The sequence below is a fragment of the Carnobacterium jeotgali MS3 genome (assembly GCF_000745125.1).
Lineage (GTDB): Bacteria > Bacillota > Bacilli > Lactobacillales > Carnobacteriaceae > Carnobacterium_B > Carnobacterium_B jeotgali.
This window is the reverse complement of the sequence record NZ_JQNF01000003.1, coordinates 115343-346028: the sequence shown is the minus strand read 5'-3', so window position 1 is coordinate 346028 and position 230686 is coordinate 115343. Positions and strand designations below refer to the sequence as shown.

Below are 230686 nucleotides of genomic sequence, written 5' to 3'. Positions count from 1 at the left end.
GTTTAAGCGGAACTAAGATTATTCACTTGAGTGATTTTCATTTGCCACGTCAAGGTGTGTCACTAAAGAAATTGATTGAAAAAGTAGCAAAAGAAAAACCAGATATGATTGCATTAACCGGTGATTTAATTGATGTACGAGCTGATTTCCCGCAAGAACAATTGGAGTATTTGTGTCGCGCCCTTGTTGAGATTGCTCCAACGTTTGCAGTAACCGGAAATCATGATTTAGGTTCAGGTCATTTGCAAAAGTGGGAAACAACCCTAACCTCCGCTGGTGTCAGGGTATTGATTGATGAAGCAGAGTGGTTGCCAGTCGGTGATGATGGAATAGTAGTGATGGGACTGTCTGAAAAAGAAGATTTTGATGCAACGCCAAAACCTATTTTGAGAGGTGTAATGATTGAAGAACCATTACGGACAAAACCGCGTATTTTATTGGCACATCGACCAGAATTGTTTGAAGAGTATTTAATGGATTTAACACGTGTTCCTGCTCTTACGCTTAGTGGGCATGCTCATGGTGGTCAAATTAGATTGCCTTTATTAGGCGGCTTATTTGCACCCGGACAAGGCAAGTTCCCGGCGTATACCAGTGGGATTTATTATGATCCTGAAATGCCTGCTTACCGAATGATGGTCAGCCGAGGAATTGGAAATTCTACGTTCCCATTGCGCGTTAATAATCGTCCAGAAATGGTCGTAATCGTTTTACATTAAGAAATTAAACTAGATAACGAAAAAGCGGCTAAATACAAAAAAATTGTGTTTAGTTGTTTTTTTGTTTTGTAAGTGTTTTCTTTTGAAGTTTCAGTCACTCTTGTTTACACTAAAGGTAACAAAGTTTAGGAGGCGGATAACGATGGTAGTAAGCTTATTAGACAGAATGGCACTAAACAACGGGTATACAATTCCAGGAATTGGTTTAGGAACATATGGAATGAAAGGTCAAGAAGCTGAAGATGCGGTTTTCTCAGCTATTATGAAAGGTTATCGTTTGATAGATACAGCTTCAATGTACGATAATGAAGAAGATGTTGGACGTGGAATCAATCGTGCGGTCAGTTCAGGTGTTTCTCGAGATGAAATTTTTGTGGTAACCAAAATCTGGAAAACAGCTGCTGGATTTGACAATGCAATTCAATCTTTTGAAGCTAGTTTAAAACGTTTAAATCAACCTTATGTAGACTTATTATTGATTCATTGGCCGGATAAAGATGCTGCTGTAAACTTAGATACATGGAGAGCTTTAGAAGATATCTATGAATCTGGCAGAGCAAAATCAATCGGTGTATCTAACTTTAGCAGAGGCGACTTGGCTGAATTATTAAAAGAAGTAAAAGTACGTCCAGCAGTCAATCAGTTTGAAATTTATCCAGGAAATCCAAATCAAGACTTAAACGACTATTGCGATTCTGAAAATATTGTATCAATGGCTTATAGCCCATTGAAAAGAGGGAATGTTAGTAAAGAGCGGCACTTAACAACAATTGGCGAAAAATATGGCAAGACTCCATCACAAGTAGCTTTGCGTTGGGATATTGAACGAGATGTCATTCCCATTCCAAAATCGGGCAACAAAGATCGGCTTCAGGAAAATGCCGAAGTGTTTGACTTTGCGTTATCTGATGAAGACATGAATACCATTAACAACTTAGATAAGCAAAATAGAGATCGAAATCCTAATAGTTTGATTCGTTCTGAAGTTATGAGATCTCGTAATCATAGAGAAAAGAAACAAGGACGTTAATAAAAAATAATCATTAAACTAATCATAAAAATGAATAAACTCGGCATTAAAGCGAGAAAATTATAATAGACCAATGAATAGTGTACTTTTTAAGCAACATTTATTCATTGGTTTTTTTTGTGGAAAAGAAAAAGGACAAATGTTTAAAAGTGGTATTTACCTCACCAAATAAATGTATTCATAATTTGCCTATTGTAGTGCAGATATTGAAATGAAAATTTGATTAGAAAGTGATATACTAATTTCACCTCATAAAAAGGAGTGAAGCCGTGAAAATAAAAAACAATTGTTTGCTATTTTTCAGTCTCTTTTCTAACTCCCAAATTACCCCTCCAAGCTCATCTACTAACCCTTAGGAACAAAAAAGTAGACCTATACCCCATATTTATACTTTTACGAATTAAATTTTATTTATCTATTTTTTTAAAACGATCACGTATACCTACGATTTGTCTGGCAAACTTATCTTTACGGATGGTTTTTTAACTTCTTTTATTCAATAAAGCTAGCTTTACACTTCTTCCCCATCTATTCACAATACCTCATGCCAAGTTGTGGTAGATTATGTCCCCGCATGCAAATTTTGCTTGTAAGTCCTCCTCGCAAGAATCGTCTATGCTAGTAGGCGGTTCTTTGTTTAACAGAAAGAACATTGCTTTATTCGTGTTGACTGAGTAAAAAATAAGGACGTGGGAGTGATAGTTGCCATGAGATTATTAATCGATTCAAGTTCGTTGAGACGCTTAGAATTGATGGAATTATTGAATAGCAGTGACGAATGGTGGACAATTGAAGAAATTGCATTACGGTTAAAGTGTTCTGTCCGTAGTATCAAAGCGGATATTTATTATTATAATACTTTTACAAGTCATTCTATTAAATTAATTACATCTAATCATCGTGGAGTGAAGTTGATTTTACCAGTTGATTTTCAAATGGAAAGCTTTTATCAACAAATTTTAGCTGAAAATATAAATAGTCAAATAATAGAATGCTTGTACCAGGAAAAGATGGATTCGATAGAAGAATATGCTGAACATTTATTTATCAGTACATCTTCTATTATACGCAGCATTAAACACATCGATTTATTTCTTAGGAATTATAAGTTGACCGTGCAAAAGAGTCCGATGAGAATAATCGGAACAGAGAAACAAATACGGTATTTTTATGGTGTTTTTTTCTGGGGAAAATATGGATCTAAAATCGACGAAACAGTGTTTCTGAAACTCAATGTGGTAAATCGTATCATAAGAATGCTTGAAGAAAAAACAACTATCGTCTTATCTCCTATTATGGAAGATAAATTAACGATTTGTCTGCATATTTGTTTTGAACGCATCAGCAAAGGTTACATATTACTACAGTACACAGCACCTGTCGCAGTAAATAATATTCTTTTAGAAATCATTGAAGATCTTATAAAGGTTGTACCATTAAACATACCAAAGCCGGAAATTGAATTTTTGGGCTTTTATTTTACAAATCGTTATCTAGATACAGCACCTCAACTGAACCAATTATCACAAGAATTACTGACACTATTTCAACGTATTGGTCAAGCTTTAACAGCTTTTTCTGAAAAAAATTCTTTTATACTGCCAAATAAAGAAGTTGTGCAATGCAGTATTTTTCAGTACATGGTCTATAAAAAAGAATTTCAAGGACCAGACTCTGTAATGGTCAATCGAGTAGAAAATTCATTAGTAAATATCGATAAAATTTATCAGCCGTTCATGAAATTGGTTATTTCAGAAGTAGAAGGATTGACTGACAGTGGGTGGATGATTGAAATGAGAGAGGAAATAAATGAACTTTTGTATCTCTTAATCATCCAATGGGAAGGGTTGACGGCTCAGCTTTTGCAAATGCAAAAGAAAACAAGTGTATTGGTCATCTCTCAGTTTGGCAAGGCTCATGAACTTTTTTTGGCAGACATTTTAAAGAGCTATTTTCCAAATGAGTTAACATGCTTTAGTCTAGCAGAGAAAAATTTTCAGAATTTAGAAATAGAAATGGTAGTAACGGATACTAAATTAGAAGCTGTTCAAAAAAATATACCAAAAGAAGTTCCAGTAATTGGCATTGAGTATATGCCAAATGAAAGAAATTGGCATACTATTCGAAGTGTCTTGATTGATAGAAAAAAAAGCCAATAATAAAACAGCAACTGTGCAAATGATTAGACTTCTTTTAAATGAGGATAGAGATATGGTATGATAAAAGAAAAATAGTTATGCGAATAATTGTAAGCGGTTTAATTAGGAGGTGGTAAGATTGTTAAATTTAGGAATTATTGGAACAAACTGGATTACGAATCAATTTGTGGATGCTGCAATTGCTACGCAAGAGTATCAATTAGGTGGTGTTTATTCTAGGTCCATTGAAAAAGCAAAAGCATTCGGTGCACCTTACCAAGCAACGGTTTTTGAAACAAGTTTAGAAGCTTTTGCGTCGAATTCAGCTATTGATGTTGTATACATTGCTTCTCCCAATAGTATGCATTACGAACAAGCGGTAACGTTAATGAAAGCTGGCAAACACGTAATTGTTGAAAAGCCCATTTTCTCTAATCCACGCGAATGGACTGCAGCCATTAAAGTAGCTGTAGAAAATAAAGTCTTTATATTTGAAGCAGCTCGTCATGTGCATGAAGAAAATTTCAAAACTGTAAGAGAAGAAGTGAAATCGATTGGCAGTCTGCAAGGTGCAACTTTTGCTTATATGAAATATTCTTCTCGTTATGATGCTGTTTTAAATGGTGAGGAACCCAATATTTTCTCTTTGAATTATTCTGGAGGAGCTTTAGCAGATTTAGGTGTCTACCCATTATATGCCGCGATTGCATGGTTTGGTATGCCAGAAAAAAGCCATTATTTCTGTACAAAGATTGTTACTGGCGTGGATGGAAAAGGGACAATTATCTTGCGGTATAAGGAATTTGATGTCACGATATTAGTCGGGAAAATTGTTAATTCCTATTTGCCAGCTGAAATTTATGGCTTGAATAAGACATTGTCAATGGACAGTATTGAATCAATTACAACGATTGAGGTGATTGATCGTAAGACAAAGTTGAAAGAAAGCATTGCAGAAAAAACTGCTGCAAACCCAATGATGGATGAAGCAAAAGCTTTTGCAGCTGTAATCAATTTTCCAGAAGATACCGCTAAACAAAAAGACTACAACGAATGGTTGAAACTAAGCGAACAAGTGAATCAAGTGATGACCGATTTGCGTAAAGATGCTGGCATCATTTTTGCAGCAGATAAAGAATAAAATAAAAACAGGATAAACGGCTCGAATAGATATTCGGGCTTTTTATCCTGTTTTTATTTAAATATACTCATTAGGTAACAGAAAAGTTAGCTCAAATCGAATAATTTTGATATGATAGACGTTGACAGCAACACAAAAGAAACGAGGATTAAATGATGATAGAAAACAGTTTACCTGCATTTAAAAACTATTGGGAAACATTAGCTTACAAAGAGGCATCTGCTATTCAAGAGAAAGTTTATGAACCTTTAAAAACAGGGAAAGACGTGGTGGGTATTTCGCCAACAGGAACGGGTAAAACAGTTGCTTATACACTTCCAACGCTAGAACAAGTTGAGGCAAAAGCCGGCTTACAAGTTGTGATTTTAACGCCTTCACAAGAATTATCGATTCAAGTCGGAGAAGTAGTCCAAGAGTGGGCTAGCCAACTTGGCTTAAGCTCTCAAACCATCATTGGTGGTGCAAATTTGAAACGTCAACTCGATAAATTGAAAGATAAACCAGAAATCATCGTTGGTACTCCAGGCCGAATTTTTGAAATTTCTGAAACGAAGAAATTAAAATTACATGCAGTAAAAACGGTTATTTTAGATGAAGCCGATCAATTATTGCAACAAGAACAGTTATCAACCGTAAGAAAACTAGTCAATAAAATGCCTGGACAACGTCAAATGGGCTTCTTCTCGGCTACCAGCAATGAATTGATGGAAGATTTACCAAAATGGTTTAATGTAGAGCCGCAATGGATTGATGCTACAAAGGATGATCAGTCTAAAGGTGAAGTGCTTCATGCTTACATCGAAACCCCTACGCGTAAAAGGGTAGAGACGCTTAGACGCTTGACGCATATGAAAGACTTTAGAGGATTGGTTTTTGTGAACAACGTTGCTAATTTGACATTAGCTTTTGAAAAACTAACGTATGAAGGCATATCAGTAGCCGTTTTACATGGTGAAAAATACAAAACGGAGCGCAAACAAGCCTTGCAACAATTCCGCGATGGCAAAATAAAGTTATTGTTAACAACGGATGTAGGCTCTAGAGGGTTAGATATTAAAGACTTGCCGTTCGTGATTCAATATGATGTTCCACAAACGAAAGAAAGTTACATTCACCGTTCAGGCAGAACGGCTCGTATGGGTAAGACAGGGACCGTTTTGACATTAGTTAATGAACGCGAGTTAAGAGAATTCAAAAAACTAATCTCAACGTTGGAAATCAAATTAAGCCAAGTATATTTGTATGGTGGAGAAATCGTAAAAGACTTGCCAATTGCAGAAGAACAACCAGAGAGAAAAGAAGCCGTAAAAGCACCTATTAAAGAGAAAAAAATAATCAAACCAGTAGTTGTGAAACCTGAAAAAGAAATTATTGAACCGATTAAGAAAAAGAAAAAACACCGCAAAAAAGTAGACAAAAATAAAGGAGCTCGCAGAAAAACCAAAAATAAAGAAACAGATTAAATTAAAAACGCCTAAAATACATTTTTGTATTTTTAGGCGTTTATTTAATTTAGCATGTATTTCATAAAAATAAACATGTTTAGAAACTATCACTTGGTATTTTCCAACCAGCATCTAGAAATTCTTGTGGGGTAACGGGGTAAAAAATAACGGATCCGTTAGCTGATTTTAAAACAAATAATCCATCTTTATCGACAAGTTCTAGCGTCAATAAATAGGTTTCAGCAGTGTTTTCGAGATTTGAATCATGTGTATAAAGTTCTAATGTTAGGGTAGTTCCTTCGATAGTGTAATCAAGGATGTCGCTACTGCCTAACGTTGTTCCCCATTCACCAGGAATAAAGGTATCGTTGGTTATTGCCACTGTATATTTGCCAATAGCAGATTGAAAAGGTTCGTTTTCTTTTGAGTCGAAAGTAGCCCAGTAGCCTTTAAAGTCATCGAATGTAATGATGCCATCATCTTTTTTTGTGTCACTTGATTCAATGTATTGAGCTATCACAGCGCTTGAATGGGAAGAAGTCGTTTCTTTTTGGTTAGAAAGAGCACTCTTTGTATTCAGTGAGGTTTCAGTTGTGCTGCAACCAGTAAGAACGAACAGAGTTATAAAAAAAACAAGAATTACGATAGGATAGGATAAAATAGAATAATGGCTTACCTTTAACTTGCTCATTAAAATTCCTCATTTCGTTGTGATTAAATCCTTTGACATTAGTGTAACAAGATTTAGAAAAGAAACAAAGAGATATGCTAGTGAACAAGCTTAATGGAGTGTTGGCAAACACTTATAGAAATAAGCTTAAAAATTTGACACACGCTTTCATTTTGGTGAAAATGGTATTGAGAAGAAAGAAAAAGTTGTTTTTGTCTAATACTTGATTAAAAAAGTGAGGATGAGAGTGTATGCTGAAAAATGGATTGTTTATGATGACGATTGGATTTATTGTCGTTATATTAGGTCTTACAGGTCTAGATGAACACCGCATACTCGTTTTAGGAATTGGCATCGTGCTGATTATTATAGGTTTTGTTTTGTACAACAAAGCTGAAAAGAGAGCAGATTAATGGTTCTAAAGTAAAAGTTAATGGTACTAGTGGAATAGGGGAGAGATTTTTCCTAAATAAAAAAAAGCAATTAATCAAATTAAATCCTAAAACCAGAGGAACTAAACATCGTTTCGCTGGTTGTTATTTAGTACGGGAATCAGTCAAAGGCAATGTTTATCGACTAAAATAGTTCTACACGAACTTAAGCATACGAATTAATGAGCAACACCGTTCAGCTCCTGTAGTCTTTCTTTCATCATACGAACGAAAGTTCTGTTAGTAAAGACGACCACTTGAAAAAATTGTTGACAGTAAAGTGTGTGAACCATATAATACAGATAAAGAAGTGTATTAAGTGATTCATACGTATTTTTTTACCTAGTGTGTATTAACTGGTTAATACAGTCGGAAGAAAATAAAGAAAACAGGAGGCTGCTATGAACGTAAACTTCAATAAACGAGATCCGCTTTATGAACAAGTTGTGCGTCATTTTAAAGAGGAAATCGCAGCAGGAACATTAGTACCTGGTCAAGAAGTTCCATCTAGACGAGAATTGGCTAATCAGTTAAAAATCAACCCCAATACTGCTCAGCGAGCTTATAAAGAAATGGAGGAACAAGGCTTGATTTATACCGAAAGCAATTCACCTAGTAAACTTACAAAAGACCAAAGTATTTTGGGAGCTGTGCAAGATGAGTTGCTAGAAGAAGCTGTTTCTTCATTTGTAACGGCTATACGGCCCATTCGAGTGCCATTTGATAAAATCATTGGATTGATTAAGGAGAAATATGCTGTTGAAGAAAAGGAGGAGAAAAATGATTGAAGTAAAAGGATTAACGAAAAAATTTGGACGAAAAAAAGTTTTGAAGGGGATTTCATTTACGGCTAACAAAGGTGAAATCACCTGTATCATCGGCATAAATGGTGTAGGAAAAACGACGATATTGAATGCAATCATGAACTTGACTCCCGTAAATAGCGGCGAAGTTCTGATTGATGGAGAAAAAATTAGTAAAACTAGTTATGAAAAAATCACGTTTATCCCAGATACGATGACGATGTTGCCAGGATTCAGAATCGAACAAGCCATGCAATTTATGCAAGATTTTTATCAAACTTGGAATCAAAAGCGCGCAGATGAATTACTTGGTTTTTTTAAACTAGAAAAGACAGACAAAATCTCTGCTCTTTCTAAAGGGAATACGGCAAAGGTGAATCTGCTGTTGGGATTAGCTTTAGACGTTGATTATTTATTAATGGATGAGCCTTTTTCTGGAATAGATATTTTTAGTCGTGAACAAATTACAGCAGTTTTCACCAGTCACTTGATTGAAAATCGCGGCGTGATTATTACGACACATGAAATCAATGATATTGAGCATTTGATTGATAAAGTGGTCTTGATTGATGAGGGAATAGTGTTGAGAGAGTTTAATGCAGAGCAGGTCCGTGAAGAGGAAGGGAAATCGGTTGTTGATGTTATGAGAGAGGTGTTCCAACCATGAAAAATTATTTAAAACTGGTCAATTTTGAATTTAATCGCTGTGCAAAATTATATTTTGTCTTGATTGGATTGACAGCTGTGTCGCAACTGATAGCTGTTTTTGTAGAATCTAGAAGGTACTTAAGTCAAGTAAACGTAGCTCTCTATCAAGATAAAATTCCTAAAGCACAGTTTTTAAGCGAAACTGGCGAAATGAGTATGTTTTGGATCGTAAATAATGCTTGGTTTTCTTTACCTATCATTATTTGTATAACGGCGATGTTATTTTATAGTTTCTTTATTTGGTACATTGAATGGATGGGGAAAAATAGCTTTATCTACCGTTTATTGATGTTGCCAACGGCTCGTATGAACATTTTTTGGTCCAAATTAACAACAATCGCCTTAATGATTTTTGGATTGATTGCAGCGCAACTTGCTTTATTGCTGATTGAAGGTCAATTGTTAGAATGGCTAGTTACAAACGAGTTTAGAGTAGATTTATCCATCCAACAATTAAGTGAATCATCCTATTACCTTGCTATCCTAATACCAAAATCTTTTATTGCTTTTATCATGCATTATGGTGCTGGATTTGGGATGCTTTTAATTGTCTTCACGGTGATCTTATTGGAAAGAAGTTTCCGTTTTAAAGGGATGCTACTAGGTTTAGTTTTTGGCACAGTCGCATTTCTCCTGTTCTTCCTCCCAACTATTGCTAGTGAAGTAGTGGGTTTTAAAGGGCTTTACCCAGAAGAATTACTCATTGCAGAACTTGTTTTAGGGTTAATGGTTATTGGATTAAGCAGTTGGACAAGCCATTATTTATTAAATAAAAAAGTAACGGTCTAAAAAGGAGGCAAAGAAAATGAAACGTTATAAGAAAATAATTGCACTGGTAGTTGTAGTCGTTTTTTCAATTGGAATTTATTATATTCAGCCCCTTTTTGGGCCAAATAAAAAACCTGAATTTTCTGTTGTAGCAAAAAGTGGCGATAAAAGCTTAACCGAAAACATGTCAATAACAGGGTATTATTATGAAAACAGTCAATTAGGGATAGGAACAGAGATGAAAATAACTCCGGGTAAAACAATTTATCAATCGGAGAAATCTTATTTAGATCAATTAAAAAGTTTTGGAAATATTAATGAAAAAATAAGCCAATTACAAGAGGATTATAGAGGCTTTATGCGTGGGAAAAATTCTGATTTGGCTAATTTTTATGAAGATGAGATGATATTAGCCTATGCAGAGATTACAACTGATGACTTTTCAACGATTTCAAAAGATTCGAAAATCACTATTGATGTGTTAAATAAACAGACGAATGAAGAAAGTTCTTTTTCAGTTAATCTTCCAAAAGCAGACGAATACGGCTATATGTATGTAGAAGATGTGCAAGTGGCAAATAATCAATTAATCGTGATTACCAATGGTTACCGCGTAAACAGTAGTAACAGTCAAGATGAACAGCACTTATATTCAATCAGTATACCAAAGGAAAAAATTGAAAAAGACGAAAAAATTCAGTTAGATTTGATTGATTCTAAAGGCAAACAGATTCAATATGTAGAATTAATGAATGCATCAACGAGCATTACGCCAGCTAACTTCTTGGTTTACCGTGTAGAACTAAATGATGATTCAACAAATATGGATATGTATGAAGAAAATCAAGTGATGACTCTGCCTGTGTATGAATTGATTGGCGTGAATGTAGAAACTGGTGAACAATTTTTAATCAGTGGTTCAGAAGAATTAAACCGCCATGGAATAGCAGCTATATTGTCAACTGAAAGTGACAATTTGTATTTTTATAAAAAAGATGGCGCTAATTTATCGTTGTATGAGTACGATTTAAATCAAAAAGAACTGACAGAAGTTAAAGTAGGCGAATTGTCAGCTGCTCAACAGGCAATGTTTAATGAAGGTGTAATCGTGCAAGTTCGCGAAGACATCATGTACTTTGTTACGGCTTATAAAATAGGAGACAACGAACTACAGATGCTGGCTTTTGACAGCAATTCTGGCGAACTTGTTTTTGAAGGAATAATTGAGGAAAAGACGGATTATCCAGCTAAAAGAGAAGAAGTTCATATAGAAAACATTTTATTTGAACAGTAGTAAGTAAAGAAGCAAGACACCCAGTCCAAGTTTAATTGGAAAAAAGTGTCTTGCTTCTTTTTTATGGTTAGAGATATTGTAGCTAGATGATCCTAGAGAGATTTGAACTCCCGACCTAACGTTTAGGAAACGTTTGCTCTATCCACCTGAGCTATAGGACCTCTTCAACACAGGTTCTATTTTCTCATAGTTTAAAATGAATGTCTAGATGTAAGAAGCAAGAGCAGATAGATTTCTAAAAATAAGGAGGCTAATCTACGAATTCTTCATCGGATACAAGATTCACAGCGGGTAGACTAAAAATACTACGGTCTAAAATGAAAATGTCTGTTAATTGTTGAGCGGCTTCAGTAGGAGAAGAAGCATAATCATTTTCGTCCCATTCCGCTAAGTAGCCATATATACCATTCGCAATATAGGCAGCTAGTGGGTCTGGTGATTTTAATGCGTGCTGGGCAGTTGAGAAAAAATTCTTAATCAGGAAATCTTTTACTACAGCAGAAAATTGCATTTGGAAATTCAAGAAACCAACCGTGTGAATGGCTAAATGAAAAAAATTACGGTGGTCATAAATAAAATTGAATAGGGCATCGGATAAAAGAACTGTTTTTAGGTTAGAATAGCAGACATCTTGATAGTTATTTTCTAGCATAGTCGCTAACTGTTCTAAAAAGTCATCTTGTATTTCTTGTAAAATATCTTCCTTATAAGCATAATGTTTATAAAAAGTCCCTCTGTTCACTCCGGCTTTGTTTACGATTTCTGTAATGGTAATGGTTTTAAAATCACGTTCATTTAATAAGCCCATTAATGTGTCAGATATAGCTTTTTTACTTCGCAAAATGCGTATATCAATAACTTCTTTTTGCACCATAAAGTTTCCTCCTCGTATTTAGGGTAATGCAAATGAGTAGCTATGTATAACGGGAATATCATGATATAAAAAGCAAGAAAATAACTAGATATATCTATCAGTATACCCGAAAAGAAGATTTAAAAGATAAAATGTGATGAAATAAGTAGTGAACAATTGGTGACAAATGGCTGATATGTCACCAATTGTTCAAACATTAAAAAAAAAAGGGGCTCTATTCATTTGAAAATCATTTTAAATGAGTCAAAAACGTGTGGCGGAAAAAAGAATGAAAAAAAGTGCTTAAAAATAAAAAAACATATGCTATAATTGAAACGAATAAACGGATTGGTAAATAGGTTAAGGAGTGGGCAGAAAAAGATGGGTATAAGGAATCTAGTAAAAAAATGGATCAGAGTGCAGAATAAGGAATCAGCTATATCGGATGTTACAGTTTTGGAAAAAAGTGAAAACGTTTTTTTTGAGACTGAACAAGAAGTAAGTCGACCAACAGAGTATGATGCATTTTATGACATGATTGACCAAGAAACCGAATTAACAGGAACCGTTTTATTGTCTCAATATGATGAAGAATTTGGTAACGATATCTTAAAATTAGTAGTAAACGGCATGCCTGTTTTCATTGTGCGGGAAGACTTAGCATTTAAAAAGCAGCAACTGCCTTTGGCACATTACGTAGGTGAAACGATTTATTTTCAATTGATTGAAGTAAATGAAGAAAAAGGTTTCCTAATAGGTTCGACTAAAAAAATTAAAGAAAAAGAATTTGATAGACTACATATGCAGTTAAAAGAGGGCAAGACGTTTCAAGCAAAGGTAACAAAAATTTTGCGTTACGGCGCTTATCTGGTTATTGGGGATATATCGGTCCAGATGCTCAATAAAGATTTTGCTGAAGACCATACAACAATAGGCGATATTTTAACTATTGGGGATAGCATAGAAGTAAGGTTTAATCGCATTACTGAAAATAAAAATTTGCGAGTTGAGCCGCTTGTGAAATATAAAAATGAGGTATCTGTTTCTTTAGCAGATATAGAACCAAATCAAGTGGTTTTAGGAACGGTTAGGAATATCAAAAAATGGGGAATCTTTGTAAGGATTGCACCCAATTTAGATGCTCTATGCTCTATTCCTACTCATCTAGAAGTAAGAGAAGGCGACAAGGTCTCTTTTAAAATCACACAAGTCTTAACAGAAGAAAAACGTATTCGAGGAAAGATTGTTCGTTTGGTAAATAATAACTAAAACAGTAGAAAATGATAGAAAAAAAAGAACGACTAGGAAAATGCTAGTCGTTCTTTTACTTTATTCACTATCGGACTAAGCCCAATCGCCATTACGGAAGACTGGAACGGTGCTGCCGTCTGCACGGATACCGTCTACATCCATTTTATCTGAACCAATCATGAAGTCGACATGAACAGTTGAGCGGTTTAGACCAGCTGCTTGTAATTCTTCTTCAGACATTTCTGTTCCGCCAATTAAGCTAAAGGCATAAGCTGAACCTAAGGCCAAATGGTTTGAAGCATTTTCATCAAATAAGGTATTGTAGAAAACGATACCTGATTGAGAAATAGGAGAAGGATCTGGAACTAAAGCAACTTCACCTAAACGTGCAGAACCTTCATCGGTTGCAACTAAGTTTTTCAAGACGGATTCGCCTTGTTCAGCAGTTACGTTGACAACTTTTCCATCTTTAAATGTAAATTCCATATTTAAAATCGTGTTTCCTGCATAGCTTAATGGTTTAGTACTGCGAACCACACCATCAACGCGATTTGCGTCAGGAGCAGTGAAGACTTCTTCAGTGGGCATATTTGCCATGAATCGTTCGCCACGAACGTTGTCGCTGCCTGCGCCTTCCCAACGGTGTCCTTCAGGTAAACCAACTGTTAAATCAGTACCAGGAGCTGTGTAGTGCAAAGCTACAAATTGTTCTTTATTTAATTCGTCTGCTTTTTCATTTAAAGTTATGTCCTTTTTAGCCCATGACTCAACTGGGTCAGCATCGTAAAGGTTAACGGCTTTAAAGATAGCATCCCATAAAGCGTCAACTTGTTCTTCTTCAGTTGTTAAATCTGGGAATACTTTAGCAGCCCATTTAGCACCAGCAGCTGCAGCAACAGTCCAGCTCACTTTATTTGCTTGTGTAGCTTTACGTTGTTCGCTTAATGCAATGCCAGCTGCTGATTGATAAGCAGCTATTTTATCACTATCTACACCAGATAATGCATCTGGATCTGAAGAACGAACGCTGATACGGCTAGCACCTTTAGCTACTTGATCTAAGGATTCGTCAATTTTGTATTGTGGAATATCGGTTAAGCGTTCTTGAGGCGTTCCGATAAATTGTTCACGGTTCACAACATCATCTGCCCATTTCACGATGACTTCTGTAGCGCCTAAAGCATAGGCTTCTTTAGTGATCAAACGAGCCAATGGTGCTTGATCCACATCGATTTGTAAGACAACTGTGTGTCCTTTTGTCACATTGATACCCGATTTAACGAGCAAATGTGCATATTTTTGTAGATTTTCTTCAAAGTTTGGCAATACCATATTCTTTTCCTCCTAGAAATACGAAATGAGGTGGAACAAAAGAAACTAAAAGCAATTGAGGATTCTTCTAGTTCGTTCAGTTTCAGACTCTTACTAAATAATAATAGCACACGAAAGTTAGAGAAACAATTTTACAAAAAGAGTTTTTTTAAAATGAGAAAGATTGAATCAGATTAAAGTAATCCCTGTTCGTAGTTTAGGCTCAATTTTCAGACTGAGGAATGACTAGACCAATTTAGGCTGCTGATTAATTAGTCAACAGATGTTCATATTTGCGAGACAAAAAAGTTCTCTTTTAATCACATTAGTGATAGAATAAGTTAAGGATGATTGAAGAAAAGATCTGATTAACTTAGGTACAAGGTAGGGTTTAAGAAAGAAAATTAAAAATAATGTCGTTTGGTACTGGACTTAATTTCAAGATGAGGTTAGTCAGTTAGTTATAAAAAACGAAGGCAAAAACGGTTGGTTCTGTTGGAAAATGATTAAAGGATAAAAAGATAAGTTATCCTAATCGATGGTAAATGATACCGAAGAGGTGAGTTGAAATGGCTAGAAAAAAAACAATTCTAAAATCACAAATTCTTGAAACAGCGTACCAAGTTGTGAAAACAGAAGGATTTGAAGGTTTTACAGCACGCAACATTGCTAAAAAGATGGATTGCTCAACCCAACCCATTTATTTAGAATTCAAAAACATGGATGACTTAAAACAAGAACTCGTCGAAAAGATAAAAACATATATCAATGAAACCATCTACCAAAAAGATCGAGCAGAAGATCCTTTACTCAATATGTGTTTAAATTATATTTATTTTGCAAAAAATGAACCTATCTTTTTTAAAGCCTTATACTTTGAATCCCAATTAGATACGGATCAAATGCATATCATCTCGTTTGATAAGATGATGGGAATTTTCAAAGAAATTGAAGGAACGAAAGAGTTGTCGAAAGCTGAAAAAACAAAATTATTTAAACATATTTGGATTACGGTTCATGGCACAGCCGTTTTGATTGCCCAAGATTTCTTGAAGTTCCACGAAAAAGATGTAACGGATTACATCAAACAAGCATTGGTACAGTCATTACCAAATTATACAGACTAAAAAAGCTTCCCCGCTATTATGTTGCGGGAAAGCTTTTTTTTGACTGGCACTAAATTTCTTGTAGACTGGACGAATTTGCTTGTGGGAGCCGTTTTAAGACAAAGAGGCCGCTTTTTCTACTAATAATTTGGCGAAAGCTTCTAGGTTTTCAATATCTTCGTCATTGGCATCTAAATCGACTTTAACACTTTCTGCACCTTTTACAGCACCAATTGAAGCCAACTTATCGGCGAAATCATCTACGGACTGACAAAATTTTTCATAAAAATGATCTCCTGAACCAAATGCCCCAAAAACTTTTCCTGTTAAATCAATTTCACTCAGTTCTTCATAAAAATCAACAAATTCATCTGGTAAATTAGCATCATTTCCATAAGTATACGTACCGATGATGCAGATATCGACATCTAAAAAATCTTCCGGTTCAGCCTGCATGCTTTCAACCATTTCAACATCTACACCTAAATCTTCTAGAGCCTTCTCTACAATAGTTGCGCATTCTTCTGTGTTACCGGTTAAACTTGCAAAGACAATCAAAGCTTTTGCCATTTTTCATCTCATCCTTTTCTATGCTTATGTAATTCCTTTGCAAAGTATACCAAAGGAAAGGTTAATTCTGCAATGGAAGTCATGTTTTATCCAAGTAAACTACTTGTTTAAGAGTGTACTAATTCCTCATAAAGAGCAAAAGTATGACGGTAAAACCGTTCAAGAGAAAACTCGTTGGAAGCTAATTGATAAAGACGTTCCCCTTTAGACGCTAATGTCTGATTTTCCCAGGCAGCATAAGCTTCATTAAGTGCATCTGTTAACGACTCAGTAGATCCAGCTGGAACACACCAGCCATAACTTTTATCTGGCACTAATAGAGCAATATCGCCGACATCTGTAGCAATAAAAGGCGTTTTTTGATTAGCAGATTCCAGCAATACCATCGGAAATCCCTCGTTATAAGAGGCTAAAACGGTGATATCCGAATTTGCAATGGTTTCATCTACTTGTGGTTTGTTTAAAAAACCTAAGAAATTTACCTGCTCTTGCATAGTTAGTTGTTGGATTTTTTTTTCAAGAGAAGCTTTTAGCTCTCCATCGCCAACTAAATTTAAGGTGAATTTAGTAAAACGAGCAGCATGTAGACTGTCCAATAAAAGAGCATGCCCTTTTATTGGATGCAAACGAGCAATGCAAGTTAAGGTAAATACCGTGTTTTTTATAGACGGTTTAGGTGTATGCGGTTCAAATTGGAGGCCGTTATAGATAATGGTCATTTTTTTCTGGCTGATGCCTAATTTAAGCAACGGTTGTATCAAACTATCCGTGACGACAATTAAGTGGTCCGCTTTTTTTAAACTAGCCAGATTGAATTTGGTGAACAAGGTGCCTTTTATGCCTCGGTTCATAAAATCAAGTGTTGGATCACTATGAACCGTGATAAGCCAACGTGCAGCAACTTTTTTACGAATCGTTGAGAAGATAAAATTTGCACGTGCACCATGTGTATGAACGATATCAAAAGAATGGTTATTAATAAACTGCGTCAACCGTTTTAAAATAGAGAGATCGTAACGCGACCGCTGTTTAAGAACATGTACCGTGATGCCTAATTTTTGAGCTTCATCCGCAATAATACCGTCTTCTAAGACGAGCAACTCGGCTATTGTTGGGTCAAATTGTGAGAGTAAGGAGAGGATATGATTTTTTCCACCGCCATCTTCTAAACCTGCATTGATGTGTAACACTTTCATAACGAACTAACCTCATTTATCGTTGATTTTTATCAATGAAAATCTGTGAAAAAAGCTGAACGAAAAAAACTGTTCAGCTTCTTTAGATTATTTTTTGTGGACTTGCTTTTTTTCGTTTTTTACTTCTTTTAAGAATTGAGGCAATGCCATCATTCGTTTTAAGCGGAAAGGCTGCTTGATCAAACGATACAACCATTCGCTATTTAACTGGATAAAGATTTTTGGTGCACGCTTTGACTTTCCAGAAAGAACATCAAAACTGCCGCCTACACCCATTAACAATCCTTTTGAAGCAGTTTTAAGGTACTGGTGAATCCATTGTTCTTGTCTTGGATAACCGATAGCAACAAAGACCATGTCGGGTTGTGTCGCTTGAACGGATTCAATCACTGAAACATCCGAAAAATCAAAGTAACCATTTCTTGATCCAACAAGATTGATCGAAGAATAACGTTCTTTAACTTTTTTAACCGTACTTTGCAAAACGTCTTCTTTTGCACCTAATAAATAAACACGGCTGCCTTTTTTATTTGCTTCTTCAAGTAAAGCTAACATTAAATCATAGCCTGCAACCCGTTCAACAATCGGCGTTCCTAATATTTTCGATCCTTTTATGATGCCAATCCCGTCAGCAATAACGTAGTCAGCTTCTTTGATAAGCGACATATAAGAGGAATCTTTTTTTGCATACATGACAATTTCTGGATTGGCTGTAACCACAAAAGATTTTTGGTTGTGATCAATCCGCTCCATTAATTCTTCAAGGAATGTTTCTTTTGTCTTATTGTCAAAAGCCACTCCTAATACCGATACTTTTTCATGCTCCATAAACCAACCACCCTTAAACCCTTTTACTAATCTAACTATTTATTTATCATACCATTGAACTGGAGGAGAGATAAAGCAAAGCTTTCTCTTTTTTTCTCCAAATAGAAAATTTTGCTTAAATCGCGTTTATTTTGAGTGCATCAAGAATACTTTAGGTACTTTTGAATGAAACCGCACTAATTCTCCGGTGGTAGGGTGTATCAACGCTAAAGTAGTTGCGTGCAAACCTAATCGTTTTAATGGATTAGAAGTCGCCCCATATTTTTTATCCCCAGCAACAGGATGACCAAGCGTTTCCATGTGAACCCGAATTTGGTTTTTACGTCCGGTTTCTAAACGAGCTTCTAGTAAAGTGAAGTCTTCGTTATTGCGTATTTTTTTGTAATGAGTAATAGCCAATTTCCCACCATTATCATAAGTAGCTGAATGGACTTTCATTGCTTTGCTTTCTGTTAACCAAGTCTTAATGGTGCCTTCATCTTCACGGACTACACCTTCAACTAGAGCCGTATAGATTCGTTCTTTGACTATCTCTTTCCAATTTTCTTGCATGTCTTGTTTGATTTTTTCGGTTTTTGCAAAAACCATTACACCAGAAGTATCACGGTCTAAACGGTGAACGACGTAAATACGGTTGTTTTGATTTTCTTGTTTGACATAATTGATCAACTGGCGATGGGCAGTCAATTCTTGAGCAAATTTAGCTGCAATCGATAATAAACCCGCTTCTTTATCGATAACAATAATGGCATCATCTTCATAAAGAATCGTCATTCCAACCAAAGCAGTTTCTTTGATTGCTGCTTTATTGGATTGAATTGCGACAACTTGACCAGGAAGTAACGGAAGATTGTGTTTTTTGGTCATTTTTTCATCGACAGTTACTTGACCTCTTGTTAAAGTCGATTTCACCGAATTACGGCTAGTATGTGTCATTACGCTTAATAAAAAAGGCAATAATTCCATTGGTTCCGTCACAGTATACAGTTGATTGTTAGTATTTTTTTTAGGGGTATAATTCGTTTTTTTATTCATTAAAAAACCACTCGCTCTCATTAATTGTTCTCTAGTAGAGTATAACGGAAAAAGGGACAAAAATAACCCTAAAGTAAGAATAATTTAAATAGAAAGCCTTTTAAATGGTGAAGAAGACAAAATAGAACAGATTATTTCAATAAATTATGAGAAAAAGGGCATACATCTTAATCAATGAGAAGAATGGTTCACAAATTTAGGAATAAAGCTTATAATAGAAAAGAAGAGTAAAAAATGCGTAAGACTAAATAGAAAAGAGGAACAAAATTGATCACACTAAAATCACAACGTGAAATTGATGCAATGGATGAATCAGGAACACTATTGGCAAATGCACATATTGCCTTGAGAGAGATTATCAAACCTGGTATAACAAGTTGGGAAATCAATGAATTTATGCAAAGCTATATTGAAGAACATGGTGGAATTGCCGAGCAAATCGGTTTTGAAGGATATGAATATGCAACTTGCGTCAGCGTCAATGATGAAATCTGTCATGGATTCCCTTTGAAAAATGAAGTTTTAAAGAACGGCGACTTGATTAAAGTCGATACAGTTGTTAATTTAAAAGGCGCAATGTCCGATTCTTGTTGGAGCTATATTGTTGGTGAAGGGACCCCTGAAACTGAGAAGTTAATGGAAGTCACTAAAAAAGCTCTTTACCTAGGAATCGAGCAAGCACAAGTGGGGAACCGTATTGGAGATATTGGTCATGCAATCCAAACGTATGTTGAAGGAGAAGGTTTCTCAGTGGTCCGTGAATTTATTGGACATGGTATTGGGCCAACGATGCATGAAGCACCGTCAGTTCCGCATTATGGAGAAGCTGGAAAAGGTTTACGCTTGAAAGAAGGCATGGTTATTACTATTGAACCAATGGTCAATACCGGAACATGGAAATCTAAAATGGATGACAACGGTTGGACTGCTCGTACAAAAGATGGCGGGATTAGTTGTCAATTCGAACACACATTAGCCATTACTAAAGATGGTCCTAGAATTTTAACCTTGCAAAAAGATTAAATAAAAAAGTCCTAAACGAGCTTCTGATGAAGATTGTTTAGGATTTTTTTCATCTGATTTTGTCGAATGGAGCCTCTGTTTCGCCAACCCAAACAGAAAACATATTTGAGTAGGTAAAACAGAGGCTAGTTAGCCTAACTCAAATGGGAAAAGGATCTGAGTAGGACGAACAGGGGGCTAGTTAGCCCAACGTAAACAGAAAACAAATTTGAGTAGGACGAAACAGAGGCTAGTTAGACCAACTCAAACAGAAATCCAGATTTGAGTTGACCGAACCAAACCAAGTCACTACCACACCAATCGCACTAATTAACCATCTATCTATTTACTCTACATTTAAAGGAGAGTCAGCCAACATGCTGTGAAAGTTCAGTTGTTTTCAGTTTTTTTGCATTGTTGGTATACTGTAGTCTGAAATAACAAGAAGGAGCTGTAACTATGAAAGAAAGAATTCTTTATGCTGATATTCTTCGGGTAGCAGCTATTTTTTTAGTGATTACCATCCATATCATCTCACGTGATTTTGACTTATATGCCATCGACTCGTATCAGTGGCAAATGCTGAATGTATACGATAGTTTTGCTCGGATGAGTGTACCACTATTTTTTATGATGAGCGGGCTATTTTTTTTAGATCCGAAAAGAACGTTCTCAATTAAAAAATTCTATAAAAAAAATGTCTTTCGTCTAGTAACGGTTTTTATTTTTTGGTCAGCTCTATATTCTCTAATTTTTATATGGAACGAATACCGGACATTCAATTCAGAAGTATGGAGTATAATGGTTGAAGCATTCAAAGAAGGGCATTTCCATTTGTGGTTTCTTTTTCGAATGATTGAAATCTATGTGATGATTCCTTTTCTCAGAAAAATCGCTGAGGACAAGAAAATTATTTTATATGTGATTGTATTCTGCTTTTATATAGGTTTTATTCTTCCGTCTTATCATGAGTTTCCAGTCAGCTCTACCGTAACTTTCGCGGAAAGAGGCATTAACTTAGATATTACCTTTGGTTACGTGGGCTACTTTTTTGCTGGTTATTATCTGGCTCATTACGATTTGAAAAAATGGCTGAAAACAGGAATTTATCTATTGGGTTTGGCCGGTTTAATGATTACTATTATCATTACAAGTAGTGAGTCGCTTAAACAAGGAAAACATTATGACATTCCCTACGAGTACTTAACACCGAATGTATTTTTCATGAGTATTGCAGCTTTTTTATTGGCAAAAGAAAGATTGAACCCAAAGAATGTTAAAACGCAATTTAAACGTGTCCTTTCAGAACTGTCAACTTATTCCTTTGGAATTTATTTGATCCATGTGTTGATTATTTTCCTTATATGGAAGACAGGAGTAACGACATTATTTACTACTCCAATTTTATCCATACCTCTTTTGACTCTTTTGATTTTTTGTATCAGTTACGTTTGTGTTAAGGCAATGGCTCAACTGCCATTTATAAAACGGTTTATTCTATAAAATACTTATTTCTATAAAAATAAGTATTTTATTTTTTTAATATAAATAGGTATAATGATGGTTAGTTTCGAAAAAGGAGTCTAAGTATGTCAGAAGATAGTCCAATAGGTAAGGTAGATTTAAAGAAAAAAGAAACGAAAAAAGCACTAAAAAAATTCAGTAGTATTGTGGTTCAAAAATATCGAGAAGCTGAAGTTTGGAATTCGGGAGCTATTATCAGTTATTATTTTTTATTGTCTATTTTCCCTGTTATTGTTGTGATTGGCAATGTATTGCCCTATTTCCGTTTAGATGCAGCAGAATTATTGCCGTACATTGAAAATGCTGTACCAAACTATTTTTTTGATCAAGTAGAAGATGTGTTAACAAGTTGGTTTACACGAAGCAGCGGAGGGATATTGTCGATTGCCGTGATTGGAGCTTTATGGTCAGCCAGTAGAGGAATGACCGCAATGCAAGTGAGCATGAATAAAGCTTATGGTGTAGAGCCAAGAAGAAACGTCGTGATTATTAGATTATTTTCGCTAATCTTAACGACACTCTTGATTTTCAGTATCATGTTACTTGTGATCATTTTTGGGTTTGGGCAATTGATATTAGAATACATTACCCCAATAATTGATATACCTTTAACCATTAGTGAAACATTTCAAAGTTTAAGATGGCCAGTTACGATGATTGTGTTGTTTATTATTTTTTGTTTGTTGTATTACTTTGTACCGCATGCAAAAATAGCTTTCAAAAGCGTTCTTCCTGGAGCAGCTTTCTCAACAATCGGTTGGATGTTAGTTTCTCAAGTTTTTGCCGTTTATGTTGAATATTTTGCTATTGGTACTAAAAGTTACGGAACGATTGGAACGTTTATGATCATGTTGATTTGGCTGCAAGTTATTGGAGCATTAATGACTGCAGGTGCTGTTATCAACGCAGCAATTGATGTTTATCAAAATGGTACAATCAATGAAGCGGCTCCTTCTCGTGCCGAGAGGTATATCCGAACTAAAGTAAAGACTACATTTAGACGATAAAGAAAAAATTCCGGAAATTTGAATTTATTAAATGAACTCATCTAGCAATACTAATAGTATAAATAAAAAAACTCATTCTACTTCTGATGAAATAAATCATCAAAAGAGGAATGAGTTTTTTTATTGAGCTTCGTTTTATTCGTAGCCGTTTGGATTGTTTTCTTGCCATTTCCAAGAATCACGGCACATGTCTTCTAACGTATGCTCCGCTTTCCAGTCAAGTTCTTTAGCGGCTTTTGAAGCGTCAGAATAACAAGTAGCAATGTCTCCAGGACGTCTATCTGTAAGAGTATAAGGAACTTTCTTACCTGTAGCCTTTTCAAAATTCGTTACAACATCTAGTACACTGTAGCCTATTCCAGTTCCAAGATTGTAAGCTTCAATGCCTTCTGAAGAAAGAATCTTTTCAACAGCTTTTAAATGACCTTTAGCCAAATCCACTACATGAATGTAGTCACGCACACCAGTGCCGTCTGGAGTATCATAGTCGCCACCAAACACACTTAATTGATCACGTTTGCCTACAGCAACTTGGGTGATATAAGGCATCAAGTTATTTGGAATGCCGTTTGGATCTTCTCCGATGCGTCCGCTTTCGTGAGCGCCGATTGGATTAAAGTAACGCAATAATGCAATGCTCCAAGAAGAATCTGAAACATAGACGTCTTGCAAGATTTGTTCAATCATCATTTTAGTTGTGCCATAAGGGTTGGTTGTGCTTAAAGGTAGATCTTCCGTTAGCGGAGAGATATTGTCCATTCCGTAAACTGTTGCAGAAGAACTGAAAACCAATTTTTTAACATTATAAGTTTCCATTAACTCAGCAAGAACAAAAGTGCTGGTTAAGTTATTGTGGTAGTATTTTAACGGTTCACTAACAGATTCGCCCACAGCCTTGTAGCCGGCAAAATGAATAACTGCTTCTATGTCATGAATTTTGAATACCGCTTCTAAATCTGTTTTATTTAATACATCGACTTCATAAAAAGAGAATTCTTTTCCAGTAATTTCTTTGATTCGATTTAACACTTCAGGTTTGCTGTTTGAAAAGTTATCAACGATAACAACTTCATGCCCAGCATTCAATAATTCTACCGTTGTGTGGCTGCCGATATAACCGGCGCCGCCTGTTACTAATATAGCCATATTTATCCCTCATTTATTTGAATTTTTAATATCAATCGTTATATCTCTCTAACAAGATTAAGTCTACTCATTGATTGGAAATAAGTCAACGATAATCAAGTTGAAAACCGCTTAAATTTGTAAGAATAGAAAATGAAAATTAGTCTTTAGAAAACTGTAATGTTTCAGTCATTTGATTATGCTATAATAGGCAAGTCATTGCATTAGTGAAAATGAAAGGGGTGTAAGGATGAGTAAAGTATCAATTATTATGCCTATCTACAATGTTGCAGAGCAGCTGGAAAAAGCGATTCAGTGCGCATTAAATCAAACGTATCAAAACATAGAAATTATTTTGGTAAATGATGGATCAACTGATGAATCGGGAGAAATATGCGATCGATACAGTTTGAAAAATCCACATATTACCGTTATCCATCAAAAAAATGCCGGTTCAGGTTTTGCCAGAAATGCAGGACTAGATAAAGCTACTGGTGAGTATATTTATTTTGCTGATCCAGATGATTATTTTGAAGCAAATTTAGTTGAAGAAACGGTTGCAAAAGCAATCGAATCGAATGCCGATCTAGTGGTGTTTGGGTATTTCGATGAAGTAGTCGACAAAGAAGGTAAAGTCACGAAAACTGAAAAAATGCCTACATTAAATGGACTTCAAAAAAAGGAAGCTTTCAGAGCTGATTTTAGAAGACACTATGCGTTATCGCCATACGCTTTATGGAATAAATTATATAAACATGAATTCCTAAAGCAGCACACTATTCGGTTTACGAATCAAAAAGTAGGTCAAGATGCTTTGTTTAACCAATTAGTAGGCTTTGATATCGAAACAGTCTATTACCATCAAAAAGCTTATTATCATTATGTCTTCCGTGAAGGATCAGCTGTTAATCGCTACCGTAAAGAGCGTTTTTTTTATGAATACACGATTGCCGATCAGTTTGAAGAGTGGATGCTCTACTGGAAGAAAGAAGAAGAATACCACGATTTAGTGAATCAACACTATTGGGGTGCGCTTTATTTAGAATTAAGCAACTTAGCTTGGGAAGATTGCCCACTTACACTCCCTGAAAAAGAGGAACGAATTGAAGAACTCATGCAAGATCCTAAAATCAAACAAGCCATTGCTGAAATAGAAACAGAAAAAGAAAAAAATTCATTTGTAAAATTATTAATTCTGCTGTTAAGATACGAAAAATACTCAACTGCATTAAAATTGATGCAAACAAGAATCATAATAGGGAAGAAATTTCAAAAAAGCTTTAAAGTGATAAAAAATCTCTTAATTAAATCAAAATAGAAGTGAAGGTGTTACGGAGTATGGGAATGGCTGATGAGTTTAAAAAAGGCATCTTTTACAGTGCAATTGGGAAGTATTCCAATGTTGTGATTCAACTGTTGGTTACGGCTGTACTCTCAAGAATATTAACTCCAGCAGAGTATGGAATTGTCGCTGTGGTAAACGTCTTTTTGATTTTTTTTCAGATGTTGGCTGATTTTGGAATTGGTCCAGCTATTATTCAAAATAAATCATTAGAAAAAGAAGAAATCAATAGCATATTTGGTTTTTCACTTTATTTAGCACTGTTTTTAGGAATTGTGTTTATGTTTTTAGGGCATCCCATTAGTGCTTTCTATAACAATGAAGTATACAAACCGATTAGTATAGTGTTAGCAATTTGCGTATTCTTTTATGGTATTTTAGTTGTGCCGCAATCAATGTTGTTAAGAGACAAAAAATTCAGCACGGTAAATATGGTAACGGTACTGGCCAACATTGTATCAGGTGTTGTATCGATTGTAATGGCTATAAACGGCTTTAGCTATTATTCATTGATTATTAGCAATACAGCCAAAGCAGCGTTATTATTTATAATTTTCTATCTAAAAACCAATTTAAAGGCGTCTTTGAAAATAGACAAAGCGCCATTGAAAAAGATTTTTAGTTTTTCAAAAAATCAATTCTTATTTAATTTCATTAATTATTTTTCAAGAAATTTAGACAGCTTGTTGATTGGACGTTATTTTTCAGCCAGTTCGTTGGCGTTTTATGACAAAGCCTATCAAGTCTCGTTATACCCCAATCAAATTTTGACAAATGTGATTTCTCCCGTGATCCAACCGATCATGTCTGACTATGAAAAAAATTTAGAAAAAATAAAATCCGTGTATTTAAAGATCACAACTATTTTAGCCACGATTGGGTTACCGCTTTCTGTGTTTTTAGTCTTTCATTCTAGCGATATTATTTTATTCTTGTTTGGCGATCAATGGAGCGGAAGTGTAGTAACCTTCCAAATTCTAGCTTTATCGGTTTGGATTCAAATGATTCTAAGCAGCACAGGTGCTATTTTTCAATCTGCTAATCGGACAGATTTATTATTACTTTCAGGTGTTTTATCTGCAGTGGTTACAGTAACCGCTATTTTTATAGGAATTTGGGCTGGTAAAATTGAGTATGTTGCTTTGATGGTTATCATTGCCTTTACAGTGAACTTTATCCAAACGAATTATTTATTGATGTATCGGTTATTCAACTCAAACTTTATTGAGTTTGGAAAAGCGTTAGTCAAACCCGTTATAATGGCCATAATTCAAGGCGTATTCTTTGTGGTGATTCCGCGCTTTTCATTTTCAAGTTTTGTTAATCTTATGATTAATGGGATTGCATTTGTAATTCTATTTATTATAGGGCTGATTCTTACAGGACAAATGAAATTATTAAAAGAAGTCATTAAGAAAAAGTAAAAGTACAGAAGTTTTGAAAGGAAGAATAGAGTGCAGATAATTCCATTAGTTTCAGTTATTGTCCCTGTGTACAACGTGGAAATGTATATAGAAGAATGTTTAGACTCTATTGTAAAACAGACCTACCGAGAACTGCAGATTATTGTCGTTGATGACGGTAGTACAGATATGAGCAATCAAAAAGTAAAACCTTATTTGTCAGACAGTAGAATTCAATTTATTGAACAAGCCAATAAAGGTCTTTCAGGAGCACGAAATACAGGTCTAGAAGTAGCAAGCGGAGAGTACGTATTATTTGTTGATTCAGATGATTACTTAGAAGCAAATGCTATTAAAGAGTTGGTTTATTTAATGGAAAAAGATCAAGTAGACCTTATCCGCTTTAATGGTAGAGCATTTTTAGATGAACTAAATGAACCGATTGAACAAAATAATTATGATTTTAGTCATAGGCTAAAAGAAGGAATACTTTATACACAAAACCTTTTTGAAGTGAACCGACGAACATTTGCATCTCCTGTATATCTCTATATGGTGAAGAGAGAAGTCATTAAAAAAAATGCTCTTTCGTTCTATGAAGGCATTTTACATGAGGACGAGCTGTTTACTACTCAAATCTTTTTAAACAGTCACTCGATGATCTATGCAAATGTCTTTTATTATAATAGAAGATACCGCGAGAACTCGATCATGACCAATCAAAGTCAAGAAAGATTAAACAGAACAGTTGATTCGTATATCGTCATTTATAAAGAATTAGAAAAAATGTATTTAAATAAAAAATATACTAAAGAACAAAAAAAATTAATCAAAAGACAAATGCTGTCAATTTATTCAGGGCTGTTGAACAGTAAGTTAGATAAAGATGAAAAGAAAGATACACTGAAAGATCTTAAAACTATCAACATGTTAGACAAAGCGTATCTTATTATGCAACGACAAGTAGCAAGTCATTTAATTAAAAAATAAAAATAGTCTAATCGTAGGAGGTTAATCTTATGAAAAAAATAAAAGTGCTAACTATTTTTGGTACTAGACCAGAAGCTATAAAAATGGCTCCTGTAGTAAAAGAGCTTAATAGGCAATCTGACCGGTTTGAATCTCTTGTAGCTGTAACAGCGCAACATCGTGAAATGTTAGATCAAGTATTGAAGACATTTGATATTTCTCCGGACTATGACTTAAACATTATGAAGGAAAACCAAACTTTGTCTGAAATCACATCGAATGTATTGATCGGACTAGACAAAGTGATGAAAGAAGCGAACCCAGATATTGTTTTGGTTCACGGAGATACAACCACTACTTTCGCTGCGAGCATATCTGCATACTACAACCAAATCAAAGTAGGACATGTTGAAGCAGGCCTTCGCACATGGGATAAATATGCCCCTTTTCCTGAAGAAGTGAACCGTCAGTTAACAGATGTCATTGCAGACATTTATTTTGCTCCTACAATTGAAAGCAAACAGAACTTATTAAAAGAAAATCACCCTGAAGAAAAGATATTCGTTACTGGAAATACAGCGATTGATGCGTTAAAACAAACGATTAACAAAGACTATCATCACACTGTCTTAGAAAATATTGGCCCGAATAGTAAACTTGTTTTAGTGACAATGCACCGTCGTGAAAATCAAGGAAAGCCAATGGAAAGAGTGTTTAAAGCGATACGTCAAGTGGTCGATCAACATGAAGAGGTTGAGATCATTTATCCGGTTCACTTAAATCCTGTTGTTCAAAAAATGGCTGAACAAGTTTTAGGGAAACATCCTAGAATTCATTTAATAGCTCCACTTGAAGTCTTGGACTTTCATAATTTAGCCGCGAAAAGTTATTTAATAATGACAGATTCAGGTGGTGTTCAAGAAGAAGCACCTTCACTAGGCGTACCAGTTCTTGTACTTAGAGATACAACAGAAAGACCTGAGGGAGTAGCAGCAGGCACACTTAAACTTGTGGGTACTCAAACTGAAACGATTATAAAAGAAATGACAAACCTAATAGTAAATGAAGAGGCGCATAAAAAAATGGCTGTAGCTAATAATCCATATGGTGATGGACTGGCAAGTGAAAGAATTTTAGATTTTATTGCTTATATACTAGGTAATGAAAAAAATATACCAAGTGATTTTATTAACGGAAATATAAACAAATCAGGGAGAAAGTAGGGGTTAGACTTGGAAGAGAGAGCTATATTAACTAAGTGGCTGGATTTTAACAAGAAAAAAAATCATGTTTGGTCCAGCATAATTTTATTTCTGATGAGTCTATCATTTGTTGTAACAGACTGGATGATTGGTATCTTTACTTTAAGCGATTATCTCTTTGTTATAGTAGGAATAAGCCTATTTATTAGTGGGAACTATAAAATAAAAAGAAATCAGCTGCTATGGATTTTGTTAATACTAGGCGTGATAGTAGCTAATATAGTGATGAATGTTTACAATAACGAAACTTTCATTCTAAAAACTGGATTGGCAGCTCTCATTAGGATAACCTATTATGTTGCTTTGGTCACTGGAATATACAATTATGTTAAAGGCGAAAAACTAGAAGCAAAATTTTTGAAAATTCTTAATATAACAGCAGTGGCAGTTTGTTTTATTGGAATTTATATTACCCTTGCGTTGTATACAAATGGGCAGCTGCCTTACAAATTTTTTTGGGAATTTACACGGACAGATCTGTTAAGCTATGCTTTTAATAAAAATCTCGATTTTATAAGAACAAGAAGTATTTTTTCAGAACCGGCTTATCTAGGGTATTTCTTAAACATTGTTCTAGCTATGAATTATTTTAATAAGGTTAAAGTTAAAATTGGAAAAGGTTTTACTATTTTAATTTCTTTAACACTATTTCTGACTTTTTCATATAGTGCTATAGGGATTATGCTTATGATTCAGGGGTTATACTTTATAAATAAAATTAATTTAAGGAAGTTTAAATGGACAAAAACAACAACCGTATCTTTGCTTTTAATCATAGTAATCGTATTTTTCTCATGGGATTTAATCAATGAAACGATTATTAATAGGACAGCTGATATATTAAGTGGAAAAGATGGGTCTGCTTATTTTAGAATTATAAGAAGTTGGGATTATGTTAACGTAGAACATATTTTCCTAGGAAACGGAATAGGGCATACACCTAATATATGGAACGTATATGCTTATATCTTATCTGATTTAGGTTTAATAGCCTTTCTTTTAAGCTTTTTGTTTAGTTTCTGTACTTTATTCGTAAACTTTAAAATGGGGATAGTATTTATAGCATTAAATTTTCAAAAAGGCGGTTATTTAAATCCAGCTTTTTCGATCTTTTTATTACTGATTTTTATTTACATAGGAAGCAGAGATAAAAAAATAAGGCGAATGATGTAAGAGTATAGTAATGTCCTATTTTATTTTAGGAATATTTTGAAAAATTATGGTATGATTTGAAAGATTAGTAGTTTTTACTAACTTTTACGTTCAGTGACTTGACATTAGCATACAATGGGATTTTAATTTGTTCTATGATATTATATACTAGCCATAATTTAAAAACAGAGATTGATCGGAGGAAATTTTTTATGTTTCAAGGAGAAAAATTCACCAAAACGAAAAGGATAGCAATAATAGTAATGGATGTAGTGTTGTACCATTTATCTATTCTCCTTTCTTTTTATGTACGTTATAAGAGCGACATTCCAATGTATAATTATAATGCTTATGAGAATTCATTTTTTTACATTTTAACATTATTTGTTTTATTAAATTTATTATTCGGAGTGTACGTTTTTTATAATAAATCTATTACAGACTTTTTATATATTACTATTATCATACAGTTGATCATGACCATATCGATTATGGCGTTAACTTTTTTTGGTAGATGGTTTACTTTTCCAAGATCTGTATTATTGATCAGTCTGATTTTAAGCACACTTATTTTATTTGCTTGGCGTGTTGTTGCGTACAAATTCTACGAACATTTTAGTGGAAGTAAGCAAGTGATGATCGTAGGAACTGAAAAAGATATAAAAAATGCTATATTCAATATTGGAAATGCAAAAAGCAAAAGACACATTGTCAAGTATGCTGTGGTTTCTAACTATTATACTAACGTGGAAAAACATCTTGAGCAGGTAGATATTGTTTATCTAGCAAGTGAAATAGCTGAAGAGGAAAAAGCAAATATTTGTAATTTGTTGGTTTCTAAAAAGAAAAAACTGTTTTTAACAACTAGTTTTGATAATTTATTGCTGGTTAATCCAAACATTATGAATATTGAAGACGAGAGTATCATTGAAATCTCAAATTTTGAAATCTCCTCAGAAGATGATCTAATAAAACGCTTGATGGATATTCTTTTTTCAGTTGTCCTTATCATAGTTGCTTCTCCGTTTATGCTGATAACTGCTTTATTAGTCAAACTAACTTCTGAAGGACCAGTTTTTTACAAACAAGTAAGAATAACAAAAGACGGCAAAGAATTTAATGTTTTAAAGTTTAGAAGTATGAGTGCGACAGCTGAAAAAGAATCAGGTCCTGTATTGGCGTCTTCTAATGATGCAAGGGTGACTAAAGTTGGTAAATACATCCGTTCTTTAAGAATTGATGAGTTGCCTCAATTATTTAACGTATTAAAAGGAGATATGTCAGTAGTAGGCCCTAGACCCGAGCGCCCATTTTTTGTGGATCAATTTCAAAAAGAAAATCCGTATTATTATTTGAGACATAATGTTAGAGCAGGTATTACTGGTTACGCTCAAGTATATGGCAAATATGCTTCAGACTTTAACAGTAAGTTGAATTTTGATTTATTATATATTAAAAAGTATTCGCTTTTACTTGATGTGAAAATCATGTTGCAAACAATTAAAATACTCTTTGATAAAGTTTCTTCTCAAGGACTAGATGAAGAAGAACAAGAAAAAAATAAAGAAATACCAAATAATATAAAGTATTTGGTGTGATCTATTGATGAAAGGATCAAATAAAATGGAGAATACTCCTTTTTTCAGTGTGGTTATGCCTGCATACAATTGTGAAGACACAGTGGGTAAAACTATTGAAAGTGTGTTGAATCAGACAGTTATTGATTTTGAATTAATTATTGTAAATGATGGATCAACAGATAATACCCAACAAGTGCTTGAACGTTACCATAGTAAAGATTCTCGAGTGAAATTTAAAACCATTGAAAATGGAGGACCAGGGAACGCAAGAAATAAAGGAATTGAAATAACGACTGGACAGTATCTTTTATTTGTTGATTCAGATGACGTGATGAAAGAAGGTACGTTAGAAATATATGCAGATCATGTGAAAGATGAGAATGTGGATTTGACCATTTCTTCATATAATATGAATGTGCTTGATGGCGAAGAACTAGTAGATACTCGCTTTGTTGAAGCGCCAAATCAAATGATGGAAACACATGAAGAATTTTTAAACAATGTCTATCCTTTAATGAATAAGCAATTAATGTATGTAGCTTGGAATAAACTTTTTAAGTTAGATATCATAAAAAAACATGGAATAGAGTTTCCGCCATATAATAGCTGTGAAGACAGATTGTTTAATATTCGCTATTTTAATTATGTGAAAAATTGTAAAGTAGTGAGTGATGTACTTTATGATTACTCATTTGATGGAAAAAACAGTTTAACAAATAAATATTTTGACAATAAATTTGATACGTTTGTTGAATTTTATCGCGAGTTACTAGCTTTGACCAAGAAACATGAAAAAGGATTTAGTGCACTTTTTTTAAAAGGTGTAATGTCTTGTATTATTCCGTTACACAGTGAAAGCTGTCCTTTAACTTACCGTGAAAAACGAGAGTACATCAAAACTATTATGCAACACCCAGATGTTATTAAAGCAAGTAAAGATAGTCTGACAGATACAAAAATTAGACAAGTAATGAAAATGTTGTTTAAAACAAAATCAGTTTCAGTCAATTACACTGCATCTAAAATAATGTACTCAGTCAGTATGGCATCTCCAAAAATAATTGAAAAATTCAAACGAAAATTTTAAAAGAAAGGTCTGATGTGAAAATGAAACAACCTCTAAGAGTCTTACATTTTCAAGGACGCATGGGAAAAGGTGGAGCAGAAACCTTCATGATGAATGCTTACCGTAATATTGATCGAACTAAGATTCAATTTGATTTTTTAATTTACGATGATTTTGAAGATGTTAAACCATACAATAAAGAAATCCATGAGTTGGGTGGAAAAATCTACTCAGTACCTAATCCAAATAAAAATATACTGGCGTATATTCAGACAGTAAAAAAATTGCTGAAAGATAAGCACTTTGATATTGTCCACAATGAGATATTCTTTGGCGGAGGACTTAACTTGTTGTTAGCTAAACAAGCAGGTATTTCAAAAAGAGTAGCCCACAGCCATGCTACAACAGATGGTAAAGGAAATAAGATTGTAATAAATACAATCAGAAAAATATTTCAACGTATGTTGTTAAAAAATGCTACTGATTATTTAGCTTGTTCACATGAAGCGGGTATTGGTCTGTACGGCGAAGATCAGCCTTTTATTTTTGTGCCGAATGGCATCGACTTAGAATCGTATAAGAATATTTCTCAAAGTAAAGAAGAAATTAGAAATGAATTAAGTATCTTACAAAATGCTCTCGTTATTGGGAATATTGGTCGGTTTGAAAACCAAAAAAATCATGATTTTCTTATCGATATTTTTGAGAAGACAGTTAAAAAAAAATCTGATTGTCATTTGATTTTAATCGGTGAGGGAAGCTTAGAAGATAGAATAAAAGATAAAGTGATTAATCTTGACTTGCAATCTAAAGTATCATTTTTAGGTTTACGAGATGATATCCCTCAATTATTAAAAGCAATGGATATCTTTTTAATGCCATCGTTATATGAAGGCCTTCCTATTTCAGCAGTTGAAGCACAAGCAGCAGGTTTGAAAATCGTTCTTTCTACAGAGGTTTCTAAAGAAACTGCTTTATCGGAAAACGTTCATTTCCTTTCTTTAACAGAAGAATCAGATTCATGGGCAACTATTATTTTAAGTGAACCATTTGGGAATAAACCAACAGAAAAATTATTTTTATACGATATGAAAAAAACAGCAAACCAATTAGAAAAGGTTTATTTTACAGAATAAAAATATTAGTTATAACCCTATTGAAGTAAAGGTTTTTAATAGCTGATACTTAGAAATAGAAATAGAAATAGAAATAGAAATAGAAATAGGAAGTGAAATTTTTTTGAAAAAAAATGAATTATTATCAATAATTATCCCTTGTTATAATGAAGAAGAAGTTTTGCCTATATTTTTTCAAACTGTACAAAAGGAATGTATAAAGATAACAAATATCAATTTTGAATTTATATTTGTTAATGATGGTTCTAAAGATAAAACGTTGACGATTCTTAGAAATTTAGCTGAACAACATCCAAATATTGTTCAATATATTTCGTTTTCTCGTAACTTTGGAAAAGAAGCTGCACTTTATGCAGGCCTAAAGAAAGCTCAAGGTGATTATACTGTTGTAATGGATGCTGACCTTCAGGATCCACCTGAACTTTTACCTCAAATGATACATTTGTTGAGAGATACCGAAAATGAAATTGATTGCGTGGGTACACGCAGAGTTACTCGTAAGGGGGAACCTCTTATTCGTTCTTTCTTTGCGAGACATTTTTATAAATTAATAAATCGAATTTCTGATACAGAAATTGTGGATGGTGCAAGAGATTTTAGAATGATGACTAGGCAGATGGTGGATGCTATTCTTTCTGTTACAGAGTACAATCGTTTTTCAAAAGGAATTTTTAGCTGGGTTGGGTTCAAAACACATTATTTAGAGTACACGAATAAAGAACGTGTTGCTGGTGAAACATCTTGGTCTTTTTGGCAGTTATTTAAATATTCAGTTGATGGAATTATTGCTTATTCAGATGTTCCTTTATCCATTGCCAGTTATGTTGGGTTGAGTTCTTTTGTCTTATCTATAGTTTTATCCGTCTTAATTATTATTCGAACTATTGTTTTTAATGATCCGACTTCTGGCTGGCCATCTTTAGTTTGTATTATATTAGCAATTGGAGGAATACAATTGTTTTGTTTAGGAATCCTAGGCAAGTATCTTGGTAAAATGTTTTTAGAGACAAAAAAAAGACCATTATACATTATTAAAGAAGATGATTCTATGAAAAAATAAATAATAAAGATTGAAAAGTTAATATGTATAATTTTTATGAACAGAATTTATTAGTTCTTTAAATTATATATTATATTAAAAAGGAGTTTCTTATGTCAGACAAAAAAAAATATATAATCAGTTTTATGCTAATTTTGTTTTTTAGTGTAATATATATGTTACCTTCTATAATAACAAAAAATATTTATCATTTTACAAATCAAGATACTGCTTTTCACTTATCTAGGATTCGTGGTTTAAGTAATGTATTATCTTCACCTGTAAATTTTAATAACTTCGGGGGAAATGGTACTGCTATGAACATATTTTACCCATGGTTAACACTCTATCCCGCGTATATGCTTTTACAAATCACTGGTAATTTAATAGTAACGTATAATTTATACTATCTTTTCTTTACATTTATTACGATGTCTTTTTCATATTTGTGTATGTATAAAATGCAAAAAAGTCACTTTTCAGCAATAGTTTTCTCACTGATTTATGGTTTTGCTTCATATAGAAGTACCGATATTTATTTTAGAGGATCTCTTGGAGAAGCAATTGCATTAACCTTTTTGCCTTTAATATTTTTGGGTTGCTATTATATATTTTTTTCTGATTACAAAAAATGGTATTGGTTAACAATAGGTATGACACTAACGGTTTATACTCATTTGTTATCAGTACTATTAAATGTTCTGATTATCTTTATAGTATTTTTATTTTCTATTTATTTGAAAAATAATAAAAAAGAAAGAATATTTGCACTAATAAAGGCTACTATATGCACTCTTAGTCTGTCAGCTGCTGCCTTTGTACCAATGTTTCAACAATCAAGTTTTGTCAAGCTTAAAGTACCTAGAGGAGGCACTTTAAGAGGTTTAAATGTAAGTGAATATTTTTCTGCTACATTAAATAATAATTTATCTTATTTTGGAGTAGGGTTACTAATTTTCTTTGTGGCTCTACATACTTACAAAAGGCGTGAAAAATTAACAAAATTTAATCTGTTTATCTTTTTTATGGGATTATTTACTTTATATATTTCTACAAGTCTATTTCCTTGGTTTATTATTCAAAAGACACCTTTAACAGTAATTCAATTTACTTGGCGATTAACTGCTTATGCTACACTTTTTTTATCTTACGCCGGTTCAGTCTCTTTGACATCCTCTACAGAAACAAGAAGTAAAAAAATAAACAAATTTTTGTCTTTATCTGTATTTATAATTATTTTACATGTTGTTTCCGTTCAGCATTTAATATCGCAAGATGGAAAAGATATATATAATAGTAATGAAGCGAATTTAATATCTCAAAATTATGTACACACAGATTATGCTAATAAAGCATCTTTAAACTATTCTGAAATGTTAAGAAACAAAGAATTTATAATAGATAATGTTACTCAAAATGTTGATTTTTCAGTAACTGATTCTACTTTTTCTTTTAGTTACGATAACACTAGTAATAAACCGATTAATGTTGTTACACCTTTATATTTTTATAAAGGTCAAGTTGTACAACAAAATGGTGAAGAAATAAGTTCAAGTTTATCCAAATATGGTACTACCCAATTTAGCTTAGACGCAGGAAAGTCTACTATTAAAATTTTTTACAAATATACTAAATTAGCTAGATTTGCTCAAATCATATCGTTACTCTCTCTTATCCTCTTTATTTTTTATTTATTAAAAAAAGGTAGTTTTCAAAAACAGTGAATACCTTCCTAATAATCTAAGTTTATGAACTATTAATTATTTTGACAGTTGAAGTACAACTTAAATTTTTTTTAATGATTATTTTTATTTCTAGGCACTATCATTATTATTGTGAAAGAACCAACTGAAATATATTAATCACTAATTCTGATTGTTACTTTAAAGAGGATACTCTTAACAACTATTAATTCTGCTAGAGTTTTAACGAGGAAAAAATCGTCTTTCTAAAAAAGATTGAAATAAACGTGATGACAAATCCAATATTACAAATATTCACCTGTAATTAATATAAAAATAGATGCTCTTGTGTATCTGTTTTTATATTATTGAGTTCCTTCCTCGGTTAATAATACTACAATCTGGTTCTCTAGTAAGGTGGAAGTTGAATTTAGTATAAGGAAACCTACTTCTAGAATATTTAACTTATATATGTGAGTTATTCAAATTATATACTAATTCATAATCTTTTTCGTTTTTTTAATGGAAACATACTTTGATCAAGAGTTACATTCATTTCTTATTTGATTATTTATCATTGGAATGTTTATATTTCTAATATAATTAAGGCTAGATAAAACTATAGAACCAGTTATAATTTTTGGGGTATATTTAATTATAGAATTATATTATAATTAAAGTTATTGTAATTATATAAGTTTCTTTATGATTACTTTATTTATAAAAATGTTGAAGGAGAATTAAATAATGAGGAAAAGATATAAAGCAACGGTAGTTTTGGGGTTAATAGGGATTGGTGTCTTTGGTTTTTACGAACCAACAGATACAGTAGAGGCCGCAATAAATTATAGCATATTACAAAGAAGTACATATCCTAAAGTCAATACATATATTAAACAACAAAATTTGTGGATACCTAAAATAACAAAACAATTTACTCAGTTTCCGAAATTTGATTACCGCAATGGTAATGGTCAAGCAGAAGGAATTGTCATTCATGAAACAGCAAATAAAAATTCGACTATTCATGGTGAAATTGCCTACATGAGACAGAACTATGAAAATGCTTTCGTTCATGCATTTGTTGATAAAGATAATATTATTCAAATTCATCCTGCAGATTATGCTGTTTGGGGTGCGGGGAAACAAGCTAATCCACGTTTTTATCAGATTGAATTAGTCGAACACAATACATTCCATCAGTTTGCTCAATCAGTAAATAATGACGCTTTTTTGATTGCTAACATGTTGCATTATTTTGATTTAGCACCTTCAAGAGCTACTAAAGAAGGCTCAGGAACGGTATGGACTCATGATGAAGTTTCGCGCTATTTAGGTGGAACTAACCATACAGATCCAGTAGGCTATTTTGCACAATGGGGATATACAGTAAATGAATTTTATAGTCTCATAGTTGAAAAATATAATGCGATGCCAAATCAAGTCTATCAAGAACAAGATATGGTTGGTGCATATGTGTTACCTGTTGACCCACATAATTATGGAGTTTGGAGTTCAGCAATAAATGGGAAAAAAGTTGCTAATTTATCTAATTATGCAAATCAACATATTTATGTTCAAAAGAGAGTTAGAACGAACACTGGCGATTGGTATCTGATTGGTAAAGAGGGCAAAGATGTCGGTTGGGTCAATGCAAGTAGTTTGCAACTAACTTCAATTTCAAGTACACCAGATCAAGATGCTTATAACTATGGTGTATGGAGTAACTATGTTGGAGGTAAACGTGTAGCAGGTCTTTCAAGTTATTCTGGTAAATCAATTGAAGTAACAAATGAAAAATATGTTAACGGCTCATCTTGGGTACAGTTTTCAGTTAATGGTAATGTAATTGGATGGGTAGCTAAAGATGGAGTAGCTATAGGTTCTAAACCTGAGGAAGTACCCGTAGTTGTCGACTTGACTGGTATGCCAGTAGCAAACGCATATGATTATGGTATTTGGACTGATTATAATGGTGGTTCATTTGTTAAGGGATTAAATATGTATTCTAACCAAACAACTAAGGTTCTAAAAACTGTTAAAGATTCAAAAGGCGTTGAAAAAGTACAGATTTCTGTTGATGGAAAAGTAATTGGCTGGGTTGCTAAAAAAGCAATCGACATGAATGTTAGACCAGTTAACTATAAAGGAATGCCAACCACAGATTCTTATAATTATGGGGTGTGGAATTACTATACTGGAAATAATAAACGAATAAGCAGTCTAAGTTTTTTTGCAAATAAAGTATTAACTGTTACAAATGAAGCAATACTACCCGATGGAACAAAATGGTTGCAATTCTCAGCAGACGGAAAAGTAATCGGCTGGGTTGGTGAAAAAGGAATTAATCAAAGCGTTATCCCTGTAAATTATGCAGCAATGCCGGCAACAGATGCTTATAATTACGGTATATGGAGTAACTATACAGGAAATAATAAACGTTTGGGCAGCTTAAATAATTACGCAAACAAACAATTAACAATAACAAAAGAAGCAACATTGCCAGATGGAACAAAATGGGTAGAATTCTCAGTAGATAAAAAAGTAATCGGCTGGGTCAACATAAAAGCAATTAATACAAATGTTGTTCCAGTAAATTATGCAGCAATGCCAGTAACCGATGCTTATAATTATGGCATATGGAGCAATTACACAGGAAATAATAATCGTTTAGGCAGCTTAAATGCTTATGCAAATAAACAGTTAACAATAACAAAAGAAGCAACATTGCCAGATGGAACGAAATGGTTGCAATTCTCAGCAGATGGAAAAGTAATTGGTTGGGTAGGCGAAAAAGGAATTGATCAAAATGTTGTTCCAGTAAACTATGCAGCAATGCCAGTAGCAGATGCTTATAATTATGGCATATGGATCAATTATACAGGAAATAATAAACGTTTAGGCAGCTTAGATGCTTACGTAAATAAACAATTAACAATAACAAAAGAAGCAGCATTGCCAGATGGAACGAAATGGGTAGAATTCTCAGCAGATGGAAAAATAATCGGCTGGGTCAACATAAAAGCAATTAATACAAATGTTGTTCCAGTAAATTATGCAGCAATGCCGGCAGCAGATGCTTATAATTACGGTATATGGAGTAACTATGCAGGAAGTAGTAAACGTTTAGGCAGCTTAAATAATTACACAAATAAACAATTAACAATAACAAAAGAAGCAACATTGCCAGATGGAACGAAATGGGTAGAATTCTCAGCAGATGGAAAAATAATCGGTTGGATAGGACAAAATGCCATTAATGTAAATAAAGTTAACCTAACTAGTGCTTCCATACAAGAAAAGAAAGAACCTATAGAAGTAGCTACTTTAGAAAACATTAATGGAACCTTTATTGTTACTTCTGAAAATTACGATATCTGGAGTTCTTACCAACGCGAAAGTAATAATATTGGTAATTTATCTGAATATAGTGGTGATATGATTACTGTGACTCAAAAGGCTACTTTTAATGATGGTGCTGAGTGGTTTGAAGTTTCATTAGAAGGAAACACTATTGGATGGATATCCGAAACGGGAATTGAAATTAACGAACTCCGTGAAGAGCCTCGCTCTGACTCTGAATCAATGAGTGAATTAGAGGGTAGTTCTGTAACTACTGCTGTTGTCGCAAAAGACTCAGCTCATGTTGTAATCAAAGATGGTTATACTATAGACAGTAAGGTTGTTGGAGAATTAGCAGATTACAGTAATTTAGAATTAGTTGTTACTCAGAAAGTTACAACAGAAAATCAGAATGACTGGTTTGAAATTGCATTTAATAATGAAGTTATTGGTTGGATAAAAAGCGATTCAGTAGAGTTAAAGTAAAATTCATATACTTAACAATAATTGTTGTTTTATAAATCAAACTTTATAAACGAAGAGGCTGGGACACATGTCTTAGCCTCTTTGTTATATTAGAATGATTATTATAGAACTTGCTTCAAGAATAGAATAGAAAAGAAAATGTTCTTTGTGTATTGATTGCAGTCTCCAGTTATGTACAGGCATGATAAACAAAGATTTTACTCTACTGAGCTTTTTTCTGATAGCCAAAGACCTTTAATGCACTTATTTACCCCACATACTCTAGTTCTTATATCTTTATCCCTATTATATTATATATAAAGTATACGTTAAAAGATTTGGATCTAATTGCTTTTGTCAAATACGCTACTTTTATTACGGTAGATAAATTAACTTAAGGATGGTGATTAGAAATATTGATAGCTATAAATCAATAATAAGGAGGTAATATATGATTAATAAAAGAATATTACAATTACTATTTTCGGGAATAAGAGTAATAATTTATGGTATAATATTTTTGATGCACTATGTATCTATATATGTAGTATTGATTTAACCAATTGATAAACATGAAATAATTAAATGTTTATTAATGCAGCTATAGTTTTTGGGAGAGAGAATGAGGATAGTAGACCTATATTGTCCAGGTTAATTTTACTTATATATGATGTTGAAAAGACGTTATATATATTTGATGAAAGTATTCTAAACCAATCATTTGAAGATTAGAATTAATTCAGCAAATGGTAGTAAAGAAATTTGGTGGAAATATTTTCTGAAAGATGAACGTATTAATATTATCAGTAAAAAATGGAATTATAGCTTCAGAAAATAATGAAGATGTTGTAAAGACAAAAGTTAGATTTGTAACTTTTAATAATAGTGAGACTATTTATATGTTGTTATTTACAAAATTATTATGAAAAAAACTAGAATAAAGTATAATTTTTATGCTTATAATGTGTACCGTATTCGAAAACAAGGAAGAATAAATATTAGATAGTATAAAAATTTAATATTCTGATGAAATAATAAAAAAATGATATATTTAGGAGTAAAACAAAATGAATTTAGATAAAATATGTTACCTAATTCTTGCGTATAATGATCCTGAAAATTTACATCGTTTAGTTAATCGTTTAAACGATCGTGCGGATTTTTATATTCATATTGATAAAAAAAATGATATTACACCGTTTGCTACACTGTTTGATAGCTATCCAAATGTTACTCTTATACAAAATCGTGTAAAAATTTATTGGGGCGGATTTTCAATTGTACAGGCTGAATTAAATTTAATTGAAACTGCTTTAAATAAACACGATTCTTATATGCGATATGTTTTATTATCTGGATCAGATTATCCTATTAAAAACTCAAATGATATTTACCGCTTTTTTGAGAAAAATACAAATACGGAATTTATTAGAGGAATTAATTTAGATAAAATAAAGAATAAAGAATTATTTGGTTTGCATATAGACTTATGGCAAAAACATGATTATCCGTGGATTAAAAAAACAAATACTACATTTTTTAAAATATTTAGAGCTGTTATCAATAAAGTATTACGTAAATTCCATCTTCCTAAAGCTATTCGACATCACAAATTTGATTTATACCATGGTTCTCAGTGGTGGGCGTTAACAGATAGTTGTTTAAGGGAACTAATTAATATTTATCATTCTAAAGAACGGGACTATTTAATTTTTAAAATTGGTTTCGCTTCTGACGAAAAGTTTTTCCATACACTTTTTTTCAATTCATCATTTGCTAATAAAAATCAAGTTAATGGCCCTGATCAAGCAATTGATATAAAAGATAGAGCTGAAACTACCTTTCAAACTTCTTTACTAGCGAATATTCATATAATAGATAAGTCAATGACAAAATGGTTCAGTTATGAAGACTTTGATGAAATCATGAAAAGTGATAAATTATTTGTTCGGAAAGTCAGCACGGATAAATCAAAAAAATTATTAGAAGCTATTGATCAGCATATTTTAGAAAATGAGGTAAATATGAATGAATAAGTTAAATAAAATAATTTTTAATAGAGATTTTTTTAGAATAGTAAATTTGGTTGTTTTTATTTTTTACTTTGTTCCAAGTGATTTCAATATAGAAAATATACCCATGAAAATAACATTTGCATGGGGAATACTTATTTTAATGAAAGATTTCTTTACTGAAAGAACAATGTTTAAAATGCCTTATTGGTATATTTTGTTAACATTAGGGGTTTCTTATTTGGTTTCAGTTATATTGAACTACCCTTATAACTTTATAGATTCAATTTATAATTGGATCTATCTTGTAACTACCTTGTTTTTATTTTATCCTATTGACTACAAACAGAAAGATGAAATTATCAAACGGAACTATTCATTTTTTATAGATGTTTTTGTTAGTATTGTATGTGTTCTGTCATTTATTTCAGTTTTTCTTTTTATATTTGATATAGCCTATACAGTTCCAACTGGAACTATAGGTATAATAGCAAGACAAGGTTTCACTGAGAGTCGTCTATTTGGGTTGTACACTAGTCCAAACGTAGGAGCATTATTTGGCTTTCTTTCAATTGTTCTGTCAGTAGTTAATAATATCCTGAAAAGAGGAAAATGGAAAAGTTTTTCATGGTTATATATTGTTAACTTAGTTGTCCAGTATCTATTTTATATTTTAGCATCTTCACGCGGAACACAATTAACAGCAAATATGTTTTTTATCATCTTATTGGTATTATTATCTTTACAAGTGATTTTAACAAAAAAAGAAGTTGGAAAAAGACTTAAAAATATTTGTGTGTATTTTATATTAAGTTTTCTTGCTTTAAATGTGGTGACGGTGGTTATTGAATCTGGGTTGAGTTACGTCCCAGGAACGATAACCAGTATTGTAGATATAGAAGAAGCATTTACGAAGGATAATTCTTCGGGTGAAACGGCAAAAAAAGATAGTAAAAAGAATGGATTTAAAGTTGAAAAGGTAGATATTCAGCATTCTGAAGAAGGAGCAGAAGTGTCATCAGGTAGATTATCAATTTGGACAGCAGGATTAACAGCTATGAAACAAAGTCCTTTATTTGGTTTAGCAGATGCTGATTTATATCGAAATGGAAATACTACAAAACAAATTGATGAGAATCTCTTATCAGAGTTAGATAAAATGGAATTAAAGAGAGCCCATGGTAACATGCATAATACGTACGTAGCTGTTTTAGTAAAATCAGGAATTGTAGGATTCATTATTTTAGGCACGTTTATGGTTCTTATATTGAAAGATAATGTTATCTATGTAGTTAAGATAAAAGAAGAAATGAACGAACCATTGAATCAAGTGTTTTTAATATTATTGAGTTTGATTTTGGCACTATTATTTGAAGACTTAGTAGAAAACCATTTAATCTTTAATAATCGAGATGTTACTAGTTTGATTTTTTGGTATACACTTGGCTTTATGCCATTTTTACGATTACATCAGCAAAAAGAAATTGCGAAGGTGAAATAAATATGATTGCTTTTATAGCATGGACTCCACTGCATATAATAAATATTATCAATACAAAGACCAACTATTTTTCTGAAGAAGAAAGTGATTTGTACATTTATGGAGAATTTTCTAATGCTAGACAGCTGTGTGAATCGATAAAAGAACAAAAAACATTTACGAATGTATTTTTTATTGAACCAGAAAAAATTGGAAATAAATATACAAAAATAATGAATCTTATAATCAATAAAAATCAATTTATTGATTATAAAGGACAATATGAACAATTATTTATACAAGGTGAAAATTACTTTTCAAAGATCATTTATGGACAATCAAAGAAAAAAAATTCTAATTTAATAGTGAATTATATCGAAGATGGTTTAGGAGCCTACGTAGGTTCGAAAATATTAGATATCACAAATAAAAAAAATAAAGTAATTAATTTTTTTAATCCTTATTCAATTTTTAAAAGTAAGCTATCAAATTGTTTTGTTTATGAACCTGGTTTAGTCGAAGTTAAGGAAAATGCACATTATCATTCTTTAAAAAAATTAACAGATGATAATCAAGCCACATCAATTATAAAAAAGGTATTTCAGTTACAGACTAATAAAGATATTTTTCCAGGGAAAGTATTGTATTTAGATCAACCTTTAGAGTCTGATCAATTTAAAATTAATGAGAAAATGATTTTTAATGAGATATGCAAATTAGTTCCCAAGAAGGATCTTTGGATTAAGTTACATCCAAGATCTAGCAAAAATAAGTATAAAGATTTTCAAATTATTGAAACGTCATTGCCGTGGGAACTTTACTTTTTAAATTTTGATTTTAGTAAAACTACAATTATTTCATCAGTTTCAACAGCTGCGTTTAGTCCTAAATTAATGATGGGAACACACGCTCCTGTAGTGTTATTGCCAAAAGTAATTCAAAATCAGCAACCAAGTGTTTTTGAGGATGTTAGAACAGTAACTATGCTTAATAATATTATCTTTTTCTCTGGAAAATTTAGTCAATTAGACATAGGTGAGAGCTACTTACCAGAGTCAATAGATGAGCTGAAAGAGTTAATCAGAAATGATTAATTCTTTAGGAACCAAAAAGTTAGGAGTAAATAATTTTGAAATATATAGACAAATTAAAGACTAGTTCATTATTGAAATCTAGTTTTTGGTATACAATTGGGAATTTTTTTGTGAAGGGTATTTCATTTCTAACAATTCCTATTTTTACTAACATTATGACAGTTGAAGAGTATGGTTTGGTAAATAATTTTACGGCTATTGCATCAATAGTTACATTATTTATTGGACTAAGTTTGAATGGAGCTATAAATAATGCGAATTTTGAATTTAAAGATGATATAAAAGGGTTTATGTCATCCGTTTTATTTCTTTCAACAATCAGCCTAGTAATTTTTTTACTATTAGGAAATAGCTTTTATTATTTTAACGATAGTTATTTTGACCTTTCACAAATGATATTCAATATAATGGTTTTGTATAGTTATGGAAATTTTTTGATTTCCTACTTATCTGCCTATTTTACAATTAATGTTTCTTACTTTAAGTTTTTAGCACTTTCAATAAGTAGTACACTCTTAAATATAGTAGTATCACTTATTTTTATGTTTACTCTCTATAAAAATAATCAATATCTAGGGAGAATTGTCGGTGGAACAGTAGCATTAGCGTTTATAAGTGCAATTATTTATATTGCAATTATGATTAGAGGGAAAAAATTATTTAAAAAGGAATATTGGGCATTTGCTTTAAAAATCTGTATACCATTAATCCCCCACGCATTAGCAAACGTGCTCCTGAGTCAGTTTGATCGTGTTATGATCAATACGTATTCAGGACCATTCGATGCTGGTATCTATTCTTATATTTATAACTTAGGAGTAGTCTTAAATGTGGTGTGGTTATCAACAAATAATGCATGGGTACCATGGTTTTATGGCAAAATGGCTATCGGTGAGGAAAAAGTTATTAAAAAAACTGCAAATTACTATACTATTTTATTTGGAGCATTAACATTAATCAGTATGTTAGTCTTGATTGATATTGCAAAAATAATGGCTCCTAGCGAATATATAGAAGGAATTCCTTTGATTATTCCTATCCTATTAGCTTATTATTTCCAATTCTTATATAGTTTTCCAGTTAATGCAGAATTTTATGAAAAGAAAACAAGTTACATTGCAATTGGGACAGTTATGAGTGCTTTGGTGAATGTTGTCCTTAATATTATATTTATACCTAAATATGGTTATATTGCAGCAGCATACACTACTGTTTTCACTTATTTCTTATTGTTTATTTTCCACTATAACCTAGCAAAAAGGTTTATTGGAAAACAACTCTTTGATACAAAAGTGATTACATTAGTTTCAACGATCGTAGTAGCAATGTCATTTGTTTTATTTTTTTTAGCTGATTATTTACTTATTCGTTACGCAATTGTTGCTATATTAAGTATTGTTTTATACTTTAGTTTAAGAAAAATCAACTTTAAAAAGTAACATAAAGAACTGAAAAAAACATATGGACATTATTGTAGTCCGATTTGGTTCATGATAGGAAAGAAAACTTCGATTATTGATGTGATTCTTTCCAGAAATAATCTTAGTGATAGGAGATTTTCTTGAAAATTGTCATAAAGAATTGAAGATTCTTTCAATATACAAACGTATGAAAGTTACAAGAAATAGTAAAGCAAAATTAAAAAGTGAAGTATTACATCATATGGAGTTATACAAATGAGAGATTAAATGGTTTTATATATTGGTTCTAAAAAAGACTTTAAATATATGGAATATTTTTAGTTGAAACTGTCATAAAGAAGAGATAGATGTAAAATATAATTATAACCATATACCTAAAACAAGGATATTTTCTGCAGAATAGCTTCTATTTGTGAACAATTAGTTAACAGAAAAAAGATATTCCTTTAAAAAAGAGAAAACTAAAATTTGTTTTTAGTTTTCTCTCTTTTTTTTTGGTATAGTTGAATGTAGAAAAGAAAAGGGGAGTAAAAAAAGAATGAAAAAATTTGAATTTGTAACCTTGTTTAGTGCATTAGCTTTATTCACAACTTTATCCATTGATCCATCTAATACATATGCTTTAGAAAATAATGAGGATTCAAATAACAATGTGACTGTTTATAGTAGTGAAAAATTATTTGACATAAATCCTGTTTATAAGGATGCCCAAACTTTGACTGGAATTACGGCTCCAAATCAAAAAATAGTAGTGAAGAGTGAAACTGAAGATGAAATCAGTGCCATTACTAATGATATGGGTGAATTCTCTTTAAATATTCCGTTACAAGAAGAAGGAGCAAAATTAATAGTAACCCTTCTAGATGATGCAAATGAAATAGTAAGCAAAAAAGATATCGTTGTAACTTCAGATATTCCAACAGAAGTAGAATACCAAGAAAAAGGTCTTTTAAATCGTTTTACAATAGGTGAAGTGACAACAACTAATATCACAGGAAAAACAGATCCAAATACAGAAGTTAGTGTAGTCCTAGAAAGCGGAGACGTGATTCAAGGATTAGCCACTACAGATGGGAAATTTAATATCTCTATTCCAACCCAACAAATTGGATCTAAATTAATCATTAATGCTATAGAAAATCAATCTTTAGAAGTATTTGTAGAAGCGGATATTTCAAAAGATTTAACTGAAGAAACAGAAGAAATACCCGCTATCATAGAAGAAGTTATTTTAGAACAACCTCAAATAGAACCGTTATACATAGATAGCACAGTTATCAAAGGTAAAACAATACCTAATGTTGATTTAACTGTCCAATTAGAAAATGGCAGTGAAATTATTGAGAAAGTAAATAACAGTGGAATGTTTGAGTTTAAAATTTCTGATTTATCAAAAAACAAGGCCATTTCAGTGAAAATAAAAAATGAAGCGGGTCATGAAAGCGAACTTTTTACTGTAGCAATAAAGGCAAGAGAAAATCCCGTAGTTGAGGAAAGCAAAAAAGAACAATTACCCGAACTTATTGTTCCAAAAAAAGAAGAAGTAACTAAAGAAACGGTTAGTCAAGCACCAGGTCAAGCAATTATGTCATTTAAAGCAACAGTCCAAAATGGTACTACCTATTACTATATAAAAGGTAACGATACATTGAGTTCTGTAGCAAGAAAATACAATGTCTCAGTTCAACAACTGATAGAATGGAATGCTATAGCAAATCCTAATGTAATTAAACAAGGTACGATCATAAGTATTAATGGGAAAAACATTTTAGGTTCATATAATAAAGAAAATAAACAGTTTTCTACTTCAGCAGAATTCGTAGCCTATATTGCTGGATATGCTAAAAAAGCTGCTTATAATGGAAACGGAAAAGATTTATACGCATCCGTAATGATTGCTCAAAGCGTTCTGGAAAGTGGATATGGGAAAAGTCATTTAGCTCTTTCTGGAAATAACCTGTTTGGAGTTAAAGGCAGTTACAATGGATACTCCGTTATTATGGAAACGTGGGAAGAAATAAATGGAAAAAAAGTTGTAATCGATGATTATTTCAGATTATACCCTACTTTCCTTGAGTCATTGTTAGACAATGCAAATAAATTGAGAAACGGTGTATTCTGGGATTCTAATCGTTACAATGGTGCGTGGGTTGAAAAGACAAAAAACCATACAGACGCAACAAGTTGGTTAACGGGTCGTTATGCAACAGATTCATCCTATAATAAAAAGTTGAATTCAATTATAGAAAACTTTAATTTAACACAATACGATAAAACAAAACCTTATTCACCATTGGTTACAAAAAATGTAGCTTACAAAGGCAAATTATTAAATAAAGATGAATCTATTTATTCAGAGCCTTTAGGAAAACCAGGTTTTAAAACAATTGGCAATACTAAATCTTATTATGGAAAAGAAATTCAAGTATTTAAAGAAACTAGTGATGGTTTATATGCTCTTATTACCTATAATGGAAAAGAAATAGGCTGGATAAGCACAAAAAGTATCAGAGTGACCTCTACTAAAGCGACACCTAATGAAGAAGCATATAATTATGGAGTTTGGAGTAGTCCTACTAACGGAAAAAGAGTAACGGGCTTATCTGCTTATTTCGGTAAGTCAATAGAAGTGATTGGTGAAAAAAATGTTAATGGCACAATATGGGTCCAATTTACTTATAACGATAAGGTAGTAGGGTGGGTTTCAAAAGCCGGAATAGCTATCGGTCTTAATCCTAATCAAGTTCCCAAAGCTACTAATTTATATGGTATGCCGGTCTCTAATGCCTATGATTATGGAATTTGGAGTCGATACAATGGTGGTTCGAAGGTTACGGGATTAGCTACTTACTCTAATAAAGAAACTCAAATTACAAAATCTGTAGTTGATTTAGATGGAATTGAAAAAGTACAGCTATCTATTAATGGAAAAGTAATAGGATGGGTAGCGAAACAAGCGATTGAATTTGGGGTTAAACCCGTTAATTATACAGCTATGACTGTACTAGATGCCTATAATTATGGAGTATGGAGCGATTACAAAGGAAATAATAAAAGAGTAGTTGGCTTGAACGATTATTCTGATAGTCAACTAAAAGTTGTTAGAGAGGCTACAGTGTCAGGAATTAAATGGATTCAGTTTTCAGCTAATAACAAAGTAATCGGCTGGGTATCTGCAGCTGGGATTGATTCAAACGTGGTACCTGTAAGTTACACAGGAATGTCAGTGCCGGATGCCTATAATTATGGAGTATGGAGCCATTATAAAGGCGACAATAAACGAGTAGCAGGACTAAGTAGTTATACTGATCAACAATTAAAAGTAATAAAAGAAACAAAAGCAACAAACGGTACAAAATGGATTCAATTTTCAGCAAATGACATAGTAATTGGTTGGGTATCTGCATCAGGAATTGATACAAATGTAATACCCGTAAGTTATACAGGAATGCCAATGGCAGATGCGTACAATTATGGGGTATGGAGCCATTATAAAGGTGATAACAAGCGAGTAGCAGGTTTAAATGATTATGCAGGACAACAGCTAAAAATAGTTAATGAAGCGAAAACAACAGATGGGAAAAAATGGGTTAAATTTTCAGCAAATGACATAGTAATTGGCTGGGTGTCTACAGCCGGAATTGATAAAAATATAATACCCGTAAGTTATACAGGAATGCCAACGGCAGATGCGCACAATTACGGGGTATGGAGCCATTATAAAGGTGATAATAAGCGAGTAGCAGGTTTAAATGATTATGCAGGACAACTATTAAATATAATAAACGAAGCAAAATTAAAGAATGGCACAAAATGGGTCCAATTCTCAGTCAATAAAAAAGTGATTGGTTGGGTGTCGGCAGCCGGAATACACTGATTTATTGGAAGTTTAGTGATGAAACGTTTACTCCTTAAATTTACACATAAAAAAATTATTTGTGAGATAATACAAAGCGAAATATATTTGTTATAGTTCTAATGGTTTTATAAATTGCTTTTAGAACTAAAAAAATTAGAATCAAATCGATCAAGTGGACACTATGTGCTTTTCATAGTGTCTTTTTGTTATAAAATATTCTTTGTTTTTTTTTAATAGTTAGGAGGCAAATTGTTTTTGTTTCAGTAATCTGTTACTATAAAGTTGTTAGAATGAGATTATTAAAATGTTTTACTAAAGTAGAATAAAAAATCTTATAATATCAAAATAGTAGTAATAAAGATGTGTGCATTTAATCTGCTTAATATAGCGTCTAGATTAAGCAGGCACACCAAGACTTTATTTTTTTTATTCTTTAGGATATAATGAATAGATATATTGTTTTTTTGATTATTTTTTGTATTCAAAAAATGTTTTAGTGAGTAACTTTTCTTATTTTCCATAGTCTATTACATTATTTCTAAATAATAAGGTAGATTTTTATAACTAAAGTAATTTGAGATGATTTTTAATGTTGTTAATTATAGTAGAGGTGAGAATTTTGAAAAATTTATATATTATTGGTGCGGGCGGTTATGCTAAATCAGTGATAGATTCATTAAATTTGTATCAATATCATATAAAAGGGTTTATTGATGAATTTAAAACAGGAACCCATATAGGTTATCCTATAGTTTCTGATACAATTGAAGCAATTGATGATTATAAAGACAATGTTTTTTTTATTGCTATTGGTGATAATTATCATAGAATGAAATGGTATATAGAATTAAAAAAAAGAGAGTGTGTGCTAATTAATATCGTAGATAAAACTGCTATTGTTTCTAATCAAGCTCAAATAGGAGAAGGCTGTTTTATAGGTAAGATGGCTATTGTAAATAGCATGGTAACTACAGGGAATAATTGTATTATTAATACTAAATCACTAATAGAACACGGGTCAAGAATTGGGGACCACGTAAATATTTCTACTAATACTGTTCTTAACGGGGATGTTCAAGTAAAGGATATGGCTTTTATTGGAAGTAGTTCTGTAGTAAATGGGCAAATAAGTATTGGGTTTAATTCGCTGATAGGTTCTGGTTCAGTAGTAGTAAAATCCGTTGAAGATAACGTAGTAGTAGTCGGAGTACCGGCAAAATTATTAAAAAGGAGAGATATTAGTGGACTATAAAATTTTTATAATTGCTGAAATTGGATGTAATCATAATGGAGATTTTCAATTAGCAAAAACATTAATAGAAAAGGCTAAGGAAGCTGGGGTTGATGCTGTAAAGTTCCAAACGTTTAATGCAAGTAAATTGATTTCAAAATTTGCTCCTAAAGCAGAATACCAAAAAATTACGACAGGATCGGAAACCTCTCAATTGGAAATGACCAAAAAATTAGAGTTGCCGATTGAAGAATACATTAAGCTTAAAAAATATGCTGAATCGTTAGGATTAATTGTTTTTTCAACTGCATTTGATATGGACTCAGTCTTATCTTTAGAAAAACAAAATCAAGTTATTTGGAAAATTCCATCAGGAGAATTAACTAATTTACCTTATCTTCAATACATTGCTGACATCAAAATTGATGGAAAAAAAATAATTTTATCTACAGGAATGGCAACTATCGCTGAAATTCATGAGACTGTTAAAATTTTAAAACCAGAAGAAAATGATATTACTATATTGCACTGCAATACGGAATACCCAACTCAAGATACAGATGTAAATGTTAGTGCTATGATAGAGTTAGCAAAAGAATTTCCAGCTTATAAGATTGGGTACTCGGATCATTCAGTGGGTTCTACAGCCGCAGTAATGTCTGTAGCATTTGGTGGAAAATTAGTTGAGAAACACTTTACACTAGATAAAACTCTACCTGGACCAGATCACAAAGCATCTGCTACTCCAGATGAATTAAAAGAATTAGTTGATAATATACGTCGCTCAGAAGTAATGTATGGGACTGAAAGAAAAGTTGTCACAGATTCTGAAAGAAAGAATATTATTGTTGCTAGAAAATCAATATTGGCTGCAGAAGATATAAAAAAGGGAGAAATTTTTACAGAAGAAAACCTAACATGTAAACGTCCAGGTAATGGTATTAGTCCAATGAACTGGTTTAATATCTTAGGGAAAGTTGCTAATAAAAATTTTGAAAAAGATCAGTTAATTGAAGCAGAAGGATTTGACTGGGAGGAACAATAGTGAAAAACATCGCGATAATACCTGCTAGATCTGGTTCTAAAGGGTTAAAAGATAAGAATATTATAAACTTAATGGGAAAACCTATGATTGCTTATACAATTCAGGCTGCTATTGACTCTGGATGTTTTGATTCTGTTTATGTAAGCACAGATTCTTTGGAGTATGCTGAGCTTTCACAGAAGTATGGAGCTAAAACTATAATAAGGGATTATGCTCTTTCAGATGATAACGCAACAACATATATGGTAATAGAACATGCTTTAAATTTTTTGAATTCAAACGATATTCAGGTTAATACATTTGCTTTGTTACAGCCAACTTCTCCATTAAGGAATTCACAACATATACAGGAAGCTTATAAGTTATTTGTTGAGAGTCAGACGTCTATAGATTTCGTTGTCTCAGTGACCGAAAGTTCAAAAAGTCGTAATTTAATTCATACTATTGAAGATGGTACATTAGCTCACTTCGATTCAAACTATAAAAATTATAAAAGACAAGAATATCAAGAATATTATCCAAATGGCGCAATATTTTTTGGCAAGACATTGTCTTATATTGAAAAAGGAGATTTTTTCGGACCTAAATCTATACCTTATGTAATGGCTGCAAAAGAGTCTATTGACGTAGATACAGTCTTAGATTTTAAACATGTAATTGGTATCCTTGATGAAGATAATATAAAAAGAGAAGAACCTAAAAAAATACTATATCAGATTAGTGAAAAAGCTAAAAATAATGATAGAGATTCTGATGTTTTATTTTTTGGACATTCTGTGCTTAATGATTATCGTGATATTACTTTTAGGGAACTCTCTGTTTCAAATTGGGGTATAAATGGATCCACAAGTAAGGATATGTATTTTGAAGTAATTAAAAAAGAGCTTATTTCTTTTACACACACAAAAATATTTGTGATGCTAGGTGTGAATGACATAAAAAAAGGGATGACTATAGACGATTCAAAGTATTATTTGAATAAAATCGTTTCATATTTTATAAATTCTAGTCAGAAATCAAATATTGTTTTAGCTAAAGTAATGCATAATAATGGAAATATTTATGTTAGTAACGATAAAATTGACGAATTTAATAAGATGATAGATTTATTAGCTGAAAAATATAATATAAAAACTTTTTCATGGAAAGCTTTTGAAAATCATTTTGGAAAAGTACATTATGAATATTCTAATGATGGAACCCATCTTACAGACCTAGGGTATAAGTTAATGGAAAAAGAATTTTTTGAATTATTTCAAAAAGAGGAGTAGAAAGTATGTACAAAGTAGCTTATGCAACAGGCTCAAGAGCTGAGTATGGAATTGTTAAACGATACTTGCATTCTTTGAATAATGAAGAGGATATTCAAGTAGAGATACTAGTAACAGGTGCGCATCTTGATAAAAAATATGGATACACAGTTGATGAAATCAAAGCAGATGGATTTAATATTGCTAAAGAAGTACCCCTGTCAATTAATGTTGAAAGCAATTCGAACATAACTAAAAGTATGGCAAAGTGTTTATATGAATTTGGATCTTTTTTTGAAAATAATAAATACGATTTATTAATAATTCTAGGAGATAGATATGAAATGCTTTCGGTCGCAATTGCTGCTGCCATGAATAATCAACCCATTTTGCATATTCATGGTGGAGAAAAGACCTTAGGCAATTATGATGAGTTCATTAGGCATTCAATAACAAAAATGAGTTTATATCATTTTACAGCAACTGAAGAATATCGCAATCGAGTTATTCAACTAGGTGAATGTCCTGATCGAGTATTTTATGTTGGAGCTCTAGGAGCTGAGAATGCTTTAATTAATGTTGAAGAAAATTATAAGTTGGATTTTCCGAAACCGTATTTATTAGTACTGTATCATCCTGAAACATTGACAAGTGCTGAACCTGCAGAGCAAATAGAAGAGGTTATATCAGCGGTAGATTACTTTAAAAATGATTATCATATAGTATTTATTGGTAGTAATGCTGACACAAAATCAGATCAGATCACAGATAGAGTATATGAATATTGTAAGAGTAATAATTGTACTTATCTTGTTAATGTTGAAAATAAAGAATATCAAAATATAGTCGCTAAGGCTAGTGTTTATATAGGAAACTCATCTTCTGGAATAATAGAATCTCCAACAATAGGGACAAATTCTGTTAATATTGGTGACAGGCAGAAAGGTAGGGTAAAAGCAACTTCTACAATTGATGTTAAGTGTGATCGCATTGAAATCATAAAAGGTATACAAAAAGCTCTAAACCTTAATATTAAGATTGAAAATCCTTATTATAAAGAAGACACGTTAAATAATTATGTATGTTTGACAAAAAAATTATTAAGGGAAAAAATTTCTGAACAAAAAGATTTTTATGATCTTAATTAATTTTAGAAACCTTAATAAACTGGTGAATTTATGCTTATCATAGTAGAAAAATTTAAAGAATGGTCATTATAAAAAAAGTTAATTTTAATAAAAATATAAAATAGAAATACGTTTGTAAAGTGAGAATAGGAATATTCTCGCTTTTTATTTACTAGAATATAAGGGAGTTAAAATGGTTCTTAGTAGTTACTCAACATCAAACTACTTCTAATAATTTTAGTATGATTGCATTATTTAAATTTTTTTCGTTTCTAGTGTTATATAATTATGGTAGAATAGATTCAGTTTGAGTACATAAAAAAAAGCTTTTGAATTAGGCTTTTAAATTAATTCAAGTAAACTAAATTAGTAAGAAAAGGGTGAAAGAATGTCACAATCAAGATCTGAAATGCGAGAAAATCCAAGAAAGAAAAAGAAGAAAAAAGGAAAAGGTTTAAAAATTTTTCTGATTATTATATTAATACTATTTATTGCACTAGGTTTATTTGTTTGGAAAATCTACAGCGACGTAGCTGGAACAACTGAAAAAATTCATAAAGATGTTGAAACAGAAGAAGTTCGTGAAAGTTCGGTTGATATTAGTAAGAAAGATCCATTCTCCATTTTATTATTAGGTGTGGATACAGGAGATTTAGGTAGAAAGGAACAAGGTCGTTCAGATACAATGATTGTCATGACAGTAAATCCAACTACAAACAAAGCAACAATGGTTAGTATTCCTCGTGATACTCGTACTGAAATCATAGGTCACGGAACAACTGATAAAATTAATCATGCTTATGCATTTGGTGGAACAGCTATGTCAGTAAATACGGTACAAAGTATGTTGGATATTCCAATTGATTATTATGTTGAAGTGAACATGAAAGGATTACAAGATATTGTTGATGCTGTTGGTGGAGTTCAAGTTACCAGCCCTTTAACGTTTACTTATGAAGGATATAACTTTACAGAAGGTGAATCTACTTCACTAGACGGTAAAACTGCACTTGCTTATTCTAGAATGCGCTATGATGATCCAAATGGAGATTATGGTCGTCAAGAACGACAACGACAAGTGATCCAAGCAACATTAGAAAAAGTAGCTTCACTATCAACGATTTCAAATTATCAAGACATCTTAGGATCATTAGAAAATAACATGCAAACAAACCTTGAATTTAATGATATGGTAAAAATCTTTAATAATTATCGTTCAGCAGCAGGAAACATTGAGCAAGTTCAATTAGAAGCTGAAGGAACAACGATTGATGGAATTTATTATGGTATTGTATCAGATCAAGAAATGAGTAGAGTATCTGGGTTACTGAAAGAACAATTGGAATTAAATTAATTAGAAAGACATTGTGAATTTTTCATAGTGTCTTTTTTCTTTTAACCTAAGTCATTTAATACACTGAAGTATCAGTATAGCGGACTGATTGTTTTTGTATCATTAATCTGCTATTATTAATTTGTTAGTTTGATTTTACGTTTTTGTTTAATATAAAAAAATAAAGGAGCAAATCCATTTTGAAAATTACTGTAGTCGGAACCGGTTATGTTGGATTATCCAACGCCGTTCTTTTAGCTCAACACAATGAAGTCACTGCATTAGAAATTATCGAAGAAAAGGTAGAATTAATTAATAATAAAAAGTCTCCTATTGTAGATAAAGAGATTGAAGAATACTTAGCAATAAAAGAGTTAGATTTAACAGCTACAACAGATAAAACGACTGCGTATCAAGATGCTCAGTACGTTATTATTGCAACACCGACAAGCTATGATGACAAAAGAAACTATTTTGATACATCGACAGTAGAAGGCGTTATTGAAGATGTGTTGAAATACAATCCAAAAGCTACAATGATTATTAAGTCAACTGTACCAGTTGGTTATACGAAAGAAACAAATGAAAAGTATGGTGTGGATAATATTATCTTTGCTCCAGAATTCTTACGTGAAGGAAAAGCACTTTACGATAATTTATATCCATCGCGCATCATTGTTGGAGAAAAATCAGCAACAGCTGAGATTTTTGCAGGTTTATTAGTAGAAGCCGCCATTAAAGAAGATATTGCTGTTTTGTTTATGAATTCAACTGAAGCAGAAGCAGTTAAATTATTTTCAAATACTTACTTAGCATTGCGTGTGTCTTATTTTAACGAATTAGATACCTATGCAGAAGTCAGAGGGTTGGATACAAAATCAATCGTTGAAGGTGTAGGATTGGATCCAAGAATTGGAAATCATTATAACAATCCTTCATTTGGTTATGGTGGCTATTGCTTGCCAAAGGACACCAAACAGCTGCTTGCTAACTATGAAGATGTCCCGAATAATATTATTGGCGCGATTGTGGACGCAAACCGTACGCGCAAAGATCATGTTGCAAATATGATCATGAAACGTGATCCAAAAGTAGTTGGAATTTATCGGTTGACGATGAAAACGGATTCGGATAATTTTAGAGCATCATCTATCCAGGGAATAATGAAACGCATCAAAGCAAAAGGAATTGAAGTAGTGGTTTATGAACCAGTATTAAAAGAGGATACTTTTTATAATTCAAAAGTGCTTCGTGATTTTGAAGAATTTAAACAAATCTCTGATGTGATCGTTTCAAATCGTTTAGGAGAAGAATTAAAAGACGTTCAAGAAAAAGTGTATACAAGAGATTTGTTCCATACAGATTAATAACGAATTAAAATCACTCTATTGGAGGTAAAGGATATGTCAAAAGTAAGAAAAGCAGTCATTCCAGCTGCTGGATTAGGAACACGTTTCTTGCCAGCAACGAAAGCGACAGCTAAAGAAATGTTGCCAATCGTTGATAAACCAACAATTCAATTTATAATTGAAGAAGCAATTGAATCAGGTATTGAAGAAATTTTAATTGTAACTGGAAGAAGCAAACGTTCAATTGAAGATCATTTTGATTCTAATTTTGAGTTAGAACAAAATCTTCAAATGAAAGAAAAATATGAGTTGTTAAAATTAGTGGAAAGTACTACTAAAATCAAATTACATTTTGTACGTCAGTCATATCCTAAAGGTTTGGGAGATGCTGTTTTACACGGTAAGAGTTTTGTAGGCAATGAACCTTTTATCGTATTGCTTGGTGATGACTTGATGGTTGATGATGTCCCTTTAACCAAACAATTGATGAATCACTACGATGAAACGGGATCTTCAGTCTTAGCTACCATGCGTGTTCCTCATAAAGATACATCTAAGTATGGAATTGTTGACATTGATGGAGAAGTCTCTAAGGACCTTTACAAAGTTAATCACTTTGTTGAAAAACCAAAACCTGAAGAAGCTCCAAGTGATCTTGCAATTATAGGTCGCTATCTGCTAACTCCTGAAATTTTTGATATTCTTGAAAAACAGGAACCGGGAGCGGGCAATGAAATTCAATTAACTGATGCGATTGAAACCTTAAATAAAAAGCAACAGGTATTAGCTCTTGAATTTAAAGGGAAACGTTATGATGTTGGAGATAAGTTTGGTTATATGATGACAAACATTGAGTATGGTCTTGAACACAAAGAAATTAAAGATAACTTAAAAGAGTATATTATCCAATTGAGTAGAGAATTAGACGGTAGAGAATAGACATAATAAATGAAGAGCTTTAATAAGCTCTTCATTTTTTTGTTTTTTTATAAAGTGTAGTAGATATGCTTAAATAGGAGTGTTAAAATAAAAACTTCTTTTTTTAAAAAAATTTTTTTGGAATTATAGTTCACGGACAAAATTGGTATGGTATACTGTTTAATGTCGTGTTTATGGCATTATAGTATTGTAAGTTTCGGCAGTTAATTTATGTAGGTCTCTTGAGATTAAAAAAAGAGGCCACTTGCCAACATTCTCATAAATACCGTACCATCTTAGTTGGATAGACTAATCAACGGGAGGTACTTATAGGAGATGTTAACAGTGACCGAAATTAATTATATCAGAGAACAAGTAAACCTAAAAGATGAAACTTACGCAACTGTAGGACGAAAGTTGGGCATTGACGCTAGAACAATCAAAAAGTATGCAGATATGGAAGATTTCAATCTACATAAACCACATAAACAAACCCGCACAGCTCGAGTAATGGATTCAGTGAAGCCAGTGATTGATAAATGGCTAATAGAAGACTTCAAAAAGAAGAAAAAGTACCGCAGAACAGCTAAACGAATCCACCAGCTCCTCCTGGAGCAACATGAATTTACAGGATCAGATCGAACCATTCGTGATTATGTATCTAAAAGGAAAAAGGAATTACTGAATACAGTACAGTCTTCTGCCATTCCTTTAACTGCCAAACCTGGTATGGCACAAATCGATTTTGGCGAAGCTCCTTTTTATTATCAAAATACCTACACAACTCTTTCCTATTTAGTTCTTTCTTTTCCTTATAGTAACGCCTTTTGGTTTCAGGTTTTGGAAGCTCAGAACAAAGAAGCTTTTTTAGAAGGAATGAAGCGTATTTTCCACCATATGGGTGGTGTTCCAAAAGCTATTCGCTTTGATAACCTTTCGCCAGCTGTAAAGAAAATCAGACCTCATGGTAAACGAGATTTAACGGAGGAATTCGAACGTTTCACTGCGCACTATGGATTTCAGCTAGAGTTCTGTAATCCTGCAAGAGGGAACGAAAAAGGACATGTCGAAGCTATGGTAAAGTATGTACGGAACAATTTTCTACTTCCAGAAGTGCATACTCATAATTTAAAAAGTTTGAACCAAGACTGTTGGCTATTAGCTGAAAATGACCGGGGACGAATCCACTATCAAAAACAACTACCCATTTCCGAATTGTATTCGGCAGATAAAGAAGCCTTTCTCTTATTGCCAGAAAAAGAGTTTGACTGCATTCGTTACGAAGAAGTAAAAGCAGATAAATATGGCTATGTTCATTTTGATACAAATTTATACTCTAGTTCACCACGGTTCGCTCTGGAGAAAGTTCTGTTGAAAATTTCTTATGAATACATTACTGTTTTTAGCTTAGACTATAAAGAAATTGTTCAACATCATCGCTTATATGGATACAAAGAGAAATCTATGGATTGGCAACCTTATCTCTCACTCGTTTCGAAACGGCCTACGGCTCTTAAGTACACAAGCTTTTATGATCAACTCCCAGATGCATGGCAGTCTTATTTTTCTCAATGTACGGTGGAAGAAAAGAAAGACAGCCTACAATTGCTTTCTACTATCTTAAAGGATAATCATATGGAAATCGCCGTTCAAGCTCTTCTGCAAGCTTCTGAAAATAGTCATCCAAGTGCAGAATCCATTAAACAAATTTTTTATCAATTGGTAAACGGATGTGGCGTTCGTGTGATTGCCCACTTACCTCAACACACTCCGTCCATGCCTACTATAACTAGAGGACTTGGTCAATACGATAAACTCTTTAAGCCAATGGAGGATGAAGACCATGCATGATGATATTCTAAACTATGCGAAGCGATTGAAATTGAGTTGGATTCCGCAGCACTATCAGGAAATAGAGGCACAATCACAACAAGAATTTCTTTTAAAGTTAGTTGAAGCAGAAGTCACTCAACGAGAAGAAAAGAAACTAAATCAATTATTAAAACAATCTACCTTACCTACGGTGAGCGGAGAATCGTTCCTATGGGACGATATCCAACTTCCATCTGGAATTACGAAGGATTTTCTTCTCCAAGGAGATTTTTTAAAACATAAAACGAACTTAATCTTTTATGGAGGTGTTGGAACAGGAAAAACCTTCTTATCTACTTTGATTGGATTAACTATTATCCGAACACAAGCAAAGAAGGTAAAATTCTATACAGTAGCTTCTTTAGTTAATGCACTTTTAGAAGCAAATACTAATGGTAATTTAGGGAAATTAATGAAACAACTTAGTAAATTGGATTTACTTATTTTGGATGAATTGGGTTACATCCCTTTGCATAAGCAAGGTGGAGAATTACTTTTCCAGGTTATTTCAATGTGTTATGAAACAAGAAGCATTATTATCACCACAAATCTTCAATTTGGACAATGGAATCATGTTTTTGGCGACCAGATTCTAACTGAAGCAGTTGTCGATCGATTAATTCATCATTCTCATTTACTCATTTTTAACGGCGAAAGCCACAGATACAAGCAATCCATATTAAATAGCAAGTAAAAAGAGAAAGAATGTCGGCATACATTTTTAACTGCCGTTTCTTACATTTCCTACTTGCCAAAAACAAATGTTTTCGGCAGTTATCATTGAACTTAAACCACTAATCTTATTACAAATATCTTGATTCATTTTGACTAAGTTATTATTTGATTCGCTAATACTATTGATAAGTTGTTTTTGATTATGAATAGTTTGATCATGTCTTATTTGTAATTTTAAATCATTTATTGATTCTTTCCAGTTATCATTAGCACCTATCAATAATTGATTGTACATGTAAATAACATAATCCAGCTTTTGATCATCCATATTTGAAGGAAGTGCATTTGTAGGTATTTTAATACTTAACTGTTGGTGTTGAGTTTTAGTGTTATTTTTTTCATCAAAGTTCCATGTTTTAATTTTTTTTTCTAATTCATCATATTTATAATTAATTTCATCTTTAATTTGTTCGTATTTAAATACTTCCATGATATTCGCTTTTGTGATTCCCTTCTTTTCAGCTGATAAAATATCTTTTTTACGTGCATTAACAAGTGTATATTTATTATATACTCTAATTGTAAATGTCATAACGTTTTTAACCACTGCAATAAGTATTCGATATAGAAGTGAAAATAAACCCAATAGCGGTAACCAGATTAAAAATAACGCAGGAAAAATAAAAGAAAAAATTAAGGCAAGTATTATTCCACCAATTATCATAGCAACAAGCTCCGCTGATACACTATTTACTATCGATGAACTATTTAGTCCCAATAGTAGAAATATGAATAAAAAAAATAAGGTTTTAATATAAATAGGAATATTTTTTAATGTTAATGGTTTATTTCTGAAGGAATTTTTGTCTGATAATTTTTCTTTAGCCTTTGTTTCGTAAAACAATAAATTTTCTGAATAAAACGAATCATAATTTCTATTTAGTCTTGTTAAATTATAGGCACGTTCTTGTCTATTTGTTTCTAATTTTTGCGAGATAGAAGTGTTATGCCTTTCTATATATGTACCTGTTTTTATATAATTATAAAAAAAAGTTAGTAACTCTTCTCTATCCATTTTTATGACATTAATTTGTTCTGTACCTTCTGTAGTACTTTCCATTATAAGTATCCTCCTAATTCTATTAACCTTAAGATATTGTTAGCTAATTTTCAGTTCTTTTCATAGATTTTTTTTATTTAGTATATCTCCTTAATTCGAAATTGTTTTAACGAATTCTATCCCTATAAAGTATGTTTTTTGTTCTAAGTATCCTATCTATATTCATGGTACTAATTATTTTATTAACAGAGAGCTCAGAAGTCATTACTCAATTATTGAAACTAAATTAAAAAGTAATACATGAAATTATGTAATTTTTGAGTATTAAATTATGACTTCTAATCTTCAAAAAAGTTTTCTTGATTTTCTATAACTTCTCCATTAAATCCAGTAAATTTATAAATTCGCTTAGTTACTTTTCTACCAGACCCAGATGTATCCGCTGCAGGAATTCCTCCACCAAATTTCACACCTAGAGAACCAGATCCTTCTCCTTCGTAATATTCTTCAATCTCTACTATTTCAGCAGTAGAAATTCTTTGCGATATAGCTAATTCTTGTGCTAATTTTGCTTCATTACTCCTTATTTGATGTAGATAATTTTGTTTCTTAGCTTCTTTCTTTAAATCTTCAATTGAACCTTTTTCCGCTACTGTTGTTGCTTTATCTATTAGTGCTTCAGAGCCTTTATAAAGTAAAGCTCCAAGAGGATTAATTCCAAACTGTATTGCTTTAAAAGTTTTTTCTCTATCTATCATTTTATACACACCTTTATATTTATTTAAAACATCTCCTTATAATAACATACTATATCATTGTAAGAAAACGTTTTTAGATAATAAATACTTCTCTATTTAATTCGTGCCCATAACCGTATTACTACTAAACTAAGTAGGGTTCTTTCCAATGTTAGTTGATAATGGTTTATTATAGGCAACTAGTGGGAGCATAATAAAGAAAAAGAGGAAGAAGTGGGTTTCCATGGAAGATTTGGTAGAGTTACTTGATCCACATTTAGTGTATGAATCTCATGTGCTAATAGACAACAGATTAGACATCCATGTTTCTTCTTCCCGTCTTAAAGCAACTTGCCCTTAGTTAACTGTCAACTAAGATTGTGCACTTTCATTAATCAAATATGGTTTCTCTATTTTTCAATGGATGTATTTCTCCATCCATATGGATAACTTCACAGCGATGGAGAAGACGATTAAGAATTGCTGTTGCGATACTATGAGCTCCAAGCATCTTACTCCAATTATACGGACCTTTATTGGAGGTTAGGATAATGGCACTTTTTTCGTACAAATCACTGACAAGTTGAAAAAATAAATTCGCCTCATTTTTTTTCATGGCCATAAACACCATGTCATCGATAATCACTACCTCTGAAAATCTGATACGCATTAATCGCAGTTCAGATTTTCTTACATAACTTTCAGTTTTTAATAACGAAACTAATTCAGCCATAGATACAAGAGAAATTTATTTTCCTTTATGGATTGCTGCTAACTATAGGCCAATAGCAGTATTGTTTTTACCACCAAAAAAATTTTGACCTTCAAATAAATAAAGAAAGAATAAGTAAGTATATAAAAAAACATACTATTCATAGTTAAATTAACATTGAGAGTGTAAAATATTTTGTGTAAATGAAAAAATCCATACAAAAAAGGAAGTCCCTTCTGTAGAATAAAGTTAACGACAACCAATTCACAGAAAAGAGGACTTCCCTATGAATGATTTTACTACAGAAATTGTGCAAACTCTAGTCACTAAAGGCGATTTAAATGAATTATTCCGTTCGCACTTAGAAAAAGCGATAAACACACTCCTACGGACTGAATTAACGGCTTTTTTAGATTACGAAAAATATGATCGCACTGGTTTTAATTCAGGTAATTCGAGAAACGGTTCTTACTTTCGATCAATCAAAACCGAATATGGTGAATTAACATTGGAAATACCTAGAGATCGTAATGGTGAGTTTAAACAACAAACTTTACCAACCTACAAAAGAACAAACGATACATTGGAAACCACTATTATCCATTTATTCGAAAAAGGTGTTACGATGTCTGAAATTGCTGATTTAATCGAAAAAATGTATGGGCATCACTATACTCCACAAACCATGTCCAACATGACTAAAGTTCTGACTGAAGAAGTAAACGCCTTTAAATCCAGAGCCTTAAATGATAAGTATGTCGCTATTTTTATGGACGCTACTTATATTCCATTAAAACGCCAAACCGTATCCAAAGAAGCGATTTATATTGCCATTGGTATACGAGAAGACGGCATTAAAGAAGTACTGAGTTATGCGATTGCTCCGACTGAATCAACATACGTTTGGAATGAGCTGCTACAGGATATTAACTCCAGAGGAGTTTAAGAAGTCTTGCTTTTTATTACGGATGGCTTAAAAGGCATGAAAGATACCATCCAACAAATTTATCCTAAAGCAAAATATCAGCATTGTTGTATCCATGTATCTCGTAATATTGCTCATAAAGTACGTGTCAAAGACCGAAAAGAAATCTGTGATGACTTTAAGGCTGTTTATCAAGCTAACTCAAAGGAAGAAGCGAATACATTCTTATCCTGTATGATTGAGAAATGGAAGAAAAACTATCCTAAAGTGACGCAGTCACTCATAGAAAACCAAGATTTATTGACTTTTTATGAGTTTCCACCCAGTATTCGTAGAACCATTTACTCAACCAATCTAATCGAGTCTTTCAATAAGCAAATTAAAAAGTACAGCCGCAGAAAAGAGCAGTTTCAAAATGAAGAATCACTAGAACGCTTTCTAATCAGCATTTTTGATACATACAATCAAAAATTTCTAAACAGAAGCCATAAAGGTTTCCAACAAGTAACCGATACATTAGTTTCAATGTTTACTGAGTAACTAATTATTTTGCAGAAGGACGATTTATTTACACAAAATTATTGACGCTCCCGAACTAAATCCAAAGAATTTCGTAAGTTATGATTATAAAATTCAATAGATGAAATAATAACACAATGAGTTCTTCCAACTAGTGTTGGTAGGCTCTATTTTTGAATTAATTACAAGAAAAACTTGTACTTATACGAAAGCTTTTCCATTCTATATCATACTAATTGAAAACACATTTGTGGGGAGTAATAACATGAAAGTAGTGATTATTGATATCTGCCACTGAGACTTACCGTTAGGAGATGCGGATATTTTCTTAGCAGTATGATAGTATAAATGCAGTTGTCTATCTAATTATGAGCAGCTTTTGCTGATTTTTAAGGTTCTTATGAGTATAATGAACTTATTAGTACATTCTCATTTGAATAAATAGTCTGTAGCTACTCATAATAGACAAAGAAGGAGCAATATAGTGAAATTAAACATTGAACAGCGCAAAATTATCGAACTTGAACCAAGCGGCCATTCCCTCATCAAAGGTGTTGCCGGTTCAGGGAAAACGACTGTTGCTATTCACCGTCTGTCGTTTCTTCAGGAGTACTATTGCCCTGAAGAAGAGGATAGCATTCTACTGGTGACTTTTAACAAAACCTTGCTGAACTTCATCAAGTACCAATATGATCATTTGGAATCGACGGAAAGTGAAGAATTGCTAGGGTTATTCAGTACTAGCGGAAAAGTACATATGCAAAATATTGACAAATTGATGTTTGCCTTTTTTAAGAATTACCAAAAGAGGCACAAAGTACATTACCAGATAGCTGCGTTTTCTGATCAAATAAATGCATTGCAGCGCGCTATTCTGAAATTGAAAGAGACATATCCCGATATTAAGTTGCTCTCACCTAAGTACAGTAGTTTTCTGTTAGATGAGATTGACTGGATTCAGTCATGTGATATCCCAGACTTGGAAACGTATCAAGAAATAGATCGGATCGGTAGAGCTAGTGGGTCGCAAGCAAACAGTCCGCAGAAGTTAAATAAGAAATCCCAGACACGAGCTGCCATTTATGATTTGATGGAATTGTACAGCCAGATATTGTTGGATAAAAAAATGGTAGACTTCAAGACAATGAACAACCTGTCTCTTCAAGAAGCGGCTGAGCACGACCAACCACGGTATACTCATGTCATTATTGATGAAAGTCAAGATTTGTCAAAAGTGCAATTGAAATTCATTAAACAGTTACATGCCGAAAAGAGTTATGCGTCTATCATGTTTGTGGCGGATAATACCCAGAGTATTTATTCTCATTCTTGGCTTGGTAAGGGACGTCCTTATACTACGCTAGGGTATGACATGAGTGGGAAGTCCCGGACACTGTCCAAAAACTACCGGACGACAACCGAAATTTCTAAAGCCGCCTATGGACTGATTGAGAATGACGAGCAAATTAAAGGAAATGTAGATTTTGTTAAGCCTTCCCTAATTGACCGGCATGGACACGCGCCCATCTACCGATTTTTCGCTAATTCCCAACAACATGCTGAATACTATGTGAATGAAATCAAGGAGCTGACCAATGACTATGCCTTAAGGGAAATCTGTATTGTCGCTAAAGAAAAGAGGTTGATTGAAAGTGCTGCTGTGGCCTTGGATAAAGCAGGTATTCCTTGCGAACTGTTAGCGCAAAATGAACCGCATTTCGAACAAGATACTGTAAAACTGACCACTATGCATTCGATAAAAGGACTGGAATTCAAAGTAGTTTTCCTTATTCATTTGGATGAAGATGTCATTCCAAACACCCGTCACCGGTTGGATGATGATGACTCTCTCGATTCAGAAGAACGGAAACTCTTATATGTTGGAATGACTCGAGCTAATGAACTATTGTATATGACTTCTGTGAAACGACCTTCCAAGTTTATCAAAGAAATCGATAACCAGGCACTCAGAATGATAAAAGATGCTTCATTTCACCCGTTCCAATCGATAGCGATTCAGGATTACAAATTGACTGATAAGGTTGTAGATGTCAATGCCAAAGAAGAAGTCGTCCGGCAGTGGATGATGAAAGAATTGAATGAGACATTTGGTTATCCGCTTGAACTTCTACAATTGGAATATCCTGTCCAACTGTTTTCCAAGAGAGGTTATGTAGATATTGCGGTCACAATCGAGCATAAAGGGGAGAAGATTCCTTACATCTTTGCGGAAGTTAAATCATTTGCGAGTCCAATTGATGTGGCTATGGAACAACTGAAATCGTACATAATGGCTAATCCACATGTACGATACGGCATAGTGACCAACGGCATCGAAGTCAAAATTGTTGACCGCAATGGAGAAAGAGTTAGTGATGTTCCGCCTTGTCAGCCGCAATTCCTGCCAGCTACCAAAAAGCAGCATACGTATATGGATTTGCGTCATCAAGTTTCGTACAACTATCTCAAAGATAAAGAAGATGAAACAATAGTTGAAGTTGTCGACCCTACTACGAATCTAACACTGGAAGGTGCGGTGGATCTCCGAATTCCCATTATTGGAGATGTGGCGGCAGGCATTCCGACAACGGCCATCGAGCAGTATGAAGATTCTGTTTTGCTGATGGAAAAATGGGTCATCCAACCTCAGCACACATTTGCCCTGAAAGTGACCGGAGATAGTATGATTGGCGCGGGCATCGACAAAGGTGACCTAGTTATTGTCCATAAGCAGGAATCCGTCAGCAATGGCGATATTGTCATCGCGCTGATTGACCAAGAAGCGACCATGAAGAAGTTCATGTTGATGGGCAGCTCCATACTGCTTATCTCAGAAAACCCGAATTATGAACCCATCCAGATGAATGCTGAGGATGTCATGATTAACGGAAAAGTGATTGGCGTGTTGAAGAAATAGTTGAAGTGTATTCTGCGAAGATAAAATTACTAGAAGATTAGTTGGTTGATGGCTTCCATTTTAAAAAAATGAAAAGCTTGAATTTATGAGATTGAATGAGATGTCATAGAATTAGGAGGGATTTTTATTAAAAGGTGTTTTGGGGTCATCATAGTGGCGTTAGCTTTAGCTGGTTGTTCAGCAGAAAATAATGAAGGAATCTCTATTAAGCAAGACAGCAATATGTCTATCTCTTCTGAATTAGCAGAAGAGACCATGGAAAGCAAATCGATTAATGAGAAAAAAGCCACGTTTAATCTTGAAAGTGGAGAAGAAACGACAGAATTTTTTAGTGATTATTTTGGTACACAAATGGAAGTATCAATTTATGATTTTGAGGAAGAGCAAGAAACAAATTACATGTATTCCGAGATTTTCACACTATCAGCTGATAGTGCGAGTGATGCAGTCGAGCAGATTACCTTCTTTGGAGTAGATAAAGAAGAGGTTCGAGATATATTAAAAATAGCTGATTTTCCAGAGAACCCCGTCATCGAAGAAGTTTTGTCTTTCGAAGGTGAATTGAAAGATCCAACTTCTGGAGATTTTTACTCTACGGAATATTATAACGACCTAGGATTAGGTGCAAATATAACCATAAAAGGAACCATATGGGGCGATGAAGAAGAAAAGCCATATAGTTTGACGTTATTCTATGACAAGAAAGCTTATGATAAGTACGCGGGATAATTAAATCTATACTTAGCAGATACAATACTGATGAATGTGAAAAAGGGCTTGAAACTATGCTAAAAGTTCCAAGGTCTTTTTAGCATAGTTGTTTTTATAAACAAATATTATTTCTTTTAGTTGGTACAGTTTGGCCATTCGAATGTTTTACTTACTATGTTATACTGAGTAAAAAGAGACGTTGACAAGGAGTAATGGTATGAAAGTAGTTATTATAGGCGCTTCTTTTGCGGGGGTAGCGGCAGCTTTAGAAGTGCGTAAAAATAATAGTGATGCAGAAATCATCTTATTGGAAAAACAACTTACTTTAGGGTACATTCCAAATGGTCTGCATTTATATTGGGAAAATAAAATTTCTGACTTAGATTCAGCCTACTTTATCACGAAAAAGCAGTTAGAAAAGCAAAATATTCACTGTTACTTAGAAGCATCAGTTGAAAAAGTTCACACTGATCGCAAAGTAGTAGAGTATATTTATCAGGAACAAGAAGAAATAATTACTTATGATAAATTGATTATTGCAACAGGTTCGAGCCAGTTGTCGCAAAAAATCAGTGGCAGTGCTAGCGAAAATGTCTTGAAGTATAAACGTCACCATGAAGCCCAAACGGCTTTAGCTAAAATTAATGATAGTCAAAGTGTGGCTATTATTGGAGGCGGTCAAGTCGGAATTGAAGCAGCTGATTTGTTAAGCAAGCAGCAAAAGCGCGTCACACTGATTGAAAACATGGATTATGTATTATTCAAGTATTTTGACAAAGAAATGATCCAACCTTTGCAACAAAAAATGCTTGAACAGGGAATTGATTTGCGCTTGAACCAAACGGTTTCTGCGATTGAAGCAGAAGGGGAGCAACCTGTAACCGTTCGTTTTGGAAATGATTCAGTCACAAGTGATACTGTTATCTTAGGGGTAAATGTGAGACCAGATTTACATTTTTTGGATGAACATATTAAGCTCCACATGGACCAAACAATTGCCGTTGATCGCTATATGCGTACTTCTGTAAAAGATGTTTTTGCTGTGGGGGATTGTATCCAACTAGCTTATGGAGATGGCGACGAGACGGTTTATATCCCACTGGTGAACAATGCTGTACGAACAGGGATTGTGGCGGCTGCTAATCTTAGTGAACCAAAAATGGCTTTTAAAGGTTCTTTACGCACGATTGGAACGTTTTTGTTTGGATACTACATTGCCAGCACGGGTATAACGGAAGCTGAAAGTATGTTTACCGATCAAACGGTCAAAGCTTACCGCCAAGAGGTGTGTTTAACTAGCTTACCTGATTCTGATACCGTAACCATTAAATGGGTCTACGATGCAATAAGCCATGTCTTAGTAGGCGCACAAATGATTTCTAAGTCCAACATCTTAGAAAAAATCAATACATTGGCGTTGGCTATTCAAACGAAACAAACATTAGAAGAGTTGCAACAAAAAGACTATTTCTTTCATCCCTCGTTCACTCAAATGATTGCAACAACCAATTTAGTTTCTTGGTTGGAAGAGAGGGCTGACGAAAATGAAAATTGAACACTTCCTTGAGAAAAATGACATCAGAGAAGTTACGATTTTTAAACAACTTGTGTTAAACGGCGGCAAAATTTCTTATACAGATATGTTGGACTATTTAACTGTCGCTAAAGCCTCACTTGATAAAGATTTGGAATCCATCTCTTTTCGGATTCAGTCGCTTGCTGGTCAAGTGCACATCAACTATGACGGACAGTCCATTTCCTTAACCATGAGCGATGAATTTTCGTTGCAACAGATTTATCAACTGTATTTGAATCAGTCGGTCAAAGTTAACATAATCCGCTTTTTATTTAAACACCAAGAATTTTCAATTGTTCAATTGACGCAAGAATTAATGATTAGCGATTCTTCTTTATTTCGGAAAATCAAAGAATTGAACAGCTATTTAAAAGAGTTTGGCATCAAAATCCGTAATGGACAGATGCATGGGGAAGAATTGCAGATTCGGTACTTTTATTTTCAATTTTACAGCTATATCGAAGACAATCTAGGCAGTAGTGTTTCTCATTCTGACAAGCAAATTATGCAAATGGTCCAAGCGGTTGAAAGCTACCTGAAAGTCACTATTGAACCAGAAAATAGGCAACGCCTAGATACATGGATGCTGATTAGTAAAAATCGCATCAATTGCAAAGATAAGAAATATACTTATTTGCGTAAGCAAATGCAGCCTTACTTAGCAGATACGTTATACCAAAAAATCCGTATTATCGTCTTGCGTTATTTCAGTCGGTATTCCATTGAAGTGGATGAAGAAGAAGCGATGGTACACTTTGTTTTTTTGCTGGCTTTTCCTATTTTGAACGAACACGATTTTCACGACTATACATTGGAACGGGACCGCCGTGCACCGATTGCGACGATTGATACGTATATTGTGGAAACGATTATCATTCACTATAAGTTCCGCAGACTACCTTATATGCTGGAACGTGAAATGTTTTATCACCTTTCTCATATCCATACAAAACTTTATTTTTTTCAAGGCGACATTGAAATTTATGATTATGAAGAAATGCTAGTCAAGGAGCAACAGTTTACCGGCAGAAACCTTGTTTCATTCTCCAATACATTGTTGGACGTCAGCACAAGTAAATTTGGCATTAATAATGTAGAAAGCAACAGTTTACTGAAAGTAGGGTTGCTGAAATACATCAGTCTACTGGCGAACATTACCTTTAAAATGACGACTATTTTGCAAGTTGGCATTGATTTGAAAATGGAAGCTATTTATACTGAGACGCTGAATCAACTATTGATCCTGAATATGCGCCATATTAATGGCATACACGTCGAAGCTTATCAGTCAGGTAAAGTGTATGACCTCATTCTCACTAATGAACAACCAGCTCAAAAAGAACACTATGGTAAAACCAAAGTGTATGTGTTGTCTGAAATCTTATCATCCTTCGATATGAAAAATATTCAAAGGATTGTGCAAGAGTTAAACAGTTAAATGCTATGAAGCAAGAATTTTTGTATAGATAAGGTAGTTAAGAATTGTTTACCTACCATATAGGTGTTTTATAAAGAAGTATACGGTGCTTAAGATAGGAGTGCCTACCATATACCTAACTGCCACAATAAACTTATGGCAGTAAAAGTTGTTTTGCGTACGGTAACGTCATCTTTTACGAAGCAATATGGTACGTAACGATTTCAATCAACCAAAAACCATCTAAAAGGTTACTCTTTTAGATGGTTTTTGGTTAGACGTAATGTATTTATTTTCTTATTTATCATTCGATACCGAAAAATTCAGGAGCTACATTTCAATGTTGTTTAATGGATCATTTAATTATAAAATGGTCCATTTTTCTACAGATAAAAAGACTAACTCTAATCAAAAAAATGTCTCGCATAGACTAGTAAATACACTCGGATTTTGTTTACATTCAATGAATGGAACCTTATAATAAAGTTGTATTCAATTTCTTTTGTTATTTATTTTTATTCATTAAAATCAGTTCTAAATGATTAACAAAAATTAAAATTTCATACTGAATTGTGAAGAATTCTGGCAGTTATTATTTAACTCATTAGTTTATCTAGTATAGCTATAAAACAACTGCTAAAAAGTTGTAGGAATATTAAATGAATTTTTCAACTTTTAAAATTATACCAACGGCTTAAAGGACTTGTTCTTACAGTCGTTGGTTTTTTTTATTTAAGAAATATGCAAACAATAAAGTTTGTGTGACTATTATGCATAATGAAATAAGAAAGTAACAGAATTTGTGCTTCGCTTATTATTAAAGATAATACAAATTATATCATTAAGGAGAAACATTATGGGAATGCCAATAAAACAAAATACACATACAGGATTTAAATCACAAAACTCTTCAGGAAATTTGCAAAATGAAATTAAAACAGAAGAAAATCTACAACAAGAATTCAAAGAATTACTGAAAGATATTAGTACAGAAGTAATGGATTCTACAGTCAATCAATCCATAAGAGAGGCTTCTGTCACTATAAAAAAACAGGTTCCTGAAATTGAGAGAGTAGTGTCAAAATTACGAACAGAATCTGATGGGATTCAAAAAGTTAAAAATGAACTGCAAAATTTGAAACTTGAGTTAAAACGTGTGCTGAATGGATTTGAAGTGAATAATGACCAATCAAAGATAGATGAACAAACAAAGATAGTGGAAAATAGATTAGATAATGCAATTTCATACTTAGAAACAGAAAATAAAAATTCAATCAAACAATTATCATCATTAGTTGTAAAAAATAATGAAAGAATCGATAAGTTAGAGCACATCATCTTGCTGAAAATGATACAACAAGAAGAAACAGTCCAACTTAAAATAGAGAGTACTGTAAAGAAATGGTCTATTTTTACATTGATTGGTGTGTTTATTATAATAGCTATTTTCTGAGAATCTGGCTATTAAAATTGTACAGTATAGGAAATTATTAAATATATATAAAGCATTAATAAGAGATACAATCATATAGAATGATTTTTATATGAATAGGAGGACTCTCATGACACAAACTGAAAAAAAGATGACCGAACAATATGTTCATCTACTAGAGTTACTTTCTCAAAAGAACAAAGAATCAATTGAGCATGCTACAAGAAAAAGAATCAGTTTCTACCGAAACTCTTCTGAAAAATATTTTAGAGAATTCACTCAATTGTGTTCTATCTCTGACAAGATAGAACATAATATACCATCTTTGACTAAAATAGTCTTTGGTGAAAGTAAAAGCAATTACACTTCTCGTCTTTATGATAAAGTATCTTCTATCATTCCTCTGTACCAAAATTTAGAGAAGGACTTAGAAAAACCGTTTAAATTATTTGTGATGGGTCCTGGGAATTACGGAAAGTCTACGTTGATTAATAGTTTGTTAGGAACAAAAGAAAAACATGCTATTGAAAATATACGGCCAATGACTTGGAAAATAGATATCTTTGAAAGGAATTTAAACGTTGACCAAGTGAGCATTGTCTATAAAAATGGTGCTGTAAAACAGTACTCAAAAGCTGATGCACAAATTTTAATAAGTCAGGAAGAGAATAAAACAAAAGAATCTAAGCAAGTGGTTAAGAAAAAAATGAACGAGTACATACTTAATAATAAGTTAGGGCCTAAAGAAAAAAAGGAACTTAAATTAAAGCTGGAACGCGATGAAGTCTACTATTCTGATATCGTTGAAGTTCGTTGGGGAATCCCGAATGCACCATTTTTAAATCAGTTTAGTATTGTTGACACTCCAGGACTAAATCAAGAAAATTTTTCAGGAGAAGTAAGAAATAATGTCCAGGAATACTACCATAAATCTGATGGTGTTATTTGGCTCTTAGATGCAACCGCTATATCTGCAAAAAATTCGGACAGACTACTAAAGGATCTCGATGAATCTCTCCAAGAAATGGGAGGGAAGAGGGCAACAGAAAATATGATTGCCGTACTGAACAGAATTGACTTAGTTGACAAAATAGAAGGACAAAGGGAACAAGTCCTACTAGATGCTGAGCGTATATATGGAGATCGTTTCAACAAAATAATGCCTTATTCAGCTTTAAGGGCTTATGAAGGAGTTGTAAAGAACGACATAAAGCTTATGGTTGAGAGTGGACGTAACAATCTTTTGGATGAAATAAAATATACCTTTTTTCAAGACGCTAAGACGATTCAGTGTGAAAAAAAGAATGAAGCTTGCAGTATCTATAATCGTGATATGAAAACTACTATAGAAATGTATCAGGTGCATCTAAAAAAAGATACCGAGAAACTTTCTGAGGCTTTAATTCTTGCAAATGATTCATTAGTTGAAGAAACTAAGCGACTAACAAAGGAATATAAAAGTTACATGAACAGTTATATTGAGTCATTTGCTAAGGACCTTGTATATAATTTAGAGCATTTAACTACTTTAACGAATGAAACTCACAAAAAACAATATGTAAGAGAAGTTATTTTTAAACACCCCACTCTTTTAAATGAATTGGGAGCTTTTATGGAAAAAGCACATTTAGATATTTCAAGACGTACGCAAGAAATTATCCGAGAAAACCATTTTACACAATATAAGTATCTGGATAAGTCCTATGGCGTCACAATTAATCTACCATCTTTGTCTAGTACTAAAGTCAAGACAAATCTCAATGTGACTATGCCTAGTATTGGTAAATTCACGGCTTATTCGGCTGGTGTTGGATTGATATTTGGACCAGTTGGAGGATTGATTGGCGCAGGAGCTGGTGCTTACTTTAGTAATAAAGCTCGGAAAAATACAATGAATTCATTTTTAAATGAATCAGATAGAATTAAGCACAGCCTATGGGTTGAATACAAAATGTTCTTGCAAAGATTGCAAAAGACAGCTGAAAATGAAGTTACGGAACATTTGAAAAAATCGTTTTGTGAACTTTATACCATTGATAGTGAGGACTTAGCTAGAGTAATGGATTCCTCCAAACGTATACAAGAATGTGGAACTGAGGCTTTACAAAAATTCGAGCAAAAAAATCTTATATTTGACGATCCTATTACGTCTCTGATTCTTTCTTAATTAACGGGTAGGATAAAACACATGAGGAGGAAGTAAAATGAATGAGAAATTGACAGAAAACATTTTGACATTACTGCAAAAGCGCCCGATTGACTTGAATCAAGAACACTCTTTTATCAGCCCAGAAGTGAAAACGGTATTATTGAAAAATAATAGTGATATGGAATACTATAATGAAACGTGGAAAAATCCACTTAAAGTGGTGCTTATGGGTGAAGTAAAAGCGGGTAAGTCTACATTGTTGAATGCAATAGTGGGAGAAGAATTGTCACCAGTTGGTGTAACTGAAACGACGGCAGTAATTATGGAAATTGCTTATGGATCAGAAAAAGAGGGAATGATTCTAAAAAAAGATGGAACCAGCGAAAAAATGGATATTGAAGAGCTATACCAAGCGTTAGAAAGAAATCGGGATAATTCAAGTTTTTATGCAGAAATAGAAAAAATCCAACTCCTTTATCCACTAAAAACGCTTAAAGAAATTAGGATAGTTGATACCCCTGGAATTGAAACAATTACTGCTGCTAACCAAGAAACAACAAAAGAATTTATTAAGAAAGCTGATGTCGTTCTTTGGGTATTAAGTGTTCACCATTTAGGACAAGTTGGTATTGATGAAGAACTCATGGAAGTAGCAGAATGCGGTAAACCTATCATTATGCTTGTCAATCGAATCGACCAAGCTAATGAAAATACTGAAGATATTATGGATTTTATTGATGATATGTACGGGTTCTATGTCGAGGCCGCTTTTCCTGTATCTGGATTCAAGGCATTTGAAGGTAAAAAATCTGGAAATGATACATTATATAATGAATCTGGTTTAGTAGAAATACTGAATTACTTAGAAAAAAATATTGATATTGCAGCAATAGAAGTGAAAGAAGAATCGGTTTCGGCTTCAGTTTTTCAACTTGTTCAAAAAGAAATAATGACATGTAAAGCAGTGATTGAAGAAATCTCTTTTGTCAAAGAATCCTTAAACCGACGGAAAGAAGATACAGACTATTTTCAAGATAAAATAAATTCAGCCATTAAGCAGGATGCAGAAAGCTGGTTGGCCAATGAGTTCCTCCAAAAAGAGAAAACAGTAGTACTAAAGGCTATTTCTGATAATAGCAAGTCTATTTTAAAAGATAATACTGGCGAAATCAAAAATATGCTGACTGAATATTTTTCTGAGAAGTATGTTACAACATCTATAAAAGATTTTTGGCTCGAGCTGATAGACTTCTCTGAAAAAGAGCGAGCACATGCGCTAAAGGTTATGGGAGAAAAGTTCAAAAAAGAAGCAGAACAACATATGGAAACACTCTCTTTTGAAATGTTTAATCCAATTGGAGATTTCTCTTTGATTCAAACTGATGATGCTCTTTCAGATTTGGTAGAAGGGGCGAAAAAGGGTGTATTTATTGGAGGAGCCTATGGATTAGCTGTTTCAGCGTATGCGTCTGTGCTTGGTCCGTATGCAGCTGCCGTTACCATAGGGACAGCCTTAGGATCTGTTCTTCCGCCAGTTCTAATAGCGGGTGCTGTTACTGGAGCAGCAATTAAATTTGTAAATAAAGATAAAAAAATAAAAGAACTTCAAGAGACCACATATAAATTATTTGAAGAAATAAAAAACAACGTACGAGATATCTTAAATGATATGGTCAATCAGTTGACTGCTGCTAACGAAGAGTACTTTGAAGCATTATACAGCCAACTTGGAGATATTATACTTAAAGGTTCTACGTTGGAAGAACTAATAAATCTGCAAAAAGACATGGATACGTATATTGCAAATCTTGATAGCAACTCAAATATACTTGAAACGAATTTAACTCAAAAACAGGAAAGAACTGCAAAAATTATTCAAGGAAATTTTACCGGTGAAAATAAAGTTAGCCAATTGTCAATTCTTAAATCAGATTCTAATTCTCATAACTTAATTGAAAAAGAAAAAATACTTGAAGAGATAAAATTGCCTGAGGAAAATAAATATGAAGAAGTAAAAACAGTAGACGACACAATCGATGACTTATTACGTTAGGAAGGAGTGGGATAATGATTAATTATGTGATTGTACTCTCTTCCGTCTTGGAGACCGTACGAGAAGATATGCTTAATAAGGGCATTAAAAATGTATCTTCTATCCAATACCTAAATGATTTATTTAATCCAGATGGATCAGGCATGCTATATACTGTAGTTAGAGAAAATATCTGGATTATATCTGGAAAATATACTTTAATATGTAGAGTGGCTGAGGAAAAGAATACTATAAAAGCCGTGCGAATAAAAGAAAGTACCACTCGTGAGTACTTATCTTATCTTTCAAATGCTGAGTCACTTTCGTCAGGTTGTACGATCATTACTTTAAATGATGCAAATTATATTGAAAAAAAGCCGAATGACACTTTTGTTCAGCAGGTTATTAAAGAGTCTGAGAAAAATACCTTTAATAAAAAAGAATTTAAAAAGTTTAAAGAGTACTGGAAAACTCAAGATATTGCTTCCAAACTTGAAAAAGAATTAATCAAAACAAAAAAGATTGAGAGTACCACTTCTTTTTCATCAATCCAGTTTAAGCCAGATATGACAGAAATAACGTTATACGTAAGTCTAGGAGACTTTACATATCGAATTGGAGATAACATAGTCATTAGTTCAAGTGAAGAATGGAACGCTAAATTTCAATCAAATTATTCTCATATGGAAGATATTAAAGGAATCGAAATAGGGAAAATCCAATTGATTGATAGAAATAAGCAAAGAATAACAATTACTCATAACATAAAGCATATGTATAAACTTCTTAAACAACTTTCTGGAATAGAAGAGGGTTATTTGTGGGTCAATGACATTGGCAGTCTTGCAAAGAAGAGGAATGAAGAAAATGCTTTGAAACAACTGTTCAATAATCAAACTGCAAATATGAGTTTAAAAACTTTTATTCCGGAAGTAGTGAATGCTCAATCGTCTTCATTTGAGATGAAGCAGTTGGATAGGGGAAGTTTTTCATCAAACTTTGAATCATTAAATGATAATCAACGTTTGAGTGTCCTCGGAGCACTAAATACAGAGGATATATTTTTGATTCAAGGACCTCCAGGAACGGGAAAGACAACTGTTATTTGCGAAATGATTCAGTATTTAGCTAAGCAAGGAAATAAAATTCTATTATCTGCACAAACTCATTTGGCAGTTGATAATGTATTGCAAAGAATTGGAGAAAATGAAGAAATTGATGCGATTCGAATAGGCAATGATGAAAAAGTAGAGCTTGGAAATGAAAAATACCTATTGAAACAACGTGTTGATAATCTACAAAGTATGATTGTCACAAAAACAGTAGAAAATAAAAAACAGTATCAAGGCATAAAAAAAAGTTATGAGACCCGCATACAAAAATTACCTTATTATGAATTCGTTTACAAAAGAGTCGATACATTCATGTTAGTGAATCGAAAACTTGAAAAAGCAACTAAAGAATTAAAAAAAATTAGTGATGAAACAAAAGATTCTGAAGAAATGAAAGTAATAGTAGCTGATGAGATTGACTGCAAGAAGCAACGCTTAACTAACAACGATAATGAGTTAATTCAAATAAAAAAAATTCTAGCAGAAGGTTATTCCCACGATGAATTGATTAATCAATTTAGATTTCAAACGAAAGTCTTTGTATCTAGAATCGAAAAAGAAGCTATTAAAGAATTTAAAAGTTGTATTTTTCAATTGAAGAATATTAAAACAGAAGAAATAAATGAAATGGAAAGTTTAAAACAAGAGAAAGATAACATTCATAAATCGTTGGAATTTTATAATCAAAAGCTATCTTTTTACAAAGCGGAACAACAAAAAAATAGTGTTTCTTATGAAAGTCAAGTAACTATATATGAAAAAATTTGTACTACTTATCTGAATGAATACCAAGAAAAAAAATCACAGATAGAACATTTTTCCAGTAAAAGTAAACAACAAAACGGAAAGCTTAATGAATTAACAAAAAAAGCAACTAAAGCCAAAAATGTTATTCTTATGGCTTTAGAACTGAATAAAGAGCCCTTGAACGTTATTATAGGTTCAGAATTCAATTTTAAAGAATTTTTAAATTTTTATACTCAAGCTCAAATATTTGAATGGAACTATGGAAAGCTGCCTGAAAATACGTTTGACTTATTGAAAGATATTGTTCTTTTTGATGAAATAACGGATTTAAAAAAGAATCTTGAACAAATAAAGAGGCATTGTGATGAACTTCTTAAACAAAAGATAAATGCCACTGAGATACATACTCAAATAAATCAACTAGTTCAAGAGCACATCAATAATGACCACGTTCGTAGTTATTTGATTAGTGAGTGCAAAGATTTTAATCAGATTTCTACTAAAGATATTAATATATGCAACGCGTATATAGAATCATTAAATAAAGATAAGCAATTTATAGAATTTTATAACCTATCAAGTGATATTCAAGAAGAGTGGTCTTCACGAATGAATGTTTATCAAACTTCTTTTGAAAAAGCTTTTATTGATACAGCTAATTTGATTAGTGCTACTTGTGTTGGTATTAATACTAAGGATAATAATTATTTTTTAGAAAGTGAATTTGACTATTTAATTATCGATGAAGCTGGGAGAGCATCCAGTCTGGAATTATTAATTCCGATGATTCGTGGTAAAAAAATTATTCTTGTGGGAGATCATAAACAAATCAGTCAAGATGTTGAAAAAGAACTAATGAAAAAGTTAATGGAGTCTGAAGAAATAGACAGAGAGGAAATTGTAACATATAAAGCCTCGCTTTTTGGCTTGATGTATGAGAACGCTCAACCTTCAAATAAAATGTTTTTAAATACTCAATTCCGAATGAGTAGTGATATTTCAAAAATTGTATCGGACTTCTATTACAATGGAGAATTGCTTGATGCAGATAACATCAGAGAGCGCTCACATGGATTAGAAAGTGAACTTGAACAATCATTCTACTGGATAGATACTCTTGATGACATGGAAATATACCAAGAAGACAAGGAAGTCAGTTCACCTTACAATATAGGAGAAGTAGAAGGAACGATTAATTTGTTAATGTGGCTAGATGAAAACCTTAATGAAGAGAAAACAGTAGGAGTTATTGCTCCTTATAAAGCACAGACAAAACGTTTGGAAAAAGAAATTAATACTGTGGAATTTAAGCATCTTGAAATTGAAGTCAACACGATTGATGCATTCCAAGGTAGAGAAAAACAGATTATTATTATGAACTTAGTTCGAAACAATCAAAGAAAAGAGCTTGGATTTATTGTTCACGATTCGAGACTTAATGTTGCTTTTTCACGTGCACAAGAATTGATGTTTGTGATAGGAAATACGAATTTCATTTACCAAAACAAAGGTAATTTGTCTAAGTTGTATGATACTATTGTTCATTTGAGAGGAAACGCTGCAGTTAAAAGGATTGAAGAGTTTTCGAGGGTGAGACAAGATGTATAATAGTGATATCGATCTTTTACATGAGAAGTATTCTTCTTTTTTTAATGAATATCATTTGGTGGGATCAAGTGATATCTGGATTCCTTTTTTTAAAAAGGATATTGAGGTAACGTATATATCCGAAGAAAACTTGACTGTTGCAGAAGAATTTGTTGGGAAATGTATTCAACGTGGTATCAATAGAAAAGCAGATATTGCAAAAGTTTTAACACTGAAAGCTAATTTTTTAAATGTAGTTATTGAACCATTACTGGAACAAAATTTTCTTGTAACAGATGATAAGAATGAATCAATTTACTTATCAGATGAAGGTGAAAAATTATTTGCTAGAAAAATTAAGTGTTTAAATAAAAAAGGAAACCTTTCAATATTATTTGATGTTATTAACGAGACTAATAAAGTTGAGTATCTTGCCTACGAAAGAAAAGGGTTTTCTCGTGTGAGAGAGGCAAAAGATGGGATTTTAATTGATGGGAGAAAATTTCCGGTTTATGAACATATGAAAGATTACGAACGGTTATCAAAGTACTTTTTAACAAATATCGAAATGCATAATAAGAATGTAGAAAAAGGGTTAAATATAAGTAAGATAGTTAATGTGAAAGATTTTGAGTATATGCCTCGCAAAGAACTGCTGTTTCGCAAATACGCAATGTTAATTTATGCAGACACAGAGAAAGAATTAGAAGTGCTTGTTATCGATTCAGTAACAAAGATAATTCAGCCAGAATTTAGTGCAGTTTTGAAGAAAAGACTAGTTGAAGGTTACTTCAGTGATTATTTTGACATAGCGACCGCACTTGAAGAGCGTGATAATGTACTAAATGAACTTTCGGAAATAGCAGATAAAATTGAAAAATTAGATGATGAAAAAGTTCAAATAACCACTGTGAATAATGTAATCATACTTAAGTATCTTATGAACACGGAAATTAGAAGGTTGTTCCTGCATTACCTAGAAACGGCTCAAAAAAGTTTATATATCATCAGTCCTTGGTTGAACCGGACTATTGTTAATGATGCATTTAAGAAAAGTATAGAGAAACTACTCAAGTGCGGAGTAGAAATCCGAATCCTTTATGGTATTACTGATGGAAATGAAGTCAATTTTTCTGGAAGAGACAAAAAATCAAAAGAAATTGCAGATGAATTAAGAAATCTAGGTAAAAAGTACAATGGATTACTAAAAATAGAGAATGAACAAACCCATGAAAAATTATTAATCTGCGACGACAAATATGTTATTAATGGAAGCTATAATTTTTTGTCTTATGATGCAGAATATAAAGGAGATCTACGTAAAGAAGGAAGCACTTTTATAGAAAGTGAAGAATGGGCCACTGAAGTAATTAAAGCACGGTTTACTTTTTAATTAAACCTATGAGCTAGCAAGTAAAAAGTGAAAAGATGAAGGAGATATGAAATGAGATTTATTAAAAGTTTAGGTGAAGTAGCTGGTCATGCTACAGGTGCTCTATTAGGTGGGGCAGTAAAGTTTGTTGGCGGTGCAGTCGATAGTGATTTTATTAGAGAAATTGGAGATGGCGTAGAACAAACGACAAAGAACACAGGAAGATTAGTAGGGCAAGCAGCAGAGGGAACTTATAAAACAATTAAAGGAGCGGTAATGCAAGATAAACAAGAAGCAAAAAAGGGATTAAAAGATATTGGTGGTGTAGCAGGAGAGACGGTAACTGGGATTGGGAGAGGTATTGAAAGTGTAGCAGCTACCAGTCATCATATTGTTAGTTCAGCAGCAGCTGGAGATAATCAAGAAATAAAAAAAGGTTTAGCTAAATTATTAAAAGGCGCAGCTATTGGAGCTATTGGTATTGGAATACTAGATGGGCTGGACATAATAGGTGATGATACTATTGAAGTTAGCGGAGAAAGTATCTTTGGTCATGACGATATCAGTGAGGGAACCACAGCAGAAAGTTTCGTAGATCCGCATCATGTAGACAGTTATACAAGAGCAGATGGAGCATTTGTTAATGAATACTGGAGAGATGGAGATGGTAACACCAGTGTTGACTTAACTTCAACAGATGGTGGAGGATTTTCAAGAAACGAGTCATGAGTTATTACTAATGGCATTAATTTGATAGAATAGGTGTAACAGTAGGAGGAGTAAATGAATGAAAATTGGAATAAGAAAACCTAGTATAAAAAAGTCAATAAGTGCAAGAACTACAGGTAGAGTTAAACGTGCGATTAAAAGAAAACTTTTACCTGGCTATGGAAGAAAAGGTATGGGATGGATAAAAAATCCCAAAAAAGCACTTTACAATAAAGTTTATAAAAAAACCACATTTTCTATTTTTGATTTATTCAAATGAAAAATAGAAATTTTCATTTGCTTGATTATGTTCGCTGATTTACTAAAATTAGGGAATTTCTTATAAATAAGGTAGTTAAGAAGTGTTTATCTACCATATAGGTGTTTTATAAAGAAGTATACGGTGCTTAAGATAGGAGTGCCTACCATATACCTAACTGCCACAATAAACTTATGGTAGTAAAATTTGTTTTGCGTACGGTAACGTCATCTTTTACGAAGCAATATGGTACGTAACGACCCTAATTAACCAAAAACCATCTAAAAGGTCACTCTTTTAGATGGTTTTTGGTTAGACGTAATATATTGCTCGTCCTACATCTGCAGATTTATATTCGTTTTGTAGGACAGAGCGGATTCTCCGAACTGGACAAACACCTCCGCACCAATCATATAAGGAAGACACTGTTAACTTTCTCTCTGGAAACAAACGTTTGTATTCTAATGCATGTATTGAAATGGTTGTTGAAACTTTTTCGTTGTATCCGCATATTTTACATTTGCATTTTTTGTTTTTATATTGAATCACTGGCATGAATTGCCTGCAATTTGGACAAATGATTCCTTTTGTACACTCGTCATAAGTATATTCAGGTAACCCATTTAAATAGGTTTTTGTACGTGAAGAGAGGTCGCATAATTTTTTTGCAAGTAGGAGGTGTTTGGTAGAAAGTGTTTCTAACTGCGCATTTAATTTCCTGAAATGCTTTGGAAAAGTTGCTTGTACCAATGTTTTTTATATATTTAACACGTCGTACAACATGAATTCAGGGTGCACAAACGCCACAAAAGATTTGATAGGCATTTTCATTTGAAGTGATTCTAATAAGCTTTGCAACAAGGAAGTATGGCGATTGATTCTTTCTGTAGGGCTGTGGAATGAATTGCCAGAAGGAATAGATACCAGAAATCCTTCTTTATATAAATACTCTCCGCCATAATTCTTCACTTCATAAAGTAAAATCTCTCGTGCGGTGATGATTAATGTGTCAATTTGAAAATCAGTACCACTTATCTCCAAAGGTAAGTCATTCAAAATGAGGCAGTCACAAGTTAACGCCTCGGTTAGTGCATCGAAGTAACACTCACCTTCATAACCTTTTATCTGCTTCAAATATTGATTGTAAATTTCTTCAGATAAATTTGTCCGAACATTCAAAGACTCTAAGACAAGCAACTTAAAACATTTTTCACGCTTTTTATAAATCATTTCCACCACTCCTTTAATGATACTGTACGCAAAAGAAGTATCTTATGATTGCTATAATTAGGTGTTTTTTATCAAATTTGGTTTTACCTACCATATGTAGAGAAAGTAATATGCATATGGACCTTAAATTGGGTTAGAATACCGTATGGGTAGAAATCTTTAATGCTTAAAGTACTTAAAAGTAATTTACATACCATATCGATTTATTTAATTTAGACATACAGTACGCATTAAGATATTGCCTACCATATAGTTGTTAATCCATATTTTATACGGTCTTTAACCGGTTTTAATCCAATCTTTTGGACCTTTTCGGGCGCAGCCTAAAAGCAAAAAATTGAAATCCTCTCAAAAAATTTCAAAAACTAAAAAAAGATGACGTTTTCTTTCGGAGAAAAACGGTTACAATAAGTTTATTAAGAAATCGCTTGCAAAAGCATAGGAGGAAATTAGACATGGCAGAGAAAAAATACATCATGGCAATTGATCAAGGGACAACGAGTTCAAGAGCAATTATTTACGATAAAAAAACAAATACAATTGGGAGCTCACAAAAAGAGTTTACGCAAATTTTCCCACAAAGTGGTTGGGTAGAACACAACCCGAATGAAATCTGGAATTCAGTACAATCGGTTATTGCTGGGGCATTTATTGAATCCGGTGTCAAACCAGAAGAAATCGCTGCAATTGGGATTACGAACCAACGTGAAACAACAATCATTTGGGATAAAGAAACAGGTCGTCCAATTTACAACGCAATTGTTTGGCAATCACGCCAATCAGCACCTATTGCTTCTAAATTAAATGAAGATGGACATTCTAAAATGATTCATGAAAAAACAGGATTGATCATTGATTCATATTTCTCAGCTACTAAAATTCGTTGGATCCTTGACCATGTAGAAGGCGCACAAGAGCGTGCTGAAAAAGGTGAGTTGATGTTTGGAACAGTGGACACATGGTTAGTATGGAAATTAACGGGTGGAGATTCATTCGTTACGGACTATTCAAATGCCAGCCGTACAATGTTGTTCAATATTCATAAATTAGAATGGGATCAAGAAATTTTAGACTTATTGAATATTCCAAGCGTTATGATGCCAGAAGTGAAATCCAACTCAGAAGTTTATGGAAACACAACGAACTACCATTTCTATGGAGCGAACATTCCAATCTCAGGAATGGCTGGAGACCAACAAGCTGCTTTATTTGGTCAAATGGCTTTCGAACCTGGAATGGTGAAAAACACTTACGGTACTGGTTCATTTATCGTCATGAATACCGGAGAAAAACCACAATTATCAGAAAATAATTTGTTAACAACGATTGGGTATGGAATCAATGGTAAAATTTACTATGCTTTAGAAGGAAGTATTTTTGTATCAGGATCGTCAATCCAATGGTTGCGTGACGGATTAAAAATGATTGAAAATTCAGCTGACTCAGAAGCACTTGCTAAAGCATCTAAAAACGACAATGAAGTATTTGTGGTACCAGCCTTTACAGGACTCGGAGCACCTTACTGGGATTCAGATGCACGTGGATCTGTATTTGGATTAAACCGTGGAACAACGAAAGAAGATTTTGTTAAAGCGACTTTACAATCGATTGCTTACCAATCACGTGATGTTATTGATACAATGAACAAAGATGCTGGTATTGATATTCCATTATTGAAAGTAGATGGCGGAGCTGCAAATAACGACTGGTTATTGCAATTCCAAGCAGACATCTTAGGAACGAAAGTGCAACGTGCACACAACTTAGAAACAACGGCATTAGGAGCAGCTTACTTAGCTGGTCTAGCAGTAGGGTTCTGGGAAAGTATGGATGAAATCAAAGATATGTATGAAGAAGGCGGTATTTTTGAACCACAAATGGGAGATGCAGAGCGCGAAAAATTATACAAAAACTGGAAATTAGCTGTTAAAGCTACACAAGTCTTTAAACCAGAAGCTTAAAAGGAGGAAAAGAATTATGGTTTTCTCAATCGAACGAAGAAAACAAGATATCAACGCATTAAAAGAAGAAACATTAGACGTTTTAATTATCGGTGGAGGGATTACAGGTGCTGGTACGGCTTTACAAGCCAGCGCCTCTGGTCTTAAAACAGGGCTTGTTGAAATGCAAGACTTTGCTGAAGGAACCTCTTCACGCTCGACAAAATTAGTTCACGGAGGATTACGTTATTTGAAAAACTTTGATGTTGAAGTTGTAGCGGATACGGTTCAAGAACGCGCGGTTGTGCAAGGAATTGCCCCACACATTCCAAAAGCGGACCCAATGATTTTGCCAATCTATGACGAACCCGGTTCAACATTTTCAATGTTTTCTCTAAAAGTGGCGATGGATCTATACGATCAATTAGCTAGCGTTACAGGTACAAAATACGCGAACTACACATTAACCAAAGAAGAAGTTCTTGAACGTGAACCTCAGCTGAAAAGTGACGGTTTATTGGGTGCTGGAGTATATCTGGACTACCGCAACAACGATGCTCGTTTAGTGATTGAAAACATCAAGCGTGCTGCTGCGGATGGCGGACACATGGTCAGCCACATGAAAGTCGTCGGAATCGTGTACGACGAAGATAATAAAGTTAGTGGAGCAACAGTAGAAGACTTATTGACGGGTGAAACATTTGATATTAAAGCTCGTGTTGTCTTGAACTCAACAGGTCCTTGGTCTGACACGATTCGTCAAATGAATACTAAGTTGGATGCCGTTCCACAAATGCGCCCAACTAAAGGGGTTCATTTGGTAGTGGACCGTAAAAAATTACACGTTCCACAACCGACTTACTTCGATACAGGTAAAAACGATGGCCGCATGGTATTCGTGATTCCTCGTGAAGAAAAAACATACTTTGGTACAACGGATACAGATTATAAAGGCGACTTTGCACATCCAACGGTTGAACAAGAAGATGTTGATTATCTATTAGAAATCGTTAACAACCGTTACCCATCAGCTGATATCACGATTGACGATATCGAATCAAGTTGGGCAGGCTTGCGTCCATTGATTTCAGCAAATGGCGGTTCGGACTACAACGGTGGGAACAGCAAACCAATCAAAGACGAAAGTTTTGACAAAGTGATTTCTACGATCGAGCAATTCCAAAAAGGTGAAGTGGATCGTTACACTGTAGAAGACGTGTTGAAAAACATTGAAACCGGTAATTCTGAATCAGAAGATAACCCTTCAGCCGTTTCTCGTGGAAGCGCATTGGACATTGACGAAGATGGTTTGATTACAGTAGCAGGTGGGAAATTGACCGACTACCGTAAAATGGCGATTGGGGCTATGAAAGCTGTTATTGAAGTGTTGAAAAATGATTTCAATGCATCTTATGAATTAATTGATTCTGCTAAATATCCCGTATCTGGTGGAGAAATCAACCCACAAGAAGTGGATGAAGTAACTGATAAATTAGCTAAATTAGGTGTTGAAAAAGGCTTGACTGAATCAGAAGCAACTTACCTTGCTCACTTGTATGGTTCAAACGCGCCGAAAGTATTTGCTCTAATTGATAAAATTGAGCAAATCGAAGGATTAACATTGGCAGATAGCCTAAGTTTGCGGTATGCTATGGATGAAGAGATGGCGTTAACACCAGCGGACTTTTTAATCCGTCGCACAAATCATATGTTGTTTATGCGCGACACTCTAGATGGTATAATAAAACCAGTGATTGCTGAAATGGCCCGCTACTATGGCTGGACAGATGAAGCAAAAGCTGCTCACACTGTAAAATTAAACACTGCAATTGCAGAGTCTGATTTAAAAAAATTAAAAGGAGATGGAAATAGATGAGTGGAGATATGTTACAAATTTTCAGTGAGTTCTTAGGAACAATGATGTTAGTTTTGCTTGGTGACGGAGTATGTGCGGCCGTTAACTTGAAAAAAAGTAAAGCTGAAGCATCAGGATGGGTTGTCATTGCACTTGGATGGGGAGCAGCCGTAACAATCGCAGTATATGTTGCAGGATCAATGGGACCAGCACATTTAAACCCAGCTGTAACACTTGGTATGGCTATTATTGGTAATTTTGATTGGGCATTAGTATTGCCGTTTATTATTGCACAAGTACTTGGAGGTATCTTGGGAGCTGTTCTAGTATGGTTAACTTACATGCCACACTTTAAAGAAACAAAAGACCAAGGCAATATTTTAGGAACTTTTGCAACAGGTCCAGCTATTCGTAACACTGTTGGTAACGTAATGTCAGAAACAATTGGTACTTTCGTACTAGTATTTGCACTTATGATGTTTGGTAAAAACACATTTACTGATGGATTAAACCCATTAGTAGTTGGGGTATTAATTCTGTCAATTGGTCTTTCTCTTGGAGGATCAACAGGGTATGCAATCAACCCTGCACGTGACTTAGGTCCGCGTATTGCGCATCAATTGTTACCTATCGCAAACAAAGGAAACTCTGACTGGGGTTATTCTTGGATTCCAGTAGTAGCACCAATGATTGGTGGAGCTATCGCTGCATTCCTTTACATTGCAATTACTTGATAATTAATAACTAGATAGTCTCACGTTTATACGGATTGATCGTATAAACGTGAGGCTATTTTTTTGAAATGATAAAGACTGTTCAATAATCGGTACATATGCGTCAAAAGAAATTTCTTCTGGAATGACGGATTTGCTTGTGAAGCCATGGGAACGTTTTAAGCCTGGAAAGATAGTCTTAAAACTTGCAAGCCTCAAACCAAACGTAAGCGCTGAAGCGTTAACGTTTGGTAATTCGCATTGCATCCTTGACACGGCTACAAGCAATCCTATTCCTCCAGAAATATAGGCGAGCTAATGGATGGATTAGTTGCACGTATGAGTGAAGTGGTAAAAAGCCTTTACTTGTTCGAGAAACAAGCTTCCATAATCAAGTGAGAGTCAAAAAGTTGTGCACTTGTTCATGGAATAGGGTTGCACGAATGAGTGAGATAAAAAAGAAGTTCATTTAATCGTGCAATTGAAAAAAATGAGGTAACATACGGTTGAGTGGATTTGAATTTGAACCATCTAGCTTTTTATAAAACTTTGTTCTATAATAAACTATAATTTAAGTGAGCAAGAGAAGGAGCTAACGACATGATTGATTTACATTGTCATATTTTGCCAGGTGTCGATGATGGGGCAAAAAATTTAGAAGATTCGATGGATATGGCACGTAAAGCCGTAGCCGAGGGAATCACTCATATTTTAGCATCGCCTCATTATAAAAATGGGCATTGGGATATTGAAAAACAAACTATTTTACGTTTAGTTAATGAAGTTCAAGAAGAACTGGATGCTAGAGCGATTCCGTTAACTATTTTTCCTGGACAAGAAGTGCGTATTAATGGCGATATTTTTGAGGATATCAAAGAAAATAAAATTCAATTTATTGATGAAGGAAACCAGTATGTTCTAATCGAGTTTCCAACTACGACGATTCCTCAATATGCTGAAACGTTATTTTTTGAGATGCAAAGAGATGGCATTACACCGATCATCGTTCATCCAGAACGGAATCATGTGGTATTGAGAAATCCAGAAATATTGATGCCTTTTGTTGAAAAAGGGGCATTGGCGCAATTAACGGCTGCTAGTTATACTGGTGGGTTTGGTAAAGAAATTCAAAAAGTGAGTAAGCAATTGATTGAATCTAACTTAGTGCATTTTATTGCTTCTGATGCCCATAATACTGGTTCGCGTTCGTTTCATATGAAAGAAGCTTATCAAAAATTGGAAAAGGAATTTGGTCCAGAAAAAGTAGCAGAATACCATCAAGTCACTAAAGACTTGGTCAATGGTGAACCTATTTTTACTAAGACACCTCAAAAAGTGAAAAAAGCTAAATTTTTAGGGTTGTTTTAATTAGAGAATCTATAAACTTGGGATAAACATTTCAGCAATTCAAAAAGCGGTCATTGCATCTGATGCAATGACCGCTTTTTGATGTTTCTAGATAAAGGCAACACTTGTATGAGCAATACATAAAATGGAGTTCTTTTTCTGAAAAACCAATCGTCAAAATAGTCGAAAAGTTGCCTTATTTTAGGAGAGTAAATCATGGTATACTGCATGGACTAATTGGTTGGGAGGAGTTATTATGAGACTAAAAAATAAGTTAAATCAAAATAAATTTAAGTTTGTACTTATTATTCTCTTAATAAGTCTTTTTGTCAGCTTCTTTAACGGGATTCATAAAAACAGAACCTTAGCCAAAATGAATGAAGACTATAAATTATCAGATACGTACCAACAAGAAAGTTTGATAGAGAGAACAAGATTTGTGACGAAAAGAGACGGAGAAGTGACGATTGTCGTTTTAGGCAGCAGTGTGACGTTTGGAAAAGGGGCTACTGAAGCACAACCGGTATGGGGCAACTTGTTGGAAGCTGATTTAAACGGAATCGACGGTATCAAAGTTGAGGTAATCAATCATGGCTACAGCGGTTATAGTACAGCTGATTTGATTTCAAAGCATAAAATTGAAGCAGTTATAAAAGATAATCCCGACATCATTATTTTTGAATTGTGTCTAATTAATAATAATCGTTACCCGCAAAATGATATGGAGCAAACAAAAGCGGATATTCAATGGATCATGGCTCGTTTCAGTGAGGAGTTGCCAGATACCTTAGTCATCTTACAAACAGCTAATCCGACGTTGTACAATGACGTGTTTCTAAAAGAAGGCAAAGTAACTTATAATCAATACAACAATGAAATTGTTGATTTTGTGACAACACAACAATGGCCATTTATAGATACGTATCACATAATGCTGTCTAAGATGAAAGAGCAGCAATTGCCACTGGACTATTTTTTGGCTGATGATGTCCATCCAAATGGAGATGGCTATCACATGTGGTTTGAACTATTAAAAGAACGGTTAGAAGTGCCAGTAAAAACATTGCACTAACAAAATTCATCATGATTTAGAGTATAAAAGTCTTGAGCAGCTATTTTCTCGCGGCTTTTTTTTTCGTAAATGCCGTTTGAAATTCTTTGAATATTAGCGATTTCACATGTTCTGTAGTAAGATGACTTATAAGAAAGCGTGGACACGCTAAAAAATAGGTTTGAGTCATATTAAGGATTTAAAAGCATTTCTTAAAGGATTATTTCATTTTTAAGTAGGAAAGAGAAGCATTAGTTAAATCAACTCAATATAGTTTTTAATTTTGAGTTGGTGCAATATGCGTTAGTTCGACCAACTTAGAAAGGTTTTTCTTTTGGGAAAGAGTAATATAAAAAGTCACAATGAGGATATTTACTCATTGTGACTTTTTATTTCATTTTTCAAATAAATATATTGAAATAAAATTCCAGTTAAGCTATACTCTATTGAAAGGGGATACATATTTGGTAGGAAGACTTTTAATAAGGAGGAAAGTGGTTGGAAAAAGGGAATAAGTTTAAATGGTAACGTATCCTTAATAAAAAATCAATTTAACTCGATAGTAGGAGGAATAAAGATGAAAGTTATTATGGTTTGTTCAGGTGGAATGTCAAGTGCAATAGTAGTTAAAGCAATCAAAGCAGAAGCGGCAAAACAAGATTTTGATTTGGATATGATTGCAGTAGGGTCTGGTGCAGTAGAAGATGCCTTGAAAGAGGAAGATTACAAGTTATTATTGGTTGCGCCACAAGTAAAACACCAATTTGCTACATTTGAAAAATATGCAAATGAAAACGGTGTCCCAATCGAAAAAATTGAACCAATGGGTTATACACCAATAGGAGCACCTAAAACGCTAGAGTTAATCAAGAAATACCGTTAATTTTTCATTTGAGTCACGTACTTGTTTATTATTATGAATCATCAAAGGAGAGTAAATATGACGAATTTTTTAAATTGGCTTGAAACGAAATTCATGCCGCCATTAGCTAAGCTATCGGAACAAAAGCATTTAAAAGCCATCCGCGATGGAGTTATCTCGACATTATCTTTAATTATTATTGGGTGTTTCTTCTTAGTTATTGGAAATCCACCAATCGCGTCTTGGGCGGAAGCCATTGCACCATATGCAGCACAAATTGCTATTCCCTTCCGTATCACAACGGGTTTGATGTCGTTATATGCCGCTTATGGGATGGGTTATAGTTTATCCAAATCGTATAAATTAGATGGGGTTACCGGTGGAGTTCTGTCGTTAGCAACTTTCTTAATGTTAACGGTTCCAGTAAACGTTGATGCATTATTGCCTGAAGGAGAAGCAATTGGTTGGGTTTTACCAATGGGAAATTTAGGCGGTTCAGGTATGTTTTCAGCTATTTTAGCTATGATTTTTGCAGTTGAAGTTTTGCGTTTATTTAAACAAAAGAACTTAATGATCAAAATGCCAGAACAAGTACCGGATTCGGTTGCTAGAAGCTTTGAAGCGTTGATCCCTGGTACATTTGTGATCGTCTTTGTCTGGATCATCCGGGTTATGCTTGGATTTGATATTAATAAAATGTTGATCAGCATCTTTACACCGTTAAACAATCTTTTAGGCAATAATTTATTGGGTGTATTGCTTCCAGTAGTCTTGATCACAATGTTATGGGCAGCTGGTGTGCATGGTGTGAGTGTTATCGGTTCAATTGTTCGCCCGATGTGGCTAGTGATGCTTGAAGCAAATGGACAAGCGATGGTTAGTGGAACACCTGCTAATGAATTGCCGTATATTGCGCCTGAACAGTTTTACCAATGGTTAGTCTGGATTGGTGGATCTGGTGCAACACTATCCTTATGTATTTTATTGTTGTTTACCAAATCAGCTTATCTAAAACAAGTTGGACGTTTCTCAATCATTCCGTCAATCTTTAATATCAATGAACCATTGATATTCGGAACACCGATCGTAATGAATCCAATTTTAGCGATTCCTTTTGTTGTGGCTCCATCTGTGACGACAGTCATCAGTTATTTTGCAGTGAAATTTAGTATCATTAATGGCTTTTCCGTGAACGCTCCGTGGACATTACCAGCTCCAATTGGTGCTTTCTTATCAGCAGGAAATGACTGGAAAGCTGCCGCATTAGTTTTGATTAATATGGTTATAGCTGGGTTGATCTACTACCCATTTGTTAAAGTTTACGATAAAAAAATGGTCGAAGAAGAACACACAGAAATGGCCGAAAAAAATAAACTTCAAACAGATACGGTTGCGGGTTAATCTGCTCTGAAAAATAAGTCTGAACAAATAGAAATGTGGTTGAGGCAGTTGTCTCAGCCCTTTCTTATTTTACTAAAAGGAGGAACTACTCATGAGAATTGCACTTATTATTTTTTTAATCGTCTTTGTATTAGCAGGGGTTAAGTTAGTTGGTTTCTTGCAGAAAAAAAACATTTATATTAATCGATGGATTTTTGGCTTTTCAGCCTTCTTGGTCGTTTTGATTCCAACGATTCTTTTTCAAAATTTGCCAACAGCAGTAAATTACGGCTTGTATTTGCTATCCGGAATGTGCGCCATCATGTTTTTTGAAACAGGGCGTATTATGATTGAAAAGAACCAAGTAAGAGGCGTCATTCGTGCAAGTCAATTTCCAAATAAGAAAACGAAATAAGCTACTGGAATTTTTCGTTTATCATGAGTTAAAGAAGGTGAGCAGAAATGTTAGAGTACCGTAAGATACGAGAAGATGAAATCGATCAAATGGTCGCTATTAGGGATTATTGTTTTCGCAATCGCTACACTGGAAAAAGGTTGGAGGATTTTTGTCAGTGGGCTAAAGTCAGCAACTCTATTGGAGCGTTTAATGGCAACAGTTTAGCGGGTCAAGTGATGGTATTTCCACTAAAGATGGCTATTCATGGGCAAACATTTTCTATGGGCGGCATTTCTTTTGTCGCTACGTATCCTGAATACCGCAATGAAGGCGTGATGAAGCAACTCATGAGGCGTGTATTAGTAGAGATGCGTGAACAAGGTCAATGGGTATCCGTATTAGGTCCTTTTTCGGTTTCCTTCTACCGTCACTTTGGCTGGGATCTTTTTTTTGATAAAGTGCAGTATACGTTTCCGACCCAGTTGTTTTCTATGAAAAAAGGGGACATGGGGAGAATCGAACGCTTTAATTATCAGGAAAACCGAGAACAATTGGCTCACGTAAAAGAAGTGTACCAAGCGTATGCGCTTAAAACGAATGGAATGATGATACGCAGTGAAGAGTGGTGGAAACGTCTTGAAATGAGACAATCGGAGGCTTCGTTTGCCTTAAGTATTGACCACAATGGACAACCTCAGGGATTTATTCGTTACGTGATGAACGATTTAAGGTTTGAAGTGTTGGATCAAATAGCCCTTAATGTGTCAGCTGAAAAAGCTTTATGGGAATTTATTCGCGTGCACCGCTCTAATTTTACAGAAGTCAGCGGTACAGCAGCTGTTCAGCAATCATTTGGTAGTCAATGGGATGAACCCCAATTCAAAAAAGAGATCGTGCAGGACAGAATGATTCGAATCGTTGACGTTGAGCATTTTTTAGCGGCTTATCCTTTTCAAACGTTAACCAAGCGGCTATATCTGAAAGTAATAGATGCGTTTGCTCCATGGAACCAAGGGGTTTATGCCATTGATTCTCAAGGTGTGGTGAAGATAGTAGAACATGAAGTGGCACAAGAAGAGTATTTAGAGATGGATATTGCTAGTCTGTCATCGTATTTAGTGGGGTACCATGATCTTAAGTGGTACCACTACCACGAAAAAGCAATCGTTTCAGAAACTGTGTTAAATGAATGGGATCAAGCCATTCCCAAAGAACAGCCACAATTTTATGGGCATTTTTAAGTTTAAAGAAAAGAGGAAATAAGAATGAGAAGATTAGGCATTTCAGTTTATCCAAATCATAGTTCCGTTTCAGAAATCAGAGACTACATCGATTTGGCAGCAGGGTACAATTTCAAACGAGTGTTCACTTGTTTATTATCGGTCGAAGGAGATAAAGAAACAATCGTCCAAGAATTTACCGATGTGATCACGTATGCAAAAGAAAAAGGAATGGAAGTTATCGCAGATGTTAGTCCAAAAGTATTTGGCGAACTCGGCATCAGTTACAACGATTTGACATTCTTTAAAGAAATCGGCGCAGACGGCATCCGTTTAGACATGGGCTTTACTGGGAATGAAGAATCGATTATGACGTTTAATCCGCAAGACTTGAAAATTGAGTTGAATATCAGCAGTGGGACCAAATACTTAGATAATATCATGAGCTACCAAGCGAATGCAGCTAATTTAATGGGATGCCACAACTTTTATCCCCACCGCTACACTGGGTTGAGTTACGATCATTTCATCGAGACAAGCAAGCAATACAAAGCACATGGCTTGGTAACGGCTGCTTTTGTGAATTCGCCATCTGCTCATATTGGTCCATGGCCGGTTGATGAAGGGTTGTGTACGTTAGAAATGCACCGTGAATGGCCAATTGAGGTACAAGCGAAGCATCTATGGGCTACCGAAGTAATCGATGATGTGATCATTGCTAATGCTTTTGCCAGTGAAGCCGAATTGAAAGCCTTGAGCGAATTGAATCCTTACCAATTAACCTTAACATGCGAATTAGAAGCAGACGTTCCTGAATTGGAAGCAAAAATCGTTACAGAAGAATTTCACTTTAACCGTGGAGACGTATCAGATTACGTGATTCGTTCAACGCAAAGCCGTGTGAAATATAAAGGCCATGAATTCGTGCCATTCCACACACCAGACATGAAAAAAGGCGATATTATTATCGAAACGTCTTTATATGCGCATTATGCTGGTGAATTGCAAGTCGCCTTGCAGCCAATGAAAAACTCTGGCAAATCGAATATTGTGGGACATGTAGTGGAAGAAGAGCAATTCTTATTGGATTATTTGAAACCATGGCAAAAATTTCAATTCAAACTAAAAACAAGCAATTAAGGGAGACGAAGTAAATGGAAGAGTTAGAAATGATTATTTTTGATATTATCGGGCATGGCGGAAACGCGCGTGCGTTAGCGTATGAAGCCCTAGAAAAAGCACGTGCTGGTTTATACGAAGAGTGTGACCAATTGATGGAAGAGTGCAAAAAAGAAATGAACTTGGCTCACAATACTCAAACGAAATTGGTGCAAGATGAAATTCGTGGAGAAGACATCAAAATCAGCTTATTGTTGATCCATGCGCAAGACCAATTGATGACGTCAATGGCGGAACAAACCTTGATTATGCAAATGATTGAAATGCAAAAAGAATTGAACGCTTTAAAAAAATAAATGAGGTGAGAGAATGACCTTTGCAGTTGGAATTATGTCGGGTACATCATTAGATGGCGTCGATGCAGCGCTTGTAGAGATTCATGGAACCAATACGGATACAACCGTTAAGCTAGTCGAATTTACGACTTATCCATTAGGAAAAGACATCATTAAAAAAATTAAAGAGGTCTTGTCGGTTGAAACATCTTCAGTCGACAAAATCTGCAGTTTGAATGTAGAATTAGGGTATGTTTTTAGTGAAGCCGTTAAAGCCGTTTGTGAAAAAGCGGCTTTTCCACTTGAACAAGTTGATTTTGTAGCCTCACATGGTCAAACAATCTACCATTTGCCGGTACCTGGGGCTCATCAAGTAGCTTCAACGTTGCAAATTGGAGAATCAGCGGTTATTGCAGAAGAAACCAAGTCCATGGTCGTTTCTGATTTCAGGACCCGTGATATGGCAGTAAAAGGACAAGGTGCGCCAATCGTACCGTATTCTGAATTTGTCTTATACCGCGATACAAAGCGCACGCGCTTATTGCAAAATATCGGTGGAATCGGAAATGTGACGGTGATACCTGCTGGAGCACAGATGGAAGATGTTCTAGCGTTTGATACAGGACCTGGAAATATGATCATTGATGAATTGTGCCAACACTTTTACCAAGAAGCGTATGATGAAAGTGGGGCATACGCTGCTAAAGGCAAAGTCAATCAAGGCTTGTTAAGTGAAATGATGGCTCATCCATATATTGAAAGACCGTATCCTAAAACAACTGGACGAGAAGATTTTGGTGTGGAGTATACGGCTGCTTTGATTAAAAAGTGGGGGACTAGGGTAACGCCAAATGATTTTATTGCAACGGCTACTCAATTTACTGCGCAGTCCATTGCGGTAAACATCTGTGACTTTGTCGATGACCAATCAGATTTGATTATTGGGGGTGGCGGAAGTTATAACGCTGTTTTGGTTCAAATGATCAAAGAGCAATTGCCTCATGTTAACGTGCTTATTCAAGAAGAAGTCGGTTTTTCTTCTGAAGCAAAAGAAGCCATTGCGATGACCATTTTAGCGCACCAGACCATTCATCATTTGCCAAGCAATGTGCCGAGCGCGACAGGTGCAAGAAAACCCGTTATATTAGGAAAGATAACGTATTATCATTAGATTGATTTCTTTGGAATTTTCCTGTATCTTTTGATTATACGAGGTGAAAGAGCATGGTAGGAAATAATATTCTAGGCCGGATAAAAAGCGTTCTTGATGATCTTCCTAATTCTGAACGGAAAATCGGCGAGTACATATTAACTTATCCAGAAGAAACGATAAAAATGACAACTTCACAGTTAGGAATAGCTGCAGAGTCGAATTCGACGGCGGTTATTCGGTTGTGCAATCGGATTGGTGTTAATGGTTTTACAAAATTAAAAGTAAATTTATCTGCAGAAATTGTTTCGGTGGATGAATCTGGCTATGCAGAAATAGAAGCTGAAGAAACGATTGGCACAATTAAAAACAAATTACTGACGAATGCTTTTAAGTCAATGGAAGAAACCATTTCATTGATGAATGAATTTGACATTGAACGAGTCATTGAATTGATTGAGTCAGCTTCGATGGTTTATGTTTATGGAGTTGGCAATTCGCGCATCATCGCTGAAAATATGGTTCAGAAGTGGAGTAGAGTAGGGAAAATTGTTATTTGTCCCACCGATAATCACCAATTGGTCTCTATGTTAGGCGCAGCTCCGAAAAATGCGCTCTTTTTTGGCATTTCTAACTCAGGAGAAACTAGGGAAATTATTGAGCTCATCAAATTAGCGAAAAAATACGCTCTTAAAACTGTTGGTTTGACACAGTTTGGCCAAAATAGTTTAACTAATAAAGCTGACTATACGATCCAAACAGTAAAAACCATTGAATCTGACAATCAATTCATCTCAAGTTCGTTGCATGCACAATTGATTGCAATTGATGTTTTATTTTACTCATTCTTGTCTAAGAACTATGTAGCCGGGACAGAAAGAATCAAACAATCAAGAGAAGAAATGAATCAGTATAAGAAGAGATAGTGAATAGCAATTAGCAGTATTTTTTAGTCTTAGTTAGTCTTAGTTAGTCTTAGTTAAATTAACTCAAGCTGGTTTTTGATTTTGAGTGGACGCAATAAGCTTTAATTCGACTAGCTTATAAAGGTTTTTCTTTTGGGAAAGAGTAATGTGGAATTTCGTCATTAGGAAGTGTCATCCGTTTATCTAAAGCTTCCATGGCACATAAATAGTTCGATTTGCTACGATTTTTAACGACTAGCATAATTTCTGTCTCCTTTTTATTAGAGTACGCATAAAAATAGTATTACCATTTCTAATAAACTTAAGAAGGGATTGGTTAAAATCTCTAGTGTGAAACCTGGGCGTTCTATTCGTCGAGTTTCTAAAGGTATGTTATGATTCACTTAAAGACAGAACATTTGGAGGAAAGAGAATGACTATGAACCTTTATCGAAAGATCAATGTGAAAAGCCCAGAAGAAATGACTATTACTTTACAAAAAGCTTATGAATCAAATGAAGTTCCGCAAAAAGGCGATTTTATTAAAGATTCAATGTTTGTTGATCCTGATGAAATTGAAGTAATCGAGGTTACAAAAAATGGAGATACGTATAGTGTTCATTTAAGACCGCTAGAAATTAGTTATGCGACAGATGAACACAATAAAAATATGGTCAATGCGTATAAAGAAAACGGCTGGACAAGCGATACTTATTAAAAAAAGAATAGACTGCTAACGGCCATTTAATATGCGGCAGTTAGCAGTCTATTTATTTGGAAAGTAATCTAATTCATTGATGGCTCACAGTTGGTTAAATTCGATTGACTCTGGTCTTGATAGCAGCTTCTTGTACGGATTTAGCAACGGCAGGGCAGACTCGCGGGTCTAAAGCATCTGGAATCACATAATCCGCTTTTAGTTCTTCTGGAGTAATCAAGGAAGCAATCGCATGAGAAGCTGCGACTTTCATAGCTTCGTTGATATCAGATGCTCGGACGCTGAGAGCCCCTTTAAAAATTCCAGGAAACGCTAAGACGTTATTGACTTGATTAGGAAAATCACTGCGCCCAGTTCCTATGACAGCAACGCCAGCTTTAGCCGCCAGTTCAGGCATAATTTCTGGAACGGGATTGGCCATGGCAAAAATAATAGGATCAGTTTTCATGTTTTGAATCATCTCTGGTTTGAGAATATGGGCAGCGGATACGCCAATGAAGACATCGGCATCTTTTAAAGCTAAGGTCAAGTCCCCATGCTGATTCGTCAAGTTGGTTACATTGGTCATATGTTGTTGTTCATTGTTTAGATTAGGTGTGTCATTAGCAATAATACCGTGTTTATCAGCCAAAATCAGGTTCCTAACACCAAAATTTAACAGGTGTTTTGCGACAGCGATTCCGGCTGAACCAGCTCCGTTTACAACGACTTTTATGCTGGTAAAGGATTTGCCAACTAATTTTAAGGCATTGATCAATCCGGCCGCAACGACGATGGCAGTTCCATGTTGGTCATCATGGAAAACAGGGATATCCAGTGAGGCTTTCAAGCGGCGTTCAACTTCAAAACATTCAGGAGCTGCGATATCTTCGAGGTTGATGCCGCCAAAACTCCCACTGATTTGTTCGATCGTTTGCACAATGGTATCGACGTCTTTTGATTGGATGGAAATGGGAAAAGCATCGATATCGGCGAAGGATTTAAACAAAACGCATTTGCCTTCCATCACCGGCATAGCCGCCGCCGGACCAATGGCGCCCAATCCAAGCACGGCAGTTCCGTTAGTAATGACCGCTACTAGATTATTTTTACGTGTCAGTTCATAAGCTTTATCAGGGTTATCTTCAATGGCTAAGCAAGCTTCGGCTACTCCAGGAGTATACGCGAGGGCCAGATCTTCTCGGCTATTGAGAGGGACACGGCTAGTAATTTCAATTTTTCCATTCCATTCGTAGTGTTTTGCTAGAGCTTCTTTTTTATTATCCATGGTTATCCCCCTTACTGTTCAAATGGGAAGCGGTAATCGGTCAATCCAGCATCATCGCGGATCGCAATCAGTTCTTTTTGAACGGGTTCACTAACGGGTAGACCCGTTTTTTTGCGTTCTTGCCAAATCAAGTATTCTTTTTCACCAGCTGTATAGATTCGTTCAGCACCGGGAGCTTTTTCGGCAGCTCGCAGTTCACGCATAATATCGCCGGTCGTTTTCTTGAAGCTTTCTAGCCCCATAAAGGCTTCCGTATCAATGGCAATGAAAAAGTGACCTAAATGGAATTTTATTTTTTCACCGTTTTCTCCAATTCCGGACAGCATACTCAAAAAATTACCTTGTTGTAAAGCAGCCGAAAGAACTTCCACAATCGTAGCGTAGCCATAACCTTTATAGCCGGAAAGATTTTCTCCAATACCACCCAATGGAGCAAGAGCAGCTTCACCAGATTGAAGAGCTTTCAAGATTGTTGGAGAATCGGTCATAGTAGAGCCGTCATGAGCAATAACTGTACCGGCAGGAGTATCTTTGCCTTCACGTTCATAAAGTTCGATTTTGCCTCGTTGAATGATGGAAGTAGCACAGTCTAAGGTGAATGGAAAAGCTTCATCTGTTGGAAAGCTGACAGTCAATGGATTCGTACCCAATTTATTTTGCACACTGAATGTTGGAGCAATTGAAGGTCTGGCGTTCGTTCCGCTCATGCCAATACAGCCAGCTTCAGCCGCCATATCGGTATAATAACCGGCAATCCCAAAATGAGTCGAATTCCTTACTGCGACCATGCCCATGCCATATTGTTTAGCTTTATCAATGGCCATTTGCATCGAACGGTGGGCAATGACTTGTCCCATGCCGTCATGTCCATCGACTACAGCAGTTGTAGGTGTTTCACGTACAATTTCAAATTCAGTGATTGGATTCTGGATTCCTTCTTTGATTCGATCGATATAGATGGGTTTAAAACGATTTACCCCATGACTTTCAATTCCTTTTTTATCTGACTGCAATAAAACATCGGTACAGATTTTTGCATCTGCTTCAGGTATTCCATAGGCCATAAAAGCTTTCTCAACAAACTCGGTCAAAAATTTCCATTCAACAAAACTTGACATAGTGACTTCCTCCTTAATATTTTTTGTGAAAAAACGAACAAAAACAAATAAATGAAAACGTTTTCTTTAACGCCTATAGTCTAGCACAAAAAAGGACGCAACTCAATTATTGGAAGGGTTAAAAAAGATTATTCCTAGCCGGATAACTTCCCAATTTGGAAAAGCTTTACAAATCTCATTAGTCGTTTACACATATTTAACAAGAAGTTGATTTGAAATCCATATGAACTTGTTAAGCTATCTTTGTTGAAAGAAACATGCAACTTCAAAAAAGGGCAATAAAATCCCTATCTAACTGAGGAGGAAACAAACATGAGTCAATTTAAAAAAGGATTAGTATCAACATTATTAGCGGGAGCGTTACTTGCCGGATGTGGAGCAGAAGGAGAAGCAACCGACACAAAAGCAGTCGATTTGAATGGATTAACAATGGAAGAAATCCAAACAAAAGCAACTGAAGAAGGTGAAATTCAGTCTGTTGGGATGCCTGATACGTGGGCAAACTGGGGCGAAACGTGGACTGAAATCGAAGAAGAGTATCAAATCACTCAAGCAGATACGGATATGAGTTCAGCAGAAGAAATTGCTTTGTTTGAAGCTGAAAAAGATGATCCAACGAAAGATATTGGTGACGTAGGCCAATCGTTTGGTCCGATTGCGGAAGAAAAAGGGGTAACGATTCCATATAAAACGTCTTATTGGGATGAAGTTCCTGAGTGGGCAAAAGACGATGATGGCGATTGGGTCGTTGGTTATACCGGAACGATTTCATTCATCACGAATACAGATGCTGTAAAAGAGGCACCAACTTCATTTGCGGATATCTTAGAAGGCGATTATAAAGTAAGTGTAGGGGATGTGAATGCAGCGACTCAAGCTCAAAATGCGGTATTAGCTGCAGCAATTGCAAATGGCGGAGATGAAACCAATCTTGATTCAGGGATTGCTTTCTTTGCAGAATTAGCTAGTCAAGGTCGATTAGATATGGGAGACACGGATTTAGCACGTTTAGAAGCAGGAGAAATCGAAGTCGGGATTTACTGGGACTTTAACGCATTAAATTATGCGGATTCGATTGAAGCAAGCAATCCCAATGCTTCATTTGACGTAACGATTCCACAAGACGGAACGGTTCAAAGTGGCTATGCAACGATTATCAATGCTTATGCGCCAAACCCGCATGCGGCAGCTTTAGCAAGAGAATACATTTTATCGGATGAAGGACAAGTCAACTTAGCAAAAGGCTATGCTCGTCCAATTCGTGAATCAGTAGAACTGCCTGCAGAAGTACAAGAAAAATTGATCAATCCAGATCAATACAGTGCAGCTCAACCAATCGAAGACAAAGCAGCTTGGGATGAAGCGGCAGCTAGTTTAGGCCAAAAATGGCAAGAAGAAGTATTGACAAAAATTCAGTAGTCGACAAGTTTGGAGTGTTAGAAAATGAACAAGGTAATTTTGGTAGTACTAGATGGATTAAATGCGCGGACAGCTCATACGTATATGGGTTTTCTAGAACACTTGATTGAAAACCAGCAATGTGCGGCATATACGGTGAGAGCTGAATTGCCGGCACAATCTCGACCGTTATATGAAGTGATCCAAACGGGTGTGCCAGCACACTTAAATGGGATTGTTTCAAATGGGACTGTTCGTCGCTCGACAGAAAAAAGCGTGTTCCAATTGGCAAAAGAAGCGGGGCTGAAGACTGGAGCCGCAAGTTACCATTGGGTGAGTGAATTGTACAATAAGGCTCCATTTGATCCAATGACTGACCGCATTCAGTTAGACATGGACCGCATCATTCAAAATGGGTTGTTTTATTATGAAGATCATTACCCCGACAGTCATTTGATTGCGGATGGTGCTTTTTTAATTCGGGACAAACAAACGGATTATACATTACTCCATTCAATGAATATTGACGATACCGGTCATAAATTTGGTTCGCAAAGTAAAGAGTACGTGCAAAAAGCAGTCACAATGGATGCTATCTTGTCCAATTATCTGATGGATTGGCTGGGAAAAGGGTATCAAGTCGTTGTGACGGCTGATCATGGTATGAATGAATACTTTACCCATAATGGTGTAACGGATGATGAAAGAAAGGTTCCTTTATACGTCTTTTCTACTAAAGTCACTGCTGGTGATTTCCGAGAAACGCTTGTCCCTCAATTGCAGCTAGCTCCTTTACTGTGCCATTTATTGGGCATCGAGAAAAGTGACGCGATGCAAGAATTGACATTTATTTAAGGAGGAACAAGGTCGTGGCTAGCAAAAGAAAAAATTTAAGTTATTTAGTCTTTTTACTGCCGTTTCTGGTATTGATCGTTTTATTTGAGATCTTCCCATTGGTCAGCATTTTGATCAATAGTGTGAAACCCGTTGAAACGGCCGGTTTTACACTTGAGCATTTTACAAGTATTTTTACTAGCGAGTACTACATGATGTCGATTCGCAACAGCTTGATGATTGCCGTGTTTTCTTCACTGATTGGTTTAGCCGTTGCGGTTATAGGAGCTTATGCCATTCATCATGCGACACCTAAAGTAAAACGATTTTTTATCAACTTAATCAATATGACATCTAATTTTCAAGGCATTCAATTAGCTTTTGCTTTTATTATTCTACTGGGAAATTCCGGCGTACTGGTCTTGATTGGCCAGCAAATGGGTGTGGATTTCTTGGCTGACTTTGATGTGTATTCCAGCACAGGTATTCTATTGACCTTTATTTATTTTCAAATTCCTTTGGCAACTTTGTTAATGTATCCCTCATTTGATGCGATTCATCAGGAATATAAAGAAGCCGCAATGTTGTTAAATGCATCGAATTTCAGCTTTTGGATGCGTGTCGGCATTCCAATTGTTCTGCCAAGTATTTTTGGGACGTTTTCAGTGCTATTTTCAAATGCATTAGCCGCTTATGCCACACCATACGCGTTAATGGGCAATAATTATGCGTTGCTACCGATTCGTATTTCGGCGATGTTTACGGGAGATGTTGTGCAGCAAGTCGAATTAGGCAGTGCATTATCTGTGATCTTATTGCTTTTGATGAGTGTGATGACACTCATCAGCACCAATCTATTGAAAAAAATGAGAAAGGAAGGCTAACATGCAAAAAAAACACGCTTGGTTTAACAATGTCCTCTTATTCGTCCTCTCATTGGTGTTAGTATTGCCACTCATTGCTACATTGGTGAATTCTCTGTTCAGAGACTTTACTAGTATCATCCCAAAAGGGTTCACGTTCTCGTTTTACGCTGAACTGTTTACTGGAGAGAATCAAATTTTGCCCGTATTGTTACGGACAGTAGTCATAGCCGTTATACCGACTATTATTCTGTTAATTTTATTGTTGCTGGCTATGTATGCCATCCAAGTTTATTTTCCAAAACTAGATAAATACTTAGATATTTTATCTAAAATTCCTTATGGCATCCAAGGTGTTATTCTGGCTGTCAGTATTCTATCGCTTTACTCTGGCGGAGGCGGAATTTTATCTAATCGGATTTTGCTTTTAACAAGTGCGTATTGCATCATTATATTGCCTTACATGTACCAAGGCATCAAAAATGCTTTAGTAACGATTGAAGTAATGCCTATTCTAGAAGCAGCTGAGATCTTAGGTGCCAATAAAGTGTATGCGTATTTTCGAATTGTTGTTCCAAGTATCACAAAAGGGCTGCTTGCTACGATGCTCTTATCAACAGGCATTCTTTTTGGTGATTTTGTATTAGTCAATATTTTAGCAGGAAGTTACTACAAAACGATGGGGATTTTCTTGAATGAGATTCGAGGATCTTCTGGGCATGCAGCTAGCGCAGTATCCGTAATCATGTTCGTTGTGATGCTGATCTTGTCTTTTGGTGTGAACAAATTAAATAAAGATACTAAATCCAAACGAAAATCAGCTAAAGCAATCAAAACCAGTCATTCAAAAGTAAAGGAGCACACGAATCATGAGTTATATCGAGTTTAAAAATATTAAGAAGTCCTATGACGGAGAAAACTTAGTTTTAAAAGATTTAACCTTATCGATAGAAGAAGGGCATTTAGTTACCTTGCTAGGTCCATCTGGCTGTGGAAAATCGACTTTGCTCCGTTCGCTAGCCGGGTTTGAAAGCTTGGACAGTGGCACCATTACCATCAATGGAAAAGACATCACTAATTTGCCACCCGGAAAACGTGAGATTGGCATGGTCTTTCAGCAGTACTCGCTTTTTCCAAATATGACGGTATCAGAAAACATTGCTTTTGGCCTGAAAATGAAAAAACTAGATAAGACGATCATTAAAGAAAAAGTAGCCCGGATGATCGATATAGTGGATTTGAAAGGGAAAGAAGCGACTTACCCAAAAGAATTATCTGGTGGACAAAAACAACGCGTAGCTTTAGCACGTGCGATTGTGAATGAACCTAAAGTATTGTTGCTAGATGAACCTTTATCGGCTATCGATGCTCAGTTACGCAAGACGCTGCAAAAACAAATTCGTCGGATCCAAAAAGAACTGAACATTACAACAATTTTTGTTACACACGATCAAGATGAAGCCATGATTCTATCTGATGTGGTTCATGTTATGAACCAAGGAAAAGTGGAACAGTCGGGTAAACCAACGGAAATTTACACACACCCCAAAACGCATTTTGTCGCTTCTTTTATGGGCAACTACAATGTCTTGGCACCGCAACAATTTGAGCAACTTTCTGGAATGAAAAAGGATGCTAACATAGCGATTCGTCCGGAAGTGATTGATTCATCTAAAACACCTTTTGAACAGGATGAAGAACGCTATACATTAGCTGGTAAAGTAGTCGATCAATCGACTAGCGGCAATATTTTAAGCTATTATGTGGATTGTTCAGGCGTAAACCTTCGAGTCGACGAACTGTACCGCTCGTTTAATTTATTTAAAGTTGGCGAAGAGGTTCATTTAAGCTTTGAAAAACGCAACTGCCTTGAAGTATAATGAATAAAACAAGCAACGTGTATTCGTGAAAGCAGCTGCACGAGCTGTTTTTTACGGATACTTTTTTAGTTAAAGAGGAGGAGAGCAAGTAATGGTTATGTATGATCAGCATATGCACACGTATTTTTCACCAGATGCGTCTGAAACCTTTGAGGCGTATTTGAAGCAAACAACTGGCCCAATTGTGACAACCGAGCACTTAGATTTCAATGATTGCTACAATGGCGGACAAGATACGGTATTGAATTATGATGACTACAGCAATAGAATCGATCAGCTGAATACTAAATACGACAACCGGATCCGAAAAGGTATTGAAATTGGGTACACCAAAGATTCCCATCAACAGATTACTGATTACTTGAAGGGGAAAAAGTTTGATGTGCAGTTGCTAAGTGTGCATCAGAATGGTGAATATGATTTTTTACAGCCCGTTGTAAAAGAAAAAGAAGCTCAAGACGTGATGGACGAGTATTTTTCGTTGTTACTGGAAGCACTTGAGAACTTTCCCACAGCCAATGTACTCAGTCATTTTGACTATGGCATCCGCTTATTTGATGTTTCGGTAGAAGACTTGCAAGACTATCAAGAGGTGTTAAAAGCGGTCTTGCAAAAAGTCATTGACAACAAAATGGCTTTTGAATTAAATACACGCAGCATGTACCAATACGGAAATGTCGCTCTTTATGAGCAGATGATCAGCTGGTATCTAGCATTAGGCGGATCCTCTTTTTCGCTAGGCTCGGATGCACACTCGATCGACTATTATGGGTTTTATTTTGGTGAGACCATGACATTGTTGGAAAAGTATAACATTTCTAAGGTGACGGTTTTTGAACAACAAAAACAGAAGGAATTGACATTAGATTCATTGAGGAAATAATTACGTATTAAGGGATAAATGGAAAGTGAACGATAAAGTACATCGATGTAACTAAATACAAAAAAACTGCCAATAAATTTTCATTGGCAGTTTTTTTGAGTCTAGCTTACTGTTTAATGCGCTAAGATTTCAGCTTCTATTTTATCAATAGGGTAATTCGAGTAAAGGTTAAAAAAGTTTTCAGGATCTTTGATAACTAATTCTTTTAAGTTTTGTTTATTCAAACTATCAAAAATGGCGATTGCGCGATTGATAAGCCCAGGTTCAGAAACGTCACCGGTTTTTGTCATACAGACTTCTTTGCGGACCAATGCAATAGCCCACATGATGTGAGATTCTGTGCGCACACTTTCTTCTTCCAGTTGCTTGATGTAAAACAACGCTTGTTCGTATTTTTTATCAAGTAGAAGCAAGTTCGTTACGTGCAGCAGAAAATTGATTTTTAACGTTGTTGCTTCTTCAAAATGGGGGTATTGAGCTAAAGTTTCTAAGGCTCGGTCGGTAAATAGAGCAGCTGTATTACTGTCAAATAAGTACAAAATACTATTGATAATATGCAATTCAGCTAAGTACCAGCTGTCTAAATTTTCCATACGTTTCCAAACGTTTTGAGCATAACCTTTAGCCTTAGTCAAATCTTGTTCAGCTAATAAGACCGCATACCCGCGACAAGCATTTAGAATATCTAAGGTCAATTGATCGTAACGTTCTTGGGCTAATTTTTCTCCCATAACAATAATCTGGTTGACCGATTCACGCGTTAGATTTTTTTCTAATTGCTTAAATAAATGGAGAATCGTTTCTTTTTCGCCTAATTTACGGTCATTTAAAATGAAAATGAACTCTTCATGAGACATATCCATGTGATCCAATATAGCAAGATATTTAGAAAGAGTAGGGGTAATATCATTACTTTCAACTTTGGTGTAAGTTGAACGAGCCATTTTATGATCCGAAATTTCTTGTTGTGTATAGCCTTTATTTTCTCTGATTTTCTTAAGTGTTGAGCCGATGGGAACGTTTATGTCTAACATTTGAAAGCCTCCTAAAATAGTCCTGTTATTATTGTAACCTTTTGTAAAAAAACAAGGTGTACTAGGTATACTTATTGAAGAAAAGGATTCAAGTTGAGATCAGCCAACGAATCCAACGATTAAATTGTTTATAGGAAGTAGGGATGACGTATTTCGAACATAGAAGAATCAACCAAACCAACATCTCTTCAACAAAAACAATATTTTTATATCGTTAAGGGAAAAGACAGGACAATTCGACTGGAGATAGAAAATTCCGACGTATTAATAAATGCCGATGGTGTACTAGATTGTCCAATTGATACGGTATTGCGTAAGAACAACTATGCATTTGATGATTTAAATAGTTGGATAGCGAAAGAAATTCAGTTCATTGTTGTGAAGAATGGTGTTGACCACATCCTTCACACGATTCATTTAAATGTAAATCTTTAAATGATTCATATTAGTTTAGCATGAAAAATCAAAAAAAAGATTAAAAATTCATAAAAAGTAATAGCTGTAATTGAATTATGAACAAAAAATGACAAATCAAAATATCTTTTTAAATCAAAGACAAAAGAAGGTCATTTCGTTTGGAGAAGTAAGTGGTTGTAGTACTTTTTTAAGTGTATAAAAAGAATAATTATACAAGAACAACAAGTGCTATTAAGTGAGAACTGCATCAAAAAGAATGATTGCTGAAAAGTGAACGACTCCATTTTTAGGAATCGTTTTTTTATTGAATACATTATTGTTTTTTATAAACAACTTAATTTAAAAGAAAGATAGCAACAGATCTTTTTTTTAACTATTTGCTCCCGGAATTGTTCTGTTTCTCTTTTTTCAGTGCTACACTAAGAAAAAGAGAGATGAATGAAAAGAGGGAATAACGTGGAAAGTTTAGATCGAACAAAAGACGGCTTATATTATGCAAAGCAAGTACAAGATAAAAAAATCTCAGTCAAAGATTTAATAGAAGAATCGTTTCGAATCATTGAAAAAGAGAATCCAGTACTTAATGCAGTGACACATATACGAAAAGAAAAGGCACTGGCTGAAGCGGAGACACGTGATTTTTCTAATCAAGTATTTGGAGGCGTGCCGATTTTACTAAAAGGGATAGGCCAAACTTTAGCAGGAGAGCCTAATACTTCGGGATCTTATTTGTTAAAAGAGGCAGTTGCTCAAACAACAAGTCATTATGTAAGAGCTTTGGAAAGAGCCGGTTTTGTAGTAATTGGACAGACAAATGTCCCCGAATTTGCCTTTAAAAATATTACTGAACCAGAACTTTATGGACCAGCACGCAATCCTTGGAATCTAACTCATACACCAGGTGGTTCGAGTGGCGGAGCTTCAGCAAGTGTAGCGGCTGGAATGGTGCCAATTGCTGGAGCAAGTGATGGTGGTGGATCGATTCGTATTCCTGCTTCTTTTACGGGATTAGTGGGTTTAAAACCGACTCGCGGGCGTACGCCAATTGGTCCTGGTGTTGGGAGAAGTTGGCAGGGAGCATCTGTAAGCTTTGCGTTAACCAAATCGATGCGGGATACAGCTGCGATGTTAGATACGTTACAAGTTTTGCAACCGGCTGCGGCCTTTCAAACACCTTTATTTGAGCCAGGTTATTTAAAGACACTCCTTTATGCGCAACCAAAGACTTTTCGTGTTGCGTTCTCACTTGAATCGCCAATTGGCACAGCTGTAAGCGAAGAAGCCAAAAGAGCGGTATTGAAAACGGTCAAGTGGCTTGAAGCGAATGGGCATCAAGTGACCGAGAAAAAGCCAGACATTGATGGAATCAAATTAATGAAGTCGTACTATGTGATGAACTCTGGTGAGACGGCAGCTATGATGGTAGGCATTGAAGAAAGTCTGAAACGACCCTTGACGATCGATGATATGGAATTGGGCACTTGGGTACTGTATAATGCTGGGAAATCTACGTCAGCTGCCAATTATTCCAACACGCTAGCGACATGGGACCAAGCAGCTGAAGTGATGGCGGACTTTAATGAAACCTATGATTTGTATTTGACGCCAGCTACTGCAGATGCTGCTCCAGAAGTCGGTGTTCAATGGCAAGACGAGTTCGTTCTTGACCAAATGCGCCATATCGGGGAGTTTTCGATGGCTCAGCAACAGCAAATTATTTGGGATATGTTTGATAAAAGCCTAGCGATAACGCCATTTGGGATGCAAGCTAATTTAACTGGTCAGCCTTCAATTAGTTTGCCTGTTCATTTAACAGACAGTGGATTACCTTTAGGAGTACAATTTACCGCCCCAAAAGGCAGAGAAGATTGGTTATTGCTGATAGGCCAGGCATTAGAAGAGGATGGACAATTTAGTTAATAGCCTAAGGGGTTCAAGGATCGCTCGGTCCCTTTTAGCTTGTCTAAAAAACGGTTTATTAACCTAACGAGTACTAGCTTGGTAGGTTAATTTTGTCTATTTGGTGTCAAACAGCCTAAAAAGATTGATTAACTTTATAATTGCGTTAGACTAACTAAAGAGCTTAAATTGAGTACATAAAAGAATGGAAGACACAAATAAAATGAAAATGAAGTTAATCCGATTGCTGATAGCTATAAGTGTAATGCTCTTTGTTAACGTGGAAAGTCCATCCGTTACGGCCGCGGATTTTTCTAATGAAGCAACAGAAGAGGTTCCAGCGGATAAAATTGTTGTGAGCGATAAGTTGATGATTGAACCTAAAAAAGTGCATGCTGGAGAGCAAGTCTCTTTCAAGTTAGCATTGCCGGAAGAGAATGATTATGAAACAATTATTCTAAGCTATCTTTCTAGTGAAACAAAGACAGAGGTAGACGTTACTTTAACGTATGATAGCGAAAAAAAACTTTACGAAGGCATACTAAAAACAGGTAATGACACAAATGTTGGCATTTGGCAGTTCACCAAAGCAGTGGGAATCGATAAAAATAAAGGTGTAAACGTATTGGAAACGACTCCTTTAACGAGCGAAATTGAAGAACTAAAACAAGGGGATTTTGAAGTAATTCCGCATCCAACGTCTGTACTAGATCTTCCATCAATCAAAGTTGAACCAAAACCGGTTAAGATTGGTGAAACACTTCAATTTAGTATGAAATCTATCAAAAATGTCGCCTTGACTAATGTAACGGTTGTTTACCGCTCTTCGATTGAAAATAATGAGAAAACCGACCAGCGGCTAACACTATCCTTAACATATAATGAAGAAACAAAAGAGTATGAAGAGAAATTTGCTGCGATAGCACCTGATTTAATAGGCGATTGGGTGATTGAGTACATCAGTGCTTCAGATGCTAACGGGAACCCGTATAAATTGTTTAACCAATTTGTAATTGAATGGGACAAAGAAAAGGTGCAAAAACAAATCAATGAACTAAATGCACAACTAATCAAAGAACAATCAGTTGAAGAATTAGAAGTTACAGCCATACAGGAAAAAAATGCTGTATTGAAAGAAACTATTAAAAAGTTAGAAGCAACAATAGCAGCAAAAGAAAAACTGCTCCAAGAAAATCTTTCAATTGGAAACTTTACTATTGAAGAAAATTTGGTGGAAGAGGAAATTGATCCAATTATTGATGAAGAGATTCCTGCGGAAAATGAAGAAAGCCTAGCAGAAACAGAATCAACTAATTCGTTAACAAACCCTAATCCAGCTGTAAATAAAGAAGAGGCAGTAACGGATTTGGCTGATAAGCAAAAAAATGAAGCAGGCTCATCCAGCACGGCAAGTGAGAGCAAGTCAGCAAATGAAGAGTCTAACCAACTAGTCAACAAGACCTCAATTGGTGATGAACCAGTAATTGATGAAAAAACAGATGTAATGAAACTTTCAAAAGGGTCATTGTTAATTGTTCTTGCGGCTTTTATTATCATTAATGGTTTTATATTCAAATTTTAAACGAGTAGCTTTTGCTTTCAAACTCTCAGAATTGGGAGGGTTTGGAAGCTTTTTTGCATTGTTTGGTTTGTTGTCGGGTGTGCGATAAGTGGGTATGCTGTAAGAGTACAAGGCCTTGTAACAACAAAACGAAGGATTTGAAAACAGATGATAAGATTATTGAGCGAAGAAAAAGAACGAGCATTTTTTGATCAGCATGCAGGAATCGTCCATGGAGCATTGAAAAAATTGGGTGTATACCGATCACATCCAGATTACGATGATTTTGTGCAACAAGGATTGTTAAAGTTGGTAGAAGCTTACGAAACATTTCCTGAAGATTTGGAGCAAGAGGCCTTTCTCTATCAATTTACGGGTTACGCCTATAAAAAAGTTCGGTGGCATATGCTTGATTTATTACGAAAACAGCAGCGCAAATGGAACTATGAAATGCCCTGGCCAGATGAGGTGGCAACGGAGCAGCCTGATACGCAGTTGTCATTTGAACAATCTTATCAAGACATGGATTTATTAAAAGAAATGTTGCCTCTTTTAACTAAAAATGAACAAGCTTATTTATTAGATGCGGTTGTTAAGCAGTTATCGGTTACGGAAATTGCTACAAAACAAGGGGTAAGTCGTAAAACGGTTTACCAATGGAAAAAAAGAGTTGCTGAAAAGTTAAATCATTTCCTACTTATTTTGAAAGATTAAAGATTTCATCCAATAAAAGAAGCCAACAAAAAAGATTAAGCTAAATCAACTAGCTTAATCTTTTTTGTTATCCAACCATTTGAAAGGGCAAGAATCATTTTTTAAAGTTTGAATTGAAGTTATCTCTGATTTCTCCGATATAGGGATTCGCTTCTCCAAGGACCTTTTCAAGCGTTTCTTGCACGCGATAATGTGAAATGTAAGATAGAATTTTTTCTAATGGGTGTAGGACCATAGTAAAAGTAAATTTTTTTAGATGTTGTTGAACGATATTTAGTTCAGTCATAACGGAAGGTTCTGGTACATAGTGTCCAAGGCCAACCAATTCATCAATAATAAATTGCTGATAAACGAAAAGAATAGCTGAACGATCGACTTGTTCGTTAAAGCTACGAGCGGATATATTTAGTTGTAATTCATGGTGTCCACGAAAATGCACGTGCATACATTTTGTTTTTTTATCTTCATTAGCATAAAGGATGTGATGAATTCCATACCAACTGGTAGAATCATTGGCAGATCCTTTTTCAGGTACAAATATCTCATCCCCAGAAACAAATGGACAACGATGATAAAACCCTAGACACTTACCAAAATATTGAATAGTGTTGTAATCTAATGGCCGTTGAGCGAAATAACGATTCATGATGGTGCGTGAACTTTCTTCTGTTTTTAATGACGGTGCATCTAATTGAAAAACGATAGTATTAAAAGGTGTATCTGTAACATCACGAATATCTTTGATGTAAAATGTTTTTGAATCCAGTAAAATATGCTTTTGTTCGAAACTAGCTGCAAGCAATGAAGAAAGAGTATCATCTGTAATTGACATCGGGTCAAGCCTTTTTCGAATGAAAGTTGTCTCATAATAATAAGGGGATTCACAAACTTCATTTAAATGTGAAACAGATTGTTTAATGAAATTTTTTTCATTAAATTGATAATAATTATTTTTCCAATTAACATAGTATTCTAGATTCTGGTTACGTTCAAAATTTTCTCTCATTTTTCAGTCTCCATTCCCAATCTTCATTGTAAAAAGTTAATCTATCAACATTGTAAACGTTATCATTTAACGCGGCATCCATTAATTTGTGTTTGTAATTAAATTATAATTGTTTTTTAATTTGTTTCCTTTAATTCCAACGATTTATGAATAAAGATAGTGTGCTAGAGGTAATATATAATCTTTATTAATATTTTTTCAATAAGATAAAATCAAGCAATTTATTGAAAATGAATTCAAAGGAGCACTCATTCCTATTTGGTAAAAAGGTTGTCTTATCAGGAGAGCCTTGTTGCGTCTACTCAAATGAAAAGTAACTTTGAGTTACCTGAACTAAGGCTCGTTGCGTCTACTCAAATGAAAAGTAATGTTGAGTTACCCGAACAGAGGCTCGTTGCGTCTACTCAAATGAAAAGTAACTTTGAGTTACCTGAACAGAGCTTTGTTGCGTCTACTCAAATGAAAAGTAATGTTGAGTTACCTGAACAGAGCCTTGTTGCGTCTACTCAAATGAAAAGTAATGTTGAGTTACCTGAACAGAGCCTTGTTGCGTCTACTCAAATGAAAAGTAACTTTGAGTTACTCGAACTAAGGCTCGTTACGTTACTTGAAAGAATGATTTTAAGCTTGGAAAATGACGGGTAAGATGCTTTTACATTTACCTATATGTGACGTATACTCAATTAAATAAAAGTAATTAGGAGGTACGTTCATGCAAAAAATTGTTCCGCATTTTTGGTACGATCAAGCAGCAGGAGAAGCAGCTGAGTTTTACACATCGTTATTTGAAGATTCTTCTATTGACAGTAAGGTGAAAATTTACGATACTCCTTCAGGAACGGCAGAAACGGTTACGTTTACGCTGGCGGGTCAATCGTTCATGTCTATTTCTGCCGGTCCTATATTTCAGTTTACACCGGCCGTTTCGCTCCAAGTTATTTGTAGCACGATAGCAGAAGTCGATCATCTATGGAAAGAATTGTCAAATGAGGGTTCCGTTCTGATGCCACTTGATGCCTATCCATTTAGTGAGAGATATGGCTGGACAGAAGATAGGTACGGCCTTTCTTGGCAAATTTTGTATGTGCCTGATCAATTGATTTCGCAAAAAATTACCCCAACATTGTTGTTTACAGATAAACAATACGGCAAAGCAAAAGAAGCGATGGAATTTTATACGTCTGTATTTGCGAATGGGGCTATTGACGGTCTCAATTATTATAGCGAGAGTAATGAGAATAGTCAGGTTGGAACGGTTCAATATGGGCTGTTTAATCTCGAAGGTCAGAACTTTGTAGCAATGGACAGCGGTATGGCACACGGATTTACGTTTAACGAAGCCGTTTCTTTTGTGGTGAATTGTGATACGCAAGAAGAAATCGATTACTACTGGGATAAGCTGTCTTTTGTACCTGAAGCGGAACAGTGTGGCTGGTTGAAAGATAAATACGGTCTGTCGTGGCAAATTGTTCCTACACGGATGAAAGAGCTGATGACAACTAAAGATTCTGAAAAGTTACAACGGGTAACGCAAGCGTTTCTTAAAATGAAAAAATTTAATCTTGCTGAATTGGATAAAGCCTATAAAGGGTAAGTTAAATGCTTAATCGGATTTAATAAGGTTCGGCTTTTTATTAAAAAGGAGTTGGTACAATGAGAAAAATTATTATGAATTTAGCGATGAGTTTAGATGGCTTTATTGCCAATGAAGATGGCAGTTATGAGTTGATTAAAGGGTATGAAGACAGTTCTTTAAATACAGATAATGAGTACAACTATGAAACGCTCTTGGAAAAAATTGATATAGTGGTGATGGGGAAAAAATGCTACGAGCAAGATATGCATTTAGAATTTAAAAATCAGACTGTCTATGTAGCTACTCATTCAACCATTAATGATTATGATAACATTAAATTTTGTGGAAATGACATCGTTGAAGTGATTAAAGCAGAACAGCAAAAGCCAGGAAAAGATATCATGCTTTTCGGCGGCGGCCAATTAGTGAATGCATTTTTAAAAGAAAATTGTATTGATGAGTACATTATTGGATTAATTCCGGTGATTTTAGGAGAAGGGAGACCATTGTTTTACGGTGGTCATCCCCCTATTGAATTGAGACTGGAAGAAAATATAGTAGACAACGGAATCGTAATTTTGAAGTATAGTAAGCGATAAGTTCATACGTGTTAAAAAAGCATTCAATTCTTTCTTTGAATGCTTTTTTGCTGCAATGTGGTCTAAGGAGACTCTAGTAACCTCTATTTTTTAAACGTTATAGCGCTTAAAAAAAGATTTAGAAAACGCTTGCATATATTTTTTTAACGTGTTAAGCTATGTGTGTAATCGGTTCCACATTACTTTGAAAATAAGCGAGGAATAACATGACAACAATAAAAGAAGTAGCAAAATTAGCAGGTGTATCAGTTGCTACTGTATCTAGGGCGCTTAACAATAGCGGTTATGTCAGTGAAGCAACGCGCATAAAAGTAGAAGCAGCCGTTAAAGAGTTAAATTTTTATCCTAATGAAGTGGCTCGTTCTTTGTATCAAAAGAAATCAAAGTTGATTGGTTTATTATTGCCCGATATTGCGAACCCGTTTTTCCCTTTGATGGCTAAAGGCGTAGAAGACGGTGTGAATCAACGAGGATATAGTCTGTTGTTAGGTAACGTAGAAGATGATGAAGAAAAAGGAAAAGAATACCTAAAGATTTTCGCACAAAATAACATAGCTGGTGTGATCTCTGCTGTTAAAGGGGATGGAAAAGACTTAAGAAATATGCCTTTTGTTATGCTCGATCGGGTTGAAAGTAATCGAGATTTTGCGGTACATTCCGATGATTACACTGGTGGCATGTTAGCTGCAGAAGCAATTGCAAAAAGAAATCCAAAAGAGATTGTGATCATGGTAGGACCAAAAGAAGTTCCAAGTTCTGCGATTCGCTTAGCTGGGAACGAGAAAGTTTTAAAAGAGTATCAATTGGCATATGGACTATTTCAAACGCCAAGTTTTAAATTTGAATTAGCAGAACAAACGGCGGAACAATTCTTCGAAGCTTTTCCTTTGGCAGATAGTGTCATCGCTTCAAATGATGTTTACGCACTAGCGGTAATGAAAGAAGCGATTAAAAGAGGACGCCGCATTCCAGAAGAATTTCAGATTATCGGTTATGATGATATGCCGTTTAGCAGAATGATGTATCCTGGATTGTCGACTATCGCTCAACCTGCCTATGAAATAGGCTTCAAGGGAGCACTATTATTATGTGACATTCTTGAAAAAGGGTTTGTTGCAAACAGTCGCATTCAATTGCCTGTAACGTTAAAAATTAGAGAATCAGTCAGAGAGAAGGATGAAGATGAGTAAAATAGCAGTGATAGGCAGCATTTCAACAGACTTTGTAGTGACTGCTGATAAAAGACCTGAAGTGGGAGAAACCATTACTGGGAATGATTTTAGTACTACATTTGGCGGGAAAGGAGCCAATCAAGCTGTAGCCAGTGCTCGTTTAGGTGGAGAGGTTTATATGGCGGGAACGGTTGGAACGGATCTATTCGGAAAAGAATTGATTCATAATTTGACCAAAAATAAGATTCATACGGACTATGTGGAACCCGTTACACACGTGCCATCTGGATCTGCTCATATCACTATCGTGGATGGAGATAATGCCATTGTTTATATACCAGGTGCGAACAACGCAATCGACAACAATCGAATGGAAAAATTGAATGAATTAATCGAGTCTAGTGACATTGTGGTTGTGCAAAACGAATTGCCGCAAGCAGTCGTTGAAAAAATTATCGACTTCTGTTTTGCTCAACAGATCAAAGTCATCTATAACCCAGCACCTGCTAGAGAGGTTAACCAAAGTGTTTTAGAAAAAGCAACGTATTTGACACCCAATGAAAGTGAGTTTAACTTACTCTTTCCAGAAATGACTATTTCTGAAGGATTAGCAAAATTCCCCAATCAATTGATTGTGACCATGGGTTCTAAAGGGGTTTACTACCATGATGGAACGAGTGAAAAACACATTTCTTCTTATAAGGTAAATCCAATAGACACAACAGGCGCAGGAGATACCTTTAATGGAGCCTTTGCAGTAGCCCTTACGGCTGGTTTGGATATGGAAGCTAGTATTCGTTTTGGAAACTTAGCTGCTTCATTATCGATTCAAAAATTTGGCGCTCAAGGTGGAATGCCGACGCTAGCAGAAATGAAAGAGAGTGAACATTATGAAAAAACATGGAATATTAAATAGCGACATTGCAAAAGTATTAGTAGATTTAGGGCATACAGATAAAATTGCGATTGGAGATGCAGGGTTGCCTGTACCAGATGGAGTGAAAAAGATCGACTTAGCATTGTTTTTATCTGAACCTTCTTTCTTATCTGTTTTACAAGTTGTCTTAAGTGATATGAAGGTTGAAACAGTTGTTTTAGCAGAAGAAATCAAAGACCAAAATCCCAAACAATTAGCAGCAGTTAAAGCAGAATTGAAAGACAATGAAGCCATCACATATGTAAGTCATGAAGCATTTAAGCAACAGTTAAAAGACGTGAAAGTTGTTATTCGAACAGGTGAAGCAACACCGTATTCCAACATCATATTGCAATCAGGTGTTCTATTTTAGGAGGTGTATCAGATGGAAGTAAAAATGACTGGCATTAGAAAAAGTTTTGGCAGCAACTCTGTCCTTCGAGGAGTTGACTTTGATATTCAAGCTGGAGAAGTTCATGCGTTGATGGGCGAAAATGGCGCTGGAAAATCGACTTTGATGAATATTTTGACCGGGCTGCATAAAGCGGACGCTGGCGAGATTAGTATCAATGGTGAAAACAAACGGTTTGATAATCCAAAAGAAGCGGAAGAACATGGGGTCAGTTTCATTCATCAAGAAATGAATACGTGGCCGGAAATGACGGTACTAGAAAATTTGTTTATCGGAAAAGAATTGAAAACGTCATTAGGTTGGGTCAAAACAAAAGAAATGAGAACGCTTGCTGAAGCGACATTTGATGATTTAGGTGTCAAAATTGATTTGGATCAAGACGTTAAACAACTTTCTGTAGGACAACAGCAAATGATTGAAATTGCCAAATCTTTAATGACTAATGCTCAAGTAATTATTATGGATGAGCCGACAGCTGCTTTGACTGAAAGAGAAATTGATGTATTGTTTAAAATCATTCATACGTTAAAAAGTAAAAAAGTTGCTATTATTTATATCTCTCATCGAATGGAAGAAATTTTTAAAATCAGCGACCGGATCACGGTTATGCGCGATGGCGTATCGATTGATACAGCATTAACAAAAGAAACCACAAATGACGAAGTGGTGCGCAAAATGGTTGGGCGTGATTTGGAAGACTATTATCCAAAGAAACATTCAAAAATAGGAGAAGTCGTATTTGAAACAAAAGGATTGACGCAAGCAAATCGTTTTAAAGATATTTCTTTTACGGTTAAATCTGGTGAAATTGTTGGTTTTTCAGGGTTAATGGGTGCAGGAAGAACAGAAATCATGCGCAGTATATTTGGAATCGATGAACTGGATCAAGGTGATATTTACCTTGAAGGTGAAAAAATAACGATCAAGAGTCCAAGTACAGCTATTTCAAAAGGCATCGGTTTTTTAACTGAAAACCGTAAAGAAGAAGGATTAATCTTAGATTACTCTATTCGTGACAATATCAGTTTGCCATCGATTGACGGGTTTAGTAAAAAAGGTTTGATTGATACAAAAGCCGAAATTGATTTTGCACAATTATTGATGGAACGGTTGCATGTTAAAGCAGAAAACCAATTTGACAGCGTTTCTAGTTTATCAGGTGGAAATCAGCAAAAAGTCGTATTAGCTAAATGGATCGGAATTGGTTCAAAAGTCTTGATTTTAGATGAACCGACACGAGGAGTCGACGTTGGAGCAAAACGTGAAATTTATCAATTGATGAATGAATTAGCCGACAGAGGCGTTGCCATCATTATGGTATCCAGTGATTTACCAGAAATCTTAGGTGTGAGCGACCGTGTGATTGTGATTCATGAAGGTCACGTCGCCGGAGAACTGAGCAAAACAGAAGCAACAGAAGAAAAAATAATGAAACTCGCAACGGGAGGGTACTAAGATGGTAGAAACAAATACAGTAAAAACAGAAAAGAAAAAAGGAAGTCCCAAAGATTATATTGGAAAACTTGGTCCATTTCTAGCGCTTATCGTGCTGATTATCTTGGTAACTATTGTGAACCCTAGTTTTATTGCACCAACAAATCTACTAAATCTGCTGAGACAAGTCTCAACAAATGCGTTAATCGCTTTTGGGATGACCTTTGTCATTATTACAGGCGGAATCGATTTATCAGTCGGATCAACGTTAGCGTTAAGCAGTGCTTTAATGGCTGGAGCAATTGCATCCGGTTTAGATCCGATACTAGCTATGGTATTAAGTTTACTAACGGGAACAATTTTTGGAGCAGTCAATGGATTGTTAATTACTAAAGGTAAAATGGCTCCTTTTATTGCGACTCTTGCAACAATGACTATTTATAGAGGGTTAACACTGGTTTATACGGATGGAAATCCAATTACGGGAATTGGTGACAGCTTTATTTTCAAATTTGTCGGACGTGGCTATTTATTAGGTATTCCGTTCCCAGTAGTGTTGATGATTATCAGTTTTATCTTATTGTATATCCTGTTACACAAAATGACTTTTGGTAGAAAAACATTTGCGATAGGAGGGAATGAAAAAGCTTCATTTATTGCAGGTATTAAAAACGACCGCATCAAAACAGGCATTTACGCTTTATCCGGATTAATGGCTTCTTTAGCAGGTATCATTATTACTTCTCGATTGGATTCTGCACAACCAACTGCTGGTACATCTTATGAAATGGATGCAATTGCTTCTGTAGTATTAGGTGGAACAAGTTTATCAGGTGGACGTGGAAGATTAGTTGGGACATTGATTGGGGCATTAATCATTGGAACATTGAACAACGGTATGAATTTGTTGGGCATTTCAAGTTTCTATCAACAAGTTGTTAAGGGTATTGTTATTATCATCGCAGTGTTATTAGACAGAAAAAACAAAAAATAGGAGGAATAAGAAGATGAAAAAATTAATTGGATTAGCAACAGCAGCAGCTTTATTTATTGCAGGATGTGGGGCGGCAACTTTGGAAGGGGAAAACAAAACAGAGAGTGGCCCAGTTGAAGAAAAAGATACATCTGAATTGGTTGTGGGCGTTTCAATTTCAACATTGAACAATCCGTTTTTCGTTTCACTTGAACAAGGGATTACTGATTTAGCAGATGAACAAGGCACTAAAGTGAAAAGTGTTGATGCTCAAGATGACACAGCTAAACAAACAAATGATATTGACGACTTGATTCAACAAGGGGTAGATATTCTATTAATCAACCCAGTTGATTCAGCAGCTATTACACCTGCTGTTGAGTCTGCAAATGCAGCAGGTATACCGGTAATTACAATTGACCGTTCAAGTGATGGCGGAGAAGTTTTAACTTTAGTGGCTTCTGATAACGTTGAAGGTGGCGAAATGGCTGCTAAATACATTGAAGAAATTTCAGGAACAGACGTAAATACCGTTCAATTAGAAGGTGTCCCAGGAGCATCTGCAACGCGAGAACGTGGCGAAGGATTCACAAATGTTGCTGAAAAATCATTAAACGTCTTAGATAGCCAAACAGCTAACTTTGACCGTGCTGAAGGATTAACCGTTATGGAAAACATGTTACAAGCAAACCCTGATATCCAAGCCGTTTTTGCTCAAAATGATGAAATGGCATTAGGGGCAATTGAAGCGATTCAATCTGCTGGAAAAACAGGCGAAATTCAAGTTGTTGGTTTTGATGGCACAGAAGATGGGATCAAAGCTGTTGAAGATGGCAGATTAAGTGCAACTGTTGCACAACAACCAGAAGAAATGGGTAAACTTGCTATGCAAGCAGCCTTTGATTACTTCTCTGGCGAAACAATTGAAGAATACATTGCTTCACCATTAGAATTGGTTAAAAGTGAAGAGTAATAAAACGCAAAAAAAAAGCTTGGACAAATTTGTCCAAGCTTTTTTTGCTTTATCAAAGAAAGTAACTGGACCAAAAAAAGTAGCTCTTTATCAAATAGGGTTGACTATTTTACAGGACTACAAGTATTCCTATTCCTCCAGAATGTTAAGCAAGAACTAAATTCATCTATCCACACTAAAAAGTATCGTTCAAAAAAATTAATGAGTAAATGGTTTCCCTTCTAAAACTAAGCGGAATTTTTTTGATGATTTTTTAGTGGGATGATGCTTCAATTTGGAGCGCAGTGCGATTTCTTCGCTAAGCGCATACATATTTCGTTTTGTAGGCATGATTTGAATACAAATGTAGTTTCCTACTTCACCTATATTTTTTAATGGGATAGGGAATGTTGTCACCAGAATATCGTATGGCCTTTTTTTCACGTCTTTCAGTGAAAAAATGGGCTCTTCATATATTTCAGTGTAAATGTCTTCTTTGAAATAGTGATGCAACAAATCTTGGATCATTTTAGCATGTTCAAGATCAAAACTGCTTACGATTAGAAGATGAACTTTTTCTTTTCGTTTATACAATTCTGGTATCAGATGTTCCCAATGGATAATCAAAGTATACATTATTTCGTATCGTGCTGATTCGTTATAGGTTAGTTCCATTATTTTTTCATATCGTTTTAAAGTAGTAAGAACTTCTTTTACAAAATCAGGAAAAAGCTCTTCAATCGATTGAATGAAGAATTTTTTTTGGTCAAATAAAATAAAAGAAGGCAAATAGTGACCTGATTTTGACTTGAAAACAAGATGTGTAATGTTATACATTTCTTTAATTAACTGATTTAAATTTGGTATCGGAATCCTTAGGTGATTAGACAGGTTAGTAAGCAAATCACGATGGACAGAAATGTTTTTTTCGATAAATGGATTAGTTTGTGCATCTTCCAGTAAAGAATCATACGTTAGTACAAAATCATTATTGATAAAGACTGAAAATACTTGCTCAAGAAAATCTTTGTCTAATGAAATTCCTAATGTCTTTTCAATCGTAGCTACGGCAGGGTGGAACTTAGAAAAATCTGGAATCATTTTTGTATAATTTGAAGAGGCGATTTGTGTATAGTTTCCTTGCTGAGTACGTACAAAAGAAATAACAGTCCATAGTTTTAGGCGGCTAAAGTCAGCTAGGTCTATATTAATGTTATTTTCTTTCATTATCAGAAACAACAATTGTTCATAAATTTCTTGATTAATTGCCTTATGTGGCCATTCAAGATTACTATATCGTTCTGAAAAGTAATTAAGATAAAAGTAACGAATCGTATCTTCGTTTTCGCTAATCATTTTACAAGGATGTGTTTGAATTTGGACATAATACTTTTTTAATGAACCATTTAATTTTTTTATTATGCGAAATAAAGTAGACGAGCTAATGAACAGTTCTTCTGCTAATTCGAAAACTGTTTTGGTATCATCATAAAACAATTTTTCAATAAAATTAAAAGCAATACTGTCCTTTAAAATGGCACGGTAAATACCATCAATACTTTGATAGGGAGGAAAAACAAAACGGATACCGCGATGAGAAGTTTGTAGAACTTCAATAGAATAGTATTCGCGCAATTGAATCATATCCTGTTTTAAAATTCGCTCAGAACTACCTGTCTTTTGGGCTAGTTCTCTTAAAGGAATCCAATCATCACGGCTATAAAGATACTCAAGGACCTTTAATCGTCTACGTTCATTTGCTTCTAATACTTCATACATAATAATCCCTCTTTTTTTTTTAGAGTTTTCAATTCTTTAATAGTGGGGAATGATTAAGAAAAATGTAAAATTGCTCATAAAGTTTCAACACCTTCATTCTACTATTAACGGATTTCGTTTGTCAAATTAAGTTAGACAGTTCCCACTCATTAATGTAATTTAAAAATACTTCTAACGGTGTCAGATACTGTAAAGATTTTCTTGGGATCTGATTTCTTACTGAAGCGACTGCAGAGACAAAAGATTGATCAACTTGGTTAAAATCCATTTCTTTCGGTAAACCGTCTTTTCGAAGCAGTCCATTAGAATGCTCGTTTAAAGCTCGCTGGGATGGAGTTCCTGGATCAGCAAAGTAAATAGCAACATCATTTAGATTACTAATGGTTTTCCAGTTGGAAAACTCTTTTCCACAATCAAACGTAATGGATTTGAAGAGATTTCTTGGAATACATTGGAACCAGTTGTTTATAGCTTCTTCAACATCTTGTGCTTTACGCCCATTGGGCTTCAAAGTAATAATGGCTTTTGAAATCCGTTCAACCAATGTGATTACAGCACTTTTATGATGAATGCCAACAATAGTGTCTCCTTCTAGATGACCAAACTCGTCTTCAAATTGAGGATAATCCGTTAATCTTTCAGATATATTTCTTTTGAAAGCTTGTTTCCCTCGTTTTTCTTTATGACCGTTTGGTTTACGTTTTCCTTTCATAGGAAGAGTTGTTTGATCAAAGAGCCCTTGTTTGAACTGTCGGTACAAGGTGCGTGAGGAACAAGCGATGAACCTTTCTGCACGACCAATAATCACATCTGGAGTCCATCCTTGAGCAACCATCTTTTGAATATATTCTTGTTGGTCATTGGGTAAGGTAATAGGATGTCTACCGCAGCGCTTCTTATTTTCTTTGTATTGTTTAAAGTAATCAAGAGCCGTGTAACCTTTCCTTAGGAAAGTAACTACGTTATGAATCGTCTGACGTGAACGGCCAATGTAGGTGGCAATTTTCAAAACAGAAATTTTTTGATGGAAATAAGCTTCTATCATTACAAGTTCTTCAGTGGTAAGATGGGTGTAGGTCATTCGTGATCACTCCTATGTTTTCTTTGGTCGGAAATACATTTTGAGTGTACCACGAATGGCTTTTTTATTTGTCTAGCTTAATTTTACAATCGGCGGGATTTAAAAATAAATAGGAAAATATTCGTTATTTAAAAAGAGTACAATGAATAGAAACTTAGGACTGTTACTAGTGTGTATAGGATATTATTCAACAAATAGAAACGTTTCGATAAAACGCTTGCATTTTTTTAAAAAGAGATTTATATTAGTTATAGAAACGTTTCACCAATAAAAAAAGGGAGGAATAAAAGAATGAAGAAATGGCATAAGAAAACAGCTTTAGGGGCATTAACGTTAGCTTCAGCAGGTTTATTGATGGCTTGTTCAGGTGGCAGCAACGAATCGGAGGATAGTGCATCAAGTGATTCAGTAACTTTTTGGTACATGGGGGATGGAAATGAACATATCCAACCAATTTTAGATGATTTTACTGAAGAAACTGGTATTACAGTTGATATTCAAAGTATTCCTTGGTCTAGCTCTCATGATAAATTATTAACGGCAGTTGCTTCAGGTGATGGACCAGATGTTGTTCAAATGGGTACAACATGGATGGCTGAATTTGTTGATGCGGGAGCTTTGCAAGATATATCTTCTTATGTTGAATCAGAAGATTCATTGAAAACAGAAAACTTTTTTGAAGGTTCGGTTGCTACAACAAAATTTGATGACGCTTACTACGGAGTGCCTTGGTATACAGAAACCAGAGCTCTTTATTACCGGACAGACTTATTAGAAGAAGTCGGCTATTCTGAAGCTCCAAAAGATTGGGAAGAATTAGAAGATGCTGCTATAAAATTATCTAAACGTGGAGATGATATGTATGGTTTCCAAGTAGAGTCTAATGATCCATCATTTGCATTTATGTTTGCTCGTCAAAATGGATCAGAGCTGTTTGATGAAGATGGAAAACCTGTTTTTAATGAAGCACCTTTTGTAGAAACAGTTGACTATTTAAATACGTTTATGCAAAATGGTTCATCTCCTAAACAAGACTTGGGCTTAGATATTTCACAAACTTTTGGTGGCGATGGAATCGTACCCATGTTTATCAGTGGCCCTTGGATGATCAATTCAATTAATGATAGTACAACGGATATTGAAGGCAAATGGGCAACAGCTTTATTGCCAGCAGGATCTGAAAACAATCTTTCAAATACTGGTGGAGCTAACTTAGCTGTATTCAATGGAACAGAAAATGAAGAGAATGCAGTTGCTTTGATTGAGTTCTTGTCTCGTCCTGAAAATCAATTGGCATTCTTTGAAAATTCTAACTCATTGCCAGCCGCTACTGTTGCTTGGGAAGATGAAGCATTATTAGACCCAATCATTGCAACATTTGGTGAACAACTCGAAAATTCTGAAGCAATGCCTTTGATTCCAGAATTCGAAAGAATCTCAGCAAGTTATTTAGAAGATTGGGAAGAAATTTACCTAGGTGGAGCTGACATTCAAGACAAAATGGATGAACTCAATGCCGAAACAGAAAATCTGCTTCAATAAATAAGCTGTTTATTTATATAGCAGTTAGTCAATGTAGAAATTCAGAAAAATAATCAAAAACGAATTAGTTCTTGATTTATTTTTCTGGGTTTTTGTTGATAAAAACGCACAGGATGATATCAAACAGGTTTTATGTAACATAAGTTAGTTTTAGAAAGGATGAAGAATGTTATGAAGTCAGCAAACAAAAAAGCTCCATATTTTTTTATTTCACCCGCAATTATTTTGCTTTTAGTCTTTTCTATTCTTCCAATTTTTATCGCTTTGTTTATTAGCTTTACAGATTTGAGTCTAGCTGGATTAGCAGATTGGTCCAGAGTCAATTTCATTGGGATAGATAACTATAAAAATATTTTAGCTGATCCAATTTTTATTAAAGCTGCTGGAAATACTATATATTATGTTGTGATTGGCGTTCCTTTAGTCGTGATTATCTCATTAGGACTGGCAATTTTAATAAATGTTGGAGATGGAAGATTTTTCTCTTTCATGAGATTAGTTTTTTATTCTCCTTCTATAACCAATATTGTCGCAGTATCAGTTGTATGGACTTTTTTGTACAATCCCAATATTGCAATAGGACTGTTTAACCAAATATTAGATTTGGTCGGAATCGCACCTGTCTCTTGGTTACTAGATCCTGCTGTGGCAAAACTTTCATTGATTATCTTGGCGCTATGGAGAGGGACGGGAATCAATATGTTGATTTTCTTAGCCGCTTTGCAGGGCATTCCACCAGAATATTATGAAGCAGCTGAATTAGATGGTGCTTCAAAATGGAATCAATTACGGTACATCACCGTACCAATGCTTAAATTCTCTATCTTCTTTGTCAGTGTGACAACTATTATCGGCTGGTTACAATTCTTCGAAGAACCATTTGTTATGACGGAAGGTGGACCATTAAACAGCACCACAAGTATTTCCCTCTTCTTATACCGAAATGGGTTCCAATTGAATGAGTTTGGATATGCAGCTGCCGGATCACTGATTTTGTTTGTTGTCATTATCATAATTACCTTATTCCAACTTAGAGGGCAATTGAAGAATAACGAAAATGAAATGTAAGTGAAAGGAGAAGACAATAAATGAATTCTTATAAAAAAGCACAAAAGAGAAATAAAGTGATTGTGGGCGTTATTTTAATTATAGGTGGGATTATTGCGGTTACGCCGTTTATTTGGATGATGCTTTCTTCATTTAAAACAAATGCTGAAATCGTTTCGATGGAATCAGGATTACTACCTAAAGAATGGACTTTCCAAAACTTTATTGATTTATTTGAAAAAATGAATTTTGGAGTGTATTTAAAAAATACATTGATTATTACAGCCTTTTCTTTCGGGGGGATGTTTTTAAATGCTATGGCAGGGTATGGATTTGCCAAATACCGTTTTAAAGGAAGAAATAGTCTTTTTATTATGATATTAGCAACGATGATGATTCCGGGTCAAGTAACCATGATACCCGTATATTTGATTCTAAATAACTTAGGATTGACGAATACCTTGGCCGGAATCGTATTGCCAGGTTTAGTAGGAGCATATGGTATTTTTCTATTCCGACAATTTATGTCTACCATTTCGGATGAGTTATTAGAAGCAGCTCGATTAGATGGGGCAAGCGAATTTTATATTTTCACTCGCATTATTATTCCGTTATCAAAACCTATCTTAGCTGTACAAGGTATTTTAACATTTATTGCTGGTTGGAATTCATTTATGTGGCCATTAATTATTGCCAATGACGAAAAATACTATACTCTTTCTGTAGGTTTGCAGTTGCTACAAGGCCAATACGGCAATAACTATGCGTTACAAATGGCTGGCGCAACATTTATGGTTGTTCCGATTATCATTATTTTCTTAACGTTCCAGAAATACATTTTACAAGGCTTTAATGTTTCAGGTTTGAAATAACACCATTCTAAGGAGGATATTATGAAATCAATAAAATTAAAAGAATTAGTAAACGAAATGACAATTGAGGAAAAAATCGGTCAAATGATTCAGCTATCAGCAGATTTTTACAATACAACAGAAAATGAAATTACAGGTCCCATGAACGATATGCGTTTAACAACTGAAAAAATGACGACGGTGGGTTCCGTTTTAGGAATTTCTGGTGCTGAGCAAGTAAAGGCTATTCAACAGTCGCATTTACAATCTAACCGATTAGGAATACCTTTGTTATTCATGGCTGATATTGTACACGGCTATCGGACTATTTTTCCTATTCCTTTAGGTTTGGCTAGTTCTTGGGATTCTAAGTTAGTCGAACAAACAGCTTCAATTGCAGCAAGAGAATCGTCTGTATCAGGATTACATGTAACTTTTTCACCAATGGTTGACCTAGTAAGGGACGCAAGATGGGGAAGAGTAATGGAGTCAACAGGAGAAGATGCTTATTTAAATCAACAAATGGCACGAGCTTTTGTTCGAGGGTACCAAGGATCAAATCTTAAAGAGGATATGACGAAGATGGCAGCTTGTGTGAAACATTTCGCGGCATATGGAGCACCTATTGCTGGAAGAGAATACAACACGGTCAACATGTCAGAACGTCAATTACGTGAAAATTATCTACCAGCATACAAAGCGGCTATTGATGAAGGTAGTCGTTTGGTCATGACAGCTTTTAACACAGTAGATGGTATACCTGCTACGGGAAATAGTTGGTTAATGAATGAAGTACTGCGTAAAGAAATGGGATTCGATGGTGTACTCATTTCTGACTGGGGCGCGATTGGCGAATTGATCGCACATGGAGTTGCTGAGAATTTAAAAGAAGCCGGAACACTAGCTTTTGAAGCTGGAGTTGATATTGAAATGATGTCAGCTGCTTACTCAAGTGAGTTGCATGGTTTGATCGAAAGTGGCACATTGGATGAACAAAAATTGGATGAAGCTGTTTTACGTATTTTAGAGTTGAAAAATGATTTAGGTCTATTTGAAAATCCTTATCGCGGAGCAGATGCTCAAAAGGAAGAACAAGAAGTCTTCAGTCAAGAAAATCGTGAGGTTGCACGAATCAGTGCAGAGCAATCGATGGTATTGTTAAAAAATGAAGATATTTTGCCTTTGAAAAAAGAGATGAAAGTCGCCTTGATCGGACCAAACAGTCAAACAAATGACTTGTTAGGATCATGGTCTTGGAAAGGGGATACTTCAGAAACACGTTCACTTTATGAAGGTATGATGGAACATGTTTCTTCTGATCAGTTAGTTGTAATAGAAGAAACAGATATCCTAAATCATTCAGCTGATGCAAAATTAGCGGATGTAGATGTGCTCGTGCTCGCACTTGGTGAAACTTCTGAAATGAGCGGGGAAGCAGCTAGTCGAACGTCCGTTACTTTGCCAGGAAACCAAATTGAATTAGTAAAAGAGGTTCGTAAATTATCTAAACCAGTTGTAGCAACTTTATTTAATGGAAGACCTTTAGATTTATCCGACATAGTGGATGATGTAGATGCTTTAATAGAAGCTTGGTTCCCTGGAACAGAAGGCGGAGCAGCTTTAGCAAATGTATTATTTGGCGAAGTAAATCCTTCTGGGAAATTAACGATGTCATTTCCAAGAAACATAGGACAAGTTCCCATTTACTACAACCAAGACAAAACCGGCAGACCTATGAACGAAGAAAATAAAGCTGAAAAATACTTATCCAAATATTTAGATGTAGAAAATTCTCCTTTATTCCCTTTTGGATTTGGATTGAGTTATACGAATTTTTCTTACTCTGCTCTTAGCCTTTCTCACACAACATTCACTAAAGAGGATAGTGTAACGGTGAGAGTTACTGTTAAAAATGACGGAACGATTTCCGGATCTGAAATTGTTCAATTGTATGTTCAAGATGAAGTCGGAAAAGTTGTCAGACCGGTAAAAGAATTAAAAGGTTTTGAAAAAATTACTTTAGAACCACAGGAAGAAAAAAAAGTGAACTTTACGTTAACAGCTAAAGAATTAGGCTATGTACATTCTGACCTCACTTTTTCTACCGACAGTGGGACATTTAAAGTCATGGTGGGTACAGACAGTGAGAATGTCCAAAGTGAAACCATTAGATTAATGACTAAATAGGTAAAGATGAGGGATAAATATGACTAAAAATCAATTGATCAGTATAAATGAAGGTGAACTAACCGCTCAGTTTAAAATGAGCGGTGATTTATTTGAACTAAATGCAAATGGGACTATGTTGAATCAGTTAAATCTTGGTGCCATTGACGCTTCTATTATGAATTTGTATTTGCGTAAATTCGAAGCGGATAAAGTGTCCTACACACCATTGATTGGCTTACAATCGACTAGCCAACTTTCACAATCTGAAAATAAGATTCGTTGGACTGGGAACTGGAAAGACATTGCTTATAGCGTTACGTTTTCTTTAGTCAAACAAGCTTGGTTTTGGGAAGTTGAAGTGGACGGACTAGGTGTCACAGTAGATTTTGTTTACGGTCAAGATATTGGTTTAGCTGATAAAGGGACTGTTCAATCTAATGAAGCCTATAACTCGCAATACTTGGACCATGCTGTATTTGAATCAGAAGAAATGGGTTACACGATTTGCAGCCGTCAAAATCAAGTACAGAGTAAAGGGAACTACCCTTATCTGCAACAAGGTGCATTGAGTAAAACAGTGGGTTACTCAACAGATGGGTTTCAATTTTTTGGAAAAAGTTATAAAACAACAAATGAACCTGCCATATTGAGCCAAAAGCAGTTAGCAAATGAGGTCTATCAATATGAAATGGCGTATAGTGCTCTGCAATCTGAGCAACTTGTATTAAACGGTAAGCAATCTATTGTATTTTATGGCTATACAGCATTTGATCACCCAGAAGCTATTAAAAAACCGGTGGCATTAAAAACAATCCAGCAACTATGGGAAAAAGCTAAGCAATCAAAAGAAGTATTTACGGATGTAGAAATGGTGAAAAAAGCAGCTGTTATCGGTGAACCTTTACAGACTAAAGCTTTTTCCAAAATAGAAACTGAAAGCTATTTTCCAGAACGAATAGAAGAAGAGTATGAAGAAGGAAAGTTGTTATCCTTTTTCACTCAGGAGAAAACTCATGTTGTGTTAAAAGAAAAAGAAGAATTGATGGAACGTCCTCATGGACATATTTTGTTTAGTGGCAATCAATTAACGGTTGATGAAAGTATTTTGACAACAACTTCTTATATGTATGGTATTTTCAATTCTCAAGTAGTGATGGGAAATACATCGAATAACAAATTTATTAGTAATGTACGGAATGGATTAAATAGTGCTAAAACTGCTGGACAAAGATTGTACGTAGAAACAGAAGGCGTTTATTCTCTCTTAACCATGCCAAGTGCATTTGAAATGGGGTTTAATTATGCTATATGGTACTACAAAATCCATGATGATGTATTGAAAATTAAGAATTATACAACTGTTGAAGGACCTGAACTCTTTTTAGAAGTGGAGAGTGAAAAAGGAAAAGCTTATGATTTCATTTTAACCACTCAAGTAACAATGAATGAAAGTGAAAATACAGTACCATATTCATTATCTAAGCAAGGAAATCAGCTACAGTTTCGTCCTGAAAATCAATCGACTATGTACGACCTATACCCTGATTTGAACTATACAATGACGATTAAGGGTGTGGATTTTTCTCTTACTGATGAGTGTTTTTTCTTGGAGAATGGATCAGATGCTGAGAGTCCTCTAGTTGTAATAAAGATGGATAAAACTTCTCAATTTACAGTTGCGATTCAAGGCAGTTTAGAAAATGAAAAAAGTGAATTTGTTAGTCGTTCTTTTCAAGAGGAAGTTTCAAAATACACGAACTATTTTAAACAAGTAATGAACGGATTTGAGTTGTCGATCGATACTGAAAATCATTCGTTGGATAGAGTGAATTTACTCGCTTGGTGGTACACGCACAATATGTTGGTTCACTATCTTGTACCTCATGGACTAGAACAATATGGTGGTGCCGCTTGGGGAACTAGAGACGTTATGCAAGGTCCAACAGAATATTTCATGGCGACTCAAAATTATGCTAGTATTAAAGAACTATTGCGAATATTGTTTGCAAATCAATTTGCGGATGATGGAAATTGGCCACAATGGTTTATGTTTGATCGATACACTCATTTGAAAGCAGAAGAAAGTCATGGCGATATCATTGTCTGGCCGCTTAAAGTAATAGGAGATTATTTAATAGCTTCAAATGACTATGCCTTTTTAGATGAACGAATTGCATATACTGACCGCAAGACATTTGATAAAACTAAACAGTCTGTTACTGTATTTGAACACATTGTTAAAACAATTGATTATATTCAAAAACATTTACTAGAGGGAACAAGTTTACCCGGTTACGGTGATGGTGATTGGGATGATACTCTTCAACCGTATGATCAGCGTTTGAAGAGTCATATGGCCAGCAGCTGGACTGTTGCGTTGATGTATCAATCATTGAAACAGTTAGCTGAAGTTTTAAATTCGTACGATTTAGACTTTTCTAATGAGTTGAAAGAGATGCATCAAGACCTTGAAGCAGATTACAAAAAATATATGCTTTCGACAGATGTGATTCCTGGTTTTGTATTTATGGAAAATCCAGATAAAGTTGAACTCATGGTCCATCCAACGGATACACGAACGGGTATTGATTATCGCTTATTGCCTATGCAACAATCCATGATTGCTGAGCTGTTCACTCCTGAAGAAGCTGAACGACATTATCAATTGATTAAAAATGAGTTGAGCTATCCAGATGGTGTACGTCTTATGAGTGAGCCTGCGCGCTATGAAGGAGGCGTCAGTACGTACTTCAAACGAGCTGAGCAAGCTGCGAACTTTGGTCGTGAAGTTGGACTACAGTACGTTCATGCTCACATCCGTTTTGCTGAAGCGATGGCGACCATTGGAAAAATAAATGAAGCTTGGGATGCCTTATCTATTGTGAACCCTATTAATATAAAAAAAGTTGTTCCTAATGCGCAATTGCGTCAAAGCAATGCTTATTTTAGCAGTTCCGATGGAGACTTCAAAACACGTTATGAAGCAGCTGAAAATTTCAGTAAGCTGAAAAATGGAGAAGTTGAAGTTAAAGGAGGATGGCGAATATATTCAAGTGGTCCAGGGATTTATATGAACCAGTTGATTTCGAATATTCTGGGTATTCGTGCAACTGAAACAAGCTTAACAATTGATCCTGTATTGCCGGATTCATTAAATGGATTAGTCTTTACATTTGAACTTTACAATAAGCCTGTAAAAATTTATTACCATCTTAAAAACGAAACACCTCATTTAGAAATTAATCAAAAAACAGTGTTCACAGATGGTTACTCGAATCGATACCGTTCAGGAGGATATGTAGTAACTAAAGAAGAAGTTGAAAAAAAATTGAACGAAACAAATAACCGTATGGATATTTATTTATAGTGAAAGATAAGACTAGTCTTTTTGCTAAATGATTGATACTATTAAATAGCTAAAGAGTGGAGAGTAGGGAAAAGAAATGGCAGGAATTAAAGATATCGCGAAAGCAGCAAATGTCTCCATTTCCACAGTGTCTTATGCTCTAAATGGGAGTTCTAAAGTAACTGAAAAAACACGTGCAAAAATTATTAAAATTGCCAACGAAATGAATTATATTCCAAATAGAGCAGGTCGGAATCTTCGTAAAAAAGAAACTCAAATTATTGGCGTTTATCTTGCAACTTATGGCGGTACTTTCTATGGAGATTTGTTGGAAGGCATTATGGGAACAGCTAAAGAAAATAATTATGATATGATTGTTTGTTCGGGAGATCGTTCTCGGTTATTTTTACCAGAGCGAATGATTGATGGAGCGATTATCTTAGATGCTGGATTTCCAGATAATGAGTTAATTGAGTACGCCAATCGTGGTCATAAAATGGTGGTACTGGACCGTAAAATTAAGCATGAAAATATTCGCAGAGTATTGGTGGATAACCGAATTGGAGCTAAACAAGCAATCGAAGCCTTATTAGAAAAAAACAATACGCTAGTCTATTTAATTACCGGTCCGTCTGATTCATTTGATAATCATGAGCGTTTGGAAGCTTCGATAGAGATATTGACTAAAAATAAGCAAGGCTATGAAATAATAGAAGGTGATTTTTCTGAGGTATCAGGCCGGAGAATCGGTAAAATCATTCATGAAAAATGGACTGAAACGGTTTCTGTATTTTCTTTTAACGATGAGATGGCTATTGGAATGTACAATTATTTTAAAGACACTAATTTAGAAATTGGGAAAGACATTCGTCTGATTGGATTTGATAACATACTGGTTAGTCGTTATATGACACCAAAGTTAGCAACGATTGCTTATTCAAAACATAAATGGGGTTCCATCGCAGCGCAGTCATTAATTAATCTGATCAAAAACAAACCGGTAAATGATCAAATTCTTAAAACAACTTTAGTAAAAAACCACTCTTACTAAATAATAGGAGGTACAATGATGGGTGTTATTTCTGGTCAAATCAATTCTTCAGAATTAGGATTTACAATTTCTTATAAGGCTATTTTGCCAGAGGAACGAACAGGACCTTATCCCGTTTTGTACCTCTTACATGGATTATCAGATGATGATTCTAGTTGGGTGTATAACTCTTCAATAGTACGGTATGCGTCACAATATAATATAGCTATTTTTATGCCGCAAGTGCACATAAGTTATTATTCAGATATGTACATGGGGGCAAATTATTGGAGCTTTTTAACAAAAGAATTCCCTATGAAAATGAAAAATTTATTTAACATTTCTCATAATAGTGAAGAGACCTTTGTGGCTGGTCTATCTATGGGTGGATATGGCGCAATAAAATGGGGGTTAACGTATCCGACTGAAATCGCGGGAGTTGCTGCTTTGTCAGCTGCTGTAGATCCTTATAGATTATGGCAAGATGAGCCAATCAGAGACACGCTTTTTAAGTCAGCATTTAAATCAAAAGAATCTTTTATAGGATCGGAAAATGACATGTACGCTGTGCTAAAACAAATCGAAAAAGAGACTGTTACACCGGTAATGTTACAAATTTGCGGTACTGAAGATTTTCTTTATGAAGATAACCTGAAGTTTAAAGAGGCTCTCCAAGAGACCTCTATCGATTGCACATTTATTGAAAAGCCTGGAGACCATAACTGGGCATTTTGGGACCAAGAAATCCAATATGTATTAAAATGGATGCAGGAAATCTTAACTAAAAAAAGAAGCTGATTTTTTCAGCTTCTTTTTTTAGCTCGAATTTCTGTTAACCTAAAAGACTTCCATTGAACTGTCAAGATCTTAAGGGTATACTAAAAAAATCATATAAAGTGAATAAGAGTATTAAAAATAATTGGTTATGAGGGAGGTGAGAAAATGACTCTTAAAAATAAAACAGTAACAAAATATTTGTCTTGGTTAGTGGTGCTGTTATGGATGGGGTTAATTTTTTATTTCTCTCACCAAGTTCAGCAACAGTCTTGGAATTTGAGCTATAGCATATTAGAAATCAGTGTTCAAGCCATTAAAGTGGTTCAGGTTGTTTTGTTTATGGGTTTAGCTGGAGTTGTTATTTTTAAGTTAAAAAGTTTTGGAATCAGGATTGGATTAAAAGAAGTAGTCCTTATTCTCGTTGTAGCCGCTATATTGTATAGCTTGTCCCTTAATGTGCGTCATGCTCTTGTTCCGGTAGATCTACATCACTTTATACGTAAAAACGCACATTTTTTAATCTATTTAATTTTAGGTGTGTTTGTAAAAAATGCTTTGAATAGCAGTTGATTGAAAGGCGTCAAAGCATTTGGAATTGGGTTACTGATTTGTGTGGGCTATGCTTTTTCAGATGAAATTCATCAATTAGTTGTGCCCGGGAGAGGCGGTCAGTTAAGTGATGTGGTCATTGACAGTTCCGGTGCAGGGATAGGGATTTTGTTGCAGACTTTATTCGTTGCTTTCCGGTCAAATAGAAATAAAAATAAGGTTGTAGAAAATAGTTGAAAATTGAACTATTCAAAAAAGAAGCTTGGCATAATTGCTAAGCTTCTTTTTTTGGAGTTGTTTTACCGTAAATGATCCGTTTGATTCCAGGCATTTAAAATGAATTTTCCTTTAGCATAACCTAATTCAGAAATGCTAGTATTGGCCAGAGGTTCTTGCGAACGAAGGTCTTTTAAATCCATTCCAACTAAAGATAAAAGTGTTGTTGTCCAAGTGATGCTATGTCCAACAAATAACAAGTCATTTTCAGGGAATTGCTCAATAGAGCGGTGGATTGCTCGGCTTCCTCTAGCAATCAATTCCGGATAAGTTTCTCCGCCAAATTTACTAGGGTCATACAAATCAGGACGATTACGTAAATTATAAAAACTATCTGGTGAAGTTTCACGCCAAAGTGGAATGGAGGATCCTTCCCATGAGCCATAACCGAATTCCTTTAAATCATCTGTGTAATGTGTAGTAAAATCTTGGTCAAATTGTGAAGTAATTAAATGAGCAGTTTCGACGGCTCGTTTCTGCGGACTAGCAATAATCTGCTGAAGTCCATAATCTTTCAGACAGATACCCGTTTTTTTTGCATCTTCCAAACTTTGGGGCAGTAAGGGGGAATCGATATCTCCACCTTGAACGCGATCTGCTAAATTGTATTCAGTCATTCCGTGGCGTACAAAAAATAGTCGTTGCATAAAAACTCCTCCTATGTTGAAATATAATTTCATTCTAACATAAAATGAGCAATGAAAAAGGGCTGTTTTAAGATGGTTTAAAGCGAAAAAGAATAGAAAAAGATAACGAAAATAGCCTGTAATGTAAAGGTATACATTTGAAAAGTGAATTTACATATTGATGTAACGTTTATTTATGTATAATTGGTCTAATTTTATAAAAAGTAGAAAAAGTTATTGAAATTTTATTTTAACATGTTATGATTAATCATGTCATTAAAACGATTTCAAAGGAGTGGTGCTATGTTTGGTGTATCTGTCTTTCTTGGAGATGAGTTAACAAGTGAAACAAAAAACTATCTGCAGACAATGAAAGACAGCGGATTTGAAGGAGTATTTTCTTCTATGCATATTCCAGAAGACGATGTTTCACAATATGTAACAAGAGTGAAGACGTTAGGCCAATGGACGCAAGAATTAGATATGCAGTTGATGATTGATATTTCAGGGGAAGCTTTGAATAAAATTGGTTTTTCATTTGATCGTCCTGAGGAAATGCTAGCTATCGGGATTACTGGTTTAAGAATGGATTATCATATAACGAATCAAGTGAGTGCTAAAGTTAGCCGTTCAATGACAGTGGCCCTTAATGCGAGTACGATTACGCAAGCAGATATTGATGAACTAAAGCAATACAATGCGAATTTCCAACAAATGGAAGCGTGGCACAATTATTATCCGCGTCCTGAAACGGGATTAGATAAAAAGTTGTTTATACACAAAAATCACTGGTTAAAATCACTAGGATTTAACGTAATGGCTTTTGTTCCAGGAAATGAAACATTACGAGGCCCATTATTTTGTCAGTTGCCAACGTTAGAAAAGCAACGTGGAGTTCATCCTTTAGCTAGTGCAATTGAATTGTTAAACGAGTGCGAAGTAGATGATGTTTACATTGGAGATCCAACAATCGATGACAGAACGAAAAAGCAATTTTTTTATTACATTAAAAAGAAAACGTTATTATTTTCAATTAAGGGAATCGAAGGTTCTGATTATTTATCTGTCATCGTAGGAAAACACCAAAATCGTTGGGACGCAGCAAGAGATGTAATCCGTAGTGCTGATGCTCGCTTTAGAACCATCCCGAACATTGAACCGCAATACAGCCAAGAACGAATAAAAGGAAGCGTTACAGTAGACAACCGTTTATATGGACGCTATATGGGAGAAATTCAACTAGTACAACACCCTTTAGCTAAAGATGAAAAGGTAAATGTTGTGGCTCACGTTATTCCAGAAGATCTAGCTTTGATCGACTGTTGTCAAGAAGGCCAATTATTTGAACTCCAACCGATACAAGACAATGAAAGAGGTTAAGAAAATGAATTTAGACAAATTAACAACCGAAACGAGAAATACACAAACGATGAACTTAGATGAGCTTTCAACAAGCGAAGTAATGACTCTAATGAATCAAGAAGATCAAAAAGTTGCTTTAGCCGTTGAAGAAGCATTGCCAATGATCACAAAAGTTGTAGAAACAATCACGGATTCATTCAGTAAAGGCGGCCGTTTAATTTATATGGGTGCTGGAACAAGCGGACGTTTAGGTGTCTTGGATGCAGCTGAGTGTGTTCCAACATTTAGTGTAGATCCAAGCATGGTACAAGGATTGATTGCAGGCGGAATGAAAGCTATGACCGTTGCAGTTGAAGGGGCAGAAGATTCAAAAACACTTGGAGCTGAAGATTTAGAAGCTATTCAATTAACTGATAAAGATGTAGTTGTAGGAATCGCAGCAAGCGGACGTACACCTTATGTTATCGGTGGGTTAGAATATGCAACAAAAGTTGGAGCAAAAACAGCGACAATCTCATGCAACAAAGATGCTAAAATTAGTCAATATGCTCAAATGCCGATTGAAGTAGATGCTGGTCCTGAAATCTTAACGGGTTCTACACGATTAAAAGCGGGAACTGCTCAAAAATTGATTTTAAATATGTTGTCAACTGGCGCAATGATCGGTTCTGGAAAAGTTTACCAAAATCTAATGGTAGACGTAAAACCCTCTAATGAAAAATTAGAAGAACGTTCAAAACGCATTATTATGCAAGCTACAGAATGTACGTATGAAACAGCAAGCGAAACATTTGCAGCTGCTGACCACCAAGTGAAATTGGCAATTGTTATGATCTTAACGCATTCAGATAAAGAAACAGCAACTCAAAAATTAACAGAAGCGAAAGGGTTCATTCGTGAAACCTTAGCATAAAACTAGGAGGGTAAAAAGATGGCTGAAACAAAAGAGCAACGCATGGCTAGACAGATATATGAGCAAGTTGGAGGTATGGGGAACGTTGATTCTGTTATTCACTGTATGACTCGTGTTCGTATGGATATCAAGGATAACGGTAAAGTAAACTTTGATGGTTTGAAAAAAATCGATGGAGTTATGGGTGTTGTAGAAGATGATACCTTACAAGTTGTTGTAGGACCTGGTACCGTAAACAAAGTAGCGAACGAAATGGTAAGCATGGCAGGTGTTCGTTTAGGCGATAAAATTCCAGCCGGAAAATCAACTGCAACAAACTCTGGTCGTTCTGAAGCTGAAAAACAAGCGGCTATAAAAAAAGCTGAACTGAAAAAGAAAAATAACACACCTTTTAAACGTGTGTTGAAAGACATTGCAAATATCTTTGTTCCATTAATTCCAGCATTCGTTGGAGCTGGGATCATTGGTGGGATTGCTTCTATTTTCCAAAACATGATTACAGCTGAGACACTTACTGGAGAAAATTGGCTAACAATCGTTTTAGTCCTAAACATTATTAAAAGTGGATTATTTGCTTACTTGAACGTCTATGTAGGGATCAATGCTGCTAAGGTATTTGGCGCTACAGAAGGTTTAGGTGGGGTTGTTGCTGGTATTATTTATCTTCCAGGTATGTTGGTCGATGCACCTTTAACAAATATCTTTACTGGTGACCCTATGGCTGCTGGACAAGGTGGAATCATTGGTGTTATCTTAGCGGTCTACTTATTGTCAATCGTAGAAAAAAGCATGCGTAAAGTTGTTCCAGATTCAATCGATATTATCGTAACACCAACCATTTCTTTATTGGCTATTGGTTTAGTAACCATTTTCTTGATTATGCCAATCGCAGGTGCCATTTCATCTAGCTTAGTTGGAGCAATCACTTGGGTATTAAATGTTGGTGGAGCTTTCGCCGGTTTCGTATTAGGCGCATTGTTCTTACCAATGGTTATGTTTGGTTTACACCAAGTATTAACACCAATCCATATTGAAATGATCTCTACTCAAGGAATGACATTATTATTGCCGATCTTAGCTATGGCTGGAGCTGGGCAAGTTGGAGCTTCAATCGCATTATGGATAAAATGTCGTAAAAACAAACAATTAACAAACATGATCAAAGGTTCATTGCCTGTAGGTATCTTAGGAATCGGTGAACCATTAATCTATGCGGTAACATTGCCTTTAGGTCGTCCATTCATCACTGCTTGTATTGGAGGCGGTATCGGTGGAGCTGTTATCGGATTATTTGGTGGAATTGGTGCAACTGCAATTGGACCAAGTGGAGTAGCGTTAATTCCATTAATTGCTAACGGCAAATGGTGGGGTTATGTAGTTGGATTATTAGCTGCTTATGCTGGTGGATTCTTAGCTACTTACTTCTTTGGAGTTCCAAAATCAGCAATGGAACCAACTGAACTAGTTTCTTATGATGCAGACGAATTCGACGCAGAAACTATTGTTGACTAATCTGATTTGTACATTGTAAAATAACAGTAGCGTTTAAAAGGCATGTGAGTCTAGCGATTTGCATGCCTTTTTCAGTTTATAAATGAATGCAAATAGTCGGAGGTCGCAGGTTATGCAGAATAATGTCTTATTGACGATTAGAGAGAAAAAAATTACGTTGCCACAATCTGAAAAAAAGATAGCTGAAACAATTCTTAGAGATCCAGTAAAGGTTATTCAAATGAGTGCAACAGATCTAGCGACTGAAGCTGGTTCTAGTTCGGCTGCAGTGATTCGCTTTTGCCGTTCGATTGGCATTAAAGGATTTACGGAGTTGAAACTTCAATTGTCGGCAGATTCCCAAGGCATCAAGGATAATTTATACACGGATATTTTAGCTGATGAGAATTTAGAACAAGTTAAAAAGAAAATGCTCATCAATACGAATCATCTTTTTAAAGAAACCAATAACGTATTGGATACGAAACAAATTGAGCGTGTTTCGGAATTGCTTCATGAGAGTTCAATTATTTATCTATATGGTTTAGGGGCTTCTCATATTGTTGCTTCTGATATTCAACAAAAGTTTAGTCGAATGGGAAAAATAGTTGTTTGTTCGCTTGATCAACATTTGCTAGTCACATCAATGGCAGTTGCCGGAGAGAATGCGGTGTTTTTTGGAGTTTCAAACAGCGGTGAAAAGAAAGAAGTTCTTGCTTTAATGATTATGGCAAAAGAACTTGGATTGAAAACAGTAGCACTCACAAATAATACTGAGAATGCGCTAAGTCTTGAAGCGGATATTGCCTTAAAAACAGCTTTTGCTCATGAAGCTCCTCTAAGAAGTGGAGCGACAATTTCGTTATTGACTCAGATGTATGCTGTCGATATTCTGTTTTATGACTATGCGTCTAAAAACTACGACTTGACCGTAACCAATTTAGAGAAATCTAAAGCAGCCATTCAGCGGTATAACCAAAAATTTGATTGAAAAGTGTCAACTAAAAAGAATGGAAAACAGCCTTTCGTAGCTTGATTTCCATTCTTTTTTAGTTCGTTTGACTGAAGCTTTGAAACAAGCCTACTGATTTTTTTGAATTAATGGTATGATAAATGTAAATCAATCATCTATTAATTCAGGCAGGTTAGGAGTTGGCTTATAGTGAAAAAAAGAATTATTTCCACTTATTTTAGTGTTTATATAAATGAAAACGAAGTTGTTCTGCACTATGCAAACTCAAAAGAGCTGGCTCAAGAGTTTCAATTTAAACTGGAAGAGGATGCTCAGCGTTTTTATCATGCGTGTTTAGATATTGAAAAATCAATTGAAAATTTGTCAGGGCCTAAAAAAGAAGTGACCCATAATCAGTGGGTGAAACAAACATTGAGTGGTGTAGATTTTGAGTACACAGAATACCAATGAAAAAAGATCGAAGTTTAGAATAATGAATAAGTAAGTGGAGGAGTAAAAAAATTGATCAAATTAATTGCAATTGATATGGACGGAACATTATTAAATGAACACCATTTAGTAACGGATAAGGTGAAAAAAGCAATCAAAGAAGCAAGTAATGCAGGGATTAAGATTGTTTTATGTACAGGCAGACCAGTACATGCGGTCTATGATTATTTTGAAGAATTGGATTTGCCTAAAGATGAAGAAGATTATGTGATTTCTTTAAATGGGACAGTTGTTCAAAAAACGACCAATTGGGAAATTGTTTATTCGCACCAATTAGACCATAGCCAATTGAAAAAAGCAGAACAACTCATTGAACCGTTCGAAATGAATTTTACATATTTCGACGAGAAAGCTTACTATTATACAGGTAAAAAAACTGAAATGTTGCAATTCGATGCTGATTTATTGGGAATGGATGCTGTGCATTTGCCATTAGAAGAACTACCTGAGGAATTGACAATATTTAAAGCGATGTATGTTGCAGAAGAAACAGAACTAGATCATTTAGCGGCTTCTATGCCAGCATTTATTTCTGAAAATTTTTACCCTATTCGAAGTTTGTCTTATGTTTTAGAATTGTTACCTCAAGGTGCTAATAAAGGTGAGGCATTGACAGGATTAGCAACGAAACTCGGATTTTCAATGGATGAAGTGATGGCTATCGGCGATGGAGAAAATGATTTAGATATGATGAAAGTGGCGGGTACGAGCGTAGCGATGGGTAATGCTGTTGACTCTATTAAATTAACGGCAAAATATGTATCTAAATCAAATCAAGAAGATGGAGTTGCACATGCAATTTATGAATGGGCATTGAATTAACTTTTTCTTAAGGTGTATTTAACTGTAGGTAACTAGTTAAATTAAAGGGGTTTGACAAGGGAATCTACTTCAATACTCAGTATAAAGACCAAAAAAGGGTTCATTGCAAAAAAGTAATGGACCTTTTTTTTATGGCGAGAAATGTAGTTGAGTTAGAGAGCCTTATCATTTGATAGGACTTTCTAAAAGTCTTATACTATAGATGTGTTAAAAATCGAGGAGGGATGGTATGCAAGAACAATTAGTAAAGATTTCGGAAAAGATGTTTGAGTGTCAGCGTGTGTGCAACGAATGTTTTTATGCTTGTCTAAAAGAAGATCATGTTCAGATGATGGCAGAATGTATTCGATTAGACCGAGAATGTGCGGACATTTGTGCTTTTGCTTCAACTGCTATTACTAGAGAAAGTTCTTTATCCGCTGACCTTATTGCTTTATGTGCCACTATTTGTCAAGCTTGCGGAAAAGAATGCGAGAAACATGATCATGATCACTGTCAAAGATGTGCTAAAGTATGTTTGGAATGTGCAGAACTTTGTCGTAATTACGCTTAAATTTCAAAACAACTATATTTATATGTACAGCTCTGGTTGCCTATTATTAGGCTTTTCTAATAGAGTTGTACATATTTTCGTCACAAACCAAACTTAAAAAATTTTTTTTAAACTAAAAGATAGCCCTTACAACTAATAGTTGTTATACTTCGAGTATCAATTAATAGCAGGATTTTTTAAACAATCTGCTTTCACATAGTACTTATTTTTCCTCCTTGAAGCAAGACCCTCAGTTTCATCCTAGGTCATCCTGACCGCCAATACACTTTTAGTTTTGACAAATTTTCAAGTAGTATATCCAGACATCTTTATTTAATTTACCCAATTTTACCCACTCACCTTCAGTATCACTCCATAGTAGTTACTTATCCTATTTATCCGTACCCATTTTTCATATTAAGCTGTAAACTTTTTTAGAAAAAATGAATTGTTTTAGGTTTATTTAAGTCGCCTTTTTTTAGAAAATTATAAAAATATGAAGGAGAATGTTATATGGAAATTAATTTCACTGAACCTTATGGAAGGCTATACGAAACAATAGAAGATGGAGAATTAATTATTTTTGACTTCGAAAATGAGTATGGAAAAGTAAAGAATATGTTTATTAAAAGAGAGATTCCTTTTCAACTAGAAAATAAAAAGTTCTTTGACATCGTAACACCTTACGGCTATGGCGGACCGGTTATTCAAGAAACGACAGATGAGGAAAGATTATTGGCAGGATATTTTGAGGCATTTTCCAATTATTGTCAAAAAAATGATATCATCACTGAATTTATTCGATTTGATCTTTTTGAAAATACTCAAGTACGAGATTGTTTTTATGGAGATGTCTCACTTGTGGGCAATACCATTGTGAAAAACTTAGAATTGCCGATAGAAGAAGATGTACGTAAAAAGATTTTTCGAGATGCTAGAGTAGCTAGAGAAAAAGGGGTTGAAATCAGTTTAGATCAGACGGGTGAACGTGTTGATGATTTTCTAGAAATGTATTATTCAACGATGGACCGTAATGGGGCGGATGCTTATTATTATTTCAAAAAGTCTTTCTTTGAACAGATTCACGAAACGATGAAAGGTCAATTTTTATATGTATTTGCTACAATTGATGGAAAACTTATTGCAGCAACGTTGGTATTATTCGGCAAAGAAAGGGCTTTTGGTTTCTTAGCAGGAACTCTAAAAGAATTCTTCAATCATCATCCCGAAGTTTTGATTCAATTAACCGTTATGGAGTGGTTAAAAGATAAAGGCATTGAAAAATATATTTTAGGCGGTGGGCATAAAGGAGAAGATGGAATATATATGCATAAAAAAGCTTATGCACGACACGGAGAGCACCCTTTTTATGTGGGAAAAAAAGTACATGATCCTATTATTTATGAAAAGTTGATTCAACTGCGAAAGGTATTTGGCAATTTTGATATGGAAACCAGCTTTTTTCCAAAGTATAGAACTTGATAATAAGATGATCTAATGAAATGAACTATATTTAAGTATCACCATCCTCGCACTATCACAGAAATTAAAAAGGTTAATTCATTTTAAACGATTCACACCTCTTTTTTCGCTAAATATTCCTCAGTTTTATCCCTCTAAAGCGTCATCCTTATAAAAAATCCATTTTCTTTATTGAGTTTATTTGTAAAAAAATTTACTTCTAAATGATTCACCCTCGTAAAATGAGCCTCTCATTCAACCTCGCAAAATCCTCCCTCAATACAGTTTAGGTCCTACCCTCTCTCATTTTTGACAAGCAGTTAACACATAACTAAAAATACAATAGAGGTGAGAACACTATGAAAAATTATTATCCAGTTAAGTCAATTATTGAATGGATTTTTGCCGGTATGTTATTTCTATTGGTTCTACCCATTCTATTCATTTTAGGGATTTTAATAAAACTAGAAGATCCTACTGGCCCTATCTTCTTTATCCAAGAACGTGTAGGAAAAGACAATGAAATATTCAATATGTATAAGTTGCGAAGCATGAAAAACCCAACAGCTATTGGTAATAAAGAACTATCTTATGATGAGCGCATGTTAAAAATCGGACAATTTATTCGGAAATTAAGTCTAGATGAATTGCCTCAGCTCATCAATATTCTAAAAGGAGATATGAGTTTTATCGGTCCTAGACCATTGCTTGTTTATTATTTACCTTGTTACAACGAAACAGAATTGCATCGTCATGATGTTAAACCCGGTATCAGCGGATGGGCACAAGTTAACGGTCGCAACAACTTAAGTTGGGAAGAGCGATTTGCTTTAGATGTGGAGTATGTTGAAAAATGCTCATTTCTTTTTGATGTAAAAATTGTTTTGATAACAATTAAAAAAGTGTTAATGAAAGCAGATATCGTTGAAAAAGAAGTTGATTATATTATCGCATTTGATGAATACCGGAAAATGCAATGGAAACAGGAGGAGGTGTTGGATAACGTCACTCCACTATTTCCTGATGCTATTCCTTTAGAAGTTAGTTCAATAGTAGAAAATAGAGAATTCAAAGTCTAATAAGTTGAAAAACAATCATCGCTGGTTCAAATGAAATCTGATGGGAATAAGCGATAGGAAGAAGGGAAGTCTATGATAAATCATGAGCGGATTTTATTATCTTCACCACATATGTCTGGAAAGGAACAACTATACATTAAAGAGGCGTTTGATTCTAACTGGATCGCTCCTTTAGGTCCGAATGTCACTAATTTCGAACTAGAACTGGCTCGGTATACCAATAAAAAAGGAGCTTCGTTAACAAGTTCTGGTACTGCAGCTATTCATTTAGCTCTTGCTTGTTTAGGGATAGAAACAGGAGACAGCGTGTTCTGTTCAAGTTTTACTTTTATTGCAAGTGCTAATCCAGCATTGTATTTAGGAGCTGAATTAACGTTTATCGATTCTGAACCTAGCAGTTGGAACATGTCACCGCAAGCATTAGAACGTGCATTGTTTGATGCAAGTAAAGCCAACCATTTGCCAAAAGCGATTATTGTTGTAAATCTTTATGGACAAAGTGCTGATATGGAACTATTACTGAACGTTGCAGATTTGTTTGGTGTTCCCATTATTGAGGATGCAGCAGAATCGTTAGGTGCAGAGTATAAAAATAAAAAAAGTGGAACATTTGGGAAAATTGGAATCTATTCTTTTAATGGCAATAAAATTATTACTACTTCTGGCGGAGGAGCAATTGTTAGTGATGATGAAGAATTGTTAGATAAAGCTTTCTTCTTAGCAACTCAAGCAAAAGATGCAGCACCCTATTACCAACATTCACTGGTCGGCTACAATTACCGCATGAGCAATGTGTTGGCTGGAATTGGAAGAGCTCAATTACAGGTCTTGGATAAACGAGTTGAAAAAAGGAGAGAAATTTTTCAAAACTACTACAGTGAATTAAATTCCATTGAAGAAGTTCATTTTATGCCTGAACTCAAACAATCGAAATCCAATCGCTGGTTGACAACATTAGTGATTGATCCATTTATGACGAACGTTACTCCTTTTGAATTTATGGACAAAATGAACCAGGCAAATATTGAAACGCGTCTTTTATGGAAGCCTCTTCATATGCAACCATTATTTAGACGCACGAAATTTTATAAACATAATGAAAGAACACCTGCTGTATCTGAATTACTATTTGCGATGGGCATCTGTATTCCTTCCGGCTCTAATATGACGGAAGAAAATCAATTTAGAGTTATCGACCAGATGAAAAAAATCCTTTCACCAGTTGATCAAGCACCCGTTTTACGGAATAAAGTGCCTGCTAGTCAAGTTTAAATCTATAAAAATATAAAAGGATTTTAGTAAATTAACGGTTTGGAGGATTCAATTATGGATAAAGTATTGATTTTAGCATCAATTTCTCCAATGATAGAAGGCTTTAATCGACCGAATATAGCTTTGTTGCAAAAAGAAGGGTATGAAGTTCATGTTTTAGCAAATTTTAAAGATGAAAATAGTGAAGCGAATGAACGAAATAATCGTTTTAGAAATCAATTACAACTTCAAGGTGTAACCGTATTTGATATCGCTATAAATCGTAATCCCTTTAAAGTAATGAACTATAAAGCCTATAAAGAAATCAAGCAAATTATTGATCGAGAAGCTTATGCGTTTATTCATTGTCATTCACCAATTGGAGGAGTTCTTGCCAGACTTGCTGCCAGAGAAGCACAAAAAAGAACGACTAAAATTATCTATACTGCACATGGGTTTCATTTTTTCAAAGGGGCACCATTGAAAAATTGGATGATGTATTATTCAGTTGAAAAGTGGTTATCTAAGTATACCGATTGTTTAATAACAATCAACGATGAAGATTATCATGTAGCTCAAAATAAACATTTTAGAGCTAAGAAAATTGAAAAAATTAATGGAGTAGGAATCAATAAAACGATATTTAAGCCAATTGATACAGAATTAAAAAATCAGCGAAGAAGTTTACAAGGGTATGAGAAAGAAGATTTCCTTTTGATATATGTTGGCGAATTGAGCAAAAGAAAAAACCAACAGTTAGCTATCTCTATGATGGGAAGAGTCGTTCAAACGTTACCACAAGTTAAGTTATTGTTGGTTGGAGATGGTGAATTAAGAGAGCAATATGCTCAACAAATTAAAGACTTACACTTAGAAAAAAATGTATTTTTACTTGGGTTTAGGTCAGATGTTGATAAGTTGATGAGTATCTCTGATCTCGTCCTTTCTACTTCTAAACAAGAAGGCTTGCCGGTAAACATTCTAGAAGCTATGGGAACAGGATTGCCAATCATAGCCACTGATTGCAGAGGAAATCGTGATTTAATCCATCACGGTAAAAATGGTTATCTAGTAGGGTTAGAAGATGAAGAACGTTTGGCTAGTTATGTAGACATACTTTACCATTCTAATAGCTTAAGAGATGACTTTGGTCTGAAAAGTTTAGACTATCTTGAGAAGTATTCCATTCAGTCTGTTATGAGCCAAATGACTCAAATCTATCAAATTGTAAATTACACACCAGATTCATCACTCATCAACAGTAAAGAAACAGTAAAAGCATTGATCAAATGAGTTTCCTATAAAAAGTGGGTCTTATTGGAGGTGAAAAGTGTGGTCGCAAACTCTTTAACGTTAGAAAAAAAACGAGTGACATCAACAGTAATGGTGACGGTATTTTTGATGTCTGTCTTTTTAAATCAATCAAATGTGTTATTTGGAATCAACCTATCGTTATCTGATTTTTTAGTTCTAGGATTAGTAATCAGTTTGATTATGAAGCAAGAACTAAGTTTACCTCTTATGCACATTATAGTGTTTAGCGCTTTTTCAATTCTTATTTTATTTCACTCCTTATTCATCATTCCTAATCAATATATGATTGCAGCCGATCCATTAGCCACTCTAATCGATTATACCAAGCTGCTAGTCGTCTTCCTATACTACACCATTGGTTTTAACCTTTCCCGCTTAAAATTAACAGCAGTTTTTCTAAAAGGGTTTGTAGTCGGATCCGTTGGAATTGGCTTCATTGGTATTTTAATTTCGTTTATTCCAATTCCTTATTTATCTTCAATCATGTTATTTGGAGAAAGCCGGTTGATCGGTTTTATGAATGATCCAAATTTTTTCGCAGTGATTCAATGTTGTGCATTAAGTATTTTGTTAAGAATGAAACCACTAAACAGTGTCATTCGAATTGGTGCAATCGGAATCATTCTTCTATCAATCATTAGTTCTGGATCAAAGTCAGCGATTATCTTAGTCGCTCTTTACAGTGGATACTTTTTGGTAGGGAAACTCGTGAAAATGGAAAAAACAACTCCTTTAAAAGTAGTAAGTTCACTCTTTTTGGTTTTAGGGGTGTCAGCGATCATTCGAAATCTTTTGACCTACACGGATGAATTGATGGCATTGATTGTCAGTCGATTCCCAATTTTTTCAAGAGTAGAATTGTTGTTTACTGATTTTTCTTCAGCCGTTTCTGATGGCGGATCAGGAAGAACGCAAGTTTGGGAAACGGCAATGCACATGATAGATTCTGCTCCATTACTAGGAATTGGATTAGGCAATTATATTCCAATTGCCAATCAATTTGTTCACAATCCAAATGTTGCTCATAACACCTATCTTCAGCTTGCTGCAGAATGGGGAATTGTGTTGACTGCTTTATTCTTTTTATATGTCGGTTCAACTCTACTCAACAATAGGAAAAATAGTTTTGAAAATGACCAAGAGAATCAAAATAGACAAATGATTCGAGATATTCTAATTATCTTTTTAATTGCTTCTGTATCGATATCATTAAACAATGCCCGGATCTTTTGGTTAGTACTAGGAATGAGCGTCTTCCAAACGAAATATAACCGTCCATTGAAACAATCATTTAAAGGAGAAGATTAACATGAAAGTATCCGTTGTAATGGGCATTTATAACTGTGAAAAAACATTAAAAGAAAGTATCGATTCACTGCTAAACCAATCATATGAATTTTTTGAAATTATATTATGTGAAGATGGTTCAAAAGATAACACCTTACAAATTGCAAAAGAATATGTACGAAACTATCCGAAAAAAATAAGATTGATCCAAAATGAAACGAATAAAGGTCTAGCTTACTCTTTAAATAGATGTATCGCCATTTCAAAAGGCGAATACATTGCACGGATGGATGCAGATGATATTTCTCATAAAGACAGATTTGAAAAACAAATGAGTTATTTAGAATCACATCCAGAATGTGCTTTAGTGGGTAGCCAAGCTTTTCTATTTAACGATAATGGCATTTGGGGAATACGAAAAACAAAAAGTGACCCGTTTAAAAAAGATTTTTTGTTTGGTTCACAGTTTATTCACCCAACAATCATCATCAAAAAAGCAATTCTTAATCAAATTGGAAATTATGCTGTTTCAAAAGCGACATTAAGAGCAGAAGATTACGACTTATTTATGCGATTATACGCTGCGGGATATGAAGGCCACAATATGCAAGACATCTTACTCAATTACAGAGAAGATGGCACAACCTTTAAAAAGAGAGCATTCAAATACAGATTGGATGAAGCTAAGGTACGGTATGACGGTTTCAAAAAAATGAAACTGCTGCCTCTAGGATTACTGTATGTTCTCAAACCATTAATTGTAGGCTTGATCCCTCAAAAAGTACTCATGTTGTTCCGGCATGAAAGTTTAGAAAGCAACCAGTTTGATGAAACAAATCACCCAACTGTTTAAACAAATTATCTTTTTTAAGAAAGGAGTACTACTATGGTTGCTGTGTCTATTATTATGCCAATCTACAATGTCGCTGATGCATTAGGGAAATCGATTCAAAGTTTATTGGACCAAACTTATCAAGACTTTGAATTAATTTTAGTCAATGACGGATCAACAGATAGTTCGGGCCGTATTTGTGATGAATTCCAAAGAAAAGACAGCCGTATATTAGTCGTTCATCAAGAAAATGCTGGTTCTGGATTTGCTCGAAATGCTGGACTTGACCAAGCAACTGGAGAGTACATTTATTTTTCTGATCCTGATGATTACGTAGAAGCTGAATTGATTGAAGAAAATTTGAAAATTGCATTGGAAAATCAAGCCAATATGGTCGTATTTGGTTATTATTTTGAAGAAATGAATTCAAGAAAAAAAATTAAAAGGACTACTCAGCTTCCAACGTTATCTGTCGGAACTACAAAAGAGGATTTTAGAAAAAGTTTCAGAGCATTTCAAGGTTTAGATTCCAATGTGTTGTGGAACAAACTGTATAAACACCTTTATTTACTTGAAAATAATTGCCGTTTTACGGACCAAAGAGTCGGTCAGGATGCGTTGTTCAATCATTTGGTTTATCGAAATTTAGAGTCCGTTTACTTTAATCAAATACCTTATTATCATTACGTTTCGCGAATGGGTTCAGCAATCAATCGTTACCATCCAGACCGCTTTCTTTTAGAATACAATATTGCAGAACACTTTGAAAAATTAGTGGTGTATTGGCAACTGGATAAAACTTACCATGATTTAATTAGTTTAGCTTACTGGAGAACACTGTATGTAGAATTAAATAATTTAGTTTTAGAAGATTGCCCCCTTGATAATCATCAGAAAGAACAACACGTAGCCTTCATCATACAACACCCCAAAATTCATGAAATGTTATTTTCTGAAAATTCAGGATTGGAAAGAAAATACCATATCCAGTTATTGATTCTCTTGCTAAAAAATGCAAGATACCATCTAGCCTTAAGAGTTATGCGAGCTAAAATACAATTCAGTAAGAATTATCATCATACATTTCTTGCCTTAAAAAAGATAACAGGAGATTGAACAGGCAAAAAAAACGATATTATTTAATGAAAGGGGTCTTTATTCAATAAGGCTAAGTCAATAAAACTGAGGTGCTTAAAAATGACATCAAGTGTTGGGAAAAATTTATTTTATCAGTCATTATTTCAAGGTATCAGAATTTTAATGCCCATTGTAACCATTCCAATTATTTCTAAAGCGTTGGGCGCTCATGGTATCGGAATCTATTCCTTTACCAATTCGATAGCCGAATATTTTATCTTACTATCTGGTTTAGGTATCACATTGTATGGAAATCGCGAGATTGCAATGGTTCGAGAAGATAAAGAAAAATTAAACAAAACGTTTTCTGAATTAATTAGTTTGAAATTAGTGACAACTGCGATTTCGTTCATCCTTTATTCAGTTGTGGTAGTAGTTTTTCTTCACAGAGACTTCCTATATTACATTATTCAGTCGTTGCATATTATCGCTGTATTGTTTGATATCTCGTGGTTCTTTATGGGAATGGAAGATTTTAAAAAAGTCAGTTTAAGCAATTTAGCTGTTCAAACAGTTGTCTTTTTTGGAATTGTCTTTTTTATTAAAGATTATAGTGATCTACCGCTCTATCTATTATTACAAGCTTTAGGGAATCTTTTTTCACAATTAGTGATGTGGGGATTTATCTATAAAAAAATCTCGTTCAGGTTTGTTCCTATTAAACAAATGATGAGGCATTTGTTCCCAATGGTGGCTTATTTCTTCCCTCAAATAGCGGTTATTTTTTACACGACATTAAGTAAAACGATTTTAGGAGTCTTAGAGAGTCAAACTGCTGTTGGGATCTATACAAATACGCTTAATCTAAGCACGATTATCATTACAATGATCTCAACCATTAATTTGGTTATGCTTCCAAAAATGAGTAATTTGTTTTCAAAAAATAAGATTGATGAAATAAATAAAACCCTTCATAGCTTGATTCATGCTCAATTATTTATCTCTATACCAGCAGCATTTGGTGTAAGTGCCTTAGCAGCAACGCTGGTTCCTTGGTTTTTTGGAAATGATTTCGAGGTGTTGAAGGTTTTCGTTCCTATTATCGCACCCGTTATTATCATTATGCCGATTGGAATCGCTATTAGTAATCAATATTTATTGCCTAGAGGAAACACAAAAATTTATGCTTTTTCTACCTTTGGCGGTGCAGCAATCAGTATTTTGTTGAATTTTACCTTGATTCCACTATTAGGTGTCTTAGGATCTGTTATCACAAGTTTAATAGTAGAAACATTTGTTACGGTATTCCGGCTGATTTATTTAAACAAACAGAATAAGTTCACATTTGATAGTCGTTTGATTTTTAAGATGGTGGTTTCGGCAGCAGCGATGGCCGGAACGATCAAACTGACTACCAATGGAATGGATGATAATTTTGTAACAACATTAGTCCAAATTGTAATCGGAGCTGTAACGTATGGCAGCTGCTCAGTCGCTTTGAAAATCCCCTACTTAAAGGATCTTTTTGTAGTGTTAAAAGAGAAATTTTATCATTCAAAAAGATATAAAGTCAAAAATTAGAACTAGTCACTTTTTGAAATGAACGATTATGAGGAGGAACATAAGATGATGAAGATGATTGGAATGGTAGACTTGTTTAAAATATTAAAGAAACGCTGGTGGGTAATTACACTGTTAATTTTAATGGGAATTGCACTCACAACGCTCTTAACAAACTATTTACTTATTCCTCAATACACTTCTACAACGCAGCTACTAGTTAGTAGAAAAAATACAAACACACAATCTATAGAGTTAGGGGAAATCGAAAAGAATATTCAAATGATCAATACTTACCGAGACATCATAGAAGACCCTGTTGTAATTGACAGGGTGATCAATGAACTAGGAACTGATTTATCTGAAATTGAGCTGCAAAGTAAAATTGATATCATCACTCAAGATGATTCCCAAATATTTGGTATAAAAGTCACGGATTCAGATCCAACTCGTGCGGCAGAGATAGCTAATCTTGTAGCTGCGACCTTTCAAGAAAATATAAACGACATTATCAATGTTGAAAACGTAGCGATTCTTTCAAAAGCAAAAGTGAATTCAGATTCGATTTCACCTAATTTAACGTTAAACCAAATCGTAGGGGCCTTGGTTGGGTTTTTAGTAGGGCTGATTCTAGCCATAATTCTAGAAACGATGGATAAAAAAGTGCATGATGAACGAATGATTACTGAAAAACTTGGTTGGATACATTTAGGTAACATTACTGAGATGACAAAAGAAGAAGGATTCGTTGGAGAAAAACAACCCGTATTCACTGTACCAGCGAATCATTCTAAAAAAGTTTTAGGAGGAGATTAATCATGTTTAAAAACAGAAAAAATAATGATTCGTACGAAGGAAAAAACTTAATTACCTTAACGAATCCTTCTTCATTTATTTCAGAAGAATTTAGAACACTTCGAACCAATATTCAGTTCTCAATGATTGATAAAGAATTAAAGACATTGATGGTAACTTCTTCAAGACAAGGTGAAGGGAAATCAATGATTGCTGCTAATTTGGCTATTGTCTTTGCTTCACAAGGGAAAAAAGTGTTGCTTGTAGATGCCGATATGCGAAATCCTTCACTCCATAAGTTATTTAAAGTGAAAAATCAACTGGGGTTAACGAAAATCTTAACAACTAAAGGTAGCCAACTAATCCATCTTGTTCACCAAACAAGGCAGGAGAATTTAAGTTTACTGACAAGTGGTGTTTTACCTCCTAATCCTTCAGAGTTGTTGGCTTCACAACGAATGACGCAATTTATTGCCTTAGTCAAAAAAGAGTATGATTTGATTGTTTTTGATTTGCCACCTGTCAATATCGTAACCGATGCACAAGTTATGGGAAACAAAGCAGACGGTACGGTATTTGTCATCCGAAAAGAAGTAGCTGATCTAAGCGATATTTTAAAAGCTAAAGAACTTTTAAACTTAGTGCAAGCCAATATTATAGGAGCAATATTCAATAGTAAAGAGCGTATAAAAGGGATAAATGCAGGTTATTACGCTAAAGACAAAAATTAGAAAGCACTAGCTAACGGTTTTAAATCAAGTGAACGATTTCTTACTTAAAAAATACTAGGGGTGATTAAAATGATTCGAACGGTTCTAAATAAAAAAAGTCTGTATCTGTTATTAGATAGTTCTGTAATCCTTTTAGCAGGCGTGATAGCTTATTTCTTTTTAAACCCTTATGTAGCACTCCCGACGACCTCTTACGTATTTATGGTTGCTTTTGGAATAGCGGGTTACAGCATTTTAGCGGGCTATTCTGGTATCTGTGCTACTCTCTATCGCTACACCAGTATCAAAGACATGCTGATTATTTTTATTTCCATAACAGTATCATTTGGAGTAACGACGACCCTTGCTATCTTACTGTTAGCTGAAATGAGTTATAGGTATATTTTATTGATTTACCTGATCTCTTTATTATTAGTCAGTGGAGGACATATCGTTTTTAGAATTTTCCATGACTATAAAACAGGTCTATCGCCTGAGAAAAAGACGGCTAAAAAAATTCGTACGTTAGTCGTTGGTGCAGGAGATGGCGGAAATTTGTTTATCAAGAATATTTTGAAAACGTCAACAGATATAAAAGTAGTAGGTATTGTAGATGATAATAAAACTAAACACGGTATGCGGCTATATGGTATCCCAATTTTAGGAAAAGCAACCGACATTCCAATGTACACAAAAAAATTAGGCGTTGAGCAGATTACGATAGCTATTCCTTCATTAAAGCCGAAACAGCTAGAGCAAATTTTAGAAATTTGTAACAAAATCAATCTTCCGGTAAATTTAATGCCTTCAATCGAAGATGTGATGAATGGGAAGTTAACGGTTAGCCGCTTCAGAGAAATTGATGTTGTCGATTTATTGGGCAGAGAAGAAGTAACTCTAGATACTAAACAAATTTCAGCAGATTTATTTGGTAAAACGATTTTAGTCAGTGGTGCTGGAGGCTCGATTGGCTCAGAAATTTGCCGCATTATCTCTATTTTTTCTCCAAAAAAAATCATTTTATTAGGACATGGTGAAAATTCTATCTATCAGATCCATCGCGAATTGAACAAAAAATATGTTGGCAAAATAGAGATTGTGCCTGTTATAGCAGACGTACAAAATCGCCAAAGAATGTTTGATATTATGGAAATGTATAAACCAGACATTGTTTATCATGCGGCTGCTCACAAACATGTCCCAATGATGGAATCAAATACATTTGAAGCCTTAAGAAACAACGTGTATGGCACGAAAAATATTGCTGAAGCATCTAAAGCAGCTAAAGTAGGAACGTTCATTATGATTTCTACTGATAAAGCTGTTAATCCACCGAATGTCATGGGTGCAACAAAGCGGATCGCTGAAATGATCGTGACTAGTTTGAATGAAAAAGGCCAAACAAATTTTGCAGCTGTCCGTTTTGGAAATGTGTTAGGCAGTCGTGGCAGTGTGGTTCCATTATTCAAAGAACAGATTAAAGCTGGAGGTCCAGTGACTGTGACTGATTTTCGAATGACACGTTACTTTATGACCATTCCAGAAGCCAGTCGTTTAGTCATTCAAGCAGGTACTTTAGCAAAAGGTGGAGAGATATTTGTGTTAGATATGGGTAGCCCTGTTAAAATCGTTGATTTAGCTAAGAAAGTAATCAAATTAAGCGGATTTAGTGATGATGAAATACCTGTTATTGAAACAGGCATTCGTCCTGGAGAAAAGCTTTATGAAGAATTGTTGATTGCTAGTGAAAACACTGGTGAAAAAGTATACGATAAGATATTCGTGGGAAAAGCAGTGATGCGTTCATTAGAAGAAGTGATGGTGTTTTTGAAAACGTTAGAAGGTTGTAGCGAAGCATCTTTAAAAGAACAATTGATTTATTTTGCTAAAATGCATCAAGCAGCAGCGTAAAAACAACTAGTTGGATAGTGACATCTAGGAAGGGAACATGGACAAGACTGATTATCCATGATGGAGTGAGAAAGGAGGAGCAGTTATGTTGTCAATCATTGTTCCCGTTTACAACGTTGATAAAGTATTGCGGCATTGTTTAAATAGTTTGCGGTTTCAATCCTACCGAAATATTGAAATTATTTTAATTGATGAAGGATCCACAGACTTGAGTGGTGCGATATGTGATCGTTTTGCACGAGTGGATCCTCGTTTTAAAGTTTTTCATAAAAAGGTGAAGAATCTTTCAGAGGCATTAGATAAGGGTTTGCATATGGCTAAAGGTGAATTTGTTAGTTTTATTAACCCTGTTGACCGAATAGATGACCTTATGATTGAAAAGCTCTTATTAACGATTATTAAGAATCAAGCCGATATAGTCATAGCCAATTATGGAGAAGAACTAGGTAAAGCTGACCACATGGCAATTGAAGCTTCAAGTACAGTGATTTGGACAAAAGAAGAAGCGCTAAATAAAATAACGGAACAATTTAGACTTCAAAGTTTTTTGTGTAACAAGCTATTCGCAATTGATTTATTTCGTTCTGATCCTGCTCTTGAGTTTGATTTAACAGCGGATATTTTTGGAGATTTGTTGATGTCCATTCATTGTATTTTGAAGAGTAACAAAATTATCTATGATCCTAATTTGCATTATCACTATATTGCTTATAAACATGCGCCTTTTTTTAATGAACTCACAAAAGAAAAACTATCTGGTCCGAAAACACTATTGAAAATCATCGAATTAACCAAGAAAGTGGAAAAATTTGATGTTTCGATTATAAAAGAACAGTATGTAAATTATTCCATTCAATTATTGATGCATCTTTTAAATGAAGAAAGTAAAAATTGGCAGCAAATTAAAGAAGCTAAACAAAATTTGTATCATTTTTCATTAAATGAGCTCAGTAGTCAAAAGGTTAAAAAATCCTGTGTTTTAGCTAGGAAAATGACCTATATCTATTTTAATATTTGGAAAATAAGAAGTGAATCATTAGATTAACCAAATGTAGATGCGTTCTTCACATTCAAGTGCACTATAAAAGAAATAATTTTAGGTTTTTTTGAATATTTCTTCACATACTTAGTTGTTTTTCTTGGATTATTCTACTGTTTCGAGTAAAATAGAGATGTGAATCTAGCTATTAACTTGTTGAAATAGTATAGATAAATACTAAGAAGGAGTTGACCTAATTTGGCAACTATTCAAAAAGAAACCGTGATTATTGGAGCAGGACCAGGAGGCTATGTTGCAGCAATAAGAGCAGCGCAACTAGGGCAGAAGGTCACTATTATTGAAAAAGAGTCTATTGGTGGGGTTTGTTTAAACGTTGGTTGCATCCCTTCAAAAGCATTGATTACTGCTGGACATCATTTTCACAATGCGAAACATTCAGAAACATTTGGAATTACAACAGCAAATGTTACATTGGATATTACTAAAATGCAAAATTGGAAAGATACAAAAGTAGTAAACAGGTTAACACAGGGTGTTGAGGCCTTATTGAAAAAAAATAAAGTGGAAATTATTCGTGGAACAGCTATCTTCACAGATAAAAATCAGTTAACCGTTGAAACTAAAGACGGATCTCAAAAACTTGAATTTAAAAATGTTGTCATTGCTACAGGGAGTTCACCTTTAGCAGTCTCAGAAGTCCCATTTGGCGGACGTATTGTGGATACAACGGGCGGATTGAACATTACTGAACTTCCTAAACGTTTAGTCATTGTGGGTGGCGGATATGTTGCGACTCAATTAGCATTTGCGTTTAATAATTTTGGTTCTAAAGTAACAATTCTTGAAAAAGAAGACAGTATCATCAACTTCTTTGACAAAGATATGGTTAAATTAGTTAAGAAAAGTTACGCTGAAAAAGGCGTTGACGTTATCGAAGGCGTAAATATTACTAAATCTTCACAAATAAATGACGTAGTAACCGTCACTTATGAAAAAAATGGGAAAGAAGAAACAATTGAATCAGATTATGTATTGGTTTCTGCTGGTCGAGTGCCTAATACAGCTAAATTGAATTTAGAAGCTGTTGGTGTTAAATTGTTAGAAACTGGCAGAATTGATGTTGATGACTCTTTAAGAACGGGGGTTGAAGGTGTTTATGCAATTGGAGACATTACTCCAGGACCTGCGTTTGCGCACAAAGCAAGTCATGATGCAAAGATCGTAGCAGAAGTTATTTCTGGTAAAGATTCAGTGGTGAATTATAAAACGATGCCGATTGCGGCTTATACAGAACCTGAAATCGCCACAGTAGGATTAGCTGCTGATGAAGTAAAAGGCAACAAAGAATACAAAGTCAGTAAATTCTCATTAGCAGGGAATGGACGAGCATTATCATTAAATGCGACTGAAGGGTTTGTCCGTATGATCACTGAAGAAAACACAAACAAAATTGTTGGAGCACAAGTTATTGGGGTAAGTGCTGGAGATGTTATTGCAGAATTAGCGCTAGCAATTGAATTAGAAATGGTTGCTGAAGATATTTCATTAACCATACATGCGCATCCATCGCTTGCTGAATCAGTAATGGATACAGCTGAATTAGCTATGGGATTACCTATTCATATGTAAAGGATAAACTAAGGGCTTGAAAGTAAAGGATTTTCTTTACTTTCAAGCTCTTTTGTATTTAAATAACGTTAAAGAGAAAAATGGTAGAAGTCTAAGGAGGATATAATGACTAAGCAACTAAAACAGACTTATCCTAAAAAATGGATTGGGTTGAAACCTGCCCGTTTCAGAAAGTACAAAAATTGGATCAATGCTGTTAAACCAGGAATTTGTGGTACATATGTAGGAGCAGTAATTTTGCATGATGCTTTTAATCAGAAATATGGCATCGATTTAGAAAAAGAAAAATTGATTGCTGGTTTAAAGACGGTTATTGATGATACTTTTGCTTACAAAGGTACTTTTCCTTGGGATGTATGGCATGGATTGAACTGGATGCTAAAAGAAAATGACGATTTTGCAGTTAAAATGCGCATTGTTGCTGAAAAGAAAGTAGTCTCTTTGTTAAGTAGAGAACACCCCATACCGGTGGCAGTGGGTACAGCAACTTTATTTGGAAGTCCTTATAAGAATCATTGGGTAGTGGTTTACGCTTACGGATATAATGAAGAAAATAAACTATTTTTTAAAGCCTATGATAATCATGGACGATATACCGCTATTTTACCGGCCTCTCAAACAATTGGCTGTGTGTGGATAGAACCCGTTTAGTTTATTGGTAGCTTTAAAAGGTTTGATAAGAAATGAGTCGTCTTAATAAATAAATTTTTTATATAGATTAATTAAATTTAGAAAATAGTGCAGAGATGAACGGTTTTTAAGTCGTCTATGCGCTTTTTTGACGGAAATTAGTACGAAATAAGACAATGGAATCAAAAAGCCTAATCGAACTGTAAATTTATTTTTTTGCATGATAGAGTGAGTTCAATTAGGGGTTTTACTGTATCGTGAAACCGTTATGGAGGATACAGTGGAGCTTGGTTTGGTTCTCACTGTATCATCCAAGTCCGTTGCACGATAAAGTGAAGTTGCACTTACACATCACTTAACCGTGCAACTGTTTTAGTAACCGTAAATGATCAAAGAGTGCTTAGGTGTAAAGCCAAATAAGGTTCATTGCAATTATTTGCAATGAACCTTTTTTGGTACTGAAATGTACTGTTTATTCAACAGTTACGCTTTTAGCTAAGTTTCTTGGTTTATCAACATCGTTTCCACGGTGTAAGCTAGTATAGTAAGCGATCAATTGAGTTGGAATAACACTTACTAAAGGTGTTAATAAATGATGCACTTTTGGCAAGACATATGCATCTTCTGGTTGATCTAAACCATCTAAAGAAATAATCATGCTGTGTGCTCCACGAGAAATAACTTCTTGAGCGTTTCCACGCGTATGTCCAGCAGTGATTTCGTCAGTAATGATTGAGATAACAGGAGTGCCTTCTTCGATTAATGCGATTGTTCCATGTTTTAATTCTCCGGCTGCAAAGCCTTCAGTTTGAACATATGAAACTTCTTTCAATTTAAGTGCAGCTTCCATTACAACATAGTAATCAATACCGCGTCCAATGTAAAAGGCATTACGGCTGATGCTTAAGTGTGTAACAGATAGTTGTTCAAAAATTTCTTTTTCGTCAATGATTGATTCGATAGCTGTAGCGGCAATTCCTAATTCATGAGCAATATCTAAGTCCAAATCAAGTCCTTTTTTGCGACCTGCAAGTTCTCCAAGAATAGCAAGTACGGCAATTTGTGCTGTATAGGCTTTAGTTGAAGCAACTGCGATTTCAGGACCGGCATGCAATAATAATGTATATTTTGCTTCTCTAGAAAGAGTAGATCCATGAACATTTGTTAAAGTTAGTGAAGGGTAGTTTAAATCATTGATTTTCACTAATACTTGACGACTATCAGCAGTTTCACCACTTTGAGATAAGAAAATAAAGAATGGTTTCTCAGTTAGCAATGGTGTATTGTAGCCGAATTCGCTTGATAAATGAACTTCTGTTGGAATATTTGTTAAGTTTTCAAGAATTTGTTTGCCGACCCAACCCGCATTGTAACTTGTGCCACAAGCAATAATGTAAATACGGTCGCTGGCTGTCAATTCTTCAAGAATAGCTGAATCAATTTCTAACTCACCTTTGTCATTTTGGTAGTTTTGCACAATTTTACGCATAACGGCAGGTTGCTCATCAATCTCTTTAGCCATGTAGTGAGGATAAGTACCTTTGCTTAAATCATTTGCATCTAATAACGCAGTATATGAAGCACGGGTGATCACATCACCAGCAAGTGTTTCAATCTTGATATCATCAACGGTCAAAGTAGCAATTTCGCCATCCATCAGTTCGACAAATTGATTCGTCTCTTGAATCATCGCCATAGCATCGCTACAAATAACGTTGAATCCATCTCCTCTACCTAAAAGCAAAGGACTTTTATTTTTAGCTGCATAAACAACATCAGGGTTTTCGTTGTCAATCAATGCTAAAGCGTAAGAACCTTTTAACGCTACGATTGCTTTTTTGAAAGCATCAATCGTTTCTAATCCTTCTTCTTCAACATACCATGCAATCAATTGTACAATAATTTCTGTATCTGTATCGCTATGCAATGTTGTATCTGTCAGGAAAGCATCTCTTACTGCTTTGTAGTTTTCAATTACTCCGTTATGAACAAGGTTAAAACGACCGCTATTTGATTGGTGAGGATGAGCGTTTTCAACACTAGGAACTCCATGAGTTGCCCAACGTGTATGTCCGATACCCGTTTTTGCAGGAACATTATGATCCACTTTTTCTCTTAAAGCAGCAATCCGTCCTTTTTCTTTAAATAAATGCCCTTGATCTTGGTCATCCATTACATAAATACCAGCTGAATCATAACCACGGTATTCTAACATTTCAAGTCCTTGTAATAAAATATCTTTTGCATCTTGTCTTCCAATATAGCCAACGATTCCGCACATGTCTAAATTCCTACTTTCTTTTTCTTAGTAATCTTCCTTGGTGAAAGCAACTTTTTTAGTTTTATTATTGGGTTATCAAAGTTATTCTTGTAGTGTTTTTTTATAATTAATTTAAATTGGTATATACACTAAAAAAGTTATTAATCTGTCAAGTAGGTTAATAATAAAGGAATGAAAATAGAATGTCAACATTTATTTATAAAGTGGTATAATGGTCTATATCAGTTTAGGAAACAACATTAGAGCGTTAACGGTAAGCATTATAAAATGATAACTTACTGTTAACGGTACATTTGACAAACTCATTGTTGCCAAACTCAACACTAGATTCCGTTGTAATCGGATACAAACGAAGATAAACTTAGGTTAACAAAAAAAGATTAAAGGAGGAATTACCGTGGAACAAACACAGAAAAAAGGAACAAAAGCTACTGTCCAACGTTTTGGGAGTTACCTAAGCAGTATGGTTATGCCGAATATAGGTGCATTTATTGCATGGGGTATTATTACAGCCTTATTTATTGAGGCAGGTTGGCTTCCAAATGCTGATTTAGCAACTATGGTTGATCCGATGCTGAAATATTTATTGCCATTATTAATTGGATACACAGGTGGAAGCATGGTATATGGTCAACGTGGAGCTGTTGTTGGAGCGATTGCAACGATGGGAGTTATCGTAGGATCAGGAGTTCCAATGTTTATTGGTGCTATGGCCTTAGGACCTTTGGGTGGATTCTTAGTCAAGAAATTTGATGATATCTTTAAAGATAAAATCAGAGCTGGATTTGAGATGTTAGTTAATAACTTTTCAAGTGGAATTATTGGATTTATTTTATCTGTTATCGCATTTTATGCTGTCGGACCTTTTGTAACAGCGTTAACAAATGCACTTGCAAGTGGAGTTGACTGGGTTGTTAATGCAGGACTATTACCGCTAGCAAATATTTTTATTGAACCCGCAAAAATCCTATTTTTGAATAATGCAATTAATCATGGTATATTGACACCATTAGGAATTGAGCAAGCTGCAGAGACTGGAAAATCAATTCTATTCCTATTAGAAGCTAATCCAGGACCTGGTTTAGGATTATTGTTAGCTTACTCAATCTTTGGAAAAGGTGCTGCTAAAGCTTCTGCACCAGGAGCTATTCTAATTCACTTAATCGGTGGGATTCACGAAATCTACTTCCCGTATGTATTAATGAAACCGGCATTATTCTTATCTGTAATTGCAGGTGGTGTTGCGGGTACATTCACAAATACAATCTTCAATTCAGGTTTAGTAGCAGCGGCATCTCCAGGATCTATCATTGCTGTATTAGCAATGACTCCAAGAGGTGGATACATCGGAGTTCTTCTAGGTGTCATCGTAGCGGCAGCTGTTTCATTCTTAGTGGCTATGGTCATTCTTAAATCTGATAAATCAACAGAAACAATTGAAGAAGACAATTTCTCAGCAAAAGTTCAAGAATCACAATCATTAAAAGCTGAATCAAAGGGAGCAAACAACAGAACAACAGCTCCAACAACTCAAGCAGTGGTTGCAGATGATACTGCAGTTGTCGGACAAAAAGAGATCAAACGCATTATCTTTGCTTGTGATGCTGGTATGGGATCAAGCGCAATGGGAGCTTCTATTATGCGTAAGAAAGTGAAAGATGCTGGTTTAGATATTTCGGTAACCAATTCAGCAATCAGTAATTTAAAAGATGAAGACGGTTTATTGGTGATTACTCAAAAAGAATTAACACCACGTGCTACACAAAAAACACCAACAGCAACTCAAGTTTCAGTTGATAATTTCTTGAACAGTCCTAAATATGAAGAAATTGTTGAAACATTAAAAAAACAATCATAAGCATTTTATCTAGACAATAAGATGCAAATAAGTAAGGGATAAAAGCGGTGAGTGCGTATTCACTGCTTTTATCTGTTTAAACTTTGTCTAGAAACGAGATGGAAAAATTGTACATTTCTAAAAGAGAAAAAGAGATCATTGAAGTCTTACTTGAACAAAAGAATGGCGTCACAGTAAATTACTTAAGTGATGAATTAAAAGTCAGTAATCGAACAATCTACAGGGAACTTTCTAGCCTGGAGAGTACGTTGGCTAAGTATCAAATTAAATTGATACGAGAGTCAGATATTGGTTACCGACTTGTTGGAAAACCGGCTTTATTTAAAGAATTACAGCAACACTTGTCTGCTTCTCCAGAAGAATTAACAGCTCAACAACGGCAAAGTATGTTAGTGATTAAGCTATTGATGCAAGAAAAAGAAGTGAAGATGGAATCCCTTGCCATGGATCTTCAAGTCAGTATTAGTACGATTCAAGCAGATTTGATTTCAATTGAGGAAGTATTTAAAGCGTACAAAATTGATATCGAGCGTAAAAAAGCTAAAGGTATTCAAGCAGTTGCATCAGAAAGCAGTCGTCGTTTGATTATTAGTGGTTTAATCCATAGTGAAATCAATGAATATGATTTCTTTCAATTAATGGAAAATGAAACTAAAGGTGACGCCAAAGAGTGGGAGGTTAGCCAAAATCCATTTTTAAAACAATTAAGTAAAGAAGACCTTTACCATGTATACGCAGTGGTTAAACAATTTGGTCAACATTATTTTGATGAAGTCACCGATAGTCAATTGCAGCGTTTAGTCATATTGCTATGTATCTCGATTATGAGGTTACGTGAAGGGCACCAGATTCATTCTTTTGGAGCCACAACTTTATTAGCGGACAGTGATCAAACGAAAAGTATTGAAACAGCAACGGCTGTTTATGATTTTATGCAAAAATTATATGGCATAGCCATTACAAAGGAAGAAATTCAATTTTTAGGTCTCCAAATTCAAGGGTTGAATGTTCCGCTGCGTAATGACTTTCTCTCAGAAGAGTACGATACAGACCTAGGTTATAAAGTGAGGGAATTGATTCGGCTAGTTTCGAATGAATTGGATTGGAACTTCAACCAAGACGAAACTCTTTTTCATGACTTATTAGCACATATTTCAGCTGCCATTAAACGAGCGATTGCCCCAATGCCAGAGAGTAACAACCCTTTACTAGAAAAAATTCTAATGCAGTATAGCGATTTGAGTTCTTCTGTTAAAGAAAAGCTAACGCATATTTTTCCAATGATTCATTTTTTGCCGAATGAAATTGTTTATATTGTCATTCATTTTGCTTCCGCATTTGAAAGACAACCTAAAGTACAAGAATTAAAGGCTCTGGTTATTTGCTCAAGTGGGGTGGGAACAGCTAAAATATTGGAAAGTCGCATTCGTAAATACATTCCAGAAATAACCACTATTGAAATTTCTAGAATATCTAAACTACACCGGATTGATTTTGATGAATACGATTTGATTTTATCAACGATTTTTTTACAAGGATTTGAAACGGAATACAAAGTTGTGACTCCATTGTTAATGGATAACGAAATCAAAAGTATCCAATTGTATATTCGTCAAATTATTTCTGAAAAGAAAAAAAGTAAAGAAAAAAACGAGAAAATCATTCTTACCAATCAAAAAGATGAATCAGAATTTAAAGAATACTATCAAAAGATGTCAATTGCCAATGAGATTTTGGAAAGTTTTGATGTGCAACAAACGGTTGTGTCGCAAGAATTAAGACCCGTTATTTCAGCCATTTGTAAAAATTTGGAAGACCGTGTTTTAACAGATAGTGACCGTATTGTTCATAAATTAATGGATCGAATGGAGTTAGCTCCTATTGGACTTCCTAATACAAATATGGCATTATTTCACTGTATTGATTCAACCATTAAACAACCATTTTTTTCGATTTACGAATTACCAAAAGCGCTTGAAGTACTCGGAATCGATCGGAATCCAATCCAGATGCAGCGAATTCTGATGATGCTGGGCCCAGATCCATTAAGCGAGAGTTCACAAGAAATCTTGGGTTCGATTAGTTCAGCAATTGTTGAGAGTGATTTAACAATGGAAATCTTTAATTCAGGTTCTAAGCAATTGTTAAACAACTATTTAAGCAGTATCTTTTTAGAAAAATTAAAAAAATAAAACTCAAGGAGAGAATCAATTATGGATATTTTAGAATTAACGAGCATTAAATTAAACCAATCATTTAACACAAAAGAAGAGGCTATACGTGCAGCGGGTGAAATTTTAGTAGAAAATGAATACGTAAAAGCAGGATACATTGAAGAAATGCTGAAACGCGAAGAAAATGTAACAACGTATATGGGCAACTTTATTGCTATTCCACACGGAACGGAAAATTCAAAAGACTTAATCAATCAATCAGGTATTTCAATTGTTCAAATTCCAGGAGGAGTAGATTTTGGGACTCCTGAGGAAGAAAAATTAGTAACAGTTGTTTTCGGAATAGCTGGTGTGGGTAACGAGCATTTAGATATCCTTTCACAAATCGCTGTCTATTGTTCAGAAGTCGAGAATGTTGTTAAATTGGCAGACGCATCATCTGAGCAAGAAATAAAAGAATTACTAGAGGGGATTGAATAATATGTTAGCGATTCATTTTGGTGGAGGAAATATTGGTCGTGGATTTATAGGAGAAGTCTTGAATAAAAATGGTTTTAAGATTGCTTTTGTTGATGTGAATAAAGAAATCATCGATGCTTTAAATGATAAAAATGAATATATAATCGAATTGGCTCAAGAAGGGACACCGCAACTCACTGTCAATAATGTTTATGGCATCAACAACGGAACTCACCCAGAAGAAGTCATTGCAGCGTTTGAAGAAGCAGATATCGTAACAACGGCAATTGGTCCGAAAATTTTACCATACATTGCTCCATTGATTGCTAAAGGGATTCAAAAAAGAAGAGCGAGACAATCGATGCAACCAATGGACGTGATTGCTTGTGAAAATATGATTGGTGGTAGTACATTTCTTAAAGAAGAAGTGCTAAAACATTTAGATAATGAAGACATAAGCTATGTGGAACAATACATTGGTTTTCCAGATGCAGCAGTTGACCGTATCGTTCCACTCCAATCTCATGAAGATAAATTATTCGTGTCTGTTGAAGGATATAAAGAATGGGTCATTGATGAGTCTAAATTAAAGAATACTGAGCTGCATTTAGAAGGTGTACATTACGCACCTGATTTAGAACCGTTTATTGAAAGGAAATTATTTACCGTAAATACTGGGCATGCAACGACCGCTTATGTTGGCAAATATGAAGGATATAAGACTATCGATGAAGCGTTAAAAGATGAAAAAGTGAAACAACAAGTTGAAGCTGTACTAGCTGAAACGGGCGCTTTAATGATTGAAAAATGGCAGTTTGATGCTGAAGAGCATAAAGCGTACATTGCTAAAATTCTTTCTCGATTTGTTAATCCATACATTTCAGATGATATAACGCGTGTAGCTAGAACACCAATGCGTAAATTAGGCTATGACGAGCGCTTTATTCGTCCGATTCGAGAAGCAAATGAAAGAGGTCTTGAAACGGAGCATTTGATTCAAACAGTTGCTAAAGCACTGATGTATCGTGATGTTAATGATGAAGAAAGTCAACAAATGGAAAAATTATTGACTAATCAATCTGTTGAAGCGGTCATTCGCGAAGTCACTCAATTAAAAGATGAAGCATTAATTGGGAAAATTGCTAGTGAATATGCTGCATTGTCAAACTAAAAGGCAGAATGAAGAACAGCAATGGAAGATAAAAAAGAGTTGAGCAATTTGCTCAACTCTTTTTTATCTTCCAAATTTTTTTCTACCCAACACGGGCTTCGTTTCTTACGGTTGCTAATTTTTCGTTTACCATAGAGAGTACTTTTTCAGCATCTGTTACTTTTTCTAAGTCATACTGATTGATATCGATGACTAGAGTGGCACTTTTATCGTAATCGCTAAACCAATCATCATATTGACTGTGAAGATGAGTATAATAGTCTAATAAACCATCATTTCCTTCAACTTGTTCAAAGGTACGACCACGTTTTTCAATTCTGCTCAAAACAGTATCTAAAGATCCGCGTAAGTAAATTAAAAGATCTGGAGATTTTTTAGGCATGTTATCAAGTTCTTCCATCATGTTGTCTAATAAATCCAAGTAAGTATCCATCTCAGCATCACTCATATTGCCTTCTTCGTAATTAATACGAGTAAATAAAGCATCTTCATAAATAGAGCGATCTAATACATTGTTTTCGTGCTTAAAAGCCTCTTTGATGCTTCTAAAACGCGTATTTAAAAAATAAATTTGCAATGAAAAAGCCCAGCGCTCAGGATTTTCATAAAATTTTTCTAAAATACGATTATCATCCACACTTTCATAGAAAGCTTCACTTCCTAATGCTTCTGAAATAAATTTTGTGTAGGTGCTCTTACCAGCACCAATCATACCAGCTAAAACAATCACAGCTTTATTTTCTCCCCTCATATAACGGCCACACTCCTATCAAAGACCGATGTCTTCTTCTACATTCTTTTGCGAGTTCTAGTATACCATATTTTGGGGTATTCGTTCGGTGAATTTTGAAACATAGGCGAAATAAACTACGTTAGACAACTAATTTTTGACACGTTTTTGGGCCAACAATCCCGTCAGATTGAAGGCCAGAAACGATTTGGAATTCTTTTACTGCACGTACTGTGTTTGGCCCAAAAGTGTTATCTGGCATCCCAACAATTTGAAAGTTATTGCCTAATAAGAAGGCTTGGATTGCGTAAACATCCCAACCGGTTGAACCACTTTTTAAGGTTCTCATGTTTGCAGCAGTTTTAGGTCCCCAATAGCCGTCTATAGCAGAACCAACCGTTTTTTGGATCAATTTTATTAAGCCTTGCTTTGTTAGTGATCCAAATAAGCCGTCTTGTTTAATGCCCAACATTTTTTGAACCATTTTGATTGCCTCAGTTTGTGAGAAGGTAAGGGATGGTTGTTGGTCAATGGATATAAGTAACGTTTGACCAATCGATAGGGTTTCAGAAGATATGTTGTTTATTTTTTTCAGCCAGGTAAGCGTTGTATGGTATTTTTTAGCAATGCTCCATAAAGAATCCTTTTTTAAAACAAGATGATATAAATGATTTGGTTTAGATGGTGAAAGAATAGGTATAAGAACAGTTTGACTAGTCGTAGTCAAATCTTTAGCAAATTGTTCAAGCGTAATAGAGTGCTGTAAAAGGTAGGCAGCGGGATCTTTATGAGTTGTTCCGCCTAAATTGCTAGAGACCCAATGATGCGTTTTAATACCTTTAGAAGCAATAGTAGTACCAGAATCTAAAGTTATTGGGATACTTGATTCAGTTGCAAGGTTTCGCAAGAGCCATATATAAGCTTGATAATCTTTTTTAAACCAGTCCGAATTTGATGTTCGAGCCAGTTCTACTTGTGCATAGGCATGAGGATTTGCATATTTTCCCGCACCAAACTGTACTTTCCCTGTTTCAGCAATTTGAATGATTCTGCCACCGCCGCCAACCCAATGACTCGTGAAAGCACCGTTAGACTGAGCCTGTTGTTTCATAAAAGCAATCTCATTTTCTAAAGCTAATGGACCACTATTTTTGGCATTCCCTGATTCATGAGCAATAATCAAGCTGCTGCTGATTAGCTTTTTTTGAGTGATGGGTAAAAGTTGTTGTTCGATCGTATACGTCATTTGAATTCCTCCTTTGAAAAAAAAGTGAGATGAGACAAAAGGTCTCATCTCACTTGCATATCTGAATAGTTAGTCTAACCGATTTTTGACACGTTTTATTCTACTTCGAAAATATCATTTACGACCCGTTCAACGTAGCGTGCTCCAACCGTAGTAGCATAAGGGTTTGTACCTTCAATTTGAAACATATTTAATGAGATAATAGAGTTCATTGCTTGTAGGGCCTGTTCTTTTGTTAGGTTGAGAATAGGATCTTTTACGCTCATTGCTTTAGTTTTTCCTAAGCTTGTCCCAAATCTTAATTCAAGTGATTTTGCCATGTCTTACTTCCTCCTTTTGTGGGTAAACTAATTGAATATAAAGTTTGTTACCGTTTAGCGGGTATACGTATATTCTTCAACCATGACGGTTTCTAAATATGGGAAACTAGTCAAAGCTTCTAAAGCAGCAGTAAACCCTTCAACTTGTTCCGGTGTGACATTTTTGATTGTGTTTGAATAGCTGCGTGATAATACTTTCTCATTTGCTGCATCCTCAAAATGTACTTCGATTGCTCCTTTTGTCCATTCTTTTTGCATAATTGCTTCCTCCTCTTGAGATAAGTTGCTGTGTAAGCTATTTGTCATGACATCTTACACTTCTAATAACGGCTAGAATAAAAATAGTGTTACCTATTGTGTCGAAGAATGCGAAATAAAACACAAGCTTATAAAATTCCTACAGATAAATTAAATTTTTCGTGCTATTTCACTTGATAACGATTACAATTGTTATATATATGTAATAGGTTGAGGGAAATGAGGATACCAGATTGAAAGATTCTTTTAGTCAAAATAAACCCCTTTTCAACAAAATGAAATTGGATTGTGAATTAGAAAGTATATTATGTATTTTTTTAGAAGAATTAAACTATCAAAAAGAGAATCATTTGCAAGAAGAGTGTTATGATGAAGAAGAATACATTCATACAAGTGTGACAAGCACAGCTGATAAAATAAGTTCCACAACCTATACAATAGACGAGTGGTTGAAAAGAAGTATCGAACAAAATCAGATTTTACTCAATTACCAGACCTTTTATGTGATGGATATTAGTCACCATTCTTCAACGCCGTTCAATACGATCGTTTTTCAGTCCAATTTATACCCGCTTAAAACGAAAGAAACGTCAAAAGACTTAATGAAGCGTTTCATAGATCATAAAGGAATTCCCTATGAAAAAATACGGTCGTCAAGTCAACTGTTAGGTTTTTATTACAAAATTCCTTATGTTCTAGGTGAATTAGTTTTTATACCTGAAAAAAGTTCACTGAAAGGGACTAGTAGTTGGTTTGCTCTCCATCATGTTAGTCAGTATGAGTTGATTGAGCAATCAAACAAGGTTCGTTTACACTTTAAAAACCAGTCAATAAATAGTGTAGTGACTGAACAAAGGCGTTTTTTGAAACAAGTAGAAAAAGGAGCGGTGCTAAGTTTCTGTCAGCAGCTATTTGCAAAAGAAATGTTGCTCACTCACTATAATCTGCAAACTGTCCAATATAGAAATCATCTTGAAGAGTCCCATTTCAAAGGAATCTTAATTCCTAATCAGATAGATCATTTAACCTTAGAACGATACGTGTTTTTTATTCAGAACATGTGCAATGAACTTAAAATAGCCATAAGAAAGCAGTCTTTAACAGTTCTTTTAGGAGATGACCATCCTAATCTAAATGATATATTACTTACATTTATGAATGAAGCAAACGACTAATGACTGCTTTTCTTGCAGATTACCGCTTAATTTTATAGAATGAAAAGTCTGTTTTTTCGATTGAACAACTAAATAAGGAGGTCTTTATGAATTTAACAAAGCTTGTCCAAACATATATTTTGAGTCAAAAAATAGGTAGTCCAATTTTTATTTCTGATATTATGCATTACATAGAGAAATATACTGACGAGGATAAAGAGAGTCATCAAGTACGAAAAAATGTGAATGTAATATTAATGAGAATAATGAAAGAAGATAAGTGTTTAAAGCGTTTTGGAACGGGTGTCTATTACAGGGATGAAATAGAGCAAGCAGATGAATCGGGTATTGATAGTACTGAGTTGATTGAAAGAACGTATATAAAAGATAAAAGAGGAAACGTCTTTGGATATTTGACGGGGGAAACTTACTTGTATAAGCTTGGATTAATCAGCAATAATCCAAGCGAAATCATTGTTGCAACAAATGAAAAAAGGAAGGGAAACATTGAAACAACTGATGTAAACTTTAAGCTGATGAGTCCTCCAACAATAGTAACCAATAAAAATTATCGGTATCTGCAAATATTAGATCTAATAAAAAATGACTTGATAAAAGGAGATACACTGCAATACAATTATGCACTGACTCATTACATGAATAATCACCATTTAGAAGCAGCTAAGCTTATAGCATTTGCAGTTGATTTTTACAGTCAAAAAGTTGTTCTTAGAGCTGCTGAATTTATTAAAAACAAGGTCTATCTGGAAGAACAAAAAGACGAAATCATTATTACAATAGGTTCTAAAAAGCAAAATGAAGTCAATAAAACGAATAGAAGCGATTCTTATGAAAATGAGTAAACCACCAGTTAGGCTATAGAGATAAAAAGTCGGTAGAATCCTACTGGCTTTTTTTATGCTTAACTAAATTAGTTACAGTTTATACTACAAACAAAGGCTTCTTCTTTGCTAGTAATGTGGAATTTTGCTATCATAAAGATAAATTAAGGATGTCTGAAACAGCTTTTATAAATGAAAACAGTGCATCATTATAGTAAAGATTTCAGTATTACTAATATGAAATGGAGCGTGATTTTTAATGGATAGAAGAGTTGAAGGAACATATATGTCAAAAGAAGAAACAGTCAGTGCAGTAGAACGATTAATCAACGAAGGCTATTTGGCTGATGAAATCATTATCGTAACAAATGAAAAGACAGAAAGTCAGTTAGAAGATCTAACCTTGGTTGAAGTGGATGCAGTAAATCCGGGTGAAGGGTTATCGTTATGGGAAAAGTTAAAACAATCTTTTAGTTTTGGCCGATACAATTCTGATGAGCCGTCTAATCCTTTAGAAGATTATGGTGTTGAAGAAGGTTCTGGTGACCATTTTACAGAAGCTTTAGAAAATGACGAAATCGTGATACTGGTCAATAGCGCGGGACCGTCTAATTTAAATCATTTATCACAAGTAAATGAAGCAGTATTGAATGTAACAGACACTAGTAATAATGGAAATGTAGCCTCTACTCCTTCTGAAACATCTACAAAAGAAGAAATGGAAGCAACTCCTGGTGATGGAGAACAATTTGATCCGACTAAAGCTCAATCTTCCAGAGAAGATATTGCTGGCAATCCGGTTACAGCTCCTGACAAACAAGTATCATCTTTTACTAAAGAGGAATCAAGCAGTCCAATCGCAGAAACGAAAGATGTAAAAGATTCTTCATTTGACAAAGTTCCCCAGTTAACTGGAGACGAGTCTACTGTAGTGGCTGAAAATGAAGACCATGTTTATCCTAGTAATATTAGTAAAGGTGTAGTAGATGGAGGTGATTCTGCTGCTAATTCTGTTCATGTAAACGGAGCTGGAAAATTGGAAGAAGCAAAACCAGACCAACAGGTTAAACAACCAGAAAGTGATGCTTATTATAGCGATGAATTTGAAAATGCTGGTGGGAAATCGATAAAAAAAGATGATAAAACGAACTAAATAGTTAAGCAAAAAGGGTGAGTTTTTTATCGCCCTTTTTTTATGCGTATCAGAACTGTCGTAGAGGTAATTTATAGCGAGTTACCTGAACAAAAAAAATTAGCCAAATCGCTAGAAAATTATTTTAGTCAAAGAAGTCCTCTTATTTGAATTCGTTTTCTGAAGTTGATATGCTAGTTGTGAAAAGAAACCGAGGAGGGAATAACAATGACAATTAATGAAAAAGAAACACAAAAACCTAAAGCTAATTATTTGATAGATGACGAAAGTAAAAATGTTAACCCTGAACCGCAAACAGAAGATCCTAATTATAAGGCTGCTGGAAAACTGGAAGGGAAAACCGCTATTATTACGGGTGGAGACAGTGGTATTGGTCAAGCGGTAGCGATTGCTTTTGCAAAAGAAGGAGCAGATGTAGCTATCGGCTATTTGGAATCTGATGACGATGCGAACTACACGAAAAATCGAATTGAAAAGATCGGGCGCAAAGCTTTAATATTCAAAGGTGATGTAGGTCAAGAATCATATGCCCAAGAAGTTACTGCTAAAGTTATGAAAGAATGGGGTCATTTAGATATTCTGGTCAATAATGCTGGTGAGCAACATGTTCAAGAAAAAATTGGTGATATCACGGCAGAACAATTAGAGCGTACATTTAGAACCAATATCTTTAGTCAATTTTACTTTGTGAAAGCTGCAATGCCTCATTTGTCAAAAGGAGCGTCAATTATCAACACAACGTCAATTACTGCTTACCGCGGCAGTGAACATTTGCTAGATTATTCGGCTACTAAAGGGGCCATTACTTCCTTTACTAGATCGCTTTCTCAAAATGACGAAGTGATTGAGAAGGAAATCCGTGTTAACGGTGTAGCGCCAGGTCCAATATGGACTCCATTGATTCCTGCTACTTTTACTGAAGAACAATTGAAAGACTGGGGAAAAGGTGGAGCAATTGATCGTGCTGGGCAAGCTTTTGAGTTGGCACCAACCTATGTCTATTTAGCAAGTACCGATTCTAGTTATGTTTCTGGTCAAGTTTTACACGTTAATGGCGGAGTCGTCATAAATGGTTGATGAGTGATTCTTAACTTTTATTAAAGTGCAACTAAATGAGCTTTAACGTTCAATTCAAGTCGTCTATTTTGATAACTTATTCTTCATTTGTTAAGGTGAGTTTATAAAGAAAAGAAGGAACAAATCGTTAAGTAAAGTCGATAATCTTAAAAGGGAGTGTTAAGTATGAGTAAAGTAGTTGTTGGTTCATTTTCAAATGTACAAGAAACATCAGCATGTGTAGAACAATTATTAGCGGAAGGTCATTCTAGAGACAGCATAAAAATTGTGACAACTAAACAAGATTCTTCAGCAATTAAAGAACAATCAGGTGTAGAAGTTAGTAAAGTTTTAACTGAACAAGAGGATGAAAAATCTACTTGGGACAAACTAAAAGATCTGTTTACTGATACAGATGCAGACGATAATGCTCAATTAGAAAAATTTGGCGTTGATTCGGCGACTGCAGCTCACTATGCTGATTCCTTAAAAGCAGGAGAATATATCGTCCTTTCAGATGAAACTACCGGATTAAATCCAAGCAATCAAGAGACTCAGGAATCAACAGAATCATCAAATCTTATCGTGGGACAAGCTGGTGAAGGAGTGCGTGTAGTAAGAAATGCTTCTCAACCAACAGATGATGATATTTTAGCAAATGATGGCGATGATCGTTTGAATAATGCAGAAGTACCATTAGAAACTAATTTTACAGCTGAAAAAGGTCCAGCTGATAATACAACAGTACAACCCGGTTTAACAGAAACGACTGTTCCTGAAACGATTGAAGAAGATGATTTAATGATTGATTCAATTTGGAATGAAGAGAATCCTAGATTGCAAGACAATCAAGAGGATGATTTATCGAATGGTCCTTTTAGCAAAGAGCAAGATCGAAGAGATGATACTAGAGACGTGGTAACTCCATCAGTTGACTCATTAAATCATCAAGAATACAATCCTAATGACAATCCATTACAGGGAACGCCACCAACAGGTTCAGTACCAAATGATGAACCTTCTGGACTTAGTTCACAAAACCAAGAAGAGTTAGATCTGCCTCATTTTGACGGCAGCACCTTATCTGGTCAGCCAAGAAATGATCCAAAAAGAGATTTTCCAAATAAATAAATAAATAGTAGTCAAAACGACTCTGACTTAGGTCAGTGTCGTTTTCTTTGCAAATGATTAAATTTAAACTTTCGAACATGTGTTTGTTAATGGTTTATGCTATAATAGTAGAACTGAAGTAGGAGTGTGAGGCTATGATATATAAATTAGATAGTGAAAAACAAAATACTTCACCATCAGCATTGCCTAAAATCACAAAAATTGAAGCGCAAAAAAGAAAAGGGCGTTACAATATTTATTTAGATGAAGAATATGCTTTTCCTGTTGATGAAGCTATTTTAATTAAACATATTTTGCATAAGGGTATGGAAATTTCAAAGAGCTTCCGTCAGCAACTAGAAATCGAAGATGGCTACCGTAAAGCATATACGAGAGCATTAGTTTATTTGAACTATTCTTTGCGCTCAATAAAAGAGATTAAAGATGATTTAATTGCCCATGAGTTTACGGGTGAGACAGCTGATCAGGTGATTGAACAATTAAAAGAACAAGGCTACTTAAATGATTTGATGTATGCTGAAAGTTATACAAGAACCGCTGCAAATGTTAGCGGAAAGGGGCCTTACGTGATAAAAAGAGAATTGAAAAAACGTGGAGTTAATGAAGAGACCATTGAAGAAGCAATGGAGCAGTACCCGTTTGATCAAATGGTAGAAAATGGTGTTGCATTAGCAGAAAAAGTTATGCGTCGTTCTTCGCAACATTCTTCGAGAGAAACGAGTAATAAAATTCGTCAAAATTTGATGCAAAAAGGATTTCAATCTGATGTAATTACTCAAGTTTTGGAACAGATAGATTCAGTAAAAGAAGATGACGATGAATATGAAGCTTTAAAAACACAAGGAGACAAAATTTGGCGCAAACAAACTAAATTAACTGGAGCTAAAAAAAGTCAAAAAGTTAAAAGTGGTTTGTTCCAAAAAGGGTTTGCTGGTGATTTGATTACACAATATATTAATGAAAAAGAAATGGAAGACGAAGATTAATGACACAAACTGAAATCAATTTAGTTGAAAAAAAACAAAAACTGATTTTTGATATACCGATGTGGCCACAAGAAAAAATTGAACGATTCAGAGAAACGCTTCTTAGCTGGTACGATTTAGAAAAAAGAGATTTACCTTGGCGGAAAAACAATGATCCTTATCGTATATGGGTTTCAGAAATCATGTTGCAACAGACAAGAGTGGATACGGTTATACCGTACTATTTGAATTTCATGAAAACTTTCCCAACGATTGAAGCTTTAGCACATGCAGATGAAGATACCTTGCTAAAAGCTTGGGAAGGGCTTGGATACTATTCACGAGTTCGGAATTTGCAAACAGCTGCCCAACAAATCATGGAAACGTATGATGGCGAAATGCCCAGTGATCCTAAAGAAATCACCAAACTAAAAGGGATTGGTCCTTATACAACTGGAGCGATTGCTAGTATGGCATTTGGATTACCAGAACCAGCAGTTGACGGAAATGTGATGCGCGTGTTGAGTCGATTGTTTGAAATTGATGCCGATATTGCTAAACCAGGTAATCGCAAAATTTTTGAAGCTATTATGCGAGAACTAATAGATCCCTATAAACCAGGAGATTTTAATCAAGCTTTTATGGATTTAGGTTCAAGCATCTGCACACCTAAAAATTACCATCCAGAGTTGAGCCCCATTAAAGAATTTAATCAATCGTATCAAAACGGCACATGGGATAAGTATCCCGTGAAAAGTAAAAAGAAAAAAGCTAAACCCGTTTACTATGTAGGAACGATTATTAAAAATGCTACAGGTGCCTTTTTGTTAGAAAAGCGTCCTGTAAATGGCTTGCTGGCAAATATGTGGACTTTTCCGTTAATTGAAGAAGAATTAGTGATTCCAGAAACGGGTATTGAAAAAGGAACATTGATTCATTTAGAGGATGAAGACCTTACTGAAAAAGTCATAAAAAAAATCACAACCGAATTAGAAAGCAACTACGGGATTAAACCTACTTTAATGGAAGTTCCATTTGATGAAGTTCAGCATATTTTTAGTCATTTAAAATGGTTCATCGCTGTTTATTATGGACAATTAATAGTGGAAGATTCAATGGTCATCCCTGAAAACTGTTATTGGGTACAACCTGATGACTTTGATCAATATGTGTTCCCGGGGCCTCAAACAAAAATGTGGCAAAGTTACTTATCTAAATTTAAAAAATAAAATAATAAGTTTAAAAATCAAACAGCTCTTTTTTCAGAACATACTGAAAAGAAGGGGTGTTTGTTTGTTTTTTTTTTGAAAAATAGATGGTAGATTGTAGTTTTCTCATTTTTATTTCATTATTTATTTGGTTTTATACTATAAAGATTAAGAGTTGTGATATAATAAATACGAGTCGAGTGTTCAATCACTCTCTGGTTTATTATTTACTAATTTCTTGCGATACCTATGTGAGAAAAAGAAAGTTGGGTTAGGGATGCATATTCCAAAAGAAGGAGAATACATCACAATCCAAAGCTATAAACATGATGGCAGTTTGCATCGCACTTGGAGAGATACAATGGTACTTAAGACAAGTGATCAATCGTTAATAGGAGTGAATGATCACACTCTTGTAACGGAATCGGATGGTCGCAGATGGTTAACTCGAGAACCAGCGATTGTTTACTTTCATAAGCATTATTGGTTCAATATCATTGCAATGATAAGAGATAATGGTGTTTCTTACTATTGTAATCTTGCTTCGCCTTATGCATTAGATGATGAAGGGTTGAAGTATATTGATTATGATTTAGATATCAAAGTCTTTCCAGATGGCGAAAAACGCTTATTGGATGTAGATGAGTATGAAGATCATAGCAAAAAGTGGAATTATCCTGATGATATTGACCATATTTTAAAAGAAAACGTGAAAATTTTAGTGGACTGGATCAATGAAGAAAAAGGCCCTTTTTCACAAGATTATGTTGACGTATGGTATAAACGCTATCAGCAGTTATCACATAAGTAATGACCTTCTACTGGATAAGATGAAAGTTAATTCTCCACAAAAGATAGAAAAATACTAAAACAGTAAAAAGGTTCCAATTTATTGGAGTCTTTTTACTGTTTTACAGGGAACCCTCCTTTCTAGTGTTGATGAACGACTATTTCTGAAGGATCACACTATTTGACGAAGAACCTTTTAAAGAAAAGGGTAGTGAGTTCTAGCGAATGTATGGTAAAATAATTAAGGATTGAATAACAAATGAAATTATTCAAAAAAATCATAGGATATCTTAAGGAGTGAGCAAGTTGTCTAAAAAAAGCGGATTTGCTGTTTTTCTTCTAGTAGTTTTAGCTGTTGCAGTTGTCTTTTTTGGTATGAATTACTCAAAAAAACAGCAACAAGAGTTAGTGACAATAGCGGAAAAAACAGATCAAAAAGATGAGGTAGCAACTCAAGTGGATACCTCTCAACAAATTGCTAGTTATGAAGAAAGTCGTAAAGAGCTTTCAGTGCTAGATTATTTAAACTATCTCAGTTTGTTAAAAGAAGAAGTCGCTATTAGTTTTTATGGGGATTTAGCCCAAGAAGAGCCGTGGATCTCTGTAACAGAAAAGTACATAAATGAACAAACTGGCAGTAAAATTAAGTCTAATCGTTTGGCCTACCCGGATTATAATTCTTATCAATTGATAAGTGAAATTAAAGGTAAAGAGTTAGCAGCAACAAATCCAGATGTGGTTTTTTTTCAATTAACGCCTTATGCTGATCAAAAACTAGATATTGGTTTAGCTGATTCAAGCGATTATTTAACGATGAATTACGATGCAATTAAAAATGTTTTGCCTGAAGCATTAATTGTTTTTGTAGCACCTAATCCTAGTAGCAGCGAAAAAGGAAATAATAATTCAAGAACACTTGATTACACTTCTTATTTAAAAGAAATGGTTGCAACGGTTGAAGAGAACAAGTGGATTGGTTTCAATCTTCATGACAGTTACCTAGATAAACTTGAAATGGACAGCAAAAAGTTGGAAAATACGTTAACTGAAAATGGCAAATCATTGAATGATGAAGGAACAGCTATTTACAGCACTTTATTTGAAGAAGCTCTTAATAAAAAAGTAGACACTACTAGCGGTATTTAAGCGAGAATAAAGAATTAGTAGCACTTTTATAAAAAATAAAACTAAAAAACAGTTGAGCAAATTTTGCTCAACTGTTTTTTTAATGTCCTCTTTATTGTTCGATGTGCTCAATATTTGAGATTTCTGTATCAGGGTTCCAGTCATTTCTTTTGTAACTGCTGACTAGAGTATTTAAATGTTCAAGGTATTCTTCGTATTTTAAAATACTAGACATAATATGAATTACGGCATTACTTTGACCGTAGTCATCATGCATGTATTCTTCTAAACTTGCTTCATCGAAGAAAGATTGCATAAATTCTTTTCTAAGTGGTGCTTTATAAGCAATAAAATTTACACTGTCTGGCGACACACGTCCATTAAATTTTAATAATATTTGTTCATGAGCGGTTAGTAACGTCTCAAGACGCTCACGTATTAAGATTCTCAAGTCTTTTGGAAAGTGATTAAAGGAATTTTCATATTTATGAAAGGTACAAGATAGATTATAGGCTTCTTTTGTAGTAGCAATGATCTGTCTATACACCACTACTTTACGCATTTTTTGAAAACGGTCTTTTTTTCTAGTGACCATTCCTTCATCTTTGAATAATGATAAATAAATGTCCATACGGTTTAGTTCGGATTTGATCCATTTTAAATCTTTTTTCAAAACAGGATACTGGCTGTTTTTTCGCACACTTGCACGTAAAAATTTCATGATTTCAGTTGTGGAATAATCTGTAACATGATACAACTTTTCTTCATATTTTGGTGGGAATAAAATAGTATTTACTAAGAAAGCAATAAAGACACCCATAATGGTAGCTGCAACTCGAATTGAAGCATAAAGAATAAAGTTATCTTCACTTGTCTGCATAATAACAATCAACGTTACTGTTGCCAAACCAATCACATTACTAAGATTCAACTGGTTTAAAATGGCAATCAAAAGACAAGCTGCCAGACCAACTACGATAAAATGATTTCCGATAGATAACGTAATAAAAATAGCAACTAACGCACCTATTAAGTTAGCAATAATACGATCTTTAAGCGTATTGATTGATCGTTTAACTGAAGGTTGTAAGGCGAAGATAGCAGAGATTGCGGCTAAAACACTGCCAGATGGAAAATTTAAAAATGCTGGTATGGCCAAGGAAAGAGCCACAGCTATTCCTGTTTTGAGCGTTCGTGCTCCTATTTTCATAAAATAAAATCACTCCGTTTTATTGTTTGTATAGTTGTATGATAAGCTACTTAGAGTGATTAAGCAAAGAATTTTAGTAAATAGTTTGAAAATTGAAATAATAAGATTAGAAATGACTTTAATTTTTAAATTAAATTAGAAAAAGCTTTATCAATCGCTAGTTTGGTTTCATCAATATCTGCTTGAGTGTGCATGATAGTCAAAAACCAAGCTTCATATTTACTTGGAGCTAGATTGATGCCTTCATCTAACATTGCTTTAAAGAATTTTCCGAAACGTACAGTGTCTGTATTTTCTGCATCGGCATAATCTTCAATTGGATGAGTTGAAAAGTAAACAGTCAGTGATCCGCCAATTTGGTTAACGACAGTAGGAATACCGTATTTTTCTCCTGCTTCTAATAAAGCTTCTTTTAACTGAACAGCAAAATCTGCCATCCTTTCATAAATACCTGGTTCTTGTAAAACTTCTAAACAGGCAATTCCAGCTTGCATAGAAAGAGGATTTCCAGCCATTGTGCCGGCTTGATAAGCGGGTCCAAGAGGAGCTACAGTATCCATAATTCGTGTGGGTCCACCATATGCTCCAATAGGTAATCCTCCACCAATTGATTTTCCAAAAGCTGTTAAATCAGGAATTACACCTAACATATCTTGAGCCGCACCATACTGGAATCGGAAATTTGTAATGACTTCATCATAGATGACTAAAGCACCATGTTCATGTGTGATTTCATTGACTGCTTCCAAAAAGCCTGGTTTTGGTGCAACCATTCCGAAGTTTCCGACAATTGGTTCAACCAAAACAGCTGCTACTTGATCGCCCCATTTATTCATTACTGCTCGATAGGATTCTACATCATTGTACGGTACAGTAATCACTTCTTTAGACGTCCCTTTTGTGATACCACCAGAATCAGTGGTTCCTAAAGTAGCTGGGCCACTTCCTGCTTCAACTAATACAAGGTCAAAGTGACCATGGTATTGACCAGTAAATTTTACAATCAGTTCACGTTCTGTATACGCTCGTGCAACACGGACGGTCGTCATTACAGCTTCGGTTCCTGAATTAGTAAAACGTACTTTATCCATTGAAGGAATAGCATCCGTTAACATCTTGGCAAATGTGATTTCATGCTCGGATGGCGTGCCAAATAAAACACCTGTATCTGCAGCCTGTTTAATTGCTTTTACAATATGTGGATGATTAAATCCAGTTATAATTGGACCGTAAGCAGCTAAGTAATCAATGTAACGATTTCCATCAACATCGTATAAATAAGCACCATCACCACGAGTCATGGTAACGGGATTTCCACCACCAACTCCTTTAAATGAACGACTGGGACTATTGACTCCTCCTACAATGACTTTATTTGCTTCTAAAGCTAAGCGGTCACTTTGACTATGGTTTAACATAAATAAATTGCCTCCTTAAAAAGTAAAATCATTACTATTGTAAAGCTCTTATCTTATAAGTGCAATCTTTCAATGCCGTAAGAGGATGTATATTTATTTGCAAATTTTGACAAAAATAGTTATTATTAAATAATAAACACTTATTACAAGATAATAATCACTATCAAATGATAATTAGATAGAATCAATTTATGGAAATAAGGGTAATGAACTGATTTTGAAAGGAGGAACAAAATGACTTCAAATCATTTAGTAGCTCAGTCAATTGATAAATTGAAGCGAGCACACATTCGTATTACGCCGCAACGTTACGGTATTTTAGAGTATTTAATTGAAAATGATAATCATCCAACAGCCGATGAAATTTATCAAGCTTTAGCTGAACGATTTCCAAATATGAGTGTCGCAACCGTTTATAATAATTTGCGTTTATTCACTAAGGTTGGTTTTGTAGATGAGATGAACTATGGCGATGCTTCAAGTCGATTTGATTTTACTTCGGCACAACATTATCATGCAATTTGTGAAGTTTGTGGTCGAATTGAAGATCTCTATTATCCAGGATTAGAAGATATTGGAGAAGTAACAACTAACTTAACCGGTTTTAAAATAAGACGACATCGTTTGGAAATTTATGGAATTTGCCCTGAATGCCAAGTTAAACAAGAGCAATCCGAAAATGCTAAGCAATACTAGCTAAGTACACATTCAAATAAAAAGACACCTTATTTAAAAGGTGCTTTTTTATTTGAAATAGATGGAAGAAATGAAGGAATATTGACACAAAAATGGATTATCTATACTATTGATTTTACTGTATAAGTTTTGAACAGAATAGGAATTAGATACATAATAAGAGGAGGGGGACATTTAATGTCAACACTCAATGATGTTGCAAAAAAAGCAAATGTATCAAAAATGACGGTCTCAAGGGTGATCAATCATCCCGAACAAGTTACGGATGAGCTGAAAGAACTGGTATTTAGGGCGATGGAAGAATTAAGTTACCGTCCAAATGTTGCTGCGAAAGCATTAGTTAATAATCGCACGCAAATTATCAAATTATTTATTCTTGAAGAAATGGATACGACTGAACCTTATTATATGAATTTATTGATGGGTATTGCGCAAGAATTAGACAGTCGTCACTATTCTTTGCAGTTGGTGACCAAGAATAGTTTTGATATTGGATCGTGTGATGGGTACATTATTTGTGGCATGCGCGAAAGTGATTATGGTTGGATCAGTGGTGCGACAAAACCAGTCGTTTTATTTGGTGAAAATCGACACGGTTATGATTTTGTTGATTCAGATAATAAAGAAGGTGTTGCGAAAGCCACACAATACGGAATTGATGCGGGCTATGAAAACATCATTTTTATTGGAATTGATGTAAAAGAGCCGTTTGAATATTCAAGAGAAAGTGGCTATATCACAACATTACAAAAGAATAAACGAGAACCTGAGATTCATCGATTCGAGAACCGATCACGTTATGCGGCGGAATTTATTGAAGAAAACTGGAAAATTATCAAGCCTAATACCCTTTTTATTTGTAGCTCAGATCGTTTAGCAATTGGCATACAAAGAGGGATAGTTAATATGGGTGGCACTATTCCATCTGATTTTGGGGTCATTGGGTACGATGGCGTTTTTCTTGATCAAATCGCTTTTCCACAATTAACAACTGTAAAGCAACCTGTTATCAAGATGGGTGAAGCTTGTGCTAAAATGGTATTAAATAAAATTGAACAAAAAAATGCCTCACAAGGAGAAATATTATTCATTCCTGAACTTGTCATTAGAGGGACTACTAAATAAAAATTAAGGGCACAGATGATTAAAAAAGTGGTAAAAGGGAGAGCTGAAAATATGACTAAAGCTATGATCATTGTCAATCCTTCTTCAGGTGGAGAAAAATCAGAAGACTATATTGAACAGCTGAAAAAACAGATTGGAACTACTTATACTGAATTAACCATTAAAAAAACAAAGAAATCAGGGGATGCTCGTTTATTTTCAGAAGAAGCTGCTTCTAATGAGTACAAAGCCTTTTTTGTATTGGGAGGAGATGGATCTGTCAGTGAAGCTGTTAATGGTCTACTGTTGCATGAGTCTAAAATCGCTTTAGGAATCATTCCACTCGGAACGGTTAATAATGTTGCTAGAGCATTAGGGATTTCTATGAATCCTATAAAAGCTATCGAAGCTTTGCAAGAAGCAACGATTAAACAAATTGATGTAGGTAAAATTAATGAGCGCTTTTTCATTAGTTCAACTTCAGTTGGTCCAATACCAGAATCTGTTCAAGAAGTAGATGTGGATATGAAAACTAAATTCGGCGTGTTTGCTTATGTGATGAAAGGAATTCAGGCTTTAAGAGATGAACATACCTACACATTTGAAATAGAGATTGAAGGAGAAAAATGGAGCGCAGATTACAGTATGCTCTTGATTGCTATGAGTAATTTTGTTGGTGGAGTAGGCACGGCTATTCCTGAAGCAGCCATCGATGATGGGTTAATTCATATGGTCACTTTAAAAGAAACAACGACTAAAGAAAAATTAAGTTTAGTACCAGAATTGTTTCAAGATAAAGAGTACACCAATGATCAACTGGAATATCGTACTTTCAAAAAAGCAAAAATTCGTTTATTAGAAGATAAAGATAAGTCAATAAGTTGCACCGTTGACGGCGATAAAGGTCAAACTTTCCCTTTAGAAATAAACGTATTGCCACATGCGTTATCCGTTTTCGCTTAATCGTTACTTAATGACCTTGTACTTGTAGTAGATAATGGGAATAAAGGTATCTTCTAACTATCATAGGGCTCTTACAAGCAAATCGGTCTATTCCATAAGAATTTTTTGAAGTATCCATACTATTTGACGAAGAATAAAAACCCTCTCGAATGTTAATTCGGGAGGGTTTTTATTCCTTATTATTCAGAGAAACTAAACAATTCTAACGAACGGTTTCTGTTAAATGAGCATTCAATCCAGCTTCGTAAAATTGATCCATATCTACTTTTGGAACCATACTGCCGCCTGTTGCCCAAGCAATATGTGTACTTTGATTCATTTTATTTAGTAGACCGTGTTTTTCTAAATATTTTTTACCTTCTTCAGATTGACACAGTCTTAAAGCACCTGGTACTCCAGCCAAAGCTGCAGGTTCTAGATAAATTTTTTCTTTATCAATAAGTGCACTCAATAATCTTTTTGTTTCAATATCGTCAATAGTATAGGATCCACTAAAAAAATGCTGCATGATAGTAGCAACTAATTTCGATGTACGTGGGACAGCTAGGCCATCAGCGACGGTTAATCCATCTAAACCAAAATCTTTTACAGACACTTGGTCGAATTTTTGAGTCATCAAACCGACTGTCATTGAAGGTACATGGGTCGGTTCAGCAAAGAAACAATGCACATGATCGCCATAAATTTGTTTCAATCCAAAAGAAATGCCACCTGGTGAGCCACCAATCCCGCAAGGCAAATAAACAAATAATGGATGATCTTTATCTACTAGAATGTTTTCTTGAGCCAATTGTTTTTGTAGACGATTAGCTGCAACGGTATAGCCTAAAAATAACTCAATCGAGTGTTCATCGTCGACGAAATAACTCATGGGATCTAAATTGGATTGTTGACGACCTTTTTTAACGGCATTTGTAAAGTCAGATTCATGTTCAATAACTGTCACACCACGAAAACGCAGTAAATCTTTTTTCCATTGTTTTGCTTCCACAGACATATGGACTGTTACGTCAAAGCCTAACATAGCACCGACAGTTCCGACACTGATACCAAGATTTCCTGTAGTTCCTACAGCAATTTTATAGGTTGAAAAGAATTTTTTAAAAGTCTCACTTGCGAAAAGAGCGTAATCATCATCGTAGCTTTTTAGTAATCCGTGTTCTATGGCTAATGTTTCAGCGTGTTTCAACACTTCATAAATGGCACCTCGTGCTTTTATCGTTCCTGCAATTGGAAGTAAATCATCTCGTTTTAATAAAAAAGTACCTGGAATAGAAGAGTGATAAACGGTTTCAAGATACTCTTTCATAGAAGGAATCGATGTTATAGGCGATTCAATGATGCCTTTTGCTGCTTCTGTTTCTGGAAAATCAATTCTTAAGTATGCGGCAAAGCGATTTAAGCGTTCTTCAGCAGCGTTAATGTCGTCTTTTGTATAGGCAACTAAATTTGAAGCTTCTACAAAAGGTAATTTAGCTGGATTCGACCAAAAAATTTCTTTTAATGAAAACAGTTCTGCTAATTGAGGGAGTTCTTTTTCCCAAGCATCTACAGTTTTACCTGCAATACGTGTACTAGTCATTATTTTACCTCTTTCTATTAGTGAAAAGAAATTCTTTACAGCCTTAATTTTGCCGACTGTAATTAATGAAAGATTACCATTTTTAACGTTATAAATCTAGGAATAATCCAGTTTCTAAGGGAGTTATTAGAAATATGGTCCATTTGATAAGGAGTGTCTGAACAACTTTTATTTAAGAGCAAAGCAACAATCAAAAAATTAGCAATCTTTTCTTGGTTTTCATACAATGACTACAAATAGCTTTTTATAAAAAAGACTGGGGTGATTAGTAATGGAAGAACAAGCTTGGTGGAAAGAAGCAATTTTTTATCAAGTCTACCCAAGAAGTTTCAAAGATACGAATGGCGATGGCATTGGAGATCTTAAGGGGATTATTTCTCGCTTAGATTATATTCAGCAATTAGGCGTCACAGCTATTTGGCTCAATCCAATTTTTTCCTCACCACAAGTAGATAATGGTTATGATGTGTCAGATTATTATACGATTGATCATATCTTCGGAACGGTTAGTGATGCAGTCGAATTGATTGAAGAAGCGCATAAACGTAAGTTGAAAGTTATTTTTGATTTGGTTGTGAATCATACTTCGGATCAACATGTTTGGTTCCAAGAAGCCTTAAAAGGACCAGACAACCCGTACCGTGATTTTTATATTTGGGAAGACGCAAAAAAAGGAGGACACTTGCCCAATAACTGGGTTGCTGTATTCGGTGGATCAGTCTGGGAAAAAGAACCAGTTGGCGGTCAATATTATTTTCATTTGTTCAAAAAAGAAATGCCGGATTTAAATTGGGACAATCCAGAAGTTGAAAAAGCTATCCTGGATATTGGTAAATTTTGGCTGAATCATGGTGTCGATGGGTTTCGATTAGATGCATTTATTCATATGGATAAGTTGGACGATTTTAATGAAGTCGAAATAGAGAATGGTCAAGAGTTGGTTTCAGCTCAAAAAATTAATGCGTTTTTGCCTAATATCAAGAATTATGTCCAAAATCTATCAAATGATTTACGCAAAGTTAAAGAAGACATTTTTATCTTAGGAGAAGCAGCTTCAGCAAATGTAGATTTGGCGTTTGAGTACACAAAACCTGAGAGCAATATGTGCAATGCGGTTGTGTCCTTTTTAATTTTCCCTGAAGATGAAACGATGAAAGATCCACGGTTGCCGCTTAATATGCAATCGAGTAGATTAAATAAAAAAGCGTTTAAAGAAGTCATGGTCGACTGGCAGACAAAAATGGATCCATATGGTGGCCCCGTTTTATATTGGAATAATCACGACATGGCTCGAGTCGTTTCTCGTTTTGGGGATGTGGAGCATTACAGAGACAACAGTAGTAAGATGCTCGCTACGTTGATGTACCTGCAACAAGGTATGCCTTTTATTTTCAATGGAGAAGAAATTGGCATGCGTAATTTGTATTATAGTGATCGTACTCAATTTGATACACCTGGTGCCATTCCATTTTACGAAAAAGCTAAACAATTGGGGTATTCGGAAGAACACATTCTGAAAGAATTAAACCACACGGGACGAGATGTCAGTCGAGGAGCAATGCAATGGGATCGTTCTGAATTTGCCGGTTTTTCAACAGTCAAACCTTGGAGTGGGGTAAATGTTGAGGAAAAATATAATGTAGCAGATCAGCAAAGCGATCCTAATAGTATCTTATCGTATTACAAAAAAGTTATCGCTTTAAAAAAAACGGCTATCTTTAACAAAGGATCTTTCAAACTGCATGATACAAAAGACACATTATATGTTTATGAAAGGAATTTTGAAGGGCAGCGTGCAATTGTTTGCTGCAATTTATCAGATGCGGAAGAACACGTTCAAGAAGACGGGGTTTCAACCGTTGGCTGGCAGATTATTTTGCAAAATGAAGGCAATATAATCGATAAAGATGCTGTCACATTTGCTCCTTATGGAACAGTCGTTTTTATGTATCAAGATGATCCAGCTGACACAATACCAATAGAAGATGAACACCTAGAAAATTAAGTTGTTACCGGTAACAATCTATTTCTGATTGTAAGTGCTTTCTAAATTCTGTAAGCTAATAGTTGCATTGGAATTTAGCGAAGTTGAGGTGTTGTGATATGAATACCATGCATGATAAATGGTGGAAGAACGCAGTGGTGTATCAAATATACCCTAAAAGTTTTCAAGATACGAATGATGATGGAATCGGTGATTTAAAAGGCATTATTAAACAAATGGATTACATTCAATCCATTGGAGTGAACATGATTTGGCTGAATCCCGTTTTCGTTTCGCCTCAGATTGATAATGGTTATGATGTTGCTAATTATTATGCAATTGATGATAGCTTTGGGACAATGGCAGATATGGAAAAAGTGATTGAAGAAGCCCACAAACGTGGCATTAAGGTCATGATGGATTTTGTGTTGAATCATACGTCTGATCAACACCCTTGGTTTCAAGAAGCCTTGAAAGGTCCAGGAAATTTGTATCGTGATTATTATATCTGGCAGAAGGCAACAGGCAAACGGTCAGTACCAAACAATTGGGGATCGTTTTTTGGCGGATCTGTTTGGGAAAAAGAACCTCTTGGTGAATCCTTTTATTTTCATTTGTTCGCAAAAGAAATGCCAGATTTGAATTGGGAAAATCCTGAAGTGCGAATGGCAATGGCAGATTGCGCAAATTTTTGGTTGGACAAAGGAATTGATGCATTGAGATTGGATGCTTTTATTCATGTCGACAAAGAAGAAGGCTTTCCAGATGTTGAGATAACAAACGGTGCTGAAACAGAGTTAGCAGAGAACTACTATGCTAATTTGCCAAAAGTAACAGACTACATGCAAGAGTTCAGCCAACGAATCCGTAAAAATCATCCGATGGTTTTTTTAGTTGGAGAAGCGGCTTCTGCGAGTATTGAATTAGCAAAAATTTATACAGATCCAGTCAATGAAGTGTGTGACAGTGTCATAACGTTTCGGTACTTCCCAGAAGACGAACAGTCAAAAGATGAAAGACTGCCACTAGATATGCAGCATGGTAAATTAGATTTGAAAGAATTCAAACAAACGATGGTTGAATGGCAAAGTGAATTGGCTTCAGTTGGCGGACCGGTGTTGTATTGGAATAATCATGATATGGCACGAGCCGTCTCACGTTTTGGCGATGATGAACAGTACCGTGATAACAGCAGTAAGATGTTGGCGACGTTAATGTATCTTCAAAAAGGCATCCCTTTTTTATTGTATGGTGAAGAATTAGGGATGAAAAATTTAACGATTGAAACAATTGAAGATTTCTCATTGCCAGGAGCTGATCTTTTTTATCAAACAGCTTTAGACTTAGGGCATTCAAAAGAGTTTGCCATAGAACAGTTGAATGCTCGAAGTAAAGACGTTAGCCGAGGGGTTATGCAATGGAATGACTCAAACTATGCTGGGTTTTCGTCCCATGTTCCGTGGAGCGGAGTAAATCGCGAAGAAAAATATAACGTAGCGGATCAAGAAGCGGTAGAAAATAGTATACTACAGTACTATAGAGCGGTATTGAAACTGAAGCAAGAACCTGTATTTAGCGAAGGGGGCTTTCAACTGCTCGAAACTAGTTTGGAAACGTATTGTTATAAACGCAGCTGGGATTCCACGACCGTTTTGGTGTGCTGTAATATGTCGGACGAAACTCAAGTCGTATCGCTAGTTGGGTTAATCAAACAACCGTACACAATTCGTTTGAGCAATGAAGGAAATACGCTACAAGAAGATAAATTGACGTTAAGCCCTTATGGTGCAATGGTTATTTTATTATAAAAATGATTTGTTAAACAGTCGAAATAAAACTAAGTTAAGAAAAGAGGAAATAGTTAATGGAAACAGCTGCAATTTACCATAGACCAGATAGTGAGTACGCTTATTTATACAAAACTGATAAATTTCATATTCGTCTAAGAACAAAAAAAGGAGATGCTAACAAAGTTAATTTGATTAGTGGCGATCCTTATTCACATGGCACACAAAAATGGTATAAAAAAGATAAACCAATGAAATTGGCAATGAGTACCGATATTCATGATTATTGGATGATTGAAACATATGAAAAAACAAAGCGTATTGCTTACTGTTTTCATATTGAAGGAGTAGATGGTCTTGAAGTACTCTACGGGGATCGTGGCGTTTTTCCTTTTACAGATGAGTACTTAGAAGATGCAAATACGTTCTTTAGAATGCCTTACTTACATGACGTTGACCAAGTGAAAACACCTGAGTGGGTAAAAGAAACGGTTTGGTATCAAATTTTCCCAGAACGGTTTGCTAATGGAGATAAAACAAATGATCCAGCGGGAACACTGCCTTGGGGAAGTAAAAAACATCCTGGACGCGATGATTTTTATGGTGGCGATCTTCAAGGGGTGTTGGATCACTTAGATTATTTAGTTGAATTAGGAATCAATGGTATTTACTTCTGTCCATTGTTTAAAGCTAAATCAAATCATAAATACGATACGATTGATTACTATGAAATTGATCCTGATTTTGGAGACAAAGAACTCTTTAAAAAAGTTGTACAAGAAGCGCATAAACGTGGAATTCGTGTCATGCTAGATGCTGTGTTTAATCATTTAGGAATGGATTCAATGCAATGGCAAGATGTGTTAGAAAATCAAGAACATTCTCGCTATAAAGATTGGTTCCATATCAATCAATTTCCTGTAGAATCACTAGCTGATTTATCGGTGGAAGAATTGGAGAATGTTGGTGATTTAAGTTATGATACATTTGCTTTTACCGGCCACATGCCAAAATTAAATACAGCCAACCCCGAAGTGCAAGAATTTTTACTGGATGTGACAACTTACTGGATTAAAGAATTTGATATAGATGCTTGGCGTTTAGATGTTGCCAATGAAGTCGACCATCATTTTTGGAAGAAATTCTACCAAGCTTCTGTAGCATTAAAAGAAGATTTTTATATTTTAGGTGAAATTTGGCATTCTTCGCAAAGTTGGTTGCAAGGCGATGAATTTCATGGGGTAATGAATTATGCCTATACAGAGACCATTCAAAGTTTCTTTATGAAAGAAACAATCTCAGCAAATAAAATGGTTGCTGGGCTAAATGAACAATTGATGCTTTACCGTAACCAAACCAATGAAGTGATGTTCAATGTACTGGATTCTCATGATACAGCACGTTTGTTGACTGTCAGTAAGGATAATAAACAACTTGCAAAAGCGGGATTGGCGTTTATGTTTACACAACATGGCTCACCTTGTATTTATTACGGGACAGAGATTGGAATGGATGGTTTTAATGATCCTGACTGCCGCAAATGTATGATTTGGGATGAAGAAAAACAAGACAGCACTATGCTTTCATTTACAAAAGAATTGATTGCCTTCAGAAAAACTAATCAAGAATTGTTAAGTTATGGAGAAGTAGAGTGGTTTGATGTTCGAGATGATGAAAAAGTTATTGGATTCAAAAAGAAATTTGGCGATGAAGAGTTTATTTGCTATTTTAATCAAGGTGAAGAAGACTTAGAATTGAGCTTAGATCAAATACCTGAAGTCTTATTTTGGAATTTAGCATTCTTAGACAATAAATTATTGTCAGTTAAACAAAATGGCTTTGCTATTTATAAAGTAGAGTAATCAAATCGACTTATCTATCCACACTAAAAAGTATAGAGCCAAAAAAAGGAGCTGAGGAGCAATTCTCAGTTCCTTTTTTTGCAACTAGATGGTAACGTTTGCAAAAAAATAATAGAAGTAAGATAATTGACCTATCTAAAAAGGAGGAGGAATTCATGGTGGAGAAGAAAGAGTGGAAAAAGATTCTTTTAGGTTTGGTATCTGTCAGTACGGTATTATTGGCTGCTTGTGGAAGTGGCGAAGAGACAACAGAAACAAATTCATCTGGTGGAGAAGGGGAATCGACGACTTTAAAAATAGATGTAGACCCGCGGTATAGTGATTATGTTGATGAAATCATTCCAGCTTTTGAAGAAGAACATAATGTGAGAATTGAAATTTCAGAGCGGGATATGTTTGATGGACTGGAAGCTTTACCATTAGATGGACCAGCCGAAATTGGTTCAGATGTTCTAATAGCTCCGTATGATAGAGTAGGTGTATTAGGTCAGCAGGGACACTTAGCTGAGATAACCTTGCCTAATGATGATCGCTATGATGAATTGGACCAAAAACAAGTTACGTTAGATGGGAAAATATATGGCGCACCATTTGTGATTGAGTCATTGGTATTATTTTATAATAAAGATTTGATTGAACAAGCACCTGAAACATTTGAAGATTTAGAAAAATTGTCTCAAGATGATCAATATGCCTTTGAAAACGAAAAAGGAAAGAATACGGCTTTCTTAGCAAACTGGATGACAGCATACCAATATATTGGACTACTTTCAGGATATGGCGGATATGTCTTTGGAGAAAATGGAACAGATCCAACCGATATTGGGTTGAACTCGCCTGAAGCTGTTGAAGGAATTGCGTATATAACCGATTGGTATCAAACTATTTGGCCACAAGGGATGCAAGATGCGACTAGCTCCGAAAATTTTATGAATGAATTGTTTACCTCTGGAAAAACGGCAGCTGTCATCAATGGTCCGTGGGGTGCGAGCGGTTACGATGATGCAGGTGTAAATTATGGAGTTTCAACCATACCAACACTCCCAAATGGTGAAGAGTATAAACCGTTTGCCGGTGGAGTTGCATGGGCTGTTAGTAAGTATTCAAAAAATCCGGAACTAGCTCAAGAATGGCTGGATTATGTAACAAATGCAGAAAATAGTGAAACATTGTATGAGTTAACTTCAGAAATACCAGCCAATCAAGAAGCCAGAACAGTTGTCAGTGAATCAGGAAATGAGTTGACAAAAGCGGTCATTGAACAATTTGATTCTGCCGTTCCAATGCCAAACATACCTGAAATGAGTGAAGTATGGACTGGCGCAGAAACATTGATTTTTGATGCAGCTTCAGGCAATAAAACGCCTCAACAAGCCGCAGATGATGCCGTTCAAATTATCGAAGAAAATATTGCACAAAAATACCAAGACTAGTAGATAGCAACAAAAAGAAGATGGGATAAAAAATCTCATCTTCTTTTTTTAAGACCCTCATCAAATAGTGTGGATGCTTCTAAAAAAATTTATGGAATAGCCGGATTTGCATTGACTACTTTACTGATTTACAAGCAATCCTGCTCCTCCAGAATGTTAAGCATGAACTAAATTCATCTATCCACACTAAAGAAAGCTAGAGCACTTTTTTATAGAGAGATTTACTCCAGAAAAAGCAGACAATCTATTCTGTTACCGGTAACATCAAGAAAACGTTTGCATAAAGGGCTTTAATGACTGATAATAAGTATGTAATCAAAAAGCTTATATATATGAGGGGGAAATACAAGATGAAGAAGACAGGTTGGAAAAAATATGTTTTAGGTTTAGTATCTGCTAGTGCTTTAGTACTTGCGGCATGTGGAGGCGGAGAAGAATCTAAAGATGCGGGTTCAAAATCTGGTGGAGAAGAAGCAGGCGGAGATACTACCTTAGAAATTTCGGTTGATAAAGGTTATGTTGACTATGTTGAAGATATCAAAGGAGCTTTTGAAGAAGAAAACGGAGTTAAGATTGAAGTAACTGAACGCGATATGTTTGAACAATTAGAAGCTTTACCATTAGATGGTCCATCTGGAAATGCACCTGACATTATGATGTCGGCGTATGACCGTATGGGATCACTAGGACAACAAGGACACATTGCTGAAATAACATTAGGTAATGATGATCAATATGATGATACAGATAGAGCGCAAGTTACTTTAGATGGCAAAATTTATGGAGCGCCTTCAGTAATTGAAACATTAGTATTATACTACAATACAGATCTATTAGATGAAGCACCAAAAACATTTGCTGACTTAGAAGAACTAGCAAAAGACGATCGTTTCGCTTTTGAAGGAGAAGAAGGAAAAAATACAGGATTTTTAGCTAAATGGACTGACTTCTACTTCACTTACGGTTTAGTTGCTGGTTACGGCGGATACGTTTTTGGTGAAAACGGAACTGACCCATCAGATGTTGGTTTAAATAATGAAGGTGCAGTTGAAGCTATCGAATATGCTACTGACTGGTTCAAAAATACTTGGCCACAAGGTATGCAAGACGTAACAAGTTCTGATGCATTTATTACAGACCAATATTTAAATGGTAAAGTTGGAGCATTTATTGGAGGACCTTGGCAAGCTGCTAGCTTGAAAGATGCTGGAGTAAATTATGCAGTTTCTACAATTCCTACATTAAACAATGGCGAAGCTTATGAAGCATTCGGCGGTGGAAAAGGATGGGTTGTCAGCAACTACTCTGAAAATAAAGATGTTGCTCAAGCTTGGTTAGACTATGTTACAAACACTGAAAATCAAAACAAATTCTATGACGCAACAAATGAAGTTCCAGCAAATCAAGAATCACGCGTTTATGCTACAGATAAAAATGACGAATTAACAACTGCAGTAATCAACCAATATAAAGATGCTCAACCAATGCCAAATATTCCAGAAATGGCTGAAGTTTGGACTGGTGCTGAAAACATGTTGTTTGATGCAGCATCTGGTAACAAAACACCTAAAGAATCAGCTGATGATTCTGTTAAATTAATTAAAGAATCAATCGAACAAAAATATACTAAATAATCACAAATAAAAATGAACAGGTTTCGGCAGAGGACGTAGTTGTTCTCTGCCGAAAAATGTTAAAAGAAAAGGGAGGAATTAAAAATGTCTTCTCAGACAAAACCTCAAAATGTTAAAAGTGAAAAAAAAGCAATGCTGTATTCGGTTATTCCTGGTTTAGGACAAATTTACAACGGACAATTATTTAAAGGAATTGTATTTTTAGCTATTTTAGTCGCATTTATTGTCGAGATGATTGTTTCTGGTTTTGATGCATTTAACGGACTTGTTACTTTAGGAAGTACTCCGGTAGAAGATCATTCATTATTTATTATGATTGAAGGAACTCTTCAATTAATCATCACAATCATTTTTTTAGCTTTCTATGCGTTAAATATTTATGATGCAAAACGCGTGGCGTCCATTTGGAATAACGGACAAAAAGTTAACGTAACCGTTAAAGAAGTGATGTGGAATGTATATAATGCAGGATTCCCTTATCTGCTAATCGTACCTGCATACTTAATGATGGCTTTTACAATTATCTTCCCAGTGTTGGTCACATTATTTATGGCTTTTACAAATTACGACTTTTATCATATTCCACCAGCAAATTTAATTGACTGGGTTGGATTAAAAAACTTTGTAAACATCTTTTTCTTAAGTACTTACCGAGATGCTTTTACATCTGTATTCAGTTGGACAATCATTTGGACATTCAGTGCGACAACACTACAAATTGTTATCGGAATTTTTACAGCAGTGATTGCTAATCAACCCTTTATTAAAGGAAAACGTTTCTTTGGTGTTATTTTCTTACTTCCCTGGGCTGTGCCGGCATTTATCACGATTCTATCCTTTTCAAATATCTTTAACGATAGTATTGGAGCAATCAACACTCAAGTTATTCCGTTATTAAACAATCTTCCCTTTGTGGAAATTGGCCGGATTGCTTGGAAAACAAATGCTTTTTGGTCTAAAGCAGCTATCATTATGATTCAAGGATGGTTAGGATTCCCTTATATCTACGTTATGACAACCAGTATCTTACAGTCTATTCCTGAAGATTTATATGAAGCTGCAAAAATCGATGGTGCTAGTGCATTTCATCGATTCAAAGAAATTACTATGCCAATGGTATTCTTGGTAGCAGCTCCAACCTTTATTACGCAATACACTGGAAACTTCAATAACTTTTCAATGATCTATCTCTTTAACAATGGTGGACCAGGAAGTGTCGGTGGCGGTGCAGGAGCGACAGATATCTTGATTTCATGGATCTACAAATTAACAACCGGAACGTCACCACAGTATTCTATGGCAGCGGCCATTACGTTGATTATTTCGGCTTTAGTTATCGCTGTTTCCTTGATCGTCTTCAAGAAAACAAATGCATTTAATATGGAGGATGCATAGTATGGGTAAATTAGGTAAATCACAAAAAACTAGTCGTTTCTTTAGTCAATTTTTTACGTATCTCTACATGATCGTATTATCGATCATCATCATTTACCCATTGTTAATCACAGCTAGCTCAGCCTTTAAATCAGGAAACATAACAGCTTTTTCGTTAGATTTAAATTCAGAGTGGACATTGTCTAACTTTACGCGTTTATTCCAAGAGACTCTTTATGGAACATGGTATAAAAACACGTTAATTGTAGCTGTAGCTACTATGGTGATTCAAGTTGCCATTGTTACAATCGCTGGTTATGCATACAGTCGTTACAACTTTATGGGACGCAAAAAAAGCTTGATGTTTTTCTTAGTCATTCAAATGGTGCCAACAATGGCTGCCTTGACTGCTTTCTATGTTATGGCATTATTGCTAGGCGCATTAGATCAATTCTGGTTCTTGACGATGTTATACATTGGTGGAGGTATTCCAATGAATACGTGGTTAATGAAAGGATACTTTGATACCGTTCCAAAAGATTTGGACGAATCGGCCAAATTAGATGGAGCAGGACATTTTAGAATCTTTTGGCAAATCGTTCTGCCACTTGTGCGACCAATGATCGCAGTACAAGCATTATGGGCATTTATGACTCCGTTTGGCGACTACATGTTAGCGAGATTCTTATTAAGAAGTCCAGAAAAAATTACTGTAGCAGTTGGATTGCAAACGTTTATCAGTAATCCGCAAGATCAAAAAGTTGCTTTATTCGCAGCTGGTGCGATTCTGATTGCTGTTCCAATCTCTGTACTCTTCTTCTTACTACAAAAGAACTTTGTATCAGGGTTAACAACTGGTGGAACAAAAGGATAAACAAGAATATTGAAAGAAAAGAAGTGAAACAATGAAATCCGATGTTTTTCCATTAAATTATTTTAAAAGTATTTGGTCTCCAAAACAAATTTTTAAAAATCGTCATCAATTAAACTGGTTTCAAATTTTTGTTGTTTTGCTTTTTGTTAACAGCTTATTAATGATTCCTGTAGCATTGAATTATGTAAAAATGGACACTTTTCCGGTAGAAGATACACTACCTGGATCATTTGGCCTAATCGATGAAGCAGTCGTTTTAAAATTACAAGCAGGTAACTACGAAAACGGTACACTAAAGTTGCCGGAATCGTTTGTTTTATCTACCGAAAATGGAATGGTCAGTGGGTTGTTGACAGAAAGTGAGACAGATGAAGCTTTATCAGCGGATAATGCACTGCTATTTCAAGAAACTGAATTTGTAATTAAAGAAGGCGATCAATCGCTAGAAACTATTCCTTATACAAAAGATTTTGATTTATCAAAAGTGACGACGGTTGCTGAATTAAAAGAAGCACTTTCTCGCCAATGGTTTATTAAAAACAAAGCATATACTGTAGCAACACTGATGTCTCTAGTATTCAGCATTACTTTAGTCAGCACACTTTTTCTAACATTTGGTTCAGCAATTTTCTTATACTTAACCAAAAAGAGTAAGTTTTCTTCTATCAATAGCTATAAAGAATCGGTCAATCTTTTAACGAATTGCATTGGTTTGCCATCGTTTGTGGCATTATTGCTTGGATTAATCCAATTCGATATCATTATTATGTTGATGATTCAATCTGTTGGGTTAGTAATGATGTTGCTAATTGTTTTTTACCAAACAAGATTTAATGATAAAACGAGTGGAAAAGAAGTGAAAAAAGCATTTGGGGGTAAAAGTTCATGATTAAACGTTTGTTTGATGTTGATCCATGGAGAGTAAAGTCAACAAAATTAGACAGAACTGATAAAAGGTTGCAAGAAAGCTTAACCGCTATTGGAAATGGCTATATGGGTATGCGGGGCAACTTTGAAGAAGGCTATTCTGGCGATTCACATATTGGGACTTACTTGGCTGGTGTCTGGTATCCGGATAAAACGAGGGTTGGTTGGTGGAAAAATGGCTACCCAGAATATTTTGGGAAAGTTATCAATGCTACAAATTTTATCCCTGTTGAATTAATGGTAAATGACCATAAAGTTGATTTGGCTATTGATGAAGTTAAAGATTATGAAATTGAGTTAGATATGAAAACAGGTATTCTAAAGCGAGCTTATACTTGGATTAATGGGCAACAAGAAGTTCGTTTTACTTTCAAACGTTATGTTAGTGTAGCGTTAAAAGAGTTAGCGGTTATTGAAGTGACAGCTGAAGTACTAAAAGGCAATGCTACAATTGTGTTTACGCCTAAAATGGATGGAAATATGGTCAATGAAGACAGCAACTATGATGAAAAATTCTGGTTGGAAATGAACCGTATTTCTGGTAAAAAAAGTAGTTTGACCACTAAGACGATTGAAAATCCTTTTGGTATAGAACAATTTACTGTAACAACGATGATGGAAAACGTAGCAGAAAATCATGAAAAAAGAACGTATGCGGAAGAATTCATGCAAGTTGAAGAAAAAATCACATACACATTAGCGGCTGGTGAAAAAGCTAAAGTGACTAAATTTGTTAGTGTACTGACAAGCCGGGACGTAGCGCCTAATGATCAGTTAGCAAGAGCTGCTGAAATTTTAGACCAGGCTATTGATTTAGGTGAAGAAGAAATAAAAGCGCAACACATTGCTGTCTGGCAAGAGCGTTGGCACAAAGCTGATGTAGTCATCAAAGGCGATGCGGAAAGCCAACAAGGAATTCGCTTTAATATATTCCAACTGTTTTCTACGTACTATGGAGAAGATAATCGTTTGAATATCGGACCAAAAGGGTTTACCGGCGAGAAATACGGCGGAGCCACTTATTGGGATACCGAAGCCTTTATTTTGCCAATGTATCTATCAGTAGCGGATGATTCAGTTTCAGAACAATTATTAACTTACCGTCATAATCAACTGTCAGGTGCCTTTCACAATGCTAAACAACAAGGGCTACAAGGAGCTTTGTATCCTATGGTAACCTTTAATGGTATCGAAAGTCATAATGAATGGGAAATCACATTTGAAGAGATTCATCGCAATAGTACGATTGCTTACGCTATTTACAATTATACAAATTATACTGGCGATGAAACTTTTTTAAGTACGAAAGGTATCGAAATGTTGGTAGCCATTTCGCGTTTTTGGGCAGACCGTGTGCATTATTCTAAACGGAATGACCAGTATATGATCCATGGCGTTACTGGACCAAATGAATACGAAAATAATATTAATAATAACTGGTACACAAACACTATGGCTGCTTGGACTTTACGTTATACATTAGAAAGTCTAATGAAAGTTTCTTCTATAATAGTGAATGAATTGCATGTGACTGCTGAAGAGAAGAAACTATGGGAAAATATTGTTCAAAAAATGTATTACCCTCATGATAAAGACTTAAATGTTTTTGTGCAGCACGATACATTTTTAGACAAAGAACTTTTGACAACAGATGACCTTGATCCTACTGAAAGACCCATCAATCAAAATTGGTCTTGGGATAAAATTTTACGGTCTTGCTACATTAAACAAGCAGACGTGTTGCAAGGTATCTATTACCTGAATAATGAATACACGCTTGAAGAAAAAGAAGCTAATTTTGATTTTTATGAACCAATGACTGTTCATGAGTCCTCTCTTTCTGCTTCTATTCATGCAATTTTAGCTGCAGAGCTTGGCAAGACAGAAAAAGCTGTTGAGTTTTATGCGCGTACAGCTCGATTAGATTTAGATAATTACAACAATGATACTGAAGATGGATTGCATATCACTTCTATGAGCGGTGGTTGGTTAGCCATTGTCCAAGGATTTGCTGGCATGCGTACTTTTGATAATACATTGACATTTAAACCATTTTGTCCTGAAAACTGGACAGAATATAGTTTTATGATCAAATATCGTGGACGTTTGTTGCATATTGCGGTTACACAAGAAGCTGTAAGCGTACGTTTACAAGAAGGTGCACCAATTGAACTAACGCTATACGATCAAAAAATGCTGTTAACAGATGTAGTTAAATGCCCAATTCATCATTCGTAGTCAGTTGAATGTTTAAAAAAATTTAAAAAAGCTATCAATAGGGAGCTATCAAATCGATACATCCATTTGATAGCTTTTACTATTGAAAAAAAGGGGTAGGCAAAAATGATTAAAGGATTTATTTTTGATTTAGATGGAGTTCTGACAGATACGGCAGAGTATCACTATAAAGCTTGGAAAAGATTGGCAGATAAATTGACGATTCCAATTGACCGAGAAATGAATGAACAATTAAAAGGGATCAGTCGTATGGATTCGCTTGATCGTATTCTGGCTATAGGAAATCGAACTGAAGTGTATTCTATTGAAGAAAAAGAACAATTAGCAGATGAAAAGAATGAAGACTATAAAAAATTGATTTTAACTGTAACGCCAGCTGATTTATTACCTGGAATAGCTGACTTGTTAGCGGATTTAAAAGCAGCGGGTATTCGATTAGCTTTGGCATCTGCTAGTAAAAACGGTCCTGTTATAATGGAGAGACTAGGTATTGCTGATTTGTTTGACACAGTCGTAGACCCTGCTGAGCTGGAAAACGGAAAACCCGATCCTGAGATATTTATTAAAGGAGCAAAACAATTAAATTTAACACCGAAAGAATGTGTTGGAGTTGAGGATGCTAAAGCTGGGATAGAATCTATCAATGCAGCTGGAATTTTTTCTGTCGGTGTAGGGACGAAAGAAATGATGGAAAAAGCAGATTATGCAGTAGCAGAAACCAGCGAATTAAAATTAGCGGATATTCTAAAAAAAGCAACTAACTGAGGAGAGGTTTAGTTTGGAAAAAAAATGGTGGCATAGTTCGGTCGTTTATCAAATTTACCCTAGAAGTTTTCAAGATAGCAACGGAGACGGCATAGGCGATATTCAAGGTATTATTCAACGTTTAGACTATTTAGCAGATTTAGGCATTGATGCGATTTGGTTAAGTCCAGTTTATTGTTCTCCTAACGACGATAATGGCTATGACATTAGCGATTATCAAGCAATATCACCAGAATTTGGAACGATGGAAGATATGGATGAGCTTATCAAAAAAGCTAAGCAAGTGGGAATTCGTATTGTGATGGATTTAGTAGTGAATCACACTTCTGATGAGCACGCGTGGTTTATCGAATCAAGAAAAAGCAAGAACAACGAATACCGAGATTATTATATTTGGCGTGATGGACAAAATAACAATGTGCCGAATGAATTGGGATCAATTTTCAGCGGAACAGCTTGGGAATTAGATGAACAAACCAATCAATATTATTTACACTTGTACAGTAAAAAACAACCTGATTTAAACTGGGAAAATCCAAACGTCCGTAAAGAAATATGGCAAATGATGAACTTCTGGTTAGACAAAGGCATTGGAGGCTTTCGAATGGACGTTATCGATTTGATCGGAAAAGTTCCCGATAAATTGATTACAGGGAATGGTCCTATGCTCCATAAGTATCTTCAAGAGATGCATCAAGAAACTTTTGGGAAATTAGATGTTTTAACAGTAGGTGAAACATGGGGAGTAACAACTGAAGATGCTAAACTGTACTCAGCACCAGAGCGCAATGAGCTATCGATGGTATTTCAATTTGAACATATTGGACTTGATGAGCAACCTGGCAAGCCAAAGTGGGATACCCAAAAATTGGATTTCATTAAATTAAAACAAGTCTTTACGAAATGGCAGATAGCTTTTGACGGAGATGGTTGGAATAGTTTGTTTTGGAACAATCATGATATCCCTCGTATCGTTTCAAATTGGGGTAATGATAGTTCTCAGTACCGTAAAGTATCTGCCGAAATGTTTGCAACGTTTTTACATTTTCTAAAAGGGACACCTTACATTTATCAAGGAGAAGAAATTGGGTTAACAAATACACCAGTCTCTTCAATTGATGAAATCGATGATATAGAAAGTATCAATATGTATAATGAAAGAATTCAGCAAGGGTATGATGAAAAAGAGATTATTCAAGCTATTAATAAAAAGGGCCGAGATAATGCTAGACGTCCGATTCCTTGGGATGATTCATTAAATGGGGGGTTCACAACAGGAACACCATGGTTGAAACTGAATCCTAATTATAGAGAATTGAATGTGAAAAAAGACCAGCAAGATAAAGAATCAGTTTTTAATTACTATAAGACATTGATTCGTTTAAGAAAAGAACACGAGCTTATCGTATGGGGCGATTATAAAGAATTGCTGCCACATGATCCACAGTTATTCGTTTATGAAAGAAGTTATAAAGGGGAAACGTGGTTGATTGTAATTAATTTCTATCAAAAAGCAACTTTTTATAAAGATGATAATAGAAAAGTAGAGACAATTATTATCAGTAATTATAAAGATAGCAGTATAAAACTAACGGATTTAGCATTGCGTCCATTTGAATCAATCGTTTATAAACTGAAATAAAGTTTAAGTGGAAAATAAAAAAGCGAACGAAAAGCTTGTTTTATTTGTGATAGTTCCGAAGTGAAAAGTATTTTGAATATATATACGTCTTTTCTCTTTATGCAGATAAAAAAATGTTCGCTTTTTTATTTTTTTATAAATAATGTAACGTTTATGGTTGACCATAAGAACGATACTTGTTATAGTAATTGATGTCGTAAGTAGTTTAACACTAGCGATACCGAAAAGATTTCTTGTTAATAAGGAAATATTTTTGATTGACAATGTTATGCAAAATATGGTATTCTAATTTATGTCGCTGAGCTAAACCAATATTTTATTTTGAATAATTATTCAAAATAAAAATAAAAAAAGCTTGACGAAATAAAAAAGCTGTTGTATCATATAGAAGTTGTCACAAACAAGCAACGCACTTTAGACCTTTGAAAACTAAACAAAGTAAGACGAACCAAATGTGAGGGTGACTCAGCAGTGCTGAGTCAACAGTAACAAAATAGTGAATAATTATTCGCTAGCAATTCAATAATGAGCTTCAAGCATCATTTTATATGAGAGTTTGATCCTGGCTCAGGACGAACGCTGGCGGCATGCCTAATACATGCAAGTCGAACGCTTTAACTTCACCGGGTGCTTGCACCCATAGAAGTTAAGGAGTGGCGGACGGGTGAGTAACACGTGGGTAACCTGCCCATAAGAGGGGGATAACATTCGGAAACGGATGCTAATACCGCATATTTCTAATCGTCTCCTGACGAATGGAAGAAAGGTGGCTTCGGCTACCGCTTATGGATGGACCCGCGGCGTATTAGCTAGTTGGTGAGGTAATGGCTCACCAAGGCGATGATACGTAGCCGACCTGAGAGGGTGATCGGCCACACTGGGACTGAGACACGGCCCAGACTCCTACGGGAGGCAGCAGTAGGGAATCTTCCGCAATGGACGAAAGTCTGACGGAGCAATGCCGCGTGAGTGAAGAAGGTTTTCGGATCGTAAAACTCTGTTGTTAGAGAAGAACAAGGATGAGAGTAACTGCTCATCCCCTGACGGTATCTAACCAGAAAGCCACGGCTAACTACGTGCCAGCAGCCGCGGTAATACGTAGGTGGCAAGCGTTGTCCGGATTTATTGGGCGTAAAGCGAGCGCAGGCGGTTCTTTAAGTCTGATGTGAAAGCCCCCGGCTCAACCGGGGAGGGTCATTGGAAACTGGAGAACTTGAGTGCAGAAGAGGAGAGTGGAATTCCACGTGTAGCGGTGAAATGCGTAGATATGTGGAGGAACACCAGTGGCGAAGGCGACTCTCTGGTCTGTAACTGACGCTGAGGCTCGAAAGCGTGGGGAGCAAACAGGATTAGATACCCTGGTAGTCCACGCCGTAAACGATGAGTGCTAAGTGTTGGAGGGTTTCCGCCCTTCAGTGCTGCAGCTAACGCATTAAGCACTCCGCCTGGGGAGTACGACCGCAAGGTTGAAACTCAAAGGAATTGACGGGGACCCGCACAAGCGGTGGAGCATGTGGTTTAATTCGAAGCAACGCGAAGAACCTTACCAGGTCTTGACATCCTTTGACAATCCTAGAGATAGGACTTTCCCTTCGGGGACAAAGTGACAGGTGGTGCATGGTTGTCGTCAGCTCGTGTCGTGAGATGTTGGGTTAAGTCCCGCAACGAGCGCAACCCCTATTATTAGTTGCCAGCATTCAGTTGGGCACTCTAGTGAGACTGCCGGTGATAAACCGGAGGAAGGTGGGGATGACGTCAAATCATCATGCCCCTTATGACCTGGGCTACACACGTGCTACAATGGATGGTACAACGAGTCGCAAGGTCGCGAGGCCAAGCTAATCTCTTAAAGCCATTCTCAGTTCGGATTGCAGGCTGCAACTCGCCTGCATGAAGCCGGAATCGCTAGTAATCGCGGATCAGCACGCCGCGGTGAATACGTTCCCGGGTCTTGTACACACCGCCCGTCACACCACGAGAGTTTGTAACACCCGAAGTCGGTGAGGTAACCCTTTTGGGAGCCAGCCGCCTAAGGTGGGACAGATAATTGGGGTGAAGTCGTAACAAGGTAGCCGTATCGGAAGGTGCGGCTGGATCACCTCCTTTCTAAGGAAACTAACGGAAACCCACACATTCGTACTTACTTTGTTTAGTTTTGAGAGGTCTAATCTTCTCAATCTTTTAAATCGTAACACCTTGTTCTTTGAAAACTGGATAAAGTTAAAAATTGTAATTCAAGTAAGAAACCAGAAACACACCGAAAATTTTTAAAAGTAAGTTTTTAAGGTTCTCATCGAAAGATGAGTATTGAAAATTAACGATTAACCATAGGTTAAGTTAATAAGGGCGCACGGTGAATGCCTTGGCACTAGGAGCCGATGAAGGACGGGACTAACGCCGATATGCTTTGGGGAGCTGTAAGTGAGCTTTGATCCAAAGATTTCCGAATGGGGGAACCCAGCATCTTTTATAGGATGTTACTGCTGACTGAATACATAGGTCAGTAGAGGTAGACGCAGAGAACTGAAACATCTAAGTACCTGCAGGAAGAGAAAGAAAAATCGATTCCCTGAGTAGCGGCGAGCGAAACGGGAATAGCCCAAACCAGAAAGCTTGCTTTCTGGGGTTGTAGGACTGAACACATAGAGTCATAAATGATTTTGGTAGGAGAAGCGACCTGGAAAGGTCTGCCGAAGAAGGTAAAAGCCCTGTATCCGAAACCAAATTCACTCTGATCAGTATCCTGAGTACGGCGGAACACGAGAAATTCCGTCGGAATCCGGGAGGACCATCTCCCAAGGCTAAATACTCCCTAGTGACCGATAGTGAACCAGTACCGTGAGGGAAAGGTGAAAAGAACCTCGGAAGAGGAGTGAAATAGCCCCTGAAACCGTGTGCCTACAAATAGTTAAAGCCCGTTAATGGGTGATAGCGTGCCTTTTGTAGAATGAACCGGCGAGTTACGATCCCATGCGAGGTTAAGTTGATGAGACGGAGCCGCAGCGAAAGCGAGTCTGAATAGGGCGAATGAGTATGTGGTCGTAGACCCGAAACCAAGTGATCTACCCATGTCCAGGTTGAAGGTGCGGTAATACGCACTGGAGGACCGAACCCACGTATGTTGAAAAATGCGGGGATGAGGTGTGGGTAGCGGAGAAATTCCAATCGAACTTGGAGATAGCTGGTTCTCTCCGAAATAGCTTTAGGGCTAGCCTCGGAATTAGAATCATGGAGGTAGAGCAACTGTTTGGACTAGGGGCCCTTCTCGGGTTACCGAATTCAGATAAACTCCGAATGCCATTGATTTATATCCGGGAGTCAGACTGCGAGTGATAAGATCCGTAGTCGAAAGGGAAACAGCCCAGACCACCAGCTAAGGTCCCAAAGTTTATGTTAAGTGGAAAAGGATGTGGAGTTGCTTAGACAACTAGGATGTTGGCTCAGAAGCAGCCATCATTTAAAGAGTGCGTAATAGCTCACTAGTCGAGTGACCCTGCGCCGAAAATTTACCGGGGCTAAACATAACACCGAAGCTGTGGATAGAACCATTGGTTCTATGGTAGGAGAGCGTTCTAAGGGCGTTGAAGCTAGATCGTGAGGACTAGTGGAGCGCTTAGAAGTGAGAATGCCGGTATGAGTAGCGAAAGACGGGTGAGAATCCCGTCCACCGAATGACTAAGGTTTCCTGGGGAAGGCTCGTCCTCCCAGGGTTAGTCGGGACCTAAGTCGAGGCCGAATGGCGTAGACGATGGACAACAGGTTGAGATTCCTGTACCAGTTTGTTTTGTTTGAACAATGGAGGGACACAGTAGGCTAAGGAATACGCGCTGTTGGATATGCGCGTCCAAGCAACAAGTTTTGAAGTGAGTCAAATGCTTGCTTCTTTAAGAACAAGTTGTGATGGGGAGGGAAATTAAGTACCGAAGTTCCCGATGTCACACTGTCAAGAAAAGCTTCTAGTTAGAAACAAACTGCCCGTACCGCAAACCGACACAGGTAGTCGAGGAGAGAATCCTAAGGTGTGCGAGAGAACTCTCGTTAAGGAACTCGGCAAAATGACCCCGTAACTTCGGGAGAAGGGGTGCTGACCAATTGGTCAGCCGCAGTGAATAGGCCCAGGCGACTGTTTATCAAAAACACAGGTCTCTGCAAAATCGTAAGATGACGTATAGGGGCTGACGCCTGCCCGGTGCTGGAAGGTTAAGAGGATGGGTTAGCTCTCGGGCGAAGCTCAGAATTGAAGCCCCAGTAAACGGCGGCCGTAACTATAACGGTCCTAAGGTAGCGAAATTCCTTGTCGGGTAAGTTCCGACCCGCACGAAAGGCGTAACGATCTGGGCACTGTCTCAACGAGAGACTCGGTGAAATTATAGTACCTGTGAAGATGCAGGTTACCCGCGACAGGACGGAAAGACCCCATGGAGCTTTACTGCAGTTTGATATTGAGTGTTTGTACAGCTTGTACAGGATAGGTAGGAGCCAATGAAGCCAGGACGCCAGTCTTGGTGGAGGCGTTGGTGGGATACTACCCTTGCTGTATGACCACTCTAACCCACAGCCCTTATCGGGCTGGGAGACAGTGTCTGACGGGCAGTTTGACTGGGGCGGTCGCCTCCTAAAGTGTAACGGAGGCGCCCAAAGGTTCCCTCAGAATGGTTGGAAATCATTCGCAGAGTGTAAAGGCATAAGGGAGCTTGACTGCGAGACCTACAAGTCGAGCAGGGACGAAAGTCGGGCTTAGTGATCCGGTGGTTCCGCATGGAAGGGCCATCGCTCAACGGATAAAAGCTACCCTGGGGATAACAGGCTTATCTCCCCCAAGAGTCCACATCGACGGGGAGGTTTGGCACCTCGATGTCGGCTCATCGCATCCTGGGGCTGTAGTCGGTCCCAAGGGTTGGGCTGTTCGCCCATTAAAGCGGTACGCGAGCTGGGTTCAGAACGTCGTGAGACAGTTCGGTCCCTATCCGTCGCGGGCGTAGGAAATTTGAGAGGAGCTGTCCTTAGTACGAGAGGACCGGGATGGACACACCTCTGGTGTACCAGTTGTTCTGCCAAGGGCATTGCTGGGTAGCTATGTGTGGACGGGATAAACGCTGAAAGCATCTAAGCGTGAAGCCCCCCTCAAGATGAGATTTCCCATCACGTAAGTGAGTAAGACCCCTGAGAGATGATCAGGTAGATAGGTTGGAAGTGGAAGTCTAGCGATAGATGGAGCGGACCAATACTAATCGGTCGAGGACTTAACCAAATTTTTAAAACGGTGTAAGACGGTTTCAGAACGAAAAATGATGGTTAACTTATCCAGTTTTGAGAGAACAACGTTCTCTTGATTGAAATTGTGTGGTGATGATGGCAAGAAGGTCACACCTGTTCCCATGCCGAACACAGAAGTTAAGCTTCTTAGCGCCGATGGTAGTGAAGGGTTTCCCTTTGTGAGAGTAGGACGTTGCCACGCACATTCAATTATTCCGCAATAGCTCAGTTGGTAGTAGCGCATGACTGTTAATCATGATGTCGTAGGTTCGAGTCCTACTTGCGGAGTTCCATAGTCAAACTATGTAAATATAAACGAGATTAGTTTAAGTGAACCCCACCTGGAGAGTTGTCCGAGTGGCCGAAGGAGCATGATTGGAAATCATGTAGGCGGTGAACACTGTCTCAAGGGTTCGAATCCCTTACTCTCCGTTTGAAAAAACGGCCCGTTGGTCAAGCGGTTAAGACACCGCCCTTTCACGGCGGTATCACGGGTTCGATTCCCGTACGGGTCATCAGTAACGACGTTACTGGTTAAAAAAAGCAGTAGTAAGATTCTTCGGAGGTTTAGCTCAGCTGGGAGAGCATCTGCCTTACAAGCAGAGGGTCGGCGGTTCGATCCCGTCAACCTCCATTGGTTTAAGTTATAAAAAGGTCTCGTGGTGTAGGGGTTAACATGTCTGCCTGTCACGCAGAAGATCGCGGGTTCGATTCCCGTCGAGACCGTTGGTTTGAAAAATTAAATAAACCATTTATATAATGGCCTGGTAGCTCAGTTGGTAGAGCACTTGATTGAAGCTCAAGGTGTCGGCAGTTCGATTCTGTCCCAGGCCACCATTATTGGAGGGGTAGCGAAGTGGCTAAACGCGGCGGACTGTAAATCCGCTCCTTCGGGTTCGGCAGTTCGAATCTGCCCCCCTCCACCATTTTTTAAAAGAAATAACCTTTATAAGATAGGGGTATAGTTTAAAGGTAGAACTATGGTCTCCAACACCATCAGTGTGGGTTCAATTCCTACTACCCCTGCCATTTTTAATGTAAGATGGGCAAAAAAATAATTACCATGGCGATTGTGGTGAAGTGGTTAACACACCGGATTGTGGTTCCGGCATGCGTGGGTTCGATCCCCATCAGTCGCCTTTTTTTTTCATGGGCTATAGCCAAGCGGTAAGGCAAGGGACTTTGACTCCCTCATGCGTTGGTTCGAATCCAGCTAGCCCAGTTTAATTGAATGAACCATTCAACTAAAAAGATGGCGGTATAGCCAAGTGGTAAGGCAGAGGTCTGCAAAACCTTCATCACCGGTTCAAATCCGGTTACCGCCTTATGTTCGAAAAGATGAAAAAAAGTAGTCCATATGCCGGCGTGGCGGAACTGGTAGACGCGCTGGACTCAAAATCCTGTGCCCGCGAGGGCGTGCCGGTTCGATTCCGGCCGCCGGTATACTAAATACACCTCACATCTATAAGATGCTAGGTGTATTTTTTTGTTCATTTCTTTAATCAGTCTCTTTGGAATCGTCGTCAAATGGTGTGGATGCTTCAAAGATTCTTATGAATAGTGGCTCTTCGTCAAATGGTGTGGATGAGCAAAATTTAGTTAAAATAAAATCTAATTTAGGCAGCGTGAGGTAACTGACTCATGCTGTTTTTTTTCGCTTTAAAACTAATCAAAATACGGCATCTAAAATTCTGGAAATTCCGATAACCATAAGCAACCCGTTTAATGACTTTTATTTTATTGTTTGACCCCTCTAAAGCACCGTTGGAATAGGGATACATAAAAGTATGTTTGATCCTAGGCAAGTGTTTACGCAGGGTTTTAAGGGCAGTCTGCATAAAAGGAGACAACTCCTTTGGAGAAGTCTTCAGTATAAGGTCTTTAAATCCTTTATAGTCATTTTTTTTAGAATAATAAAGAAGATTTTGATACAGATCATATGTCGCTTTAAGGGTCTCGTCGAGCGTGAGTAGGTAGTCAATGATTTCTGTATTCGGTAAAGGCTTTTTAAAGAGTCGTTGATAGCGGTAATCCTTAAAATTCAAGTCATCTGAGTCTTTTAATAGAAGTTGCCAGTACCTTTTAAATTTTCTGTAGTTCTTTAAATCTTCTGAATTAGAGGTATTGAATCGTTTCATTAGTTGAACTCTGGTTTGATTCAACGAACGTGAGAGCAACTGAATGATATGGAAACGGTCAATGATTACTTTAGCATTAGGAAAGAGGTCTTTAACTAATGTAAAGTAGGCCGCGTTCATGTCTACGACAATCGTTTTTACAGTCATCCTCGTTTTATAGGGATAGCGCAGAAAGTGCTTGTGTAAAGCGGTTAAGAGCCGAGTTGGCAAGATATCAATCGGTTCATGTGTATCTGCATCGGAATAAATAAAGCTCATTTTGCCTTCGACGTTTTTAACGGATTTAAATTCATCAAAAGAAAGGTGTTGCGGCAAGGATTTGAAATTGTTTTTAACAGACTGATTGAGTTGTTTCAAGACTCTGTCTGTAGTGGTAGGAGAAACAAAATGCCGTTTAGACAGGTCTTTTACAGAAGTAGTGTCGGCTAATTCAACTGCAATAGACTGTTTGACCCGCTTAGCGATAAAACAGCCTTGTTCGATCTCAGGAGACTGAGCAACAAAGGTCACACCGCATTCTCTACAAAGAAATCGTTGTTTCTTTAACTGAATATAAGTTGGATAGTGAGTAGAGCTGACCCATTTAACCCTAGAGGTTAAATACCCATTCTTAACAATAGAGTAGGAGTGATTTTTCATCCCGAAACACTCGCAGTGAGAAGGCTGATACGTTAAAGTGGCATAGTAAACTTTTGATCTGAATCCTTTGATTCTCTTCTCCTTACAAAATTTTTCATCAAAAAGAATGTTTTTATCTTTTAAATCGAGTGCAATTCGGATACAATTATTACGAGGCATATGAATTTTCCTTTCTAGTGAGTTGTGGTGACTTTATTCTAACTGGAAATTTCATATGTTTCTATTTTTTTGCACAAAAATAGGTGTGAATGAATTTCTTCATCCACACCAAAAATTATACAGCCTGAATAGTCGGATTGGCTCGTAAGATCTTTCAAGTCTTAAACATTCTACAGGACTACAAACAACCCAATCCCTCCAGAATATTAAGTATGAACTAAATTCATTTATCTAAACTAAAAATATAGAGCCAAAATTTCTGGAAGACTGTAGTTCTATAGGGGTCTAAAAAGAAACTTCATGTATTATCTATGAAGTTTCTTTTGGAGCAGTCATACCCATTGTTGAATAATCTGTAAAATTTATTTAAAGAAACTAGTTTAAATCCAAAAAATAATGGACTAACTAAGGAGTTGCTTTGCCACACAAAGACCAGCAGCTGATAAAGCTCCATTTATAGCTGAATAATTTTTAATTTCTATAAGTGTTTTTTTCTTTGTTGCTAATAGAGCAATGTTTTTTTCTAAATAATCTTTTATTAAATCTAAAAGTTGTTTTTCTGAAAAGAGTTCACCATGAATAATCATTTTATCTGCGTCAATCATCATTGAAAGATTATTTAGGGTAATCGAAAGGTACTTAATAGCATTGTGCAAGATATTTATGACGCCCTCATCACCCAACTTATAGGCTTGTAGGATCACTTCAATTGTGAGATGAGCTCGATCTGTCGCTAACTGCCTCAGATAAGTACTATCAGATTTATCAAAAAGAATTTGAGATTTTTTAATGATCCAAGATTCGCTAGCATAAGTTTGCAAGCATCCTCTTTTGCCACATTCACAAAGCTCACCATCAGGATGAACAACTATATGACCAATTTCTCCGACTAAATTATTATTATCCCCATAGAGATTACTTTGATAGATTGATGAACAAAACATTCCTCGACCTACGTGCACAAAAGTAAAATTATTATCGGTGCTATCGTGACCAAATAACCGTTCTGATAAAGTCATACAGTGAACATTATTTTTGAAATACACTGGTAAGTTTATTGTAGAGAGTAATTGTTTAAAGTTGAAATTAGTCCAAAATGAATTATTTGTTAAAATTGATTGGTTTTCCTCATCGAAATGTCCAGGTAATGCAATCCCAATAGATTGAGGATGGTAATTAGAGCAGTGTAAAAGAAACGAGTGCAATTCAGTAACGAATAAAGATGCAGTAAGATTTCTTTCGGGAGTGGAAGGATCATTTGTTAGAATCTTTTTTTCAAATAAATTTTGTTTATTGTCAATAAGACAATAGGCAAAGAATTTTTCTGATAGTTCTACCCCAATGTAAAAACTATGATTAGGTGAAATGTCTAAAGAAATTTTTTTTCTACCGGATTTATTTGTATCAGAAACGATTTCACCAGTCTCGTGAATCAACTGTTCCACAATTAAGTTTCCAACAATATCACTTACTGTTGCTGGTGTGATCCCAGTTGCTTGAGAAATATCAATCCTTGATAAAGGCCCCTTTGTATAAATGATATCTAATATTTTGGTTTGTAATTCCTTCTGTCTTTTAGTAATCTTCATAGAATCCTCCTTAATATCACAAAATTAGTATACAACATTAATTATTTTTTATAAACAACTATTGGAACGATTTAGGTTGACAGGGGGCTATTTATCGATTAACATAAGGTTGTTGATAACAAAATATTAACAAATATGGTTTTGAACAGAGTTTTCCTGGTTTGTTATTTATAATTTATAACCAATAAAAAATTATGGAAAGGGATATGCCTAGTAACTTGGCTAACGCTAAGTATTTAACGTTATTAGATTGAATTAGAATGATAACGGTAACAAATAAGTGAGTAAAAGAAAGATAAATAAAAAAATGATAGGGAGTTGTATTATGACAAAAAGATTTATAAGTGCTAACGCTTCAGAAATTATGAATATGACCGCTGATGAGCTGAAACAAAGTATTAAAGCAAGTGAAGGAAGAATTGTGATGTCTGAAAATGTCGTGGAGAGAGAACCGTTTATTGAGGACATTACAAATGCAGAAATTGCTAGAGCATTTGGGGCAGATTTAATCTTGTTAAATGGGATAGATGTGTTGAATCCTAAAATTTCAGGTTTAAGTAATCAGGATGGATCATTTGTGGATCAGCTTCATAATTTGGTCGGTCGTCCAATCGGTGTTAACTTGGAACCGGTTGATGAAGAAGCATCTATGGCAGAAGATCGTTTAACGATTGCTGAAGGTAGACAAGCAAATTTAAAAACAATCAATGAGATTGAATCATTGGGATTAGATTTTGTTTGTTTAACAGGAAATCCAGGAACGGGTGTTACAAATACTCAAATTGAGAAAACAATCCGTACTACAAAAGAAGTGTTTTCAGGGTTAATTATTGCTGGTAAAATGCATGGCGCTGGTGTTTCAGAGAGCATAGTTGATTTAGAAACGGTAAAATCATTTATTGAAGCTGGGGCAGATATTATTTTAGTTCCTGCAGTGGGTACCGTACCTGGATTTGATGAACACGAATTGAAAGAAATCGTTAAAGCTGTTCACAAAGAAGGTGCATTAGTGTTGTCAGCTATTGGAACAAGCCAAGAAAGTTCAGATGAAGATACAATTAAGCAAATTGCTATTCGTAATAAAATTTGTGGTGTTGATATCCAACACATTGGAGATGCAGGCTATGGTGGAATTGCTCCAGTAGAAAATATTTTTGCTTTAAGTAAAGCTTTACGAGGTATGCGTCATACTGCTTCAATGATGGCAAGATCGGTACACAGATAAGTAGTAGAGGAGGAGATTTTATTGAGTAATATTAATGATTTTTTAGAACGAAAATTAATGCCAGTTGCTTCAAAAATAGGAAATAATAAGTTCCTTGTTGCGATACGTGATGGTATCACATTGGCAATGCCGTTGATTATTATTGGTTCTTTATTTATGGTCGTAGCAAGTTTTCCAATTCCGGGTTGGGAAGAATGGCTTGGTAAAGTAGGTGTTGCCGATTTTCTATGGAAAGGAACAGATAGTAGTTTTGGACTGATTGGCTTAATAGCAAGCTTTGGTATCGCATATAGTTTAACAAATCAATTTGGAGTAGATGGGGTTCCATCCGGTATTATTTCATTGTCATCTTTCATTGTAGTAACACCTTTTGTTACTTCTGACGCTGGTGCTGGAATGCCCACAACATATATGGCAGCAAAAGGTTTATTCGTGGCTATTATTGTCGGGTTAATTAGTGGTTATATCTATCAGTGGTTTATAAACCACAATATTCAAATTAAATTACCAGAAACTGTGCCACCAGCAGTTGCAAAAAGTTTTAGTGCAATTATACCAGGTGCATTTATTGTTACATTTTGGTTGATTATCTATGCAATTTTAATGAAGTTAAATTTACCCAACTTACATGATATTGCTCAAGTAGTTTTAGGAGGCCCTCTAGGATTACTAGGAAATAATGTATTTGGTACAGTTATAATTGTAGGTTTGAATAGTTTGTTCTGGTTTGTGGGTATTCATGGAGGAAACGTGGTTAATTCAGTTATGCAACCGTTATGGATTGCTAATCTAGATGAAAACCGCGCTGCTTACCAAGCGGGTACCGAACTTCAACATATTTTCACGATCTCTTTTATGGATAATCTTGTCTATATTGGTGGTGGTGGTGCAACACTTGGTTTGGTTTTAGTGTTAGGGTATTTAGCTCGTAAGAAAAAAACAAGTAAACAAACAAAAGTTTTAGCTCCTATTACCGTAGTCCCAGGGATTTTTAACATTAACGAACCAACTATGTTCGGACTACCTGTAGTATTAAATGTTATGTTGTTGGTTCCGTTTATTCTTGCACCAATGGTCAATGTGGTGATTGCCTACCTTGCAATGGCATCAGGGTTAGTTCCATTGACTCGAACAGTTGCCTCATGGACAATGCCGCCAATCATAAGTGGCTTTTTAGTAACTGGAAGCATTAGTGGTTCGATCTTACAAATTGTATTAATCATAGTAGATGTATTGTTATACTTGCCATTTTTCTTAGCTGTTGAAAAAGGATTCAAAGCTGAAGAATTGGGAGAATCAATGGCGCAAGAATAAAAATAAGTGAACTAGAGTGTGAGATAAATAATAGATGTTTAAAAAGCTTAACTTCGATAGTAAATTGAAGTTAAGCTTTTTTTACAGTTAAAAATTTGTAAATACAAATAAATGTTATGACTTTACATTTTTTATGAAAAGGGTTACAATAGCTTGTGAAAAGATATTAAAAGGAGGAAAAATAGATGGAAAATAACAAATGGATTATAATGTTAGGGAATATGGCTACTAAGATCAACGGCTACAAGTATATCATAGCAATCAAAAACGCTTTTACCGCTTTAATACCAGTAATCATTACAGGGGCTTTTGCAACACTATTCTCTAATATGGTATTTGATTCAACTAATGGATTAGCACAAATAGATGCGTTAGCATTTCTGGAAGGTTTAAAACCAATTTCTCAAGCTATTAACTACGCTACGATGAATATGTTAACAATTAGTGCAGTCTTTTTAATAGGAATGGAAATAGGAAATCTAAATAAAGAGAGCGGGTATTTCCCTGGATTACTAGCAGTTATTAGTTACATAACCGTTAACCCCACAACACTTGAATTGTTAGTTAATGATAAAATGCAAGTCGTAGAAAACGTATTGTCTCGTAACTATACGGATACAAAAGGACTATTTTTAGGAATGTTTATCGCGATTGCTTCAGTTGAGTTGTTTACCTGGTTAGGAAGACAAGATAAACTGAATATAAAAATGCCTGATAGCGTTCCGCCAAATGTATCAAGAAGTTTTTCAGCTTTAATTCCAACAATATTAACGATTACAATTATTGCTTCAGCTGGTTTTGCAATATTCCGTATAACAGGTATGTATTTATATGACATTATTTATACGATCGTACAAGCACCGTTAGAAAGTGTGATGCAAGGATTACCTGGTGTGTTAATTTTAATGTTCGTAGCCCAATTCTTTTGGGTTATCGGAATCCATGGAAATCAAATGATAAAACCGATTCGCGAACCTTTACTACTAGCTTCAATAGCAGTCAATACGGATGCTTTTAATGCAGGAAAAGAAATTCCTAATATCATTAATATGCCTTTCTGGGACATGTACATGAATATTGGTGGTTCTGGTGTGACTATTGGTTTGCTATTTGCAATCTTTATAGTTGGTAAACGTGATGACATGAAAGAAATTGCTAAGTTATCTATGGGGCCAAGTATATTTAACATTAATGAACCTGTAATATTTGGAATGCCAATTATGTTAAATCCTATCTTAGCTATCCCATTCATCGTGACACCATTAGTTACTGGTGTGATTGGTTATGTCGCAACATATATTGGTTTTGCAGGAAAAGCAGTTGTCATGATTCCGTGGACTACTCCACCATTTATTAGTGCTTATTTAGCCACAGCTGGTAGTATCGGAGCAGTAGTAACTCAGTTGATATGTATTGTTGTTTCAACATTAATTTACTTACCGTTTGTTAAAATCTCTAATAGCCGTCAATTAGTTGAAGAACCAAGTCAAACTGTAGAAAATAAAGAGTTAACTGAAGTCACTGTTCACGACTAAAATTAAATCAAATGTAAAAATTGTACTCATTTAAATTTAATTAAGTCGAACTAATGTACTAAATTAAAAGTAAATGAAATTGTGTTAAACTAGAAAGTTCCTGTGATTTTACGAAAGGATCTTTCTAGTTTTCTAATTTTGTGGTTATGGTATACTAAATTGATTCTAATAATGGACATAAATTATATCAGTAAAGTGAGTGAGAGTAATGGCAAAATACAAAACTGTCGCAGATGCGTTACGAAAACAAATTACACGGGGAGATTATCCTAAGGGAGGTCAATTGCCCAATCAAAATGAATTAGCCGAAAAATTTGTTACAAGTAGAGTGACAATAAAAAAAGCATTAGATTTATTGTCTATTGAAGGACTGGTTTTCTCAATTCAAGGTTCTGGTACATACGTCAAAAAAAATATTAGACAACTATCTGAGACAGGAATTAAAATAGGTCAAAATATCGGATTAACTCATCAAATAGGAGAGCAGACTGAATTAGTTAATAAAGTGCTAGCATTTAATGTTCGTTTCCCTAGAGATGAAGAATGTAAATACCTGATGATTAAAAAGGAATCTCCGGTATATGAGATCAAACGATTAAGAGTTATCAATAATAAACCTTATTCAGTAGAATATTCATTACTACCAGTAGAACTTGTCCCTAATATTACCTTAGGTATCTTAGAGCACTCAGTGTATGACTATATTCGTCAGGATGTAGGACTAATTTTTGGAGGAAACCAACAATTTATAAAAGCTGCCCCGCCTAATGATGAGGATCGTCAGTATTTAAGTTGTAAAGATAATGAGCCGGTTCTTGAGGTTACAAAAATAATGTTTCTTGAAAATGGTCGACCTTTTGAATATTCAAAAGTAAGACACCGCTATGATATGGTTGAAATGTGTTTTAATGATACTCAACATGAATAAACATAGACTCGAAACTTTTAATGAGAGAAAAAAGTCTTTTCATTAGAAATAAGCTAATTAATAAGGGTGCAAGAAGAGTGATAAAGTATTAAATAACTATTATTGCTTTTTTTAAATAATTGACTTGTAAAACAGTTGACAAGTTTGTGTAAACCATGTAAAGTAATAGGAGTTGTTAGAACAAACAACTTGCAAGAAAAGTGAATAAAAATTCTATAACAAATATTTTTCACAAAAAGTTATTGACAATTTAAAAATAACTTGTTATTATATAGAAGTTGTAACGGACTGTTACAACGCGCTTTAGACCTTTGAAAACTAAACAAAGTAAGACGAACCAAATGTGAGGGTGACTCAGCAGTGCTGAGTCAACAGTAACAAAATAGTGAATAATTATTCGCTAGCAATTCAATAATGAGCTTCAAGCATCATTTTATATGAGAGTTTGATCCTGGCTCAGGACGAACGCTGGCGGCATGCCTAATACATGCAAGTCGAACGCTTTAACTTCACCGGGTGCTTGCACCCATCGAAGTTAAGGAGTGGCGGACGGGTGAGTAACACGTGGGTAACCTGCCCATAAGAGGGGGATAACATTCGGAAACGGATGCTAATACCGCATATTTCTAATCGTCTCCTGACGAATGGAAGAAAGGTGGCTTCGGCTACCGCTTATGGATGGACCCGCGGCGTATTAGCTAGTTGGTGAGGTAATGGCTCACCAAGGCGATGATACGTAGCCGACCTGAGAGGGTGATCGGCCACACTGGGACTGAGACACGGCCCAGACTCCTACGGGAGGCAGCAGTAGGGAATCTTCCGCAATGGACGAAAGTCTGACGGAGCAATGCCGCGTGAGTGAAGAAGGTTTTCGGATCGTAAAACTCTGTTGTTAGAGAAGAACAAGGATGAGAGTAACTGCTCATCCCCTGACGGTATCTAACCAGAAAGCCACGGCTAACTACGTGCCAGCAGCCGCGGTAATACGTAGGTGGCAAGCGTTGTCCGGATTTATTGGGCGTAAAGCGAGCGCAGGCGGTTCTTTAAGTCTGATGTGAAAGCCCCCGGCTCAACCGGGGAGGGTCATTGGAAACTGGAGAACTTGAGTGCAGAAGAGGAGAGTGGAATTCCACGTGTAGCGGTGAAATGCGTAGATATGTGGAGGAACACCAGTGGCGAAGGCGACTCTCTGGTCTGTAACTGACGCTGAGGCTCGAAAGCGTGGGGAGCAAACAGGATTAGATACCCTGGTAGTCCACGCCGTAAACGATGAGTGCTAAGTGTTGGAGGGTTTCCGCCCTTCAGTGCTGCAGCTAACGCATTAAGCACTCCGCCTGGGGAGTACGACCGCAAGGTTGAAACTCAAAGGAATTGACGGGGACCCGCACAAGCGGTGGAGCATGTGGTTTAATTCGAAGCAACGCGAAGAACCTTACCAGGTCTTGACATCCTTTGACAATCCTAGAGATAGGACTTTCCCTTCGGGGACAAAGTGACAGGTGGTGCATGGTTGTCGTCAGCTCGTGTCGTGAGATGTTGGGTTAAGTCCCGCAACGAGCGCAACCCCTATTATTAGTTGCCAGCATTCAGTTGGGCACTCTAGTGAGACTGCCGGTGATAAACCGGAGGAAGGTGGGGATGACGTCAAATCATCATGCCCCTTATGACCTGGGCTACACACGTGCTACAATGGATGGTACAACGAGTCGCAAGGTCGCGAGGCCAAGCTAATCTCTTAAAGCCATTCTCAGTTCGGATTGCAGGCTGCAACTCGCCTGCATGAAGCCGGAATCGCTAGTAATCGCGGATCAGCACGCCGCGGTGAATACGTTCCCGGGTCTTGTACACACCGCCCGTCACACCACGAGAGTTTGTAACACCCGAAGTCGGTGAGGTAACCCTTTTGGGAGCCAGCCGCCTAAGGTGGGACAGATAATTGGGGTGAAGTCGTAACAAGGTAGCCGTATCGGAAGGTGCGGCTGGATCACCTCCTTTCTAAGGAAACTAACGGAAACCCACACATTCGTACTTACTTTGTTTAGTTTTGAGAGGTCTAATCTTCTCAATCTTTTAAATCGTAACACCTTGTTCTTTGAAAACTGGATAAAGTTAAAAATTGTAATTCAAGTAAGAAACCAGAAACACACCGAAAATTTTTAAAAGTAAGTTTTTAAGGTTCTCATCGAAAGATGAGTATTGAAAATTAACGATTAACCATAGGTTAAGTTAATAAGGGCGCACGGTGAATGCCTTGGCACTAGGAGCCGATGAAGGACGGGACTAACGCCGATATGCTTTGGGGAGCTGTAAGTGAGCTTTGATCCAAAGATTTCCGAATGGGGGAACCCAGCATCTTTTATAGGATGTTACTGCTGACTGAATACATAGGTCAGTAGAGGTAGACGCAGAGAACTGAAACATCTAAGTACCTGCAGGAAGAGAAAGAAAAATCGATTCCCTGAGTAGCGGCGAGCGAAACGGGAATAGCCCAAACCAGAAAGCTTGCTTTCTGGGGTTGTAGGACTGAACACATAGAGTCATAAATGATTTTGGTAGGAGAAGCGACCTGGAAAGGTCTGCCGAAGAAGGTAAAAGCCCTGTATCCGAAACCAAATTCACTCTGATCAGTATCCTGAGTACGGCGGAACACGAGAAATTCCGTCGGAATCCGGGAGGACCATCTCCCAAGGCTAAATACTCCCTAGTGACCGATAGTGAACCAGTACCGTGAGGGAAAGGTGAAAAGAACCTCGGAAGAGGAGTGAAATAGCCCCTGAAACCGTGTGCCTACAAATAGTTAAAGCCCGTTAATGGGTGATAGCGTGCCTTTTGTAGAATGAACCGGCGAGTTACGATCCCATGCGAGGTTAAGTTGATGAGACGGAGCCGCAGCGAAAGCGAGTCTGAATAGGGCGAATGAGTATGTGGTCGTAGACCCGAAACCAAGTGATCTACCCATGTCCAGGTTGAAGGTGCGGTAATACGCACTGGAGGACCGAACCCACGTATGTTGAAAAATGCGGGGATGAGGTGTGGGTAGCGGAGAAATTCCAATCGAACTTGGAGATAGCTGGTTCTCTCCGAAATAGCTTTAGGGCTAGCCTCGGAATTAGAATCATGGAGGTAGAGCAACTGTTTGGACTAGGGGCCCTTCTCGGGTTACCGAATTCAGATAAACTCCGAATGCCATTGATTTATATCCGGGAGTCAGACTGCGAGTGATAAGATCCGTAGTCGAAAGGGAAACAGCCCAGACCACCAGCTAAGGTCCCAAAGTTTATGTTAAGTGGAAAAGGATGTGGAGTTGCTTAGACAACTAGGATGTTGGCTCAGAAGCAGCCATCATTTAAAGAGTGCGTAATAGCTCACTAGTCGAGTGACCCTGCGCCGAAAATTTACCGGGGCTAAACATAACACCGAAGCTGTGGATAGAACCATTGGTTCTATGGTAGGAGAGCGTTCTAAGGGCGTTGAAGCTAGATCGTGAGGACTAGTGGAGCGCTTAGAAGTGAGAATGCCGGTATGAGTAGCGAAAGACGGGTGAGAATCCCGTCCACCGAATGACTAAGGTTTCCTGGGGAAGGCTCGTCCTCCCAGGGTTAGTCGGGACCTAAGTCGAGGCCGAATGGCGTAGACGATGGACAACAGGTTGAGATTCCTGTACCAGTTTGTTTTGTTTGAACAATGGAGGGACACAGTAGGCTAAGGAATACGCGCTGTTGGATATGCGCGTCCAAGCAACAAGTTTTGAAGTGAGTCAAATGCTTGCTTCTTTAAGAACAAGTTGTGATGGGGAGGGAAATTAAGTACCGAAGTTCCCGATGTCACACTGTCAAGAAAAGCTTCTAGTTAGAAACAAACTGCCCGTACCGCAAACCGACACAGGTAGTCGAGGAGAGAATCCTAAGGTGTGCGAGAGAACTCTCGTTAAGGAACTCGGCAAAATGACCCCGTAACTTCGGGAGAAGGGGTGCTGACCAATTGGTCAGCCGCAGTGAATAGGCCCAGGCGACTGTTTATCAAAAACACAGGTCTCTGCAAAATCGTAAGATGACGTATAGGGGCTGACGCCTGCCCGGTGCTGGAAGGTTAAGAGGATGGGTTAGCTCTCGGGCGAAGCTCAGAATTGAAGCCCCAGTAAACGGCGGCCGTAACTATAACGGTCCTAAGGTAGCGAAATTCCTTGTCGGGTAAGTTCCGACCCGCACGAAAGGCGTAACGATCTGGGCACTGTCTCAACGAGAGACTCGGTGAAATTATAGTACCTGTGAAGATGCAGGTTACCCGCGACAGGACGGAAAGACCCCATGGAGCTTTACTGCAGTTTGATATTGAGTGTTTGTACAGCTTGTACAGGATAGGTAGGAGCCAATGAAGCCAGGACGCCAGTCTTGGTGGAGGCGTTGGTGGGATACTACCCTTGCTGTATGACCACTCTAACCCACAGCCCTTATCGGGCTGGGAGACAGTGTCTGACGGGCAGTTTGACTGGGGCGGTCGCCTCCTAAAGTGTAACGGAGGCGCCCAAAGGTTCCCTCAGAATGGTTGGAAATCATTCGCAGAGTGTAAAGGCATAAGGGAGCTTGACTGCGAGACCTACAAGTCGAGCAGGGACGAAAGTCGGGCTTAGTGATCCGGTGGTTCCGCATGGAAGGGCCATCGCTCAACGGATAAAAGCTACCCTGGGGATAACAGGCTTATCTCCCCCAAGAGTCCACATCGACGGGGAGGTTTGGCACCTCGATGTCGGCTCATCGCATCCTGGGGCTGTAGTCGGTCCCAAGGGTTGGGCTGTTCGCCCATTAAAGCGGTACGCGAGCTGGGTTCAGAACGTCGTGAGACAGTTCGGTCCCTATCCGTCGCGGGCGTAGGAAATTTGAGAGGAGCTGTCCTTAGTACGAGAGGACCGGGATGGACACACCTCTGGTGTACCAGTTGTTCTGCCAAGGGCATTGCTGGGTAGCTATGTGTGGACGGGATAAACGCTGAAAGCATCTAAGCGTGAAGCCCCCCTCAAGATGAGATTTCCCATCACGTAAGTGAGTAAGACCCCTGAGAGATGATCAGGTAGATAGGTTGGAAGTGGAAGTCTAGCGATAGATGGAGCGGACCAATACTAATCGGTCGAGGACTTAACCAAATTTTTAAAACGGTGTAAGACGGTTTCAGAACGAAAAATGATGGTTAACTTATCCAGTTTTGAGAGAACAACGTTCTCTTGATTGAAATTGTGTGGTGATGATGGCAAGAAGGTCACACCTGTTCCCATGCCGAACACAGAAGTTAAGCTTCTTAGCGCCGATGGTAGTGAAGGGTTTCCCTTTGTGAGAGTAGGACGTTGCCACGCACATTCAATTATTCCGCAATAGCTCAGTTGGTAGTAGCGCATGACTGTTAATCATGATGTCGTAGGTTCGAGTCCTACTTGCGGAGTTCCATAGTCAAACTATGTAAATATAAACGAGATTAGTTTAAGTGAACCCCACCTGGAGAGTTGTCCGAGTGGCCGAAGGAGCATGATTGGAAATCATGTAGGCGGTGAACACTGTCTCAAGGGTTCGAATCCCTTACTCTCCGTTTGAAAAAACGGCCCGTTGGTCAAGCGGTTAAGACACCGCCCTTTCACGGCGGTATCACGGGTTCGATTCCCGTACGGGTCATCAGTAACGACGTTACTGGTTAAAAAAAGCAGTAGTAAGATTCTTCGGAGGTTTAGCTCAGCTGGGAGAGCATCTGCCTTACAAGCAGAGGGTCGGCGGTTCGATCCCGTCAACCTCCATTGGTTTAAGTTATAAAAAGGTCTCGTGGTGTAGGGGTTAACATGTCTGCCTGTCACGCAGAAGATCGCGGGTTCGATTCCCGTCGAGACCGTTGGTTTGAAAAATTAAATAAACCATTTATATAATGGCCTGGTAGCTCAGTTGGTAGAGCACTTGATTGAAGCTCAAGGTGTCGGCAGTTCGATTCTGTCCCAGGCCACCATTATTGGAGGGGTAGCGAAGTGGCTAAACGCGGCGGACTGTAAATCCGCTCCTTCGGGTTCGGCAGTTCGAATCTGCCCCCCTCCACCATTTTTTAAAAGAAATAACCTTTATAAGATAGGGGTATAGTTTAAAGGTAGAACTATGGTCTCCAACACCATCAGTGTGGGTTCAATTCCTACTACCCCTGCCATTTTTAATGTAAGATGGGCAAAAAAATAATTACCATGGCGATTGTGGTGAAGTGGTTAACACACCGGATTGTGGTTCCGGCATGCGTGGGTTCGATCCCCATCAGTCGCCTTTTTTTTTCATGGGCTATAGCCAAGCGGTAAGGCAAGGGACTTTGACTCCCTCATGCGTTGGTTCGAATCCAGCTAGCCCAGTTTAATTGAATGAACCATTCAACTAAAAAGATGGCGGTATAGCCAAGTGGTAAGGCAGAGGTCTGCAAAACCTTCATCACCGGTTCAAATCCGGTTACCGCCTTATGTTCGAAAAGATGAAAAAAAGTAGTCCATATGCCGGCGTGGCGGAACTGGTAGACGCGCTGGACTCAAAATCCTGTGCCCGCGAGGGCGTGCCGGTTCGATTCCGGCCGCCGGTATAATAAAAAGCTCTTAAGAATGTTCTTGTTCTTAAGGGCTTTTTTTTGTTTAATCTGTTATGATGTAGAGGTGAATTAACAGAAATTTTTATCTATATATAAAGAAAATGTATCCGCTTTGTTTTTAGCCTTTAAACTTGATTTATGAATTTAAATACATTCTATTTTAAAAAAATTGGAGGGATTTAAATGGCAACAAAGTCAACTTTTTCAAAATCAGAAATTAGAAAAGACAATCCTATTTTTTCATCATTTCGCTCAGTCGTGGAAACGTCCATGTACGGTAACAATACTACAGAAATAAAAACGACTGAAGAAGCTTATTTACTGGCTAAAGATTCCATGCACACCATTGTAACAGACCTAATAGTTAAGCATCCGGAAAAATTAGGTTTGCCTTATGGAGCAAATGTATTAGTTGAGAATGGAGGAGCGGTGGTCGGGAGAACAGCTGCAGCAAAACGTATTTTGGGAGAAAATCCTGAGGAAGATGCTAAACTGGCCCCAATTATCCGTGAAGCTATTTATCAAGGTGAAAATAAAATGCGTTATAAAGCTACTGCTTATGTTGGATTAGATCCTGATTTCATGGTGAAAGCACATTTGAGCGTACCTGTTGGTCAAGAAAATAATTTGTATTCCTGGTTGTTGAATTTCCAAATTTGCAATGAAGTATACGATGAATTATATGTGCAATCTAGAGCAATAAATGAGGGTGATATTTTAATCTATCAAAATCCTGAATGGCATCATCCCGATTACCCCATGGGGCTAGCTTATTTTGATTCAAAGCATAATGCAGCCATCATTTTAGGAATGAATTATTTTGGTGAGTTAAAGAAAGCAACGTTAACATTGGCTTGGGGTACAGCACATAGGTTGGGTTATGTCGCTTGTCATGGTGGGCAAAAGAAATTTACATTAACCAATGGAAAAAATTATGTATCGGCTTTTTTTGGGCTATCTGGTTCAGGTAAATCAACACTGACACATGCAAAACACGAAAATAAATATGCAGTTGAAGTTTTGCATGATGATGCATTTATTGTTTCTTTAGAGGATGGTTCTTCTATTGCTTTAGAACCAGCTTATTTTGATAAGACGCAAGACTATCCTTCAAATCATCCAGAAATCGATTATTTTGTAACGGTACAAAATGTCGCAGTCACGCTAGATGAAAACGGGGATAAGGTTCTCTTGACAGAAGATTTGAGGAATGGAAATGGTAGAACGATAAAATCACGTTATTCTACTTCAAATCGAGTAGATAAATTCAATGAACCCATCGACGCAATTTATTGGATTATGAAGGATGAAAGTCTCCCTCCTGTCATTAAAGTGACGGATCCAGTTCTTGCTGCAACGTTTGGGGCAACTTTGGCTACTAAACGTTCAACAGCTGAACGTTTAAAAAAAGGAATCGATATCAATAAATTAGTAATCGAGCCGTATGCAAATCCATTTCGTATTTATCCACTTAAAGAAGATTACAATCATTTTAAGGCATTATTTACGAATCAAAGTATCGACTGCTACATTTTAAATACGGGTTATTTTTTAGACAAGAAAGTGACAGCTGCTGTTACTTTAAGTAGTATTGAATCAATTGTTGAGGGGAGAGCCGAGTTCAGATCATTTGGAACAAGCAATGAGCTAAGTTACCTTGTAGTAGAGGATTATGAGCCCGACTTTAACAATCCAGAGTACCGTAAATTGGTTCAAGAAAGGTTGCAAATGCGTGTAGCTTATATTCAAGAGCAGAATAAAACGAACAAAATGAATCTTTTACCAGATGAAGCTCTTGAAGCGATGCAATCACTTCTTGACTAAACTAATGTCTTTTAATAAAAATAGATTTTGGTTGTTCTCTTTCCGTCAGTAGAGAGGAGTATGGAAATATGACAGAACGTACGGTTGAAATTACTGAAACGGTTCTTAGAGATGCTCATCAGAGTTTGATGGCGACAAGAATGACAACACAAGAAATGTTGCCTATTATTGAAAAGATGGATCAAGTTGGATACTATTCGCTTGAATGTTGGGGAGGAGCTACATTTGACGCAGCTATTCGGTTTCTAAATGAAGATCCATGGGAAAGGTTAAGGGCGATAAAAGAGCGGGCACCGCACACAAAATTACAAATGCTATTAAGAGGACAAAATTTGCTTGGGTATCGGCATTATGCAGATGACATTGTCGAAAAATTTGTTCAAAAAGCTAGTGAAAATGGAATAGATGTTTTTAGAATTTTTGATGCCCTAAATGACATTAGAAATTTGGAAGCGTCTTTAAGAGCAGTTAAAAAATACGGCAAGCATGCCCAGTTGACCATATGTTATACCATAAGTGAAGTGCACACTATTGACTATTATACCCAGCTAGCCAAAGAGTTGGAAAATATGGGAGCCGATTCTATTTGCATTAAAGATATGGCAGGAATTCTTACACCTTACATCGCAAAAAAACTTGTGGGCTCACTGAAAGAAGTGTTAACTATTCCGCTGAGCTTACACACACATGCAACGAGTGGTGTTTCACAAATGACTTATTTAATGGCTGTAGAAGCAGGTGTAGATATGATTGACACAGCTATTTCACCATTTTCGGAGGGAACGAGTCAGCCGCCTACTGAATCAATGGCTATTGCATTAAATGAAGGGTTGGTTGCGACAAAGCTAAATCTTCAGTTACTAGAAGAAATTGCTGAATACTTTAAACCTATTCGAGACAAGTATTTGGCTAATCGGCTGTTGGACCCTAAAATGATGGGTGTTGATCCAAAAGCACTATTGTATCAAGTTCCTGGAGGGATGTTGTCAAATTTATACTCGCAATTAAAACAAGCGAATGCAACTGAAAAGTATGAAGCTGTTTTGAAAGAGGTTCCACAAGTTCGAAAAGACATGGGGTTCCCACCATTGGTAACCCCTATGAGTCAAATGGTGGGAACCCAAGCGGTCTTTAATGTATTAGCCGGAGAAAGGTACAAGATGGTTCCAAATGAAATCAAAGAATATTTACATGGTTCATATGGCCGTCCGCCAATGCCTATCAGTGAAGATTTTAGAAAACAGATTATTGATGAAGATACAGTAATTACAGATCGACCAGCTGACCATATTCAACCAGAATTTGAACGATTGAAAGAAGAAATAGGAACTTTAGCAAAAACAGATGAAGATGTTTTAACCTATGCCCTTTTTCCGCAAGTTGGCAAAGCGTTTTTACAAAAAAAATACGAGTTTCCAAAAGTAGAGCAAAAAAAAGCTGCGGTAGAAATGGAAGAAACGATCAGAATATCAGCCTATATAAAATGAGGTGAATAAATGGAAAAATTTTCTTATTTAGATATAGTAGTAATCACCGTTATTGGACTCCTAGTTTTTTTTTTAGTGCTTATTGGCTGGCAACTCATTCACCAAATGATGAAATTTAGACCGAAAAAATACCAAGAAATAGAATCCTTTTCTCCTGAAAAACAAAATGATTTAGCAGTAGATGAAGATGAAGAGACACGAATGGTTGCAGTCTTAATGGCGTTGATTTTAGCTAATGATGAGCAACAAGACAAAACCTATTGCGTAACAAAAATTGAGCGAATTCGGTAAGGGAGTGCGCTAAATGAAAAATTATGAGATTACAGTAAATGGGAAAATTTATCAAGTTACCGTAAAAGAACTACTAGATGAAGTGAACAAAAAAACACCATCTCTTACTTCAATCACCGATAAAGAAAAGACGAGCACGAAGCAATTAAAAACATTTTCTCAAGAAGAAGTAATGATCACAGCTCCTATGCCTGGAAGAATACTAGCTGTTAAGGTAGAAGAAAATCAAGATGTACATGCTGGAGAAACCGTGTGCTTGCTGGAAGCAATGAAAATGGAAAACGAAATTGTAGCTCCTGTTAGTGGCGTTGTATCTAAGGTGAATGTGCAACCTAGTCAAGCGGTAGAAGCAGGAGAGTCTTTAATTGTCATAGATCCAACTTAATGGTTCTTATATTACAATTTTAGATTCTTGGTAAGGGAGGAGATTTTTTGGACACTTTTTTTTCAGGGTTGCTATCCATTTCACTTGGACAGGTCATTATGATGGGGATAGGTGGATGTTTAATCTACCTAGGTATCAAGAAAAAATATGAACCAACATTGCTAGTGCCAATGGGTCTTGGAACACTATTGGTGAATTTTCCTCAATCTGGCTTAGTCAATCAAGTTATTAATAATCAAGAACAAGAAGGCATTCTAAATGTGTTGTTTGACTTTGGTATTGCGACCGAATTATTTCCGTTGCTAATTTTTATTGGAATCGGCGCAATGATTGATTTTGGTCCTTTGCTACAAAATCCCGTTCTTTTATTATATGGAGCTTCCGCTCAATTCGGTATTTTCTTCACTATTTTAGTTGCAGTTATTTTTGGATTTGATATTTTAGAAGCAGCCTCGATTGGCATTATTGGTGCTGCCGATGGCCCAACATCTATTTTTGTAGCCTTGCAACTAGCGCCTCAGCTATTAGGTCCTATAACGGTTGCTGCTTACTCCTATATGGCTTTAGTCCCAATCGTCCAGCCGATAGCTATTAAAGCTGTAACGACAAAAAAAGAACGAATGATTCGTATGGAATATACATCAACAACTATTTCAAAAAAAAACCGCATTCTTTTTCCAATTATTGTGATTATTGTAGCAGGATTTATTGCGCCTGTCTCCTTGCCATTAGTCGGGTTTTTAATGTTTGGTAATCTGTTAAGGGAATGTGGTGTCTTAGATCGATTAAGTTATACTGCTCAAAATGAGCTAGTAAACATTATCAGCATTTTACTAGGCTTGACTATTTCTATAAAAATGACTGCTGAACTATTCTTAACGGTAGATAGTTTATTAATCATTGGGTTTGGGCTAATTGCTTTTATTATGGATACAGTTGGCGGAGTTTTATTTGCAAAATTTATTAATCTTTTCCGGAATGAAAAAATCAATCCAATGATTGGTGCAGCTGGCATCTCTGCATTTCCCATGTCTGCTCGAGTCATTCAAAAAATGGCTCAAGCAGAAGATAAAGAAAACTTTATCTTGATGCATGCAGCCGGAGCAAATGTCTCTGGTCAGATTGCTTCCGTTATTGCTGGCGGTTTATTACTTGGTTATTTTGCTTAAATCGAGAAGAGAAAGTGGTGAAAAGATGTTTGATGTTGATTATACAGCTTTACAGCAAGGTCTGGAATTGATGGGATATGGCATGTTGGGTATTTTTATTGTGTTAGGTATTCTTTTCTTAGCTTGTAAGGGTTTAGTCAAATGGTTTTCGGAATAAGAGGAATAAATAAGTTTGTTTTGCTTTCTTAATTGTTCTTCGCTATACTTTTTTGAGAAGAGTAAAAGAGAAGGGAGTTATGAAAATGACACAAACGGCAAATGAATTAAGCGACTATTACGATCGATTAAAAACAAAATACGTTGATTTTACAGAACATCCTTTAAACTTAAATATAAAAAGAGGTATACCAAGTAAAGAACAATTGCAGTTGTCTGAACCAATGCTTGG

179 protein-coding genes, 25 tRNA genes, 6 rRNA genes and 2 pseudogenes (2 of these 212 cut by a window edge) are annotated in these 230686 nt (G+C 35.5%); 181 read left to right on the top strand and 31 right to left on the bottom strand.

Going from position 1 to position 230686, the window contains the following annotated elements; all coding sequences use genetic code 11:
* The 5 genes from BP18_RS01775 to BP18_RS01755 form a co-directional block, all read left to right on the top strand.
* Positions 1-719 carry the 3' portion of a metallophosphoesterase gene (locus BP18_RS01775; RefSeq protein WP_029276775.1) on the top strand. 127 nt of this gene lie to the left of the window's left edge, so only the last 719 of its 846 coding nucleotides appear in the window; its start codon lies beyond the left edge, outside the window; it ends in the stop codon at positions 717-719.
* A 142-nt stretch (positions 720-861) separates the two neighbouring features.
* Positions 862-1749 carry an aldo/keto reductase gene (locus BP18_RS01770; protein ID WP_029276777.1) on the top strand — a complete coding sequence of 296 codons (888 nt, stop codon included), beginning with the start codon at positions 862-864 and terminating at the stop codon, positions 1747-1749.
* A 707-nt stretch (positions 1750-2456) separates the two neighbouring features.
* Positions 2457-3908 carry a helix-turn-helix domain-containing protein gene (locus BP18_RS01765; RefSeq protein ID WP_029276779.1) on the top strand — a complete coding sequence of 484 codons (1452 nt, stop codon included), beginning with the start codon at positions 2457-2459 and terminating at the stop codon, positions 3906-3908.
* A 118-nt stretch (positions 3909-4026) separates the two neighbouring features.
* The gene (locus BP18_RS01760; RefSeq protein WP_029276781.1) at positions 4027-5028 is read left to right on the top strand and encodes a Gfo/Idh/MocA family protein; all 1002 of its coding nucleotides are present in this window, start codon (positions 4027-4029) and stop codon (positions 5026-5028) included.
* Between the two features lie 152 nt (positions 5029-5180).
* Positions 5181-6491, top strand: a complete 1311-nt coding sequence (locus BP18_RS01755; RefSeq protein WP_029276783.1) for a DEAD/DEAH box helicase — start codon at positions 5181-5183, stop codon at positions 6489-6491.
* A 79-nt stretch (positions 6492-6570) separates the two neighbouring features.
* On the opposite strand, the gene BP18_RS01750 is transcribed toward BP18_RS01755, so the two are convergent.
* Entirely contained in the window at positions 6571-7164 is a 594-nt protein-coding gene (locus BP18_RS01750; RefSeq protein WP_029276785.1) for a hypothetical protein, read from the bottom strand.
* Between the two features lie 230 nt (positions 7165-7394).
* Between BP18_RS01750 and BP18_RS12695 the strand changes: the two genes are divergently transcribed.
* From BP18_RS12695 to BP18_RS01730, 5 genes are all read left to right on the top strand, one after another.
* The gene (locus BP18_RS12695; RefSeq protein WP_007725160.1) at positions 7395-7556 is read left to right on the top strand and encodes a hypothetical protein; all 162 of its coding nucleotides are present in this window, start codon (positions 7395-7397) and stop codon (positions 7554-7556) included.
* A 419-nt stretch (positions 7557-7975) separates the two neighbouring features.
* Complete coding sequence (locus BP18_RS01745) at positions 7976-8362, top strand: GntR family transcriptional regulator (protein WP_029276786.1); 387 nt, start codon at positions 7976-7978, stop codon at positions 8360-8362.
* Entirely contained in the window at positions 8355-9044 is a 690-nt protein-coding gene (locus BP18_RS01740) for an ABC transporter ATP-binding protein (protein ID WP_029276788.1), read from the top strand. Before BP18_RS01745 ends, BP18_RS01740 begins: the two co-directional genes overlap by 8 nt.
* Positions 9041-9874 (top strand): hypothetical protein, encoded by an 834-nt coding sequence (locus BP18_RS01735; RefSeq protein WP_029276790.1) that lies wholly within the window; start codon positions 9041-9043, stop codon positions 9872-9874. The genes BP18_RS01740 and BP18_RS01735 overlap by 4 nt, the downstream gene beginning before the upstream one ends.
* A 16-nt stretch (positions 9875-9890) precedes the next feature.
* On the top strand, positions 9891-11147 hold the full coding sequence (locus tag BP18_RS01730; RefSeq protein ID WP_029276791.1) for a hypothetical protein: 1257 nt from the start codon (positions 9891-9893) through the stop codon (positions 11145-11147).
* Positions 11148-11234: 87 nt separating this feature from the next.
* Here BP18_RS01730 and BP18_RS01725 read toward each other — a convergent pair.
* Both BP18_RS01725 and BP18_RS01720 read right to left on the bottom strand, forming a co-directional pair.
* A tRNA-Arg gene (locus tag BP18_RS01725) sits at positions 11235-11308 on the bottom strand.
* An 89-nt stretch (positions 11309-11397) separates the two neighbouring features.
* Complete coding sequence (locus BP18_RS01720; protein WP_029276793.1) at positions 11398-12021, bottom strand: TetR/AcrR family transcriptional regulator; 624 nt, start codon at positions 12019-12021, stop codon at positions 11398-11400.
* A 360-nt stretch (positions 12022-12381) separates the two neighbouring features.
* Between BP18_RS01720 and BP18_RS01715 the strand changes: the two genes are divergently transcribed.
* On the top strand, positions 12382-13269 hold the full coding sequence (locus BP18_RS01715) for a hypothetical protein (RefSeq protein WP_029276795.1): 888 nt from the start codon (positions 12382-12384) through the stop codon (positions 13267-13269).
* A gap of 75 nt (positions 13270-13344) precedes the next feature.
* Here the strand turns inward: BP18_RS01715 and BP18_RS01710 are convergent, their stop codons facing one another.
* Positions 13345-14583 carry an aminopeptidase gene (locus BP18_RS01710; RefSeq protein ID WP_029276797.1) on the bottom strand — a complete coding sequence of 413 codons (1239 nt, stop codon included), beginning with the start codon at positions 14581-14583 and terminating at the stop codon, positions 13345-13347.
* A 548-nt stretch (positions 14584-15131) separates the two neighbouring features.
* Between BP18_RS01710 and BP18_RS01705 the strand changes: the two genes are divergently transcribed.
* A complete protein-coding gene (locus BP18_RS01705) occupies positions 15132-15689 on the top strand; it encodes a TetR/AcrR family transcriptional regulator (RefSeq protein ID WP_029276799.1) in 558 nt (185 codons plus the stop codon).
* Between the two features lie 93 nt (positions 15690-15782).
* On the opposite strand, the gene BP18_RS01700 is transcribed toward BP18_RS01705, so the two are convergent.
* The 4 genes from BP18_RS01700 to BP18_RS01685 form a co-directional block, all read right to left on the bottom strand.
* A complete protein-coding gene (locus BP18_RS01700; protein WP_029276801.1) occupies positions 15783-16238 on the bottom strand; it encodes a flavodoxin in 456 nt (151 codons plus the stop codon).
* A 107-nt stretch (positions 16239-16345) separates the two neighbouring features.
* Complete coding sequence (locus tag BP18_RS01695; protein ID WP_029276803.1) at positions 16346-17434, bottom strand: glycosyltransferase family 4 protein; 1089 nt, start codon at positions 17432-17434, stop codon at positions 16346-16348.
* A gap of 87 nt (positions 17435-17521) precedes the next feature.
* A complete protein-coding gene (locus tag BP18_RS01690; protein WP_007723548.1) occupies positions 17522-18262 on the bottom strand; it encodes a WecB/TagA/CpsF family glycosyltransferase in 741 nt (246 codons plus the stop codon).
* 126 nt (positions 18263-18388) lie between these two features.
* Complete coding sequence (locus BP18_RS01685; RefSeq protein WP_035050238.1) at positions 18389-19297, bottom strand: RluA family pseudouridine synthase; 909 nt, start codon at positions 19295-19297, stop codon at positions 18389-18391.
* A gap of 267 nt (positions 19298-19564) precedes the next feature.
* Here BP18_RS01685 and map point away from each other — a divergent pair, with 267 nt between their 5' ends.
* The 3 genes from map to BP18_RS01670 all read left to right on the top strand — a co-directional run bounded on the left by map (position 19565) and on the right by BP18_RS01670 (position 22830).
* Complete coding sequence (gene map, locus BP18_RS01680) at positions 19565-20320, top strand: type I methionyl aminopeptidase (RefSeq protein ID WP_029276806.1); 756 nt, start codon at positions 19565-19567, stop codon at positions 20318-20320.
* A 438-nt stretch (positions 20321-20758) separates the two neighbouring features.
* Complete coding sequence (locus tag BP18_RS01675; RefSeq protein WP_029276808.1) at positions 20759-21802, top strand: acyltransferase; 1044 nt, start codon at positions 20759-20761, stop codon at positions 21800-21802.
* An 86-nt stretch (positions 21803-21888) separates the two neighbouring features.
* Positions 21889-22830 carry a YihY/virulence factor BrkB family protein gene (locus tag BP18_RS01670; RefSeq protein ID WP_029276810.1) on the top strand — a complete coding sequence of 314 codons (942 nt, stop codon included), beginning with the start codon at positions 21889-21891 and terminating at the stop codon, positions 22828-22830.
* A 135-nt stretch (positions 22831-22965) separates the two neighbouring features.
* Here the strand turns inward: BP18_RS01670 and galE are convergent, their stop codons facing one another.
* A complete protein-coding gene (galE, locus tag BP18_RS01665) occupies positions 22966-23976 on the bottom strand; it encodes a UDP-glucose 4-epimerase GalE (RefSeq protein WP_029276812.1) in 1011 nt (336 codons plus the stop codon).
* 229 nt (positions 23977-24205) lie between these two features.
* Between galE and BP18_RS01660 the strand changes: the two genes are divergently transcribed.
* From BP18_RS01660 to istB, 25 genes are all read left to right on the top strand, one after another.
* Positions 24206-25273 (top strand): glycosyltransferase, encoded by a 1068-nt coding sequence (locus BP18_RS01660; protein ID WP_035050186.1) that lies wholly within the window; start codon positions 24206-24208, stop codon positions 25271-25273.
* 26 nt (positions 25274-25299) lie between these two features.
* The gene (locus BP18_RS01655; RefSeq protein WP_231549408.1) at positions 25300-26721 is read left to right on the top strand and encodes a lipopolysaccharide biosynthesis protein; all 1422 of its coding nucleotides are present in this window, start codon (positions 25300-25302) and stop codon (positions 26719-26721) included.
* A 30-nt stretch (positions 26722-26751) separates the two neighbouring features.
* Complete coding sequence (locus BP18_RS01650; protein ID WP_051926194.1) at positions 26752-27690, top strand: glycosyltransferase; 939 nt, start codon at positions 26752-26754, stop codon at positions 27688-27690.
* A 29-nt stretch (positions 27691-27719) separates the two neighbouring features.
* Positions 27720-28892, top strand: a complete 1173-nt coding sequence (gene wecB / locus BP18_RS01645; RefSeq protein WP_035050184.1) for a non-hydrolyzing UDP-N-acetylglucosamine 2-epimerase — start codon at positions 27720-27722, stop codon at positions 28890-28892.
* A 9-nt stretch (positions 28893-28901) separates the two neighbouring features.
* Positions 28902-30104 (top strand): hypothetical protein, encoded by a 1203-nt coding sequence (locus BP18_RS01640; protein ID WP_029276818.1) that lies wholly within the window; start codon positions 28902-28904, stop codon positions 30102-30104.
* A 191-nt stretch (positions 30105-30295) separates the two neighbouring features.
* Complete coding sequence (locus tag BP18_RS01635; RefSeq protein WP_029276820.1) at positions 30296-31681, top strand: sugar transferase; 1386 nt, start codon at positions 30296-30298, stop codon at positions 31679-31681.
* A gap of 7 nt (positions 31682-31688) precedes the next feature.
* Positions 31689-32750 (top strand): glycosyltransferase family 2 protein, encoded by a 1062-nt coding sequence (locus BP18_RS01630; RefSeq protein ID WP_035050180.1) that lies wholly within the window; start codon positions 31689-31691, stop codon positions 32748-32750.
* 20 nt (positions 32751-32770) lie between these two features.
* The gene (locus BP18_RS01625) at positions 32771-33865 is read left to right on the top strand and encodes a glycosyltransferase family 1 protein (RefSeq protein WP_035050230.1); all 1095 of its coding nucleotides are present in this window, start codon (positions 32771-32773) and stop codon (positions 33863-33865) included.
* Positions 33866-33968: 103 nt separating this feature from the next.
* Positions 33969-34925: a glycosyltransferase family 2 protein gene (locus BP18_RS01620; protein WP_029276822.1), complete on the top strand. Its 957-nt coding sequence runs from the start codon at positions 33969-33971 to the stop codon at positions 34923-34925.
* Between the two features lie 92 nt (positions 34926-35017).
* The gene (locus BP18_RS12510) at positions 35018-36628 is read left to right on the top strand and encodes a glycosyltransferase family protein (protein WP_029276824.1); all 1611 of its coding nucleotides are present in this window, start codon (positions 35018-35020) and stop codon (positions 36626-36628) included.
* 705 nt (positions 36629-37333) lie between these two features.
* Positions 37334-40414, top strand: coding sequence for a GW dipeptide domain-containing protein (locus tag BP18_RS01610; RefSeq protein WP_035050178.1), 3081 nt, complete (start codon positions 37334-37336; stop codon positions 40412-40414).
* Positions 40415-41460: 1046 nt separating this feature from the next.
* Positions 41461-42429, top strand: coding sequence for a beta-1,6-N-acetylglucosaminyltransferase (locus BP18_RS01605; RefSeq protein ID WP_029276830.1), 969 nt, complete (start codon positions 41461-41463; stop codon positions 42427-42429).
* Positions 42430-42532: 103 nt separating this feature from the next.
* A complete protein-coding gene (locus BP18_RS01600) occupies positions 42533-43906 on the top strand; it encodes an O-antigen ligase family protein (protein ID WP_162176200.1) in 1374 nt (457 codons plus the stop codon).
* A gap of 2 nt (positions 43907-43908) precedes the next feature.
* Positions 43909-44979 carry a polysialyltransferase family glycosyltransferase gene (locus BP18_RS12275; protein ID WP_051669222.1) on the top strand — a complete coding sequence of 357 codons (1071 nt, stop codon included), beginning with the start codon at positions 43909-43911 and terminating at the stop codon, positions 44977-44979.
* A 35-nt stretch (positions 44980-45014) separates the two neighbouring features.
* Positions 45015-46418: an oligosaccharide flippase family protein gene (locus tag BP18_RS01590; RefSeq protein ID WP_029276836.1), complete on the top strand. Its 1404-nt coding sequence runs from the start codon at positions 45015-45017 to the stop codon at positions 46416-46418.
* 520 nt (positions 46419-46938) lie between these two features.
* A complete protein-coding gene (locus BP18_RS01585; protein ID WP_029276838.1) occupies positions 46939-50277 on the top strand; it encodes a GW dipeptide domain-containing protein in 3339 nt (1112 codons plus the stop codon).
* Positions 50278-50878: 601 nt separating this feature from the next.
* Entirely contained in the window at positions 50879-51511 is a 633-nt protein-coding gene (locus tag BP18_RS01580) for an acetyltransferase (RefSeq protein ID WP_197050074.1), read from the top strand.
* Positions 51501-52535 (top strand): N-acetylneuraminate synthase, encoded by a 1035-nt coding sequence (gene neuB / locus BP18_RS01575; protein WP_029276842.1) that lies wholly within the window; start codon positions 51501-51503, stop codon positions 52533-52535. The genes BP18_RS01580 and neuB overlap by 11 nt, the downstream gene beginning before the upstream one ends.
* Positions 52535-53806: a cytidylyltransferase domain-containing protein gene (locus BP18_RS01570; RefSeq protein WP_051669223.1), complete on the top strand. Its 1272-nt coding sequence runs from the start codon at positions 52535-52537 to the stop codon at positions 53804-53806. The genes neuB and BP18_RS01570 overlap by 1 nt, the downstream gene beginning before the upstream one ends.
* A gap of 5 nt (positions 53807-53811) precedes the next feature.
* Complete coding sequence (gene neuC / locus BP18_RS01565; protein ID WP_029276846.1) at positions 53812-54933, top strand: UDP-N-acetylglucosamine 2-epimerase; 1122 nt, start codon at positions 53812-53814, stop codon at positions 54931-54933.
* A gap of 367 nt (positions 54934-55300) precedes the next feature.
* A complete protein-coding gene (locus tag BP18_RS01560) occupies positions 55301-56266 on the top strand; it encodes an LCP family glycopolymer transferase (RefSeq protein ID WP_081835458.1) in 966 nt (321 codons plus the stop codon).
* Between the two features lie 179 nt (positions 56267-56445).
* On the top strand, positions 56446-57612 hold the full coding sequence (locus BP18_RS01555) for a nucleotide sugar dehydrogenase (protein WP_029276850.1): 1167 nt from the start codon (positions 56446-56448) through the stop codon (positions 57610-57612).
* A gap of 36 nt (positions 57613-57648) precedes the next feature.
* Positions 57649-58533 carry a UTP--glucose-1-phosphate uridylyltransferase GalU gene (gene galU / locus BP18_RS01550; RefSeq protein ID WP_029276852.1) on the top strand — a complete coding sequence of 295 codons (885 nt, stop codon included), beginning with the start codon at positions 57649-57651 and terminating at the stop codon, positions 58531-58533.
* A gap of 315 nt (positions 58534-58848) precedes the next feature.
* Positions 58849-60363, top strand: coding sequence for an IS21 family transposase (gene istA, locus BP18_RS01545; RefSeq protein ID WP_029276854.1), 1515 nt, complete (start codon positions 58849-58851; stop codon positions 60361-60363).
* Positions 60356-61078 (top strand): IS21-like element helper ATPase IstB, encoded by a 723-nt coding sequence (gene istB / locus BP18_RS01540; protein ID WP_029276856.1) that lies wholly within the window; start codon positions 60356-60358, stop codon positions 61076-61078. The genes istA and istB overlap by 8 nt, the downstream gene beginning before the upstream one ends.
* Positions 61079-61105: 27 nt before the next feature.
* Here the strand turns inward: istB and BP18_RS01535 are convergent, their stop codons facing one another.
* From BP18_RS01535 to BP18_RS01525, 3 genes are all read right to left on the bottom strand, one after another.
* The gene (locus BP18_RS01535) at positions 61106-62179 is read right to left on the bottom strand and encodes a hypothetical protein (RefSeq protein WP_035050174.1); all 1074 of its coding nucleotides are present in this window, start codon (positions 62177-62179) and stop codon (positions 61106-61108) included.
* A gap of 278 nt (positions 62180-62457) precedes the next feature.
* The gene (locus tag BP18_RS12270; protein WP_051669224.1) at positions 62458-62877 is read right to left on the bottom strand and encodes a hypothetical protein; all 420 of its coding nucleotides are present in this window, start codon (positions 62875-62877) and stop codon (positions 62458-62460) included.
* A 370-nt stretch (positions 62878-63247) separates the two neighbouring features.
* On the bottom strand, positions 63248-63589 hold the full coding sequence (locus BP18_RS01525; RefSeq protein WP_051669225.1) for an ATP-binding protein: 342 nt from the start codon (positions 63587-63589) through the stop codon (positions 63248-63250).
* Positions 63590-63854: 265 nt separating this feature from the next.
* On the opposite strand from BP18_RS01525, the pseudogene BP18_RS01520 reads away from it, so the two are divergent.
* The 12 genes and pseudogenes from BP18_RS01520 (at position 63855) to BP18_RS01465 (ending at position 83052) form a co-directional block, all read left to right on the top strand.
* Positions 63855-65033, top strand: a pseudogene (locus tag BP18_RS01520) (IS256 family transposase).
* A 463-nt stretch (positions 65034-65496) separates the two neighbouring features.
* Positions 65497-67929, top strand: a complete 2433-nt coding sequence (lexA, locus tag BP18_RS01515) for a transcriptional repressor LexA (RefSeq protein WP_029276863.1) — start codon at positions 65497-65499, stop codon at positions 67927-67929.
* A gap of 153 nt (positions 67930-68082) precedes the next feature.
* Positions 68083-68658: a hypothetical protein gene (locus tag BP18_RS01510; protein ID WP_029276865.1), complete on the top strand. Its 576-nt coding sequence runs from the start codon at positions 68083-68085 to the stop codon at positions 68656-68658.
* Positions 68659-68857: 199 nt separating this feature from the next.
* Positions 68858-70195: an FAD-dependent oxidoreductase gene (locus tag BP18_RS01505; protein WP_029276867.1), complete on the top strand. Its 1338-nt coding sequence runs from the start codon at positions 68858-68860 to the stop codon at positions 70193-70195.
* Positions 70185-71654 carry a helix-turn-helix domain-containing protein gene (locus BP18_RS01500; protein WP_029276869.1) on the top strand — a complete coding sequence of 490 codons (1470 nt, stop codon included), beginning with the start codon at positions 70185-70187 and terminating at the stop codon, positions 71652-71654. The genes BP18_RS01505 and BP18_RS01500 overlap by 11 nt, the downstream gene beginning before the upstream one ends.
* An 835-nt stretch (positions 71655-72489) precedes the next feature.
* Positions 72490-73086, top strand: a complete 597-nt coding sequence (locus BP18_RS01495; RefSeq protein WP_029276871.1) for a hypothetical protein — start codon at positions 72490-72492, stop codon at positions 73084-73086.
* Between the two features lie 109 nt (positions 73087-73195).
* On the top strand, positions 73196-75232 hold the full coding sequence (locus tag BP18_RS01490) for a GTPase (protein WP_029276873.1): 2037 nt from the start codon (positions 73196-73198) through the stop codon (positions 75230-75232).
* A 37-nt stretch (positions 75233-75269) separates the two neighbouring features.
* Positions 75270-77267, top strand: coding sequence for a dynamin family protein (locus tag BP18_RS01485; protein WP_029276875.1), 1998 nt, complete (start codon positions 75270-75272; stop codon positions 77265-77267).
* A 14-nt stretch (positions 77268-77281) separates the two neighbouring features.
* On the top strand, positions 77282-80713 hold the full coding sequence (locus BP18_RS01480) for an AAA domain-containing protein (protein WP_035050171.1): 3432 nt from the start codon (positions 77282-77284) through the stop codon (positions 80711-80713).
* On the top strand, positions 80706-82085 hold the full coding sequence (locus BP18_RS01475; RefSeq protein WP_029276881.1) for a phospholipase D-like domain-containing protein: 1380 nt from the start codon (positions 80706-80708) through the stop codon (positions 82083-82085). Before BP18_RS01480 ends, BP18_RS01475 begins: the two co-directional genes overlap by 8 nt.
* 51 nt (positions 82086-82136) lie before the next feature.
* Positions 82137-82793, top strand: coding sequence for a hypothetical protein (locus BP18_RS01470; protein ID WP_051669226.1), 657 nt, complete (start codon positions 82137-82139; stop codon positions 82791-82793).
* A gap of 58 nt (positions 82794-82851) precedes the next feature.
* Positions 82852-83052, top strand: a complete 201-nt coding sequence (locus BP18_RS01465) for a hypothetical protein (protein WP_029276885.1) — start codon at positions 82852-82854, stop codon at positions 83050-83052.
* A 735-nt stretch (positions 83053-83787) separates the two neighbouring features.
* Here BP18_RS01465 and BP18_RS01460 read toward each other — a convergent pair.
* Positions 83788-84261 carry a nuclease-related domain-containing protein gene (locus tag BP18_RS01460; RefSeq protein ID WP_029276887.1) on the bottom strand — a complete coding sequence of 158 codons (474 nt, stop codon included), beginning with the start codon at positions 84259-84261 and terminating at the stop codon, positions 83788-83790.
* Between the two features lie 455 nt (positions 84262-84716).
* Here BP18_RS01460 and glpK point away from each other — a divergent pair, with 455 nt between their 5' ends.
* From glpK to BP18_RS01395, 13 genes are all read left to right on the top strand, one after another.
* The gene (gene glpK / locus BP18_RS01455; protein WP_029276888.1) at positions 84717-86222 is read left to right on the top strand and encodes a glycerol kinase GlpK; all 1506 of its coding nucleotides are present in this window, start codon (positions 84717-84719) and stop codon (positions 86220-86222) included.
* A 16-nt stretch (positions 86223-86238) separates the two neighbouring features.
* The gene (glpO, locus tag BP18_RS01450) at positions 86239-88077 is read left to right on the top strand and encodes a type 1 glycerol-3-phosphate oxidase (RefSeq protein WP_029276890.1); all 1839 of its coding nucleotides are present in this window, start codon (positions 86239-86241) and stop codon (positions 88075-88077) included.
* Positions 88074-88790, top strand: a complete 717-nt coding sequence (locus BP18_RS01445; protein WP_029276892.1) for an MIP/aquaporin family protein — start codon at positions 88074-88076, stop codon at positions 88788-88790. The genes glpO and BP18_RS01445 overlap by 4 nt, the downstream gene beginning before the upstream one ends.
* A 579-nt stretch (positions 88791-89369) precedes the next feature.
* Positions 89370-90137, top strand: coding sequence for a tyrosine-protein phosphatase (locus BP18_RS01440; RefSeq protein ID WP_029276896.1), 768 nt, complete (start codon positions 89370-89372; stop codon positions 90135-90137).
* 235 nt (positions 90138-90372) lie between these two features.
* Positions 90373-91188 carry an SGNH/GDSL hydrolase family protein gene (locus tag BP18_RS01435; protein ID WP_029276898.1) on the top strand — a complete coding sequence of 272 codons (816 nt, stop codon included), beginning with the start codon at positions 90373-90375 and terminating at the stop codon, positions 91186-91188.
* Positions 91189-91744: 556 nt separating this feature from the next.
* Positions 91745-92050 (top strand): PTS sugar transporter subunit IIB, encoded by a 306-nt coding sequence (locus tag BP18_RS01430; protein WP_007725925.1) that lies wholly within the window; start codon positions 91745-91747, stop codon positions 92048-92050.
* A gap of 57 nt (positions 92051-92107) precedes the next feature.
* The gene (locus tag BP18_RS01425; RefSeq protein ID WP_029276901.1) at positions 92108-93430 is read left to right on the top strand and encodes a PTS sugar transporter subunit IIC; all 1323 of its coding nucleotides are present in this window, start codon (positions 92108-92110) and stop codon (positions 93428-93430) included.
* Between the two features lie 91 nt (positions 93431-93521).
* A complete protein-coding gene (locus BP18_RS01420) occupies positions 93522-93824 on the top strand; it encodes a hypothetical protein (protein ID WP_029276903.1) in 303 nt (100 codons plus the stop codon).
* 47 nt (positions 93825-93871) lie between these two features.
* Positions 93872-95047 carry a GNAT family N-acetyltransferase gene (locus BP18_RS01415; RefSeq protein WP_029276905.1) on the top strand — a complete coding sequence of 392 codons (1176 nt, stop codon included), beginning with the start codon at positions 93872-93874 and terminating at the stop codon, positions 95045-95047.
* A 24-nt stretch (positions 95048-95071) separates the two neighbouring features.
* A complete protein-coding gene (locus BP18_RS01410; RefSeq protein WP_029276908.1) occupies positions 95072-96166 on the top strand; it encodes a DUF871 domain-containing protein in 1095 nt (364 codons plus the stop codon).
* Between the two features lie 14 nt (positions 96167-96180).
* Positions 96181-96501, top strand: coding sequence for a PTS lactose/cellobiose transporter subunit IIA (locus BP18_RS01405; protein ID WP_007725357.1), 321 nt, complete (start codon positions 96181-96183; stop codon positions 96499-96501).
* Positions 96502-96514: 13 nt separating this feature from the next.
* The gene (anmK, locus tag BP18_RS01400) at positions 96515-97651 is read left to right on the top strand and encodes an anhydro-N-acetylmuramic acid kinase AnmK (protein WP_029276910.1); all 1137 of its coding nucleotides are present in this window, start codon (positions 96515-96517) and stop codon (positions 97649-97651) included.
* Between the two features lie 53 nt (positions 97652-97704).
* Positions 97705-98556, top strand: coding sequence for a MurR/RpiR family transcriptional regulator (locus BP18_RS01395; protein WP_029276912.1), 852 nt, complete (start codon positions 97705-97707; stop codon positions 98554-98556).
* Between the two features lie 115 nt (positions 98557-98671).
* Here the strand turns inward: BP18_RS01395 and BP18_RS12915 are convergent, their stop codons facing one another.
* Positions 98672-98797, bottom strand: coding sequence for a hypothetical protein (locus tag BP18_RS12915; RefSeq protein WP_269319386.1), 126 nt, complete (start codon positions 98795-98797; stop codon positions 98672-98674).
* Between the two features lie 171 nt (positions 98798-98968).
* Here BP18_RS12915 and BP18_RS01390 point away from each other — a divergent pair, with 171 nt between their 5' ends.
* Entirely contained in the window at positions 98969-99253 is a 285-nt protein-coding gene (locus tag BP18_RS01390; protein ID WP_029276914.1) for a hypothetical protein, read from the top strand.
* Positions 99254-99347: 94 nt separating this feature from the next.
* Here the strand turns inward: BP18_RS01390 and BP18_RS01385 are convergent, their stop codons facing one another.
* Both BP18_RS01385 and BP18_RS01380 read right to left on the bottom strand, forming a co-directional pair.
* Entirely contained in the window at positions 99348-100520 is a 1173-nt protein-coding gene (locus tag BP18_RS01385) for an NAD(P)-dependent malic enzyme (RefSeq protein ID WP_029276916.1), read from the bottom strand.
* Positions 100521-100531: 11 nt separating this feature from the next.
* The gene (locus BP18_RS01380) at positions 100532-101638 is read right to left on the bottom strand and encodes an Ldh family oxidoreductase (RefSeq protein ID WP_007725313.1); all 1107 of its coding nucleotides are present in this window, start codon (positions 101636-101638) and stop codon (positions 100532-100534) included.
* Positions 101639-101950: 312 nt separating this feature from the next.
* Here BP18_RS01380 and BP18_RS01375 point away from each other — a divergent pair, with 312 nt between their 5' ends.
* The 6 genes from BP18_RS01375 to BP18_RS01350 all read left to right on the top strand — a co-directional run bounded on the left by BP18_RS01375 (position 101951) and on the right by BP18_RS01350 (position 107496).
* A complete protein-coding gene (locus BP18_RS01375) occupies positions 101951-103057 on the top strand; it encodes an ABC transporter substrate-binding protein (RefSeq protein ID WP_029276918.1) in 1107 nt (368 codons plus the stop codon).
* Positions 103058-103081: 24 nt separating this feature from the next.
* On the top strand, positions 103082-103891 hold the full coding sequence (locus BP18_RS01370) for an alkaline phosphatase family protein (protein WP_029276920.1): 810 nt from the start codon (positions 103082-103084) through the stop codon (positions 103889-103891).
* 14 nt (positions 103892-103905) lie between these two features.
* Positions 103906-104754: an ABC transporter permease gene (locus BP18_RS01365; RefSeq protein WP_029276922.1), complete on the top strand. Its 849-nt coding sequence runs from the start codon at positions 103906-103908 to the stop codon at positions 104752-104754.
* A 1-nt stretch (position 104755) separates the two neighbouring features.
* On the top strand, positions 104756-105622 hold the full coding sequence (locus BP18_RS01360) for an ABC transporter permease (protein WP_051669227.1): 867 nt from the start codon (positions 104756-104758) through the stop codon (positions 105620-105622).
* Positions 105603-106613 carry an ABC transporter ATP-binding protein gene (locus tag BP18_RS01355; protein WP_029276926.1) on the top strand — a complete coding sequence of 337 codons (1011 nt, stop codon included), beginning with the start codon at positions 105603-105605 and terminating at the stop codon, positions 106611-106613. Before BP18_RS01360 ends, BP18_RS01355 begins: the two co-directional genes overlap by 20 nt.
* Positions 106614-106704: 91 nt before the next feature.
* A complete protein-coding gene (locus tag BP18_RS01350) occupies positions 106705-107496 on the top strand; it encodes a histidinol-phosphatase HisJ family protein (RefSeq protein WP_035050167.1) in 792 nt (263 codons plus the stop codon).
* Positions 107497-107609: 113 nt separating this feature from the next.
* On the opposite strand, the gene BP18_RS01345 is transcribed toward BP18_RS01350, so the two are convergent.
* Positions 107610-108530, bottom strand: a complete 921-nt coding sequence (locus tag BP18_RS01345) for a helix-turn-helix domain-containing protein (protein WP_029276930.1) — start codon at positions 108528-108530, stop codon at positions 107610-107612.
* Positions 108531-109403: 873 nt separating this feature from the next.
* Between BP18_RS01345 and BP18_RS01340 the strand changes: the two genes are divergently transcribed.
* From BP18_RS01340 to BP18_RS01330, 3 genes are all read left to right on the top strand, one after another.
* On the top strand, positions 109404-110867 hold the full coding sequence (locus BP18_RS01340) for an amidase (RefSeq protein WP_035050164.1): 1464 nt from the start codon (positions 109404-109406) through the stop codon (positions 110865-110867).
* Between the two features lie 202 nt (positions 110868-111069).
* A complete protein-coding gene (locus BP18_RS01335; protein ID WP_156097215.1) occupies positions 111070-112428 on the top strand; it encodes a hypothetical protein in 1359 nt (452 codons plus the stop codon).
* A 147-nt stretch (positions 112429-112575) separates the two neighbouring features.
* Positions 112576-113121, top strand: a complete 546-nt coding sequence (locus BP18_RS01330; RefSeq protein WP_029276934.1) for a sigma-70 family RNA polymerase sigma factor — start codon at positions 112576-112578, stop codon at positions 113119-113121.
* Between the two features lie 94 nt (positions 113122-113215).
* Here the strand turns inward: BP18_RS01330 and BP18_RS01325 are convergent, their stop codons facing one another.
* Positions 113216-114127, bottom strand: a complete 912-nt coding sequence (locus BP18_RS01325) for a competence protein ComK (RefSeq protein WP_029276937.1) — start codon at positions 114125-114127, stop codon at positions 113216-113218.
* A gap of 258 nt (positions 114128-114385) precedes the next feature.
* Between BP18_RS01325 and BP18_RS01320 the strand changes: the two genes are divergently transcribed.
* From BP18_RS01320 to BP18_RS01280, 9 genes are all read left to right on the top strand, one after another.
* Positions 114386-114772, top strand: coding sequence for a hypothetical protein (locus BP18_RS01320; protein WP_035050160.1), 387 nt, complete (start codon positions 114386-114388; stop codon positions 114770-114772).
* A gap of 67 nt (positions 114773-114839) precedes the next feature.
* Complete coding sequence (locus BP18_RS01315; RefSeq protein WP_029276939.1) at positions 114840-115721, top strand: VOC family protein; 882 nt, start codon at positions 114840-114842, stop codon at positions 115719-115721.
* 59 nt (positions 115722-115780) lie between these two features.
* Positions 115781-116302, top strand: a complete 522-nt coding sequence (locus BP18_RS01310; RefSeq protein ID WP_029276940.1) for a dihydrofolate reductase family protein — start codon at positions 115781-115783, stop codon at positions 116300-116302.
* A gap of 206 nt (positions 116303-116508) precedes the next feature.
* The gene (locus BP18_RS01305; RefSeq protein ID WP_029276942.1) at positions 116509-117492 is read left to right on the top strand and encodes a LacI family DNA-binding transcriptional regulator; all 984 of its coding nucleotides are present in this window, start codon (positions 116509-116511) and stop codon (positions 117490-117492) included.
* Positions 117485-118390 carry a ribokinase gene (gene rbsK, locus BP18_RS01300; protein WP_029276944.1) on the top strand — a complete coding sequence of 302 codons (906 nt, stop codon included), beginning with the start codon at positions 117485-117487 and terminating at the stop codon, positions 118388-118390. Before BP18_RS01305 ends, rbsK begins: the two co-directional genes overlap by 8 nt.
* Complete coding sequence (gene rbsD, locus BP18_RS01295) at positions 118365-118763, top strand: D-ribose pyranase (protein ID WP_029276946.1); 399 nt, start codon at positions 118365-118367, stop codon at positions 118761-118763. Before rbsK ends, rbsD begins: the two co-directional genes overlap by 26 nt.
* Before the next feature lie 12 nt (positions 118764-118775).
* Complete coding sequence (locus BP18_RS01290; protein ID WP_029276948.1) at positions 118776-120257, top strand: sugar ABC transporter ATP-binding protein; 1482 nt, start codon at positions 118776-118778, stop codon at positions 120255-120257.
* A 1-nt stretch (position 120258) separates the two neighbouring features.
* Complete coding sequence (locus BP18_RS01285; RefSeq protein ID WP_007725583.1) at positions 120259-121230, top strand: ABC transporter permease; 972 nt, start codon at positions 120259-120261, stop codon at positions 121228-121230.
* 13 nt (positions 121231-121243) lie between these two features.
* Positions 121244-122182 (top strand): D-ribose ABC transporter substrate-binding protein, encoded by a 939-nt coding sequence (locus BP18_RS01280; RefSeq protein WP_029276950.1) that lies wholly within the window; start codon positions 121244-121246, stop codon positions 122180-122182.
* Positions 122183-122380: 198 nt separating this feature from the next.
* On the opposite strand, the gene BP18_RS01275 is transcribed toward BP18_RS01280, so the two are convergent.
* The gene (locus tag BP18_RS01275) at positions 122381-123940 is read right to left on the bottom strand and encodes a M protein trans-acting positive regulator PRD domain-containing protein (protein WP_051669282.1); all 1560 of its coding nucleotides are present in this window, start codon (positions 123938-123940) and stop codon (positions 122381-122383) included.
* Positions 123941-124061: 121 nt separating this feature from the next.
* Positions 124062-125021, bottom strand: a complete 960-nt coding sequence (locus tag BP18_RS01270; RefSeq protein WP_035050157.1) for an IS30 family transposase — start codon at positions 125019-125021, stop codon at positions 124062-124064.
* A 291-nt stretch (positions 125022-125312) separates the two neighbouring features.
* Here BP18_RS01270 and BP18_RS01265 point away from each other — a divergent pair, with 291 nt between their 5' ends.
* From BP18_RS01265 to BP18_RS12690, 8 genes and pseudogenes are all read left to right on the top strand, one after another.
* Positions 125313-126563: a sugar ABC transporter substrate-binding protein gene (locus BP18_RS01265; RefSeq protein WP_029278181.1), complete on the top strand. Its 1251-nt coding sequence runs from the start codon at positions 125313-125315 to the stop codon at positions 126561-126563.
* Positions 126564-126734: 171 nt separating this feature from the next.
* Complete coding sequence (locus BP18_RS01260; protein ID WP_029278179.1) at positions 126735-127631, top strand: carbohydrate ABC transporter permease; 897 nt, start codon at positions 126735-126737, stop codon at positions 127629-127631.
* Between the two features lie 20 nt (positions 127632-127651).
* Positions 127652-128482 (top strand): carbohydrate ABC transporter permease, encoded by an 831-nt coding sequence (locus BP18_RS01255; RefSeq protein WP_029278177.1) that lies wholly within the window; start codon positions 127652-127654, stop codon positions 128480-128482.
* Positions 128483-128503: 21 nt separating this feature from the next.
* Complete coding sequence (locus BP18_RS01250; RefSeq protein ID WP_035050155.1) at positions 128504-130648, top strand: glycoside hydrolase family 3 N-terminal domain-containing protein; 2145 nt, start codon at positions 128504-128506, stop codon at positions 130646-130648.
* A 19-nt stretch (positions 130649-130667) separates the two neighbouring features.
* A complete protein-coding gene (locus BP18_RS01245; RefSeq protein ID WP_029278175.1) occupies positions 130668-133997 on the top strand; it encodes a GH36-type glycosyl hydrolase domain-containing protein in 3330 nt (1109 codons plus the stop codon).
* Between the two features lie 76 nt (positions 133998-134073).
* Positions 134074-135027: a LacI family DNA-binding transcriptional regulator gene (locus BP18_RS01240; protein ID WP_029278173.1), complete on the top strand. Its 954-nt coding sequence runs from the start codon at positions 134074-134076 to the stop codon at positions 135025-135027.
* A gap of 18 nt (positions 135028-135045) precedes the next feature.
* Positions 135046-135804, top strand: coding sequence for an alpha/beta hydrolase (locus BP18_RS01235; RefSeq protein WP_029278172.1), 759 nt, complete (start codon positions 135046-135048; stop codon positions 135802-135804).
* 144 nt (positions 135805-135948) lie between these two features.
* Positions 135949-136569, top strand: a pseudogene (locus BP18_RS12690) (VanZ family protein).
* A 62-nt stretch (positions 136570-136631) separates the two neighbouring features.
* Here BP18_RS12690 and BP18_RS01225 read toward each other — a convergent pair.
* Entirely contained in the window at positions 136632-137255 is a 624-nt protein-coding gene (locus BP18_RS01225; protein WP_029278170.1) for a histidine phosphatase family protein, read from the bottom strand.
* A gap of 282 nt (positions 137256-137537) precedes the next feature.
* Between BP18_RS01225 and BP18_RS01220 the strand changes: the two genes are divergently transcribed.
* From BP18_RS01220 to BP18_RS01120, 21 genes are all read left to right on the top strand, one after another.
* On the top strand, positions 137538-138614 hold the full coding sequence (locus BP18_RS01220) for a DUF871 domain-containing protein (protein ID WP_029278168.1): 1077 nt from the start codon (positions 137538-137540) through the stop codon (positions 138612-138614).
* Positions 138615-138618: 4 nt separating this feature from the next.
* Positions 138619-139509 (top strand): N-acetylmuramic acid 6-phosphate etherase, encoded by an 891-nt coding sequence (gene murQ, locus BP18_RS01215; protein ID WP_029278166.1) that lies wholly within the window; start codon positions 138619-138621, stop codon positions 139507-139509.
* 18 nt (positions 139510-139527) lie between these two features.
* On the top strand, positions 139528-141021 hold the full coding sequence (locus BP18_RS01210) for a PTS transporter subunit EIIC (RefSeq protein WP_029278164.1): 1494 nt from the start codon (positions 139528-139530) through the stop codon (positions 141019-141021).
* 112 nt (positions 141022-141133) lie between these two features.
* Positions 141134-141991, top strand: coding sequence for a MurR/RpiR family transcriptional regulator (locus BP18_RS01205; protein WP_007725052.1), 858 nt, complete (start codon positions 141134-141136; stop codon positions 141989-141991).
* A 171-nt stretch (positions 141992-142162) separates the two neighbouring features.
* A complete protein-coding gene (locus BP18_RS01200; protein ID WP_029277130.1) occupies positions 142163-142423 on the top strand; it encodes a hypothetical protein in 261 nt (86 codons plus the stop codon).
* A gap of 51 nt (positions 142424-142474) precedes the next feature.
* Positions 142475-143284 (top strand): Cof-type HAD-IIB family hydrolase, encoded by an 810-nt coding sequence (locus BP18_RS01195; RefSeq protein ID WP_007725046.1) that lies wholly within the window; start codon positions 142475-142477, stop codon positions 143282-143284.
* A gap of 229 nt (positions 143285-143513) precedes the next feature.
* Positions 143514-143837 (top strand): four-helix bundle copper-binding protein, encoded by a 324-nt coding sequence (locus tag BP18_RS01190; protein WP_029277129.1) that lies wholly within the window; start codon positions 143514-143516, stop codon positions 143835-143837.
* Between the two features lie 492 nt (positions 143838-144329).
* A complete protein-coding gene (locus BP18_RS01185; RefSeq protein ID WP_007725038.1) occupies positions 144330-145298 on the top strand; it encodes a GNAT family N-acetyltransferase in 969 nt (322 codons plus the stop codon).
* A gap of 338 nt (positions 145299-145636) precedes the next feature.
* On the top strand, positions 145637-146356 hold the full coding sequence (locus BP18_RS01180; RefSeq protein WP_007725035.1) for a sugar transferase: 720 nt from the start codon (positions 145637-145639) through the stop codon (positions 146354-146356).
* A 72-nt stretch (positions 146357-146428) separates the two neighbouring features.
* Entirely contained in the window at positions 146429-147628 is a 1200-nt protein-coding gene (locus BP18_RS01175; RefSeq protein ID WP_029277126.1) for a DegT/DnrJ/EryC1/StrS family aminotransferase, read from the top strand.
* A 54-nt stretch (positions 147629-147682) separates the two neighbouring features.
* Positions 147683-148900: a glycosyltransferase family 4 protein gene (locus BP18_RS01170; protein ID WP_029277124.1), complete on the top strand. Its 1218-nt coding sequence runs from the start codon at positions 147683-147685 to the stop codon at positions 148898-148900.
* Positions 148901-148939: 39 nt separating this feature from the next.
* Entirely contained in the window at positions 148940-150229 is a 1290-nt protein-coding gene (locus tag BP18_RS01165; protein ID WP_007725025.1) for an O-antigen ligase family protein, read from the top strand.
* Position 150230: 1 nt separating this feature from the next.
* Positions 150231-151061 carry a glycosyltransferase family 2 protein gene (locus tag BP18_RS01160; protein WP_007725024.1) on the top strand — a complete coding sequence of 277 codons (831 nt, stop codon included), beginning with the start codon at positions 150231-150233 and terminating at the stop codon, positions 151059-151061.
* A gap of 33 nt (positions 151062-151094) precedes the next feature.
* On the top strand, positions 151095-152156 hold the full coding sequence (locus BP18_RS01155; protein WP_029277122.1) for a glycosyltransferase family 2 protein: 1062 nt from the start codon (positions 151095-151097) through the stop codon (positions 152154-152156).
* Between the two features lie 81 nt (positions 152157-152237).
* Positions 152238-153698 (top strand): oligosaccharide flippase family protein, encoded by a 1461-nt coding sequence (locus tag BP18_RS01150; protein ID WP_029277119.1) that lies wholly within the window; start codon positions 152238-152240, stop codon positions 153696-153698.
* 45 nt (positions 153699-153743) lie between these two features.
* On the top strand, positions 153744-154493 hold the full coding sequence (locus BP18_RS01145) for a YveK family protein (protein WP_029277117.1): 750 nt from the start codon (positions 153744-153746) through the stop codon (positions 154491-154493).
* 2 nt (positions 154494-154495) lie between these two features.
* Complete coding sequence (locus tag BP18_RS01140; protein ID WP_029277115.1) at positions 154496-155203, top strand: CpsD/CapB family tyrosine-protein kinase; 708 nt, start codon at positions 154496-154498, stop codon at positions 155201-155203.
* 69 nt (positions 155204-155272) lie between these two features.
* The gene (locus BP18_RS01135) at positions 155273-157093 is read left to right on the top strand and encodes a polysaccharide biosynthesis protein (RefSeq protein ID WP_035050152.1); all 1821 of its coding nucleotides are present in this window, start codon (positions 155273-155275) and stop codon (positions 157091-157093) included.
* An 85-nt stretch (positions 157094-157178) separates the two neighbouring features.
* Complete coding sequence (locus BP18_RS01130; protein ID WP_029277113.1) at positions 157179-158138, top strand: glycosyltransferase family 2 protein; 960 nt, start codon at positions 157179-157181, stop codon at positions 158136-158138.
* A 192-nt stretch (positions 158139-158330) separates the two neighbouring features.
* Positions 158331-159722, top strand: a complete 1392-nt coding sequence (gene lpdA, locus BP18_RS01125) for a dihydrolipoyl dehydrogenase (RefSeq protein ID WP_029277111.1) — start codon at positions 158331-158333, stop codon at positions 159720-159722.
* Positions 159723-159827: 105 nt separating this feature from the next.
* On the top strand, positions 159828-160373 hold the full coding sequence (locus BP18_RS01120; RefSeq protein ID WP_007725002.1) for a hypothetical protein: 546 nt from the start codon (positions 159828-159830) through the stop codon (positions 160371-160373).
* Between the two features lie 451 nt (positions 160374-160824).
* Here BP18_RS01120 and glmS read toward each other — a convergent pair whose 3' ends face one another.
* Entirely contained in the window at positions 160825-162633 is a 1809-nt protein-coding gene (gene glmS, locus BP18_RS01115; protein WP_007724999.1) for a glutamine--fructose-6-phosphate transaminase (isomerizing), read from the bottom strand.
* A gap of 397 nt (positions 162634-163030) precedes the next feature.
* Here glmS and BP18_RS01110 point away from each other — a divergent pair, with 397 nt between their 5' ends.
* The 4 genes from BP18_RS01110 (at position 163031) to BP18_RS01095 (ending at position 168295) form a co-directional block, all read left to right on the top strand.
* Positions 163031-164491 (top strand): PTS mannitol transporter subunit IICB, encoded by a 1461-nt coding sequence (locus BP18_RS01110; RefSeq protein ID WP_007724991.1) that lies wholly within the window; start codon positions 163031-163033, stop codon positions 164489-164491.
* An 83-nt stretch (positions 164492-164574) separates the two neighbouring features.
* The gene (locus tag BP18_RS01105) at positions 164575-166683 is read left to right on the top strand and encodes a BglG family transcription antiterminator (protein ID WP_331279836.1); all 2109 of its coding nucleotides are present in this window, start codon (positions 164575-164577) and stop codon (positions 166681-166683) included.
* Positions 166684-166704: 21 nt separating this feature from the next.
* Positions 166705-167145, top strand: a complete 441-nt coding sequence (locus BP18_RS01100) for a PTS sugar transporter subunit IIA (RefSeq protein WP_007724986.1) — start codon at positions 166705-166707, stop codon at positions 167143-167145.
* A 1-nt stretch (position 167146) separates the two neighbouring features.
* Positions 167147-168295, top strand: a complete 1149-nt coding sequence (locus BP18_RS01095) for a mannitol-1-phosphate 5-dehydrogenase (RefSeq protein WP_007724984.1) — start codon at positions 167147-167149, stop codon at positions 168293-168295.
* An 82-nt stretch (positions 168296-168377) separates the two neighbouring features.
* Here the strand turns inward: BP18_RS01095 and BP18_RS01090 are convergent, their stop codons facing one another.
* The 4 genes from BP18_RS01090 to BP18_RS01075 all read right to left on the bottom strand — a co-directional run bounded on the left by BP18_RS01090 (position 168378) and on the right by BP18_RS01075 (position 170849).
* Positions 168378-169046, bottom strand: a complete 669-nt coding sequence (locus tag BP18_RS01090; RefSeq protein ID WP_007725299.1) for a deoxynucleoside kinase — start codon at positions 169044-169046, stop codon at positions 168378-168380.
* A 121-nt stretch (positions 169047-169167) separates the two neighbouring features.
* Positions 169168-170271, bottom strand: a complete 1104-nt coding sequence (locus BP18_RS01085) for a peptidoglycan-binding protein (RefSeq protein WP_007725298.1) — start codon at positions 170269-170271, stop codon at positions 169168-169170.
* A 95-nt stretch (positions 170272-170366) separates the two neighbouring features.
* Positions 170367-170591, bottom strand: a complete 225-nt coding sequence (locus BP18_RS01080; protein ID WP_007725297.1) for a DUF2922 domain-containing protein — start codon at positions 170589-170591, stop codon at positions 170367-170369.
* 54 nt (positions 170592-170645) lie between these two features.
* Positions 170646-170849 carry a DUF1659 domain-containing protein gene (locus BP18_RS01075; protein ID WP_007725296.1) on the bottom strand — a complete coding sequence of 68 codons (204 nt, stop codon included), beginning with the start codon at positions 170847-170849 and terminating at the stop codon, positions 170646-170648.
* Positions 170850-171082: 233 nt separating this feature from the next.
* Here BP18_RS01075 and BP18_RS01070 point away from each other — a divergent pair, with 233 nt between their 5' ends.
* From BP18_RS01070 to BP18_RS01030, 9 genes are all read left to right on the top strand, one after another.
* Positions 171083-172024 carry a competence protein ComK gene (locus BP18_RS01070; RefSeq protein WP_007725295.1) on the top strand — a complete coding sequence of 314 codons (942 nt, stop codon included), beginning with the start codon at positions 171083-171085 and terminating at the stop codon, positions 172022-172024.
* An 86-nt stretch (positions 172025-172110) separates the two neighbouring features.
* Positions 172111-172866, top strand: coding sequence for a DUF6088 family protein (locus tag BP18_RS01065; RefSeq protein ID WP_007725294.1), 756 nt, complete (start codon positions 172111-172113; stop codon positions 172864-172866).
* 238 nt (positions 172867-173104) lie between these two features.
* The gene (locus tag BP18_RS01060) at positions 173105-173998 is read left to right on the top strand and encodes a general stress protein (RefSeq protein ID WP_007725293.1); all 894 of its coding nucleotides are present in this window, start codon (positions 173105-173107) and stop codon (positions 173996-173998) included.
* Positions 173999-174205: 207 nt separating this feature from the next.
* On the top strand, positions 174206-175075 hold the full coding sequence (locus BP18_RS01055; RefSeq protein ID WP_007725291.1) for an SDR family oxidoreductase: 870 nt from the start codon (positions 174206-174208) through the stop codon (positions 175073-175075).
* 165 nt (positions 175076-175240) lie between these two features.
* Positions 175241-176185, top strand: coding sequence for a general stress protein (locus BP18_RS01050; protein WP_007725289.1), 945 nt, complete (start codon positions 175241-175243; stop codon positions 176183-176185).
* 134 nt (positions 176186-176319) lie between these two features.
* Positions 176320-177171, top strand: a complete 852-nt coding sequence (gene recX / locus BP18_RS01045; RefSeq protein ID WP_007725288.1) for a recombination regulator RecX — start codon at positions 176320-176322, stop codon at positions 177169-177171.
* Positions 177171-178379, top strand: a complete 1209-nt coding sequence (mutY, locus tag BP18_RS01040; protein ID WP_007725285.1) for an A/G-specific adenine glycosylase — start codon at positions 177171-177173, stop codon at positions 178377-178379. The genes recX and mutY overlap by 1 nt, the downstream gene beginning before the upstream one ends.
* Positions 178380-178635: 256 nt before the next feature.
* Positions 178636-179169, top strand: a complete 534-nt coding sequence (gene ntdP, locus BP18_RS01035) for a nucleoside tri-diphosphate phosphatase (RefSeq protein WP_007725284.1) — start codon at positions 178636-178638, stop codon at positions 179167-179169.
* 284 nt (positions 179170-179453) lie between these two features.
* On the top strand, positions 179454-180293 hold the full coding sequence (locus BP18_RS01030) for a hypothetical protein (protein ID WP_007725282.1): 840 nt from the start codon (positions 179454-179456) through the stop codon (positions 180291-180293).
* Between the two features lie 91 nt (positions 180294-180384).
* On the opposite strand, the gene BP18_RS01025 is transcribed toward BP18_RS01030, so the two are convergent.
* Both BP18_RS01025 and BP18_RS01020 read right to left on the bottom strand, forming a co-directional pair.
* A complete protein-coding gene (locus BP18_RS01025) occupies positions 180385-181482 on the bottom strand; it encodes an FUSC family protein (RefSeq protein WP_007725280.1) in 1098 nt (365 codons plus the stop codon).
* Between the two features lie 125 nt (positions 181483-181607).
* Positions 181608-182900: a glutamate-1-semialdehyde 2,1-aminomutase gene (locus tag BP18_RS01020; protein WP_007725278.1), complete on the bottom strand. Its 1293-nt coding sequence runs from the start codon at positions 182898-182900 to the stop codon at positions 181608-181610.
* Positions 182901-183134: 234 nt separating this feature from the next.
* On the opposite strand from BP18_RS01020, the gene BP18_RS01015 reads away from it, so the two are divergent.
* From BP18_RS01015 to BP18_RS01005, 3 genes are all read left to right on the top strand, one after another.
* Positions 183135-183596 carry a Fur family transcriptional regulator gene (locus BP18_RS01015; protein WP_007725276.1) on the top strand — a complete coding sequence of 154 codons (462 nt, stop codon included), beginning with the start codon at positions 183135-183137 and terminating at the stop codon, positions 183594-183596.
* A gap of 177 nt (positions 183597-183773) precedes the next feature.
* The gene (locus BP18_RS01010) at positions 183774-184721 is read left to right on the top strand and encodes a LacI family DNA-binding transcriptional regulator (protein ID WP_007725274.1); all 948 of its coding nucleotides are present in this window, start codon (positions 183774-183776) and stop codon (positions 184719-184721) included.
* A gap of 51 nt (positions 184722-184772) precedes the next feature.
* Positions 184773-185663, top strand: coding sequence for a diacylglycerol/lipid kinase family protein (locus BP18_RS01005; RefSeq protein WP_029277105.1), 891 nt, complete (start codon positions 184773-184775; stop codon positions 185661-185663).
* Between the two features lie 202 nt (positions 185664-185865).
* Here the strand turns inward: BP18_RS01005 and BP18_RS01000 are convergent, their stop codons facing one another.
* Positions 185866-187245 carry a D-serine ammonia-lyase gene (locus tag BP18_RS01000; RefSeq protein ID WP_007725272.1) on the bottom strand — a complete coding sequence of 460 codons (1380 nt, stop codon included), beginning with the start codon at positions 187243-187245 and terminating at the stop codon, positions 185866-185868.
* 271 nt (positions 187246-187516) lie between these two features.
* Between BP18_RS01000 and BP18_RS00995 the strand changes: the two genes are divergently transcribed.
* From BP18_RS00995 to BP18_RS00870, 26 genes are all read left to right on the top strand, one after another.
* Complete coding sequence (locus BP18_RS00995) at positions 187517-189250, top strand: alpha-glucosidase (RefSeq protein ID WP_035050148.1); 1734 nt, start codon at positions 187517-187519, stop codon at positions 189248-189250.
* Positions 189251-189348: 98 nt separating this feature from the next.
* Complete coding sequence (locus tag BP18_RS00990) at positions 189349-191037, top strand: glycoside hydrolase family 13 protein (RefSeq protein ID WP_007725270.1); 1689 nt, start codon at positions 189349-189351, stop codon at positions 191035-191037.
* A gap of 56 nt (positions 191038-191093) precedes the next feature.
* Positions 191094-192878 (top strand): glycoside hydrolase family 13 protein, encoded by a 1785-nt coding sequence (locus tag BP18_RS00985; protein ID WP_007725269.1) that lies wholly within the window; start codon positions 191094-191096, stop codon positions 192876-192878.
* Between the two features lie 158 nt (positions 192879-193036).
* Positions 193037-194311 (top strand): extracellular solute-binding protein, encoded by a 1275-nt coding sequence (locus BP18_RS00980; RefSeq protein WP_035019672.1) that lies wholly within the window; start codon positions 193037-193039, stop codon positions 194309-194311.
* A gap of 350 nt (positions 194312-194661) precedes the next feature.
* The gene (locus BP18_RS00975) at positions 194662-195945 is read left to right on the top strand and encodes an extracellular solute-binding protein (protein ID WP_029277101.1); all 1284 of its coding nucleotides are present in this window, start codon (positions 194662-194664) and stop codon (positions 195943-195945) included.
* An 84-nt stretch (positions 195946-196029) separates the two neighbouring features.
* Positions 196030-197340, top strand: a complete 1311-nt coding sequence (locus BP18_RS00970) for a sugar ABC transporter permease (protein WP_029277098.1) — start codon at positions 196030-196032, stop codon at positions 197338-197340.
* Between the two features lies 1 nt (position 197341).
* Complete coding sequence (locus tag BP18_RS00965; protein WP_007725613.1) at positions 197342-198193, top strand: sugar ABC transporter permease; 852 nt, start codon at positions 197342-197344, stop codon at positions 198191-198193.
* Positions 198194-198224: 31 nt separating this feature from the next.
* The gene (locus tag BP18_RS00960; RefSeq protein ID WP_007725611.1) at positions 198225-199082 is read left to right on the top strand and encodes a DUF1189 domain-containing protein; all 858 of its coding nucleotides are present in this window, start codon (positions 198225-198227) and stop codon (positions 199080-199082) included.
* Positions 199079-201358, top strand: a complete 2280-nt coding sequence (locus BP18_RS00955) for a glycoside hydrolase family 65 protein (RefSeq protein ID WP_035050145.1) — start codon at positions 199079-199081, stop codon at positions 201356-201358. Before BP18_RS00960 ends, BP18_RS00955 begins: the two co-directional genes overlap by 4 nt.
* 105 nt (positions 201359-201463) lie before the next feature.
* Positions 201464-202123 (top strand): beta-phosphoglucomutase, encoded by a 660-nt coding sequence (pgmB, locus tag BP18_RS00950; protein WP_007725607.1) that lies wholly within the window; start codon positions 201464-201466, stop codon positions 202121-202123.
* A gap of 13 nt (positions 202124-202136) precedes the next feature.
* Positions 202137-203765 carry a glycoside hydrolase family 13 protein gene (locus tag BP18_RS00945; RefSeq protein WP_007725604.1) on the top strand — a complete coding sequence of 543 codons (1629 nt, stop codon included), beginning with the start codon at positions 202137-202139 and terminating at the stop codon, positions 203763-203765.
* Positions 203766-204309: 544 nt separating this feature from the next.
* Positions 204310-205871, top strand: a 16S ribosomal RNA gene (locus tag BP18_RS00940).
* Positions 205872-206095: 224 nt separating this feature from the next.
* Positions 206096-209016: ribosomal RNA gene (locus BP18_RS00935) — 23S ribosomal RNA — on the top strand.
* A 91-nt stretch (positions 209017-209107) separates the two neighbouring features.
* Positions 209108-209223: ribosomal RNA gene (rrf, locus tag BP18_RS00930) — 5S ribosomal RNA — on the top strand.
* The 16S, 23S and 5S rRNA genes sit together here with 12 tRNA genes alongside, the layout of an rRNA operon.
* 12 nt (positions 209224-209235) lie before the next feature.
* Positions 209236-209309: transfer RNA gene (locus BP18_RS00925), tRNA-Asn, on the top strand.
* 55 nt (positions 209310-209364) lie between these two features.
* A tRNA-Ser gene (locus BP18_RS00920) sits at positions 209365-209453 on the top strand.
* A gap of 11 nt (positions 209454-209464) precedes the next feature.
* A tRNA-Glu gene (locus tag BP18_RS00915) sits at positions 209465-209536 on the top strand.
* Positions 209537-209582: 46 nt separating this feature from the next.
* Positions 209583-209655: transfer RNA gene (locus BP18_RS00910), tRNA-Val, on the top strand.
* Between the two features lie 19 nt (positions 209656-209674).
* Positions 209675-209747 (top strand) — tRNA-Asp (locus BP18_RS00905).
* Between the two features lie 35 nt (positions 209748-209782).
* A tRNA-Phe gene (locus BP18_RS00900) sits at positions 209783-209858 on the top strand.
* 5 nt (positions 209859-209863) lie between these two features.
* Positions 209864-209947: transfer RNA gene (locus BP18_RS00895), tRNA-Tyr, on the top strand.
* Between the two features lie 29 nt (positions 209948-209976).
* Positions 209977-210050, top strand: a tRNA-Trp gene (locus tag BP18_RS00890).
* Between the two features lie 37 nt (positions 210051-210087).
* Positions 210088-210160, top strand: a tRNA-His gene (locus tag BP18_RS00885).
* A gap of 11 nt (positions 210161-210171) precedes the next feature.
* Positions 210172-210243: transfer RNA gene (locus BP18_RS00880), tRNA-Gln, on the top strand.
* 32 nt (positions 210244-210275) lie between these two features.
* Positions 210276-210346, top strand: a tRNA-Cys gene (locus tag BP18_RS00875).
* Positions 210347-210380: 34 nt separating this feature from the next.
* Positions 210381-210464 (top strand) — tRNA-Leu (locus tag BP18_RS00870).
* A gap of 173 nt (positions 210465-210637) precedes the next feature.
* Here BP18_RS00870 and BP18_RS00865 read toward each other — a convergent pair.
* Together BP18_RS00865 and BP18_RS00860 are read right to left on the bottom strand one after the other, a co-directional pair.
* A complete protein-coding gene (locus tag BP18_RS00865) occupies positions 210638-211957 on the bottom strand; it encodes an ISL3 family transposase (RefSeq protein ID WP_035050143.1) in 1320 nt (439 codons plus the stop codon).
* Positions 211958-212358: 401 nt separating this feature from the next.
* Complete coding sequence (locus BP18_RS00860; RefSeq protein ID WP_007725814.1) at positions 212359-213546, bottom strand: ROK family transcriptional regulator; 1188 nt, start codon at positions 213544-213546, stop codon at positions 212359-212361.
* 325 nt (positions 213547-213871) lie between these two features.
* Between BP18_RS00860 and BP18_RS00855 the strand changes: the two genes are divergently transcribed.
* The 26 genes from BP18_RS00855 to BP18_RS00735 form a co-directional block, all read left to right on the top strand.
* Positions 213872-214771, top strand: coding sequence for a DUF7916 family protein (locus tag BP18_RS00855; protein ID WP_007725812.1), 900 nt, complete (start codon positions 213872-213874; stop codon positions 214769-214771).
* Between the two features lie 57 nt (positions 214772-214828).
* Positions 214829-216085, top strand: coding sequence for a PTS sugar transporter subunit IIC (locus BP18_RS00850; protein WP_051669280.1), 1257 nt, complete (start codon positions 214829-214831; stop codon positions 216083-216085).
* Positions 216086-216270: 185 nt separating this feature from the next.
* Entirely contained in the window at positions 216271-217620 is a 1350-nt protein-coding gene (locus BP18_RS00845) for a PTS sugar transporter subunit IIC (protein ID WP_029278511.1), read from the top strand.
* A 208-nt stretch (positions 217621-217828) separates the two neighbouring features.
* Positions 217829-218548, top strand: coding sequence for a GntR family transcriptional regulator (locus BP18_RS00840; protein ID WP_029278509.1), 720 nt, complete (start codon positions 217829-217831; stop codon positions 218546-218548).
* 433 nt (positions 218549-218981) lie between these two features.
* Positions 218982-220543: ribosomal RNA gene (locus tag BP18_RS00835) — 16S ribosomal RNA — on the top strand.
* A gap of 224 nt (positions 220544-220767) precedes the next feature.
* Positions 220768-223688, top strand: a 23S ribosomal RNA gene (locus BP18_RS00830).
* A 91-nt stretch (positions 223689-223779) separates the two neighbouring features.
* A 5S ribosomal RNA gene (gene rrf / locus BP18_RS00825) occupies positions 223780-223895 on the top strand.
* Between the two features lie 12 nt (positions 223896-223907).
* Positions 223908-223981 (top strand) — tRNA-Asn (locus BP18_RS00820).
* Between the two features lie 55 nt (positions 223982-224036).
* Positions 224037-224125 (top strand) — tRNA-Ser (locus tag BP18_RS00815).
* 11 nt (positions 224126-224136) lie between these two features.
* Positions 224137-224208: transfer RNA gene (locus BP18_RS00810), tRNA-Glu, on the top strand.
* 46 nt (positions 224209-224254) lie between these two features.
* Positions 224255-224327: transfer RNA gene (locus BP18_RS00805), tRNA-Val, on the top strand.
* Between the two features lie 19 nt (positions 224328-224346).
* Positions 224347-224419: transfer RNA gene (locus tag BP18_RS00800), tRNA-Asp, on the top strand.
* Between the two features lie 35 nt (positions 224420-224454).
* A tRNA-Phe gene (locus BP18_RS00795) sits at positions 224455-224530 on the top strand.
* A 5-nt stretch (positions 224531-224535) separates the two neighbouring features.
* Positions 224536-224619: transfer RNA gene (locus BP18_RS00790), tRNA-Tyr, on the top strand.
* 29 nt (positions 224620-224648) lie between these two features.
* A tRNA-Trp gene (locus tag BP18_RS00785) sits at positions 224649-224722 on the top strand.
* Positions 224723-224759: 37 nt separating this feature from the next.
* Positions 224760-224832: transfer RNA gene (locus BP18_RS00780), tRNA-His, on the top strand.
* An 11-nt stretch (positions 224833-224843) separates the two neighbouring features.
* Positions 224844-224915: transfer RNA gene (locus BP18_RS00775), tRNA-Gln, on the top strand.
* Between the two features lie 32 nt (positions 224916-224947).
* Positions 224948-225018: transfer RNA gene (locus tag BP18_RS00770), tRNA-Cys, on the top strand.
* A gap of 34 nt (positions 225019-225052) precedes the next feature.
* Positions 225053-225136: transfer RNA gene (locus BP18_RS00765), tRNA-Leu, on the top strand.
* Positions 225137-225325: 189 nt separating this feature from the next.
* The gene (locus BP18_RS00760; protein ID WP_007724233.1) at positions 225326-226966 is read left to right on the top strand and encodes a phosphoenolpyruvate carboxykinase (ATP); all 1641 of its coding nucleotides are present in this window, start codon (positions 225326-225328) and stop codon (positions 226964-226966) included.
* Between the two features lie 68 nt (positions 226967-227034).
* Positions 227035-228453, top strand: coding sequence for an oxaloacetate decarboxylase subunit alpha (locus tag BP18_RS00755; protein ID WP_007724230.1), 1419 nt, complete (start codon positions 227035-227037; stop codon positions 228451-228453).
* A 9-nt stretch (positions 228454-228462) separates the two neighbouring features.
* The gene (locus BP18_RS00750) at positions 228463-228744 is read left to right on the top strand and encodes an OadG family protein (RefSeq protein ID WP_007724229.1); all 282 of its coding nucleotides are present in this window, start codon (positions 228463-228465) and stop codon (positions 228742-228744) included.
* Between the two features lie 13 nt (positions 228745-228757).
* Positions 228758-229129 (top strand): biotin/lipoyl-containing protein, encoded by a 372-nt coding sequence (locus BP18_RS12910; protein ID WP_007724227.1) that lies wholly within the window; start codon positions 228758-228760, stop codon positions 229127-229129.
* Positions 229130-229176: 47 nt separating this feature from the next.
* Positions 229177-230298 (top strand): sodium ion-translocating decarboxylase subunit beta, encoded by a 1122-nt coding sequence (locus BP18_RS00740; protein WP_007724218.1) that lies wholly within the window; start codon positions 229177-229179, stop codon positions 230296-230298.
* Positions 230282-230455 carry an OadG-related small transporter subunit gene (locus BP18_RS12500; RefSeq protein WP_007724210.1) on the top strand — a complete coding sequence of 58 codons (174 nt, stop codon included), beginning with the start codon at positions 230282-230284 and terminating at the stop codon, positions 230453-230455. The genes BP18_RS00740 and BP18_RS12500 overlap by 17 nt, the downstream gene beginning before the upstream one ends.
* An 85-nt stretch (positions 230456-230540) precedes the next feature.
* Positions 230541-230686, top strand: the 5' portion of a protein-coding gene (locus tag BP18_RS00735; RefSeq protein WP_007724208.1) for an aminotransferase class I/II-fold pyridoxal phosphate-dependent enzyme. Its footprint extends 1114 nt past the window's final position; 146 of the gene's 1260 nt are visible here — the first part of the coding sequence; its start codon is at positions 230541-230543; its stop codon lies beyond the right edge, outside the window.

Bases quoted from the DNA above. Each gene is read 5' to 3' on its own strand.
- BP18_RS01770 (WP_029276777.1), top strand. From the start codon at position 862: ATGGTAGTAAGCTTATTAGACAGAATGGCACTAAACAACGGGTATACA.
- BP18_RS01765 (WP_029276779.1), top strand. From the start codon at position 2,457: ATGAGATTATTAATCGATTCAAGTTCGTTGAGACGCTTAGAATTGATG.
- BP18_RS01755 (WP_029276783.1), top strand. From the start codon at position 5,181: ATGATGATAGAAAACAGTTTACCTGCATTTAAAAACTATTGGGAAACA.
- BP18_RS01750 (WP_029276785.1), bottom strand. From the start codon at position 7,164: ATGAGCAAGTTAAAGGTAAGCCATTATTCTATTTTATCCTATCCTATC.
- BP18_RS12695 (WP_007725160.1), top strand. From the start codon at position 7,395: ATGCTGAAAAATGGATTGTTTATGATGACGATTGGATTTATTGTCGTT.
- BP18_RS01745 (WP_029276786.1), top strand. From the start codon at position 7,976: ATGAACGTAAACTTCAATAAACGAGATCCGCTTTATGAACAAGTTGTG.
- BP18_RS01740 (WP_029276788.1), top strand. From the start codon at position 8,355: ATGATTGAAGTAAAAGGATTAACGAAAAAATTTGGACGAAAAAAAGTT.
- BP18_RS01735 (WP_029276790.1), top strand. From the start codon at position 9,041: ATGAAAAATTATTTAAAACTGGTCAATTTTGAATTTAATCGCTGTGCA.
- BP18_RS01730 (WP_029276791.1), top strand. From the start codon at position 9,891: ATGAAACGTTATAAGAAAATAATTGCACTGGTAGTTGTAGTCGTTTTT.
- BP18_RS01720 (WP_029276793.1), bottom strand. From the start codon at position 12,021: ATGGTGCAAAAAGAAGTTATTGATATACGCATTTTGCGAAGTAAAAAA.
- BP18_RS01715 (WP_029276795.1), top strand. From the start codon at position 12,382: ATGGGTATAAGGAATCTAGTAAAAAAATGGATCAGAGTGCAGAATAAG.
- BP18_RS01710 (WP_029276797.1), bottom strand. From the start codon at position 14,583: ATGGTATTGCCAAACTTTGAAGAAAATCTACAAAAATATGCACATTTG.
- BP18_RS01705 (WP_029276799.1), top strand. From the start codon at position 15,132: ATGGCTAGAAAAAAAACAATTCTAAAATCACAAATTCTTGAAACAGCG.
- BP18_RS01700 (WP_029276801.1), bottom strand. From the start codon at position 16,238: ATGGCAAAAGCTTTGATTGTCTTTGCAAGTTTAACCGGTAACACAGAA.
- BP18_RS01695 (WP_029276803.1), bottom strand. From the start codon at position 17,434: ATGAAAGTGTTACACATCAATGCAGGTTTAGAAGATGGCGGTGGAAAA.
- BP18_RS01690 (WP_007723548.1), bottom strand. From the start codon at position 18,262: ATGGAGCATGAAAAAGTATCGGTATTAGGAGTGGCTTTTGACAATAAG.
- BP18_RS01685 (WP_035050238.1), bottom strand. From the start codon at position 19,297: ATGAATAAAAAAACGAATTATACCCCTAAAAAAAATACTAACAATCAA.
- BP18_RS01675 (WP_029276808.1), top strand. From the start codon at position 20,759: ATGAAAGAAAGAATTCTTTATGCTGATATTCTTCGGGTAGCAGCTATT.
- BP18_RS01670 (WP_029276810.1), top strand. From the start codon at position 21,889: ATGTCAGAAGATAGTCCAATAGGTAAGGTAGATTTAAAGAAAAAAGAA.
- galE (WP_029276812.1), bottom strand. From the start codon at position 23,976: ATGGCTATATTAGTAACAGGCGGCGCCGGTTATATCGGCAGCCACACA.
- BP18_RS01660 (WP_035050186.1), top strand. From the start codon at position 24,206: ATGAGTAAAGTATCAATTATTATGCCTATCTACAATGTTGCAGAGCAG.
- BP18_RS01655 (WP_231549408.1), top strand. From the start codon at position 25,300: ATGGCTGATGAGTTTAAAAAAGGCATCTTTTACAGTGCAATTGGGAAG.
- wecB (WP_035050184.1), top strand. From the start codon at position 27,720: ATGAAAAAAATAAAAGTGCTAACTATTTTTGGTACTAGACCAGAAGCT.
- BP18_RS01635 (WP_029276820.1), top strand. From the start codon at position 30,296: ATGTTTCAAGGAGAAAAATTCACCAAAACGAAAAGGATAGCAATAATA.
- BP18_RS01630 (WP_035050180.1), top strand. From the start codon at position 31,689: ATGAAAGGATCAAATAAAATGGAGAATACTCCTTTTTTCAGTGTGGTT.
- BP18_RS01625 (WP_035050230.1), top strand. From the start codon at position 32,771: ATGAAACAACCTCTAAGAGTCTTACATTTTCAAGGACGCATGGGAAAA.
- BP18_RS12510 (WP_029276824.1), top strand. From the start codon at position 35,018: ATGTCAGACAAAAAAAAATATATAATCAGTTTTATGCTAATTTTGTTT.
- BP18_RS01610 (WP_035050178.1), top strand. From the start codon at position 37,334: ATGAGGAAAAGATATAAAGCAACGGTAGTTTTGGGGTTAATAGGGATT.
- BP18_RS01605 (WP_029276830.1), top strand. From the start codon at position 41,461: ATGAATTTAGATAAAATATGTTACCTAATTCTTGCGTATAATGATCCT.
- BP18_RS01600 (WP_162176200.1), top strand. From the start codon at position 42,533: ATGAAAATAACATTTGCATGGGGAATACTTATTTTAATGAAAGATTTC.
- BP18_RS12275 (WP_051669222.1), top strand. From the start codon at position 43,909: ATGATTGCTTTTATAGCATGGACTCCACTGCATATAATAAATATTATC.
- BP18_RS01585 (WP_029276838.1), top strand. From the start codon at position 46,939: ATGAAAAAATTTGAATTTGTAACCTTGTTTAGTGCATTAGCTTTATTC.
- neuC (WP_029276846.1), top strand. From the start codon at position 53,812: ATGTACAAAGTAGCTTATGCAACAGGCTCAAGAGCTGAGTATGGAATT.
- BP18_RS01560 (WP_081835458.1), top strand. From the start codon at position 55,301: ATGTCACAATCAAGATCTGAAATGCGAGAAAATCCAAGAAAGAAAAAG.
- galU (WP_029276852.1), top strand. From the start codon at position 57,649: ATGTCAAAAGTAAGAAAAGCAGTCATTCCAGCTGCTGGATTAGGAACA.
- istA (WP_029276854.1), top strand. From the start codon at position 58,849: ATGTTAACAGTGACCGAAATTAATTATATCAGAGAACAAGTAAACCTA.
- istB (WP_029276856.1), top strand. From the start codon at position 60,356: ATGCATGATGATATTCTAAACTATGCGAAGCGATTGAAATTGAGTTGG.
- BP18_RS01535 (WP_035050174.1), bottom strand. From the start codon at position 62,179: ATGGAAAGTACTACAGAAGGTACAGAACAAATTAATGTCATAAAAATG.
- BP18_RS12270 (WP_051669224.1), bottom strand. From the start codon at position 62,877: ATGATAGATAGAGAAAAAACTTTTAAAGCAATACAGTTTGGAATTAAT.
- BP18_RS01525 (WP_051669225.1), bottom strand. From the start codon at position 63,589: ATGGCTGAATTAGTTTCGTTATTAAAAACTGAAAGTTATGTAAGAAAA.
- BP18_RS01505 (WP_029276867.1), top strand. From the start codon at position 68,858: ATGAAAGTAGTTATTATAGGCGCTTCTTTTGCGGGGGTAGCGGCAGCT.
- BP18_RS01500 (WP_029276869.1), top strand. From the start codon at position 70,185: ATGAAAATTGAACACTTCCTTGAGAAAAATGACATCAGAGAAGTTACG.
- BP18_RS01495 (WP_029276871.1), top strand. From the start codon at position 72,490: ATGGGAATGCCAATAAAACAAAATACACATACAGGATTTAAATCACAA.
- BP18_RS01490 (WP_029276873.1), top strand. From the start codon at position 73,196: ATGACACAAACTGAAAAAAAGATGACCGAACAATATGTTCATCTACTA.
- BP18_RS01485 (WP_029276875.1), top strand. From the start codon at position 75,270: ATGAATGAGAAATTGACAGAAAACATTTTGACATTACTGCAAAAGCGC.
- BP18_RS01480 (WP_035050171.1), top strand. From the start codon at position 77,282: ATGATTAATTATGTGATTGTACTCTCTTCCGTCTTGGAGACCGTACGA.
- BP18_RS01475 (WP_029276881.1), top strand. From the start codon at position 80,706: ATGTATAATAGTGATATCGATCTTTTACATGAGAAGTATTCTTCTTTT.
- BP18_RS01470 (WP_051669226.1), top strand. From the start codon at position 82,137: ATGAGATTTATTAAAAGTTTAGGTGAAGTAGCTGGTCATGCTACAGGT.
- BP18_RS01465 (WP_029276885.1), top strand. From the start codon at position 82,852: ATGAAAATTGGAATAAGAAAACCTAGTATAAAAAAGTCAATAAGTGCA.
- BP18_RS01460 (WP_029276887.1), bottom strand. From the start codon at position 84,261: ATGATTTATAAAAAGCGTGAAAAATGTTTTAAGTTGCTTGTCTTAGAG.
- glpK (WP_029276888.1), top strand. From the start codon at position 84,717: ATGGCAGAGAAAAAATACATCATGGCAATTGATCAAGGGACAACGAGT.
- glpO (WP_029276890.1), top strand. From the start codon at position 86,239: ATGGTTTTCTCAATCGAACGAAGAAAACAAGATATCAACGCATTAAAA.
- BP18_RS01445 (WP_029276892.1), top strand. From the start codon at position 88,074: ATGAGTGGAGATATGTTACAAATTTTCAGTGAGTTCTTAGGAACAATG.
- BP18_RS01440 (WP_029276896.1), top strand. From the start codon at position 89,370: ATGATTGATTTACATTGTCATATTTTGCCAGGTGTCGATGATGGGGCA.
- BP18_RS01435 (WP_029276898.1), top strand. From the start codon at position 90,373: ATGAGACTAAAAAATAAGTTAAATCAAAATAAATTTAAGTTTGTACTT.
- BP18_RS01430 (WP_007725925.1), top strand. From the start codon at position 91,745: ATGAAAGTTATTATGGTTTGTTCAGGTGGAATGTCAAGTGCAATAGTA.
- BP18_RS01425 (WP_029276901.1), top strand. From the start codon at position 92,108: ATGACGAATTTTTTAAATTGGCTTGAAACGAAATTCATGCCGCCATTA.
- BP18_RS01420 (WP_029276903.1), top strand. From the start codon at position 93,522: ATGAGAATTGCACTTATTATTTTTTTAATCGTCTTTGTATTAGCAGGG.
- BP18_RS01415 (WP_029276905.1), top strand. From the start codon at position 93,872: ATGTTAGAGTACCGTAAGATACGAGAAGATGAAATCGATCAAATGGTC.
- BP18_RS01410 (WP_029276908.1), top strand. From the start codon at position 95,072: ATGAGAAGATTAGGCATTTCAGTTTATCCAAATCATAGTTCCGTTTCA.
- BP18_RS01405 (WP_007725357.1), top strand. From the start codon at position 96,181: ATGGAAGAGTTAGAAATGATTATTTTTGATATTATCGGGCATGGCGGA.
- anmK (WP_029276910.1), top strand. From the start codon at position 96,515: ATGACCTTTGCAGTTGGAATTATGTCGGGTACATCATTAGATGGCGTC.
- BP18_RS01395 (WP_029276912.1), top strand. From the start codon at position 97,705: ATGGTAGGAAATAATATTCTAGGCCGGATAAAAAGCGTTCTTGATGAT.
- BP18_RS12915 (WP_269319386.1), bottom strand. From the start codon at position 98,797: ATGCTAGTCGTTAAAAATCGTAGCAAATCGAACTATTTATGTGCCATG.
- BP18_RS01390 (WP_029276914.1), top strand. From the start codon at position 98,969: ATGACTATGAACCTTTATCGAAAGATCAATGTGAAAAGCCCAGAAGAA.
- BP18_RS01385 (WP_029276916.1), bottom strand. From the start codon at position 100,520: ATGGATAATAAAAAAGAAGCTCTAGCAAAACACTACGAATGGAATGGA.
- BP18_RS01380 (WP_007725313.1), bottom strand. From the start codon at position 101,638: ATGTCAAGTTTTGTTGAATGGAAATTTTTGACCGAGTTTGTTGAGAAA.
- BP18_RS01375 (WP_029276918.1), top strand. From the start codon at position 101,951: ATGAGTCAATTTAAAAAAGGATTAGTATCAACATTATTAGCGGGAGCG.
- BP18_RS01370 (WP_029276920.1), top strand. From the start codon at position 103,082: ATGAACAAGGTAATTTTGGTAGTACTAGATGGATTAAATGCGCGGACA.
- BP18_RS01360 (WP_051669227.1), top strand. From the start codon at position 104,756: ATGCAAAAAAAACACGCTTGGTTTAACAATGTCCTCTTATTCGTCCTC.
- BP18_RS01355 (WP_029276926.1), top strand. From the start codon at position 105,603: ATGAGTTATATCGAGTTTAAAAATATTAAGAAGTCCTATGACGGAGAA.
- BP18_RS01350 (WP_035050167.1), top strand. From the start codon at position 106,705: ATGGTTATGTATGATCAGCATATGCACACGTATTTTTCACCAGATGCG.
- BP18_RS01345 (WP_029276930.1), bottom strand. From the start codon at position 108,530: ATGTTAGACATAAACGTTCCCATCGGCTCAACACTTAAGAAAATCAGA.
- BP18_RS01335 (WP_156097215.1), top strand. From the start codon at position 111,070: ATGAAAATGAAGTTAATCCGATTGCTGATAGCTATAAGTGTAATGCTC.
- BP18_RS01330 (WP_029276934.1), top strand. From the start codon at position 112,576: ATGATAAGATTATTGAGCGAAGAAAAAGAACGAGCATTTTTTGATCAG.
- BP18_RS01325 (WP_029276937.1), bottom strand. From the start codon at position 114,127: ATGAGAGAAAATTTTGAACGTAACCAGAATCTAGAATACTATGTTAAT.
- BP18_RS01315 (WP_029276939.1), top strand. From the start codon at position 114,840: ATGCAAAAAATTGTTCCGCATTTTTGGTACGATCAAGCAGCAGGAGAA.
- BP18_RS01310 (WP_029276940.1), top strand. From the start codon at position 115,781: ATGAGAAAAATTATTATGAATTTAGCGATGAGTTTAGATGGCTTTATT.
- BP18_RS01305 (WP_029276942.1), top strand. From the start codon at position 116,509: ATGACAACAATAAAAGAAGTAGCAAAATTAGCAGGTGTATCAGTTGCT.
- rbsK (WP_029276944.1), top strand. From the start codon at position 117,485: ATGAGTAAAATAGCAGTGATAGGCAGCATTTCAACAGACTTTGTAGTG.
- rbsD (WP_029276946.1), top strand. From the start codon at position 118,365: ATGAAAAAACATGGAATATTAAATAGCGACATTGCAAAAGTATTAGTA.
- BP18_RS01290 (WP_029276948.1), top strand. From the start codon at position 118,776: ATGGAAGTAAAAATGACTGGCATTAGAAAAAGTTTTGGCAGCAACTCT.
- BP18_RS01285 (WP_007725583.1), top strand. From the start codon at position 120,259: ATGGTAGAAACAAATACAGTAAAAACAGAAAAGAAAAAAGGAAGTCCC.
- BP18_RS01280 (WP_029276950.1), top strand. From the start codon at position 121,244: ATGAAAAAATTAATTGGATTAGCAACAGCAGCAGCTTTATTTATTGCA.
- BP18_RS01275 (WP_051669282.1), bottom strand. From the start codon at position 123,940: ATGTATGAAGTATTAGAAGCAAATGAACGTAGACGATTAAAGGTCCTT.
- BP18_RS01270 (WP_035050157.1), bottom strand. From the start codon at position 125,021: ATGACCTACACCCATCTTACCACTGAAGAACTTGTAATGATAGAAGCT.
- BP18_RS01265 (WP_029278181.1), top strand. From the start codon at position 125,313: ATGAAGAAATGGCATAAGAAAACAGCTTTAGGGGCATTAACGTTAGCT.
- BP18_RS01260 (WP_029278179.1), top strand. From the start codon at position 126,735: ATGAAGTCAGCAAACAAAAAAGCTCCATATTTTTTTATTTCACCCGCA.
- BP18_RS01255 (WP_029278177.1), top strand. From the start codon at position 127,652: ATGAATTCTTATAAAAAAGCACAAAAGAGAAATAAAGTGATTGTGGGC.
- BP18_RS01250 (WP_035050155.1), top strand. From the start codon at position 128,504: ATGAAATCAATAAAATTAAAAGAATTAGTAAACGAAATGACAATTGAG.
- BP18_RS01245 (WP_029278175.1), top strand. From the start codon at position 130,668: ATGACTAAAAATCAATTGATCAGTATAAATGAAGGTGAACTAACCGCT.
- BP18_RS01240 (WP_029278173.1), top strand. From the start codon at position 134,074: ATGGCAGGAATTAAAGATATCGCGAAAGCAGCAAATGTCTCCATTTCC.
- BP18_RS01235 (WP_029278172.1), top strand. From the start codon at position 135,046: ATGGGTGTTATTTCTGGTCAAATCAATTCTTCAGAATTAGGATTTACA.
- BP18_RS01225 (WP_029278170.1), bottom strand. From the start codon at position 137,255: ATGCAACGACTATTTTTTGTACGCCACGGAATGACTGAATACAATTTA.
- BP18_RS01220 (WP_029278168.1), top strand. From the start codon at position 137,538: ATGTTTGGTGTATCTGTCTTTCTTGGAGATGAGTTAACAAGTGAAACA.
- murQ (WP_029278166.1), top strand. From the start codon at position 138,619: ATGAATTTAGACAAATTAACAACCGAAACGAGAAATACACAAACGATG.
- BP18_RS01210 (WP_029278164.1), top strand. From the start codon at position 139,528: ATGGCTGAAACAAAAGAGCAACGCATGGCTAGACAGATATATGAGCAA.
- BP18_RS01205 (WP_007725052.1), top strand. From the start codon at position 141,134: ATGCAGAATAATGTCTTATTGACGATTAGAGAGAAAAAAATTACGTTG.
- BP18_RS01190 (WP_029277129.1), top strand. From the start codon at position 143,514: ATGCAAGAACAATTAGTAAAGATTTCGGAAAAGATGTTTGAGTGTCAG.
- BP18_RS01185 (WP_007725038.1), top strand. From the start codon at position 144,330: ATGGAAATTAATTTCACTGAACCTTATGGAAGGCTATACGAAACAATA.
- BP18_RS01180 (WP_007725035.1), top strand. From the start codon at position 145,637: ATGAAAAATTATTATCCAGTTAAGTCAATTATTGAATGGATTTTTGCC.
- BP18_RS01175 (WP_029277126.1), top strand. From the start codon at position 146,429: ATGATAAATCATGAGCGGATTTTATTATCTTCACCACATATGTCTGGA.
- BP18_RS01170 (WP_029277124.1), top strand. From the start codon at position 147,683: ATGGATAAAGTATTGATTTTAGCATCAATTTCTCCAATGATAGAAGGC.
- BP18_RS01160 (WP_007725024.1), top strand. From the start codon at position 150,231: ATGAAAGTATCCGTTGTAATGGGCATTTATAACTGTGAAAAAACATTA.
- BP18_RS01155 (WP_029277122.1), top strand. From the start codon at position 151,095: ATGGTTGCTGTGTCTATTATTATGCCAATCTACAATGTCGCTGATGCA.
- BP18_RS01150 (WP_029277119.1), top strand. From the start codon at position 152,238: ATGACATCAAGTGTTGGGAAAAATTTATTTTATCAGTCATTATTTCAA.
- BP18_RS01145 (WP_029277117.1), top strand. From the start codon at position 153,744: ATGATGAAGATGATTGGAATGGTAGACTTGTTTAAAATATTAAAGAAA.
- BP18_RS01140 (WP_029277115.1), top strand. From the start codon at position 154,496: ATGTTTAAAAACAGAAAAAATAATGATTCGTACGAAGGAAAAAACTTA.
- BP18_RS01135 (WP_035050152.1), top strand. From the start codon at position 155,273: ATGATTCGAACGGTTCTAAATAAAAAAAGTCTGTATCTGTTATTAGAT.
- BP18_RS01130 (WP_029277113.1), top strand. From the start codon at position 157,179: ATGTTGTCAATCATTGTTCCCGTTTACAACGTTGATAAAGTATTGCGG.
- BP18_RS01120 (WP_007725002.1), top strand. From the start codon at position 159,828: ATGACTAAGCAACTAAAACAGACTTATCCTAAAAAATGGATTGGGTTG.
- glmS (WP_007724999.1), bottom strand. From the start codon at position 162,633: ATGTGCGGAATCGTTGGCTATATTGGAAGACAAGATGCAAAAGATATT.
- BP18_RS01100 (WP_007724986.1), top strand. From the start codon at position 166,705: ATGGATATTTTAGAATTAACGAGCATTAAATTAAACCAATCATTTAAC.
- BP18_RS01095 (WP_007724984.1), top strand. From the start codon at position 167,147: ATGTTAGCGATTCATTTTGGTGGAGGAAATATTGGTCGTGGATTTATA.
- BP18_RS01090 (WP_007725299.1), bottom strand. From the start codon at position 169,046: ATGAGGGGAGAAAATAAAGCTGTGATTGTTTTAGCTGGTATGATTGGT.
- BP18_RS01085 (WP_007725298.1), bottom strand. From the start codon at position 170,271: ATGACGTATACGATCGAACAACAACTTTTACCCATCACTCAAAAAAAG.
- BP18_RS01080 (WP_007725297.1), bottom strand. From the start codon at position 170,591: ATGGCAAAATCACTTGAATTAAGATTTGGGACAAGCTTAGGAAAAACT.
- BP18_RS01075 (WP_007725296.1), bottom strand. From the start codon at position 170,849: ATGCAAAAAGAATGGACAAAAGGAGCAATCGAAGTACATTTTGAGGAT.
- BP18_RS01065 (WP_007725294.1), top strand. From the start codon at position 172,111: ATGAATTTAACAAAGCTTGTCCAAACATATATTTTGAGTCAAAAAATA.
- BP18_RS01060 (WP_007725293.1), top strand. From the start codon at position 173,105: ATGGATAGAAGAGTTGAAGGAACATATATGTCAAAAGAAGAAACAGTC.
- BP18_RS01055 (WP_007725291.1), top strand. From the start codon at position 174,206: ATGACAATTAATGAAAAAGAAACACAAAAACCTAAAGCTAATTATTTG.
- BP18_RS01050 (WP_007725289.1), top strand. From the start codon at position 175,241: ATGAGTAAAGTAGTTGTTGGTTCATTTTCAAATGTACAAGAAACATCA.
- recX (WP_007725288.1), top strand. From the start codon at position 176,320: ATGATATATAAATTAGATAGTGAAAAACAAAATACTTCACCATCAGCA.
- mutY (WP_007725285.1), top strand. From the start codon at position 177,171: ATGACACAAACTGAAATCAATTTAGTTGAAAAAAAACAAAAACTGATT.
- ntdP (WP_007725284.1), top strand. From the start codon at position 178,636: ATGCATATTCCAAAAGAAGGAGAATACATCACAATCCAAAGCTATAAA.
- BP18_RS01025 (WP_007725280.1), bottom strand. From the start codon at position 181,482: ATGAAAATAGGAGCACGAACGCTCAAAACAGGAATAGCTGTGGCTCTT.
- BP18_RS01020 (WP_007725278.1), bottom strand. From the start codon at position 182,900: ATGTTAAACCATAGTCAAAGTGACCGCTTAGCTTTAGAAGCAAATAAA.
- BP18_RS01015 (WP_007725276.1), top strand. From the start codon at position 183,135: ATGACTTCAAATCATTTAGTAGCTCAGTCAATTGATAAATTGAAGCGA.
- BP18_RS01010 (WP_007725274.1), top strand. From the start codon at position 183,774: ATGTCAACACTCAATGATGTTGCAAAAAAAGCAAATGTATCAAAAATG.
- BP18_RS01005 (WP_029277105.1), top strand. From the start codon at position 184,773: ATGACTAAAGCTATGATCATTGTCAATCCTTCTTCAGGTGGAGAAAAA.
- BP18_RS01000 (WP_007725272.1), bottom strand. From the start codon at position 187,245: ATGACTAGTACACGTATTGCAGGTAAAACTGTAGATGCTTGGGAAAAA.
- BP18_RS00995 (WP_035050148.1), top strand. From the start codon at position 187,517: ATGGAAGAACAAGCTTGGTGGAAAGAAGCAATTTTTTATCAAGTCTAC.
- BP18_RS00990 (WP_007725270.1), top strand. From the start codon at position 189,349: ATGAATACCATGCATGATAAATGGTGGAAGAACGCAGTGGTGTATCAA.
- BP18_RS00985 (WP_007725269.1), top strand. From the start codon at position 191,094: ATGGAAACAGCTGCAATTTACCATAGACCAGATAGTGAGTACGCTTAT.
- BP18_RS00975 (WP_029277101.1), top strand. From the start codon at position 194,662: ATGAAGAAGACAGGTTGGAAAAAATATGTTTTAGGTTTAGTATCTGCT.
- BP18_RS00970 (WP_029277098.1), top strand. From the start codon at position 196,030: ATGTCTTCTCAGACAAAACCTCAAAATGTTAAAAGTGAAAAAAAAGCA.
- BP18_RS00965 (WP_007725613.1), top strand. From the start codon at position 197,342: ATGGGTAAATTAGGTAAATCACAAAAAACTAGTCGTTTCTTTAGTCAA.
- BP18_RS00960 (WP_007725611.1), top strand. From the start codon at position 198,225: ATGAAATCCGATGTTTTTCCATTAAATTATTTTAAAAGTATTTGGTCT.
- BP18_RS00955 (WP_035050145.1), top strand. From the start codon at position 199,079: ATGATTAAACGTTTGTTTGATGTTGATCCATGGAGAGTAAAGTCAACA.
- pgmB (WP_007725607.1), top strand. From the start codon at position 201,464: ATGATTAAAGGATTTATTTTTGATTTAGATGGAGTTCTGACAGATACG.
- BP18_RS00865 (WP_035050143.1), bottom strand. From the start codon at position 211,957: ATGCCTCGTAATAATTGTATCCGAATTGCACTCGATTTAAAAGATAAA.
- BP18_RS00860 (WP_007725814.1), bottom strand. From the start codon at position 213,546: ATGAAGATTACTAAAAGACAGAAGGAATTACAAACCAAAATATTAGAT.
- BP18_RS00855 (WP_007725812.1), top strand. From the start codon at position 213,872: ATGACAAAAAGATTTATAAGTGCTAACGCTTCAGAAATTATGAATATG.
- BP18_RS00850 (WP_051669280.1), top strand. From the start codon at position 214,829: ATGCCAGTTGCTTCAAAAATAGGAAATAATAAGTTCCTTGTTGCGATA.
- BP18_RS00845 (WP_029278511.1), top strand. From the start codon at position 216,271: ATGGAAAATAACAAATGGATTATAATGTTAGGGAATATGGCTACTAAG.
- BP18_RS00840 (WP_029278509.1), top strand. From the start codon at position 217,829: ATGGCAAAATACAAAACTGTCGCAGATGCGTTACGAAAACAAATTACA.
- BP18_RS00760 (WP_007724233.1), top strand. From the start codon at position 225,326: ATGGCAACAAAGTCAACTTTTTCAAAATCAGAAATTAGAAAAGACAAT.
- BP18_RS00755 (WP_007724230.1), top strand. From the start codon at position 227,035: ATGACAGAACGTACGGTTGAAATTACTGAAACGGTTCTTAGAGATGCT.
- BP18_RS00750 (WP_007724229.1), top strand. From the start codon at position 228,463: ATGGAAAAATTTTCTTATTTAGATATAGTAGTAATCACCGTTATTGGA.
- BP18_RS12910 (WP_007724227.1), top strand. From the start codon at position 228,758: ATGAAAAATTATGAGATTACAGTAAATGGGAAAATTTATCAAGTTACC.